Origin of the sequence: Microlunatus kandeliicorticis (genome assembly GCF_014137855.1) — a bacterium.
In the GTDB taxonomy this organism is placed as follows: Bacteria; Actinomycetota; Actinomycetes; order Propionibacteriales; family Propionibacteriaceae; genus Microlunatus; species Microlunatus kandeliicorticis.
In genome coordinates, this window is record NZ_JACGWT010000006.1 from 56,562 (window position 1) to 284,784 (window position 228,223).

The 228,223-nt window shown below is 73.6% G+C and carries 218 protein-coding genes, 1 tRNA gene and 2 pseudogenes (1 of these 221 running past the window's edge); 93 read left to right on the plus strand and 128 right to left on the minus strand.

The window, feature by feature from the left end; genetic code table 11:
• Nucleotides 1-31: 31 nt before the first annotated feature.
• From FHX74_RS17065 to dnaG, 4 genes are all read right to left on the minus strand, one after another.
• On the minus strand, nt 32-385 hold the full coding sequence (locus FHX74_RS17065; protein WP_182561417.1) for a hypothetical protein: 354 nt from the start codon (nt 383-385) through the stop codon (nt 32-34).
• Entirely contained in the window at nt 382-912 is a 531-nt protein-coding gene (locus tag FHX74_RS17070; protein ID WP_182561418.1) for a hypothetical protein, read from the minus strand. The genes FHX74_RS17065 and FHX74_RS17070 overlap by 4 nt, the downstream gene beginning before the upstream one ends.
• A 226-nt stretch (nt 913-1,138) precedes the next feature.
• Nucleotides 1,139-2,005, minus strand: coding sequence for a sigma-70 family RNA polymerase sigma factor (locus tag FHX74_RS17075; RefSeq protein WP_182561744.1), 867 nt, complete (start codon nt 2,003-2,005; stop codon nt 1,139-1,141).
• Nucleotides 2,006-2,093: 88 nt separating this feature from the next.
• Nucleotides 2,094-3,992 carry a DNA primase gene (gene dnaG / locus FHX74_RS17080; protein ID WP_182561419.1) on the minus strand — a complete coding sequence of 633 codons (1,899 nt, stop codon included), beginning with the start codon at nt 3,990-3,992 and terminating at the stop codon, nt 2,094-2,096.
• 92 nt (nt 3,993-4,084) lie between these two features.
• Between dnaG and FHX74_RS17085 the strand changes: the two genes are divergently transcribed.
• The 6 genes from FHX74_RS17085 (at nt 4,085) to FHX74_RS17110 (ending at nt 10,473) form a co-directional block, all read left to right on the plus strand.
• Nucleotides 4,085-6,373 (plus strand): sensor histidine kinase, encoded by a 2,289-nt coding sequence (locus FHX74_RS17085; protein WP_182561420.1) that lies wholly within the window; start codon nt 4,085-4,087, stop codon nt 6,371-6,373.
• 109 nt (nt 6,374-6,482) lie between these two features.
• Complete coding sequence (locus FHX74_RS17090; protein WP_182561421.1) at nt 6,483-7,136, plus strand: response regulator transcription factor; 654 nt, start codon at nt 6,483-6,485, stop codon at nt 7,134-7,136.
• Between the two features lie 40 nt (nt 7,137-7,176).
• Nucleotides 7,177-7,593: a thiol-disulfide oxidoreductase DCC family protein gene (locus FHX74_RS17095; RefSeq protein ID WP_182561422.1), complete on the plus strand. Its 417-nt coding sequence runs from the start codon at nt 7,177-7,179 to the stop codon at nt 7,591-7,593.
• Between the two features lie 80 nt (nt 7,594-7,673).
• Nucleotides 7,674-8,396, plus strand: coding sequence for an ABC transporter permease (locus FHX74_RS17100; RefSeq protein ID WP_220484175.1), 723 nt, complete (start codon nt 7,674-7,676; stop codon nt 8,394-8,396).
• A 65-nt stretch (nt 8,397-8,461) separates the two neighbouring features.
• Entirely contained in the window at nt 8,462-9,928 is a 1,467-nt protein-coding gene (locus FHX74_RS17105) for a purine-cytosine permease family protein (protein ID WP_182561424.1), read from the plus strand.
• Nucleotides 9,925-10,473, plus strand: coding sequence for a cysteine hydrolase family protein (locus tag FHX74_RS17110; protein ID WP_182561425.1), 549 nt, complete (start codon nt 9,925-9,927; stop codon nt 10,471-10,473). The genes FHX74_RS17105 and FHX74_RS17110 overlap by 4 nt, the downstream gene beginning before the upstream one ends.
• A gap of 82 nt (nt 10,474-10,555) precedes the next feature.
• Here FHX74_RS17110 and FHX74_RS17115 read toward each other — a convergent pair whose 3' ends face one another.
• A complete protein-coding gene (locus FHX74_RS17115) occupies nt 10,556-11,866 on the minus strand; it encodes a DUF1479 domain-containing protein (RefSeq protein WP_182561426.1) in 1,311 nt (436 codons plus the stop codon).
• Nucleotides 11,867-11,968: 102 nt separating this feature from the next.
• On the opposite strand from FHX74_RS17115, the gene FHX74_RS17120 reads away from it, so the two are divergent.
• A complete protein-coding gene (locus FHX74_RS17120) occupies nt 11,969-13,120 on the plus strand; it encodes an ROK family transcriptional regulator (protein ID WP_182561427.1) in 1,152 nt (383 codons plus the stop codon).
• A gap of 27 nt (nt 13,121-13,147) precedes the next feature.
• Here FHX74_RS17120 and FHX74_RS17125 read toward each other — a convergent pair whose 3' ends face one another.
• The 3 genes from FHX74_RS17125 to FHX74_RS17135 all read right to left on the minus strand — a co-directional run bounded on the left by FHX74_RS17125 (nt 13,148) and on the right by FHX74_RS17135 (nt 18,340).
• On the minus strand, nt 13,148-15,355 hold the full coding sequence (locus tag FHX74_RS17125; protein WP_328823891.1) for an alpha-galactosidase: 2,208 nt from the start codon (nt 15,353-15,355) through the stop codon (nt 13,148-13,150).
• 103 nt (nt 15,356-15,458) lie between these two features.
• Complete coding sequence (locus FHX74_RS17130) at nt 15,459-17,123, minus strand: CocE/NonD family hydrolase (protein WP_220484140.1); 1,665 nt, start codon at nt 17,121-17,123, stop codon at nt 15,459-15,461.
• A gap of 83 nt (nt 17,124-17,206) precedes the next feature.
• The gene (locus FHX74_RS17135; RefSeq protein ID WP_328823930.1) at nt 17,207-18,340 is read right to left on the minus strand and encodes an HD domain-containing protein; all 1,134 of its coding nucleotides are present in this window, start codon (nt 18,338-18,340) and stop codon (nt 17,207-17,209) included.
• A gap of 148 nt (nt 18,341-18,488) precedes the next feature.
• On the opposite strand from FHX74_RS17135, the gene FHX74_RS17140 reads away from it, so the two are divergent.
• The gene (locus FHX74_RS17140; RefSeq protein ID WP_328823892.1) at nt 18,489-19,040 is read left to right on the plus strand and encodes a DUF1990 family protein; all 552 of its coding nucleotides are present in this window, start codon (nt 18,489-18,491) and stop codon (nt 19,038-19,040) included.
• Between the two features lie 21 nt (nt 19,041-19,061).
• Here the strand turns inward: FHX74_RS17140 and dusB are convergent, their stop codons facing one another.
• Together dusB and FHX74_RS17150 are read right to left on the minus strand one after the other, a co-directional pair.
• Entirely contained in the window at nt 19,062-20,189 is a 1,128-nt protein-coding gene (gene dusB / locus FHX74_RS17145) for a tRNA dihydrouridine synthase DusB (protein WP_182561428.1), read from the minus strand.
• A 15-nt stretch (nt 20,190-20,204) separates the two neighbouring features.
• Nucleotides 20,205-20,522: an antibiotic biosynthesis monooxygenase family protein gene (locus tag FHX74_RS17150; RefSeq protein WP_182561429.1), complete on the minus strand. Its 318-nt coding sequence runs from the start codon at nt 20,520-20,522 to the stop codon at nt 20,205-20,207.
• Between the two features lie 69 nt (nt 20,523-20,591).
• On the opposite strand from FHX74_RS17150, the gene FHX74_RS21200 reads away from it, so the two are divergent.
• Nucleotides 20,592-21,071: a DUF6703 family protein gene (locus FHX74_RS21200; protein ID WP_328823893.1), complete on the plus strand. Its 480-nt coding sequence runs from the start codon at nt 20,592-20,594 to the stop codon at nt 21,069-21,071.
• A 22-nt stretch (nt 21,072-21,093) separates the two neighbouring features.
• Here FHX74_RS21200 and FHX74_RS17160 read toward each other — a convergent pair whose 3' ends face one another.
• From FHX74_RS17160 to FHX74_RS17170, 3 genes are all read right to left on the minus strand, one after another.
• Nucleotides 21,094-21,939 carry a metal ABC transporter permease gene (locus FHX74_RS17160; protein ID WP_182561431.1) on the minus strand — a complete coding sequence of 282 codons (846 nt, stop codon included), beginning with the start codon at nt 21,937-21,939 and terminating at the stop codon, nt 21,094-21,096.
• A gap of 39 nt (nt 21,940-21,978) precedes the next feature.
• On the minus strand, nt 21,979-22,836 hold the full coding sequence (locus FHX74_RS17165; protein ID WP_328823894.1) for a metal ABC transporter ATP-binding protein: 858 nt from the start codon (nt 22,834-22,836) through the stop codon (nt 21,979-21,981).
• 79 nt (nt 22,837-22,915) lie between these two features.
• Nucleotides 22,916-23,845, minus strand: a complete 930-nt coding sequence (locus FHX74_RS17170; RefSeq protein ID WP_328823895.1) for a metal ABC transporter solute-binding protein, Zn/Mn family — start codon at nt 23,843-23,845, stop codon at nt 22,916-22,918.
• Nucleotides 23,846-23,932: 87 nt separating this feature from the next.
• Between FHX74_RS17170 and FHX74_RS20495 the strand changes: the two genes are divergently transcribed.
• Nucleotides 23,933-24,382, plus strand: a complete 450-nt coding sequence (locus tag FHX74_RS20495) for a Fur family transcriptional regulator (protein WP_182561433.1) — start codon at nt 23,933-23,935, stop codon at nt 24,380-24,382.
• On the opposite strand, the gene FHX74_RS17180 is transcribed toward FHX74_RS20495, so the two are convergent.
• Nucleotides 24,379-25,197 (minus strand): isoprenyl transferase, encoded by an 819-nt coding sequence (locus tag FHX74_RS17180; RefSeq protein WP_182561434.1) that lies wholly within the window; start codon nt 25,195-25,197, stop codon nt 24,379-24,381. The two genes, FHX74_RS20495 and FHX74_RS17180, sit on opposite strands and share 4 nt — an antisense overlap.
• A 49-nt stretch (nt 25,198-25,246) precedes the next feature.
• Between FHX74_RS17180 and recO the strand changes: the two genes are divergently transcribed.
• Both recO and FHX74_RS17190 read left to right on the plus strand, forming a co-directional pair.
• On the plus strand, nt 25,247-25,987 hold the full coding sequence (recO, locus tag FHX74_RS17185; RefSeq protein ID WP_182561435.1) for a DNA repair protein RecO: 741 nt from the start codon (nt 25,247-25,249) through the stop codon (nt 25,985-25,987).
• A complete protein-coding gene (locus tag FHX74_RS17190) occupies nt 25,974-27,494 on the plus strand; it encodes a M1 family metallopeptidase (protein ID WP_182561436.1) in 1,521 nt (506 codons plus the stop codon). The genes recO and FHX74_RS17190 overlap by 14 nt, the downstream gene beginning before the upstream one ends.
• 21 nt (nt 27,495-27,515) lie before the next feature.
• On the opposite strand, the gene leuA is transcribed toward FHX74_RS17190, so the two are convergent.
• On the minus strand, nt 27,516-29,204 hold the full coding sequence (gene leuA, locus FHX74_RS17195; protein WP_235970924.1) for a 2-isopropylmalate synthase: 1,689 nt from the start codon (nt 29,202-29,204) through the stop codon (nt 27,516-27,518).
• A gap of 282 nt (nt 29,205-29,486) precedes the next feature.
• Here leuA and FHX74_RS17200 point away from each other — a divergent pair, with 282 nt between their 5' ends.
• The 5 genes from FHX74_RS17200 to FHX74_RS17220 all read left to right on the plus strand — a co-directional run bounded on the left by FHX74_RS17200 (nt 29,487) and on the right by FHX74_RS17220 (nt 33,252).
• Complete coding sequence (locus FHX74_RS17200) at nt 29,487-30,431, plus strand: glutamate ABC transporter substrate-binding protein (protein WP_182561438.1); 945 nt, start codon at nt 29,487-29,489, stop codon at nt 30,429-30,431.
• A 45-nt stretch (nt 30,432-30,476) separates the two neighbouring features.
• The gene (locus tag FHX74_RS17205; RefSeq protein ID WP_182561439.1) at nt 30,477-31,121 is read left to right on the plus strand and encodes an amino acid ABC transporter permease; all 645 of its coding nucleotides are present in this window, start codon (nt 30,477-30,479) and stop codon (nt 31,119-31,121) included.
• Entirely contained in the window at nt 31,118-31,963 is an 846-nt protein-coding gene (locus FHX74_RS17210) for an amino acid ABC transporter permease (RefSeq protein WP_182561440.1), read from the plus strand. The genes FHX74_RS17205 and FHX74_RS17210 overlap by 4 nt, the downstream gene beginning before the upstream one ends.
• Nucleotides 31,964-31,987: 24 nt before the next feature.
• The gene (locus FHX74_RS17215) at nt 31,988-32,368 is read left to right on the plus strand and encodes an ester cyclase (RefSeq protein WP_182561441.1); all 381 of its coding nucleotides are present in this window, start codon (nt 31,988-31,990) and stop codon (nt 32,366-32,368) included.
• A gap of 80 nt (nt 32,369-32,448) precedes the next feature.
• Complete coding sequence (locus tag FHX74_RS17220; protein ID WP_182561442.1) at nt 32,449-33,252, plus strand: trypsin-like serine peptidase; 804 nt, start codon at nt 32,449-32,451, stop codon at nt 33,250-33,252.
• Between the two features lie 201 nt (nt 33,253-33,453).
• Here the strand turns inward: FHX74_RS17220 and era are convergent, their stop codons facing one another.
• The 6 genes from era to FHX74_RS17250 all read right to left on the minus strand — a co-directional run bounded on the left by era (nt 33,454) and on the right by FHX74_RS17250 (nt 38,619).
• Nucleotides 33,454-34,413, minus strand: coding sequence for a GTPase Era (era, locus tag FHX74_RS17225; RefSeq protein ID WP_182561443.1), 960 nt, complete (start codon nt 34,411-34,413; stop codon nt 33,454-33,456).
• Nucleotides 34,406-34,786 carry a cytidine/deoxycytidylate deaminase family protein gene (locus FHX74_RS17230; protein WP_182561444.1) on the minus strand — a complete coding sequence of 127 codons (381 nt, stop codon included), beginning with the start codon at nt 34,784-34,786 and terminating at the stop codon, nt 34,406-34,408. Before FHX74_RS17230 ends, era begins: the two co-directional genes overlap by 8 nt.
• A gap of 3 nt (nt 34,787-34,789) precedes the next feature.
• Nucleotides 34,790-36,118 (minus strand): hemolysin family protein, encoded by a 1,329-nt coding sequence (locus FHX74_RS17235; protein ID WP_182561445.1) that lies wholly within the window; start codon nt 36,116-36,118, stop codon nt 34,790-34,792.
• Nucleotides 36,115-36,603: an rRNA maturation RNase YbeY gene (gene ybeY / locus FHX74_RS17240; protein ID WP_182561446.1), complete on the minus strand. Its 489-nt coding sequence runs from the start codon at nt 36,601-36,603 to the stop codon at nt 36,115-36,117. The genes FHX74_RS17235 and ybeY overlap by 4 nt, the downstream gene beginning before the upstream one ends.
• A complete protein-coding gene (locus tag FHX74_RS17245; RefSeq protein WP_182561751.1) occupies nt 36,600-37,550 on the minus strand; it encodes a PhoH family protein in 951 nt (316 codons plus the stop codon). Before FHX74_RS17245 ends, ybeY begins: the two co-directional genes overlap by 4 nt.
• Before the next feature lie 208 nt (nt 37,551-37,758).
• Nucleotides 37,759-38,619, minus strand: a complete 861-nt coding sequence (locus FHX74_RS17250; RefSeq protein ID WP_182561447.1) for an NAD(P)H-binding protein — start codon at nt 38,617-38,619, stop codon at nt 37,759-37,761.
• Nucleotides 38,620-38,698: 79 nt separating this feature from the next.
• Between FHX74_RS17250 and FHX74_RS17255 the strand changes: the two genes are divergently transcribed.
• Nucleotides 38,699-39,214, plus strand: a complete 516-nt coding sequence (locus FHX74_RS17255; RefSeq protein ID WP_182561448.1) for an Rrf2 family transcriptional regulator — start codon at nt 38,699-38,701, stop codon at nt 39,212-39,214.
• Here the strand turns inward: FHX74_RS17255 and pip are convergent.
• Nucleotides 39,154-40,128 carry a prolyl aminopeptidase gene (gene pip, locus FHX74_RS17260; protein ID WP_182561449.1) on the minus strand — a complete coding sequence of 325 codons (975 nt, stop codon included), beginning with the start codon at nt 40,126-40,128 and terminating at the stop codon, nt 39,154-39,156. The two genes, FHX74_RS17255 and pip, sit on opposite strands and share 61 nt — an antisense overlap.
• Before the next feature lie 17 nt (nt 40,129-40,145).
• Complete coding sequence (locus FHX74_RS17265; protein WP_182561450.1) at nt 40,146-40,607, minus strand: DUF5709 domain-containing protein; 462 nt, start codon at nt 40,605-40,607, stop codon at nt 40,146-40,148.
• Between the two features lie 57 nt (nt 40,608-40,664).
• Between FHX74_RS17265 and FHX74_RS17270 the strand changes: the two genes are divergently transcribed.
• The 3 genes from FHX74_RS17270 to FHX74_RS17280 are packed head-to-tail and all read left to right on the plus strand — an operon-like array spanning nt 40,665 to nt 42,908.
• A complete protein-coding gene (locus FHX74_RS17270) occupies nt 40,665-41,396 on the plus strand; it encodes a queuosine precursor transporter (protein WP_328823896.1) in 732 nt (243 codons plus the stop codon).
• Nucleotides 41,371-42,177, plus strand: a complete 807-nt coding sequence (locus FHX74_RS17275; RefSeq protein WP_182561451.1) for an aminoglycoside phosphotransferase family protein — start codon at nt 41,371-41,373, stop codon at nt 42,175-42,177. The genes FHX74_RS17270 and FHX74_RS17275 overlap by 26 nt, the downstream gene beginning before the upstream one ends.
• Nucleotides 42,174-42,908 (plus strand): DUF2461 domain-containing protein, encoded by a 735-nt coding sequence (locus FHX74_RS17280; protein WP_182561452.1) that lies wholly within the window; start codon nt 42,174-42,176, stop codon nt 42,906-42,908. Before FHX74_RS17275 ends, FHX74_RS17280 begins: the two co-directional genes overlap by 4 nt.
• Here FHX74_RS17280 and tgt read toward each other — a convergent pair.
• The 4 genes from tgt to hrcA all read right to left on the minus strand — a co-directional run bounded on the left by tgt (nt 42,871) and on the right by hrcA (nt 47,190).
• A complete protein-coding gene (tgt, locus tag FHX74_RS17285; protein ID WP_182561453.1) occupies nt 42,871-44,112 on the minus strand; it encodes a tRNA guanosine(34) transglycosylase Tgt in 1,242 nt (413 codons plus the stop codon). The two genes, FHX74_RS17280 and tgt, sit on opposite strands and share 38 nt — an antisense overlap.
• On the minus strand, nt 44,109-44,843 hold the full coding sequence (locus FHX74_RS17290) for a 16S rRNA (uracil(1498)-N(3))-methyltransferase (RefSeq protein WP_182561454.1): 735 nt from the start codon (nt 44,841-44,843) through the stop codon (nt 44,109-44,111). The genes tgt and FHX74_RS17290 overlap by 4 nt, the downstream gene beginning before the upstream one ends.
• Before the next feature lie 13 nt (nt 44,844-44,856).
• On the minus strand, nt 44,857-46,026 hold the full coding sequence (dnaJ, locus tag FHX74_RS17295) for a molecular chaperone DnaJ (protein ID WP_182561455.1): 1,170 nt from the start codon (nt 46,024-46,026) through the stop codon (nt 44,857-44,859).
• Nucleotides 46,027-46,131: 105 nt separating this feature from the next.
• Nucleotides 46,132-47,190: a heat-inducible transcriptional repressor HrcA gene (gene hrcA / locus FHX74_RS17300; RefSeq protein WP_182561456.1), complete on the minus strand. Its 1,059-nt coding sequence runs from the start codon at nt 47,188-47,190 to the stop codon at nt 46,132-46,134.
• A 75-nt stretch (nt 47,191-47,265) separates the two neighbouring features.
• Here hrcA and FHX74_RS17305 point away from each other — a divergent pair, with 75 nt between their 5' ends.
• The 4 genes from FHX74_RS17305 (at nt 47,266) to FHX74_RS17320 (ending at nt 50,875) form a co-directional block, all read left to right on the plus strand.
• On the plus strand, nt 47,266-48,171 hold the full coding sequence (locus FHX74_RS17305; RefSeq protein WP_182561457.1) for an MBL fold metallo-hydrolase: 906 nt from the start codon (nt 47,266-47,268) through the stop codon (nt 48,169-48,171).
• A gap of 109 nt (nt 48,172-48,280) precedes the next feature.
• On the plus strand, nt 48,281-48,712 hold the full coding sequence (locus FHX74_RS17310; protein ID WP_182561458.1) for a hypothetical protein: 432 nt from the start codon (nt 48,281-48,283) through the stop codon (nt 48,710-48,712).
• Between the two features lie 47 nt (nt 48,713-48,759).
• A complete protein-coding gene (locus tag FHX74_RS17315) occupies nt 48,760-49,659 on the plus strand; it encodes a uridine kinase family protein (protein ID WP_182561459.1) in 900 nt (299 codons plus the stop codon).
• A gap of 163 nt (nt 49,660-49,822) precedes the next feature.
• Complete coding sequence (locus FHX74_RS17320; protein ID WP_328823897.1) at nt 49,823-50,875, plus strand: LacI family DNA-binding transcriptional regulator; 1,053 nt, start codon at nt 49,823-49,825, stop codon at nt 50,873-50,875.
• Between the two features lie 24 nt (nt 50,876-50,899).
• Here the strand turns inward: FHX74_RS17320 and FHX74_RS17325 are convergent, their stop codons facing one another.
• Nucleotides 50,900-51,535: an LON peptidase substrate-binding domain-containing protein gene (locus FHX74_RS17325; protein ID WP_182561461.1), complete on the minus strand. Its 636-nt coding sequence runs from the start codon at nt 51,533-51,535 to the stop codon at nt 50,900-50,902.
• A gap of 112 nt (nt 51,536-51,647) precedes the next feature.
• On the opposite strand from FHX74_RS17325, the gene FHX74_RS17330 reads away from it, so the two are divergent.
• Nucleotides 51,648-52,544, plus strand: a complete 897-nt coding sequence (locus tag FHX74_RS17330) for a DUF3097 domain-containing protein (protein ID WP_328823898.1) — start codon at nt 51,648-51,650, stop codon at nt 52,542-52,544.
• A gap of 10 nt (nt 52,545-52,554) precedes the next feature.
• Here FHX74_RS17330 and hemW read toward each other — a convergent pair whose 3' ends face one another.
• Entirely contained in the window at nt 52,555-53,772 is a 1,218-nt protein-coding gene (hemW, locus tag FHX74_RS17335; RefSeq protein ID WP_182561462.1) for a radical SAM family heme chaperone HemW, read from the minus strand.
• Nucleotides 53,772-54,677, minus strand: coding sequence for an NADP-dependent oxidoreductase (locus FHX74_RS17340; RefSeq protein WP_328823899.1), 906 nt, complete (start codon nt 54,675-54,677; stop codon nt 53,772-53,774). The genes hemW and FHX74_RS17340 overlap by 1 nt, the downstream gene beginning before the upstream one ends.
• Before the next feature lie 66 nt (nt 54,678-54,743).
• On the opposite strand from FHX74_RS17340, the gene FHX74_RS17345 reads away from it, so the two are divergent.
• The 4 genes from FHX74_RS17345 to FHX74_RS21205 all read left to right on the plus strand — a co-directional run bounded on the left by FHX74_RS17345 (nt 54,744) and on the right by FHX74_RS21205 (nt 59,140).
• Nucleotides 54,744-56,036, plus strand: a complete 1,293-nt coding sequence (locus FHX74_RS17345; protein WP_182561463.1) for an ABC transporter substrate-binding protein — start codon at nt 54,744-54,746, stop codon at nt 56,034-56,036.
• Nucleotides 56,036-56,995, plus strand: a complete 960-nt coding sequence (locus tag FHX74_RS17350; protein WP_182561464.1) for a carbohydrate ABC transporter permease — start codon at nt 56,036-56,038, stop codon at nt 56,993-56,995. Before FHX74_RS17345 ends, FHX74_RS17350 begins: the two co-directional genes overlap by 1 nt.
• 13 nt (nt 56,996-57,008) lie before the next feature.
• Nucleotides 57,009-57,836 (plus strand): carbohydrate ABC transporter permease, encoded by an 828-nt coding sequence (locus tag FHX74_RS17355; RefSeq protein WP_328823900.1) that lies wholly within the window; start codon nt 57,009-57,011, stop codon nt 57,834-57,836.
• Nucleotides 57,837-57,910: 74 nt separating this feature from the next.
• Complete coding sequence (locus tag FHX74_RS21205; protein WP_182561465.1) at nt 57,911-59,140, plus strand: cytochrome P450; 1,230 nt, start codon at nt 57,911-57,913, stop codon at nt 59,138-59,140.
• 11 nt (nt 59,141-59,151) lie between these two features.
• On the opposite strand, the gene FHX74_RS17365 is transcribed toward FHX74_RS21205, so the two are convergent.
• From FHX74_RS17365 to FHX74_RS17385, 5 genes are all read right to left on the minus strand, one after another.
• The gene (locus FHX74_RS17365) at nt 59,152-59,829 is read right to left on the minus strand and encodes a hypothetical protein (RefSeq protein WP_182561466.1); all 678 of its coding nucleotides are present in this window, start codon (nt 59,827-59,829) and stop codon (nt 59,152-59,154) included.
• A 44-nt stretch (nt 59,830-59,873) separates the two neighbouring features.
• Nucleotides 59,874-61,988, minus strand: coding sequence for a translation factor GTPase family protein (locus tag FHX74_RS17370; protein WP_328823901.1), 2,115 nt, complete (start codon nt 61,986-61,988; stop codon nt 59,874-59,876).
• A 159-nt stretch (nt 61,989-62,147) separates the two neighbouring features.
• On the minus strand, nt 62,148-63,308 hold the full coding sequence (locus FHX74_RS17375) for an alpha/beta hydrolase (protein WP_182561467.1): 1,161 nt from the start codon (nt 63,306-63,308) through the stop codon (nt 62,148-62,150).
• A gap of 111 nt (nt 63,309-63,419) precedes the next feature.
• Complete coding sequence (gene lepA / locus FHX74_RS17380; protein ID WP_182561468.1) at nt 63,420-65,282, minus strand: translation elongation factor 4; 1,863 nt, start codon at nt 65,280-65,282, stop codon at nt 63,420-63,422.
• A gap of 53 nt (nt 65,283-65,335) precedes the next feature.
• Complete coding sequence (locus tag FHX74_RS17385; RefSeq protein ID WP_182561469.1) at nt 65,336-66,928, minus strand: LLM class flavin-dependent oxidoreductase; 1,593 nt, start codon at nt 66,926-66,928, stop codon at nt 65,336-65,338.
• Nucleotides 66,929-67,055: 127 nt separating this feature from the next.
• Between FHX74_RS17385 and rpsT the strand changes: the two genes are divergently transcribed.
• Nucleotides 67,056-67,319, plus strand: a complete 264-nt coding sequence (gene rpsT, locus FHX74_RS17390) for a 30S ribosomal protein S20 (protein WP_182561470.1) — start codon at nt 67,056-67,058, stop codon at nt 67,317-67,319.
• Nucleotides 67,320-67,451: 132 nt separating this feature from the next.
• On the opposite strand, the gene holA is transcribed toward rpsT, so the two are convergent.
• From holA to FHX74_RS17410, 4 genes are all read right to left on the minus strand, one after another.
• Nucleotides 67,452-68,432, minus strand: coding sequence for a DNA polymerase III subunit delta (holA, locus tag FHX74_RS17395; RefSeq protein ID WP_182561471.1), 981 nt, complete (start codon nt 68,430-68,432; stop codon nt 67,452-67,454).
• 113 nt (nt 68,433-68,545) lie between these two features.
• A complete protein-coding gene (locus tag FHX74_RS17400) occupies nt 68,546-71,008 on the minus strand; it encodes a ComEC/Rec2 family competence protein (RefSeq protein ID WP_182561472.1) in 2,463 nt (820 codons plus the stop codon).
• A gap of 184 nt (nt 71,009-71,192) precedes the next feature.
• On the minus strand, nt 71,193-72,527 hold the full coding sequence (locus tag FHX74_RS17405) for an amidase family protein (protein ID WP_182561473.1): 1,335 nt from the start codon (nt 72,525-72,527) through the stop codon (nt 71,193-71,195).
• A 181-nt stretch (nt 72,528-72,708) separates the two neighbouring features.
• Nucleotides 72,709-73,188 carry a helix-hairpin-helix domain-containing protein gene (locus FHX74_RS17410; protein WP_182561474.1) on the minus strand — a complete coding sequence of 160 codons (480 nt, stop codon included), beginning with the start codon at nt 73,186-73,188 and terminating at the stop codon, nt 72,709-72,711.
• An 852-nt stretch (nt 73,189-74,040) separates the two neighbouring features.
• On the opposite strand from FHX74_RS17410, the gene FHX74_RS17415 reads away from it, so the two are divergent.
• From FHX74_RS17415 to FHX74_RS21210, 3 genes are all read left to right on the plus strand, one after another.
• On the plus strand, nt 74,041-75,084 hold the full coding sequence (locus tag FHX74_RS17415; protein ID WP_182561475.1) for a GNAT family N-acetyltransferase: 1,044 nt from the start codon (nt 74,041-74,043) through the stop codon (nt 75,082-75,084).
• A gap of 67 nt (nt 75,085-75,151) precedes the next feature.
• Nucleotides 75,152-76,219 (plus strand): endonuclease/exonuclease/phosphatase family protein, encoded by a 1,068-nt coding sequence (locus tag FHX74_RS17420; protein WP_182561476.1) that lies wholly within the window; start codon nt 75,152-75,154, stop codon nt 76,217-76,219.
• Nucleotides 76,216-77,247, plus strand: coding sequence for an endonuclease/exonuclease/phosphatase family protein (locus tag FHX74_RS21210; RefSeq protein WP_182561477.1), 1,032 nt, complete (start codon nt 76,216-76,218; stop codon nt 77,245-77,247). The genes FHX74_RS17420 and FHX74_RS21210 overlap by 4 nt, the downstream gene beginning before the upstream one ends.
• 107 nt (nt 77,248-77,354) lie before the next feature.
• Here FHX74_RS21210 and leuS read toward each other — a convergent pair whose 3' ends face one another.
• The 3 genes from leuS to FHX74_RS17440 all read right to left on the minus strand — a co-directional run bounded on the left by leuS (nt 77,355) and on the right by FHX74_RS17440 (nt 81,650).
• Nucleotides 77,355-79,874, minus strand: a complete 2,520-nt coding sequence (gene leuS, locus FHX74_RS17430) for a leucine--tRNA ligase (RefSeq protein ID WP_407941500.1) — start codon at nt 79,872-79,874, stop codon at nt 77,355-77,357.
• Nucleotides 79,875-80,024: 150 nt separating this feature from the next.
• The gene (locus FHX74_RS17435) at nt 80,025-80,648 is read right to left on the minus strand and encodes a hypothetical protein (RefSeq protein WP_182561478.1); all 624 of its coding nucleotides are present in this window, start codon (nt 80,646-80,648) and stop codon (nt 80,025-80,027) included.
• 9 nt (nt 80,649-80,657) lie between these two features.
• Nucleotides 80,658-81,650, minus strand: coding sequence for an NAD-dependent epimerase/dehydratase family protein (locus FHX74_RS17440; protein ID WP_182561479.1), 993 nt, complete (start codon nt 81,648-81,650; stop codon nt 80,658-80,660).
• 45 nt (nt 81,651-81,695) lie between these two features.
• On the opposite strand from FHX74_RS17440, the gene FHX74_RS17445 reads away from it, so the two are divergent.
• The 8 genes from FHX74_RS17445 to FHX74_RS17480 all read left to right on the plus strand — a co-directional run bounded on the left by FHX74_RS17445 (nt 81,696) and on the right by FHX74_RS17480 (nt 90,586).
• Nucleotides 81,696-82,745, plus strand: a complete 1,050-nt coding sequence (locus FHX74_RS17445) for a LacI family DNA-binding transcriptional regulator (RefSeq protein ID WP_182561480.1) — start codon at nt 81,696-81,698, stop codon at nt 82,743-82,745.
• Nucleotides 82,742-83,641, plus strand: coding sequence for a nitrilase-related carbon-nitrogen hydrolase (locus tag FHX74_RS17450; protein WP_182561481.1), 900 nt, complete (start codon nt 82,742-82,744; stop codon nt 83,639-83,641). The genes FHX74_RS17445 and FHX74_RS17450 overlap by 4 nt, the downstream gene beginning before the upstream one ends.
• Entirely contained in the window at nt 83,638-84,849 is a 1,212-nt protein-coding gene (locus tag FHX74_RS17455) for a DNA glycosylase AlkZ-like family protein (RefSeq protein WP_182561482.1), read from the plus strand. The genes FHX74_RS17450 and FHX74_RS17455 overlap by 4 nt, the downstream gene beginning before the upstream one ends.
• 10 nt (nt 84,850-84,859) lie before the next feature.
• Nucleotides 84,860-85,873: a UDP-glucose 4-epimerase GalE gene (galE, locus tag FHX74_RS17460; protein ID WP_182561483.1), complete on the plus strand. Its 1,014-nt coding sequence runs from the start codon at nt 84,860-84,862 to the stop codon at nt 85,871-85,873.
• A gap of 66 nt (nt 85,874-85,939) precedes the next feature.
• Nucleotides 85,940-86,227 carry a YciI family protein gene (locus tag FHX74_RS17465; RefSeq protein WP_182561484.1) on the plus strand — a complete coding sequence of 96 codons (288 nt, stop codon included), beginning with the start codon at nt 85,940-85,942 and terminating at the stop codon, nt 86,225-86,227.
• Between the two features lie 224 nt (nt 86,228-86,451).
• Nucleotides 86,452-87,852, plus strand: coding sequence for an ammonium transporter (locus tag FHX74_RS17470; protein ID WP_182561485.1), 1,401 nt, complete (start codon nt 86,452-86,454; stop codon nt 87,850-87,852).
• Nucleotides 87,849-88,187, plus strand: a complete 339-nt coding sequence (locus FHX74_RS17475; RefSeq protein WP_182561486.1) for a P-II family nitrogen regulator — start codon at nt 87,849-87,851, stop codon at nt 88,185-88,187. The genes FHX74_RS17470 and FHX74_RS17475 overlap by 4 nt, the downstream gene beginning before the upstream one ends.
• A 35-nt stretch (nt 88,188-88,222) precedes the next feature.
• Nucleotides 88,223-90,586, plus strand: coding sequence for a [protein-PII] uridylyltransferase (locus tag FHX74_RS17480; RefSeq protein WP_328823931.1), 2,364 nt, complete (start codon nt 88,223-88,225; stop codon nt 90,584-90,586).
• Between the two features lie 634 nt (nt 90,587-91,220).
• Here FHX74_RS17480 and FHX74_RS17485 read toward each other — a convergent pair.
• The 3 genes from FHX74_RS17485 to FHX74_RS17495 all read right to left on the minus strand — a co-directional run bounded on the left by FHX74_RS17485 (nt 91,221) and on the right by FHX74_RS17495 (nt 94,203).
• A complete protein-coding gene (locus tag FHX74_RS17485; RefSeq protein ID WP_182561487.1) occupies nt 91,221-91,661 on the minus strand; it encodes a HEAT repeat domain-containing protein in 441 nt (146 codons plus the stop codon).
• Nucleotides 91,662-92,148: 487 nt separating this feature from the next.
• On the minus strand, nt 92,149-93,096 hold the full coding sequence (locus tag FHX74_RS17490; protein ID WP_182561488.1) for a carbohydrate kinase family protein: 948 nt from the start codon (nt 93,094-93,096) through the stop codon (nt 92,149-92,151).
• A gap of 9 nt (nt 93,097-93,105) precedes the next feature.
• On the minus strand, nt 93,106-94,203 hold the full coding sequence (locus FHX74_RS17495) for a DUF4192 domain-containing protein (RefSeq protein WP_182561489.1): 1,098 nt from the start codon (nt 94,201-94,203) through the stop codon (nt 93,106-93,108).
• A gap of 146 nt (nt 94,204-94,349) precedes the next feature.
• Here FHX74_RS17495 and FHX74_RS17500 point away from each other — a divergent pair, with 146 nt between their 5' ends.
• The gene (locus tag FHX74_RS17500) at nt 94,350-95,051 is read left to right on the plus strand and encodes a DUF4352 domain-containing protein (RefSeq protein ID WP_182561490.1); all 702 of its coding nucleotides are present in this window, start codon (nt 94,350-94,352) and stop codon (nt 95,049-95,051) included.
• 35 nt (nt 95,052-95,086) lie between these two features.
• Nucleotides 95,087-96,133, plus strand: a complete 1,047-nt coding sequence (locus tag FHX74_RS17505) for an aldose epimerase family protein (protein WP_182561491.1) — start codon at nt 95,087-95,089, stop codon at nt 96,131-96,133.
• Nucleotides 96,134-96,156: 23 nt separating this feature from the next.
• Here the strand turns inward: FHX74_RS17505 and FHX74_RS17510 are convergent, their stop codons facing one another.
• The 4 genes from FHX74_RS17510 to FHX74_RS17525 all read right to left on the minus strand — a co-directional run bounded on the left by FHX74_RS17510 (nt 96,157) and on the right by FHX74_RS17525 (nt 99,122).
• The gene (locus FHX74_RS17510) at nt 96,157-96,549 is read right to left on the minus strand and encodes a fluoride efflux transporter FluC (protein WP_220484144.1); all 393 of its coding nucleotides are present in this window, start codon (nt 96,547-96,549) and stop codon (nt 96,157-96,159) included.
• On the minus strand, nt 96,546-96,935 hold the full coding sequence (locus tag FHX74_RS17515; RefSeq protein ID WP_328823902.1) for a fluoride efflux transporter FluC: 390 nt from the start codon (nt 96,933-96,935) through the stop codon (nt 96,546-96,548). The genes FHX74_RS17510 and FHX74_RS17515 overlap by 4 nt, the downstream gene beginning before the upstream one ends.
• 85 nt (nt 96,936-97,020) lie before the next feature.
• Nucleotides 97,021-98,031, minus strand: coding sequence for a Gfo/Idh/MocA family protein (locus tag FHX74_RS17520; RefSeq protein ID WP_182561492.1), 1,011 nt, complete (start codon nt 98,029-98,031; stop codon nt 97,021-97,023).
• Complete coding sequence (locus FHX74_RS17525) at nt 98,031-99,122, minus strand: Gfo/Idh/MocA family protein (RefSeq protein WP_328823903.1); 1,092 nt, start codon at nt 99,120-99,122, stop codon at nt 98,031-98,033. Before FHX74_RS17525 ends, FHX74_RS17520 begins: the two co-directional genes overlap by 1 nt.
• A 182-nt stretch (nt 99,123-99,304) precedes the next feature.
• Between FHX74_RS17525 and folP the strand changes: the two genes are divergently transcribed.
• Nucleotides 99,305-100,237, plus strand: coding sequence for a dihydropteroate synthase (folP, locus tag FHX74_RS17530; protein WP_328823904.1), 933 nt, complete (start codon nt 99,305-99,307; stop codon nt 100,235-100,237).
• Nucleotides 100,234-100,893 carry a class III extradiol ring-cleavage dioxygenase family protein gene (locus FHX74_RS17535; protein WP_182561493.1) on the plus strand — a complete coding sequence of 220 codons (660 nt, stop codon included), beginning with the start codon at nt 100,234-100,236 and terminating at the stop codon, nt 100,891-100,893. Before folP ends, FHX74_RS17535 begins: the two co-directional genes overlap by 4 nt.
• On the opposite strand, the gene FHX74_RS17540 is transcribed toward FHX74_RS17535, so the two are convergent.
• Entirely contained in the window at nt 100,894-102,108 is a 1,215-nt protein-coding gene (locus FHX74_RS17540) for a glycosyltransferase (RefSeq protein WP_182561494.1), read from the minus strand.
• Entirely contained in the window at nt 102,105-103,205 is a 1,101-nt protein-coding gene (locus FHX74_RS17545) for a DMT family transporter (protein ID WP_182561495.1), read from the minus strand. The genes FHX74_RS17540 and FHX74_RS17545 overlap by 4 nt, the downstream gene beginning before the upstream one ends.
• A gap of 418 nt (nt 103,206-103,623) precedes the next feature.
• Between FHX74_RS17545 and FHX74_RS17550 the strand changes: the two genes are divergently transcribed.
• A complete protein-coding gene (locus FHX74_RS17550) occupies nt 103,624-104,166 on the plus strand; it encodes a rhomboid family intramembrane serine protease (RefSeq protein WP_182561763.1) in 543 nt (180 codons plus the stop codon).
• A 10-nt stretch (nt 104,167-104,176) separates the two neighbouring features.
• On the opposite strand, the gene FHX74_RS17555 is transcribed toward FHX74_RS17550, so the two are convergent.
• Both FHX74_RS17555 and FHX74_RS17560 read right to left on the minus strand, forming a co-directional pair.
• Nucleotides 104,177-104,566 (minus strand): hypothetical protein, encoded by a 390-nt coding sequence (locus FHX74_RS17555; RefSeq protein ID WP_182561496.1) that lies wholly within the window; start codon nt 104,564-104,566, stop codon nt 104,177-104,179.
• 47 nt (nt 104,567-104,613) lie between these two features.
• On the minus strand, nt 104,614-105,351 hold the full coding sequence (locus tag FHX74_RS17560) for a lysoplasmalogenase family protein (protein ID WP_182561497.1): 738 nt from the start codon (nt 105,349-105,351) through the stop codon (nt 104,614-104,616).
• Between the two features lie 75 nt (nt 105,352-105,426).
• Here FHX74_RS17560 and FHX74_RS17565 point away from each other — a divergent pair, with 75 nt between their 5' ends.
• Entirely contained in the window at nt 105,427-105,975 is a 549-nt protein-coding gene (locus FHX74_RS17565) for a gamma carbonic anhydrase family protein (RefSeq protein WP_182561498.1), read from the plus strand.
• A 19-nt stretch (nt 105,976-105,994) separates the two neighbouring features.
• Here FHX74_RS17565 and FHX74_RS17570 read toward each other — a convergent pair whose 3' ends face one another.
• Nucleotides 105,995-106,687, minus strand: coding sequence for a nucleoside/nucleotide kinase family protein (locus FHX74_RS17570; RefSeq protein ID WP_182561499.1), 693 nt, complete (start codon nt 106,685-106,687; stop codon nt 105,995-105,997).
• A 31-nt stretch (nt 106,688-106,718) separates the two neighbouring features.
• Between FHX74_RS17570 and FHX74_RS17575 the strand changes: the two genes are divergently transcribed.
• Entirely contained in the window at nt 106,719-108,020 is a 1,302-nt protein-coding gene (locus tag FHX74_RS17575) for a cysteine desulfurase-like protein (RefSeq protein ID WP_328823905.1), read from the plus strand.
• Nucleotides 108,021-108,185: 165 nt separating this feature from the next.
• Here FHX74_RS17575 and FHX74_RS17580 read toward each other — a convergent pair whose 3' ends face one another.
• Nucleotides 108,186-109,097: a LysR family transcriptional regulator gene (locus tag FHX74_RS17580; protein ID WP_182561501.1), complete on the minus strand. Its 912-nt coding sequence runs from the start codon at nt 109,095-109,097 to the stop codon at nt 108,186-108,188.
• A gap of 67 nt (nt 109,098-109,164) precedes the next feature.
• Between FHX74_RS17580 and FHX74_RS17585 the strand changes: the two genes are divergently transcribed.
• The 4 genes from FHX74_RS17585 to FHX74_RS17600 all read left to right on the plus strand — a co-directional run bounded on the left by FHX74_RS17585 (nt 109,165) and on the right by FHX74_RS17600 (nt 113,040).
• Nucleotides 109,165-110,439 carry an MFS transporter gene (locus tag FHX74_RS17585; protein ID WP_182561502.1) on the plus strand — a complete coding sequence of 425 codons (1,275 nt, stop codon included), beginning with the start codon at nt 109,165-109,167 and terminating at the stop codon, nt 110,437-110,439.
• A gap of 23 nt (nt 110,440-110,462) precedes the next feature.
• On the plus strand, nt 110,463-110,723 hold the full coding sequence (locus tag FHX74_RS17590; RefSeq protein ID WP_182561503.1) for a DUF2630 family protein: 261 nt from the start codon (nt 110,463-110,465) through the stop codon (nt 110,721-110,723).
• A 20-nt stretch (nt 110,724-110,743) separates the two neighbouring features.
• Nucleotides 110,744-112,429 (plus strand): phospholipase D family protein, encoded by a 1,686-nt coding sequence (locus FHX74_RS17595; protein ID WP_182561504.1) that lies wholly within the window; start codon nt 110,744-110,746, stop codon nt 112,427-112,429.
• A 62-nt stretch (nt 112,430-112,491) separates the two neighbouring features.
• On the plus strand, nt 112,492-113,040 hold the full coding sequence (locus tag FHX74_RS17600) for a hypothetical protein (RefSeq protein WP_182561505.1): 549 nt from the start codon (nt 112,492-112,494) through the stop codon (nt 113,038-113,040).
• A 9-nt stretch (nt 113,041-113,049) separates the two neighbouring features.
• On the opposite strand, the gene FHX74_RS17605 is transcribed toward FHX74_RS17600, so the two are convergent.
• Entirely contained in the window at nt 113,050-113,778 is a 729-nt protein-coding gene (locus FHX74_RS17605) for an SDR family NAD(P)-dependent oxidoreductase (RefSeq protein ID WP_328823906.1), read from the minus strand.
• Between the two features lie 52 nt (nt 113,779-113,830).
• Here FHX74_RS17605 and FHX74_RS17610 point away from each other — a divergent pair, with 52 nt between their 5' ends.
• On the plus strand, nt 113,831-114,820 hold the full coding sequence (locus FHX74_RS17610; RefSeq protein WP_182561506.1) for a nucleoside hydrolase: 990 nt from the start codon (nt 113,831-113,833) through the stop codon (nt 114,818-114,820).
• Between the two features lie 21 nt (nt 114,821-114,841).
• Here FHX74_RS17610 and FHX74_RS17615 read toward each other — a convergent pair whose 3' ends face one another.
• Nucleotides 114,842-115,930 (minus strand): Gfo/Idh/MocA family protein, encoded by a 1,089-nt coding sequence (locus tag FHX74_RS17615; RefSeq protein ID WP_182561507.1) that lies wholly within the window; start codon nt 115,928-115,930, stop codon nt 114,842-114,844.
• A 153-nt stretch (nt 115,931-116,083) separates the two neighbouring features.
• On the opposite strand from FHX74_RS17615, the gene manD reads away from it, so the two are divergent.
• The 3 genes from manD (at nt 116,084) to FHX74_RS17630 (ending at nt 119,035) form a co-directional block, all read left to right on the plus strand.
• On the plus strand, nt 116,084-117,337 hold the full coding sequence (gene manD / locus FHX74_RS17620; protein ID WP_182561508.1) for a D-mannonate dehydratase ManD: 1,254 nt from the start codon (nt 116,084-116,086) through the stop codon (nt 117,335-117,337).
• Nucleotides 117,338-117,419: 82 nt separating this feature from the next.
• Nucleotides 117,420-118,214, plus strand: a complete 795-nt coding sequence (locus FHX74_RS17625; protein WP_220484146.1) for an aldo/keto reductase — start codon at nt 117,420-117,422, stop codon at nt 118,212-118,214.
• Nucleotides 118,211-119,035, plus strand: coding sequence for an NAD-dependent epimerase/dehydratase family protein (locus tag FHX74_RS17630; RefSeq protein WP_182561509.1), 825 nt, complete (start codon nt 118,211-118,213; stop codon nt 119,033-119,035). The genes FHX74_RS17625 and FHX74_RS17630 overlap by 4 nt, the downstream gene beginning before the upstream one ends.
• On the opposite strand, the gene FHX74_RS17635 is transcribed toward FHX74_RS17630, so the two are convergent.
• Nucleotides 119,010-120,332 (minus strand): MFS transporter, encoded by a 1,323-nt coding sequence (locus tag FHX74_RS17635; RefSeq protein ID WP_182561510.1) that lies wholly within the window; start codon nt 120,330-120,332, stop codon nt 119,010-119,012. The two genes, FHX74_RS17630 and FHX74_RS17635, sit on opposite strands and share 26 nt — an antisense overlap.
• Before the next feature lie 116 nt (nt 120,333-120,448).
• Here FHX74_RS17635 and FHX74_RS17640 point away from each other — a divergent pair, with 116 nt between their 5' ends.
• Nucleotides 120,449-120,955: a DinB family protein gene (locus FHX74_RS17640; RefSeq protein WP_182561511.1), complete on the plus strand. Its 507-nt coding sequence runs from the start codon at nt 120,449-120,451 to the stop codon at nt 120,953-120,955.
• A 75-nt stretch (nt 120,956-121,030) separates the two neighbouring features.
• On the opposite strand, the gene FHX74_RS21215 is transcribed toward FHX74_RS17640, so the two are convergent.
• Together FHX74_RS21215 and FHX74_RS21220 are read right to left on the minus strand one after the other, a co-directional pair.
• On the minus strand, nt 121,031-122,845 hold the full coding sequence (locus FHX74_RS21215) for an ABC transporter ATP-binding protein (protein WP_182561512.1): 1,815 nt from the start codon (nt 122,843-122,845) through the stop codon (nt 121,031-121,033).
• Complete coding sequence (locus tag FHX74_RS21220) at nt 122,842-124,701, minus strand: ATP-binding cassette domain-containing protein (RefSeq protein WP_182561513.1); 1,860 nt, start codon at nt 124,699-124,701, stop codon at nt 122,842-122,844. Before FHX74_RS21220 ends, FHX74_RS21215 begins: the two co-directional genes overlap by 4 nt.
• Nucleotides 124,702-124,871: 170 nt before the next feature.
• On the opposite strand from FHX74_RS21220, the gene FHX74_RS17655 reads away from it, so the two are divergent.
• Complete coding sequence (locus FHX74_RS17655) at nt 124,872-125,408, plus strand: mycothiol transferase (protein WP_182561514.1); 537 nt, start codon at nt 124,872-124,874, stop codon at nt 125,406-125,408.
• Between the two features lie 129 nt (nt 125,409-125,537).
• Here FHX74_RS17655 and FHX74_RS17660 read toward each other — a convergent pair whose 3' ends face one another.
• From FHX74_RS17660 to FHX74_RS17675, 4 genes are all read right to left on the minus strand, one after another.
• Nucleotides 125,538-127,085: a right-handed parallel beta-helix repeat-containing protein gene (locus FHX74_RS17660; protein ID WP_182561515.1), complete on the minus strand. Its 1,548-nt coding sequence runs from the start codon at nt 127,083-127,085 to the stop codon at nt 125,538-125,540.
• A gap of 111 nt (nt 127,086-127,196) precedes the next feature.
• Entirely contained in the window at nt 127,197-127,991 is a 795-nt protein-coding gene (locus FHX74_RS17665; RefSeq protein ID WP_220484147.1) for an FAD:protein FMN transferase, read from the minus strand.
• Complete coding sequence (locus tag FHX74_RS17670; RefSeq protein ID WP_182561516.1) at nt 127,988-128,497, minus strand: FMN-binding protein; 510 nt, start codon at nt 128,495-128,497, stop codon at nt 127,988-127,990. Before FHX74_RS17670 ends, FHX74_RS17665 begins: the two co-directional genes overlap by 4 nt.
• Nucleotides 128,498-128,558: 61 nt before the next feature.
• Nucleotides 128,559-129,992 carry a ferredoxin reductase family protein gene (locus FHX74_RS17675; RefSeq protein WP_328823907.1) on the minus strand — a complete coding sequence of 478 codons (1,434 nt, stop codon included), beginning with the start codon at nt 129,990-129,992 and terminating at the stop codon, nt 128,559-128,561.
• 174 nt (nt 129,993-130,166) lie between these two features.
• Here FHX74_RS17675 and FHX74_RS17680 point away from each other — a divergent pair, with 174 nt between their 5' ends.
• On the plus strand, nt 130,167-131,018 hold the full coding sequence (locus tag FHX74_RS17680; protein WP_182561517.1) for a sugar phosphate isomerase/epimerase family protein: 852 nt from the start codon (nt 130,167-130,169) through the stop codon (nt 131,016-131,018).
• Between the two features lie 134 nt (nt 131,019-131,152).
• On the opposite strand, the gene FHX74_RS17685 is transcribed toward FHX74_RS17680, so the two are convergent.
• The 19 genes from FHX74_RS17685 to FHX74_RS17775 form a co-directional block, all read right to left on the minus strand.
• Complete coding sequence (locus tag FHX74_RS17685; RefSeq protein WP_182561518.1) at nt 131,153-131,473, minus strand: hypothetical protein; 321 nt, start codon at nt 131,471-131,473, stop codon at nt 131,153-131,155.
• 172 nt (nt 131,474-131,645) lie between these two features.
• Complete coding sequence (locus FHX74_RS17690) at nt 131,646-132,311, minus strand: Asp23/Gls24 family envelope stress response protein (protein WP_182561519.1); 666 nt, start codon at nt 132,309-132,311, stop codon at nt 131,646-131,648.
• Nucleotides 132,302-132,949: an RNA polymerase sigma factor gene (locus FHX74_RS17695; RefSeq protein WP_182561520.1), complete on the minus strand. Its 648-nt coding sequence runs from the start codon at nt 132,947-132,949 to the stop codon at nt 132,302-132,304. The genes FHX74_RS17690 and FHX74_RS17695 overlap by 10 nt, the downstream gene beginning before the upstream one ends.
• A gap of 70 nt (nt 132,950-133,019) precedes the next feature.
• The gene (locus FHX74_RS17700; RefSeq protein WP_182561521.1) at nt 133,020-133,433 is read right to left on the minus strand and encodes a hypothetical protein; all 414 of its coding nucleotides are present in this window, start codon (nt 133,431-133,433) and stop codon (nt 133,020-133,022) included.
• 48 nt (nt 133,434-133,481) lie between these two features.
• Nucleotides 133,482-134,420, minus strand: coding sequence for an Asp23/Gls24 family envelope stress response protein (locus FHX74_RS17705; RefSeq protein ID WP_182561522.1), 939 nt, complete (start codon nt 134,418-134,420; stop codon nt 133,482-133,484).
• Between the two features lie 103 nt (nt 134,421-134,523).
• Nucleotides 134,524-135,135 carry a hypothetical protein gene (locus FHX74_RS17710; protein ID WP_182561523.1) on the minus strand — a complete coding sequence of 204 codons (612 nt, stop codon included), beginning with the start codon at nt 135,133-135,135 and terminating at the stop codon, nt 134,524-134,526.
• The gene (locus FHX74_RS17715; protein WP_182561524.1) at nt 135,135-135,710 is read right to left on the minus strand and encodes a DUF6286 domain-containing protein; all 576 of its coding nucleotides are present in this window, start codon (nt 135,708-135,710) and stop codon (nt 135,135-135,137) included. Before FHX74_RS17715 ends, FHX74_RS17710 begins: the two co-directional genes overlap by 1 nt.
• On the minus strand, nt 135,707-136,144 hold the full coding sequence (locus FHX74_RS17720) for an Asp23/Gls24 family envelope stress response protein (RefSeq protein ID WP_182561525.1): 438 nt from the start codon (nt 136,142-136,144) through the stop codon (nt 135,707-135,709). The genes FHX74_RS17715 and FHX74_RS17720 overlap by 4 nt, the downstream gene beginning before the upstream one ends.
• Nucleotides 136,141-136,323, minus strand: coding sequence for a hypothetical protein (locus FHX74_RS17725; RefSeq protein ID WP_182561526.1), 183 nt, complete (start codon nt 136,321-136,323; stop codon nt 136,141-136,143). Before FHX74_RS17725 ends, FHX74_RS17720 begins: the two co-directional genes overlap by 4 nt.
• A gap of 240 nt (nt 136,324-136,563) precedes the next feature.
• Nucleotides 136,564-137,082 carry an Asp23/Gls24 family envelope stress response protein gene (locus FHX74_RS17730; RefSeq protein WP_182561527.1) on the minus strand — a complete coding sequence of 173 codons (519 nt, stop codon included), beginning with the start codon at nt 137,080-137,082 and terminating at the stop codon, nt 136,564-136,566.
• Between the two features lie 128 nt (nt 137,083-137,210).
• On the minus strand, nt 137,211-137,996 hold the full coding sequence (gene aqpZ, locus FHX74_RS17735) for an aquaporin Z (RefSeq protein ID WP_182561528.1): 786 nt from the start codon (nt 137,994-137,996) through the stop codon (nt 137,211-137,213).
• Nucleotides 137,997-138,159: 163 nt separating this feature from the next.
• A complete protein-coding gene (locus tag FHX74_RS17740; RefSeq protein ID WP_182561529.1) occupies nt 138,160-138,579 on the minus strand; it encodes a hypothetical protein in 420 nt (139 codons plus the stop codon).
• A 267-nt stretch (nt 138,580-138,846) separates the two neighbouring features.
• Entirely contained in the window at nt 138,847-139,077 is a 231-nt protein-coding gene (locus tag FHX74_RS17745; RefSeq protein WP_182561530.1) for a hypothetical protein, read from the minus strand.
• A gap of 75 nt (nt 139,078-139,152) precedes the next feature.
• Entirely contained in the window at nt 139,153-140,460 is a 1,308-nt protein-coding gene (locus FHX74_RS17750; protein ID WP_182561531.1) for a sensor histidine kinase, read from the minus strand.
• Complete coding sequence (locus FHX74_RS17755) at nt 140,457-141,116, minus strand: response regulator transcription factor (RefSeq protein ID WP_328823908.1); 660 nt, start codon at nt 141,114-141,116, stop codon at nt 140,457-140,459. Before FHX74_RS17755 ends, FHX74_RS17750 begins: the two co-directional genes overlap by 4 nt.
• Nucleotides 141,117-141,167: 51 nt before the next feature.
• A complete protein-coding gene (locus tag FHX74_RS17760; RefSeq protein WP_182561532.1) occupies nt 141,168-141,635 on the minus strand; it encodes a DUF2231 domain-containing protein in 468 nt (155 codons plus the stop codon).
• Nucleotides 141,636-141,828: 193 nt separating this feature from the next.
• The gene (locus FHX74_RS17765; protein ID WP_182561533.1) at nt 141,829-142,347 is read right to left on the minus strand and encodes a GNAT family N-acetyltransferase; all 519 of its coding nucleotides are present in this window, start codon (nt 142,345-142,347) and stop codon (nt 141,829-141,831) included.
• Nucleotides 142,348-142,394: 47 nt separating this feature from the next.
• Nucleotides 142,395-143,282 carry a phosphotransferase enzyme family protein gene (locus tag FHX74_RS17770; protein WP_182561534.1) on the minus strand — a complete coding sequence of 296 codons (888 nt, stop codon included), beginning with the start codon at nt 143,280-143,282 and terminating at the stop codon, nt 142,395-142,397.
• A 53-nt stretch (nt 143,283-143,335) separates the two neighbouring features.
• Nucleotides 143,336-145,120, minus strand: coding sequence for a chloride channel protein (locus FHX74_RS17775; protein WP_182561769.1), 1,785 nt, complete (start codon nt 145,118-145,120; stop codon nt 143,336-143,338).
• An 86-nt stretch (nt 145,121-145,206) separates the two neighbouring features.
• On the opposite strand from FHX74_RS17775, the gene FHX74_RS17780 reads away from it, so the two are divergent.
• A complete protein-coding gene (locus tag FHX74_RS17780; RefSeq protein ID WP_220484149.1) occupies nt 145,207-145,710 on the plus strand; it encodes a MarR family winged helix-turn-helix transcriptional regulator in 504 nt (167 codons plus the stop codon).
• Between the two features lie 12 nt (nt 145,711-145,722).
• Here the strand turns inward: FHX74_RS17780 and FHX74_RS17785 are convergent, their stop codons facing one another.
• Nucleotides 145,723-146,655 carry a LysR substrate-binding domain-containing protein gene (locus FHX74_RS17785; protein ID WP_182561535.1) on the minus strand — a complete coding sequence of 311 codons (933 nt, stop codon included), beginning with the start codon at nt 146,653-146,655 and terminating at the stop codon, nt 145,723-145,725.
• A gap of 93 nt (nt 146,656-146,748) precedes the next feature.
• Between FHX74_RS17785 and FHX74_RS17790 the strand changes: the two genes are divergently transcribed.
• Complete coding sequence (locus tag FHX74_RS17790; RefSeq protein ID WP_182561536.1) at nt 146,749-147,933, plus strand: TDT family transporter; 1,185 nt, start codon at nt 146,749-146,751, stop codon at nt 147,931-147,933.
• 47 nt (nt 147,934-147,980) lie between these two features.
• Here the strand turns inward: FHX74_RS17790 and FHX74_RS17795 are convergent, their stop codons facing one another.
• The 5 genes from FHX74_RS17795 to FHX74_RS17815 form a co-directional block, all read right to left on the minus strand.
• Nucleotides 147,981-148,706 (minus strand): HAD family hydrolase, encoded by a 726-nt coding sequence (locus FHX74_RS17795; RefSeq protein WP_182561537.1) that lies wholly within the window; start codon nt 148,704-148,706, stop codon nt 147,981-147,983.
• Between the two features lie 29 nt (nt 148,707-148,735).
• Nucleotides 148,736-149,395 carry an HAD family hydrolase gene (locus FHX74_RS17800; RefSeq protein ID WP_182561538.1) on the minus strand — a complete coding sequence of 220 codons (660 nt, stop codon included), beginning with the start codon at nt 149,393-149,395 and terminating at the stop codon, nt 148,736-148,738.
• Nucleotides 149,396-149,473: 78 nt separating this feature from the next.
• Nucleotides 149,474-151,648 (minus strand): S9 family peptidase, encoded by a 2,175-nt coding sequence (locus tag FHX74_RS21225; protein WP_182561539.1) that lies wholly within the window; start codon nt 151,646-151,648, stop codon nt 149,474-149,476.
• 44 nt (nt 151,649-151,692) lie between these two features.
• Complete coding sequence (locus tag FHX74_RS20820) at nt 151,693-152,322, minus strand: GNAT family N-acetyltransferase (RefSeq protein WP_182561540.1); 630 nt, start codon at nt 152,320-152,322, stop codon at nt 151,693-151,695.
• Nucleotides 152,319-152,879 (minus strand): GNAT family N-acetyltransferase, encoded by a 561-nt coding sequence (locus tag FHX74_RS17815; RefSeq protein WP_182561541.1) that lies wholly within the window; start codon nt 152,877-152,879, stop codon nt 152,319-152,321. Before FHX74_RS17815 ends, FHX74_RS20820 begins: the two co-directional genes overlap by 4 nt.
• Before the next feature lie 70 nt (nt 152,880-152,949).
• Here FHX74_RS17815 and FHX74_RS17820 point away from each other — a divergent pair, with 70 nt between their 5' ends.
• Together FHX74_RS17820 and FHX74_RS17825 are read left to right on the plus strand one after the other, a co-directional pair.
• A complete protein-coding gene (locus FHX74_RS17820; RefSeq protein ID WP_182561542.1) occupies nt 152,950-153,930 on the plus strand; it encodes an HD domain-containing protein in 981 nt (326 codons plus the stop codon).
• 198 nt (nt 153,931-154,128) lie between these two features.
• A complete protein-coding gene (locus FHX74_RS17825; RefSeq protein WP_182561543.1) occupies nt 154,129-154,848 on the plus strand; it encodes an aspartate/glutamate racemase family protein in 720 nt (239 codons plus the stop codon).
• 10 nt (nt 154,849-154,858) lie between these two features.
• Here FHX74_RS17825 and FHX74_RS17830 read toward each other — a convergent pair whose 3' ends face one another.
• On the minus strand, nt 154,859-155,791 hold the full coding sequence (locus tag FHX74_RS17830) for an NAD-dependent epimerase/dehydratase family protein (RefSeq protein ID WP_182561544.1): 933 nt from the start codon (nt 155,789-155,791) through the stop codon (nt 154,859-154,861).
• A complete protein-coding gene (locus FHX74_RS17835; RefSeq protein WP_182561545.1) occupies nt 155,788-156,228 on the minus strand; it encodes a MerR family transcriptional regulator in 441 nt (146 codons plus the stop codon). The genes FHX74_RS17830 and FHX74_RS17835 overlap by 4 nt, the downstream gene beginning before the upstream one ends.
• Nucleotides 156,229-157,011: 783 nt before the next feature.
• Between FHX74_RS17835 and FHX74_RS17840 the strand changes: the two genes are divergently transcribed.
• From FHX74_RS17840 to FHX74_RS17865, 6 genes are all read left to right on the plus strand, one after another.
• Nucleotides 157,012-157,362 (plus strand): ArsR/SmtB family transcription factor, encoded by a 351-nt coding sequence (locus tag FHX74_RS17840; RefSeq protein ID WP_182561546.1) that lies wholly within the window; start codon nt 157,012-157,014, stop codon nt 157,360-157,362.
• Nucleotides 157,363-157,436: 74 nt separating this feature from the next.
• The gene (locus FHX74_RS17845) at nt 157,437-157,991 is read left to right on the plus strand and encodes an SRPBCC domain-containing protein (RefSeq protein WP_182561547.1); all 555 of its coding nucleotides are present in this window, start codon (nt 157,437-157,439) and stop codon (nt 157,989-157,991) included.
• Nucleotides 157,992-158,776: 785 nt separating this feature from the next.
• Nucleotides 158,777-159,121 carry a histone-like nucleoid-structuring protein Lsr2 gene (locus FHX74_RS17850; RefSeq protein WP_182561548.1) on the plus strand — a complete coding sequence of 115 codons (345 nt, stop codon included), beginning with the start codon at nt 158,777-158,779 and terminating at the stop codon, nt 159,119-159,121.
• A gap of 715 nt (nt 159,122-159,836) precedes the next feature.
• Complete coding sequence (locus FHX74_RS17855; protein WP_328823909.1) at nt 159,837-161,396, plus strand: replication initiator; 1,560 nt, start codon at nt 159,837-159,839, stop codon at nt 161,394-161,396.
• Nucleotides 161,397-161,596: 200 nt separating this feature from the next.
• On the plus strand, nt 161,597-161,794 hold the full coding sequence (locus tag FHX74_RS17860; protein WP_182561549.1) for a helix-turn-helix domain-containing protein: 198 nt from the start codon (nt 161,597-161,599) through the stop codon (nt 161,792-161,794).
• 155 nt (nt 161,795-161,949) lie between these two features.
• Nucleotides 161,950-162,945 (plus strand): tyrosine-type recombinase/integrase, encoded by a 996-nt coding sequence (locus tag FHX74_RS17865; RefSeq protein ID WP_220484150.1) that lies wholly within the window; start codon nt 161,950-161,952, stop codon nt 162,943-162,945.
• A 68-nt stretch (nt 162,946-163,013) separates the two neighbouring features.
• Here the strand turns inward: FHX74_RS17865 and FHX74_RS17870 are convergent.
• The 6 genes from FHX74_RS17870 to FHX74_RS17895 all read right to left on the minus strand — a co-directional run bounded on the left by FHX74_RS17870 (nt 163,014) and on the right by FHX74_RS17895 (nt 166,380).
• Nucleotides 163,014-163,086: transfer RNA gene (locus tag FHX74_RS17870), tRNA-Ala, on the minus strand.
• 73 nt (nt 163,087-163,159) lie between these two features.
• Nucleotides 163,160-163,801, minus strand: coding sequence for a histidine phosphatase family protein (locus FHX74_RS17875; RefSeq protein WP_182561551.1), 642 nt, complete (start codon nt 163,799-163,801; stop codon nt 163,160-163,162).
• A complete protein-coding gene (rsfS, locus tag FHX74_RS17880; RefSeq protein ID WP_182561772.1) occupies nt 163,798-164,205 on the minus strand; it encodes a ribosome silencing factor in 408 nt (135 codons plus the stop codon). The genes FHX74_RS17875 and rsfS overlap by 4 nt, the downstream gene beginning before the upstream one ends.
• Nucleotides 164,202-164,921 carry a nicotinate-nucleotide adenylyltransferase gene (nadD, locus tag FHX74_RS17885; RefSeq protein ID WP_328823932.1) on the minus strand — a complete coding sequence of 240 codons (720 nt, stop codon included), beginning with the start codon at nt 164,919-164,921 and terminating at the stop codon, nt 164,202-164,204. The genes rsfS and nadD overlap by 4 nt, the downstream gene beginning before the upstream one ends.
• 28 nt (nt 164,922-164,949) lie before the next feature.
• Nucleotides 164,950-165,096 carry a hypothetical protein gene (locus FHX74_RS17890; protein WP_182561552.1) on the minus strand — a complete coding sequence of 49 codons (147 nt, stop codon included), beginning with the start codon at nt 165,094-165,096 and terminating at the stop codon, nt 164,950-164,952.
• Nucleotides 165,097-165,120: 24 nt separating this feature from the next.
• Nucleotides 165,121-166,380 (minus strand): glutamate-5-semialdehyde dehydrogenase, encoded by a 1,260-nt coding sequence (locus FHX74_RS17895; protein WP_182561553.1) that lies wholly within the window; start codon nt 166,378-166,380, stop codon nt 165,121-165,123.
• Nucleotides 166,381-166,649: 269 nt separating this feature from the next.
• On the opposite strand from FHX74_RS17895, the gene FHX74_RS17900 reads away from it, so the two are divergent.
• Both FHX74_RS17900 and FHX74_RS17905 read left to right on the plus strand, forming a co-directional pair.
• Complete coding sequence (locus tag FHX74_RS17900; RefSeq protein ID WP_182561554.1) at nt 166,650-167,552, plus strand: phosphotransferase enzyme family protein; 903 nt, start codon at nt 166,650-166,652, stop codon at nt 167,550-167,552.
• Nucleotides 167,549-168,082, plus strand: a complete 534-nt coding sequence (locus tag FHX74_RS17905) for an AAA family ATPase (protein WP_182561555.1) — start codon at nt 167,549-167,551, stop codon at nt 168,080-168,082. The genes FHX74_RS17900 and FHX74_RS17905 overlap by 4 nt, the downstream gene beginning before the upstream one ends.
• A 97-nt stretch (nt 168,083-168,179) precedes the next feature.
• Here the strand turns inward: FHX74_RS17905 and FHX74_RS17910 are convergent, their stop codons facing one another.
• Nucleotides 168,180-168,983, minus strand: a complete 804-nt coding sequence (locus tag FHX74_RS17910) for a siderophore-interacting protein (protein ID WP_182561556.1) — start codon at nt 168,981-168,983, stop codon at nt 168,180-168,182.
• A 56-nt stretch (nt 168,984-169,039) separates the two neighbouring features.
• Between FHX74_RS17910 and FHX74_RS17915 the strand changes: the two genes are divergently transcribed.
• Entirely contained in the window at nt 169,040-169,786 is a 747-nt protein-coding gene (locus FHX74_RS17915) for a TMEM175 family protein (RefSeq protein WP_182561557.1), read from the plus strand.
• 57 nt (nt 169,787-169,843) lie between these two features.
• Here the strand turns inward: FHX74_RS17915 and FHX74_RS17920 are convergent, their stop codons facing one another.
• Genes FHX74_RS17920 through FHX74_RS17945 form a run of 6 tightly spaced genes read right to left on the minus strand, consistent with a single transcriptional unit; the run spans nt 169,844 to nt 176,495 of the window.
• Nucleotides 169,844-170,368 carry a DivIVA domain-containing protein gene (locus FHX74_RS17920; protein ID WP_182561558.1) on the minus strand — a complete coding sequence of 175 codons (525 nt, stop codon included), beginning with the start codon at nt 170,366-170,368 and terminating at the stop codon, nt 169,844-169,846.
• 38 nt (nt 170,369-170,406) lie between these two features.
• Nucleotides 170,407-170,895 carry a methylated-DNA--[protein]-cysteine S-methyltransferase gene (locus tag FHX74_RS17925; protein ID WP_328823910.1) on the minus strand — a complete coding sequence of 163 codons (489 nt, stop codon included), beginning with the start codon at nt 170,893-170,895 and terminating at the stop codon, nt 170,407-170,409.
• A 46-nt stretch (nt 170,896-170,941) separates the two neighbouring features.
• Nucleotides 170,942-172,702, minus strand: a complete 1,761-nt coding sequence (locus FHX74_RS17930; RefSeq protein ID WP_220484151.1) for a dipeptide ABC transporter ATP-binding protein — start codon at nt 172,700-172,702, stop codon at nt 170,942-170,944.
• Nucleotides 172,699-173,697 carry an ABC transporter permease gene (locus FHX74_RS17935; RefSeq protein ID WP_182561559.1) on the minus strand — a complete coding sequence of 333 codons (999 nt, stop codon included), beginning with the start codon at nt 173,695-173,697 and terminating at the stop codon, nt 172,699-172,701. The genes FHX74_RS17930 and FHX74_RS17935 overlap by 4 nt, the downstream gene beginning before the upstream one ends.
• A complete protein-coding gene (locus FHX74_RS17940) occupies nt 173,697-174,782 on the minus strand; it encodes an ABC transporter permease (protein ID WP_182561560.1) in 1,086 nt (361 codons plus the stop codon). Before FHX74_RS17940 ends, FHX74_RS17935 begins: the two co-directional genes overlap by 1 nt.
• A 48-nt stretch (nt 174,783-174,830) precedes the next feature.
• Entirely contained in the window at nt 174,831-176,495 is a 1,665-nt protein-coding gene (locus FHX74_RS17945) for an ABC transporter substrate-binding protein (protein ID WP_182561561.1), read from the minus strand.
• A gap of 301 nt (nt 176,496-176,796) precedes the next feature.
• Between FHX74_RS17945 and FHX74_RS17950 the strand changes: the two genes are divergently transcribed.
• The 3 genes from FHX74_RS17950 to FHX74_RS17960 all read left to right on the plus strand — a co-directional run bounded on the left by FHX74_RS17950 (nt 176,797) and on the right by FHX74_RS17960 (nt 180,172).
• On the plus strand, nt 176,797-178,335 hold the full coding sequence (locus FHX74_RS17950; RefSeq protein WP_328823911.1) for a mannitol dehydrogenase family protein: 1,539 nt from the start codon (nt 176,797-176,799) through the stop codon (nt 178,333-178,335).
• A 101-nt stretch (nt 178,336-178,436) separates the two neighbouring features.
• Nucleotides 178,437-179,519: a M4 family metallopeptidase gene (locus tag FHX74_RS17955; protein WP_182561563.1), complete on the plus strand. Its 1,083-nt coding sequence runs from the start codon at nt 178,437-178,439 to the stop codon at nt 179,517-179,519.
• Nucleotides 179,516-180,172, plus strand: a complete 657-nt coding sequence (locus FHX74_RS17960; protein WP_220484152.1) for a maleylpyruvate isomerase family mycothiol-dependent enzyme — start codon at nt 179,516-179,518, stop codon at nt 180,170-180,172. Before FHX74_RS17955 ends, FHX74_RS17960 begins: the two co-directional genes overlap by 4 nt.
• On the opposite strand, the gene FHX74_RS17965 is transcribed toward FHX74_RS17960, so the two are convergent.
• Nucleotides 180,153-180,710, minus strand: a complete 558-nt coding sequence (locus FHX74_RS17965) for an iron chaperone (protein WP_182561564.1) — start codon at nt 180,708-180,710, stop codon at nt 180,153-180,155. The two genes, FHX74_RS17960 and FHX74_RS17965, sit on opposite strands and share 20 nt — an antisense overlap.
• Nucleotides 180,711-180,958: 248 nt before the next feature.
• Between FHX74_RS17965 and FHX74_RS17970 the strand changes: the two genes are divergently transcribed.
• Complete coding sequence (locus tag FHX74_RS17970) at nt 180,959-181,831, plus strand: class I SAM-dependent methyltransferase (RefSeq protein ID WP_182561565.1); 873 nt, start codon at nt 180,959-180,961, stop codon at nt 181,829-181,831.
• 95 nt (nt 181,832-181,926) lie between these two features.
• On the opposite strand, the gene FHX74_RS17975 is transcribed toward FHX74_RS17970, so the two are convergent.
• The 5 genes and pseudogenes from FHX74_RS17975 to rplU all read right to left on the minus strand — a co-directional run bounded on the left by FHX74_RS17975 (nt 181,927) and on the right by rplU (nt 188,180).
• Complete coding sequence (locus tag FHX74_RS17975) at nt 181,927-184,761, minus strand: ATP-binding protein (RefSeq protein ID WP_182561566.1); 2,835 nt, start codon at nt 184,759-184,761, stop codon at nt 181,927-181,929.
• Between the two features lie 115 nt (nt 184,762-184,876).
• The gene (gene proB / locus FHX74_RS17980) at nt 184,877-186,019 is read right to left on the minus strand and encodes a glutamate 5-kinase (RefSeq protein ID WP_182561567.1); all 1,143 of its coding nucleotides are present in this window, start codon (nt 186,017-186,019) and stop codon (nt 184,877-184,879) included.
• 40 nt (nt 186,020-186,059) lie between these two features.
• Nucleotides 186,060-187,472: pseudogene (gene obgE / locus FHX74_RS17985) on the minus strand (GTPase ObgE); the annotation flags it as partial.
• Between the two features lie 108 nt (nt 187,473-187,580).
• Nucleotides 187,581-187,859, minus strand: coding sequence for a 50S ribosomal protein L27 (gene rpmA, locus FHX74_RS17990; protein ID WP_182561569.1), 279 nt, complete (start codon nt 187,857-187,859; stop codon nt 187,581-187,583).
• 12 nt (nt 187,860-187,871) lie between these two features.
• The gene (rplU, locus tag FHX74_RS17995) at nt 187,872-188,180 is read right to left on the minus strand and encodes a 50S ribosomal protein L21 (RefSeq protein WP_182561570.1); all 309 of its coding nucleotides are present in this window, start codon (nt 188,178-188,180) and stop codon (nt 187,872-187,874) included.
• A 206-nt stretch (nt 188,181-188,386) separates the two neighbouring features.
• On the opposite strand from rplU, the gene FHX74_RS18000 reads away from it, so the two are divergent.
• Entirely contained in the window at nt 188,387-189,157 is a 771-nt protein-coding gene (locus tag FHX74_RS18000) for a HipA family kinase (RefSeq protein WP_182561571.1), read from the plus strand.
• On the plus strand, nt 189,154-189,549 hold the full coding sequence (locus FHX74_RS18005; RefSeq protein WP_328823912.1) for a DUF3037 domain-containing protein: 396 nt from the start codon (nt 189,154-189,156) through the stop codon (nt 189,547-189,549). Before FHX74_RS18000 ends, FHX74_RS18005 begins: the two co-directional genes overlap by 4 nt.
• A 43-nt stretch (nt 189,550-189,592) precedes the next feature.
• Here the strand turns inward: FHX74_RS18005 and FHX74_RS18010 are convergent, their stop codons facing one another.
• Nucleotides 189,593-190,867 carry a sodium:proton exchanger gene (locus tag FHX74_RS18010; RefSeq protein ID WP_235970898.1) on the minus strand — a complete coding sequence of 425 codons (1,275 nt, stop codon included), beginning with the start codon at nt 190,865-190,867 and terminating at the stop codon, nt 189,593-189,595.
• A gap of 106 nt (nt 190,868-190,973) precedes the next feature.
• Between FHX74_RS18010 and FHX74_RS18015 the strand changes: the two genes are divergently transcribed.
• From FHX74_RS18015 to FHX74_RS18040, 6 genes are all read left to right on the plus strand, one after another.
• Complete coding sequence (locus FHX74_RS18015; RefSeq protein ID WP_182561573.1) at nt 190,974-191,312, plus strand: ArsR/SmtB family transcription factor; 339 nt, start codon at nt 190,974-190,976, stop codon at nt 191,310-191,312.
• 187 nt (nt 191,313-191,499) lie between these two features.
• Nucleotides 191,500-192,105, plus strand: coding sequence for a helix-turn-helix domain-containing protein (locus FHX74_RS18020; protein WP_182561574.1), 606 nt, complete (start codon nt 191,500-191,502; stop codon nt 192,103-192,105).
• A complete protein-coding gene (locus FHX74_RS18025; RefSeq protein ID WP_182561575.1) occupies nt 192,098-193,339 on the plus strand; it encodes an MFS transporter in 1,242 nt (413 codons plus the stop codon). The genes FHX74_RS18020 and FHX74_RS18025 overlap by 8 nt, the downstream gene beginning before the upstream one ends.
• A complete protein-coding gene (locus FHX74_RS18030; protein ID WP_182561576.1) occupies nt 193,336-194,547 on the plus strand; it encodes a multidrug effflux MFS transporter in 1,212 nt (403 codons plus the stop codon). The genes FHX74_RS18025 and FHX74_RS18030 overlap by 4 nt, the downstream gene beginning before the upstream one ends.
• A gap of 151 nt (nt 194,548-194,698) precedes the next feature.
• Nucleotides 194,699-195,283 carry a universal stress protein gene (locus FHX74_RS18035; RefSeq protein WP_182561577.1) on the plus strand — a complete coding sequence of 195 codons (585 nt, stop codon included), beginning with the start codon at nt 194,699-194,701 and terminating at the stop codon, nt 195,281-195,283.
• An 89-nt stretch (nt 195,284-195,372) separates the two neighbouring features.
• Nucleotides 195,373-196,044 (plus strand): hypothetical protein, encoded by a 672-nt coding sequence (locus FHX74_RS18040; RefSeq protein WP_182561578.1) that lies wholly within the window; start codon nt 195,373-195,375, stop codon nt 196,042-196,044.
• A gap of 23 nt (nt 196,045-196,067) precedes the next feature.
• On the opposite strand, the gene FHX74_RS18045 is transcribed toward FHX74_RS18040, so the two are convergent.
• The 4 genes and pseudogenes from FHX74_RS18045 to FHX74_RS18060 all read right to left on the minus strand — a co-directional run bounded on the left by FHX74_RS18045 (nt 196,068) and on the right by FHX74_RS18060 (nt 202,740).
• Nucleotides 196,068-197,543: an FAD-dependent oxidoreductase gene (locus FHX74_RS18045; RefSeq protein WP_182561579.1), complete on the minus strand. Its 1,476-nt coding sequence runs from the start codon at nt 197,541-197,543 to the stop codon at nt 196,068-196,070.
• Between the two features lie 722 nt (nt 197,544-198,265).
• Nucleotides 198,266-201,019: pseudogene (locus FHX74_RS18050) on the minus strand (Rne/Rng family ribonuclease); the annotation flags it as partial.
• Nucleotides 201,020-201,312: 293 nt separating this feature from the next.
• Nucleotides 201,313-202,065 (minus strand): TIGR03936 family radical SAM-associated protein, encoded by a 753-nt coding sequence (locus FHX74_RS18055; RefSeq protein ID WP_182561580.1) that lies wholly within the window; start codon nt 202,063-202,065, stop codon nt 201,313-201,315.
• Nucleotides 202,066-202,071: 6 nt separating this feature from the next.
• Nucleotides 202,072-202,740 carry a pyridoxamine 5'-phosphate oxidase family protein gene (locus FHX74_RS18060; protein WP_182561581.1) on the minus strand — a complete coding sequence of 223 codons (669 nt, stop codon included), beginning with the start codon at nt 202,738-202,740 and terminating at the stop codon, nt 202,072-202,074.
• A 176-nt stretch (nt 202,741-202,916) separates the two neighbouring features.
• On the opposite strand from FHX74_RS18060, the gene FHX74_RS18065 reads away from it, so the two are divergent.
• Both FHX74_RS18065 and FHX74_RS21230 read left to right on the plus strand, forming a co-directional pair.
• Nucleotides 202,917-204,509, plus strand: coding sequence for a protein O-mannosyl-transferase family (locus tag FHX74_RS18065; RefSeq protein WP_182561582.1), 1,593 nt, complete (start codon nt 202,917-202,919; stop codon nt 204,507-204,509).
• A 150-nt stretch (nt 204,510-204,659) separates the two neighbouring features.
• The gene (locus tag FHX74_RS21230; protein ID WP_182561583.1) at nt 204,660-205,520 is read left to right on the plus strand and encodes a DUF559 domain-containing protein; all 861 of its coding nucleotides are present in this window, start codon (nt 204,660-204,662) and stop codon (nt 205,518-205,520) included.
• Between the two features lie 75 nt (nt 205,521-205,595).
• On the opposite strand, the gene FHX74_RS18075 is transcribed toward FHX74_RS21230, so the two are convergent.
• The 11 genes from FHX74_RS18075 to ndk form a co-directional block, all read right to left on the minus strand.
• Nucleotides 205,596-207,560: a TIGR03960 family B12-binding radical SAM protein gene (locus FHX74_RS18075; protein ID WP_182561584.1), complete on the minus strand. Its 1,965-nt coding sequence runs from the start codon at nt 207,558-207,560 to the stop codon at nt 205,596-205,598.
• Between the two features lie 12 nt (nt 207,561-207,572).
• Nucleotides 207,573-208,004: a monovalent cation/H(+) antiporter subunit G gene (gene mnhG / locus FHX74_RS18080; protein WP_328823913.1), complete on the minus strand. Its 432-nt coding sequence runs from the start codon at nt 208,002-208,004 to the stop codon at nt 207,573-207,575.
• Nucleotides 208,001-208,387 carry a monovalent cation/H+ antiporter complex subunit F gene (locus FHX74_RS18085; RefSeq protein WP_182561586.1) on the minus strand — a complete coding sequence of 129 codons (387 nt, stop codon included), beginning with the start codon at nt 208,385-208,387 and terminating at the stop codon, nt 208,001-208,003. Before FHX74_RS18085 ends, mnhG begins: the two co-directional genes overlap by 4 nt.
• On the minus strand, nt 208,384-209,016 hold the full coding sequence (locus tag FHX74_RS18090; RefSeq protein WP_182561587.1) for a Na+/H+ antiporter subunit E: 633 nt from the start codon (nt 209,014-209,016) through the stop codon (nt 208,384-208,386). Before FHX74_RS18090 ends, FHX74_RS18085 begins: the two co-directional genes overlap by 4 nt.
• Nucleotides 209,013-210,635 carry a Na+/H+ antiporter subunit D gene (locus FHX74_RS18095; protein ID WP_182561588.1) on the minus strand — a complete coding sequence of 541 codons (1,623 nt, stop codon included), beginning with the start codon at nt 210,633-210,635 and terminating at the stop codon, nt 209,013-209,015. The genes FHX74_RS18090 and FHX74_RS18095 overlap by 4 nt, the downstream gene beginning before the upstream one ends.
• A complete protein-coding gene (locus FHX74_RS18100; protein ID WP_182561589.1) occupies nt 210,632-211,252 on the minus strand; it encodes a Na(+)/H(+) antiporter subunit C in 621 nt (206 codons plus the stop codon). The genes FHX74_RS18095 and FHX74_RS18100 overlap by 4 nt, the downstream gene beginning before the upstream one ends.
• Nucleotides 211,249-214,260 carry a Na+/H+ antiporter subunit A gene (locus tag FHX74_RS18105; protein WP_182561590.1) on the minus strand — a complete coding sequence of 1,004 codons (3,012 nt, stop codon included), beginning with the start codon at nt 214,258-214,260 and terminating at the stop codon, nt 211,249-211,251. Before FHX74_RS18105 ends, FHX74_RS18100 begins: the two co-directional genes overlap by 4 nt.
• Before the next feature lie 259 nt (nt 214,261-214,519).
• Nucleotides 214,520-215,809, minus strand: coding sequence for an NAD(P)/FAD-dependent oxidoreductase (locus FHX74_RS18110; RefSeq protein WP_182561591.1), 1,290 nt, complete (start codon nt 215,807-215,809; stop codon nt 214,520-214,522).
• 277 nt (nt 215,810-216,086) lie between these two features.
• The gene (locus FHX74_RS18115; protein ID WP_182561592.1) at nt 216,087-216,803 is read right to left on the minus strand and encodes a response regulator; all 717 of its coding nucleotides are present in this window, start codon (nt 216,801-216,803) and stop codon (nt 216,087-216,089) included.
• Entirely contained in the window at nt 216,803-218,134 is a 1,332-nt protein-coding gene (locus FHX74_RS21235; protein WP_182561593.1) for a sensor histidine kinase, read from the minus strand. The genes FHX74_RS18115 and FHX74_RS21235 overlap by 1 nt, the downstream gene beginning before the upstream one ends.
• Before the next feature lie 62 nt (nt 218,135-218,196).
• Nucleotides 218,197-218,634, minus strand: a complete 438-nt coding sequence (gene ndk / locus FHX74_RS18125; RefSeq protein ID WP_182561594.1) for a nucleoside-diphosphate kinase — start codon at nt 218,632-218,634, stop codon at nt 218,197-218,199.
• 158 nt (nt 218,635-218,792) lie between these two features.
• Here ndk and FHX74_RS18130 point away from each other — a divergent pair, with 158 nt between their 5' ends.
• The 4 genes from FHX74_RS18130 (at nt 218,793) to FHX74_RS18145 (ending at nt 222,750) form a co-directional block, all read left to right on the plus strand.
• Nucleotides 218,793-219,593, plus strand: a complete 801-nt coding sequence (locus tag FHX74_RS18130) for a glycerophosphodiester phosphodiesterase (protein WP_182561595.1) — start codon at nt 218,793-218,795, stop codon at nt 219,591-219,593.
• Complete coding sequence (locus tag FHX74_RS18135) at nt 219,590-220,417, plus strand: inositol monophosphatase family protein (RefSeq protein WP_182561596.1); 828 nt, start codon at nt 219,590-219,592, stop codon at nt 220,415-220,417. The genes FHX74_RS18130 and FHX74_RS18135 overlap by 4 nt, the downstream gene beginning before the upstream one ends.
• An 81-nt stretch (nt 220,418-220,498) precedes the next feature.
• A complete protein-coding gene (locus FHX74_RS18140; RefSeq protein WP_182561597.1) occupies nt 220,499-221,833 on the plus strand; it encodes a GNAT family N-acetyltransferase in 1,335 nt (444 codons plus the stop codon).
• Nucleotides 221,834-221,952: 119 nt separating this feature from the next.
• Nucleotides 221,953-222,750, plus strand: a complete 798-nt coding sequence (locus FHX74_RS18145; protein ID WP_182561598.1) for a sugar phosphate isomerase/epimerase family protein — start codon at nt 221,953-221,955, stop codon at nt 222,748-222,750.
• A gap of 134 nt (nt 222,751-222,884) precedes the next feature.
• Here FHX74_RS18145 and FHX74_RS18150 read toward each other — a convergent pair whose 3' ends face one another.
• Both FHX74_RS18150 and FHX74_RS18155 read right to left on the minus strand, forming a co-directional pair.
• Nucleotides 222,885-223,862, minus strand: coding sequence for an aldo/keto reductase (locus FHX74_RS18150; RefSeq protein ID WP_182561599.1), 978 nt, complete (start codon nt 223,860-223,862; stop codon nt 222,885-222,887).
• A 50-nt stretch (nt 223,863-223,912) separates the two neighbouring features.
• On the minus strand, nt 223,913-224,902 hold the full coding sequence (locus FHX74_RS18155) for a LacI family DNA-binding transcriptional regulator (protein ID WP_220484155.1): 990 nt from the start codon (nt 224,900-224,902) through the stop codon (nt 223,913-223,915).
• 166 nt (nt 224,903-225,068) lie between these two features.
• Between FHX74_RS18155 and FHX74_RS18160 the strand changes: the two genes are divergently transcribed.
• Both FHX74_RS18160 and FHX74_RS18165 read left to right on the plus strand, forming a co-directional pair.
• Nucleotides 225,069-226,433 carry an MFS transporter gene (locus tag FHX74_RS18160; protein ID WP_182561601.1) on the plus strand — a complete coding sequence of 455 codons (1,365 nt, stop codon included), beginning with the start codon at nt 225,069-225,071 and terminating at the stop codon, nt 226,431-226,433.
• Between the two features lie 2 nt (nt 226,434-226,435).
• A protein-coding gene (locus FHX74_RS18165) for a beta-glucosidase family protein (protein WP_182561602.1) crosses the window boundary here: on the plus strand, nt 226,436-228,223 show its 5' portion. Its footprint extends 678 nt past the window's final position; only the first 1,788 of its 2,466 coding nucleotides appear in the window; it begins with the start codon at nt 226,436-226,438; the stop codon falls past the right edge of the window.

Consider the following 228,223-nt stretch of genomic DNA (forward strand, 5'->3'; position numbering starts at 1 on the left):
CCCGCGTCGGACCTGGTGGGGCGGCTTTTGCTCACCTTGTCGCGATCGACCGGGTTCCTGACGGAATCGCACCGTCAGCGGGCGCCGGGTCCGCGGTCCGGCGCTGCCCGAGACGTCGTCCGCACGCCAGCACCAGCCCGACCAGCAGCAGGTAGAGCCCGGCCGCCAGCACGACGAGCCCGGCGGCCTCGAGGGTCAGCCAGACCCGGTAGGCACGCTCGACGTCGGCGGTGTCGATCGGCGGGTAGGTCCGGCGTGCCTGCTCCCAGGCCGCCCAGGCCGCGGCCTGATGCCGGCCCCCGACGAGCAGGACGGCGGCACCACCGGCGACCACCAGCGCGCCCAGCACCGCCACGGCCCGGACCACCCGGGACCGCACCCTCACCGGCCGTACTCCGCGCGCAGCCGCTCGAGGGTGGCGTCGGCCTGCTCGGCCACGCCGGCGTGGGCCCAGCTGACCCCCCGGCCGAGCGTGGTGTGCCAGAGCAGCGGTCGGGTCGGGTACGACAGGTCGCGGCGTCCGCTGACCGTGATGGTCTGGCCGGCCCCGACCCGCACCGTCTCCTCGACGGCCACCGCGGCGGCGATCCGCTCGCGGAACAGGTCGGGCACCCGTCCGGGCTCGACCAAATCGACCTGGCCGCGGGTGTGGTCGTCGAGCCTCCAGCTGAGCCGCCGCAGCTCGGCGTTCCAGCTGCCCTGGTCGATCCGGTGCCAGCCGACCGCCGTCCAACCGCCACCGTCGGGGACCCAGAGCCGGCCGCGGGTACCGATCACCGCGGTCTCTCCCCCGCCGGACACGGTCGCCCAGGCCAGCACCGGCTCGTCCGGTTCGCCGGCGGCGACCACCGCGGCCCGCCAGGCGGCGTGCGTCGGCGCGGGCAGCCCGCGACGGCCCAGACGTCGGATCACCCCGCCATTCTCCGTCACCCCGGGTCTGTGGACGTTCCTCCTTCTCACGCGGTCCGGGACCGGCCCACCGGCTCCGCGCCGATGGGGACCGCACTCTGCGGCCGTTACGCAGACCTTGCGTCTGCTGCAGCGGACGCAAGGTCCGAGTTCCGGCCGCAAGGTCGGGCCCGGACCACGGCGGGCCCGGATCCCGTCGGACCGCCCGACGTCCGACGCGGCCCCGGACTCAGCCGGCCAGGTGCAGGCGGGCCTGTGCTGGGCACAGCCCGCGGAGCAGCTCGAGACCCTCGCGCTCGAGCCGCCGGACCTGGGCCTTGTCGAGCCCCAGCAGCTCGGCGGTCCGGCCCGCGGGGTGGGCCGCGCCGTCGACCCCGAACCCGTACCGCAGCCGCAGCACCGCCCGGACCAGCGGCGGCAGCGCCTCGAGCAGCTCGGCTCCGGGCATCGTGCCGGTCAACGCCGCCTCGAGGTCACGCTCGGCGCGCCGGTCTGCGAGCTGGACGGCACCCAGGTCGACCGGTGCCGGCTCGCGGTGCTCGACCACCCGGCGGGTCCACTCGACGCTCCGGCCCAGGCGGTCGGCGAGCTCGGCGACGCTCGGACTGCGGCCCAGCTCCTGCTCCAGCCGGGCGCCGAGACCGCGGACCCGGCGCAGGGCGGCCGCCTGCTGCCCGGACAACCCGGGGCCGGCCTGCGCGCGGCCGGCGGCCTCGCGGACGGCCGCGCGCACCCAGTGCAGCGCGTAGGTGGCGAACCGGCAGCCGCGCCGGTGGTCGAAGCGCCGGACCGCCTCGATCAGCCCCAGGCACCCCTCCTGGAACAGGTCGGGCTCACCGGCCCGCCGGCCCTGCTCGCGGAGCACCAGACCGACGAGGGCGAGGTTCGCCTCGACGTAGCGGGCCGCGGCGGCGCGACCCAGCCGGTCGAGCTCGGCGAGCTCGGCCGGGTCGCAGACGACGGCGGGCGTCCAGGTCCCGTCGAGCACGGCGCGGGCGGCCAGCCCGGTCTCGATCCGGCGGGACAGTTCGATCTCCTCCTCGGCGTCGAGGAGGTCGGGATGGGTGCGGTCGCGGGTCGCCTGGTCACTGGTCACCTGGTCAGCCTCGGACGCGGGACGGCGTCCCGGTGTTGTCCGTTGCCGTGGGCTGTGGACAACCCGCGACGGACGACGTGAGCCTGGGTCAGGCGTCGGCGCCGAGGCTGAGGTTCTGCAGGTCGGTCCGGCGGGCCTCAAGCACGACCAGCTCGGAGAACATCTGGTTGTAGGTGCCCTGGGCCTCGACCGGGTTGGTCCGCTGCAGCTTCGACTTCACGTCGGCGATCCGGCGCATCACCGTGAGCAGCCGGAGCCGTGCGGTGTGCGCGGTGACGTAGCGGCGGACCGGCTCGACGCTGAGCAGCGGCTCGACGGCCAGCGCCACCACCAGCGACTCGACCCACGGGTTGTCCTCGGCGGCGGCGACCCGGCGCGGCCAGTCCGAAGACGCCGACACCCCGCCGTCGGCGGCCGCGCGGCGGGCGTGCCGGAGCACCGCGGCGTAGGCGGGGTGGGTGAAGTCCTCGGCGGTGAGCCCGTCGAAGTCGTCGTCGAACAGCTGCGGCGCCTGCACCAACAGCTTCGCCGTCTCGCGCTCGGTGCTCAGCCGCCGGTCGTGCGGGTCGGGCAGCACGTCCGCGGTCCGGGTGGCCGGACCGGTCGGCTCCCCCGCCGGGTCGGCGCGCGTGGGCTCGGGCTCCTCGTCGGCGGTCCGCTTCGAGGCCCGCGCCGCGGCCCGGTTGACCTCGGCCCGGACCTCCTCGGCGTCCATCCCGAGCATCCCGGCGAGCTCGCGGGCGTACCCGCCGACCATGCCCGCGTCGCGGACGCTGGCCACCAGCGGGGCGGCCTCGCGCAGCGCGCCGAGCCGCCCGTCGGCCCGGTCGAGGTCGTAGCGGCTGAGCACGTTCGACATCACGAACCGGTAGAGCGGGATCCGCCGGCCGACCAGCTCGCGGACCGCCGCCTCGCCGTGCTGCAGCCGCAGGTCGCACGGGTCGAGCCCGTGCGGGTCGACCGCGACGTAGGTCTGGGCGATGAAGCTCTCGTCGTTCCGGAACACCTTGAGCGCGGCGGCCTGGCCGGCGTCGTCGCCGTCGAAGGTGAAGATCACCTCGCCGTGGAAGGCGTCGTGGTTGCCCATCAGCCGGCGGAGCAGCCGGGCGTGCTCGTCACCGAACGCCGTCCCGCAGCTGGCCACCGCGGTGTCGACGCCGGACAGGTGCGCGGCCATCACGTCGGTGTAGCCCTCGACGATCACCGCCTGGCTCTTCTTGCCGATCGGCAGCCGGGCCAGGTCGAGCCCGTAGAGCACCTGCGACTTCTTGTAGAGCGGGGTCTCGGGGGTGTTGATGTACTTCGCCGGCAGCCGGTCGTCGTCGAAGATCCGGCGGGCGCCGAACCCGACCGTCGACTTCCCGCTGTCGCGGATCGGCCAGAGCACCCGGCCGGTGAAGAAGTCCCAGCCGCCCTTGCGGGTCAGCCCGCCGGTGATCAAGTCGGCCTCGCTGTAGCCCCGGGCCTTGAGATGCTGGGTCAGGGCGCGGCCCTCGCGGGGGGCGAACCCGACCCCGAACCGCTCGGCCGCGGCCCGGTCGAAACCGCGCTGGGCCAGGAACTGCCGGGCCGCCAGCGCGTCGGGGCGGGACAGCTGGTCGGCGTAGAACTCGGCGGCCTCGCGGTGCGCCTCGAGCAACCGCATCCGCAGCCCCGGCTCGACCCGTGGCCCGCTGTCCTCGGTGAACCGCAGCTGGATGCCGACCCGGTCGGCCAGCCGCTGCACCGCCTCGGAGAACGACAGGTTCTCGATCTTCTGCATGAACCCGATCGCGTCGCCGCCCTCGCCGCAGGCGCCGAAGCAGTACCAGAAGCCGCGGGAGGGGGTGACGTGGAAGCTCGGGCTCTTCTCGTCGTGGAAGGGACACAGGCCCTTGAGCGAGCCGCCACCGGCGCTCCTCAGGGCGACGTAGGACCCGACGACGTCCTCGATCCGGGCCCGGTCACGGACGGCGGCGAGATCCTCGTCGTTGATCCGGCCGGCCACCCGCGGGAGTCTAGTCGGCGCTCCGGGCCCGGGTCCGGGTCCGTCCGGCCGAATCCGCCGGTGACCTGGCCCGTTGGTGCCACCATGTGGCCGTGACCAGGGGGCCCGGACCACGGCGGACGGCCGCCGCGGTGCTGCGCGGGCTGTCGGCGATCGGGGCCACCGGTTCCGGTGGGCCGCCGGCCAGCTGGGAGGAGAGCGTCGACCGCGGCCTGCGGCGGCTGTTCCTGCTGTCCTTCGCGGCCAACCTGGTCAGTTCGGTCGCCTCGCTGGGTCCCGAGCGCAGCGACGGGGCGGCCGGGCTCGCGGCCGACGTCGCCCTGGTGCTGCTGACCGCGGCCGCCGCGGTGACCATCGGGGCCGGACGCGAGGGACCCCGGGCCGCACGCTGGTTCACCGCGCTGACCGTGCTGGTGCTGCTCGTCCAGGTCCCGGTCGGGTTGCGCGACAACTGGTCGGTCAACCTGGTCACCCACCTGCTGGCCTTCGCCCTGGTCTCGCTGCCCGCCCGCCGGCGGTGGTGGCCGGTGCTGCTGATCGGGGCGGCCTACGTGGTCCCCCGGCTGGTCCGCAGCGACCACGTCGGCGGACCGGCCGGGCTGTCGGTGCCGGTGGTGGTGACCGGTGCGGTGCTGGCCACCATCGTGCTGATCCTCGACGGGCTGCGCGGGTTCGCCCGCCAGGCCGACGCCCTCAACGCCGCCGCCCGCGCCGCGGAGCGCGCCGAGCTCGAGGCCGACGTCCGCAGCCGGCAGGAACGCGAGAGCGAGCGGATCATCCACGACCACGTCGTGCACGGGCTGCGGGCCGTCGCCGCCGGGCCGGGCGTGGTCCCGGCCGAGGCGGCCCGCCGGGCCTGCGCGGAGGCGGTGGCCGCGATCGGCCCGGCACCCGGGGCGACACCGGAGCCGGAGACGTCGTTGGGGACGCGGCTGCGGGCGGTGGCCAGCACCGCGCTGGCCGACGTCCGGCTCGACGGTGATCTCGACCTGCCGGCCCTGCCGCCCGACGTCGTCGCGGCTCTCGCGGCCGCGGCGACCGAGGCGTTGCGCAACGTCGACCGGCACGCCGACACCGGGACCGCCGCCCTCACGGTCACCGCGCTCGAGCACGGCGTCCGGGTGGACGTCACCGACGACGGCGCCGGATTCGACCCCGACGCCGCGGCGCACCCGCGCAGCCTCGGGGTCGACGGCTCGATCCGCCGGCGGATGGAGGAGGTGGGCGGCTGGTCCTCGATCGAGAGCGCGCCCGGCCGGGGCACCCGGGTCACGGTCGGCTGGCAGGACACCGGCGCGACCCGGCGCACCCGCGAGGCGGTGGACGCGACGGTGGTCGGCGCCCGGTCGACCTTCTGCCTGGCCTTCAGCCCCAACCTGCTGGCCGGGGTGTGGATGGCCGTCTACACCGCTCCCGAGCTGGCCTGGCCGCCCGGCGGGCCGATCGCCGCCTTCGCCGCGCTCGTCTTCACCGCGCTCGCGGTCGTCCCGCTGCGGCGGTACGGGATGAACCGGCTGCTCGCCGTGAGCGCGCTCGCCGTCGGCGTCGGCGCGGTGCTGGTCAACGGGCTGAGCATCGCCCCGGGCACCACCAACGGCTACACCTTCGCGCTGGCCGGTCCGGCCTCGGCGGTGGTGGTGCTGATCGTCTTCCTCCGGCCCTACCGCGAGGGTCTGGTCGCCTCGCTGCTGCTGATCGCCTCGGTGGTGGCGATGACGGTCCGGATGGCCGACGGCAGCGCCGCGGCGACCCTGACGCTGGCGCCGACCTGGCTCGCCCCGGTGGTGCCGCTGCTCGGCGGGCTCGTGCTGCGGATCACCATCGACCGGCTGGGGGCGCGGATGGTCTCGACCGCCGAGCAGCTGCGCCGGCTCGAGCAGCACCGGGTCGCGCTCGGCGTCCGTACCCGGGTGCTGGCCGAGCGGATCGGCCGGCTGCACGGTCCGGTCACCGGGCTGCTCGACGGGGTGGCCACCGGCGTCCTCGACCCGGCGGACCCGGCGGTCCGGGACCGGGCCGCGGTGCTCGAGGCCTCAGTCCGCGACGACCTGGTGCTCCCCGGCGACCGCTACGAGACCCTGCGCCGCGACATCCGGACCTGTCGCGAGCAGGGGTGGCGGATCCGGCTGCTGGCCGAGCCCGACCAGCTCGCCGACTCGCGCGACGTGCTGACCGCGGTGCTCGAACGACTCGCCGCCCTCGGCACCGCGGGCGCGGTCACCATCTCCGCACTGCACGACGACGCCCGGGTCGAGCTGACCGCGTTCGTCTCCGAGCTGCCGGCGGCCGTGGTGGCCGCGACCGCCGACGCGCTGGCCCGGCTCGGCGGCCGGGTGGACGCCGCGGAGGGCCACGTCCGGGCCCGTTGGCGGATCGCCTGACCAGGGCCTTCACCGGGGCCCCGACCTGCCTCACCGACTGCTCCCGCCGTGAGCACTGTCCCTCTGCGGAAGGACTGCGCACCGCGGTCGGGGCTGCCACGATGACCGGATGAGCAGGTCCGCGGGGGACAGGGTCCGGCTGGGGGTCGTCGACGACCACGACGTCGTCCTGGTGGGGGTCGGCGCGATCGCCCGGGCCAACCCGGGAGTCATCGCCGAGTTCATCCCGGCCGGCTCGGTCGACGAGCTGCTGGCCGACCCGGCGGTGCCCGACGTCGTGCTGCTCGACGTCAACCTGGCCGACGGGACGGACGTGGCCGACTCGGTCCGGCGCCTCGTCGAGCGCGACCTGGTCGTCGTCCTCTACACCTCCGACGTCCGGCCGGTGCCGATCCGCCGCGGGATCCGGGCCGGGGCCCGCGGGGTGGCGCTGAAATCCGACCCGGCCGACACCCTGATCGACACCGTGCTCGACGCCCGGGCCGGCGACTTCGCCGTCTCCAGCGAGCTGGCCCACGTGCTGGCCACCGACGAGACGTTGTGCGCGCGACTGGCTCCGCGGGAGCTGGAGGCCCTGCGGCTGCTGGCCACCGGGATCCCGAAGAAGCAGCTCGGCCGCTGGATGCAGCCGCCGGTCGAGGTGACCACGGTGAACACCTACTTCAACCGGATCGCGCAGCGCTACGCCGAGCTCGGGCGCAATGTCGGCAACGTCTACCAGGCGCTGCGCGAGGCCGAGGCCGACGGCCACCTGGACCGGTGACCCCGGTCGGGCCGGGACGACCCCGCACTAGGGTGGATCCGTGGACCAGCCCGCACCCCAGATTCCCCGCCTGATCTTCGACGGCGACTGCGCGTTCTGCACCTCCGTGACCACCTGGATGGAGGAGCGGCTGCACCGGCCCGACGGCCTGAACGCCGAGACGGTGCCCTGGCAGTACACCGACCTGGCGGCGATCGGGACCGACGAGCGGCGCGCCCGCCGCGAGGTGCTGTTCGTCGACCACCGCGGCCAGCTGCACGGCGGCGCGCAGGCGTTCGCGCAGTGGCTGATCTTCCGCGGTCTGCCCTACTCGCTGCTCGGTGAGTTCATCACCCTGCCGGTGGTGCGGACGATCGCGGCCGGGGTCTACCGGCTGGTCGCGGCGAACCGGTCCCACCTGCCCGGCGGGACGCCGGCCTGCGCGCTGCCGCCGCCGGGCGCCACCCCGCGGTCCTGACCGCGCTCCCGCCGCCCCCGTCCGCTTCCTGAAGCAGGAGTCCGGTGCCCACCCAACCGGGGCTGCCGCTGGCGCTCGCGCTGGTGGTGCTGCTGGTGCTCGCCGTGGCGGCCTCGTTCGTCGGTCGGCTGCACCAGCAGACCAAGATCGCGACCGCCGCCGGTCGGGCCCTGCTCCAGCTCGCGCTGGTGTCGCTGGTCATCACCGCGGTGCTCAGCCACGTCGCCTGGTCGGCGCTGTTCGCGCTGGTGATGTTCGGCGTCGCCGTGTTCACCACCACCCGGCGGATCGGGGCGCCGAGGGCCTGGCCGTGGGCGGCGCTGGCGATGGCCTGCGGACTGGTGCCGACCCTCACGGTGATCTTCGTCTCCGGTGCGGTGCCGTGGACCGGGGCCTCGCTGGTGCCGATCGCCGGGATCGTGATCGGCAACACGATGACCGCGCACAGCCTGACCGGCCGGCGGACGTTCGCCGCGCTCCGCGACGAGCACGGCAGCTACGAGGCCGCGCTGAGTCTGGGACTGACCCGCGCCGAGGCGATCGGCGAGGTGATCGAGCGGCACCTGCCCGAGGCGCTGGTGCCCGGCATGGACCAGACCCGGACCGTCGGACTGGTCACGCTGCCGGGCGCGTTCGTCGGCGTGCTGCTCGGTGGCGGCAGCCCGTTGCAGGCCGGGGCGGCCCAGCTGCTGGTGCTGGTCGGGCTGCTCGCCGCCCAGACCATCACCGTGGTGGTGGCCGACCGGCTGATCCGCTCGGGCCGGCTGCTGCCCGCCGACCTGCAGGCGTCCCTGCGGGTCTGAACCCGAGCACGCGCGGCCGCTGACAGGATGGTGTCGTCCGGCCGGCCCGCGCGGGAAGGAAGACCATGAGCGCACCCACCGTCGACCCCACGGCGAACCCCACGGCTCCGGCCGGGGTCGAGCTCAACGGGATCAACACCATCGCCGAGTCCGAGCGGCACGGCCGCCCGTCCGGGCTGTTCTGGCCCTGGTTCGGCGCCAACGTGTCGGTGCTGGGCATCGGCTACGGCGCCTTTGTGCTCTATCTCGGCGTCTCGGCCGTCCAGGCGATCGTGGTCGGGATCATCGGCATCGCGATCTCGTTCCTGCTCTGCGGCTTCGTCTCGCTGGCCGGCAAGCGGGGCTCGGCACCGACCATGGTGCTCAGCCGGGCGGCGTTCGGGGTGAACGGCAACCGGGTGCCCTCGGTGATCTCCTGGCTGCTCACGGTGGGCTGGGAGACGGCGCTGACCGCGCTGGCGGTGCTGGCCACCTCGACGGTGTTCACCGAGCTCGGCGCCGGCGGCGGGACGGTGACCAAGATCGTCGCGCTGGTCGTGGTGGCCGCCCTGATCGTGGTCAGCGGGGTGTTCGGCTTCCGGTTGATCATGCGGTTGCAGGTGCTGATCACCGTGGTGACCGCGGTGCTGACCGTGGTCTACGCCGTGCTCGCGCTCGGCAAGGTCGACCTCGGCGCGGTGGCCGCGATCCCCTCCGGCTCGGTGCCCGCGGTGATCGGCGCCCTGGTGTTCATGATGACCGGGTTCGGGCTCGGCTGGGTCAACGCGGCCGCCGACTACAGCCGCTACCTGCCGCGGAGTGCGGGCAGCGCCGGCGTGGTCGGCTGGACGACCTTCGGCGCGGCCCTGGCCCCGGTGCTGCTGCTCGCCTTCGGCGTGCTGCTGGCCGGCTCGTCGGAGCCGCTGCGGGACGCGATTGCGGCCGACCCGATCGGTGCGCTGACCACGATCATGCCGACCTGGTTCCTGGTGCCGTTCGCGGTCGTCGCGGTGCTCGGGCTGGTCGGCGGCGCGGTGCTCGACATCTACTCCTCCGGCCTGGCCCTGCTCACCGCCGGGCTGCGGATCCCCCGGTTCGTGGCCGCCGGGGTCGACGGCGTGATCATGATCGTCGGCTCGGTGTGGATCGTCTTCTTCGCCTCGGACTTCATCGGGCCGTTCCAGGGCTTCCTGATCACGCTGGGGGTGCCGATCGCCGCCTGGTGCGGGGTAATGCTGGCCGACCTCGCGCTGCGCCGGACCGACTACGCCGACACCGAGCTCTACGACGCCCGCGGCCGCTACGGCGGCGTCCGGTGGCTGTCGGTGCTGCTGATGATCATCGGCTCGGTGGTCGGCTGGGGTCTGGTGACCAACACCTACGCCGCCTGGCTGGGCTGGCAGGGCTATCTGCTCGGCCCGCTGGGCGGGCGGAAGGGTGCCTGGGCCGGGGCGAACCTCGGGGTGCTGGCGGCGCTGGTGATCGGCTTCGTCGGGGTGCTGCTGTTCGGGCGGCGCGCGGTCCGCACCCAGGAATCGGTGCCGGCCCGGTGAGCCGCTGGCTGGTGGCGATCGACCTGCAGCACGTCTTCGCCGACCCGGACAGCTACTGGGCGACCCCACGGTTCGCCGAGGTGCTGCCGGTGACGCTGGCGCTGGCCGAGCGGTTCGAGGGCCGGGTGCTGGCCACCCGCTTCGTCGCGCCCGCCGAGCCCACCGGGGCCTGGGTCGACTACTACCGCGACTGGCCGGACGCGCTCACCCCGGCCGACCACCCGCAGTACGACCTGGTGCCCGAGGTCGCCGCCCTCGGGCCGCGGGTGCTCACCGCCCCGACCTTCGGCAAGTGGGGTGCCGAGCTGGCCGCGCTGGTCGGGCCCGATCCCGAGCTGGTGGTCACCGGGGTGTCGACCGACTGCTGCGTGCTGTCGACGGCGCTGGCCGCGGCCGACGCCGGCGCCCGGGTGACGGTGGTGGCCGACGGCTGCGCGGGGGCCACCGACGAGGACCACGCCCGCGCGCTGACCGCGATGGCCCTCTACGGTCCGCTGATCACGGTCGTCGACCACGCGGCGCTCGACGCCGACGGCAGGATCTGACCGCTCGACCGCGCGCGGCGGCCGGCGCCCGCGGGCGCCGGGCCCCGCCACCGCGGCGAGCGGTCAGATACTGCCGAAGGGCTCAGGCGATCCCGAGTCCGCGGCGGCCGATGTCGTTGAGGTCGGCCTCGGTGAACCGGCCGGTCCAGTCGGCTTCGTAGTCCTCCTCGGGGAAGTCGGCCGGGCTGCGACCGGCCCGGAACGCCTCCCGGACGGTGGCGACGTAGGCCTCGTTCTTGGCGCACCAGGGCGCCGCCGGGATGTACATCACGTTGCCCCAGCCCTGCTGGTCCTTGACCGGCGCGACCGAGTGGATCATGTCGCAGTGCCACCAGACCGAGTCGCCGGGCACCACGTCGGGGATCGAGGAGACCGCCGGCAGCAGCAGCTCGTGGAACCGGCTGTTGACCGGGAAGGTCCGGTTGATGGCCACCCCGCACATGTCGGTGTCCTCGACGTCGTCGAGCAGCGGCCGGAGCATCAGGTAGGCCATCGCCTTGGGGATCGGCACGGTGTGCAGCACGCCCTGGTCGTTGCGCATCTCACTCAGCGCGGTCCAGCCCTGGAAGGTCCGGAACGCCGAGCACATCGTGCTGCCCGGGTACTGCGCGGCCTCGGTGCGGTAGGCGGCGTCCCACGGGTCGTAGGCGGCGACGTCACCGTCCCACAGATGCCGGAAGTGCTGCTGGTAGCCCTCGGTCATCCAGAGGTCCAGCGTGCCCGGGTCGAGGTGGGTGCCGAGACCGCCGGAGTCGGTGCCCGGCGGACGGCGCCGCAGCCGGTCCGGGTAGAGGGTGTCGCGGTCCGGGTCGAACCAGGTCCGGCCCTCCGACTCGTGGGTCCAGCGGGCGTTGAGGAACGACTGCACGGTGGCCATCCGCGGGTGCTGCCGGGCCTCCATCTGCGAGGGCGACCAGTAGATCGGGTAGATCTCGGGCTTGCTCATCTCCGAGCCGAGGCTGGCGAAGAAGTCGTCGGCCGGCCCGCGGTAGGTCTCGAAGAACCGGTTGGAGTCGACGTAGTCGACGGCGGCCCGGTCCCAGGCCTCGGCCTGCTCGCGCGGGAAGTGCCCGCGGATCACCGCGCAGCCGCGGCGGGCCAGCGCCGCCAGCTGCTGCTCGCTGACCGTCCCCGCCTCGATGTCGGCGTACTCGATGACCGGCCAGACGTCCTCACCCCGCGTCCGGGTGGCCTCGATGTCGGCGATCTCGCCGCGGAGGAAGTCCTCGATCTCGGCGGCGACCTCGGCCACCGACCGGCCGGAGGCCTCGATCCGCGCCCGGATGGCCCGCTTGACCTCGGCGATCGCCCCGGGCAGGTCCTCGGGGATGGTCTCCCAGTGCGGCAGACCGCTCAGGTCGCTGATCACCGGCTGGTCGGACGTCGTCGTCATCGGGCTGTCTCCTCGAGCTTTTGGTTAGGACTCCTTACAGAAGAACGTTAGAGCGGCGGTGCGGTCCGCGTCAAGAGCCCGGCGCGGTGCGATCATGGCGCGGTGACCACCCCGGCCGAGCGTCGTCGTCCCTCGCTCGGCCTGCTCCGCAACCTGACCGACGCGCACGTGCTCGACCAGCTGCTCGAGGCCGGCGCGCTCACCCGCGCCGACATCGCGGCCCGGACCGGGATCTCCAAGCCGACGATCTCCGAGGCGGTCCGCCGGCTCGGCGAGTCGGGCGTGATCACCGAGGTCGGCGAGGCCGACGGGCGCGGCCGCCGTGGTCCGGCCGGCACCCTCTACCGGCTGGCCGACGGCGTCGGCGTGGCCTTCGTCCAGTACGCCGGCCCCGAGGGGGTCCGGACCGAGCTGCTCGACCTGCGCGGCACCGTGCTCGCGGCCCGCGACCACCCGGTCCCCTCCCCGACCACCGCCGACCGGCTCGGGCCGGTGCTGGTGAGCGAGGCCGACGCCGTGCTGACCGGCGCGCCGGGGCCGGTGCTGGCCGCCACGGTGAGCGTGGCCAACCCGGTGGACCGGCGGACCGGTCGCCTGGTGCGGCTGCCCGACTCGCCGTTCCTGCTCGACGAGCTGGTGCCCGCCGAGCTGCTCGACGACCGGCTCGGGGTGCCGGTCCAGGTCGACAACGACGTCAACTGGGCCGCGCTCGCCGAGCACCGGGCGGGTGCGGCCACCGACCTCGAGGACGTCGTCTACTGCTTCCTCGGTCCCGGGCTCGGGCTCGGGCTGGTGCTCGGCGGCGGACTGGTCCGCGGGCACCGCGGGCTGGCCGGCGAGCTGGCCTACGTGATCACCACCGGGCCGGACGGGCGCGGCCGACGGCTGCTCGAGTCGCTGGGCGACCACGGCCTGCTCCGCGAGGGGTCGTGGGCGATCGACGTCGAGGCGATGGCCGCGCTGCTCGGCCGGCGCGACGCCGCGGCCGACCGGGTGCTGGCCGCGGTGGCCGGGGCGATCGCCACCATCGCGGCGCTGGTCGACCCCGAGGCGGTGGTGATCGCCGACCACTGGAGCGCCGACGCCGACCTGGCCGACCGGCTGGCCGGACCGGTCGCCGCCGCGGCGCCGGTCCCGGTCGCCCTGCGCGCCGCGATGATCACCGAGCACGCACCGCTGGTCGGCGCGCGGACCGAGGCCCTGGCCGCCGCGCACCGGCGGCTGACCGCGCGCCCGGCGGCCGCGTCCGGCTGACCGAGCCGCGGGCGACCCCAGGGAGGGTCAGACCGCCTCGAGCTTGATCAGCACCGCCTGCTCCGGGGCGAGCCCCGGCGGACGGAGACCCTGTGCGGCCAGCGTCGCTCCGGTGACCACCAGCTCGCCGCTCTGCCACCAGCCGGTCGGACGCAGCCCGACGACCCGCTCGCCGATCCGGACCGGGAGCGCCCGGTAGGCCCGCTCCGGGTCGAGACCCGGCAGCCGCACCGTGCCGATGCTGCTGACCTCCGAGCGTCCGACCGCAGCGAAGGTGAAGACCGCCCGGCTCCGGTCGCGGGCGACCACCCCCGAGGTCCACAGCGTCTCGTCGGGGTGGTCGACCCGGACCAGGTCGCCGCCGAGCAGCAGGTCGCGGTTCTCCTTGTAGAAGGCGATCCAGGCGGCCAGCTCGGTCCGCTCCTCGTCGGTGGCCTCGGTCAGGTCCCACTCGATGCCGAGGTGGCCGAACACGGCGGTGGCCGCCCGGAAGGCCAGGTCGTGCCGACGACCGGTCGTGTGCGACCGACCGGAGGCGATGTGGCTGCCCATCAGCTCCGGCGGGATCAGCTGGGTGGTCCAGCGGTTCATCTGCTGCCGGTCGAGCGGGTCGATGCAGTCCGAGGTCCAGACCCGGTCGGTGTGCTCGAGGACACCGAGGTCGACCCGGGCGCCGCCCGAGCTGCAGGACTCGATCTCCAGGCCGGGGTGGCGTTCCTTGAGCTCGGCCATCAGTCGGTAGGCCGCCAGCGTCTGGGCGTGCACCCCGGGCTCCCCGCCGGGCTGGGTGCCGGCGTCGATCAGGTCGCGGTTGTGGTCCCACTTGATGTAGCTGATCGGGTACTCGGTGAGCAATGTGTCCATCGCGTCCCGGACGTAGGCGTAGCACTCGGGGATGCCGAGGTTGATCACCTGCTGGTGGCGGGCCTCGACCGGCCAGCGACCGCCGGTGGCCATCACCCACTCGGGGTGCGCGCGGGCGACGTCGGAGTCGGGGTTGATCATCTCGGGCTCGAACCACAAGCCGAACTGCATCCCCAGCTCGGTGACCTTGTCGGTCAGCGGGCTCAGCCCGTCGGGCCAGACGTCGGCCGAGACCTGCCAGTCGCCCAGCCCGGAGTGGTCGTCGCGGCGCGAGCCGAACCAGCCGTCGTCGAGCACGTACCGCTCGACGCCGAGGGCCGCGGCCTGCTCGGCCAGCGCGACCAGCCGGTCCAGCCGGTGGTCGAAGTAGACCGCCTCCCAGACGTTGAGGGTGACCGGGCGACGGGTGTCGACGTGCTGGGGCCGGTCCCGCAGCCAGCGGTGGAACCGCCGCGCCACCGCGTCCAGCCCGACGCCGTAGCTGCCGTAGACCCAGGGGCTGCGGTAGCTCTCGCCCTCGGCGAGCCGGACCTCGCCCGGCAGCAGCAGCTCACCGCCGCCGATCAGCTGCTCGCCGGTGGCCACCCGCTCGGCGTAGTGGGTGTGGTTGCCGCTCCACCCGGTGTGGACGCCCCAGACCTCGCCGTGCTCGAACCCGAAGCCGGGGACGCCGACGTGCAGCACGGTGGCCGCGTCCGCGCCGGTCCGGCCCCGCCGGCCCTCGCGCAGGTGCGTGCCGACCACCAGCTCGCGGCGCTGCGGCGTGCGCTCCTTGGCCCAGCGGCCGGCGAAGTCGAGGATCTCCCGGGCCCAGGACGGCACCGGGAAGGCCAGCACCAGGTCGTCGAGCTGGTAGACGTCCGCGCCGGTGTTGGTGACCTCGGCCCGCGCCCGGAGGACTCCGCCGGCACCGACCTCGAGCTCGACCCGGAGGGCCAGCTCGGCCTCGGGATCGGCGGCCTCGACCGCCAGCCGGCTGCCGGTGGCGAAGCTCCCCGGTTCGAGGCGGGCGTCGTCGAGGGTGGCCGCAGTGGTGACGAAGGCGGGCGACCAGCCGCGGCCGGCCCGCGACCCGCTCAGGCCCGGACGCCCGGTCCAGCCGGTGCGGTGCTCGGGCAACACGGCCAGCCACCCGGCGTCGTCGACTCCGCTGGGCACGCCGGTGGCGGCTCCGGCGGCGACCAGCGCGGCGAACCCGTCGGCGTCGGTCACGCCCGGGTCGGCGCCCCAGTGGACGATCACCGGCAGATGCCCGCCGGACAGGTCGACGAGGACGGCGACGTCGCCGCCCGACCCGGGGTCGCGCAGCACCACCCGGGCATCGGCGGTGGCCTGCGGGTGCGGTGCTGCCTGGTTCGGGGTCTCGGACACGGGCGGGATCCTCTCCTGGACGGTCGGAGTGCGCGGGCGCTGCCCGCGGGCTGGGCGGTCGGTGAGCTGGGCGGTCGGTGAGCTGGGCGGTCGGTGAGCTGGGTCAGCGGGCGCCGAAGACCGGCAGCAGCAGCCGGGTCGGCCGGTCGCCGCCGTGCAGCACCTGGGTGCGTCCGGCCACGGTGCGGACGGCGGTGGCGATCGGTTCGCCGGTCTGGTGGTTGCGGACGTAGTTGGGCAGCGCGCCGCCACTGACCTGGACGCGGATCCGGTGGCCGGCGCGGAACCGGTAGGCGGTCGGCCAGAGCGGGAAGCTGACCGGCCGGGTGCCGAGGTCGTCGACCGGTGCGGGATCGGCCAGCCGCAGCCGGCGCAGCCGGTCGGTGACGTTGGTGGAGCAGCCGCGCGGGTCGACGTCGCAGACCCGGACGAAGACGTCCGCGTCGGGGTGCTCGGTGCGGACGGCCAGCTCGGCGGTGATCTCGCCGATCACGTCGAGGTCGCGGTCGAGCACGTCGCTGGTCCAGGTGAGGACGTCGTCGCGGCCCTCGACCGCCCGGTTGTCGCGGGAGCCGGCCTGCTTGCCGAGGATCGGACCGCCGACGGTCGGCGTCGGGTCGGCCGGGTCGTAGCGGAAGGCGCGGGCCCCGGCGACCGGCTCCCCCGGCCCCACCCGCCCGTCGGCACCCAGCGACCAGGTCTGCTCGGTGGTCGGCAGCGGCCACCGCTCGGCGGTCAGCCACTGCCGGGCGCCCTGCAGGTAGAGCCGGACCCGCGGGCGCTGCAGCGCGGCGGCGTCGTCGAGCAGGTGACCGGCCAGGAACTCGACCTGGTCGCGGAACAGCGACGGCACCGAGGAGAGCTGCCCGTGGTACCACGGCCCGACGGTCAGCCGGACGTCCGCGCCCGCGTCCTGGAGCCGGGTGAAGTCGCGCAGCTGCAGGTCGGCGAACAGGTCGTGCCAGCCGGTGATCATGCTCACCGGGGTGTCCAGGCCGGGCAGGTCGCCGTCGTGGGCGTCGGCCCGCCAGAACGGGTCGCCCGGCTCGGCGTGCGAGGCCACCTCGCCGAGGAACGTCACCCGGCGGCCGACCGCGGCCAGGTCGGCGTCGATCACCGGGACGGTCGCCATCGCCGCCCGGATCCGGCCCTCGAGCCGGTGCCGCGCGATCGGGTCGAGCTCGTCCTCCTGGGTGGCGATCAGCGCGCTCCAGCTGAGCATGCTCCACAGCGACATCGAGCCACCGGGATAGAAGCTGGGACCGAAGTCGCTGGTGGTGATGGCCAGCGCCATCGCCGACAGCCGCGGCTCGGCGTACGGCCCGATCGCCCACTGGGTGTGCCCCACGTAGCTGGCGCCCGCAGTGGCCACCCGGCCGTCGCACCAGGGCTGGTCGCGGATCCAGGTGAGGGTGGCCAGCCCGTCGGCGCTCTCGTGGTGGAACGGCTCGAAGACGCCCTCGGACCCGAAGGTGCCGCGGACGTCCTGGACGACGACCCGCAGGCCGCGGCGGGCGAGCAGGATCCCGTAGGCGGCCGAGAACGGCCCGGTCCGGTCGTACGGGGTCCGGACCAGCACCACCGGGCCCCGCGGCTCCGCACGGTCGGGCGCGTAGACGTCGGTGGCCAGCCGGATGCCGTCGGGCATCGCCACCCGGACGCCGGTGTCGCGGCGGACCGCCGCGTGCCGTCCCGGGGGCAGCCCGAACAACCGCTCGAGCACCGGCCCGAGGAGCGACTCCTTCGTCGACAACCGCGTAGCGACCACGGCAGATGCCTACCACGCGGCGCCGAACGCGCCCCAGCCCCGGTCGGGACCGCCCGCCGCCCCGGCCGGGGCGGCCGGTGCCGTCACTCGATCGCGCGCGGGAGCCGGCGCGGGTCCCAGCCCAGCTCGCGGACGGCGACGTCGAACGCGTACCGGTCGGTCATCCCGGCCACGTAGCTGACCGCCCGGTGCAGGATCTGGGCGTCGGGGTCGGTCGGCTCGGCCGTCCCGCCCGGGAAGGCGTCCGGGACGATGTCGGGGTGCTCGGCGTAGTGGTCGACCAGCGCGCGGAGCACCGCGACCACCGCCCGGGACTGCGCCAGCGACTCCTCGCGGACGTAGATCCGCTCGTAGTTGAAGGCGCGCAGCTCGGCCAGCGCCCCGGCCGGCTCGGCGGCCATCCCGACCTCGCCGTACGTGTCGACGGTGGCGACCACGGCCCGGACGAACGTCCGCAGCTGGTCGCGCCGGGTCGCCCCGCAGACCGCGGTGATCTCGGCGGGCAGGTCGGCCAGGTCGACGATGCCGGCGTGTGCGGCGTCCTCGAGGTCGTGCGCGCAGTAGGCGATCCGGTCGGCCCAGCTGACGATCTCGCCCTCGACGGTGGCCGGCGGCGGCGAGGACCAGGAGTGCCGGCGGATGCCGTCGAGGGTCTCGGCGCAGAGGTTGAGCCCGGTGAGCACCACGTCGGCGCCCCACGGGCCGTGGTCGTAGCCACCGGGGACGTAGGGGTCGAAGGCGTCCTCGCTGGCGTGCCCGCCGGGGCCGTGCCCGCAGTCGTGGCCGAGGGCGATCGCCTCGGTGAGCGCGACGTTGACCCCGACCGCGCGGGCGATCGAGGTCGCCACCTGCGAGACCTCGAGCGCGTGCGTCAGCCGGGTGCGCTGGTGGTCGGTGGGGTGGACCACCACCTGGGTCTTCCCGGCCAGCCGACGGAAGGCGGTCGAGTGGACGATGCGGTCGCGGTCGCGCTCGAAGCAGGTGCGCTCGGGATCGGGCTCCTCGGGACGGGCGCGATGGCCCGCGCCGCGGGCCAGGGTGGCGCCCGGCCGGAGCAGCTCGGCCTCGCGCTCCTCGCGCCGGGCCCGGTCGATCACCGGACCCTCACCGAGCGTCGCGTGCGACCCGCGGTGGGCGCGGACGAGGTCCCCGCCGGGGTGGCCGGCCATGGTGGTCGCCCAGGCGCGGGCGCGCGGCGAGACCCCGACGTCGGACACCGCGTCCCCGGGTGCCCCGTCGTCGGCCGCGGCGGCGGGGGTCGGCTCGGTCACGACCGGTCAGCCTAGAGGGCGCCGTCGGCCCCGACGGTGACGCGAGCGGTTCGGGACGGATCGAGGAGTCGCCGGCACCGGGGAGAATGGCCCGGTGCCGAGCGCTGCTGCCCCGACCGTCGAACCCCTCGCCGAGGAGCGCCGCCGCCGGCTGGCCGGCGAGTCGCTGACCTACGCCGAGGTTGGGGCTTCGACCGACGACCTGCCGCTCGGCTACGGCCACGTCGACCGGGCCCGGCTGATCGGGCACGGCGCCGAGCGGTTCGCCGCGGCCGCCGAGCGGGTGCTCGGGTGGGGCGTCCAGACCGGGGCCGGACTGCGGGTCCGGGCCGAGCGGCCGCGGGTCGGGCGGGGTGACCTGGTGGAGGTCGGCTTCGGCGTGGGCGGGCTGCGGATGTGGTCGCCGTGCCGGGTGGTCAGCGTGGTCGACGAGCCGGGGCGCCGCGGGTTCGCTTACGGCACGCTGCCCGGGCACCCGGAGTCCGGCGAGGAGGCGTTCTTCGTCAACCGGGACGCCCACGACCAGGTCTGGCTGCGCGTCCGGGCGTTCTCCCGGCCGGGGACGCTGTGGTCGCGGCTCGGCTCGCCCGCGGTCCGCCTGGTCCAGGCCCGGGTCACCGACCGCTACCTCTGCGCACTCGACTGAGCCCGCTCGGCACGCCGGGGCTCAGCCGCCCGAGACGCCGATCTCGTCGAGCTCGAGGCTGAGGCCGGAGGTGTCGTCGAGCCAGCCCTCGGGAAGGGCGACCCGCGCGCGCGGCGAGCCCTGCCGGCCGCGCGGCAGCCCGAGCTCCTCGGTCGGGAACGGGACGGCCGGGTCGAGCCGGCCGAGCAGGACGGCGAGCTCGGCCAGACTGCTGACCGTGCCGAGACCGCGGCGCAGCTCGCCGCCGACCGGGAAGCCCTTGAAGTACCAGGCCATGTGCTTGCGCAGGTCGGCGCACCCGCGGGGCTCGCCCATCAGGTCGCAGAGCAGCTCGGCGTGCCGGCGGACGGTGGCCGCCACCCCGCCCAGCGTCGGAAGGGTGCGCCGGTCGCGCCCGGCGAAGGCGTCGGCCAGGTCGCGGAACAGCCACGGCCGGCCCAGACAGCCGCGACCGACGACCACCCCGGCCGCGCCGGTCCACTCGACCATCCGCAGCGCGTCGGAGGCCTCCCAGATGTCGCCGTTGCCCAGCACGGGGATGTCGACGCTCTCCACCAGCCGGGCGATCGCGTCCCAGTCGGCGGTGCCCGAGTACGCCTGCGCCGCGGTCCGGCCGTGCAGCGCGATCGCCGCGCACCCGGCCCGTTCGGCGATCCGGCCGGCGTCGAGATAGGTCTGGTGGTCCGCGTCGATCCCGATCCGGGTCTTGCAGGTCACCGGGACGCCGTGCCGGGCCCCGGCGGCCACCACCGCGGTGAGGATCGCGGCCAGCCGGTCGCGCTTCCACGGCAGCGCCGCGCCGCCGCCCTTGCGGGTCACCTTGGGCACCGGACAGCCGAAGTTGAGGTCGATGTGGCCGACGCCGTACTCGACGCAGAGGATCTCCGCGGCCCGGGCCATCACGTCCGGGTCGACGCCGTAGAGCTGGACCGATCGGACCGTCTCGCCGGGGTCGAAGACCAGCATCTGGAGCGTCTTGCGGTCGCGCTCGACGATCCCGCGCGAGGTGATCATCTCGCAGACGTAGAGCCCGGCCCCCTGCTCGCGGCAGAGCTGCCGGTAGGCGGCGTTGGTGATGCCGGCCATCGGGGCCAGCACCACGGGCGTCCCGACGGTCAGCGGTCCGAGCTGCAGGGGTGTTCCAGTCATAATCGGTCCCCGAGTCTACGGCCGGGTCGGCCAGCCGAACGGGTCGTCGCGGTCGTCGTCGCCGGTGACGAACGCGCTCGGCTCGTCGACGGCCAGGCTGAGCAGCGGGACCACGGTGACCTTCGCCTCGTAGCCGCCGAGCGCCCGCCGCCAGGCGCCGACGTTGGTCCAGCGGGTGGCCAGCACCCACAGCGCGGGGTCGTCGACGTTGGGGCCGAGGTCGGCGGAGAGGAACCCGTCGCGGCCGGACAGCACGGCTACCGCGGCCTCGGCGCGGGCGCGGAAGTCGGGCGCCTGCTCCTCGGGCACCCGGAACCGGCAGACCGCGATCACCCTCCGACCCTACGAGGTCGGCCGGTCCGGCGGTCGCCCGGCGGCGGGTGGCGCTGGCAGACTGGGGCGGTGCCGAGCCAGCCCCGTTCCCGGACCCCGCAGAACCGGCGGAGACCGCCGAACACCCGCTCGACGCCGGGACAGGCCCCGGGACAGCGCTCGGCGCCACGACCGTCGTCCCGGCCGGCCCCGACCGCCGGGACCAGTACTCGGGGCAGTTCTCGGACCAGTGCCCGGGCGAGCCAGCGGGCTGCCGCTCTCCCGCCGGCCTCCCCGCTGCGCGAGCGGGTGGCCGCCCTCAGCAAGCCGGTGCTGGTGCGGCTGAGCGCACTGCCGCGGGTGGTGGTCCCGCTGCTGATGGTCGCGTTGGCCGCGGTCGGGCTGTTCGCCCCGGTCCCGGTCGCGGTGGTGGCCCTGGTGGCGCTGATCCTCTTCGTGGGCTGGTTGGCCTATCTCTCCTGGCCGTTGCTCAGCACCGGGTCGCGGGCCCTGCGGGTGATGATGCTGGTGCTGCTGATCGGCTACGGGGTGCTGCGGGTCACCCGCTGACCGCACCCGGCACCCGGCGACCTCAGCGCCGGGCGGGCAGCAGCCGCCGTCCGAGCAGCCGGCAGACCACCCAGATCAGGAACGAGATGGTGGTCACGAACGGGCTGATCGGCACCGACCCGCCGAGCGCCAGCATGATCCCGCCGACCATCGCCACCACCGCGAACACCGTGGACAGCACCGGCACCAGCACCGGCGACGCCGAGACCTGACGGGCGGCCGCGGCCGGGGTGACCAGGATCGAGAGCACCAGCAGCGCGCCGACGATCTGCACCGACACCGCGGTGGCCAGGCCGAGCAGGATCATGAACACCACCGCGAGCACCCCGTTGGGGACGCCGCGGGCGGTGGCCACCTCGGGGTCGACGCTGTTGAAGGTCAGCGGTCGCCAGATGATCAACAGGCCGATCACCACCACCGCGGCGATGATCAGCAGCGAGTGCAGCCGGGGGTCGTCGACCGCGACGATCTGACCGGTGAGCAGTCCGAACTTGTTGGCCGAACGCCCGCTGTACAACGAGAGACAGAGGATCCCGAGGCCGAGCCCGAACGGCATCAGCACGGCGATCACCGAGTTGCGGGTCCGCGCCCGGGTGCCGAGCACGCCGATGATCAACGCCGCCAGCAGCGACCCGGCGATCGACCCCTCCACCACCCCCACCCCGGCCAGCAGCGCCGCCGAGGCCCCGGCGAAGGACAGCTCGCTGATCCCGTGCACCGCGAACGCCATGTCGCGGGAGATCACGAACACCCCGATCAACCCGCCCACCAGCCCGAGTACCGCGCCGGCGATGATCGAGTTCTGCACCAGCAGCAGCAGCTGGCCGTAGTCGTCGAAGTTGAAGATCTGGTGCCAGAGGTCGTTCACCGCAGCCCCCCGTGCTCGCCGACGGACCGCGCGGCCGGCTCAGTCATGGTGACCACTGCCGTGGACGTCGTGCGCGATCGGGTCGTGCGGGTCGCCGGTGTCGTGCTCGAGCTCGCTGTGCGCGGCGGCGCCGACCACGATGATCCGGCCGTGGGTCCGGATCACCTCGACCGGTGTCCGGTAGAGCTCGCTGAGCACCGCGGAGGTGAAGACCTCCTCGACCGGGCCGACCCGGGCCTGACCGCCGGCCAGGTAGACCACCCGGTCGACCATCCCGAGCACCGGGTTCACGTCGTGGGTGATGAACAGCACCCCGCACCTGGTCCGCCGGCGGCTGTCGTCGATCAGCTCGCTGACGATCCGCTGCTGGCTGAGGTCGAGCGAGACCAGCGGTTCGTCGGCCAGCAGCAGGGTCGGCTCCCCGACCAGCGCCTGGGCCACCCGGACCCGCTGCTGCTCACCACCGGACAGCACGCCGATCGGCTGCCGGGCGAACCGCTCGGCGCCGACCGCGGCCAGGGCGGCGTCCACCGCGGCCCGACGCGACCGGTTGGGCAGCCCCGTCCCGAGCCGGTGACCGGCCAGCCCGAGCGCGACCAGGTCGCGGGCCCGGACCGGGGTGCCGTCGTTGCCCAGCCGCTGCTGCGGCAGATAGCCGATCCGCCGGTCGCCGCGCCGGACCCGGTCGCCGTGCAGCCGGATCTCCCCCGCGGTCAGCGGCTGCAACCCGAGCACCGCGCGCAGCAGGCTGGTCTTGCCCGAGCCGTTGGCGCCGAGCACCGCGACGAACTCCCCCGGCCGGATCTGCAGGTCGAGACCGGCCCACAGCGTCCGCTCGCCGAACCGGAGGGTCGCACCGCGCACCTCGAGCACCGGGTCGGTCGCAGGCTGGTCCACCGGGACAGCTTCGGGCATGGCGACGGTCCTCACGCACCCACCCCGTTCCCTCGTGTCGCTCCGCTCGGATCGTCGGCCGTCAGCCCAGCGCCCGCTCGACCGCGTCGAGGTTCGCGCCCATCCAGCCCAGGTAGTCCTGGCCCTCGGGCAGCGTCTCGGTGACCGGCACCACGGCGACCCCGCCCGCCTTGGCCGCCGCGAGCACCTGCTCGGTCTGTGGCCCGGTGGTCTGGGCGTTGTAGGCGAGCAGCTTGACCTGCCGGCCGCTGAACAGCGCCAGGGTCTGGCGGAGCACCGCGGGGGCGACGTCGCGCTCCTCCTCGATCGCCTCGCTGAACGCCTCCGGCGTCTTGTTGTCGAGCCCGCAGGCCTCCAGCAGGTAGAGCGGGACCGGCTCGGTGATCGCCACGCCGGCCCCGTCGTGCGCCTTCTTGATCGTCGCCTCGCGGGCCTCGAGCCGCTCGAGCTTCGCGGTGAACGCCCGGGCGTTCTGCTCGAACGTGGCCCGGTCCGCCGGCGCCTTCGCCGCCAGCTCGGTGCTGATCCGCGACGTCAGCTTGACCATGGTCGGGAAGTCGTACCAGAGGTGCTCGTTGAACTCGCCGTCGGAGGGCTTCTGGTCGTAGCCGGACACGTCGGCGACGTCGATCACCGTGCGACCGGGCACCTCGCGCGCCTTGAGCAGCGTCTCCATGAAGTCGTCGTAGCCAGCGCCGTTCTCCACCACCAGAGCCGCCCGGCTCAGCGCCAGCTGGTTCTGGGCGTCCGCCTCGTAGGAGTGCGGGTCCCGATCGGGGTCGGTGATGATCGAGGTGACCTGGACGTCGCTGCCGCCGATCGCGCTGACGATGCTGCCGTAGACGTCGGTGGAGGCGACCACCCGCACCGGACCGTCTCCCCCGGTGGTCGTCGCGCCGGTGCTCGTGGACCCCGAGCCGCAGGCGGACAGCAGGGTGAGCGAGAGCAGGGCGGTGGTGGTGGCGGCTGCGGCCAGAGCTCGACGGATCACGGCACGAGCCTATATGAAAATGAATGTCATGTACGAACAGGGTCGGGTCTCCGTCTCAGCTCCGTCTCGGCGTCTAGAGTCGACGGCGTGACCCCGACCGACGTGCCGCAGCGCCGGACCCGGCAGCGGACCGCGATCGCCGACGTGCTGGCCGGCCAGCGTGACTTCCGCACCGCGCAGCAGATCCACGACGAGCTGAGGGCGCACGGGATCAGCACCGGGCTCACCACCGTCTACCGGACGGTGCAGATGATGGCCGACAGCGGCGAGCTCGACGTGATCCGCACCGACGGCGGAGAGAGCGCCTACCGCCGCTGCTCGCGCGAGCACCACCACCACCTCGTCTGCCGGCAGTGCGGCCGCACCCTCGAGGTCTGGGGTCCGACCGTCGAGGACTGGGCCCGCCAGGTCGCCGCCGAGCACGGCTTCACCGACGTCCAGCACGACCTGGAGATCTTCGGGGTCTGCGCCGACTGCACCGCCCGCGCGGCCACCGGCGGACGGGGTGCCGGCGCACCGCCCGGGACGACCGGCTAGCGCACCTCGTTGGGCACGGCGCCGCCGTAGCGCCGGTCGCGGTCGGCGTAGAGCTCGATCGCCCGCCACAGGTCCCGGCGGTCGAAGTCGGGCCAGAGCCGGTCGAGGAACACCATCTCGGCGTAGGCCATCTGCCAGACCAGGAAGTTCGAGGTCCGCTGCTCCCCCGAGGACCGGACGAACAGGTCCACATCGGGCACGTCGGGCTGGTAGAGGAACTGCCGGAACCGCTCCGGGGTCAGCCGGTCCGGGTCGAGCCGGCCGGCCGCCGCCTGCCGGGCGATCTCGCGGACGCCGTCGACGATCTCGGCCTGGCCGCCGTAGTTGACGCAGAACTGCAGGGTGAGGACGTCGTTGTCGACCGTTCGGGCCTGGGCGTCCTCGAGCTCGGAGATCACGCTGCGCCACAGCCGCGGCCGGCGGCCGGCCCAGAGCACCCGGACCCCGAGCGCGTCGAGCTGCTCGCGCCGGCGCCGGATGACGTCGCGGTTGAAGCCCATCAACCAGCGCACCTCGTCCGGCGAGCGCCGCCAGTTCTCGGTGGAGAACGCGTACGCCGACAGGTACTTCACCCCGACCTCGATGGCGCCCTCGATCACGTCGAACAGCGACGCCTCGCCGGCCGCGTGCCCCTCGGTGCGAGGCAGGTTGCGGGCCTTGGCCCAGCGCCCGTTCCCGTCCATCACGATGGCCACGTGGCGCGGCACCCGGTCGGCCGGCAGCTGCGGGGCACGAACCCCGGACGGGTGCGGGGTCGGCGCGACCCGCGCCGGACGCGGGCCGAACCGGTCAGGGTCGCGACGTCGGCTCGGCACGCCCCGAAGGCTAACCGGTCGCCCTGGTGCGAGCGGGGAGAATGGCCGGGTGCCGACCTACCGTGACGAGGCCGTCGTGCTCCGCACCCACAAGCTGGGCGAGGCCGACCGGATCATCACGCTGCTCAGCCGCGAGCACGGCAAGCTCCGTGCGGTGGCCAAGGGGGTCCGGCGCACCTCGTCGAAGTTCGGGGCCCGGCTCGAGCCACTGAGCCACGTGGACGTCCAGCTGGCCACCGGCCGCAGCCTCGACATCGTCACCCAGGTGGTCTCGCGGAACGCCTTCGGCGAGCACCTGATCGGTGACTACCCGCGCTGGACGACCGGCCAGGCCATCGTCGAGACCGTCGACCGGCTGGTCGCCGAGGAGCGCGAGCCCGCGCTCCAGCAGTACCTGCTGCTGGTCGGGGCGCTCCGCGCGCTCGACCAGGGCACCGCCGAGGGCCCGGTCCCGGCCGGGCTGATCCTCGACTCCTACCTGCTCCGGTCGATGGCGGTGGCCGGCTGGGCGCCGTCGTTCCACGACTGCGCCCGGTGCGGGGTGGTCGGGCCGCACGGTTCGTTCTCCCCCGCCGCCGGCGGGGCGGTCTGCGAGACCTGCCGGCCCGCGGGTTCGGCGCGGCCGTCCCGGGCCACCTTCGCGCTGCTCGCGGCGCTGCTCGAGGGACGCTGGGACGCCACCCAGGGCCTCGACGCCCAGACCGTCCGCGAGGCCAGCGGGATCGCGGCCGCCTACACCACCTGGCACCTCGACCGGAACCTCAAGTCGCTGGCGCATGTCGAGCGCTGACGTCCGGCCTCGCGGCGCCTTCCGCGCCGGCCTGGTGCTCGGCGTCCTGGTGCTGGTGCTCCAGCTGGCGGTGCTGGTCGCACTGCCCTTCGCCGTCCGCCCGCTGGCCGGCGCCCTGCCGGCACCGGTCCCGGGCGGTTCGGGCGCCCCGGTCGGCCAGGGCACCGACGGGGTCGGCGACCCCTACTTCCCCGACTACGGGGCCGGCGGCTACGACGCCCAGCGGTACGCGGTCGACGTCAGCTGGAACCCGGCCGACGCCCGGCTCACCGGCCGGACCGTGGTCACCGCGCGGGCCACCCAGCCGCTGACCGGCTTCTCCCTCGACCTGGCGCTGACCGTCACCGCGGTCCGGGTCGACGGCCGCCCCGCCACCTTCCGCACCGACGGGTTCCAGGACCTCCGGATCACCCCGGCCTCGACGATCCCGACCGGCGCGACCTTCCGCGTCGAGGTGGAGTACGGCGGCCGGCCGGCCACGATCAGCCGGGACGGGATCCGGCCGTTCAGCATCACCGGGGACGAGGTGCTGGTGGCCGGTGAGCCGGAGAGCTCGGCCTGGTGGTTCCCGGCCAACGACCACCCGTCCGACCCGGCGCTGATGGACGTCACCGCGCGGGTGCCCACCGGCTGGCAGGCGGTCAGCACCGGAGCGCTGGCCGGCCACACCGCCGACCCGGTCCGCGGGCAGGACGTCTGGCACTGGGTCTCCGACCGGCCCTCGGCCACCTACCTGAGCTTCCTGGCGCTCGGCCGGTTCGAGGTTCGCCAGGGCACCGCGGACGGCCGGCCCTACGTCTACGCCGTCTCGCGGCGGCTGTCGGCGGGCGAGCGGCGCCGCGCCTTCGCCCAGCTCGAGCGGACGCCGCAGGTCATCCGGGTGCTCGAGGGGCTGTTCGGGCCCTATCCGTTCGGCCAGATCGGCGGGCTGGTCCCGGCGGCGCGACTGTGGTTCGACGGGCTCGAGACCCAGACCCGCCCGGTCTACGCCGCCGGGGCGATGACCCGCGGGGACGCCGGCGAGCTGCTCAGCCACGAGCTGAGCCACATGTGGTTCGGCGACAACGTCACCCTCGCCCAGTGGAACGACATCTTCGACAACGAGGCGTGGGCCTCCTGGGGCGCCTGGGCCTACCGGGAGCGGACCGGGGGCCCGACCGCGGAGCAGCAGTTCCTGGAGCTCTACGGCCGGGCCGAGGACAGCACCCGCTTCTGGCGGGTGGGACTGCTCGACCCCGGTCGGGACCACCTGTTCGACGTCGTCTACCTGCGCGGGCCGATGACCCTGCAGGCGCTGCGCAACCGGATGGGCGACGCGGCGTTCCTGGCCATGGCGCGGGACTGGGCGCAGACCCCCGGCACCCGCAGCCTGGAGAACTGGATGGTGACCACCCAGCACGCCGCCGACCGGTCGGGCTCCGGCGTGGACCTCACGTCGTTCTTCCAGGCCTGGCTGGTGACGCCGGCCGCGCCGGCGCGGACGGTGGCCAACGGGTTCCCCCGCTGACCCGCCGACCCCTGACCCGGCTCAGACCCGGTAGCGGTTGACCGCCGAGGTGACCGCGCGGAGCGAGGCGGAGACGATGTTGGTGTCCAGCCCCACACCCCAGAGCACCTGGCTGTCGTCGCCCTCACCGACCTCGACCTCGACGTAGGCGGCGGCCTGGGCGTCGCCGCCCGCGCTGAGCGCGTGCTCGTGGTAGTCGAGCACCCGGACCCGGTAGCCGAGCGCGCTGATCGCGTCGCAGAACGCCGACACCGGACCGTTGCCCTCGCCGCTGATCCGGCGCTGCCGGCCGTGGTCGGTCACCACGGCCTCGACCGAGTCGTGGCCGTTGCTCGCGGTGCTCACCTTGTCGAGCACCAGGGCGCCCTCGGCCAGGTAGGTCCGGGTGAAGATCTCCCAGATCTGGTCGGCGGTCACCTCACCGCCCTGGGCGTCGGTGGTGGTCTGCACCACGCGGGAGAACTCGATCTGCATCCGGCGCGGCGGCTCGAGCCGGTGCTCGCTCTTCAGCAGGTAGGCGACCCCGCCCTTGCCGGACTGGCTGTTGACCCGGATCACCGCCTCGTAGCTGCGGCCGACGTCGTGCGGGTCGATCGGCAGGTAGGGCGCCTCCCAGTCGATCTCCGAGACCGGGACGCCCTGCTCGGCGGCGCGCCGTTCGAGATCCTCCAGCCCCTTCTTGATCGCGTCCTGGTGGGACCCGGAGAAGGCGGTGTAGACCAGGTCGCCCGCGTAGGGGTGGCGCGGGTGGACCGGCAGGTTGGTGCAGTACTCGACGGTGCGACGGATCTCATCGATGCCGCCGTCGACGGCGAAGTCGATCTTGGGGTCGATGCCCTGGCTGAACAGGTTCATGCCCAGGGTGACCAGGTCGACGTTGCCGGTGCGCTCGCCGTGGCCGAACAGACAGCCCTCGACCCGGTCAGCACCGGCCATCAGCGCCAGCTCGGTCGCGGCCACCGCCGTGCCGCGGTCGTTGTGCGGGTGCAGCGAGATCGCCACGTGGTCACGGTTGCGGACGTGCCGGCCGAAGTACTCGATCTGGTCGGCGTAGGTGTTCGGCGTCGACATCTCCACCGTGGCGGGCAGGTTGAGGATGATCTCCCGGCCCGCCTCCGGCTGCCAGACGTCCATCACGGCGTTGCAGACCTCGACGGCGTAGTCGGTCTCGGTCTGGGTGAAGATCTCCGGGCTGTACTGGTAGCCGAACGCCACGTCGCCCAAATGCTGCTCGGCGTACTTCATCACCAGCTCGGTGCCCCGGGTGGCCAGCGCCATGCACTCGGCCTTGTCGACCTTGAAGACCACCCGGCGGAACAGCTCGGCGGTCGCGTTGTAGAGGTGGATCGTCGCCTGGTGGGCCCCCACCAGCGACTCGGCGGTCCGGGCGATGAGGTCTTCACGCGCCTGGGTCAGCACCGAGATCGTGACGTCCTCGGGCACCTTGCTCTCGGTGATCAGCTGCCGGACGAAGTCGAAGTCGGCCTGGCTCGCCGAGGGGAAGCCGACCTCGATCTCCTTGTAGCCCATCCGCACCAGCAGGTCGAACATCCGCTGCTTGCGGGCCGGGGTCATCGGGTCGATCAGCGCCTGGTTGCCGTCGCGCAGGTCGGTGGACAGCCAGCGGGGCGCGTGCTCGATCCGCCGGGTCGGCCAGGTGCGGTCGGGCAGGTCGACCGGGACGAACGGGTGGTAGCGCCCGAACGGCATCGGGCTCGGCTGCTGCACCGGGACGCTCTGCGGCTGGGTGCCGTGGCTGTTGACCGGGGTCCGGGTGACCGGGGTCCGGTCGGGAGTGGTGCTCATCGGGTGTCAGGTCCTCGCTGATCGGGTGGGTGCCGGGCACGACCGAACTCCGCAGCGAGGATGCCGGCCCTTAGCGGGACTCGCTGCGGCAGCGAAGGAGGAGGCTGAGAGACGCCACGGATGCGACGCTACGCGCACCGGGCGGTCACCGCAACCCGCGGGCCGGAGCACGCTAGGTTGACCCTCATGAGCGATGCGATCCTTCCGTCCTTCGGTCGCCGCAAGGCGCTCGGCTACGGTCTCGGCGCGCTCGGCGTCGCCGTCGGGCTGTCGGCCTGCTCCGGCGGCAAGACCTCGGAGAAGCTCAGCGGCGGCTCCTCGAGCAGCAACAACGCCTTCGACGACCTGATCGCCAACGGCGAGACCGGCGACGCCTCGGTGATCTCGGCCAGCGCCTGGGCGAGCAAGATCAAGTCCGCCGGCACGCTGCGCTGGGGCGGCACCGACGCCGGACCGCTGTTCAGCCTGCTCGACCCGACCACCGGCAAGATCCGCGGGTTCGACGCCGGCATCGTCCAGCTGCTGGCGAAGTACATCATCGGTGAGCCGAAGTTCGCGCTGACCCAGACCACCGTCGACACCCGCGAGACGCTGATCCAGAACGGCTCGGTGGACGTGGTGGTGGCCACCTACTCGATCACCCCGGAGCGGGCCAAGAAGGTGAACTTCGCCGGGCCGTACTACGCCTCCGGCACCGCGATCATGGTCATGGCCGACAACAACGACATCACCAAGGTCGAGGACCTGGTCGGCAAGAAGGTGATCACCGAGTCGAACTCGACCGCCATCCTCGCGCTCCAGCAGAAGGTCCCCTCGGTCAAGCCGATCCTCTTCACCGAGAACGCGCAGTGCGTGGCGGCGCTCAAGCAGGGCCGCGGTGACGCCTTCGTGCTCGACCAGTCGATCCTGCTGTCCACCGCGGTCAAGGACAACACCGTCAAGGTGGTCGGCGAGCCGTTCTCCACCGACGACTACGGCATCGGCTGCACCCGCGAGAGCGACGACGCGAAGAACTTCATCAACGCCTGGCTGAAGAAGATGGAGGCGGCCGGCACCTGGAAGAAGCTGCACGACCTCACCGTGGGCACCGTGCTGAAGAGCAACAGCCAGCCGCCGGCGATCGCCTCCTGACCACCGGCCCAACCGACAGCGACCGCGCACCCGGAACCGGCACCCATGCAGCTGTTCTTCGACCACATCGGCGAGTTCGGGCCGGCTGTCCTGATGACGCTGGCGCTGACCGTGGTCGGCTTCGCCGGGTCGATGGTGATCGGGTCGGTGACCGCGATCTTCCGGGTCAGCCCGATCGCCCCGATGCGCGCGGCCGGAGCTCTCTACGTCGAGGTGTTCCGGAACATGCCGCTGCTCAGCCTGCTGATCATCATGGTGTTCGGGTTGCCCGACATCGGCGTCCGGTTGTCGCTGTTCTGGTCGATGGCCGTCTCGATGATGCTGGTCGGCGGCGCCTTCGCTGGTGAGGCGATCCGCTCCGGGATCAACGCGGTCCCGGTGGGCAACGCGGAAGCGGCGCGCTCGATCGGGCTGACGTTCACCCAGTCGCTGGCCTTCGTGATCATGCCGCAGGCGCTGGCCTCGATGGTCCAGCCGCTGACCAACGTGCTGATCGGGCAGCTGCTCGGCTCGTCGCTGGCCGCGGCGGTCAACGTCGACGAGATCACCTACCGGGCGCAGTTCCTCAACCTGCAGTACGCGGGCGGGCTGGCGCTGTTCGTCCCGGCCGCGGTGATCTACATCGTGCTCGCGCTGCTGACCGGCCAGGGCGGCGGCTGGCTCGAGCGCCGGCTGATGGTGCACCGGTGAGCGCCGACGGCAGCGCCACCCGGGTGCTCTTCGACGCCCCCGGTCCGCGCGCCCGGGCCCGGATCCGGCTGGCCACCGTGGCCTCGGTGCTGGTCGCGGCCGGGCTGCTGGCGCTGGTGCTGGTCCAGTTCGGTCGCCGCGGTCAGCTGCAGGCCGAGAAGTGGGCGCAGTTCGGCGAGCTGCCGATCCTGACCTTCCTGGCCAAGGGTCTGGGCAACACGCTGCTGGCCGCGGCGGTGTCGGCGGTGATCTCGATCCCGCTGGGGGCGCTGTTCTCGGTGCTGCGGCTGAGCCTGACCCGCTGGGTGCGCTGGCCGGTCACCGCCTACATCGAGGTGTTCCGGTCGATCCCGACCATCCTGCTGCTCTACTTCTTCATCGCCGGGCCGTTCTCGGGGTTGCCGATCTTCTGGAAGCTCGTCATCCCCATCGTGCTCGGCAACATCGCCATCCTGGCCGAGATCTTCCGGGCCGGGGTGCAGGCGCTGCCCCGCGGCCAGTTCGAGGCCGGGCAGGCGATCGGACTCGGCTACTGGGCCAACATGACGACGATCGTGTTCCCGCAGGCGCTGCGCCTGGTGGTGCCGGCGCTGGTCACCCAGCTGGTCGCGCTGATCAAGGACACCACGCTCGGCTACGTGGTCAGCTACGCCGAGCTGATGAAGTCGGCCACCAACCTGACCGCCTACACCGGCTACCTCATCCAGACCTACCTGGTGGTCGGGCTGATCTACGTGCTGATCAACTTCGCGCTGTCCAAGCTGGCCGAGAAGCTCGAGCGGACGATCAACGGCGGCCGCCGCGGTGTGCGGCTGGCGCGGGTGCTCCCGCCCACCGAGTGAGACCCCCGGCGTGAGCCGAGCCGCGTGAGCCCGGTCGTCCCGCAGGACCTGCAGACCTGGTTCGAGGGCTACCTGCGGGTGTGCAACCGGCACACCTTCGAGGAGCTGCGGCACTTCGTGGCCGAGGAGCTCGTGGTCGACGGCCGCGCGGTCGGCCGGTCCGCCTGGATCGACGAGCTGCGCGCGTTGGCCCGCGGGTTCCCCGACTACCGCTGGACGCTGCAGCACCTGTTGATCAATCCCGACGGGTGGCTGGCCGCCCGGCTGATCACCTCGGGGACGCACCTCGGCACCTTCCGGGGTCGCCGGGGCACCGGGACCCGGGTCCGGGCGGAACAGGTCAGCCTCTACCGGCTCGACGGGTACGTGATCACCGAGCTCTGGACCGGCACCGACCGGTCCTGAGACGCTCACCGTCAAGTCGAGCTTCAGACGGCAACTCTCAGAGATGGTTCAGTTCTCAACCACGATGGCATTCTGCGCGGATGACGCGACCCCCCCACTTCCTCGTCAGCCTGTTCGCCGCGCTCGGTCTGGCCGCTGCGGTGGCCACCCTCGCTCCGGCCTCCCCCGCCTCTGCCGGCGCACCGTCGGGCACGCCCACCGCGTTCACCTCGCAGGGCTACCGCGGCACCGGCCCGCTGTTCCCGCACGGCACGTCGTCGCGGCACAGCTGCACGGCCAGCGTGGTGATGTCCGCCAGTCACGACCTGATCATGACCGCGGCGCACTGCCTGTCCGGCTCGGTGAACGGCTGGAAGTTCGTTCCCAAGTACATGGCCGGCGCCGCGCCCTACGGCGTCTGGACGGTGACCGAGTCCTACCTGCCCGGGCCGTGGCTCAGCAACCGCGACTCGCACTACGACTACGCCGTCCTCCGGGTCGCCCGGCAGACGGTCAACGGCCGCTCGGTCGGCATCCAGGACGTGGTCGGCGGCTACACCGTGGCCGCCCCGCGGGCCGGTGAGGCGATGCGCGTGCCCGGCTACAACGGCGGGCTCAATGACCGCCCGATCAGCTGCGCCGTGACCGGCAACAGCTCCGGCGGGTACCCGTACTTCAACTGCCACGGCTACCTCGGCGGGACCAGCGGGTCCCCCTGGCTCGTCGAGGTCGGTGCCCCGCAGCGCGAGATCCACGGCCTGATCGGCGGGTTCCACCAGGGCGGCTGCTACGAGTACACGTCCTACAGCTCGCCGTTCAACGCCCAGACCCAGGCCCTGGTCGCCCGCGCGGCCGCGCACCAGCACCCCGACATCGCCCCCGGTCCGGGCGGGGACGGCTGCTGATCGTCCGCTGAGCCTGTCGAGGGTCGGAGAACGCGCGCTGAGCCTGTCGAAGCGCCCTTCGCCGGGCTCAGGGCACGTGGTCCCGCCCGCTGAGCCTGTCGAAGCGCACTCCTCACGCCCTTCGACAGGCTCAGGGCACGTGGTCCCGCACGCTGAGCTTGTCGAAGCGCCTACGACGGGCTCAGGGCACCGGGGTCGGGCTCAGAAGCCGAGGCGGTTGAGGTGCTTGGTGTCGCGCTGCCAGTCCTTGAGCACCTTGACCCGCAGGTCGAGGTAGACCGGGGTGCCGAGGATGGCCTGGATCTGCGCGCGGGCGCGGGTGCCGACGTCCTTCAGCCGGCTGCCGCCCTTGCCGATCACGATGCCCTTCTGCGACTCGCGCTCGACGATCATCGAGGCAAAGACGTCGAGCAGCGGGCGCTCGGGCGGCCGCCCCTCGCGGAGCCCCATCTCGCTGATCTCCACCGCGATCGAGTGCGGCAGCTCGTCGCGGACACCCTCGAGCGCGGCCTCGCGGATCAGCTCGGCGACCAGCGTCTCCTCCGGCTCGTCGGTGATGTCACCGTCGGGATAGAGCGGCGGCCCCTCCGGCAGCAACCCGACCAGGGTGTCGGCGAGCACGTCGACCTGGTCGTCGGCGGTGGCCGAGACCGGGACGATCGAGGCCCACTCGATCCCCACCGACTGCTCGAGCGCCTGGACGGCGACCAGGTGCTCGGCGATCCGGGCCGGGCCGGCCAGGTCGGTCTTGGTGGCGATGGCCACCAGCTGCGGGCGTCGGGTCAGCTGGGCCAGCTCGGTCACCAGGTGGGTGTCGCCGGGACCGATCCGCTGGTTGACCGGCAGGCAGACGCCCACCACGTCGACCTCGGTCCAGGTGGTGCGGACGACGTCGTTGAGCCGCTCGCCCAGCAGCGTCCGCGGCCGGTGCAGCCCCGGCGTGTCGATCAGCACCAGCTGCGCGTCGGGCCGGTGCACGATCCCGCGGACGGCGTGCCGGGTGGTCTGCGGCTTGTCCGAGGCGATGGCGATCTTCTGCCCGACCAGCGCGTTGGTCAGGGTCGACTTGCCGGCGTTGGGGCGCCCGACGAAGCAGGCGAAGCCGGACCGGTAGTCGTCGGGACGCTGGACGCCGTCCGCCGGCCCCACCGGCTCAGACACCGGGAGCCTCGAGCACCGCACCGCGCGGGTCGACCACCCAGACCGGCACCGGCGCGCCGGCCAGCTCGGTGAGCGCCGCGGTGTCGGTCCCGTCGGGGCCGGCGCCGGTGACCGCGACCGCCTCGACCCCGGCGGCGCCCGAGGAGACCGCCATCGCGACGGCGACGCTGATCGCGGAGAGCCGCAGCGAGGCCAGGGCGACGTCGGTCGCCGCGTAGGTCCGGCCGTCGGTGTCGCGCAGGCAGGCGCCCTGGGTGGCGCCGGTCCGGGCCCGGGCCGCGGTGGCCAGGGTGATGATCTTGCGGTCCTCCGGGTCGGACGGCGTGACCGGCTCGGCCTGGCGGTCGGCCGGGTCGGCTGCGGGGTCGGTCATCGGTCAAGCCCTCCCGGCGCTGTCGGCGTGCACCTGTTCGGAGCCCTCGGACTCCCCCGACCCCTGCGGGTCGATCCGGCTGACCACCACGGTGCCGATCCGGTTCCGGCGCCCGGTGGAGCGCTCGGCCACCAGCTCGAGCCCGTGGTACTTCACCACCGAGCCGGCGATCGGCACCTTGTTGAGCTGCTTCGCCATCAGCCCGCCGACCGTCTCCACGTCCTCGTCGTCGAGCTCGAGCCCGAACAGCTCGCCCAGCTCGTCGACGCCGAGCCGCGAGCTGATCCGGAACCGGTGCTCGCCCAGCTCAGTGATGTCGGTGTTCTCCTCGTCGTACTCGTCGGTGATCTCGCCCACGATCTCCTCGAGGATGTCCTCGATGGTCGCCATCCCGGCGGTGCCGCCGAACTCGTCGACCACGATCACCAGGTGGATCCGCTTGAGCTGCATCTCCCGGAGCAGCTGGTCGACCGGCTTGGAGTCCGGGCACCACTCGGGTGCGCGCATCATCGAGCTGACCCGCTCGGTGCTCTCGGCCCGCGGGTTGTCGTAGACCCGCTTGATGGCGTCCTTGAGATAGAGGATGCCGACCACGTCGTCCAGCCCGTCGCGGACCACCGGGATCCGGCTGAACCCGGAGCGCAGCGCCAGCGAGACCGCCTGCCGGAGCGTCTTGTGCTCCTCGATGAAGACCATGTCGGTCCGCGGCACCATCACCTCCTTGACGATGGTGTCGCCGAGCTCGAAGACCGAGTGGATCAGCCGGGCCTCGCCGGACTCGATCAGCTCGCTGGCCTCGGCCAGGTCGACCAGCTCGCGGAGCTCGGCCTCGGAGGCGAAGGGCCCCTCGCTGAACCCCTTGCCCGGGGTGAGCGCGTTGCCGATCAGGATCAGCAGCTTGGGGAACGGGCCGAGCACCCGGGTGGTCGCGACCAGCGAGCCGGCGGCCGCGCAGGCCACCCGGTCGGCGTGCTGGCGACCCAGCGTCCGGGGCGCGACCCCCCAGAACACGTAGGAGATGATGATCATGGAGCCGGCGGTGAGCAGCACCCGGAGCCAGGTCTCGGGGAACAGCCCGAACACCACCAGCGCGACCAGCACGATCGCGGTGATCTCGAAGACGGTGCGCAGGAACAGCGCGGTGTTGAGGTAGCGCGGCGGGTCCTCGGCGATCTGCAGCACCCGTCGGGCGCCGGAACGGCCGGCCTCCACCAGGTTGCGGGCGCGGGTCCGCGAGAAGGAGTAGAGCGCCGCCTCGGCGGCGGCGCCTCCACCGGCCAGGACCACGAGCACCAGGGCGACCCCGAGCTGCAGCCAGTCGGTCGTGTTCACCGGGTCTGCCCAGCCCCCGTACGGTCACGGCCGCGCTGCTGGTCCCAGGCGGCCAGCAGCCGGTCCTTGAGCCCGAACATCGCGGCCTTCTCCTCGGGCTCGGCGTGGTCGAAGCCGAGCAGGTGCAGGATGCCGTGCACCAGCAGGTACTCGGCCTCGGCGTCCGGGCTGCGGCCGTGCTCGGCCGCCTGCGCCGCGGTCACCGCCGGGCAGAGCACCACGTCACCGAGCAGACCGAGCGGCGGCTCGGCGTCGTCGTCCGCCGGCGGGCGGAGCTCGTCCATCGGGAAGGAGAGCACGTCGGTCGGGCCGTCCTCGCCCATGTACTTCTCGTGGTAGGCGGTCATCGTCGGCTCGTCGACCAGCAGGATCGACAGCTCGGCCTGCGGATGGATCCGCAGCTCGGAGAGCACGAACTCGGCCAGTCGGGCGAGACCCGGACTGTCGGCCTCCAGACCGGACTCGTTGTTGATCTCGACGGTCACCGCTGGCTCCGGCCCCGGCCGCGGGCGTTGCCCTGCTGGCCCTCCTCGAACTTGTCGTAGGCGGCGACGATCCTGCCCACCAGCTTGTTGCGGACCACGTCGAAGTTGGTCAGCCGGCAGAAGGTGATGTCGTCGACCCCCTCGAGGATGTCCTGCACACCGCGCAGCCCGCTGCGGGCACCGGTGGGCAGGTCGACCTGGGTGACGTCACCGGTCACCACCATCTTCGAGTCGAACCCGAGCCGGGTCAGGAACATCTTCATCTGCTCCATCGAGGTGTTCTGCGCCTCGTCGAGGATGATGAACGCGTCGTTGAGGGTGCGGCCCCGCATGAAGGCCAGCGGGGCGACCTCGATGGTCCCCGAGGTCAGCAGCCGCGGGATCGAGTCCGGGTCGACCATGTCGTGCAGCGCGTCGTAGAGCGGCCGCAGGTACGGGTCGATCTTGTCGTTGAGCGTGCCGGGCAGGAAGCCCAGGTGCTCGCCGGCCTCGACCGCGGGCCGGGTCAGGATGATCCGGTTGACCGTCTTGTTCTGCAGCGCCTGGACCGCCTTGGCCATCGCCAGGTAGGTCTTGCCGGTGCCCGCCGGGCCGATCCCGAAGACCACCGTGTGCTTGTCGATCGCGTCGACGTAGCGCTTCTGGTTGAGCGTCTTGGGCCGGATGGTGCGGCCGCGGCTGGACAGGATGTTCTGGGTGAGGACGTCCGAGGCGCTGGTGCTCGAGGCGCTGTTGACCATCGAGCAGACCCGCTCGACGACGTCGGCGGTCAGACCCTGACCCGTGCGCAGGATGGTCAGGATCTCCTGGACCACCTCGGCCCCGCGGCCGACCGCGGCGGCGTCACCGCGCAGCGTGATCTCGTCGCCGCGGACGAAGACGTCGGCGTCGAGGTCGCGCTCGAGGATGCGGAGGAACTCGTCGGCCGGACCGAGGAAGTTGACCATCTCGACCGAGGCCGGGATGGTGATCTTGCGGACCTCGTCGGGTTCGTCGACTCCACGGGCCGAGCTCTCTGGGTTGCTCAGGATTCCTCCGGTGCACTGGACGGCGGGACGCCGGGTCCGGCGACCGGACCCGACGCTCCATCGTAGTGACACGTCCGGACAGTTCCCAACGGTTACCCGGGGCGGATCGGCCCCGAGCGCCGTCGGTTCAGCGCTGCGGCAGCAGGTCGGCCAGCCGGGTCGCCGGGCGTCCGGTCAGCTGCTCGACCGCCGGGCTGACCGCGGCCAGGTAGCCGAGCCGGGTCGAGCTGCCGAACGAGGCCAGCAGCCGGGCGACCTCCTCGGGGAGCCCGGCCCCGACCAGGCCCTGGACGTAGCTCTCGTCGTCGAGCCGGACGACCTCCACCGGCTCGCCGCGCAGCGTGCTGGCCAGCGCGGCCAGGTCGTCGGCCGAGACCGCCTCCGGGCCGGTGACGTCGACGACGTGCTCCCCCGCCGACGGCACCTCGGCGGCCAGCACGGCGGCGGCCACCGCGGCGCAGTCCTCGCGGGTGACGAAGGCGGCGGCGCCGTCGCCGTAGTTGGTGACCAGCTGCCCGCTCTGGGCCGCCTGCTCGACGGTCGGCACCTGCATCTCGGTGTAGAGGTTGTTCCGCAGCGACGTCCAGGCGTGCACGCCGCTGTCGCGGAGCGCCTGCTCGGTGGCGGCGTGGTCGGGGACGACCGCGGCCGGGTTGGCCTCCACCGGCTCGCTGATCGAGGTGTAGAGCAGGTGCCGGACGCCCGCGTCGACCGCCGCGGCGATCGCGTTCCGGTGCCCGTCGAGCCGGCTGCCGACCTGGTCGCCGGAGATCAGCAACAGCTGCTCCACCCCGGCGAAGGCGGCGGGCAGGGTCTCGGGCCGGTCGAAGTCGGCGGCACGCACCGTCACCCCGCGGCCGGCGTACTCGGCGAGCGCGTCGGGGTTGCGGGTGATCAGGACGACGTCGGCGGGGTCGACGCGCTCGGGCAGGCGGTCGGCGGTGAGCCGGCCGAGCTGGCCGGAGGCGCCGGTGAGGGCCACGGTCATGACAGAACCTCAATTCGTGATTGACGTGATGACAGATAAATCGTAGCCAGCACGATGGCGATATGGCAAACTGGGGGGCGTGCCCTCACCGACCAACACCCAGTTCGCGGTGGCGGTGCACGTCCTGACCTACCTGGCCGGCGCCGCCGGTCGCCCGGTGAGCTCCGAGGAGCTGGCCGGCAGCACCAACGTCACCGGCGTGCACATCCGCCGGGTGCTCGGGCCGCTCCGCGACGCGGGACTGGTGCAGTCCCGGCCCGGGCCGGGCGGCGGCTGGGCGCTGGCGGGCAATCCGACCGCGATCACCCTGGACCGGGTCTGGACCCTGCTCCAGGGCGACGACCCGGTGCTCGGGCTGCACGGCCCCAACCCGGCCTGCCCGGTCGGCCGCGGCATCCGGTCGAGCCTCGAGGCGCTCGACGCCGAGGTCGCGCTCGCGCTCCGCCGACGGCTGTCCGCGGTGACCGTGGCCGACCTGCTCCGGGAGGCTGCGGACGAAGCCGGCGACGAGCCGGGCGCGGCTCCGGGCGGGGATCAGCCGGCGAACCGGTCGGTGGCCGCCACCAGCTCGGCGAGGATCCCCGGCTCGGTGTAGGCGTGCCCGGCCGTCTCCACGATCCGGAGGTCGGCGTCGGGCCAGCGGCGGTGCAGCTCCCAGGCGGTTGCCGCCGGGGTGGCGAGGTCGTACCGGCCCTGGACGATCACGCCCGGGATGCCGGCCAGCCGGTCCACGTCGGCCAGCAGCTGGCCGGGCCCGTCGGGACGGAACCAGCCGCCGTGGACGAAGAAGTGGTTCTCGATCCGCGCGAAGGCCAACGCGTAGGTCGGGTCGGCGAACGCGTCGATCAGCTCCTGGTCGCGCTCCAGGGTGAGCGTCGCCGCCTCCCAGGTGGTCCAGGCCACCCCGGCCGGTCCGTGCACCGCGGGATCGGGATCGGCGAGCAGCTCGTGGTAGGCGGCGATGGCGTCACCGGGGAAACCCGGGCCGCCCAGCGGGGCCAGGAACCGCTCGCGCCACTCGGGCTGGAGCATCCCCGCAGGGCCGTTGTAGTACCAGTCGAGCTCGACCCGGCGGAGCGTGAAGATCCCCCGCAGGACGAGCTCGGTGACCCGCTCCGGGTGCTGCTCGGCGTAGGCCAGGGCCAGGGCGCTCCCCCACGAGCCGCCGAACACCTGCCAGCGGTCGATGCCCCGGTGCTCCCGCAACCGTTCGAGGTCGGCGACCAGGTGCCAAGTGGTGTTGGCGCTCAGGTCGGCACCCGGTTCGCTGGCGTGCGGGCGGCTGCGCCCGCACATCCGCTGGTCGAGCAGCACGATCCGGTAGCGGTCCGGGTCGAACAGCCGGCGGTGGCCCGGTGTGCAGCCGCCGCCCGGCCCGCCGTGCAGGAAGACCACCGGCTTGCCGTCCGGGTGCCCGCACTCCTCCCAGTGGACGGTGTGCCCGTCGCCGACGTCGAGGTCACCCTCCGCGTACGGCTCGACCGGCGGGTAGCGGGGATCCGGCGGCACGGTCGCTGCGGCCGGGCTCAGGGCTCGTCGACGATCCGGACCGCGGCCTCCTCGGCGCTCGCGGCGGCACCGTCGATCCCCACCTCGTCGCCGATCAGCTCGCTGTCGACGTCGGCGCCGATGCCGCCGTTGGGGTCGACCAGCCGGCCGGCCCGCTCGCGGCCGACCTCGCCGTCGTCGAGGTCCTCGGCGGCCAGGTCCTCCGCGGTCAGGTTGACCGAGCTGAGGTCGGCGGTGTTGAGGTCGGTGCGCGGCGCCGCCTCGGGGTCGACCTGCTCCTCGGGCTCCTCCTCGGCGAGCCGCTCGTCGAGCGTCTCGTGCTCGCCCTGGCGGATCAGCGCGGACGGCTTCTCCGGCGGGCTGTAGCCCTCGTCGAGGAAGTCGTCGACCCCACGGTCCTCGAGCGAGTTGTAGGGCTGCATCTGGTCCTGGTCCAGCTGGTCGATCTCGTCCGGGATGCCCTCGGTGTATTCGCTCATGTCCCCAGCCTGCCATGCGCCGGGTGAGGCTCCGCCGCTCCGTTAGGCTCCCGGACCGTGACAGCCCTCGACCGGCCGGTGGTGACCGCTGCGCCGCGGTACGCCGACGGCCGCAGCTCGATCTTCGCGGTGATCATCGCGCTGTTCTGCACGCTGCTGGTGGTCTCCAACATCGCGGCCACCAAGCCGATCGCCTTCGGTCCTGACCTCCCCCCGGTGCTGCCGATCATCACCGACGGCGGGGCGTTCCTGTTCCCGCTCACCTACATCCTCGGCGACATCCTGGCCGAGGTGTACGGGATGAGGCGGGCCCGGTTGGCGATCATCGTCGGGTTCTGCCTGGCCGCGCTCGCCTCGGTGACGTTCCTGGCGGTCGGCGCCGCCCCGCCCGCCCCCGGCTACACCAACGACGCCGCGTTCGAGGCGGTGCTGGGCTTCGTCCCGCGGATCGTGATCGCCAGCCTCTGCGGCTTCCTGGCCGGTCAGTTCCTCAACGCCTTCGTGGTGGTGCGGATCAAGCGGCTGACCCGCGAGCGCCGGCTCTGGACCCGGCTGGTCGGCTCGACGGTGGTCGGCGAGCTGGCCGACACCGCGATCTTCTGCACCATCGCCTTCGCCGGCATCCTGTCCGCGCGCGACCTGATCAACTACACGGTGGTCGGCTACCTCTACAAGTGCGCCGTCGAGGTGATCTTCCTGCCGATCACCTACGCCGTGATCGGCGCGATCAAGCGGCACGAGCCCAGCTACGGAGCGGTGCGCGATGTGCCGGTTCCCGACCGGGCCTGAGACCGTCCTGGCCGACGACCCGCACCGGCGGGTGGTGCGGATCGGAGACACCGTCCGGCGGCCGCTCGAACCCTGGTCCGACGCGGTGCATGCCCTGCTCGACCACCTGGCCGGGGTCGGCTTCACCGAGTCCCCGCGCTTCCTCGGCGTCGACGAGCAGGGACGCGAGGTGCTGACCGCGATCGACGGCGACTCGGGTCCCGCGGGCTGGGCACCCGCGGCCGACCCCGAGGGCCTGCGGGCGATGGCCCGGCTGCTCCGGCGCTACCACGAGGCGGTGGCCGGCTTCGATCCCGGAGCGCACACCTGGGCCGGCCAGCAGGCACCGGCACGCGAGGGCGACGTGGTCTGCCACGGCGACTTCGGCCCCTGGAACCTGGTCTGGCGCGGCACCGAGCCGGTCGGGATCATCGACTTCGACTACGCCTGGCCGCAGCCGGCCCGGCACGACGTCTGCTACGCCCTCGAGTACGTCGCTCCGTTCCGCGACGACGCCGAGGCCGTCCGCTGGCTGCGGCACCCGGGACCACCGGACCGGCGCGCCCGGACGGCGGTCTTCGCCGAGGCCTACGGGCTCGAGGGCGGTGCGGCCCTGGTCGAGGAGCTGGTCACCGGGGTGATCGCGCAGCAGCGGCTGGTGGCCGACCGGACGCTCCGGCTGGCCGCGGAGGGGCACCAGCCGCAACGTGACTGGCTGGCCGCCGGCGACCTCGACCGCCTCGCCGACCGGATCGCCTGGAGCGAGGACTTCGCCTCCACGGGGAGCGAGGGCTTCCGGTGAACCGGACGGACGGCTTCGGGCCGGACGCCCGCCGGTTCCTGGCGGAGCTCGCCGAGCACAACAGCCGGGAGTTCTTCACCGCGCAGCGCGAGCGGTTCGACCGTGAGCTGGTGGAGCCGATGGCCGCGCTGATCGACAGCCTGCCGGAGCGCCACCAGCCGTTCCGGGTGGTCCGGATGAACCGCGCCGTCCGGTTCGCGCCCGACAAGCGGCCCTACAAGACCCAGTACGCGGCCATCCACTCCGCAGGCGGAGCGCACCTCTATCTCCAGGTCGACGCCGAGGGGTTCCTGGCCGGCAGCGGCAACTACCAGTTCAGCGCCGCCCAGCTCGACCGCTACCGGGCGGCGGTGGCCGACGACGGCCCCGGCGCGCAGCTCGCGGAGATCATCGGCCGGCTGCGGCGGAAGCGGTCGCTCGTTATCGGTGCGGGCGGCGAATCGCCGCTGCGCACCACGCCGCGCGGCTACCCCGGTGACCATCCGCGGATCGACCTGCTCCGGCTGCGCGGGCTCGTGGTCAGCGCCGAGGTGGACGGGGACGGTCTCGGCCGCCGGGCCGCGCTGCGCCGGTGCGCGGTGCAGGTCTTCGAGGCCGCTGCCCCGCTGGCGGACTGGCTGACCCGCCACGTCGGCGGCGCCGACGACCACGAGCGCGGCGGCGACCGGGGCTACCGGAGCCGCAGCCGGGTGGTCAGCGGGCGTAGTAGCGGCCGAGGAACTCGGTCTTGAAGTCGTCGTAGCGGCCGTCGCCGATCGCGGTCCGGATGTCGTCGACCAGCCGCACCACGAACCGCTCGTTGTGGATGGTGCCGAGCGTGGCCGACAGCATCTCCTTGGCCTTGAACAGGTGGTGCAGGTAGGCCCGGGTGTAGTGGGTGCAGGTATAGCAGTCGCAGTCGTCGTCGATCGGGACGAAGGCCCGCCGGTTGGCCGCGGTGTCGACGTTGAACCGGCCGTCGCGGGTGTAGAGCGCCGCGTTTCGGGCCACCCGCGACGGCGAGACGCAGTCGAAGGTGTCGGCGCCGTTCTCGACGCAGGCGAAGACGTCGTCGGGCTCGGAGATCCCCAGCATGTGCCGGGGCCGGTCCTCGGGCAGCTCGGAGGCCACCCAGCCGGTGATGGTGCCGAGGTTCTGCTTCTCGAGCGCGCCGCCGATCCCGAAGCCGTCGAACCCGGCGCGGACGCCGTCGGGACCCTCGACCTCGAGGGCGGCCAGACCGCGGGCGGCCCGCCGACGGAGGTCCTCGTACTGCGCGCCCTGGACCACCCCGAACAACGCCTGGTAGGGCCGGTCGGCGCGCTCGACGGTCAGCCGGCGGTGCTCGCGCAGACACCGCTCGGCCCAGGCGTGGGTGCGCTGCACCGAACGCTCCTGGTAGTCGCGGGTGTTCATCAGCGTCGTCAGCTCGTCGAAGGCGAAGGTGATGTCCGCGCCGAGCCGGTGCTGGATCTGCACGGACACCTCCGGGGTGAACCGGTGCCGGCTGCCGTCGAGGTGCGAGGTGAAGGTGACCCCGTCGTCGTCGACGGCCGCCCGCCGGGTGCGGCCCTCGGCGATCACGTCGTCGTCGGTGAGCCCGCTGACGTCCATCGCCAGCACCTTCTTGAACCCGACGCCGAGGCTCATCACCTGGAAGCCGCCGCTGTCGGTGAAGGTCGGGCCGGGCCAGTGCATGAAGGCCCCGAGCCCACCCGCCTCCTCGACGATGTCGGCGCCGGGCTGCAGGTAGAGGTGGTAGGCGTTCGCGAGCACCGCCTGCGCACCGACCGCGGCGACCGCCTCCGGCAGCACCGCCCGGACGGTGGCCCGGGTGCCGACCGCGACGAACGCCGGGGTGCGGACCACGCCGTGCGGGGTGGTGATCGTCCCGGTGCGGCCGAGCCGGCCGTCGAGCCGGTCCTCGACGGCGAAACCGAACCCCGTCCCGCTCACCGGAGCAGCAGCCCGGCCATCGCGACCACGCCGGCGGTCGAGGTGCGGAGCACGCCGTCGCCGAGGCTGACCGTCCGCGCACCCGCGGCGGTCAGCGTGTCGAGCTCCTCGGGGGCGATGCCGCCCTCGGGCCCGACGACCAGCAGCACTGACCCGTGGCGGGGGACGCCGGCCCCGGCCAGCGGCAGGGCGGCGTCCTCGTGCAGCACCAGCGCGGCGTCGAAGGCGTCCAGCCCGGCGGCCAGCGCCCGGGTGTCCCGGGCGACCTCGACCGGCGGCACCCGGAAGCGGCGGGACTGCTTGGTCGCCTCGCGGACGGTGCTCTGCCAGCGCGCGCGGGACTTCTCGGCCCGGTCTCCGCTCCAGCGGACGACGGCCCGCGCCGACTGCCAGGGCCAGATCCCGGAGACCCCCAGCTCGGTGGCCATCTCGACCGCCAGCTCGGCGCGGTCGCCCTTGGCCAGCGCCTGGGCCAGGGTGATCCGCAGCGCCGGCTCGGGTGAGGTCAGCTGCTCGGCGACCTCGACGGTGAGCTGCTGCTTGGTCGCCGCGGTCACCGGGCCGCGGACGGCCCGACCGGCGCCGTCGGCGAGCAGCACGGTCTCGCCGACCCGGATCCGCCGGACCGCGGCCGCGTGGTGGCCCTCGGGGCCGCCGAGCTCGACCGCGGCGCCGACCGCGGGCAGCGGCGCCCCGGCCAGCGTCTCGGCCAGGAAGAGCGGGTCGGTCACGCGGACGGGCGGCTTACTGGTTGGCGAACGCGTCGCGGAGTCGGCCGAACACGCCGCGGCCGTGCTTCTGGACGCTGACCTCGGGCCGGGTCTCGTCGCGGAGCTCGGCCAGCTGGCGCAGCAGCTCGCGCTGCTGGTCGTCGATCCGGCGCGGGGTCTCGACCAGGAAGGTGACCACGAGCTGCCCGCGGCCGCCGGCGCGGAGCCGCGGGACGCCGCGTCCGTCGAGGGCGATCCGCGTCCCGGACTGGGTCCCGGCCGGCACCTCGACCCGCACCGAGGTGGAGTCGGGCTCGGGGTCGGGCAGGTCGGCCTCGAGGGTCGCCACCTCGACCTCGGTGCCCAGCGCGGCGGCGGTCATCGGGATCCGGACGATCATCTCGAGGTTGTCGCCGTCGCGCTTGTAGGTCTCGTGGTTGAGCACGTTGAGCTCGACGTAGAGGTCGCCGGCCGGGCCGCCGCCGGGGCCGACCTCGCCCTGCGAGGCCAGGTGGATCCGGTTGCCGGTGGTGACACCCGGCGGGACCTTGACGCTGAGGGTGCGCGACGAGCGGACCCGTCCGTCGCCCGAGCACTCCGGGCACGGGGAGGGGATGACCGTCCCGTAGCCCTGACAGGTCGGGCAGGCCTGGGTGGTGCGGATGTCGCCGATGAAGCTGCGCTGCACGTGGGTGACCTCGCCCTGACCGTGGCAGGTGGCGCAGGTGGTCGGCTTCGAGCCGCGGCTGGCGCCCGAGCCGTTGCACCGCGGGCAGAGCACCGCGGTGTCGACCCGGAGCGGCTTGGTCACGCCGAACGCGGCCTCCGCCAGCTCGAGGTCGAGCCGGATCAGCGCGTCCTGGCCGCGCCGGACCCGCGGCCGCGGGCCGCGCGAGCTCTGCTGGCCGAACATGGCGTCGACGAGGTTGGTGAAGTCGAAGCCGCCGCCGTTGAACCCGGCGCCCCCGTTGAAGCCCCCGAACCCGCCGCCGCCCATCGGGTCGCCGCCGCGGTCGTAGATCTCCCGCTTGCGCTCGTCGCCGAGCACCTCGTAGGCCTCGGCCACCGCCTTGAACTTCTCACCCGCGTCGGGCTCGGTGGCCACGTCCGGGTGCATCTGGCGGGCCTTCTGGCGGTAGGCCTTCTTGATCTGCTCGGGCGTCGCGTCGCGGGCGACGCCGAGCGTCTCGTAGTAGTCGGTCATCGTGTCTGTGTCACGCATTCCCTGGTTCGGTGTTCGGGGCTCGGTGAGGTCGGGCGGGCCGTTGGGGCCGTGGTGTGTGGTTCGGCGGCGGAGCGGTGGGCGGACTCATCCCTCGGCCAGGAAGCGTCCCACGTAGCGGGCCACGGCCCGTACGGACGCCATCGTCGAGGGGTAGTCCATCCGGGTCGGCCCGACGATGCCGAGGGTGGCCCAGGCGTCCTCCGGGCCGGCCAGCGAGCCGCCGTACCCGGTGGAGACGATCGAGGTCGACTGCAGCTCCTTGTACGGGTTCTCCTGGCCGATCCGCACGGTGACCACGTCCGGTTCGGTCTCGCCGAGCAGCTTGAGCAGGACGACCTGTTCCTCGAGCGCCTCGAGGACCGGCCGGACCGAGGTGGCGAACTCGTCGGTGAACCGGGTGAGGTTCTGCACCCCGCCGACCACGATCCGGCTGTCCCCGTCGGCGCCGAGCATCTCGACCAGGCTGGCGGCGAGCGAACGGAGCACCGGGTCGGACGCGGCCGCCTGCTCCCCCGGGGTCGCCGCCGCGGGCTCGCTCTCGTCGGTCACCAGCCCGCTGAGCCGGGTGGCGGCCTCGAGGGTGCTCTCGCCGACGGTCAGCGCGTTGAGCCGGGCGCGCAGGTCGGCGATCTGGTTCTCGTCCAGCGCGGGCACCTCGAGCGAACGCTGCTCCACCCGGCCGGTCGAGGTGATCAGGATCAGCATCACCCGGTTGGTGGAGAGCGAGACCAGCTCGACGTGCCGGACGACCGCGCGGCTCAGCCGCGGGTACTGGACGATGGCGACCTGGTGGGTGACCTGGGCGAGCAGCCGGACGGTGCGGCGCAGCACGTCGTCGAGGTCGAGCGAGCCCGCCAGGAAGGTCTGGATCGCGCGCTTCTCGGCCGGTGACAGCGGCTTGACGCTGCCCAGCCGGTCGACGAACAGCCGATAGCCCTTGTCGGTGGGGATGCGGCCCGCACTGGTGTGGGGCTGGGTGATGTAGCCCTCCTCCTCCAGCGCGGCCATGTCGTTGCGCACGGTGGCCGGGGACACCCCGAGGTCGTGGCGCTCGACCAGGGCCTTCGATCCGACCGGTTCCTGGCTCGAGACGTAGTCGCTGACGATCGCCTTCAGGACGGCGATCTTGCGGTCGTCCAGCACCTGGTCACCTCCCGCCGTCGCGTCGCTTCCGCCTCGTCGTTGGCACTCATCACAGCCGAGTGCCAGTCTAGCCTCATGTCCGATCCGCAGCCGGAGGCCGCGACACCGCCGCACCCGCGCCGGCTCACCCTGGGCGAGCCGGCCGAGATCGCCCCGGGCGTCTTCACCGTGGTGGCCGAACCGGCCGGCGTCACCCTCGGGATCGTGGCCGGCACCGAGGCCGCGCTGGTGATCGACACCGGCTCGGCGCCCGCGCAGGGCCGCGAGCTCCGCGTGCTGGCCGAGCGGCTGACCGGCCTGCCGGTCCGGGCCGCGGTGGCCACCCACGCGCACTTCGACCACGCGTTCGGGCTGGCCGCCTTCGCCGACGTCGCCACCTACGGCCACGAGAGCCTGCTGGAGACGGTGCCGGGCTCGGAGGCGGCCGGCCCGGCGGGCGCCGAGTTCGGCTTCGACCCGGACGAGCTGGTCGGCCCGAACCACCCGCTGGTGGTGGCCGCGGTGGTCGAGCTCGGTGAACGCCGGGTGGAGATCGTCCACCTGGGTCGCGGGCACACCGCCGGCGACCTGCTGGTCGTGGTGCCGCCCCGCGCGCCGGGCGACCCGGACCTGGTCTTCGCCGGCGACCTGATCGAGTCGGCCGGGCCGCCCTGGTACGGCCCCGACAGCGTGGCCGACGAGTGGCCGGCCACGCTGGACGGGCTGATCGGGCTGATGACCGAGGACACCCGCGCCGTTCCCGGGCACGGACCCGCGGTGGACCGGGCGTTCGTCTTCACCCAGCGCGGTCAGGTGGCCGCGGTGGCCGGCGAGCTCGCCCGGATCGCCGCCGAAGGCACCGGGCGGACGGACGCGCTGGATCCCAGTCGGTGGCCGTTCCCGCCCGCGCACGTCGAGGCCGCCGTCGACCGCGCGCTGGCCGTCCCGCCGCCGGGCTCCGGCGCGGACGATCGCGCGCGACGGACCCTGCCGCTGGTCTGAGCCGCGCCCTCGGTCCGCCCGGCCGGTGACCCCGTGGATCCCTACATTCGTGGGGCCCCTGCCACCGAACCCCAGGAGTCGACCCGCCGTGTCCCGCAGGATCTCGACCATGATCGTCGGTCTGTCCGCCACCGCCGCGCTCGCCCTCGGCGGCTGCTCGGGGACCTCGACCGGCAGGGAGTCCCGGGCGACGCCGGTGGCCGCGCCGGCGAGCGCGAGCAGCCCGGCGGACGCACCGTCGAGCAGCGCGGCCAGTCCGTCCGGCGACGCGTCCACCGCGGGCTCCTCCGGCGGCGACAGCACCGGCAAGCCGTCGAAGGGCGAGATCGTCGACGGGCTGACGAAGTTCTACACGACCAAGCAGAACCTCTCGCAGACCAAGGCGAAGAAGTTCGCCACCTGCATGGTCGACAAGATGTACGACAAGGCGAGCGCCAAGAGCCTGCGGGCGATGGAGGCCGGCGACCCGAGCCAGCTCGACCCGGCCGACGCCTCGCTGCTGACCTCCTCGGCCGGAGCCTGCGCCAGCATCCTGCAGTGACCGCCGGAGGGCGGCCTCGATCCGGGCCGCTGCCCTAGGCTCGCACGATGCGGGTACCCGAGGGCTCGAGCGAGCCGGTCGTCGAGAGCTGGGCCGAGGTCGACGTCGCCGAGCTGCTCGGCCACCTCGGCCTCGAACCCGGCGGACCCGGGACCCGGGTGCTCGCGGTCGACGGGCGGAGCGGGGCGGGCAAGTCGACCACCGCGGCCCGGCTGGCCCGGCTGGTCCCCGGCTCGGCGGTGGTGGCCACCGACGACATCGCCTGGAACCTGGCGATGTTCGACTGGACGCGCGAGCTGATCACGCACGTCGTCGAGCCCGTCCGGGCCGGTCAATCGGTCGCCTACCGGCCGCCCGGGTGGGTCGCGCACGACCGGCCCGGGGCGGTCCGGGTCGAGCCGGCCCGGTCGCTGCTGATCATCGAGGGCGTCGGCAGCGCCCAGCGGGCGATGAGCGCCGTGCTCGACGCCGCGGTCTGGGTGCAGTCCGACCGGGAGGCGGCGCGGGCGGCCGGGCTGGCCCGCGACGTCGCCAGCGGGGTGAACGGCGACCCGGACGGAGCCGCGGCGTTCTGGGACCAGTGGGAGGCCGAGGAGCTGCCGTTCCTCGAACGCGAACGTCCCTGGGAGCGCGCCGGAGCGATCCTCGCCGGCGTCCCGCTCGGCTCGCCCGACCGGCTGCTCTGGCGCCCGGCCGCCCGTCCCGGCCTCGCACCCCCGCCGCCACCCGGGCTGGATCCCCGGACGTTCGTGGTCGGCGACGCGGTCTTCGTGGTCACCCGGGTGCCCGGCTCGTCCGGCGGCTACCAGGCCGACTGGACCAACCACCCCGACGGCTACGGCTTCGGCTGGTCCGGTCCCGGACCGCTGGACGACGAGGCGATCACCGCGCAGCTGCGGGACTTCCTCGACCAGGTCGACCCGGAGACGGGCTTCCTGCGCGACTGAGCAGCCGGCCGCCCGGGACGATCCGGGCCGATCGGGCCAGGGTCGGTACCGTGGGCCCTCGGACCGGTGCCGGAGCAGAGCAGGGGCAGAGCCGGTGTCAGTGCCGATGTCAAAGCCGGTGTGTCAGTGCCGGTGTCGGAGCCGGGAGGAGAGAGGAGGGTCAGTGACCGCGACTACCCGGGCCAAGGTGACGATCAAGACCCTCGCCCACGAGCTGGGCGTCTCCCCCGCGACCGTCTCGAACGCCTACAACAAGCCCGACCAGCTCTCCGAGGAGCTGCGGATCCGGATCCTGGCCAAGGCCGAGGAGCTCGGGTACGGCGGCCCCAGTGCGGCGGGCCGGTCGCTCCGCAGCGGCAAGGCCAACGCGTTCGGGGTGATGTTCGTCGGCCGGCTCTCCTACGCCTTCTCCGACCCGTTCGCCGCGGTGTTCCTCGGTGGGCTGGCCGGTGCGGTCGAGGAGACCGGGATCTCGATCGCCCTGCTGCCGGTGCTCGGCACCGCCGACGACCCGGACATCACCAGCGTCCGGCAGGCCAACATCGACGGCCTGGTGACGATGTGCGTCGAGCTCGACCACCCGGCCGTCCAGCTCACCCGCGCCCGCGGGCTGCCGGTGGTCAGCACCGACGTGACCGACGAGCCGGACGCCTGGTGGGCGGCGATCGACGACGAGCAGGCCGGCGCCGACCTCGGCGCGCACCTGGCCGGCCTCGGCCACCGCGAGATCGCCGTCGTCGTCGACACCCATCGTCCGGTCAGCACCTCGGCTCGGCTGATCGCGCCCGCGGAGGTGCTCGAGACCGACGCCCGCGCACGGCTCGCCGGGCTGCAGCGCGCGATGCCCGGCGCCCGGATCGACGTGATCGCCGCCGGCCACAACGCCGTCGAGTCCGGCCGGGTGGCCGGCGGGTTCGCCCTCGACGGCCTCCCGAGCCGGCCGACCGCCGTGGTCTGCCTCAGCGACGTGCTGGCCCTCGGCGTGCTCGACACCCTCCGCGCCCGCGGGCTGCGCGCCCCCGACGACCTGTCGGTCTGCGGTTTCGACGACGTGCCGGCCGCGGCCGAGGCCGGTCTGACCACGATCCACCAGCCGATCGAGGAGAAGGGCCGTCAGGTCGGGCTGCTGCTGCTCGACCTCGACTCGCCGCAGCGCCAGGTGCTGCTGCCGCACGAGCTGGTCGTCCGGGCCAGCAGCGGGTCCGCCCCGCGCTGAGCTCCGGCCCGCCACCGGTCCCGCTCAGCCCTCGGGCGGCTCGGGCGGCTCGGCCGCGGCGATCCGCAACAGCTCGACGCCGGCGGTGGCCTGCTCGGCGACCTCCTCGCAGAGCGCCCGCAGGTTGTCGGCGCGGAGCAGCCGGTAGGCGTCCAGCGGGCCGGCCGGGATGATCCCGGCGAGCTGCCAGCACCGCGACCGCGGGTCGTCGTCGAGCTCGATGTCGGCCGGGTAGCCGAGGTCGGTGAACTCGCTCGCCTCGGCCAGGCAGCGCCGCACCGTGCGTTCGGTGGTCTCGAGCACCGGCCGCCAGGCGTCGTCCCAGCCGAGCGGCTCGAGCCGGCGGACCCGCGCCTTCGGGTACGGGACCTCCTCCAGCCACTCCTCGACGACGATCCGGTCCTGGCCGACGGCGAGCATCTCGAGCGAGTCCGGGCCGGGTTGCAGGGTCTGGATCCGGGCGACCGTCCCGTGGTCGAAGCGGTGGTCGCCGCCGCCGACCTCGAAACCGCGCTCGATCAGCACCACGCCGAACTCGGTCTCCTGCCGGTCGAGCATCTCGAGCATCATCTGCAGGTAGCGGGGTTCGAACACCCGCAGGCCGAGCGGCATGGTCGGGTAGAGCACCGATCCGAGCGGGAACATCGGCAGCACGGTCACGGGGTCAACTCAAGCAGCCCGGCGGTCGGTCGCGCACGCCGCGGTCGGCGCGGGCGAGACGTCGGCGGTGTGTCGGGACGGGCCGACGGACTCGCGTCCGTAGGCTCGGTCGGTGAGCGATCCGCGCGGCCGACAGGGTTCGATCGACCGGTACGGCAGCGACGTGCTGGCGGCCGGCTGGCAGCGCGACGGCAGCCATGCGCTCCGCAAGCAGAGCGTCGACGAGCCGCTGGCCGTGGGGCTCGTGGTCGAGGACGCGACCAGCGGGTTCTGCGGTGCGGTGGTCCGCTGGGAGAACGGCGTGGTGCTGCTCGAGGACCGGCACGGCAAGCGGCGGGGGTTCGGCATCGGGCCCGGTTTCCTGCTCGACGGCCGCCCGGTCCGGCTGGTGCACCCCCACCGCGTCCCGGACCGGCTCAAGCCGCCCGCGCGCGACGCCTCCGGCTCGGTGGCCGCACCGACCGGCCGAGCCCGGACCGCACTGCCGAGCCGGATCTACGTCGAGGGCCGTCACGACGCCGAGCTGGTGGAGAAGATCTGGGGCAACGACCTGCGCCACGTCGGTGTGGTGGTCGAGTACCTCGGCGGCGTCGACGACCTGCCCGCGGTGGTCGAGGAGTTCGCCCCCGAGCGCGGGCGCCGGCTCGGCGTGCTGGTCGACCACCTGGTGCCGGGCAGCAAGGAGTCGCGGATCGTCGACCGGCTCGCCGGGAGCCGGTGGTCGGAGTTCGTGCTGGTCACCGGGCACCCGTTCATCGACATCTGGGAGGCGGTCCGGCCGGCCGCGGTGGGGATCCCCGCCTGGCCGCAGGTCCCCAAGGGCACCGACTGGAAGCACGGCGTCTGCGCGGCCCTCGGCTGGCCGCACGCCGACCAGGCCGACATCGCCCGCGCCTGGCAGCACGTCCTGGGCCGGGTGAACCGCTGGACCGACCTCGAACGGCCGCTGCTCACCCAGGTGGAGACGCTGATCGACTTCGTCACCCAGGACCACCCGGTCGGCGACTGAGCGCGGCGCCTCAGTCGAGCAGGTCGCGGATCACGCCGTCGGCCAGCAGCCGGCCCGGCGCGGTGAGCACCAACCGGTCCGCGGTCTCGGTCAGCAGCCCGCGGGCGACGAAGTCCGGGACGCGGGCGGACTCGCGCGCCGTCAGCACACCGCGGTCCAGGCCGTCGGCCAGCCGCAGCTCGAGCAGCACCCGCTCGACCCGCCGGTCGTCGGCGCTGAGCTGTTCGCGGGCCTGGGCGGGCGAGGTCCCTCCGCCGAGCCGGGTCGCGTAGCTGCGCGGGTGCTTGACGTTCCACCAGCGCACCCCGCCGACGTGGCTGTGCGCCCCCGGTCCGATGCCCCACCAGTCACCGCCGGTCCAGTAGAGGAGGTTGTGCCGGCAGCGCGCGGACGGGTCGGTGGCCCAGTTGCTGATCTCGTAGTTGGCGTAGCCGGCCTCCGTGAGCACCTGCTCGGCCAGCTCGTACTTGTCGGCCAGGTCGTCGTCGTCGGGCATCGGCAGCTCGCCGCGGCGGATCCGGGTGTGCAGCCGGGTGCCGGGCTCGACGATCAAGGCGTACGCGCTGACGTGGTCGGGGCCGGCGGCCACCGCCGCCTCCAGGCTGCGGCGCCAGTCGTCGAGCGACTCCCCCGGGGTGCCGAAGATCAGGTCGAGGCTGGTGTGCGCGAAGCCCGCCGCCCGGGCCTGCGCCACCACCTCGGCCGCCCGGCCGGGCGTGTGCACCCGGTCGAGGGTGGCCAGCACTTCGGGCACCGCCGACTGCATGCCGAACGAGATCCGGGTGAACCCACCCGCCCGCAGCGTCTCGAGCCCCTCGGGTCCCACCGATTCCGGGTTGGACTCCGTGGTCAGCTCGGCGTCCGACGCGAACCCGAACCGCTCGCGCACCCCGGCCACGAACCGCACCAGGTCGCCGGCCGGCAGCAGGGTCGGCGTGCCGCCACCCACGAAGAGGGTCGACACCGCGGGCGCCCGGTCGCCGAGCACCCGATCGGCGAGCGCCAGCTCGGTCAGGGCGGCGTCGACGTAGTCGTCGCGGTTCGCACCGGGCTCGGTGCCGAGCTCGGCGGCGGTGTAGGTGTTGAAGTCGCAGTACCCGCACCGGGTGCGGCAGTAGGGCACGTGCAGGTAGATCCCGAAGGGCCGGGCGCCGAGCTCGGCGAGCGCGTCGTCCGGCAGCGACCCGTCGGCCGGAGCCGGATCGCCCGGGGGCAGCGTCGACGGCATCAGGGCAGCAGCACGACCTTGCCGCGGACGTGACCCTCGGCGACCAGCGCGAACGCGTCGGAGGCCTGCACCAGCGGGTACTCCTTCTCGATCGGGATGGTCAGCCGGTCGGCCAGCGCGGCCACCGCGGCCAGCGAGGTCGCAGCGTCGGTGACCCCGTCCCCGCCACCGGTCACCCGGGCCCCGTGGGCCGGGGCGTCGAAGTTGGCGATGCTGACCACCTGCTCCGGGCGCGGGGCCAGCGACACCAGCACCTCGGCGGGGGTCTTGCCGACCACGTCGAAGACCGCGGTCACCTCGCCGAGACCCTGCTCGGCGCGCACGGCGGCCACCCGGTCGGCCAGCCCGTCGCCGTAGCGGACCGGGATCGCGCCGAGCGAGCGGAGGTAGTCGTGGTTGCGGTCGCTGCCGGTGGCGATCACGGTGGCGCCGCGGGCGACGGCGAGCTGCACCGCGAAGGTGCCCACCCCTCCGGCCCCGCCGTCGACGAGCACCACGTCACCCGCCGAGACCCCGAGCAGCGAGAGCCCGCGGTCGGCCGTCTCGCCGGCCACGCCGGCGGCCGCCGCCTCGGCCCAGCTCCACACCGCGGGCTTGCGGGCCGCGGCGGTGAGCACCGCCCGGACCGCGTGGGTCTGCTGACCGAGTCCGAACACCTCGTCGCCGGCCGCCAGGTGGTCGACCCCCTCGCCGACCGCGAGCACGACACCGGCCGCGTCGTAGCCGGTGCCCGCGGGCAGCTCGACCTCCCCGAAGCTGCCGGCCACCCGCTTGACGTCGGCCGGGTTGACGCTGGCCGCCCGCACCTCGATCAGCACCTGGCCCGCGCCGGCCTGCGGCTCGGGCCGGTCGCCGAGATGGAGGACGTCGGGATCCCCGGTCTCCTCGAACACCACAGCCTGCACGTCCGCACTCCTTTCGTCGGGGCCACCTCACGGACAGTCCGTAGGCCCTGAACTACGCTCCGAAACATGTCTATTCCCGGACCGGTCCCCCGGCGCCGTTTCCTCGCCCTCGGTGGCGGCCTGGCCGCCGCCGCCGCGCTGACCGCCTGCGGCTCCAACACCGGCCGTCCGTCGTCGGGCGGCGCGAGCGGCGGGTCGTCCGGCGGCGGCCCGACGCTGACCCAGTGGTACCACCAGTACGGCGAGGACGGCGTCGAGGACGCCGTCAAGCGGTACGCGGCGGCCTACGACAAGGCGAAGATCGAGGTCGTCTGGAACGTCGGCGACTACGAGAAGGCGGTCGGCGCCGCGCTGCTCACGCAGAAGAAGCCGGACGTCTTCGAGTACGGCAACGGGCCCACCCTCGACATGATCAGCGCCAACCAGGTGCTGGACCTGACCGAGCAGATCAGCTCGGCCAAGGACGACTTCCCGGCCTCGGTGCTCGCGCCGATGACCTGGAAGGACAAGGTCTGGGCGGTCCCGCAGACCATCGACATGCAGATGCTCTACTACCGCAAGTCGATGCTGTCCAAGGCCGGCCAGCAGCCGCCGCAGACCTTCGACGAGCTGATCAGCGTGGCCAAGGCGGTCGCCACCAAGAGCGTCGGCGGGTTCTTCGCCGGCAACGACTCCGGCTTCGGGGTGCTGGCCAACCTGATGATCTGGTCGGCGGGCGCCGAGCAGATCAACAGCAGCAACGACGGCCCGGGCTTCGTCACCTCCGCGGTCGCAGCCGGGCTCGAGCAGTACCGGGCGCTCAAGGAGTCCGGCGGACTGCTCGGCAGCGCCTCGGGCGACTGGTCGGCACCGGACCCCTTCGTCAACGGCGAGTGCGCGATGATGTGGAACGGCCTGTGGAACATGCCGATCTTCACCAGCGAGCTCAAGGACGACTTCGGCGTCATCCCGTTCCCCAAGATCGGCAGCGGCGGCCGGCAGGCGGTCCCAATCGGCGCGTTCGCCTCCTGCGTGACCGCCCAGGGCACCAACCCGGACGCGGCCAAGGAGTTCGTCCGCTGGCTCTGGGTGGACAACACCGCCGACCAGCTCGACTTCTCCACCAAGTACGGCTTCCACATCCCGGCGCGCAAGAGCCTGGTGGCCAAGGCGACCAACCTGACCCAGGGCCCGGCCAAGGACGCGGTGAGCTTCGTGGAGCCGCTCGGCCACGGCCCGAGCCAGCTCTGGACACCGGCCACCAGCGACGCCTTCCTGGCCGCGTTCAGCAACGTCGTGCTCAAGGGCGCGGACGCGCAGAAGCAGCTCGCCTCGGCCGGTGAGACCTGCACCAAGGAGATCAAGAGGCTGACCAGCTGATGAGCGCGGCCGTGGTGCCGCGTCCGGACGTGGTCGAGAACCGACCCGGGGTCCGGGCGCGGCGCCGGCACCGGGCGCTGTGGTTCTGGATCTTCACCGGGCCGTTCTTCGCCGGGCTGATGATCTTCATCTACATCCCGATCGTCTGGAGCATCTACCTCAGCTTCTTCGACGCCCGGAACACGGTCACCCCGACGAAGTTCGTCGGCCTGGCCAACTACACCTACCTGCTCACCGACCCCACGTTCCTGCGCAGCCTGGGGACGTTCGTGGTGTTCGCGGCCTTCATCATCCCGGTCACCTGGGCCAGCTCGCTCGGGCTGGCGCTGCTGCTCAACCGGGTGCGGGTGGCCAAGGCCTTCTTCCGGTCGGTCTTCTTCCTCCCCACCGCCTGCTCCTACGTGATCGCGGCGATGATCTGGCGGCTGTCGATCTTCAACGGCGCCCGGTTCGGCCTGATCAACATCGCGATCCGCGCCCTCGGCGGCGACGACGTCAACTGGCTGGGCGGGGACGGCTACTGGTACTGGGTGGCGCTGGTCAGCCTGCGGCTGTGGCTGCAGGTCGGGTTCTACATGATCTTGTTCGTGGCCGGGCTGCAGCGGATCCCGGCCGACACCTACGAGGCCGCGGCGCTCGACGGTGCCACCGGCTTCCGGGTGTTCCGGTTCATCACCCTGCCGCAGCTGCGCTCGACCTCGGCCGCGGTGCTGCTGCTGGTGCTGATCGCGGCGTTCCAGGCGTTCGACGAGTTTTACAACAGCCTGATCACCGTCGGTGGCTACCCGCCGTACGCCAAGCCGCCGCTGGTCTACCTCTACCTGATCTCGCTCGGCGGGAACAGCCAGGACCTCGGGCTGGGCAGCGCGGGGACGATCATCCTGACGATCATCATCGCCTTCGTCGGGCTGCTGCAACTGCGGTTCTTCGGGCTCGGACGCAAGGAGGACCGGGCATGAGGGGGCTGACCTCGTGAGGGAACGCACCGCGACGATGGCGCTGCGCTATCTGGTCCTGATCCTGCTGGCCATCGTCTTCCTGATCCCGTTCTACGTGCTGCTGCGCAACGCGTTCTCCACCCAGCAGAACATCGCGGCGGCCACCTGGCACTGGCTGCCCGACAACGTCGGGCTCTCCGGGCTGACCGACCTGTTCGGCAACAGCAACGTGCCGATCGCCCGGTCGCTGCTCAACTCGGTGGTGGTCAGCGTGGTGCAGACGGTGGCCACGGTGATCATCTCGGCCCTGGCCGGTTACGGCCTGGCCCGGATCGACCACAAGGCCGCACGGCTGGTGCTGGTGATGACCGTGCTCACCCTGATGGTGCCCGCCGCGGTGACGTTCATCCCGAGCTTCGTGATGGTCTCGAGCCTCGGCTGGATCTCCTCGCTGAGAGGTCTGATCGTGCCCGGGCTGTTCAGCGCGTTCGCCACCTTCCTGTTTCGGCAGTTCTTCCTCGGCTTCCCGCACGAGCTCGAGGAGTCCGCGCAGATCGACGGCGCCGGCTACTGGCGGACGTTCTGGCGGGTGGTGATGCCGAACACCTTCGGCATCTGCGCCGCGGTGGGGACCATCGTGTTCATCGGCAGCTGGAACGCGTTCCTCTGGCCGCTGCTGATCGGTCAGGACGACGCCCACCGGACCATCCAGGTGGCGCTCAGCCAGTTCCTCACCTCGCAGCGGATCCTCTATCCGCAGCTGTTCCTGGGCTCGTTGGTCTCGATGATCCCGGTGCTGCTGGTGTTCGTCTTCCTCCAGCGCTACCTGGTGCAGGGGGTCGAGCGGTCGGGCATCGACTAGGGCGCACACTGGATGCATCGGCGGGATAGGCAATCCGCCGGTCCGTCGTGCCCGACCCGAGGAGGCTCACCCCCGTGACCAGCGCCGAGATCAGCACCGAGCTGCCGCAGCTGCCGTTCGACCAGCCGAACGCGCTCGAGGTCGCCCCGGAGTGGGGGCTGCTGCGGGCGCAGGCACCGCTCGTCGACGTCCGGACGCCGGTGGGCGACCGGGTCTGGCTGGTCACCCGCTACGAGGCCGCCCGCGAGATCTGGTCGGACCCCCGCTTCGGCCGCAGCCACCCCGAGCCCGAGCGTGCGGCCCGGCTGTCCGAGGCCGCGGTGATGGGCGGCGCCGCGGACAACTACGCCACCGAGCAGGCCGACCACACCCGGATGCGGAAGCTGCTGGTGCCGGCTTTCTCGGCCAAGCGGATGCGTGCGCTCGAGGCGCGGGTGCAGGAACTGGTCGACGGCTGTGTCGACGACCTGGTCGCCGCGCGGGAACGCGCTCTGAGCGACGGGGACGGCACCGTCGACCTGCACGCCCGGCTGTCGTTCCCGCTGCCGGTGCTGGTGATCTGCGAGCTGCTCGGCGTGCCCTTCGCCGACCGGGCGCACTTCAGCGAGCTGTCGGACCGGATGAGCCGGCTCGACGGGGGCGACGACGCCCAGGCGGCCCGGGCCGAGTTCGTCGCCTACGTCGGCGGGCTGGCCGAGCAGAAGCGCCGGGACCCGCAGCCGGACGTGATCAGCGACCTGGTGGCCGCGCAGCAGGCCGACCCGCGCTTCGACGACCTCGCGGTGGCCAAGCTGGCCACCGGGCTGCTGTTCGCCGGGCACGAGACCACCGTGACCCGGATCGACTACGGGATGGTGCTGCTGCTGACCCGGCCCGAGGCGTACCGGCGGCTGGCCGAGGAGCCGGGCAGCGTCGACGGCACGGTCGAGGAGATCCTCCGGCTCGCCGCGCCGGGCGGGCTCGGCGTGCTCCGGTACGCCCACGAGGACGTCCGGCTCGGGGAGCAGCGGATCGCCCGCGGCGACGCGGTGGTGCTCAGCCCGACCGCCCCGAACCGCGACCCGGCGGTCTTCGAGCGGCCCGGGGAGTTCGACCCGACCCGCTCACCCAACCCGCACCTCGGCTTCGGCCACGGCGCACACTTCTGCATCGGCGCGAGCCTGGCCCGGACCGAGCTGCGGACCACCGTCGCCACCCTCGCCCGGCGGCTGCCCGACCTGCGGCTCGCCGTGCCGGTCGACGCGCTCGAGCTGCGCAGCAGCCAGTTGACCGGCGGGCTGGTGGCCCTCCCGGTGCGCTGGTGAGCTGATCGGGCTCAGTCGACCAGCTCGCGACCGGAGGCTGCCCGCCAGACGACGTGGTCGAGAACGCGGGCGCTCACGCCGAGGTGGTCCGCGGTCGCGGTCACCAGCGCGACGGCGTCATCCCTGGTGATCGAGCGGCCGAGCGTGTCACCGAGAAAGCGCAGCACCATCCGGTCGGGCTTCACCGACGGCAGCCCGGCGAGGATCAGCAGGTAGTTGTAAGTGACGCCCGAGCTCTGGCTGGGCAGCCGCTTCCAGCCCGTGTGGACCGGGTTATCGGTCGGGCTCGGACGGACGACGGCAACCAGGTCCTGGACGGTGTCGATCGCGAGACCGGTCATCAGCTGCGCCGCCTGCTGCACGACTTCGGCCTTGAGCGGTGCGCCCGGTCTGGTGTTCGCGGGCTTGACGTTGCCGGCCACCTCCCGTGCCCACGCCTGCGGACCACCGACGGCGTCGATCGACTCCAGCAGGCCGCGAGCGCCGTCAGCCGAACCGCGCTTCTCCCGGTACCGATCGACCACCTTGACGACCGAGGCGTAGTGCGAACCAGTCGAGTAGACCGAGTCGATGATGCACAGCGCCAGGCTGTCCGGGTAGCCCGGAGGTGCCTCCCAGACGTGCGGGTCACCGAGATGCTGCTCGCAGTAGCTGACGAGGGCTGTGACGTCGGACGGGTCGGAGGTCACGGGGGCTCCTTCTGTGAGGGGGAGCCCTCATCCTGCCGGACGGCTCACCGCGCGTCCTCGGTCCCGGTGTCGACCCGGCGGAGCACCTGGAGCAGGTAGTCCTTGCGCCGGTAGGCGTCCGGTCGTCGGCGCGGTCGCCGCGGCGCCGGTCCGCTGGTGACCGGGGCGTAGCGGGCGAAGGTGGTCTCGAGCAGCCCGGTCCCCCGGGTCAGCCCGGGCAGCCGCCGACGAACCTCCTGCACCCGCGCCGCCGGGACCTCTCCCTCGACCCGGCACCAGTGGCGGGCGTCGACCACCGGGGCCCATGGCACCGCCTCGTGCGCGACCAGCACCGGCAGCACCGCCCCGAGCACGTCGGCCGGGAACTCGGCGACGAAGCGGTGCACCGGCTCGCAGACCACCGTGCCCGCCCGGGACACCGCGGCCGCCAGCACCAGCGGGGTCAGCCCGCGGAAGTCGGCTCCGGTGCTGGACATCGACTTGTCGAACTTCTGGTGCGCGTGGCTCTGCCGCGGCAGGTACCGGCTGTGGGTCATCACCACCCGCGCGTCCGGCACCGGCCAGCCGGCCGGACCCTGCTCGAGCTCGGCCCGGACGGTCGCCTCGGTCGCCGCGAAGAACGCGGCCGGCATCGCCCCGAGCTCGACCTCGAGCGCGAACGACACCCCGCTGCCGACGGGAGCCGGCTCGACCCGGAGCCCGACGGTGGCCAGGAACGGGTTGTCCCCGCCGACGTGCTCGACCGCCTCGCCCGTCGCGGCCAGCCGCTCGACGCAGAGCGTCCGGGCCGCCCGGACGTCGACCTCGAGCCCGTAGTCGGCGGCCAGGGTGGCCTCGAGCACCTGCTGCTGGACCTCGCCGTAGAGCGAGACCAGCAGCTCGTCGTCCTGCCGGCGGAACGCGATCAACGGGTCCTGCTCGGCCAGCTCGGTGAGCGCGGCGAACAGCGCTCCGGCCCGGGCCGGATCGCGGGGTGCGACGACCGACTCGAGGGTCGGCGGCTCGAAGGCGGCCGGACCTGCGGCCGTCGCGGCGCGTCCCGGCCGCGCCCCGGCGTCGCCGGAGCCGACCACGTCGCCGATCCGGACCTCGTCGAGCCCGGACACGGTGCCGATCTGGCCGGCGGCCAGCTGCTCGACGGCCACCCGGCCGCCGTCGGCGAACCAGGACAACGCGGTGATCTTGGCCCGGCGCCCGCCGCCCACCCGCACCCGGTCGCGGACCGCCAGCCGGCCCGCGTCCACCCGGACGTAGGCGACCCGTCGTCCGGCCGGGTCCCGCTCGATCTTGAACACCCGGCCCGACGCGGTGGCCCCGCCGTCGTCGGTGGCCGACGGGGCCGGGCTGGCCGGCAGCAGGTCGGGCAGGACGCTCATCAGCTGGTCGACGCCGGCACCGGTGATCGCGGAGCCGTAGAGCAACGGGTGCACCCGACCGGCCCGGCTCTGGCGGCGCAGCGAGGCGAGCACCCGGGCGGGGTCGAGCCGGTCGGGGTCGGCCAGCCAGGCGGTGGCCAGCCGGTCGTCGGCCAGCGACAGCGGCTCGACCAGCGCGGCCCGGTCCGCCGGGTCGACCGGGTCGACCGGGATCGACCGCGCGTCGCGGGTGCCGAGCCCCACGACGCGGGCCAGCGGGACGACCACCACGTCGAGCGCGGCGGCCAGCTCGGCCGCCAGCGCGTCGGCCCGCGCACCGGTGCGGTCGATCTTGTTGACGAAGACCAGCGTCGGGATGCCGAGCCGACGCAGCGTGCGGAGCAGCAGCCGGGTGTGGGCCTGGACGCCCTCGACCGCCGAGACCACCAGCACGGCGCCGTCGAGCACGGTCAGCGCGCGCTCGACCTCGGCGACGAAGTCGTGGTGGCCGGGGGTGTCGATGACGTTGACCGCGACCTCGCCGGGCGGGCGCACGGTCGGCAGCCGGAACGAGGCCACCGCGGCGCGGATGGTGATGCCGCGCGCCCGCTCCAGCGCGAGCGTGTCGGTGGTGGTGGTGCCGTCGTCGACGCGGCCGGGTGCGTCGATGGCGCCGGCCGCGTAGAGCAGCCGTTCGGTGAGGCTGGTCTTACCGGCGTCGACGTGGGCGACGATCCCCAGGTTGAGCGTGGGACGGTCCGGGTCGGAATCGGGAGTGGAGAGGGCTGGGTCGGGCAGCTGCACAGAGGGTCCTGGGCTCGGCGAGATGGGCCTGGTGGATCACCTGTGCTGCTCGCATGCCTCTGAGACCTCTCCGGACGCCTGGTGCGGGTCGCGGAGCAGTGAACCGCTCCGGCCCGCACCGTGGCAACCGGTTTTCGTCCTCCGCCGCCCGGGCGGCGCTCACTTCGCCGGGCGGAACCCCGGGACGTTGGTGCCCAGCCAGTGCAGCGCCTCGGGGAGCATGTCGATCCACACGCTCATCCGGTGGCCGGCGTTCTGCAGCACCTTGGCGGTCACCGCGGTGGGGCTGCGGACGTCGCGGAGGAACTGTCCTGTGGTCGGCCAGCTGTCCCGGTCGGCGTGCGAGGACTCGAGCCAGATGGCCACCGGCGGCGGCGACTTGCGGGCCATGGTCAGCAGGTCGTAGCTGCGGCCCAGCGGGCTGTTCGGCTCGAACGGCCGGTAGTAGGGGCCGAACCACGGCTTGTAGTAGCCGGCCATCACGATCGCCGCCGAGTAGGTGCCGGGGTGGCGCATCGCGGCCATCGCCGCGCACCACCCGCCGGCCGACAGCCCGATCGTCGCCCAGGACTGGCGGTTGGTCCGGACGTGGAAGTGCTGGATCACCCAGTTCGGGACGTCGCTGGTCACCCAGGTCTCGACCTTCGGGTTGCCACCGCCGCCGTTGACGCACTCGGAGTCGACGCCGATCGGCACCTCGGTCTGCGGCGACACGATGATCGGCGCGACCAGCTGGTGCGCGGCGGCGTCGGAGTCGACCGCGTCGCCGAGGTGCAGCACGTTGAGCCACTGCGTCGGCTGGCCCGGGTAGCCCTGGAAGGTCTCCAGCACCGGGTACTCGGTCGCGGACGACTGGTTGTAGCCGGGCGGCAGCTGGACGACGACGGTGCTGGTGATCCCGCTCAGCCGGCCGTGCACCGTGTAGGTGATCCGCGCGCCGGAGCCGGAGCCGGCGCTGGACGGCAGCGCCGGCAGCTTGCGCGGCGCGGTCACGGTGATCGAGCGGCCCTGACCGGGACGGAGCGCGACGGTGGCGGCCTTGGCGGCGTTCCCGCCGCGGCTGATCATGGTCTGCTTGGGGGTGCCGCCGAAGCTGTTGGCCAGGTCGGTCCAGCTGGCGTAGAAGAGGAACTGCTGGTTGAGCAGCACGGCCGCGAGGAAGACCACCAGGACGTTGATCCCGAGGATCCCGAAGATCCGGCCGGCGATCAGGTGCGGGCGGTTGCGGGAGAGCCGCTTCCACCCCACCACCAGGCCGATGATCGCCAACACCGCGACCGTCCCCACCAGGGCGGGAAACGGCCACCCGATCAAGCTCATGTCCTCTGGTCCCCTTGCGTGCTCCGCGCCCCGCCGACTCTGCGCGGCGGGAACCGCGGGACCAAGATCACCCCTCAGACCTGTGCGAAGTCTGAGTGCGCGGACCCTGTCTCAGGAACTCTGCGGACGGGGCTCGGTGGTGGCCAGCGCGGCGACGAACGCCTCCTGCGGGACCTCCACTCGGCCGACCATCTTCATCCGCTTCTTGCCCTCTTTCTGCTTCTCGAGCAGCTTGCGCTTGCGGGTGATGTCACCGCCGTAGCACTTGGCCAGGACGTCCTTGCGGATCGCCCGGATCGTCTCGCGGGCGATCACCCGAGCGCCGATCGCGGCCTGGATGGGCACCTCGAACTGCTGCCGCGGGATCAGCTCCTTGAGCTTCTCGGCCATCATCACGCCGTAGCTGTAGGCCTTGTCCTTGTGGACGATCGCGCTGAAGGCGTCGACCGGGTCGCCGTGCAGCAGGATGTCCACCTTGACCAGGTCGGACGGCTCCTCGGCGGCCGGCTCGTAGTCGAGGCTGGCGAACCCCTTCGTGCGCGACTTGAGCGCGTCGAAGAAGTCGAAGACGATCTCGGCCAGCGGCAGGGTGTAGCGGATCTCCACCCGGTCGGCCGACAGGTAGTCCATCCCCTGCTGGACGCCGCGTCGGGCCTGGCAGAGCTCGAGGATGGTGCCGATGTACTCGGCCGGCGACAGGATGGTCGCCCGGACCACCGGCTCGTAGACGGCGGCGATCCGGCCGTCCGACGGGTACTCCGACGGGTTGGTGACGGTCAGCTCGCGGCCGTCCTCCATCACCACCCGGTAGACCACGTTGGGCGCGGTGGAGATCAGGTCGAGGTCGAACTCGCGCTCGAGCCGCTCGCGGACGATCTCCATGTGCAGCAGCCCGAGGAAGCCGATCCGGAACCCGAAGCCGAGGGCACCGGAGGTCTCCGGCTCGTAGACCAGCGCGGCGTCGTTGAGCTGCAGCTTGTCGAGCGCCTCGCGGAGCTCGGGGTAGTCGGCGCCGTCGATCGGGTAGAGCCCGGCGAAGACCATCGGGTTGGGGTGCCGGTAGCCGCCGAGGTCGGAGCCGGCCGGCCGGACCGCGGTGGTGATGGTGTCACCGACCCGGGACTGCCGGACCTCCTTGACCCCGGTGATCAGATAGCCGACCTCCCCGACGCCGAGGGCCGGGGCCTTGACCGGCTCGGGCGAGATGACACCGATCTCGAGCGCCTCGTGGGTGGTCTTGGTCGACATCATCAGCACCCGGTCGCGGTGCTTGAGCTCGCCGTCGACGACCCGGACGTAGGTGACCACGCCGCGGTAGGTGTCGTAGACCGAGTCGAAGATCAGCGCCCGGGCCGGGGCGTCGGCGTCCCCGACCGGCGCCGGGGTCTGGGCGACGATCTGGTCGAGCAGCTCGGCGACGCCCTCACCGGTCTTGGCCGACACCCGGAGCACGTCCGAGACGTCGCAGCCGATGATGTTGGCCAGCTCCTCGGCGAACTTCTCCGGCTGGGCGCTCGGCAGGTCGATCTTGTTGAGCACCGGGATGATGTGCAGGTCGGCGTCGAGGGCCAGGTAGAGGTTGGCCAGCGTCTGCGCCTCGATCCCCTGCGCCGCGTCGACCAGCAGCACCGCGGCCTCGCAGGCGGCGAGCGAGCGGGACACCTCGTAGGTGAAGTCGACGTGACCAGGGGTGTCGATCATGTTGAGCACGTGGGTGGCGCCGGCGAGGTCGGTCGAGACCTGCCACGGCATCCGGACCGCCTGGCTCTTGATGGTGATCCCGCGCTCGCGCTCGATGTCCATCCGATCGAGGTACTGGGCCCGCATCGCCCGGGCGTCGACGACCCCGGTGAGCTGGAGCATCCGGTCGGCCAGCGTCGACTTGCCGTGGTCGATGTGGGCGATGATGCAGAAGTTCCGGATCAGGGCAGGGTCGGTCCGTCCGACCGGAGGGGTGGCGACCGCGGAACTCACAACGTCCGATCCTGTCACGTTCCGCCAAGCCGGGCCGAATCCCGCACGGCGGGTCAGACCTGCTGCGGGTAGAAGCCGAGCCGGGCCAGCGGCTCGACCAGCTGGTCCTCCTCGTAGGAGAGGTGCGACAGCAGCGTGTCGGTCAGCCGGTCGAGGGCGTCCTGCAGCCCGGTGAAGTCGTCCGGGTGCGCGATGAAGTCGACCAGCCGGGCGTCGAGCAGCTCGAGCACGTCGTGGATGGCGTGGTGCTCGACGGTCAGCCGGTCGAGCACCGGCGCGAGGTCGTCCTCGGCGCGACGGAGGTGCGGGAAGATCGAGGCGTCCTCGAGGCTGTGGTGGCCGGTGACCACCCGGCAGTACTGCGCGCAGTAGGCGCCGAGCGTCCAGTCGTTCTGCCGCATGGTGAGGTCGTTGAGCACCGACCGGGCGGCTCCGGCCTGCATCGTGCCACGGCGGACCTGGTCGAGCACCGAACGGACCTCGGTCAGCTCGCTGCGCAGGTGGTCGTGGACGTCGATCAGGTGCTGACCGACGGCGCGGCCGCGGTCGGTGTAACGGCCGGCGGCGGTGGGGCGCCGGCGCGGGCGGGCGGTCTCGTCCCACGGCAGGTCGTCGGTGAGGAACGCCTCGGGCGGCGGGGTGGGGCGCAGCCCGAGTCGGTCCCACTGCTCGCGCTCGGCCTCCTCGGGCGCCTCGGTGGACGTGTGGTTCGACGTGTCGCTCGCGGTCTCGCTCGCGGTGTGGGTCGAGGTGTCGGACCGGTTGTCGGCGTTCCCGCGGGAACGCTCGGCCTCGACCACCGCGCGGACGGCCGGGGCGATCTCCTCGGCCCACAGTCCGACCGTGGCCGCGTCGTCGGCCGGGACGATGAAGGTGTCGACACCGTCGAGCGCCAGGGCGGCGAGCTGCTCGATCCAGGCCTCGGCCTCCCGCGCGGGGTCGTCGGGCCGGTTGACGTTGAGCAGCCGCCGGACGTCGCGCGGGGACCGGCCGGCGGCGGTGGCGGCCTCGTCGATCGCGGCGTGACCGCGCTCGAGATCGCCGTCGGCCAGGTAGCCCTGCGACGGCAGCCAGCCGTCGGCGACCCGACCGGTCAGGGCGAGCATCCGCGGCTTGTAGGCGCCCAGCCAGATCCCCACCGGGTGCGCCGGCGCCGGGCCGCGCTTGGCGCCGTGGACGCGGTAGTGCTCGCCGTCGACCCGGACGCCGCCGCGCTGGTCGACCGCCCAGGTCTGCCGGATCACCTCGATCGCCTCGGCGAGCGCGGCCACCGACTCGCCCCCTCGGCGGCGGGGGACGCCCATCGCCTCGATCGCCTCCCAGAAGGCGCCCGCGCCGAGCCCGAGCTCGACCCGGCCGCCGGAGAGCAGGTCGAGGCTGGCCACGCTGCGGGCGAGCACCGCGGGTGGGCGCAGCGGCAGGTTGAGCACGTTGCCGGCCAGCCCGATCCGTTCGGTCCGGGCCGCGGCGTAGGCCAGCAGCGTCCAGGTGTCGAGGAACGCGGGCTGGTAGGGATGGTCTTGGAAGGTCAGCAGGTCGAGCCCCGACCGGTCGGCCAGCTCGGCCAGCGCGACCACGGTCTCGGGCTGCGCGGCGGCCGGGGTGACGAAGACACCGAAGCTCAGAGGTCGTCCGTAGTCGGGCACCGGACCATCCTCGCCGGGCCGCGGAGGATTTGGGCCGTCGTGCCACCCACTGGTAACGTGAGCGGTCGCGTCCGGACACGGATGCGACCCGAACACCAGACGACCGAGAAGCTCAGAGGCCTGCTCCGTGGCGAACATCAAGTCCCAGATCAAGCGGATCAAGACGAACGAGGCGTCCCGTCAGCGCAACAAGGCGGTCAAGTCGGCGCTGCGGACCCACGTCCGCCGGTTCCGCGAGGCTGCCGAGGCCGGCGACGCCGAGCTCGCGCAGACCGCGGCTCGCAACGCCAGCCGTGCGCTCGACAAGGCGGTCTCGAAGGGCGTCATCCACAAGAACCAGGCGGCCAACCGCAAGTCGGCCATCGCCGCCCGCGCCGCGAAGATCGGCTGACCCAGCCGGTCCGCTCCGCACACCGTCCCGGTTCCCGCGAGGGGGCCGGGACTTTCGTGTGTCTGGGGACAACGCCCCCGTCAGCGACCCTTGTCGGTGCCCCTCGTCGGCGCACCTCGTCAGCGCATCTCGTCAGCGACGGCTGCGGGCCACCCCGAGCACCGCGCGCTCGAGCGCGAACCCGGCATCGTCGCTGGCGCCCTTGACGTCGGCGTCGGCGGCGGCGACCAGCTGCAGGGCGCTGGCCACCGAACGGGCGTCCCACCCGCGGGCCTGCGCCTTCATGGTCCGCAGCTTCCAGGGCGGTACGCCGACCGCCCCGGCCAGGTCGTTGTCGCGGAGCCCGGAGGGTGCGGAGACCAGCTTGCCCATCCCCCGCAGCCCGCTGGCCAGCGCGCTGGTGACCAGCACCGGCGCCACGCCGGTGGACAGCGCCCAGCGGAGCTGCTCCATCGCCTTCCCGGTCTCGCCCGCCAGCACGGCGTCGGCCACCGCGAAACTGGTCACCTCGGCGCGGCCGCCGAAGTAGCGCCGGACCAGCTTGTCGGTGATCTCGTTCTCCTCCGCGTCGGCGACCAGCTGGGCCACCGCAGAGGCCACCCCGCGCAGGTCGTGACCGACCGCGTCGACGAGCTGCTGCGCGGTCTCCTTGGCGATCCGGCTGCCCTGCCGGCGGGCCTCGGCCACCACGAACTGCGGCAGCTCCCAGGGCTTGAGGCTCGGACAGTCCACGACCTCGACCTTGGCCTTCTTGAGCTTGTCGAGCACGGCCTTGCCCTTCACCCCACCCCCATGGACGAGCACCAGCCCGAGCTCGGCGTCCGGCGCGACGGCGGTGGCCAGCAGCGGCTCGGCCACCTCGGCGGGCAGCTGGGCGAGGTCCCGGACCACCGCCACCCGGGCCGTGGAGAACAGCGACGGGCTGGTGATCTCGGCGAGCCGACCCGGGTCGAGCTCGGCCGCGGTCACCTCGGAGATCTCGACGTCGGGCGCGGACGCCCGGGCCACGGCCAGCCGCTCGGCCACCGCGCGGTCGGCGAGCAGGCCCTCCGGACCGCTGACCAGCACGGTGTGGCCGAACACCGTCGGGGCGGCGGGGCTGCGGCTCGGCATGCCGGTCATCCTGCCACCGGCGACCGACAGCCCCGACCACCTCGCCGGCCCGCTGCTCCGGTGCGGCGTGGCGCGGTGCGCGGTCGTCCGGACGAGGCGGTCCCCGGGTGGCGTCATCCCGGTGGCGCCTGCTTCTGCGCGAGCGCGACCAACCGCCCGCGGTCACGACCGACGGCCACCGAGCCCTGCCGGTCGGTGCGGAGCAGCGTCATGCCGTCGCCCTCGACCAGCCGGACAGTCCGCGGCGCCGGGTGGCCGTAGTCGTTGTGCAGGCCGGCGCTGGCGATGGCCACCGCCGCCCGGCTGGCCGCGATGAACGCCGGATCCTGGTTCGCCGAGCCGTGGTGCGGGATCTTGAGCACGTCGACCGCGAGGGTGCCGCCGGCCGCCTCGGTCGCCGCCAGCACCGCCGCCTGCTGCAGCGGTTCGACGTCGCCGGTCTCGAGCAGGGTCAGCTCGGGGGTGGTCACCCGGACCACCAGGCTCTCCTCGTTCTGCTGCGAGGAGGAGTCCTCGGCGGCGATGGGGCCGAGCAGCGGAAACCGGATCACCGGGCCCACCACGTCGAGCCGGACCGGTCCGACCGCGATCTGCTCGCCGACGGCCGGGACCCGGACCGCGATCCCCCGGCTCGCCGCGGCGGCCGCGACCGCGGCGGCGCCCTCGGGTGGCGACGGATACGGGCAGGTCCAGATCTGGCCGACGCGGCGGCCGGCGAAGACGCCGGTCAGCCCGCCGACGTGGTCGGCGTGGAAGTGGGTGAACACCAACAGCGGGACGGCGCGGACGGCGAGCTGGTCGAGACAGGTCCGCATCGGCGCGGGGTCGGGACCGGCGTCGAAGACGACGGCCTGACCGGCGCCGACCCGCACCACCACCCCGTCCCCCTGGCCGACGTCGCAGGCCACCACCGCCCAGTCCGCGCCCGGCCAGCCCGGGACGACGGCCGGCCGCAGCACCACCACCAGCATCAGCACCGCCACCGCGCCGGTCAGCCAGCGGCTCCGGAGCACCACCGGCATCGCGGTCGCGACGAGCAGGGCGGCGACCGCGAGCAGGGTGATCGCGACCGGCGTGGTCGGCCACGGGGTCGAGGCCCCGGGCAGCCGCGCACCGGCGTGGGCCACCCAGAGGATGAGCTGGGCCGACCAGGCGGCCCCGAACCCCGCGAGCGCGGCGAGCGGCGCGGCCGCCAGCGAGAGCCCGGCCGCGGCGAAACCGAGCACCGTGGCGGGCGCGACCGCGGGCGCGGCGCAGAGGTTGGCGAGGACACCGACCAGGCTGACCCGGCCCGAGAGCACCGCGACCACCGGCAGGGTCGCCAGGTGCGCCGCGACCGGCACGGTGACCGACTCGGCGAGCAGCCGCGGGCACCAGCCGGCGAGCACCTCGGTCCACCGCCGGGCCCAGCAGACGATCCCGCCGCTGGCCAGCACCGACAGCACGAAGCCGTAGGAGGTGGCCAGCCAGGGGTCGACGAGGAGCAGCACCACCGCGGCCAGCGCGAGGTGGCGCAAGGCGCTCTCCCCCGCGCTCAGCCCGAGCGCCACCAGCACCACCAGGCCCATCGCCGCCGCCCGCAGCACGGACGGTTCGCTGCGGCACAGGCCGACGAACACCGCCACGGTCAGCACCGCCAGCGCGCGGAGCCACCACCCGCGTACCCCGAGCCACCGGGCGGCGACGAGGACGAAGGCGAGCAGCAGCGTCAGGTTGGCGCCGGAGACCGCCATCAGGTGGGTGAGCGCGGTGATCCGGAAGTCCTCGCGGAGCGCGTCGGTGACCGCGGAGGTGTCGCCGAGGACCAGCGCCGGGACCAGCGCCCGTTGCTCGGCGGACCGGTGCGCGACCGCGGCCCGGAGCCCGGAACGGACCCGCTCGACCGCGGAGGCGGCCGGTCCTGGTGACCGGACGACCGCGGTCGGGCCACGGATCCGGGCAGTGGCAGCCACCGCGGCCCCGGGGTCGGCGGGCTCGAAGCGCACCGTCGTGGTCAGCTCGGTGCCGAGCGGGGCGCGCTCCCACACGGACAGTGCGTCGCCGGAGACGGTGAGGTCGACGGCAGTACGGGTGCCCCAGCGCTGGCCACGACCGTCGACCTCGCGGACCAGTCCGCGGCGGATCAGGAACGGTGGGCGCACACCGCCGGACCGGACGGTGGGATCGCCGGTCAGCTCGACCCGGACCGTGGCCACCGCGCGCGTCGCGGCGAGCGCGGCCACCGGTGAGGCGTCGAGGGCCTGCCGGTGCAGCAACCCGTCCCCGAACGCCACCGCGAGCGCCACCGCGCTGGCGACCAGCAACCAGCCCAGCCGGCGTGCGCGGCCGGTGACGATCAGCAGCACCGCTGCCAGCACACCGGCGGCCAGCAGCGCCGACAGGGCGAGGGCGAGCGCTCCCCCGAGCGAGGCGCCGGCCCCGCTGACCGCTGCCGCCGCACCGGCCCAGCAGGCGAGGGCGACCGGCACCAGCCGGGCGTCCGGTCGCGCCTTTCGGGCCTTGCGGGCTCTCGGTGGTCGTCGCGAGCGGCGGGCGGGCCGGTCCGCGGTCGACGGGTCGTCCGGGCGGGGTTCCACGACCTCACCCTGGGGTGGTCCACCCGGTTCCGGACGTCATCGGCCCGGGGCTGTGGACGCGGCTCCCGGCGCCCGCCCCGCTGTGGATCAGGGCGAGTGCCGGATCCTCCGGAGGGAGCCGCGTGAGCTGCAGTCGCACGGCGTCGGGCGAGGACTCAGCCCGGTTCTTCCGTGACCCGCTCCGTCACTTCAGGGCTTGGTCGATCCGCCGGCCGAGCGCGATGAGCGCCAGGTCGCTCCCGCGCGGCCCGACCAGACACAGCCCGACCGGGGCGGAGGCGTGCAGGGTGGTGATCACCAGGCTCGGCACCGACAGCGCCGGGTAGCCGCCCAGGCCGGCGATCGAGGTGAGCCGCAGGATGCCGCGGCGGACGTCGTTGAGCTCGGCCGCGTTGCTGGTCAGTGGCGGCGCCGGCGACGGCGCGGTGGGCAGCAGCAGCACCCGGCCGTCCAGCCGCTCGTCGAGGCAGCCGCGCAGCTCGGCCGCCCGGGCCCGCGCCCGCTGTTCGGTCCCGGGGTCGACGTCGGCGGCCACGGCGAACCGTTCGGAGACGTCGGGTCCGAGCGCGCCGGGATGGGTCGCCACCCAGCGGCCGTGCGCCCGCCAGGCCTCGGCCGCCTGGACCACCCGGAAGCACTCGGCACGGGTCCCCGGGTCGCCGAGACGCACCGGCTCGACCGGGCCGAGCCCGGCGTCGGCGGCGATCCGCTGGAGCGCGGCGCGGAACAACGCCCGCACCGGGTCGCTGACCGCGGCCAGGGCGTCGGTGTCGACGACGAGCGGGAAGGTGCCCGGCTCGGGATCGTCCTCCGCCGCGTCGCCGCGTCGCGCGTCGGTCGCGGTCCCCAGCAGCGCGTGGGTCGCGGCCGCGAGGACGTCGGCGGTCCGGGTGAGCAGCCCGACGGTGTCGAAGCTCGGGGCGAGCGGGAGCACGCCGACGGTGGGCACCCGACCGTGGCTGGTCCGCAGCCCCCAGAGTCCCTGATAGGAGGCCGGGATGCGCACCGAGCCGGCGGTGTCGGTGCCCAGCCCGACGTCGGCGAGGCCGAGCCCGACCGCGGCGGCGGTCCCGCTGCTGGAGCCCCCCGGCACCGCGCCGGGGACGGCGGCGTTGGGCGGGGTGCCGTAGTGGGCGTTCCGCCCGACCATGCCGTAGCCGAACTCGTCGGCGTGGGTGATGCCGCGGACCGTCGCACCGGCCGCGAGGAGCCGCTCGAGCGCGTCGGCGTGCGTGGTCTCCGGCGCCGCCTCGGCCAGCCAGCCGGGGACGCCGGCGCCCCGACGGTGACCGGCGACCGCGAACAGGTCCTTGACCGCGACCTCCGCCCCGGTGAGCGGGCCGATGGCCTCGGCCCGGACCAGCGGGCGGCCGTGCTCGCGCCAGATCGCCGGGTCGACCGTCGTCCGGGACGCCGTGTCGGCGGGCCCGCTCCCGACCGTGTGGTCGCGGCCGGTGCCGCGGGCCGACCAGCTCTGCACCCGGGACGGGCCTGACCCGGGCGCCACCCACTCAGCCACGGCGACCCGTGCTCAGGACTTCCTCGCAGGTGTGCATGCCTGCCTCCTCCCGGTGACCGGGACGCTAACCGCGCCCGACGCGGACCGGGAGACCCGCGAGACCCTGCGGCACCACTCTTAGCGAGGTCGGAACCTGTGGTTACACCGCCGACACACCCGGCCGGCACGGGCGGCAGCGCGGTCATCCGACGGTCACGTGCGGAGCCAGCTCGGCGAAGGTCTTCGGCCCGATCCCGTCGACCTCCTGGAGCTCGGCGACCGCACTGAACCGGCCGTGGGCGGTGCGCCAAGCGATGATCTTGCCCGCGGTCACCGGTCCGACCCCGGGGAGCGCGTCGAGGTCGGCCTCGGTCGCGGTGTTGAGGTCCACCGGCGCACCGGCGGGCGATCCGGATGCCGAAGGCGAGCCGACGGCCGAGCCTGCCCGGCCCCCCGCGCCGGTCGGCGCGGTGGAGACCGGGTCGCGGACCTCGCTCGACCCCGGGTCGCCGCGCCGGGCCACGAACACCTGTTGCCCGTCGCCCAGCGGCTGGGCCAGGTTGAGCCGACCCAGCTTCGCGCCGCCGACGATCCCGCCCGCGCGGGCGATGGCGTCGGCCACCCGGGACCCGATCGGCAGCCGCACCACCCCGGAGCGGCGGACCGCGCCCAGCACGTGCACCTCGATCTCCGCACCCGCGCTCGGCCCGGTCGTCGTTGCCCCCGTGGCTGCCCCCGTCGTTGACCCCGTCGTTGATCCCGTCGACGCTGCTGGGCCCGTGGCTCCCGTCGACGCTCCAGGGGCCGCCGAGCCAGCGGTCGGCCCGGTTCCCGGCGCCCCCGGAGCTGCCGTTGCTCCCACCACGGCCCGCGGTTGGGCCAGCGCGACCGGCCGGGCGCGGAGCAGCGCCCACCCGGCACCGATCAACCCGATCGCGAGCAGCGCCACCACGACCAGCAGCTGCCGCCGGCCGAACCCCGCCGCCGGTCCCCGTCCGGAGCGGTCAGCCGACCTGTGCCCGCCGCCGGTACCTGGCCCGTCGCCGAGATCGTCAGCGAGGTCGTCGTCGAGATCCTCTGCGAAACCGTCGGGCCAGTCGTCCTGATCGTCCTCGCCCGGGTCGCGCAGCCGCCACTCCCCCGACGGACGTCCGGGACCGGGCGCACCGGTGCGCGCCGCGGTCAGCGCCCGGATCCGACGCGCCGCCACCTCGGCCCACCCCTGGTCCGCACCCGCTCCCATGTCCGTCACGGTGGGACGGTCCGTCCGTGCCGGTCGCCGCTCCGTCGGCGGCTGTGGACGACGCTCGGAGCCCGCCTCCGGGTGTGGACGATCGGGCCGGGGCCGCCGCCGACCACGACGCCGGGCCGAGCGCCGGGCCGAGCGCCGGGCCGAGCGCCGGGCCGAGCGCCGGTCGTTCACCCGGTCCGACGGCGTCCGCACGGCATAATCAGCGCAGCGTCGCCCCGGCCGACGGACTCCCCGCTCCGTCACCCCCGCTCCGGACCGGCGCCCGACAGAACGGAAGCTCCGATGGCCGATCCGCGCCGCCAGACCTGGCGCGCGTCCCGGGCCGGTCTCGCCCTGATCGGCCTGTTCGTGCTGATCTGCCTCCTCGGCCTCCCGGGGCTGGCCTGGTACAGCTGGAGCCTGCGCGAGCACCTCGCGGTCCCGCTGCTGCTGCTCGTCCTCACGGTGGCCGGGCTGCTCTACGCCTGGCGGTTCGGCCTGCACCCGCGGATCACCGCCGACGACGAGCAGCTGGTGGTCCGCAACCCGTTCCGCACCCACCGGCTGCCGTGGGACCAGATCAGCCTGGTCATCCCCGGCGGCAACGGGCTGGTGGTCGCCGGACCCGAGACCACGGTCGAGGCCTGGTGCGTGCAGAAGTCCACCCGGGCGCAGGCCACCGGCCGCCGGACCCGGGCCGACGCGGTGGCCGACGCGATCTGGCGACGCTGGGAGGAGCACAACCCACCGGTGCGGACCAGCGCGGGCGACGTCGACCTCACCCTGCGACGAGCGCGTCCGGGTGCGGAGGCGCTGCTCGCGGACCTCGAGCGACAGGCCGGCATCGAGGCCTTCCCGCACGTCTTCCCCGCCGAGACCTACCCCTTCCCGCTCGAGCAGGTCACCGACCGGTGGCGCGACGTGCTCCGCGATCCCGCCCTGCAGACCCTGATCGCCGTGGCGGCCCCGGCCACCGGTCCGGACCCGTCCGCCGAAGGCACGGCGGGCGAGGGCACGGCGGGCGCCGCTCCCGAGCCGGTGGGGTTCGTCGCGCTCTCCGCGAGCTCGGTGCTCCACCTCGGCGTCCGCCCGGACCGGCAGGGCCGCGGCGTCGGCGGGTGCCTGCTGACCTGCGCCGAGGACGAGCTGTTCGCCGACCCGTTCCTCGCTGAGGCCAGCCTGTGGGTGCTCGTCGACAACGACCGGGCGCGTCGGTTCTACCGCGATCATGGATGGCACGAGAGCGACAACCGGCGACGGTCGCCCTACCCGCCCGGTCCGCCCGAGCTGCGGATGACCAAGCCCAACCCGCGGGCTGCGCGGCGTCGACGGGTGCCGGAGCTCTGAGGCCGGCCGATCGCCGGCACGACGGGATCGCCTGCACGAGCGGATCGAAGGGGCGGGAGGGGACGCGATGAGCCGGCCGACCGCCCCGGGAACGGCCGTTCCTGCGCCCGGCCCGACCGGTTCGGCCCGCGGTCCGGTGCGGATCGACCGCTCACCGATGCCACGCCGGTTCCAGGCCTTCTGGGTCGGGCTGGCCATGCTGGCGTTCTTCCCCGGTCTGTACGCGGTGATCATGCGGGTGCTGGCGCCGAACGAGGACCTGCTGGCGCTGACCGCCTCGTTCATCCCCTACGGCATCCTCTTCAGCCTGGTCAGCGTGCTCGGCTTCCTGGTCGCGCTGATCCGGGCCCGGCGACGGCGGGCGCTCGCCGTCACCACCACCATCGCGGCGCTGATGCTCGCCCTCCAGCTCGGCTGGCAGGCGCCGTTCTTCGTCGCCGACCACCGCCCACTTTCCACCCGGACGATCACCGTGCTCAGCCTCAACCTGCGATCCGGTGGCGCCGACCTCGACGCGCTCAGCCGTGAGGCGTCCGGTGCCGACGTGCTGGTGCTGGTCGAGGTGACCCCGTGGGCGATGCAGGGTCTGCGCAGCGGCGCCCTGGCCGCACGCTTTCCCTACGCCGTCCCGGACGGGCAGCAGGCCAGCACCCGCAACGGCTCGGCGATCCTGTCCCGCTTCCCGCTCAGCCAGGCGCGTGCGCTGCCGCCGACCTCGTGGCAGATGTGGAGCGCGGTGGCCGACGTCCCCGGGATGGGCGACCTGACCGTCGTGGGTGCGCACCCGTGCAACCCGTTCTGCGGCACCAACCGCTGGTCCGACGAGCACCGGGTGCTCGACGACTACCTGGACACGCTGGGCACGGACCGGCGGGTGCTGGTCGCCGGGGACTTCAACGCCGTCGACGACCACGCGCCGATGCTGGCGCTCAAGCACGCGGGCTACCGCTCGGCCACCGACCTCGCCGGTGCGGGCTGGCTGCCGACGTATCCGGCGAACTCGGTGGTGCCGCCGCTGATCCCGATCGACCACATCCTGCTCGACGACCGCCTCACCGCCACCCGGGTGACGGCGTTCACCGTCCCCGGCACCGACCACCGCGGACTGCGCGCGGTGATCGGCGGGACCCGGTGAGCGGCGATCGCGGCAGGCGCACCGCGCGGGTGGCCACCGCGGTGGCGGTGCCGTTCGGACTGGTCGGTGCGGCGACCACGGTGGCTCGCTCGCTGCCCGAGGACGCCAGCGGTCTGCCGTCGGACACCTGGGTGATGATCACCTCGTTCAGCGACTACGGCCTGCTGTCCTACGCGGTCGCCGGGGTGGCCGCGGTGGTCGGCATCGCCGCTCGGCGCCGCCCGGCCACCCTCGCCGTCGGCGGCCTGGTGCTCGCGCTCGCCGCCGTGCACGCGTCCTGGCTGCTGCCGCGCTTCGCCGGACGCGGGCTCGACGCCTCCGGCGCCCTGGCCGGTCGACCGGCGGCCGCCGGGGACCCCGGTTTCCGGCTGCTGAGCCTGAACATGGAGCTCGGGCACGCCGACCCCGCTGCGGTCACCGACGCCGCGGCCGCCGCCGACGTGGTGGTGCTGACCGAGGCGACGAAACCGACGGTCTCCACGCTGGCCGCGGGTGCCTTCGGCGCACGCTTCCCGCACCGGACGCCGAACACGCTGCCCTGGTCGGGCGCCGCCGGCACCGCGGTGTTCAGCCGCTATCCGCTGACCGACGTCCGCGCCCTGCCGGGGCTGGTGCACCAGACCTGGGCGGTCACGGTGCGGCTGCCCGACGCAGACCCGGTGACCGTGGTCGGCGTCCACCCCGCGCGTCCCTATCTCGGCGGCCACGACTGGCTCGGCGAGCAGCAGCGGCTGCGGGAGCTGGTCCCGCCCGGCGAGCGGGTGGTGGTGGCCGGCGACTTCAACGCGGTCGACAGCCACCGCCCGATCCGCGCGCTCCGGGCCGCGGGCTACCGGAGCAGCACCGAACTGGCCGCCGCGGGCTGGCAGCCGACCTACCCTGCCGACCGCGCCTTCCCCCCGCTGCTCGAGATCGACCACGTGCTGCTCGCTCCGGGGCTGACCGCGACCGCCTCCCGCGCGGTGCCGGTCCGGGGCACCGACCACCGGGGCGTGCTGGCCACCCTCACCACCGCCGCGCGCGCCTGAGGCCGGGACACGGGCGACCCTCGCGCACCCATTCTGCAGGGGATTTCTCGAACCCCCTTCGACAGGCTCAGGGCACGTCGATGGGCTCAGGGCACGTCGACGGGGCGTCAGGCCGGGACGATGCTGACCAGCTTGGGGGCCCGGACGATCACCGTCCGCACCTCGCGGCCGTCGAGGGCCCGGACCACCGCGAGGTCGGCCAGGGCCAGCTCGCGCAGGGTCGCCTCGTCGACGTCCGGCGGCACCTGCAGCCGGCCGCGCACCTTGCCCTGCACCTGCAGCACGCAGGTGACCGACTCGGTGACCAGCAGCGCCGAGTCGACCGTCGGCCAGCCGGCGTCGGCGACCGAGGGCTGGTGGCCCAGTTGCTCCCACATCTCCTCGGCCACGTACGGCGCCACCAGGCTCAGCGTCACGGTGATCATCTCGGCCGCCTCGCGGACCGCCGGGTCGGTGGCCCCGACACCGGTGTCGATGGCCTTGCGGGTGGCGTTGACCATCTCCATGATCCGGGCCACCGCGACGTTGAACCGCTGGCCCTCGACCAGGGTGCCGATCTCGTCGACGTAGCGGTGCACGGTCCGGCGCAGCGTCCGGTCCCCGGTCGCCGGATTCGTCCCGACGGGGGTGCCGGCCCCGGCCTCGACCGCCACCCGGTAGGCCCGCTGCAGGAACTTCAGCGACCCGGCCGGCGAGACGTCGGCCCAGTCGATGTCGTCCTCGGGCGGCCCGGCGAACACCACGGTCAGCCGGATCGCGTCGACGCCGAACTCGTCGATCTGCGCACCCAGGTCGACGCCGTTGCCCAGCGACTTGCTCATCGACTTGCCCTGGTTGATCACCTGGCCCTGGTTCAGCAGCCGGCGCATCGGCTCGGTGAAGTCGACCAGCCCCATGTCGAACAGCACCTTGGTGAAGAACCGCATGTACAGCAGGTGCAGGATCGCGTGCTCGACCCCGCCGACGTACTGGGCCACCGGCATCCAGGCACGCACCTGGTCCGGGTCGAACGGGGCCTCGGTGTCCTGCGGGCTGCAGTACCGGAAGAAGTACCAGGAGCTGTCGACGAAGGTGTCCATGGTGTCGGTGTCCCGGCTGGCGGGACCACCGCAGGACGGGCAGTCGACGTTCACCCACTCGGTCGCCGCCGCCAGCGGCGAGGTGCCCTTCGGGGCCAGGTCGGCGCCCTTCAGGTAGGGCAGCTCGACCGGCAGCTGGTCGTCGGGCACCGGCACCTCGCCGCACCGCTCGCAGTGGATGATCGGGATCGGGCAGCCCCAGTAGCGCTGCCGGCTCAGCAGCCAGTCGCGCAGCCGGAAGATCGTGGCCCGCCGACCGACGCCGTCCGCCTCCAGCTGGTCGGTGATCGCCGAGACGCCGGCGGTCTTGTCGGTCAGCCCGTCCAGCACCCCGGAGTTGACGTACTGCCCGTTGCCGGGCGCCGCGACGCCGCTGGTCGCCGGGTCCTCGGCGCCGGTGTCGACGACCACCCGGACCGGCAGGTCCAGGGCGCGGGCGAAGTCCAGGTCGCGCTGGTCGTGCGCCGGGACGGCCATCACCGCGCCGGTGCCGTACTCGGCCAGCACGTAGTCGGCCGCGTAGACCGGGATCCGCTCGTCGTTGACCGGGTTGACCGCGTGCACGCCCAGGAACACCCCGGTCTTGGGACGCTCGGTCGACTGCCGCTCGATCTCGGTGGCCCGCTTGGTCTGCTCCAGGTAGGCCTCGAAGGCCGGCCGCTGCTCGTCGGTGACGATCTCGGCGGCCAGTGCCGCCTCGGGGGCGACCACCACGAAGGTGGCGCCGTACAGGGTGTCGGGCCGGGTGGTGAACACGGTCATCGGCTCGGGCCGGGCGGTCCCGTCGGGACCCTCGACGGCGAAGTCGACCCAGGCGCCCTCGGACCGACCGATCCAGTTGCGCTGCATGGTCAGCACCCGTTCGGGCCAGCCGCCCTCCAGCTCGGCCATGTCGTCCAGCAGCCGCTGCGCGTACTCGGTGACCTTGAAGAACCACTGGGTCAGCTGGCGCTTGGTCACCACGCTGCCGCAGCGCTCGCACAGCCCGCCGACCACCTGCTCGTTGGCCAGCACGGTCTGGTCCTTCGGGCACCAGTTGACGAAGCTCGCCTTGCGGTAGGCCAGCCCGCGCTCGCGGAACCGCAGGAACAGCCACTGGGTCCAGCGGTAGTACTCGGGGTCGGAGGTGTGCAGCCGCCGGGTCCAGTCCAGGCTCAGCCCGTAGCGCTTGAACGAGCGCGCCTGGGTCTCGATGTTGGCGTAGGTCCACTCGGCCGGGTGCGCGTTGCGTTGGATGGCTGCGTTCTCGGCGGGCAGCCCGAAGGAGTCCCAGCCGATCGGGTGCATCACCTCGAAGCCCTGCGCCCGGAACCAGCGCGCGACCACGTCGCCCATCACGAACGCCTCGGCGTGACCCATGTGCAGGTCACCCGACGGGTAGGGGAACATGTCGAGCACGTAGCGCCGCTCCCGGCCGGTCTCGCCGTCGTCGGCGACGAAGGTGCCGTGCTCCTCCCAGTACGCCTGCCACCGCTCCTGCGCGGCGACCGCGTCGTAGCGCTGCTCGGCCGCGGGGGCCTGCTCGGCTCGCTCCACCTGCTCGGTCACGTCTCTGCTCCTCGTCGTCTGCGTCCTGCTGTCCGTCGGGTCACCGCCGGGGACCGCGCATGAAAAAACCCCTCGGCCGGTGGCAGGAGGGGTTGGCCGCGCGGTCCGCGCGGCTAGGCAAGGAGAGCAGTGCACTGCACGGGTCCCACCCTAGACCATCGGCGCGAGCGACTTGTGCCCCCGGACCCGGGCACGGACGGCCAACCAGCCGAGCGCGGCGAGGAGCGACCCGAGGGTGCCCATCACCAGGTCGCCGAGGGTGTCGGCGTACACGGCGGCGGGCAGCGAGCTGTACCGGTTGAAGGACGCCCACTCCATCAGCTCCCAGACCAGCGCGGCCGGGCAGCCGAAACCGAGGGCGACGACGACCACCACGCCCGCGGTGGCCCGCCGGGCGGTCCGCCACAGGGCGAGCACCCCGGCGGTGAGCAGCAGCCAGTTGAGCGCGTGCATCAGCTCGTCCCACCAGGAGACCCGCTCGAACAGCCCGAACCGGTTGCCGATCGTGTCCAGCAGCCAGGGCAGCGAGGTGAGCAGGTCGGCCGGCCACGGGAACGCCGGCCCGGGGCGGTGGCGGGCCCGCCGGACCGCGGTGAGCAGCAGCCAGCCCAGCGGCAGCACCAGCACGCCGACCGGGTAGGCGACCAGCCGGGCGGTGCCGGCCCGCGCCTTGTTGCCGACCAGGTCGGGTGCGGCGACCGCGAGCACCAGCAGCACGCCGAGCGCGATCTTGACCGCGACCGCGGCGACCGGCAGCGCGCGCACCGAGGTCACCGGCCGGGCTCAGAAGGCGCGGACGCCGGCCACCAGCCGGTCGAACAGGGCGTCGAGCTCACCGTCGAGCTCGGCCGCCTCCGGGTGCGCGTCAAACCAGGCGACCTGGTCGGCGGCCACCCGGTCGTAGCGGATCGTCGGGGCGAACTCCGGCACCAGGGCCCGCAGCTTGCTGCAGTCGAAGATCATCGAGTGCGCCTTGTCGCCGAGCAGCGGCGGACCGAGCTCGGGCTCGACGGCGGCGATGGTCTCCGAGGCGACGTGCACCAGCTCCGGCTCGACGCCGGCGGCCCGGCCGAGCCAGGTGTAGATCTCGTTCCAGGTCGGCGCGTGGTCGCCGGTGATCGTGAACGCCTCCCCCAGCGCCTGCGGGTGGGCGAGCAGACCGCAGAAGCCGACCGCGAAGTCGTCGGAGTGGGTGAGCGTCCACCGGGTGGTGCCGTCGCCGTGCACCACCACCGGCTTGCCCGCCCGCATCCGGGCGACGTCGGTCCAGCCGCCGGTGGTGGGGATCAGGGTGTGGTCATAGGTGTGCGACGGCCGGACGATGGTGGCCGGGAAGCCGGTGTCGCGGTAGGCGGTGTCGAGCAGCTGCTCGCAGGCGATCTTGGCCCGCGAGTAGTCCCAGAACGGGTTGGCCAGCGGCGTCGACTCGGTGACCGGGCTGCGGGCCGGCGGCTTCTGGTAGGCCGAGGCCGAGCTGACGAAGACGTACTGGCCGGTCCGGCCGGTGAACTGCTCCACGTCGGCCCGCACGTGGCCGGGGTCGAAGGCGCGGAACTGGGCGACCACGTCGAACTCGCGGTCCCCGAGCGCCTCCCGGACCGCCGCCGCGTCGGTCGCGTCGGCCACCAGGCTCTCCACCTCCTCGGGCAGGCTCCGGGTCGACGAGCGGCCGCGGTTGAGCACCGCGACCTCGTCGCCGAGCTCGACGCACCGCCGTACGCACGAGGTGCTGATGATGCCGCTGCCACCGATGAACAGAACCCGTCGCGCCGCCATCCGATCATCCTCGCAGGTGGGTCCGGCCGGGATACGATCGCGTCGATGAGAAGGCCCACGGTGGCCGACGTGGCCGCCCGCGCCGGTCTGTCCGCGCAGACGGTGTCGAACGTGATCAACGCCCCCGAGCGGGTGCGCCCGCAGACCCGGGCCCGGGTGATGGACGCGATCGCCGCGGTCGGCTACCGGCCGAACACCGCGGCCCGCCAGCTCCGCACCCGGCGTTCCATGATCATCGGGCTGCGGCTGCGCCGGCGGCGCGACGGGATCAACGGCAACGTCCTCGACCGCTTCCTGCACGCGCTCACCGAGCTGTCCGAGAGCGCCGGCTACCGGGTGATGCTCTACACCGCCCGCGACGACGCCGCCGAGATCGAGGCCTACGAGGAGCTGATCGACAGCGTCGGACTCGATGCGTTCGTGCTCACCGACACCGGGCGCGACGACCGCCGGCTGGCCTGGCTCAACGAGCACGGGGTGGCCTGCGCGGCGTTCGGGCGTCCCTGGCTGGCCGGCTCCCGGCCACCCGGCGGGCGGGAGCGGGTCGACGGCGACGCCGACCAGGTCGACCGGGCACCGCACGCCTGGGTCGACGTCGACGGCCGCCGCGGCACGGCGGCGGCGGTGCGGCACCTGCACAGCCTCGGTCACACCCGGATCGGCTTCCTCGGCTGGCCCGCGGGCTCGGGCCTGGGTGACGAGCGCCGGGCCGGCTGGCGCCAGCAGCTGATCAGGTTCGGGCTCGAGGACGCCCTCGCGCTCGACCGCGGCAGCCAGGACGGGGTGCCGCAGGGGGCGCACGGGGCCCGCGAGCTGATCGCCGCCGGCGCCACCGCGCTGGTCTGCGCCAGCGACTCGCTGGCCCTCGGCGCCCGCAGCCACACCCGGGCGGTGATCGGCTTCGACGACACGCCGGTCGCGGCGGCGGTCGGGATGAGCAGCATCGCGCAGCCGGTCGAGGCGGCGGCCGCGCACGTGGTCGCGCTGCTGGCCCGGACCCTCGGCGACCCGCTGCCGGCAGGGCTGCAGAATCTCGCCGACGGCCCGCGTCACGTGCTGCTCGAACCCGAGCTGATCATCAGGGAGGACCGATGACCACCGTGGAGACCCCCGTGGAGACCCCCGGGACGCCGGCGGGCGGCGTGAGCCCGCGCCGGGGACCGCAGACCGTCCGGCTGGGCATCGGCCAGCTCCGCATCGACGTCGACGACCCGGCCGGCACCTGGCATGCCGTCGAGCAGACCGCCGCCCGGGCGGCGGCCGAGGGCGTCGAGCTGCTGGTGCTGCCCGAGCTGGCCGCCTGCGGCTACGTCTTCGCCGACCACGCCGAGGCGCTGGCCCGCAGCGAGGACCTCGACGGCCCGACGGTGGCCGCCTACCGCGAGCTGTCCCGCCGGCACGGTCTGGTGCTGGCCGCCGGGTTCGCCGAACGCGGCGAGGCGGGGCGGGTGCACAACAGCGCGCTGCTGGTGGAGGACGGCGAGCTCCGGGCCGTCTACCGCAAGGCGCACCTGTGGGACGCCGAGAAGCTTTACTTCACTCCAGGTTCCGCACCGGCGCCGGTGGTCGACACCCGGGTCGGCCGGCTCGGGCTGATGATCTGCTACGACCTCGAGTTCCCCGAGTTCGTCCGCGACGTCGCGCTCCGCGGCGCGGAGGTCCTGCTCGCGCCGTCCAACTGGCCGACCGAGCACTCCCCCGGCCCCGGGCTGGTGGCCGAGACGATCAAGTCCCAGGCCAACGCCGCCTGCAACCGGATCTGGATGGTCGTCGCCGACCGGACCGGCGTCGAGCGCGGCCAGCACTGGGTCGGCGGCAGCATGGTCTGCGACCCGCTCGGCGCGATCGTCACCGAACCGGTGCTCGGCCGGGAGGGCTGGCTGGTCGCCGACCTCGACCTCGCCCGCGCCCGGGACAAGACGGTCACCAGCCGCAACCACGCGTTCGGTGACCGCCGGCCCGAGCTGTACGGCGGCATCCTCTCCCCGTGAGCGCTGCCGACCGGCCACTCGACGCCGACCGGCCGCTCGACGCCGACCGGCTGCGGGCGCGGACGCTGGCCCGGCAGTTCCCCGCCGGCGAGCCGCCGGCCGGCGGCTGGACCGAGACCGAGCTGCTCGACGTGGTCGCCCGGGTCGGGCCGGTGCAGAGCCAGGTGCCGCGCACCCCGTTCCTGGTCGCCGCGAGCCGGCTGCCCGGGATCGACCGCGCGGTCGTGGAGACGGCGTTCTCCCGGCACCGACTGGTCAAGACCTCGAGCCTGCGCGGCACCGTCCACACCACCGTCGCGGCCCAGCACCCGTGGGTCGACGCCGTCGCGCGGTCCACCCGGGCCGCCCAGCTGCGCCAGCTGCTCGGACTGTCCGCGGACGAGGTCGACGCGCTGGTGGCCGCGCTGGAGACCTTCGCCACCGACGCCTGGCGCGAACGCACCGACCTGGTCGCGCACGCCCGCGACTGGCTTGGGCGTCGGCGTCCCGAGCTGGTCGCCGCCCTCGACCGCGAGGTCGCGGTCAGCGCCGTCTGGGGCCACAGCGGGCTGCTCCGCGCCCCGCGCGACGGCCGGTGGGACCGCCGGACCGACACCCGGCACCGCACCGCGGTCGCCCTCGACCCTGCGCTCGCCCCGGCCGACCCGGCGGCAGCGGTCCGCGCGCTGGTCCTGGTGCACCTGGGGGCGTTCGGCCCGGCCACCGAGACCGACGTCGCCTGGTGGCTCGGGCTCCGGCTCACCCCGGTCCGGCGCGCCGTGGCCGAGCTCGGCGAACGGATCGTCCGGCTCACCGGCCCGGACGGGCGACCGCTGCTCGACCGGGCCGAGCTGGCCGCGCGCGACGACGCCGCCGAGCGGGGCGGCAGCGAGACCGACCCGGGGCTCCGGCTGCTGCCCGAGTTCGACGGCCTGACGCTCGGCTACCACGCCGAGGGCCGGGACCGGTTCGTCGACGCCGACGACCTCGCCCGGGTGTGGTCGAAGACCAACGGCGTCTGGCAGCCGGTGGTGCTGCACCGGCGCCGGCTGGTCGCCGGCTGGAAGGTGGTCGCCGCCGGGGGCGGCCGGTCCCGGATCGAGCTGACGTCCTTCCGCGCCGGCCTCCGGCTCCCCGCCGACGAGCTCGGGGTGCGGGTCGACCAGACCGCCACCGTGCTGGGGCTGACCGTCTCCGACGTCGCGGTCCTGCCGCCGCCGGATCGCTAGAGTGCCGGGCATGAAGGTGCTGCTGACCGGCGGAGCGGGCTACATCGGATCGCACACCGCGGTGGTGCTGCTCGAGGCCGGGCACGACGTGGTGGTGCTGGACAACCTGGCCAACTCCAGCCCGGAGAGCCTGGTCCGGGTGGCCGAACTGACCGGTCGGGAGGCGCCGCTGGTGGTCGGCGACATCGCCGACCGGAAGCTGGTCGAGCGCACCCTGCGCGATCACGGGATCGACGCGGTGATCCACTTCGCCGGGCTCAAGGCGGTCGGCGAGTCGGTGGCCAAGCCGCTCGACTACTACACCAACAACACCGGCGGCACCCTCGAGCTGCTGCACGCGATGGACGCCGCCCAGGTGCGGACCATCGTCTTCTCCTCCTCGGCGACCGTCTACGGCGCGCCCGAGCAGGTGCCGTTGATCGAGAAGATGGAGCTCGACGCGACCAACCCCTACGGCCGCACCAAGGAGCAGATCGAGGACATCCTCACCGACGTGGCCGCGGCCGACGACCGCTGGCGGGTGGCGCTGCTGCGCTACTTCAACCCGGTCGGCGCACACCCGTCGGGACGAATCGGCGAGGACCCGACCGGCATCCCGAACAACCTGATGCCGTTCATCGCGCAGGTGGCGGTCGGCCGCCGGGAGAAGCTGGTGGTCTTCGGCGACGACTACCCGACGCCCGACGGCACCTGCATCCGCGACTACATCCACGTCCTCGACCTGGCCGCCGGCCACCTGGCCGCGCTGGAGTTCCTGGCCGACCACCAGGGCCGGCACAGCTGGAACCTCGGCACCGGGCACGGGTCGAGCGTCTACGAGGTGCTGCACGCGTTCGAGCGGGCGGTCGGCCGGCCGATCCCCTACGAGGTCGGTCCGCGGCGGCCGGGTGACGCCCCGGTCAGCTACGCCGACCCGTCCGCCGCGCTGGCCGACCTCAGCTGGTCGGCGAGCCGCGGGCTGGACGAGATGTGCGCCGACCACTGGCGCTGGCAGCAGCAGAACCCGCACGGCTACACCGGTTAGACCCGGCTGAGCAGCCCCGGGCAGACCCCGCCGAGACCCCGGATCGGGTCTCGTTACGATGCCAAGATGTTCGTGGTGACGCTGACGTACACGGCCGAGCTGGCCGAGATCGACGCCGCACTGCACGACCACGCCGAGTGGCTCGACCAGCAGTTCAACGACGGGATCTTCCTGGCCTCCGGTCGACAGATCCCGCGCAAGGGTGGCGTCATCCTGGCCTCCGGCACCACCCGCAGCGACCTCGAGCACCGCATCGCCGAGGACCCGTTCAGCGAGCGCGGTCTGGCCAGCTACGAGATCGCCGAGTTCAACGCCACCCGGGTCGTCCCGGGGCTCGAGCTGCTCCAGGCCTGAGCTCCCGCCCGGGCCACCGGCGGATGACCCGAAACACGGCTGTCACGTCCTGAGGGGTATCTGAAACGCACGCGTAACCCGTGCGGCGCTGTCCGCAACACGTCGGCAGCAGAGTATGCGCCAGCAGCGGCGCGGCCCCCTTCCCTTTCACCGAGGCGTTCCCCGGGGTTCCTGCGCGGCTGCGTCCCTCCAGTCATCTCGTCCACCTCACCGAAAGATGTGACATGACTCCACTCGAGATCGACACCGGGACCACGGCGTGGCTCCTGGCGTCCGCGGCGCTCGTGCTGCTGATGACCCCGGGCCTGGCCTTCTTCTACGGCGGCATGGTCCGGGTCAAGAGCGTGCTCAACATGATGATGATGAGCTTCGGGGCGCTGGGCTCCATCTCCGTCATCTGGGCCCTGTGGGGCTACTCGATGGCCTTCGGCGACGACATCGGCGGCGGGTTGCTCGGCAACCCGGGCCAGTACCTCGGCCTCAAGGGCCTGATGAGCGCGACCAGCGAGGTGACCGCGGGCATCAGCGGTGACCAGGCCGGGACCTACCCGGCGATGGCCTTCGTCGCCTTCCAGGCCGTGTTCGCGATCATCACCGTGGCGCTGATCTCCGGCGCCATCGCCGACCGCGCCAAGTTCGGCACCTGGATGATCTTCACGGTGATCTGGGCGACCGTCGTCTACTTCCCGGTCGCGCACTGGGTCTTCGACTTCTCCGCGGGCGAGCACGTCGGCGGCTGGATCGCCAACAACCTCAAGGCGATCGACTTCGCCGGTGGCACCGCGGTCCACATCAACGCCGGTTCGGCCGGTCTGGCGCTGGCCCTGGTGCTGGGCAAGCGGATCGGCTTCAAGCGCGACCCGATGCGGCCGCACAACCTCACCCTGGTGATGCTGGGCGCCGGTCTGCTGTGGTTCGGCTGGTTCGGGTTCAACGCCGGTTCGGCGCTGGGGTCCGGCATGGCCGCGGCCACCGTCTGGGTCAACACCATGGTCGCCACCGGTGCGGCCTGCCTGGCCTGGTTGATCACCGAGCGGATCCGCGACGGCCACGCCACCTCGCTGGGTGCCGCCTCGGGCATCGTGGCCGGTCTGGTCGCGATCACCCCGTCCTGCTCGTCGGTCAGCCCGATCGGCGCGATCATCCTCGGCGCGGTCGCCGGCGTGGTCTGCGCCCTGGCCATCGGCCTCAAGTACAAGCTCGGCTACGACGACTCGCTCGACGTGGTCGGCGTCCACCTGGTCGGCGGCCTCTGGGGCACCCTGTCGGTCGGCCTGCTGGCCACCGACGCGGCGCCGGCCGGGGTCAACGGCCTGTTCTACGGCGGCGGGCTGGACCAGCTCTGGCGGCAGGCCGTCGGCGCGGTCGCGGTGCTGGCCTTCAGCTTCGTCCTCACCTTCATCATCGGGACGATCCTGCAGAAGACCATCGGCTTCCGGGTCAGTGAGGACGACGAGCGGCAGGGCGTCGACGAGATCGAGCACGCGGAGACCGCCTACGATCTCGGCAGCTTCGGCGGCGTGCTCCGCTCGACCCTGAGCGGCAGCGCCGGCGCTCCGCGTCCGGACGCACCGAAGGACGACAGCACCCCGACCCACGGCAAGCACGAGGAGGTGTCGGCATGAAGCTCGTCACCGCGATCATCAAGCCGCACATGTTGGACGACGTGAAGACCGCGCTCGAGGCCTTCGGGATCGAGGGCATGACGGTCAGCGAGGCCAGCGGCTTCGGCCGGCAGCGCGGACACACCGAGGTCTACCGGGGGGCGGAGTACACCGTCGACCTGGTGCCGAAGGTGAGGCTTGAGGTGCTCGTCGACGACGGTGATGCTGCAGACATCGTCGACGTGTTGGTCAAGAGCGCACGGACCGGCCGCATCGGTGACGGCAAGGTCTGGACCGTTCCCGTGGATGACGTCGTCCGCGTGCGAACGGGCGAGCGCGGGCTGGACGCGCTCTGAAGCGTGACCTGACCAGCGAGTGCCTCAACGTCGCGATCCGGTCCTCCTGGGAAACCAGTGGGGGGCCGGATCGTCGGCGTTCCGTCACCCGGGTGATGGAGGAGGCGCTCGAGGAGCTCTGGGCTGAGGCGGGCGGGCCCACCCACGGGGTCGGGCTCGCCTGCGTCGGCAGCCTCGCGCGCCGCGAGCTCGGTCCCCGTTCCGACCTCGACCTGGTGCTGGTGCACGACGGCCGGACCGCCGGGGTCGAGGCGCTGGCCGAACGGCTCTGGTACCCGCTGTGGGACTCGCGGGTGCGGCTCGACCACGCGGTCCGCACCCCGGCGGAGTGCGCATCGATCGCGGGCAGCGAGCTCAGTGCCGGGGTCGGGCTGCTCGACCTGCGTCCGCTGGCCGGGGACCGCGACCTGGTCGGGTCGGCCCGGACGGCCCTGCTCGCCTCCTGGCGCAACGGCGCCCGCAAGCGGCTGCCCGAGCTGCTCGACTCGATCGACGAGCGACGGCGGACGTTCGGCGACGCCGCCTATCTGCTCGAGCCCGACCTCAAGGAGGCCCGCGGCGGGTTCCGCGACATGAGCACGCTCCGCGCGCTGGCCGCCACCTGGCTGACCGACCTGCCGCACGGGTTGGTGACCGAGCCGTACCACCGGCTGCTCGACGTCCGCGACGCGCTGCACGTCACGGCGGGACGGACGCTGGACCGGCTGCTGGCCACCGAGGTCGACGAAGTGGCCGCGCGGCTCGGCTACCCCGACGGCGACGAGCTGCACCGCTACGTCTCGCTGGCCGCCCGGCGGATCGGCTACGCCGTCGACCTGACCGCCCGCGCGGCCCGGCAGGTGCTCCCGGTGCGGCGGGTGATCAGCTTCGCCCGGCGCGAGCGGAAGCCGGTGCTGTCCGAGGGGCCGCACGGACTGATCGTCCACGCCGGCGAGGTCGGGCTCGGCCAGCGCGTGTCGGTCGCCGACCCGCTGCTCGGACTGCGCGCCGCCGCCTACGCCGCCCGCGAGGGGCTGGTGCTCTCCCCGGTCACCGCGGAGAACCTGGGCCGCGCGCTGGCCGACGGGACCACCCCGCCGCTTCCCGACCCGTGGCCGGCCGAGGCGCTGGAGGCCCTGCTCGAGCTGTTGTCCGCGGGCCGCGGGCTGCTCGGACCGTGGGAGGCGCTCGAGCTCAACCGTTGCATCGGGGTCTGGCTGCCGGACTGGACGTCGATCCGGGCCAAGCCGCAGCACAACCCGATCCACCGGCACACCGTCGACCGGCACTCGGTGCAGACCGTGGTGGAGTGCGCGCCGTTCCTGACCGCGGTCGAACGTCCCGACCTGTTGCTGCTGGCGGCGCTGTTCCACGACATCGGCAAGGCGACGGCGGGTCGCGACCATCCGGCGGTGGGAGCCCCGGTGGCCCGGGCCGCGGTGCTGCGGCTGGGGCTGAGTGCCGAGGACGCCGACGTGGTCGCGCTGCTGGTCCGCGAGCACCTGGCGCTGGCCGACCTGGCGACCCACCGCGACCACACCGACCCGGCCACCGCCGAGACGCTCGCCACCGCGGTCGGCGGGCGGGCCGAGAACCTGCGGCTGCTCCGGGCCCTGACCGAGGCGGACGCCCGGGCGGCCGGTCCGGCGGCCTGGTCGCCGTGGCGGGCGCAGCTGATCGACGCCCTGGCCGACCGGGTGCTCGGCCGGCTGACCGGCGCCGAGCGCCCGGCGCCCGCCCAGACCGCGCGCGGCGTCCGGCTGGCCGCCGCCGTGGCCGGTGACGGGCGGCCGCGGGTCGAGGTCGAGCCGGTGCCCGGCGGGGTCGAGCTGGTGGCCGCCGAGCGTGACCGGGTCGGTCTGTTCGGCGACATGGCCGGGCTGCTCGCCGCGCACCAGGTGACCGTGCGCTCGGGATCGCTGACCACCGAGCACGGCATCGCGGTGAACACCTGGCGGCTGGAGGTCGACGACCCGGCCGACCTGCCCCCGGCGTCGGTGCTGCAGACCGAGCTGCAACGGCTGGCCGAGGGTGACCACCGGGTGCTGCAGGGGGTGCGGCGGCGCGACCTGCGGAACCGGGCCGGCGCGCCGACCCCGTTCGTCGCCGCGCTCCCCGGGGCCAGCGAGACCGCCGCGGTGCTCGAGGTCCGCGCCGGCGACCGGAGCGGGCTGCTCTGGGCCCTCGGCGAGGCGGTGGCCGGGATCGGGCTCAACCTCCGGTCGGCCCACGTCAGCACGCTGGCCGGCCAGGCCATCGACACGCTCTATCTGACCGAGCCCGACGGTCGCCGTCCGGACGACGACCGGGTCGCCGAGGCCATCACCGTGGTCCGCGCCGCCGCCGGACTGCCCGAGCCGGACAGGCAGGCGACCACGGCGACCGCCGACAGGCACGGAGACCCGATCACGGCGCCCTGAGCCTGCCGAAGGGCGAGGAGCCAGCGCTTCGACAAGCTCACCGCACGTATACGCGCCCACGCTCCCTGAGCCTGTCGAAGGGCAAGGAGCCAGCGCCTCGACAAGCTCAGCGCACGTATACGCGCCCACGCTCCCCGCGCCTGTTGAAGGGCAAGGAGCCAGCGCTCCGACAAGCGCGCGTCCTCGCGCCCACGCTCCCCGCGCCTGTCGAAGGGCGAGGAGCCAGCGCTTCGACAAGCTCAGCGCACGTCCTCGCGCTCACGCTCCCTGAACCTGTCGAAGGGCAAGGAGCCAGCGCTTCGACAAGCTCAGCGTGCGTGCTCGCGCTCACGCTCCCTGAGCCTGTCGAAGGGTGGGCAGCGAGCGCTCCGACAAAGTCAGCGCACGTGCTCGCGCTCATGCTCCCTGAGGCTGTCGAAGGGCGAGCAGCCAGCGCTTCGACAAGCTCAGCGCACGTCCTCGCGCCCACGCTCCCTGAGCCTGCCGAAGGGCGATGGCCACGCGCCGGCTCGCGCTTCGACAAGCTCAGCGCACGCGCTCTCGCTCACGCTCCCTGAGCCCGTCGAAGGGTGAGGAGCCAGCGCTTCGACACGCTCAGCGAGCGTTCGAGCGGACACCCTCCGACGGCCCAGGGTCAGGGGTCGGCGGCGACGATCCGGTCGACGGCGCGGGCGGCGGCCGCGCGGACGCGGGCGTTGGGGTCGACACGGAGGGCGTCGAGGGGTTCGAGCAGGTCGTCGAGGCGGTGGCGGGCGGCGACCTTGGCCGCCATCTCGCGGACCCGCCAGTGGTCGTCGGTCAACGCCGTGCGCAGCTCGGGGAGAGCGTCGTCGTGCCAGGACCAGAGCAGGCCGCGGGCCGCCCAGGTCCGGAACCAGTAGCTCTCGGGATCGCGGGCCAGCTCGTGGTCGGCGAGCGGAGCGCCGAGCATCCGGACGAGATCGACCAGCCCGGCCCGGTCGGGTGACTCGCCAAGCAGCAACCGGCGACAGCCGTCGACGACCGCCGGGCGACCCCAGCGGGCGCAGGCGCGGTCGACCAGCGTCCGCGGCAGCGGCCGGTCCGAGGAGCCCACGGCTCGACCGTAGACCCCGGGGACGCCAAAGGACCGGCGCTCGCGACTCAGGGGGAAGTGAGACGTCAGTGCCGGTCCGTGGCTGGTGCTCGTCATCGAGCGATGCGGTTGTGGGGTGCTGCGGGGCGGCGCCGGTGGACGTCTCGCGGTGTCGGGGGCCACTGCGGTCGGTCGGGGGCGACGTCATGGTCGAGCGTCGGGTCGTGCGTGCGGAGGTTCGGTCCTGATCGGTGTCGGGGGCCACCGGCCGGGGACCTCGGTCCGCGGTGTCCGTCGGTGCGGGTTCGGGTGACCTTCTCCTTCGGCGTCGGGGGCCACCGTCGGTGTCGGTCGTCCGGAGCGTTTCCGTTCCGTGCTGACACCCAGAACACTACGGGCGCCAGCGGCGGCCGTCTCGGCTGCTCGTGCACACCCGATCGGCATTCCGTGCAGAGCTTCGGACCGCGTCAGCGGGCGAGCTCAACGGTCCCGAGTCAGTGGTCCCGAGTCAGTGGTCCCGGGTGGCCACCAGCGCATCGACCTCCTCGGTGCTGGGCGGCTGGGCGCCCTTGCGTCCGCAGACGATCGAGGCAGCCGCCGCCCCGCGGGTGAGGGCGTCGGACAGCCCGGCGCCGCGCGCGACGAAGCCGTCGAGGAACCCGGCCATGAAGGTGTCCCCGGCGCCCACCGTGTCGAGCACCTCGGTCGGGAAGCCGGCCACGTCGACCCAGTCGCCCTCGTGCGGCAGCGCCGACGCGCCGCCCTCACCACGGGTGACCAGCACGTGCCCGACCCCGTGCTCGGTCCGGTAGCCCTCGGCGAGCTGCTTCCAGTCGGCGCCGCCCCCGGCCCGGGCGAGGAAGGCGAGGTCGTCGTCGCTGGCCTTGACGATGCCGCCGCGCTCCCCCACCAGCGCGACCCACGGCTGCACCCGGCGCCAGTACTCGGCCGGGTCGGAGATCACCGTCGGGCGGACGTTGATGTCGATGCTGATCGGTGCGGACGTGCCGCGCACCCAGTCGAGCAGCACCTCCGCGCCCGGTTCGACGACCAGGGCCAGCGAGGCGATGTGCAGCCAGTCGTCGGCCGAGAGCGCGGGGAGCTCGTCGGGCTGCCAGCGGAAGTTCGCGGTCTGGTCGAAGTGGAAGGCGTAGGACGCCTTGCCCTGCTCGTCGAGGCTGACCACGGCCAGCGAGGTGAACTCGTCGGTGGTGACCGCCAGGTCGAGCTGCACGCCGGCCCGCTCGATGTGGCCGCGGAGCTGACGCCCGAAGTCGTCGGTGGAGATCCGGCCGAGGAAGTGCGTCGGGTTCCCGAGCAGCCCGAGCGCGACGGCGGTGTTCATCGGACCGCCCGCCGACAGCGCGAGCCAGCTGCTGGAGAACGTGTCGCTCGGCGCGTCCTCGTCCTTGACCAGGTCGATCAGGGTCTCGCCGCAGACTACGAAGCGCGTCATGGCGTCAACCTATCGAGGTGGGCCTGCCGAGTCCGGCACCGAAGACGAGCCGGTCAGCCGGCCCCAGGTCTCGGGCGGGAGCTGCTGGTCGAGCACGGCGTCGATCAGACCGGCCAACCGGTGCACCGGGTCGGACTCCAGCACCCGGTCGACGCAGCACCGGGCCAGCGTGCCGTCACCGCACTGCCAGGCCGCCACGGCCAGCACGCAGAGCGGACCGGCCGCCAGCTCCGGCGGGCTGACGGCGACGACCCGTTGCCACAGCTCGGCCTGCTGCCGTGCTCCGGGACGGTCGACCAGCACGAGTGCGGCGTCGCGTCCGGCCACCCCGGCGACCAGCAGCGCCAGGCCCAGCAGGTCGTCCTCGCCGGGCCCGCCGGGGACGTCCCGGTCGCCGGAGGAGGCGTCCCGTCTCCCGGCCATCGCGTCGAGCGCACGAGCGACGGCACTACCCACCGGGACCGCCGGGTCGTGCTCCACCGCCCGCGTCGTGTCGCGGAGCGACCCCTGCAGGGCGCGAAGCCGGCGCCGGAGCCGGGGCAGCTCGCGCGCCGGCGGTCCGGCCGCCGACCGGGCCACCGCCGCCCGGTCGCCCCGCACCGCGCACCCCGCCAGCACCGCCTCGGCGACCAGCGGGCTGTCGCCGACGTCGTAGCCGACGCCCTCGGGCGGGCACGGGTCTCCCAGCCGCGACCACCACCGCGTCCCGTCCGCATGGATCGCCACCCGCACCGCGACCCCGGTGCCGTGCAGGGCGAACGCGGCCCGGTCGAGCACCCGGGCGCACCGGCGTCCGTCGGAGCCGTAGGCGATCAGCACCACCTCGGCGGCCCGCTGCTTCCGGGCCACCGCGACCACGGTGTCCACCACGGCCAGCTCGGCCTCGGGGTGCCCGGCCGGCGGCAGGTCGAGCCGGGCCGACAGCCCGAGCCTGCTCGCCCCGCCGTCCGGGTTCGCCACAAGCACGGACAGCACCAGCGACTCGTACGGGTGGTAGCCGAGCAGGTACGGGATCAGCAGCACCAGGTCGGTGTGGTCGGTGGCGCGCAACCGGACCGGTGCCTCCGGTGGTCCACCGGACCCGGGCAGGTCGTCGAGGATCCTCATGCCCGCACCCTGGGACGGTCGTCCGGCGCGGTCCGCTCCGCCGGATCCGCTGTGGACGACGCTCCCCGACCGCCGCGGGCTGTGGACAGGCTGCGGCGCGGCGAACGCTGAGCGGTTGCGCGCCCCGCCGACGGTAGGTTGGCCCGGTGAGCGACCGCGGCCCCGACTTCCAGCCGCCCGCCACTCCCCCCGGTCCACCCGCTCCGTTCGACCCGCGGCAGCCGATCGTCCCGACCGGCCCGGACCGCAGGGTGCCCGCCGGCACCGCCCCGGGCGCCCCGCGTCCGCCGCGGCCGGCCCGGCCGCCGCGGCGCTGGGGACCGACCGTCATCACCGGCGCGGTGCTCGCCGTCGCTGCCCTGCTGATCGTCACCGGGGTGCTCGTCGGGCGCTACCGCGACCAGCACGCCACGGCCGCGGCCACCCCGACGCCGGGCGCGCCGGCACCGGTGACGCCACCGCCCACCGACGCCAACGGCGACGCCACCGCGACCGCGTTCGAGGCCGAGACCGGCTCGGGGACGCTGTCGATCGTCGGCCACGCCTGGACCACCGGCGGCAGCCCGCCGCCGCAGTTCGGCGCCTACCTGCTGATCGAGATCCAGGTGAAGGTCGACACCGGTGACCTGGAGCTCGGTCCGCCCTTCTTCTCGGCCTTCGACGCCGACAGCCAGTCCTACGCGGCGACCACCACCGAGCTGCGCCGACCGGCGCTCGAGGACGCCGTGGTGCACGCCGGCCAGACGGCCCGCGGTTGGATCGCCTTCGACATCGACCGCGGCCGCACGCTCGTGATGCTCGCCGGTCAGGACGCCCGCCCGATCGCCGCCCTCAAGGTCGAGGGCTAGCAGGTCGAGGCACGAGGACGCAGGAGAGAACACCCATGACCGACCGTCTCGACCGCTCCGTGCTGCGCGGGTGGGAGGTGCTGACCCTCCGCAGCGAGGCGCTGAGCGTCGGCGTCGTGCCGGGGCTCGGCGGCACGCTGGTGGGCCTGACCCGGGCCGGCGACGACACCCCCGTCAGCTACGCGACCCCGTGGGGGCTGCCGGGGGCGGGCACCGGGCTGCTCGGCGGGTCGGCCGAGGAGCTGCGGGCGGACGCCGACCCCGGCGGCTGGCAGACGCTGTTCCCCAACGCCGGTGACAACGCGGTGGTCGACGGCATCGAGTGGGGTGTCGACGGCGAGGCCCGGGTCACCCCGCTCGAGGTCACCGGCACCCGGGCCGAGAACGGTGCGGGCGAGAACCGCACGAACGAGGACGGCACGGGCGAGGACACGGACCCGGTCTCGGTGACCATGACCGGGCGGCTGCGCCGCTCGCCGTTCCGGCTGACCAAGACGATCGCCCTGGCCGGCGACACCGTCACAGTGACCGAGGAGGTCGAGAACCAGGGCCGCCAACGCTCGGACGTGCTCTGGGGCTCACGGATCTGCCTGGGCGCCCCGCTGGTCGCCGAGGGCACCGAGCTCGACTGCGGCGCCAGCCTGGTCCACCCCGACGCCGCCGAGGTCTACGACGCCGACTACGCCGACGTGTTCCCCTGGCCCCGGGTGCTGGGGCGGACGGGGATGGTCAACCTGCGCTATCTGCCCGAGCCCGGACTCGGCGGCGACCGGACCGCCTATCTGACCGCGTTCTCCGACGGCTGGGCCGAGGTGCGCAACGAGACGCTCCGGCTCGCCGTCCGGGTCGAGTGGGACGCCGAGACCTGGCCGCACCTCTGGTACCGGCTCGAGGACGGCGCCGAGCGCGGCCACCCGTGGTTCGGGCGCGAGCACTTCCTCACCCTCAGCCCGTGCAGCGGCTGGCCGGCGCGCGGGTTGCACGACGCCCGCCGGATCTCGGGCAGCAGCCTGGCCCTCGACCCCGGCGAGTCGCTGACCACCACCCACCGGGTCCGGGTACGGACGCTCGACGCACACTGAGCCGCACCGCCCGGCCGGAGGGATCAGCGGCCGAGCGCCAGCCCGGCGGTCAGCCCGAGCAGGGCGAGCAGCCCCGCCCCGACGAGCGTCCCCAGCCCCTGGGTCGCTGCCGCTCCCCAGCGGCGCTGGCCGAGCAGTCGCACCACCTCCACGCAGGCTGTGCTGAAGGTGGTGTACCCACCGCAGAAGCCAGTACCGGCCACGCTCTGCAAAGTCGCGGGCGCGCCGGACAGCACCAGTCCGGCGAGCAGCCCGAGCAGCAGCGAGCCGCTCAGGTTGATGATCATGGTCCCGGGCGGGTGCGCGTCCGGGCGCCGGGACCAGCGGGCGCGGAGCCAGCCGTCGAGCGCGAACCGGGCCACCGCACCGACGCCGCCGGCCAGCGCGACGACCACGATCATCATCGGCGCGCTCACCGCGCTCCGCCGCGTCGTCGGGGCAGCCGGCTGCCGATCAGCACGCCGGCCGCGGTCACCAGCAATCCGAGCACCAGACTGAGCGCGGCGTAACCGATCCCCTGCCAGGGCAGCGATCCGCGCAGGTCGAGGGCGACGTCGAGGGCGAGCGTGCTGTAGGTGGTGAACCCGCCACAGAACCCGGTGCCCAGCCCGAGCCGGAGCAGCCGTCGACGTCCGACGTCCGGGCCACGGCGGGCCAGCGCCTCGAGCAGCACCCCGAGCACCAGGCAGCCCACCAGGTTGATGATCAAGGTCGCACCGGGGCTGCCGAGCCCCGCACGGACGCCGAGCAGGTCGGTCAGCGAGACACGGGCCGCCGTGCCGACGGTCCCGCCGACGAACACCAGGGCGAGCAGCGCCGGCCGCCGGTGCGGGGCGGCCGGGCTCGGCGACGAGGCGCCGGGGATCGGGATGGGAGGACCCGGTGACTCAGTCGAGCGCGACCGGCTGCCCGCTGCGCACCGACGCGTAGCCAGCCTGCACCACCCGCAGGCTGCGCAGCCCCGCCTCGCCGTCGGGCTGCGGCCGACGACCGGTGGACACCGCGTCGAGGAACTCGTTGATCATCAGCTCGTCGGCGTTGGTGCCGTAGGCCAGCCAGAGCCCGTTGCGCCGGGTCTCGGAGTGCCCGTCGACCCGGCTGGCGAAGGCGTCCAGGTCGGCGATCCCCCCGCTGGCCACCAGCTGGAGGGTCAGCCCACCCCAGGTCGGGTAGGAGTCGGGCTTGGACCAGCTGCAGTCCACGGTGGCGATCACATCGTTGGCGTACTCGACCGAGACCATCCCGCCGGTCTCCACCGACACCCGGTCCCCGTGCAGGATCTTGTTGGTGCTGGCGTAGACGCTGCGGGCCGGGACGCCGTCGAAGAGGCAGTCGATCAGGTCGGCGACGTGGACGGTGTGGTCGGTCAGCGACCCGCCACCGGCCAGCTCCGGGTCGACGAACCAGGCGCGCGCGTCCATCGGGATCTGACCGTTGTTGGTGCCGGTGATCGCCAGCACCTGGCCGAGAGCGCCGGCGTCGACGGTCTGCTTGAGCTGGACGAAGTCGGGGCTGAACCGCACCGGGTAGGCGACCATCAGCGAGACCCCGGCCTCGGCGCAGGCCGTGATCATCGCCTCGGCGTCCTCGACGCTGGTGGCGATCGGCTTCTCGCACAGCACGTGCGCGCCGCCCGCCGCGGCCAGCTCGGTCAGCCGGCGGTGGTCGGAGTTCTCCGAGCAGATCACCACCGCCTCGGCGCCCCAGTCGAGCGTCGCGGCGTAGTCGGGCAGGTAGGTGACCCCGAGCTGCGCGGCCAGGGCCTCGCCACCCGGCTCGTTCCCGCGGCGTCCGTGGTCGGGGTCGGTGACCACCAGCTCGACGTCGGCGCGCTGCGACAGCACGTGCCAGTAGGACAGGGCGTGGGTGTGCGCGAACGACCAGAGCGCGATCTTCATCAGGCGGTCCTCCCGGCGGTGATGCCCTCCATGACCTCGGCGACCGCGACCGCGCGGCCCTCGGCGATCGATCGGACGCCGGCCTCGGCGACCGCGACCGCGCGCAAGCCGTCCGCCGCGCTCACCCGGGGCGGTGGGCCCCCCGCGAAGGCGGCCGCGATCTCGCGGATCTCGGTGAGGAACGGGCTCTCCCCCGGCATGGCCGGCAGCAGCCCGGTCCCCTCGCCGTCCCCGGCGGACGCGTCCGCGGCTCCGGTGTCGACGGTGATCGCGGGGTGCGCGGTCGAGTCGTGCCGCAGCAGGCCGTCCGGCCCGGCGATCTCGAAGGTGGTCCGGAACACCGTGCCCGGACGGGCCCAGGTGCCGGTGACGTAGCTGACCGTGCCGTCGACGTGGGTGAGCACCAGCTGGGCGGTGTCGACGCCGGTCTCGCGGCTGCCGGTCCGAGTGGCGCGACCGAAGACGGTGGCCACGTCACCCGCGTTCCAACAGGCGAAGTCGATGTCGTGGATGATCTGGTCGAGCACGATCCCGCCGGAGATCGCCGGGTCGTGGAACCAGGCCCGGACCGGCCGCGAGCCGGTGCGGCTGAACCGCTGGACGGCGACCCGCCCGACCGCCCCGTCGGCCACCGCGGCGTGCATCGTGGCGTAGGCCGGGAAGAACCGCACCACGTGCCCGGGGTACAGCTGGACGCCGGCGCGCTCACAGGCGTCCAGCACCGCGGCGGTGTCGGCAGCCGTCCGGCAGATCGGCTTCTCGCACAGCACGTCCAGCCCGGCGGCGGCCGCGGCCTCGACGATCTCCCGGTGCGCGTCGGTCGAGGTGACCACGTCGACGGCGTCGCGGTCGGCGAACGCCTCCTCCAGGCTGCTGCACGCGGTGCCACCGCCGCAGTCGGCGATCAGCTGCTCGGTGCCCTCGAGCGAGTAGACGTTCACCTGCGCGCCGAGCGCGAGCCAGGCCGGCAGGTGAGCGCGGGCGATGCCGCCGGCGCCGATCATCGCGATCCGCAGCGGCCGGTCGCGGCCGGGCCGTCCCGTACTGTCCTCGGTGCTGTGCTCGGTGCTGTCCTCGGTCTGCGCCGCCACGCTCTCCCTCGCTTCACCCGGAGTCGTCCGGACCCGGTCGGGTCTGGACTAGACCATGCGGCTCAGAGGCTAACAGCGCAGCCCCGCGTCGTGTCCGGATCCCACGCCGACGGCGCGAGCGCCGGCGAACCGGGGCCCGGCGGGCGCGTCCGATCCGCCCGTCCGGCTGGAAGAATGCCCACGTGGCGGCGCCCGACGTGGATCTCCAGACGTCCCTCCGACCTTCCGCACCCGAGCTCCCCGACCCGCCGGACCGGCTGCGGCTCGGTCACCGCACCTTCCCACGCACCCAGCCGCTGGTGATGGCGATCGTCAACCGCACCCGCGACTCCTTCTACGACGCGGGCGCGACCTTCGACCTCGGCCCGGCGCTGGAGCGGGTCGCCGCGGTGGCCGCCGACGGGGCCGACATCGTCGACATCGGCGGGGTCAAGGCCGGGCCGGGCGACGTGGTCGACGAGGCCGAGGAGATCCGCCGGGTGACCGGGATGGTGGCCGCGGTCCGTGCGTCGCACCCCGAGCTGGTGGTCAGCGTCGACACCTGGCGCTCGTCGGTGGCCCGCGAGGCCTGCCGGGCCGGCGCCGACCTGCTCAACGACGTCTGGGCCGGGCACGACCCCGAGCTGGCCGGGGTCGCCGCCGAGTTCGACGTCGCCCTCGTCTGCGCCCACACCGGTGGGCTCGCGCCGCGGACCGGGCCGTTCCGGACCGGCTACGACGACCTGCTCGGCGACGTGGTGGGCGGGGTGGTCGGGCTGGCCCGGACCGCGCTGGCCGCCGGTGTCGCCTCCGACTCGATCGTGCTCGACCCGGCGCACGACTTCGGCAAGAACACCTGGCAGAGCCTCGAGGTGACCCGGCGGCTCGACGAGCTGACCGGGCTCGGCTGGCCGGTGCTGGTCTCGGTCTCCAACAAGGACTTCGTCGGCGAGACCCTCGACCTGCCGCTCGACCAACGACGCGAGGGGACGCTCGCCGCGACCGCGGTCTGCGCCTGGCACGGCGCCCAGATCCACCGGGTGCACGACGTCGCGGGGACCCGCCGGGTGGTCGACTTCGTCGCCGCGGTCCGCGGCGACCAGCCGCCGGCCCGGACCGTGCGGGGGCTGGCGTGAGCGCCCGCGGCGCCGTCCTCGTCCCCGGTGCGCCGGTGCTGCTCGAGGGTCTCGGCGGACGGACCGATCCCGGGGCCGCCGTGCGGGCGGTCGCGGTGACGCGGCTGACCGCCGCCCTGGAGGCGATCCGGCCCGACGTGGTGCTGGTGCTGGCCGCCGACCCGGTCGTGCGCGACTGGACCGGGACGCCGTTCTCGGTCGGTCGGTTCCTCGGCACCGCGCAGGCCTCGGACCCGCACCTGCCCACGGCGTTGGGCGTCGGTCAGGCTCTGCTGGCCGCGGCCGGCTGGACCGGTGAGGTCCGCAGTGTCACCACCGACGGCACCGGCCCCGACGACGCCGGGCTCGGCGCCGCCGACCTGGTGGTGGTGGTCGGCGACGGCAGTCCGCTGCGTCGGTCGGGCGGGCCCGACCGGCCCGACCCGCGGGCCCCCGAGGTCGACGACCGCGTCCGCGCGGCCGTGGCCGCCGGCGACACGGCAGCACTGCGTGACCTCGACCCCGGGCTGGCCCGGGAGCTGATGATCACGGGCGCGCCGGCCTGGCGCCGGCTCGCCGCGTGGGTCGGGGACGCCGCGGTGCGGGCGGAGCTCGACTACGCCGACGACCCCTTCGGGGTGTTCATGATCATCGCTGGCTGGCGCTGGACGACCTGATCAGGCGGCGGTGGTGACCGGCGTCCGAGCCCGGTCGCGCACCCGGTCGTAAACCGCCTCGAAGGCGTCGAGGGTGTCGGCCAGCGCGTGCGGGGCGACCATCCGCCGGCTCTCCTCCCCCATCCGGGCACGGAGCCCGGCGTCGCCCAGCAGCGACGCGAGCCGGTCGCGCAGCCCGGCCACGTCCCCGGGCGTGAACAACCAGCCGTTGCGGCCCGGGTGCACCAGGTGCGGCAGGGCCATCGCGTCGGCGGCGACCACCGGCTTGCCCGCCGACATCGCCTCGAGCGTGACCAGGCTCTGCAGCTCGGCCACCCCCGGCATGCAGAACACGTCGGCCCGGCCGTAGGCGCGGAGCAGCTGCTCGTCGTCGACGAACCCGAGGAAGCGAACCCGGTCGGGTCCGAGGCCGAGGTGGGCCGCCAGTCGGTGCAGGTCGGCGCGGCGGTCGCCGTCCCCGATGATCTCGAGCCGCGCCGGCAGCTCGGCCGGGAGCCCGGCGAAGGCGCGGAGCAGCTCGTTGACCCGCTTCTCCTGGTCGAGCCGACCGACGAACAGTACGGTGGGCACCGCGCGCTCGGCCGCGGTGCCCGCGGCCCGGGCCGTCAGCGTCGCGTTCCAGTAGAGGTTGACGTCGATGCCGCAGGAGATCGCCTGGGCGTCGTCGCCGATGTCGGTCGCGGTCCGCAGCAGCTCGACGGCCCGCGGGGTCGGCGCGGTGATCGCCGCCGCGCGGCCGTAGACCCGGGCGAAGTCGCGCCACGCGAGCCGGCCGACCAGCCGGTCGAGCGCGCGCGGGATGTTGAAGTAGCCGGTCAGGTTCTCCGGCATGAAGTGGTTGGTGGCCACCAGCGGCAGCCCGAGCTGGTCGGCGGCGTAGGCGATCCCGCGGCCGACGATGAAGTGCGACTGGACGTGGACGAGATCGGGGTCGATGGCCGCGACCAGTGCCCGGGTCTCGGCCTTGGCCTGCCAGGGCCAGCTGACCCGGAAGGTCTCGTGGATCGGCGTCTTGTGCGAGCGGACGCGGTGCACGGTCAGCGTCCCGCCGCCCAGGTGCCGGACCGGCTCGGGTCCGGCCGGACCGGTCGGGGACGGGCAGATCACGTGGACCTCGTGCCCGCGCTCGGCCATCCCGTGGGCGAGGCGTTCGACGAAGCGCGCGGCGCCGTTGATGTCCGGGGCGTAGGTGTCGCCACCGATCAGCAGTCTCACTGCGGTTCCTTTCCGGTTCCCGAGGGGATCGGGGTCGCGTGGGGCTGGGCCGCGCCGACGGCGACGGGTTCGCCGTCGGCGTGCTGAGGGAGGTCTGAACCGGTCGGTACGGCGACACCGTAGCCAGCCGGGACGGCCGCGACCGGGCTCGGCACGCCACCGTCACCGAGGTGTCGCTTGCGGGCCTCCGGGTGGTCACGGGCCAGCACCACGACCGACACCGCGGCCAGCAGCCCGCAGACGGCCATCGCGGTCCGCACCCCGGTACCGAGCGCGGCGCCCTCGCCGAGCACGGTGAAGCCGATCAGCACAGCGACCATCGGGTCGACCACGGTCAGGCAGGCGATCACCACCTCGGGCGGGCCGGAGGCGTAGGCCCGCTGGACCAGCCAGCCACCGATCGGCGCGGACAGCGCGAGCCCGGCGATCGTCGCGATGCCGACCGGGGTGAGCAGGGTGGCGGGCCCGTGGGAGAGCTGGTCGGTGATCGCCTTGATCAGCGCCGAGGTGAGCCCGAGCCCGACCGCCCCGGCCAGCGCGCTGCTGAGGCACCGCGCCCAGCCGTGCAGCCGGCGCGAGACCAGCACGAAGACGATCATCAGCGCGGTGATCACCGCCTCCACCACCAGCAGGCCGCCGAGGGTGCTGGGGACGCCGCCGTCCTGCCCGGAGGCCAGCCAGACGAAGCCGGCGATGCTGGCGACGCAGCCGGCGATCGGGACCGCGATCATCGCCGACGGGCGGTGCCGGGCCAGCACGGCGGCGGCCAGTACGGCGATCGGAACGCCGAGCACCCCGACCGGTTGGATCAGCGAGACCGGGGCCAGCGCGAGAGCGACGATGTGGAGCGCACCGCCGAGCAGCACGAGCCCGCTGCCGGCCAGCCAGGAGCGGCGGCGGAACAGCCCGAGGCTGCGCCGCAGCCCGAGACCGTGGTGGTGCCGCCGTTGCACCGCGGTGGGCCGCAGGTCGAGCGCGGGACGGCCGACGGCACGCCGGACCGCGCGGTGCTGGAACACCGCGGCCAGTCCGAAGCAGGCCGCATCGAGCACCGCCAGACCGAGCGCCACCGCGGTGGCCGCGTCCGGCGGGATCATCGTGGCTCCTTCCTGGGCCGTCCGACCCGGCCACGGTAAGTCGCACGGGACGGACCGCGCCGGAGCCGGGCCGCCGGGCTCAGGGAGCCCTCAGCGGTCGCGTCCGCAGCGGGACGCGTCCGCTCGGGACCGGGCCGGATCGCCATGGCAGAACCCTCGCACCGGCGGCGCGTCCGCGTCAGTCCGTCAGGTCCCTGATTCGCGGGCTGCGGCTACGACCACGGGACTACTGGGACGGCCCCGACGCCACCCCGGTCGGGCTCGACCGGGTGAGGCGGGAGCGCGAAGCTGTGGACGGACGTGGGCGCTCCCTACCCTGGACAGGGTGAGCACGAACCCGTGGGGACCGCCGACTCCGTACGCACCGCGGCCGGTCGCGCGGCGGACCGGGGTGTCGCCGCTCGGCGCCGCCGGGCTGATCCTCGGTCTGCTCGCCCTGATGTGGCTGCTGGAGATCCTCGACGCCGGCACCGGCGGAGCGCTCGACCAGTTCGGGATCCGCGCGCAGGACCTCGACGGGCTGCCCGAGATCTTCACCGCGCCGTTCCTGCACGCCGGGTTCGCGCACCTGATGAGCAACTCGGTGCCGTTCGCGGTGCTCGGCTTCCTGGTGCTGCTCGGCGGGCTGGCCCGTTGGCTGGTCAGTTCCCTGGTCGTGGTGGTCAGCTCGGGGCTGACCGCCTGGCTGCTCACCCCGGCGAACACGATCGTGCTGGGCGCCAGCGGGGTGATCTTCGGCTGGCTGACCTATCTGCTGGTCCGCGGCGTCCTCACCCGTCGGCCGAGCCAGATCCTGATCGGGGTCGCGGTCCTGCTGGTCTACGGCGGGATGATCTGGGGCGTGCTGCCGGGCACCTACGGCGTGTCCTGGCAGGCCCACCTGGGCGGCGCGGTCGGCGGCGTGGTCGCCGCAGTGCTGCTGCACCGCCGGTCGCGACCGGCACCCGCGCCGGGCCTCTGACCCGAACGGCTCAGCGCTCGCCCGGGAGCACCTCCTGCAGCTCGCGCGCGGCGGCCATCACCTCGTCCTGGAGCGGGCCGATCGCCTCGTAACCGGCCGGGATCGGGCCGGTGAACACCGGACGCACCTCGAAGGCGAGGTCGATCAGACCCTCCCGGGTGGGCGTGCCCTGACGCAGCTGCATCGCGGTGCCGGCGACCCGGTTGTACTCGTTCATCCGCTCCTTCCAACCCGGCAGGTCGAACCGCGACTCGTCGGAGCGCATCTCGGCGGTCAGCGCGTCGCAGGCCTGCTCGAACCGGCGGAGCTGGGTGCGGCGTGCCTCGACGTCGAGGCTGATCGGGACCGCGGTCCCCTCGTCGTCGTCGTTGCGGCGGAACAGCTTGTCCAGGAGCCCCATGGCCCGAGTCCTCCTCAGCGGCGGGCGCCTCCCGCCGGGCGGCCAACCTACCCAGCCGCGCCGACCCGGCCGCCCCAGCCCGACCGGCGCAGCACACCGAGCACCAGCAACAGCTGCGCGACCACGTAGGTGGGCATCACCAGCAGGTCGAGCGCCGAGGCGAGCGGCCCGCCCGCCTCCGCGAACACCGTCAGCCCGAGCGACAGGTCGCTGACCAGGAACACCAGCCCGCCGAGGCCCGCGACCCGGTTGAGCCCGCCGGCCAGCACCGCCATCGTGCCGAGCGCGACGCCGTACAGGACGACGGCGGGCAGCAGCGGCCCCGCCGCCCGCCCGACCCACAGCACCAGCACCCCGACGCCGACGGTGACGGCCGCGAGCTGCAGCGGCCGGGCCACCGGGCTGTGCCGCCAGTAGGGCCGGAACGCCGCGACGTAGGCGAGCTGGGCGAGCAGGAACAGCCCGATCTTGGCCAGCAACGCGACGCCGCCGACGGTGTCGCCGAGCCAGGAGAACAGCAGCGCCAGGAGCACCCACCCGGTCAGCCGGTCCCGGCCCGGCCGGGCCGCCAGCAGGAACCCCGCCAGCAGCGGCATCAACGCGACCAGGCAGCCGGCGTCGACCCACCGCCAGGCCGCGCCGGACAGGTCGGAGACCACCAGCTCGAGCACCGCGACCGCCAGGTAGGCCCCGAGCAGCGCCCGGGCGACCAACGGCCGGCGGGCCGACACCAGCGCCGGCACCCCGGGCGCCGGCTCCCCGGACGGAGGGCGGCGGGCGGTCATGCGGTCAGGCTACGACCGGGACCCGACACCGCCCCGGACCCGCGAGGACGGCCCGGATCGGGCAGCATGACCGTCATGCCCGAGCCTGCGTTCCCGGTCCCCAGCCCGCTGGTGCTGCCCTACGACGGCGTCGACCCGGTGATCGATCCCGACGCCTGGCTGGCTCCGACCGCCACGGTGATCGGCCGGGCCGTGGTCGAGGCGCGCGCCTCGGTGTTCTACGGCGCGGTGATCCGGGCCGACATGGACCGGGTGCGGCTCGGCGCCGGGAGCAACCTGCAGGACAACGTGGTGGTGCACACCGACACCGGCTTCCCGACCCTGATCGGCACCGGGGTCAGCGTCGGCCACGGGGCGGTCGTGCACGGCTGCACCGTCGAGGACGACTGCCTGATCGGGATGGGGGCCACCGTGCTCAACGGCGCGGTGATCGGCACCGGGTCGCTGGTGGCCGCCGGGACGGTGGTGCTGGAGGGCACGGTCGTCCCGCCGCGTTCGCTGGTCGCCGGGGTGCCCGGCAAGGTCCGGCGGAGCCTGGACGACGACGAGGTGGCCAAGGTCGTCCGCAACGCCGAGCACTACCTCGAGCTGTCCGCCGGGCACCGGGCCACCCTCGGCGGCTGATCCCTCGGCGCGGTCCGGATCAGCCCTCGAGCCCGGGCCCGTGCGGCATCGGCAGCCGGGTGGTCTCGAGCACCAGGTCGGCCCGGTCACGGGTGGCGCGGATCAGCCGGGCGTTCGGCTCGTCGTTGGCCAGCACCCAGGCCCGCGCCGCCTCGGGGCTCTTGCCGTACTCGACGTGCCGGGCGATCAGCCGGTCGAGCCGGACCCCGTCGTCCATCGCCACGAACCAGACCTGGTCGAAGCGCGCGCGGACCGCGGGCCAGGGGTCGGCGTCGAGCAGGAGGTAGTTGCCCTCGCTGACCACCACGGTTTGCGCGGGCGTGACCGGGACGGCGTTGGCCAGCGGCTGCTCGAGATCGCGCTCGAACTGCGGTGCGTAGACGTCGTGGTCGGTCTCCGTGCGCAGCCGGTCGAGCAGAGCCAGGTAGCCCCAGCCGTCGAAGGTGTCCGGCGCGCCCTTGCGGTCGCGGCTGCCGTGCAGCTCGAGCACCCGGTCGGCCAGGTGATAGCCGTCCATCGGCACCTGGACCGCCGTGGCGCCGAGCGCGGCGACCAGCGCGGCGGCCACCGTGCTCTTGCCCGCGCCGGGTTCGCCGACCACCCCGATCAGGATGCGGGTGCCGGCCTCGCGCGGACGGACCGCACGGGCCAGGTCGGGGACGAGCGGGTCGAAGGCGGTGACCTCGACCACCGGCGGCGGACTGGCGGTCATGGGCGACGAGGCTAGTGGGCAGACTGGCCCCGTGTCCGCACCCAGCACCGCCCGTCCGAGTGAGCCCGCTGTCGCCTCCGGGGGCTCGGCCGCCCCGGCCTTCGACGTGGCCGCGTTCCGCGCCGGCTTCCCCTCGCTGACCTCGGGCATCGCGCACTTCGACGGGCCGGGCGGCACCCAGACGCCGTCAGCGGTGGGCCGCGCGATCGCCGAGACCCTGACCGGACCGCTCTCCAACCGCGGCACCCGGGTGGCCTCGGAGCGCAACGCGTCGGCGGCGGTGGAGGCGTTCCGCTCCGCGTACGCCGACCTGCTCGGCGCCGCCCCGGAGACCGTGGTCTTCGGACGCAGCGCCACCCAGCTGACCTACGACTTCTCCCGCCACCTCAGCGGCGACGCGATCAGCCGCTGGCAGCCCGGCGACGAGGTGGTGGTCAGCCGGCTCGACCACGACGCCAACGTCCGGCCGTGGGTGCAGGCGGCCTCCCGCCGCGGCGCCACCGTCCGCTGGATCGACCTCGACCCGGCCACCGGCGAGCTCGACCTCGACAGCCTCGCGGCGGCGCTCTCCCCGCGGACGCGGCTGGTCGCGGTGACCGCCGCCTCGAACCTGATCGGCACCCGCCCGCCGATCGCGGCGATCGCCGAGCAGGTGCACGCGGTCGGCGCCCTGCTCCACGTCGACGCCGTGCACTTCGCCGCGCACGGACTCGTCGACCGCGAGGCGCTCGGCGCCGACCTGCTGGTCTGCTCGCCCTACAAGTTCTTCGGGCCGCACTGCGCGGTGCTGGTCGGCGATCCGGGCCTGCTCGACCGGATCCGCCCGGACAAGCTGGTGCCGTCGACCGACCGGATCCCCGAGCGGTTCGAGTTCGGCACGATGCCCTACGAAATCCTGGCCGGCGCGACCGCCGCGGTCGACCTGATCGCCGGGCTGGCCGGCGACCCGGCGCCCACGGACCGGCGCGCGGCGCTGGTCGCCGCGCACGCCGCGATCGGAGCGCACGAGACCCGGCTCCGCACCCGGATCGAGGACGGGCTGGCCGCGCTCGCCGACGAGACCGGGGCCGGCATCACCCTGCACGCCCGGGCGGCCGACCGCACCCCGACCCAGCTGGTCACCGTCGCCGGCCGGTCGATGGCCGAGGCCGCCGACTTCCTCGCGACGCGGGACGTGCTGGCCCCGGCCGGCACCTTCTACGCCGTGGAGCCGGCCCGGGTGCTCGACCTGCCGGACCCAGCGCCGATGCGGATCGGCGTGGCCGCCTACACCGACGACGCCGACGTGGACCGGCTGCTCGACGGGCTGCGCGACTGGCTCACCGGCTCCTGAGATCGGACGCGCTTCGACAGGCTCAGCGCGCGTTCCCGCCCGTTCCCCCCCGCTCCCCGAGCCTGTCGAAGGGCGCCCCCTCACGCTTCGACAAGCTCAGCGCGCGTTCCCACGCCGTTCCCTGACCGCGTTCCCCCACCCGTTCCCTGAGCCTGTCGAAGGGCGTCAGCCGAAGGCGGCCGCGCCGTGGTCGAGGACGTGGCGGCGGAGCACGGCCGCCGGGGCGGCCAGTGACCGGTCGGCGGCCCAGACCGCGCTGATCGTCCGGACCGCGGTCGGGTCGGCGATGGCCACCTCCCGCGTCAGCCCCGGGTCGCCGGACCCGGTGGGCACCACCGCGATCCCCAGCCCGGCGGCCACCAGCCCGGCGACGGTGGCGAGGTCCTCGGACTCGAAGGTGTAGCGCGGGGTCAGACCCAGCCGGGCGAACAGCGCGTCGCCCAGCGTCCGGAGCCCGAACCCGGGGCGCATGGTGATCATCGGCTCGGCGCCCAGCTCGGCGGCCAGCCGGTCGGGCGCCAGCCGGGTCCGGCCGGCCCAGCGGTGCTCGGACGGCACCAGCACCACCAGGTCCTGGCGGGCCAGGTCGCGGCGACCCAGCCGGCGGTCGTCCGGCGCCGGGGAGATCAGCCCGACGTCGACGGCGCCGGCCAGCACCCGCTCGACGATCACCCCGGCCGCGTCCTGGACCAACCCGACCCGCAGGTCGGGGTGGTCGGCCCGCAGCCCGCGGACCAGCCGCGGAACGGCGACCGGGCCCATGCTGTGCAGGAACCCGAGCACCACCCGGCCACTGTCCGGGTCGGTCTCCGCCGCCACCGCGGCCAGCCCGGCGCGCAGCTCGCCGGCGGCCCGGCCGGCGTGCTCCGCGAGCAGCCGCCCGGCCCGGGTCAGCCGGACCCCGCGGCCGTCCGGAGCCAGCACGGGGGTGCCGAGCCGCTGCGCCAGCCGGGCCATCGACCGGCTCAGCGTGGGCTGCGGTATCCCCAATTGCTCGGCCGCGCGGGTCAGGTGTTCGGTGGCCGCGACCGCCTCGAGCTGCGCGACCACCGGGGCCAGCTCGTCCAACTCATGCACGAATGCATGATAAGTGCAGGTCTCTTCCAGTAGGTGTATCGGACTTCTCGGTCGTAGCGTCGGCGTCGTGACCAGCCCGACCCTCGCCTCCGACCCGACCTCCCCGGCGCCACCGGAGCGGGTCGCGGACGATCCGGGTCGCCGCGAGCTGCGGCGGCTGGAGGTCGCGATGCTGGCCGCCGCCGTGGCCAGCTTCGGGGTCATGTACTGCACCCAGGCGCTGCTGCCCGAGATCGGGGCCGACTTCGGCGTCGGGCCGGCGGCGGCCGCCCTGACCGTGGCGCTGACCACCGGGGGGCTGGCGCTCGGGGTGCTGCCGATGTCGTCGCTGGCCGAGAGCTTCGGCCGCGGCCGGGTGATGCGGATCGCGCTGGTCGTCGCCGCCGCGCTGGTGCTGGTCGGGGCGTTCGCCGGCACCTTCGGGCAGCTGCTGGTGGTGCGTGCCCTGGTCGGGCTGGCGCTGGCCGGGGTGGTCGCAGTGGCCATGGGCCACCTCGGCGACGAGGTCCCGCCGCGGGTCGTCGGGTCGGTGATGGGCCTCTACGTCTCGGGCAACAGCCTGGGCGGCGTGCTCGGCCGGCTGATCCCCTCCGGCGTCGGCGAATTCGGCAGCTGGCGGCTGTCGGTCGGGGTGATGGCCGCGCTCGCGCTGCTGGCCACCGCGGTCTTCGCGGTGCTGCTGCCCGCCCCGCGCCGGTTCGTGGCCAAGCCGTTCGCACTCCGGGTGCACGCCGCGGCCGTCGCCGACCACCTGCGCAACCCGGACCTGCGCCGGCTCTGCCTGGTCGCGCTGCTGCTGATGGGCGGCTTCGTCGCCGCGTACAACTACCTCACCTACCGGCTCGAGGCGGCGCCGTTCCGGCTCACGCCGTCGGTGACCGGGCTGGTGTTCCTGGCCTACCTGGCCGGCACGGTGACCTCGACGGTGGCCGGCCGGCTGGCCGACCGGTACGGCCGCCGCCCGGTGCTGCTGGCCGCGGTCGGCGTCGCCCTGGCCGGGCTGGCGCTGACCCTGCCGGACGTCCTCGGCTGCGTGGTCGCCGGGCTGGTGGTCTTCACCGGCGGCTTCTTCGGCGCCCACGCGGTGGCCAGCGGCTGGGTGTCGCGCCGGGCGACGCACAGCCGCGCGCAGGCCTCCGCGCTCTACCTGATGTGCTACTACCTCGGCTCGAGCCTGGGCGGGACGCTGATCGGCTTCGCCTGGACGGCGGGCGGCTGGCCGCTCACCGTGGCCACCGTCGGGACGCTCTTCGTGCTCGCCGGCGTGGTGGCGCTCAGGGTCGGCAGGCGGCCGGTGCCCGCGCGACCGGGGCCCGCGTGCCAGACTGACGCGCCAGCTTGAACCGCAGGAGAGGGAGGGCCACGGTGGCCGAGCAGTCCAGCACCGCGAACGGGGACCGCGACGTCCTCGCCCACATCCACGAGCTGATCGAGACCGAGCACCGGCTCCGCTCCGGCGCCGAGCAGGGCACCGGCTCGACCACCCACGACCTGGCCGCGATCGAGCGTCAGCTCGACCAGTGCTGGGACCTGCTGCGGCAGCGCCGGGCCCGGCAGGAGTTCGCCCAGGATCCCGACGAGGCGCACCTGCGCCCGGAGAACGAGGTCGAGGGCTACCAGCAGTAGCCGGCCCGGACCGCACCCGGATGACCCGGCTCGAGGACTGGCTGCTCACCAAACGCGAGCGCGCCAACGCCCGCTCCGTGCTCGACGCCCGGCACCCCGGCCAGGACGCCTGGTCGCACGGCAACCACGTCCGGCCGCTGATCCACGGCGCCACCTACTTCGCCGAGCTCAAGGCGGCGATCGAGGCCACCCGCGACGGTGACCTGATCTACTTCACCGACTGGCGCGGCGACCCGGACCAGCGGCTGACCGACGACCCGGACTCGGTCGCCCGCGACCTGCTCGCCGCCGCCGACCAGCGGGGCGTGGACGTCCGCGGGCTGATCTGGCGCTCGCACCTGGACAAGCTCAGCTTCTCGGCCGAGCAGAACCGCCAGCTCGGGCTCGAGCTCCAGGCCCGCGGCGCCGAGGCGCTGCTCGACATGCGGGTCCGGACTTTGGGCAGCCACCACCAGAAGATGGTGGTGATCCGCTACGCCGACCACCCGGCCGACGACGTCGCCTTCGTCGGCGGGATCGACCTCTGCCACTCCCGCCGCGACGACGCCGAGCACCGCGGCGACCCGCAGCCGCAGGCGATGGCGCCGGTCTACGGCCCGACCCCGGCCTGGCACGACGTCCAGGTGGCCATCCACGGCCCGGCCGTGCACGACGTCGAGAGAGTCTTCCGCGAGCGCTGGCTCGACCCGACGCCGCTGAGCCGCAACCCGGTGTTCTGGCTGCACGACCTGCTGACCGGCACCGACCTCGAGCCCGATCCGCTGCCCCCGCAGGCCGACCCGCCGCCGCCGGTGCCGCAGGGCACCCACGTCGTCCAGCTGCTCCGCACCTACCCGAACCTCCGGCACGGACGGGACTACCCGTTCGCCCGCGGCGGCGAGCGCAGCGTGGCCCGCGGCTACAGCAAGGCGCTGGCCCGGTCGCGCCAGCTGGTCTACATCGAGGACCAGTACCTGTGGTCGGTCGACGTCGCGCGGGCGTTCGTCGGCGCGCTGCGGTCGAACCCCGAGCTGCGGGTGATCGCCGTGCTGCCGCGGGTGCCGGACCAGAGCGCGCCGCTCTCGCGGGTGCCGCAGCAGTGGGGCCGGGCCGAGGCGCTCGCCCTGCTCCGCGAGGCAGGCGGCGACCGGGTGGCGGTCTACTCGATCGAGAACCACGTCGGCCGGCCGGTCTACGTGCACGCCAAGGTCTGCGTGATGGACGACGTCTGGGCCACCGTCGGGTCGGACAACTTCAACCGTCGCTCCTGGACGCACGACTCCGAGCTGTCGGCGGTGGTGATCGACGAGGCCGAACCGGTGCCCGACGGGCTCGACCTCAACTACGCCCGACGGCTCCGACTGACCCTGGCCGCCGAGCACCTCGACCGGGAGGTCGGGCCGGCCCGGTTCCCCGGCGACACCGCGCACCTGCTGCCGCCGCGTCCCGGGACGCCGACCGAGGCGGCCCTGGACGCCGCCCTGCTCGACCAGCTGGCCGACTGCGTCGACCCGGCCGACGCGTTCGAGACGTTCGCCGCCTCGGCCCGGCGGCTGGAGGCCTGGCACGCGGGTGGGATGCGCGGACCGCGTCCGGCCGGCCGACTGCGTCCGATCCCCGAGGTGCACTTCTCGGCCTGGACGCGACGCTGGGCCGACGTGATGTACCGGCGGGTCCACGACCCCGACGGCCGACCGCGGGTGCTCCGGCAGCGACGTCAGTTCTGAGCCCGGGTCACGGACGCGGCGCGGACGGCCGGATGTCCGGACCCAGCGCTACCGTCCGGTACGTGAGCACTCCCGTCCGCGTCGCCACGCCCTGGCCGGTGTTCGACTTCGGTGCCTTCGTGGCGGCCTACGACCGCGAGCGCCGGGTCCGCGGGCTGACCTGGTACGCCTTCGCCGACGAGCTGTGGGACCAGTCGGAGGTGCTCAACGCCGAGCTCGGCGACCACCCGTTGTGCGGTGGCGCGGTGTCCCGGCTCGGTGCCCGGGGTGAGACCTCCTGCCAGTACGCGCTCTTCCTGCTGCGGTGGCTCGGCCGGCCGCCCGAGGACTTCCTCCGCGGACCGGTGGTGGACGTCGGTGACACCACCCTGCCGACCGCGGGGCCGGACCAGCGGCTGCGCTGGGACCTGCACCAGCTGCACGGAGAGCTCGACGCGCAGCGCCGCGACCGCGGGCTCACCTGGGCCGCGCTCGGCGCCCGGCTCGGCTGCACCCCCAGCCGGCTCACCAACCTGCGGACCGCGCGGATCGCCGACCTGGCCCTGGTGATGCGTCTGACCCAGTGGCTCGGCCGGCCCGCCGCCGCCTTCGTCCACCCCTCCCGCGGGTGAACGCCCGGCTCAGATCGTGTGGCCCCCGTTGACCGAGAGCACCTGACCGGTGACGAACCCGGCCGCCGCGGAGGCCAGGAAGGTGACCACCGCGGCCAGGTCGGCCGGCTCCCCCATCCGCCCGAGCGGCACCTCGGCGCGGTAGCCGTCGACGTCCGCGCCGGCGTGCCGCTCGACCGGGATCCAGCCGGGCTGGACCAGGTTGACGGTGATCCGGTCGGCGCCGAGCTCCTTGGCCCACACCTTGACCAGCCCGACCTGCGCCTTCTTGGCGGCGACGTAGGCCGACCAGCCGGGATCGGCGCGGTCGGCCAGGTCCGAGCCGATCAGCAGCACCCGCCCGCCGCCGAGGCCCCGCATCGAGCCGAGCGCGGCCTGCACCAGCAGCGTCGGGCTGAGGACGAACGGTTCGAGCTGGTCGAGGTACTGCCGCCAGGTCACCTCGGCCACCGTGGCGGTCGGCTGCGGCCCGGTGGCGTTGGCCACCAGCACGCCCACCGGGCCGAGCCGCTCCTCGGCGGTGGCCACCAGCCGGCGGACGTCCGCCTCGACGGTGACGTCGGCCTGGACCGCGATCGCGGAGCCGCCGGCGCCGGTGACGTCGTCGACCACCCGGGCGGCCCCGTCCGGATCGGTGCGGTAGTTGACGCAGACCGGGTGACCGGCGGCGCCGAGGTGCCGGGCGAGGTGGGCGCCGAGGCCGCGCGAGGCTCCGGTGACGACAGCGGTGGGCAGCACGCACCGACCCTAGAGGGTGGCTCCACCACCGCTGCGGACTAGCGTGACCGCCATGCCCGACAGCAGCACGTCCACCCCTAGCGACCGGGTGCCGGTCTACCTCGACTGCGACACCGGGATCGACGACGCCCTGGCTCTCGCCTACCTGCTCGGCCGGCCCGACATCGACCTGGTGGGGATCGGCTCGGTGAGCGGCAACATCGACGCCGAGCGCGGGGCCCGCAACACCCTCGACCTGCTCGCCCTGGCCGGCCGCGACGCCGTCCCGGTCGCGGTCGGTGCGCACGACCCGCTGACCGGGAGCTTCGCCGGCGGCGCCCCGCACGTCCACGGCAGCAACGGCATCGGCGACATCGACCTGCCGGCGGCCGGACGCGGCCCGGTCGACGGCTCGGCCGCCGACCTGCTGATCCGGCTGGCCCACGAGCACGCGGGCCGGCTGCAGGTGATCGCGGTCGGGCCGCTGACCAACCTGGCGCTGGCGCTGCGCACCGAGCCGCGGCTGGTCGACCTGGTGCCGCGGGTGACGATCATGGGCGGGGCCGCATTGGTGCCCGGCAACGTCACCCCGGTCGCCGAGGCCAACATCGCCAACGACCCCGAGGCGGCCGCCGCGGTGGTCGAGGCGAGCTGGCCGGTCACCCTGGTGCCGCTCGACGTGACGCTCGAGCACGTGCTCGACGAGGACGACCGGTCGGCGTTGCTGGCCTCCGGTCACCCGCTGCCCCGCGCGCTCGGCGAGATGCTCGACCTCTACTACGGCTTCTACGTCGAGCTGTACGGCGAGCGCTGCTCGGCGCTGCACGACCCGCTGGCCGCCGCCCTGGCCCTCGACGGCGTCGCGGCCACCGTGGCCCCGGCGGTGCCGGTGACGGTCGACGCCACCGACGGCCCGGGCCGCGGCCAGACGATCTGCGACCTGCGCAACCAGCGTCAGCGCTGGGTCGACCGCGACGGTGCGCACGTCCGGGTCGTGCTGGAGGCCGAGCCGCCGCTCGGCCCGCACCTGATGCAGACGATCCTCGGCGCGTTCGGCTCCTGAGGCCCGGCTACGGCCGGCGGCTCAGCGCGCGTGCCCGCGCCGGTCGGCGTGCGCCTGGGCCTCGAGGGCGAGCCGCATGACCTCGAAGGTGTGCGCCTGCGGGCAGGCGGTCTCGGTCCGGTTCCGGACGTCGGCGACCACGTCGTCGTAGTAGGTGAGCGGCGCGTCGGAGCAGTCGACGTGCTCGGTCCCGTTCGCGTCCACCACGAACAGGTGGTCGCCGCCGTCGCGGCCGGCGATGTCGACGTACTTGCGCATCTCCAGGTAGCCCTCGGTGCCGAGCACGAACAGCCGCCCGTCGCCCCAGGTCGGCAGCCCGGCCGGGGTGAACCAGTCGACGCGCACGTAGCCGGTCGCCGTCTCGCTGCGCAGCAGCAGGTCGCCGAAGTCCTGGAAACCCGGGCTCTCGGGGTGGGTGTAGTTGGCCACCGTGCTGGCCCCGATCTCGGCCCGCTCCGAGCCGGTGAACCAGAGGAACTGGTCGATCTGGTGGCTGGCGATGTCGACGAGGATCCCGCCGAACCGGTTCTCGTCGTAGAACCAGTCCGGACGGCCGGCACCGCCGGCGAGGTGCCCGCGGTCGCCCTCGCGGTGCGGGCCGAGGCCGAGGGTCTGCACGACCCGGCCGATCCGCCCGGACCGGGCGATCTCGCCGGCCCGGGTCACGCACCGGACCCCGAACCGCTCGGAGAAGGTGACCGACCAGAACCGCCCGGTCTCGGCCACCGTGGCCCGGAGCTCGTCGAGCTGGGCGAAGGTCGTGCACCCCGGCTTGTCGGTGACCACGTCCTTGCCGTGCCGCATCGCGGTGATCGCGATCGGGGCCCGGCGGTCCGGCACCCCGGCGGTGGTGACCAGGTCGACGTCGTCGGCCTCGAGCAGCTGCTGCGGGTCCTCGACCCACGGCGCGTCCGGCCAGCGCTCCCGGACCTGCCGGGCCACCGCCGCGTCCGGGTCGTCGGAGGCCAGCCCGACCAGCTCGCAGCCGGCACCGAGCAGGCCGGCGATCTGGCCGAAGATGTGCGCGTGGTCGAGTCCGACCGCGGCGAACCGCAGCGGTCGCCCGGCCGTCGCGTCCGCTGTGCTGGTCTCGCTGGTCTCGCTGGTCATCGCGGGTGGCCTCCTGTGCGCCGTCGCCGGTGGGGTGGGACGGTGGTGGGGTGTGATGGTCTCGTCCGGCCGTCCGACGCTAGCCAGCGAGCGGCCGGAGCGACAATCGCTTGCCAGATCTTGCCAACGGACCGACCCCTCCTGGAGGACTCCATGCCCGACCGGATCGTCAGCGCCGACGTGATCGTCTGCAGTCCCGGACGCAACTTCGTCACCCTCAAGATCACCACCGCCGACGGCGTGGTCGGCTGGGGCGACGCGACCGTCAACGGCCGCGAGCTCTCGGTCGCCTCCTACCTGCGCGACCACGTCGCCCCGCTGCTGCTCGGCCGGGACCCGCAGCGGATCGAGGACACCTGGCAGTACCTCTACCGGGGTGCGTACTGGCGCCGCGGGCCGATCACCATGGCCGCGATCGGTGCCGTCGACCTGGCCCTGTGGGACATCGCCGGCAAGATCGCCGGCCAGCCGGTCTTCAACCTGCTCGGCGGTGCGGTCCGCGACCGGATCCTCTGCTACACCCACGCCAACGGCACCGAGCTGCCCGAGGTGCTCGACGCCGTGGACGCCAAGCGGGCGGCGGGTTTCGTCGCGGTCCGGGCCCAGTTCGGCGTCCCGGGACTCGACCAGGTCTACGGCGTGCACGCCCCCGAGGGCATCGACGATGATCATGGAGCAGGAGCCGGGCACGGCGGCTACGAGCCGGCCGGGCGCGGCGCCCGGCCGGTCGAGGAGGTCTGGGACACCGGCGCCTACCTGCGGCACGCGCCGGCCACGCTGGCCGCGGTGCGTGATCACGTCGGCCCCGAGCTGAAGCTGCTGCACGACGCCCACCACCGGCTGCGTCCGGTGGAGGCGGCCCGGCTGGCCCGCGAGCTCGAGCCGGCCGACCTGTTCTGGCTGGAGGACGTCACCCCGGCCGAGAACCAGCAGGTGCTCCGGCTGGTCCGCGAGCACTCGACGACCCCGCTGGCGATCGGCGAGGTCTTCAACACGATCTGGGACTGCCAGCAGCTGATCATCGAGCAGCAGATCGACTACATCCGGGCCTGCGTGATGCACGCCGGCGGGATCAGCCACGCCCGGCGGATCTGGGATTTGGCCGCGCTCTACCAGGTGCTGGCCGGGCCGCACGGGCCCTCGGACGTCTCCCCGATCACCATGGCGGCCTCGCTGCACCTGGCGCTGGCCACCCCGAACTTCGGCATCCAGGAGTACATGGGCTACGAGCCGGTGACCGAGGAGGTGTTCGGCCACGGCTGGTCGTTCACCGACGGCTACCTGCACCCCGGCGACGCCCCCGGGCTCGGCGTCACGGTCGACGAGGAGGCGGCGGCGGCCCACCCCTACCAGCCGGCCTACCTGCCGGTGGCCCGCACCCGGGACGGGGCGATCACCAACTGGTGAGGCACTCGCCCGGGCCACCCCTCCGGCCGGGCCGACCGGACCCGCCGTTTGGGCCGGCCGCCCGGCGGGAAAGATGGGGCGCATGGATTCGACGCAGAACCTCGACTACGCCCAGCCCGCGGTCCCCGTCACCGGCGGGTCGATGCCGCTGCTGGGCTTCGGCACCTGGCAGATCCCCGACGAGGACGCCACCCGCACCACCGCCTTCGCGCTCGAGAGCGGCTACCGGCACATCGACACCGCGACCGGCTACGGCAACGAGGCGGGCATCGGCAAGGCGATCGCCGCAGCCGGCCTGCCCCGTGAGGAGCTGTTCGTCACCACCAAGATGCCGCCCGACCACGTCGGTCGCGAGCGACAGACCCTGGAGGAGAGCCTGACCAAGCTCGGGCTCGACCGGGTCGACCTGTGGCTGGTGCACTGGCCGCCGAACAAGCAGGCCACCCCCGAGGCGTGGGAGCACTTCGTCGCCGCCCAGTCCGAGGGGCTGGCCACCGCGATCGGCGTCAGCAACTACAGCCTCGAGCAGATCGACGAGCTCACCGAGGCCACCGGGGTGACCCCGGCGGTCAACCAGATCCGCTGGGCGCCGGCCATCTACGACCCGACCGTGGTCAAGGGACTGTCCGACCGGCACGTGGTGCTCGAGGGCTACAGCCCCTTCCGGGCCAGCGATCTGGACGACCCGACGCTGACTCGGATCGCCGAGGAGACCGGGGCGACCCCGGCCCAGGTGATCGTGGCCTGGCACGTGGCGCACCAGTTCGTGGTGATCCCCAAGAGCAGCCAGGAGGACCGGATCCGCAGCAACGCCGAGGGCGCGCGGATCACCCTCACCCCGGAGCAGGTCAGCGCGATCGACGGCCTGGCCGGGTGACCGACCGCCGCACCGTCGTCCTCACCGGCGCGGCCGGCTACGTCGCCGGGCAGCTGCTCGACGCGTTCCGGTCCCGCTACGACCTGCGGCTGGTCGACGTGAGCGACACCGACCGCGACGGCGGGCGGGTCGAGGGCATCGAGCTGCTCGACCCGCTCGCCGACCCGGCGGCCTTCACCCAGCGGTGCCGGGGCGCGGACGTGGTGGTGCACTGCGGCTACGTCCGGCCGCAGGGCCCGCCTTCCTACGCGGCGGAACGGCTCAACCTCGACCTCACCGCGCAGGTGTACGCCTCGGCGGTCGAGGCCGGGGTGCCCCGGGTGGTGTGTGCCAGCACCAACCAGGCGAGCAAGTGGTACGAGCAGCCCTGGTACGCCGGGCGGATCGACCGCGTCGGTCCGGAGGACTACCCGAAGCCCGACACCTTCTACGGCTGGGCCAAGGCGGCCTACGAGTCGCTCGGCTTCCTGCACGCCTGCGGCGGTCTGGGCACCCGGCTCGAGGTGGCGCAGATCCGGGTGGTGGCGCCGCGACCGATCCGCGCCGAGGCCTTCGCCGACCGGCCGCTCGCGCACTACCTCCGCGACATCGCCGGCTGGGTCAGTCCGCGCGACCTGGCCCAGCTGTTCGTCCGCGCGGTGGAGGCGCCGAGCCTCGAGGACGCCGACGGTGTCCCCTTCCAGATCTTCTACGGCGTCTCGAACAATGCCCGGACCTTCTGGTCGATCACCAACGCCCGGCAGCTGATCGGCTATGCGCCGGTCGACGACTCCGAGGTGGAGTTCGCCGACGAGATCAGGGCGATGGTGGCGCGGGGCTGACCGTCCCGGTCCGGCCGGCCCCGTCCGCGCGTCCGACCGGACGCCCGAGCCGGGCGAACAGCGCGACGGTCGGGGCCTGCACCACCGCGGCCACCAGCAGCGCCAGCGGGATCGAGGTTCGGGTGGCGAGCGCGCCGAGCGGCGGACCGCCTGCCACCTGACCGAGGGCGTCGGCCTGGGTGACCACCGAGCCGACGGTGGCCCGGGTCGCCGGGTCGAGGTCACGGTGCAGCCAGGCGTTCTGCACCGGTTCGGCGACCGCCCGGGTGGCGTCACGGACCCATAGTGCGAGCAGCGCCGGCAGCAGCAGACCCGAGACGGCGAAGCCGACGACAGCGGCCACCTGCAGCCCGGTGAGCACCGCGAGCAGCCGGTGCGGGCGGTCGCCGCCGGCCACCGCGGGGCTGATCCGGTTCGCCAGCACCGAGGTGCCGAGCGCCAGCGCCTGCCCGACCAGCGCGAAGCCGGTGAACCAGACGGCCGACGCGTGGGGCAGCCCGTCGAACCAGGGCGGCAGCCCGAGCTGGTTGACGACCCGGGCCGTCCAGAGCCGGTCGACGACCTCGCTGGACAGGCCGGTGAGCAACCCGATCAGGCAGAAGGCCCGGACCAGCCGGCTGGCCCGGCTGGCCCGGACCGCCTCGACGAAGGTGTGGCCGGCCGCGCGGAAGGCGGACCGCAACCCGGGACCCGACGCCGCCGCCGGACGCCAGGTCTCCGGCATCCGGAACAGCAGCCAGCCGGCCAGCAGCACCATCCCGGCCCCGGAGACGACCAGCGGCAGCCCGAGCCCGAGCAGGCCGAGCGCCCCGGCCGCCACCGTCCCGACGAGCCCGGCGGCCAGCGCGAGCTGGGTGCCGCGGACGAGCACCGGCTGCACCCGGTCGCCGCCCACCTCGTCGACCACCCAGGCGACGTCGGCGCTGGAGACGAAGGTGTAGCCGATCCCCCACACCACCTGCGCGGCCAGGATCGCCCCGAAGCTCGGCACCGCCTGGAGGGCGAACCCGACCCCGGCGACGACCAGCCCGATGATCACCGAGGCGCGGCGGGAGAACCGGTCGGCCACGACCGAGGTGGGGATCTCACCGAGGAAGCAGCTGGCCTCGAGCACGGTGCCGACCACGACCAGCTGCACCGGGTCGAGCCGGGCGACCTGCACCTGGAAGAGCAGGCTGAGGGTGGTCATCAGCGCCCAGCAGAAGGCGAACCCGGCCCGGTAGACCCAGAACGCTCTCGGCGCCGACACCGGGCGGGACCACGGGCGGGTCATCCACCCGGTCGAGGGCCGCGGCACAGCAGAACGCTATCGAGCGCGTCCAGCGGATTGCGCGGGTCCGGTTCGGGGCCGTTTCGCGGCCGCGCGCTCGATGCGGAAGGTTCTCGGCCGCATCGGTCCGTAGCGTTCCGGGCATGACGACGAACACCCGCGAACGCGCCGACCTGCTCGAGAGCCTGGCCCGGCACCGCTACTTCCTGACCCACACGGTCCGGGGGCTGACCGACGAGCAGGCGCGGCGACGCAGCAGCCCGCCGAGCGAGCTGACGCCCGGTGGCCTGATTAAGCACGTCAGCGCGACCGAGGCGCAGTGGGCCGACTTCGTGGTCCGCGGCCCCGAGGCGATGGCGATGACCCCGGAGAGCTACCAGGCCCACCTGGACGCCTTCGTCCTCGGCGAGGGCGAGACCCTCGCCGACGTGCTCGACGGCTATGCAGCGGTGGCCGCCCGGACCGACGAGCTGGTCCGCACCGTCGACCTCGACGCCGAGCAGCCGCTGCCCGAGGCGCCGTGGTTCGAGCCCGGCGCGGCCTGGTCGGCCCGCCGGGTCTTCCTGCACGTGATCGCCGAGACCGCGCAGCACGCCGGGCACGCCGACTTCCTGCGCGAGGCCATCGACGGCCAGAAGACGATGGGCTGAGCCGGGCGCTCGGCGGCGCCCGCACCGCGTCCCGGGGCCGGGACCCCGGGGCGGCGGCGCGGGCGTACGGGCGGGTCAGCGGTAGGCGCGGGCCTGCAGCTCGAACAGCTCCGCGTACCGGCCGCCCGCGGCGAGCAGCTCGGCGTGGCTGCCGCACTCGCTGATCCGGCCGTCGGCCACCACCACGATGAGATCGGCCATCCGGACCGTGGAGAACCGGTGCGACACCAGCACGGTGACCGCCCCGGTGGTCCGGGCCAGCGCCCGGGCGGTCTCGCCGTACTGGGTGTAGACGGCCTGCTCGGCCTCGGGGTCGAGCGCGGCGGTCGGCTCGTCCAGCAGCATCAGCAGCGGGTTGGTCCGCATGAAGGCCCGGGCCAGCGCCAGCCGTTGCCACTGGCCCCCGGACAACCCGACGCCGCCGTCGAACTGGGTGCCGAGCTGGGTGTCGAGCCCCGAGGGCAGCCGGTCGACCACCGCGGTGGCCTGGCCCGAGACGACGGCCGAGGCGACCCGGTCGCGGTCGGCGCGGGCGGTCAGGTCGCCGACACCGACCGACTCGGCGGTGAGGAACTCGAGGCTGGCGAAGTCCTGGAACCCGGCCGAGATCCGCTCCCGCCAGGCCAGCGGGTCGATCTCGGCCAGGGGGACGCCGTCGATCCGCACCGCCCCGCGGGTCGGGTCGTAGAGCCGGGCCAGCAGCTTGACCAGCGTGGACTTGCCGGCCCCGTTCTCACCGACGAAGGCCACCGTCGACCCGGCGGGCAGCAGCAGGTCGACGTCGTGCAGCGACAGCTCGGCCGGTTCGGTCGTGTCACCGAGGCGGGCGGTGACCTCGGCCGACGGATAGGCGAAGTCGACGTGGTCGAACCGGATACCTTCGGTGAGGCGGTCCGGGAGCGCCGGGGAGGCCTCGTCGGGCACCCAGGTGTGACGGACCGAGTAGTCGCGCAGCCACCGGTAGCGCCCGAACGTCTGCAGGGCGTTGAGCACCATCCCGAGGTTGCCGGCCACCGCCTGCGCGGTGGCACTGATCTGCCCACCGATCAGCAGCAGCAGCGACACGTTGCCGACGGTCGCCCGTCCGTCGCGGGCCTGGCCGAACAGCCAGACCACCGCCCCCGCGTAACCGGCGGCGAACAGCAGCCAGCCCGCCGCCGACAGCCAGGCGTACTTGCGGGTGCTGGCGATCCAGGGCCGGCTGCGGGCGTCGAAGGCCCGGGCCGCGACCAGCAGCAGCGCCTGGGCCATGCCCAGGCAGCGGATCTCGACGCCCTGCCGGGGCTCGACCAGCACGTCGCTGATCTTGGTCCCGAGCCGGCGGAACCGCTCGTTCTGCTTCCAGAGCAGCCCGCGCCGGTGGATGCCGAGCGCCGAGATCACCGCCGGCACCAGGGCGAGCACGAGCAGACCGGCCAGCGCCGGGCGGATCGAGACCAGCAGTCCGACCACGGTGACGATCCCGGTGGCCGCGCCGATGATCGACAACAGCCGGTAGATCCCGCCCAGCTGGTGCGCGTCGCGCTCGATCAGCGACAACCGGTCGGCGAGCTCGGGGTGCTCGTGGTGCGCGATCGACCAGACGTCGCCGGTGAGCCGCATCAGGTCGGTGTGGACGTAGCGCCAGATCCGGTCGTCGACGGTGTCGCCGATCGGGCCGGCGAGCGAGTTGGCGATGCCGGTGACCAGCAGCGAGGCGGCCAGCAGCCCGATCCCCGGCAGCAGCGAGGTGCCGCGGGTCACCGCCTCGACGGCCAGGCTGATCCCGAGCGCGGTGATCGGGCTGAGCGCGGTGGTCAGCACCGTGGTCAGGCACATCACCGCGGTGAGCAGCGGCGCCGCCCGGAAAGCGGTGCTGATCCACAGCCACAGCGTCCGGACGCCGGTCACCGGGACACCTCCGCGACGTCCTGCGCGGCCTCGACGTAGCGGCTGGCCTGCAGGGTGAACATCGTCCGGTAGCGGCCCGGACCGTCGGACTGCATCAGCTCCTCGTGCGAGCCCTGCTCGACGATCCGGCCGTGCTCGAGCACGCAGATCCGCGGCACCGGGCGGACCACCGAGAACCGGTGCGAGATGACCAGCGAGGTGACGTGGCGGGCCAGCTCGAGGTAGCCGTCGACCAACCGCGACTCCGACTCGACGTCGAGAGCGGCGGCCGGCTCGTCCAGCACCAGCAGATCGGCCCCTTGGTCGACCGCGCGGAGCGCCCGGGCCAGCCCGATCCGCTGCCACTCCCCGCCCGACAGGTCGGTGCCGCCGGGCAGCGTCTTGTCCAACGGAGTGGCCCATCCGGCCGACAGCCGCCCGACCAGGTCGCTGATCCCGGCCCGGGCGGCCAGCCGGTCGAGGTCGGTGGTGTCCGGCCACGGATCGAGGTCGATGCCACCGGCCCAGGGCAGCCCGGTGCCGAGCTCGACGTTGTCGCCGGCCGGCAGCGGCAGCCGGATGAAGTCCTGGGTCACCGGCGCCATCCGGCGCTGCCAGGCGATCCGCTCGTCGCGGTCGAGGGTGGCCAGGTCGACCCCGTCGACCGTGATCCGGCCCCGGGTCGGCAGGTAGCCGGCGGCCAGCAGCTTGACCAGAGTCGACTTGCCCGCGCCGTTGACCCCGACCAGCGCGGTCGCGGTCCCGGCCCCGAGCTCGAGGTCGAGACCGCTGAGGATCTCGCGGTCGGCGTGCGGATAGCGGAAGCCGACGTCGTCGAACACGATCGTCGGCGGGCGGCGCCGCTCCGTCCCGGCGACGACCGCGGCCGGCGACGGCTCGGGCTCGCGGACCACGAGCCGGGCGCGGTCCGGCGGCGAGAGCTCCTCGAGCCAGGTCAGCGCCAGGTGCCCGCGCTGCATCTGGGCGATCGACCACACGTCGGTGTCGCCGACGGTGAGGATCAGCGGCAGCGCGGTGGCCAGCGCAGTCAGCCCGAGCCGCCCCTGGCTGGCCTCCCACCCGGCGTAGCCGGCCGCGGCCGCGGTGACCGCGACCCGGCCGCCGAAGACCCCGAGGTTGGTCACCGACTGACGCGAGCGCACCTTCCAGTAGGGCGCGAAGGCCTCGGTGGTCCGGTCCCAGTAGCGCTGGCGCAGGAAGCGCGAGAGCCCGAAGATCCGGACCTCCTTGGCCGAGGCACCCATCGCCTGCTTGAAGGCGTAGTCGGCGTGCTTCTGCGGCTCGGTGCCACCGACCCAGACGTCGAACTGCGCGACGATCGTCCGGCGGATCCGTTCCGCGCTGCCGATCGCAGTGGCCAGCATCAGCAGCGCCACCCACCAGTGGAAGTTGATCGCCAGCGCGACCACCGAGCCGAGCAGGCTGAGGATCGACTGCGGCGCGAAGCTGACCATCATCCGCGAGCCCATCTGGATCTCCCAGCTGCGGGTGCGGAGCTTCTCGACCCGGGCGGCCACGTCCGGGTCGTCGATGGTCTGCAGATCGGGATCGGTGGACAGGGCGGCGCCGATCCGGACCGCCGCGTCCTTCTCCATCGTGCTGCCGACGGCCTCCCAGATCGCCTGCCCGACCTGGCTGAGCGCGTTCGAGAGCAGCATGGCGACGAGCAGGGCCACCACCACGCCGACGAACCTGGTGCCCGGACCGTCCGCGACCGCCCGCGGCAGACCGCCGATCGCCTGGCCGAGCAGCAGCGGGATGGCCACGGTGAGCGCGGCGGTCACCACCGCACTCAGCAGGCTGAGCACGGTGCCGACCGGGGCCAACCGGAAGCTGTAGCGGGCGAGCCGGAACACACCCCTCCTCGTCGTCGAGGCCGACGCGACACACAAAACTTCGCCAGCCTAACTGTCCGTTCCAGCGCGCGCACGGGGTTTTGTCGCACCCCGGTGCACGCCTGGTCGAGCTCATCCTGGAGGCGGGGTCGGACAGTTTCCCGGCCAGGCTCGGCGTGGTAGGCAGGACCATGGACTGGACCGGGCTGCCGTACGAAGAGTGCCTGCAGGGCGACGAGGTCGCGATGCTGCAGTTCGCGCTCGACCGGGTCCGCCGGCAGTTCGCCTGGAAGACCGGGAACCTGACCGCGGACCAGCTGCGTCGGCCGCACCCGACGAGCAGCATGACGCTGGCCGGGCTGGTCAAGCACCTGGCCCTGGTGGAGGCCGGGGCCGCAGCCCGCGCGGCGGGCCGGCCGATCGGGGCACCCTGGGACGAGCGCAGCGAGGAGCAGAACGAGGCCTGGACCTGGGCCTCGGCCCTCGAGGACGAGCCGGACGAGCTCTACGCGCTCTGGTACCGCGAGGCCGAGCGGGGCCGCAGACTGTGGGCCGAGCTCAGCCGCGACGGGGGCCTCGACGCCACGATCGACGAGGGCGACCCGGACTGGGTGACCAGCCGGCGCCGGCTGCTGGTGGACCTGCTCGAGGAATACCTGCGGCACACCGGGCACGCCGACCTGCTCCGTGAGGCCGTCGACGGGCTGCGGGGCAACGACCCCGACTGATGGCCCCGACGTCGTCGAGAGGCTCAGGAACCGAACCGCGCAGCCCTCTCGACAGGGCCGGACCGCGCGCTGAGCCTGTCGAAGCGCAGGTTCCGGCCCTTCGACAGGCTCAGGGCGCTGAGGGTCTGGTCACGGGTGTGCGAAACGGCTGTGCCGGTCGAGCCCGGTGACCGCCCGGTAGCGGTCGAACCCGGTCACGGTGCGGCCGAGCGAGCCGAACGTCGCGGTCGCGCGGGTGCCGGGACCGGCCCAGAACGTGTTGTGGTCCGAACGGAGTCGGGTGCTCAGCCCGTCCCGACCCGCGCCGGGAACCGTCCCGATCACCGCGTGGGCGGCGTCGGTGGCCCAGACCGTGTTGTGGTCGAAGCTGTTCCGGTAGGCGTAGTACTGCACCAGTACCTCGGGTGACCCGTCGTCGAACCGGTTGTTGCCGCGCAGGGTGTTGTGGGTGAAGCGGTTGTCGTGCGACCGGCCGGTCTTCACGCCCCCGCAGGCCTCGCTGCCGTTGCAGTAGCCACCGGTGGCCAGCCCGACGTAGCCGCTGCCGGTGATCGTGTTCCGCTCGACCAGCACGTGGTCGGCGCTGCCGCGGGGGTTCTCGGCGGCGACCTCGATCCCGATGTCGTTGTCGCGCACCGTGTTGTGCCGGATGGTGATCTTCGTCCCGCCGTCGACGTAGATGCCGTCGGCGCAGTTGCACCACGACCCGTCCTCCCAGTAGGAGGGGTTGCCCTTCGAGACGATGTCGCGGACGGTGTTGTCCGCGATCAGTCCGTTCCGGGCGCGGTTGCGGTCGGTGTAGCGGTACTTCGCGGGCAGGGTCGGCTCGTAGCCGATCGCGTCGATGCCGATGTTGTTGTTGTCGTGGATGTGGTTGCCGGTGATCGACCACCCGTCGACGTTGCCGTTGACCACGACCGACTCGCTCGCGCCGAGCTTCAGGTGATCGACCTCGTTGCCGGTGATCATCAGATCCCGGATCGGGTGCGCCACCGAGTCGCCGTAGACCGCGATCCCGTGCGCGTTGAGGTCGAAGCTGCCGAGGGTCCGGTTGTCGTTGCCGAGGTGGTGGACGTGGTTGCCGGCCAGCCGGACCGAGGTCGCGGCCCCGTGGACGTAGATCCCGATCGGCATGGCGTCGATCGCGGTCGTCCGGTAGCCGGTGACGTCGAGGCCACGGATGGTGACCCGAGTGCTCCCGTCCACCGTGATCATGGCCGAACGCCCGGTCGGCGGGGTGAGGCTCGACCCGTCGAGCACGGGGTGCTCGTGACGGTAGGGCCGCACGGTGAGGTCGTGGACCCGGTGGCCGAGGGTGAACCGCTGCGCGTACCGCCCGCCGCGGAGCAGCACGGTGCCGCCGTCGGGGAGCCGCCGGACGGCGGCAGCCACGGTGGCCAACGGGTGCGCGACGGTCCCCGACGCAGCGTCGTCCCCGCCGGGAGCGACGACCAGGGTCCGCGTCGCGGGACCGGCCGCAGCCGGACGCGGGACCGCTGCACCCGTCGGCGCAGCCTGGGCGCGCCCGAGCGGCAGCAGGGTGAGAGCGGCGACGAGCGCGGTGGCCAGCAGCACCACCAGCGCCACCAGCACCGCCGTCAGCCCGGACGAGGGCAGCGGGTCGGTGGCCGGAGCGCTCTCGGACACCGCGAGGCGGCGTGGACGGTCGTGGTACATCGGCGGTCCTCTCGGGCGTGCACCGTCCCCGTCGACGGCACCGACGAGCGCAGTCTGCCCCACCGGCGGCCCCGGTGGGACCGATCCGCGCCGACCGGTGGGAGAGGAGGCTCAGGCCGCGGGCTCGGCGCCGATCAGCGTGCGGGTGCCGTCCTGCCAGACGACCAGTCCGGTGCGACCGGGACGTCCGCGGAGCCAGGAGGCCGCCTGCCAACCCTGGGCCCAGGCGGCGGTCGCGTCGACGTCGGCGGCGGTCAGCGAGTCGGCGACCACGGTGACCGACGCCACCCCGACGGGCGGGCGTCCGGTGCGGGCGTCGAGGACGTGCGCCCCGCGGTGCGCCGCCCCCGAGGTGGCGACGGCACCGCGGCGGACCGGGACGGTCGCCACCAGGACCGACGGCCGGCGCGGGTCCTCGATGCCGATCCGCCAGACCGGCCGCCCGGGCGCCGCCGAGCAGACCAGGTCGCCCCCGCCGGACAGGCAGTGGTCGACGTCCTCGAGCGCGGCCAGGTGCCGGGCGGCGCGCTCGATCGCCCAGCCCTTGACCACCCCGCTCGGGTCGAGCCGGTCGTCGCCGACGGCACGGCGGTAGCGCACGTCGAAGGCGCCGGCGGTGTCGCGGCGGGCAGCCTCGGCGAGCTCGAGCACCTCACGCAGCTCGGGCGGTGCCTGCGCGGTGGTCAGCTCGCCCCGGTTGATCCGGCTGACCGCCGAGTCGTCGCGGTAGGTGCTGAAGGTCGCGTCGACCCACCGCAGCTCGGCGAGCACCGCCTGCCAGGCCGTCTCGACGGCCGGGTCGTCGGCGCCAGGGCCGCGCACGGCCAGACTGACCGGCATTCCCATCAGCTGTTCGACCCGCCGCCGCACCGGGTGCTCGACGACCCGCCCGACGGTCGTGATCATGACAGCCCCGCCTGGTCGAGGGCGGACTGCAGCGACTGCAGGTAGCCGCCGCTGGTGACGGTGGCCCCGCTGACCATGTCGATCTCGGCGTTCTGCGCGGTCAGCGTCTCCTGCACCAGGGTCGGCAGCGCGTAGGCGTTGATCTGGGCGTCGCGAGGGTTCTCGTTCGGGTACTCAGGGACGTCGACGGCGGTGATCTTGCCGGCCGTGACGGTGATCCGCACCTGGACGATGCCCCACTGGGTCTGGGCTTCCGCGCCGGTGTAGCTCTTGCTGGCAGCCGATCCGGAGCTCGTCGCGCTCGGCGTCGGGGAGGCACCCGAGGGCGAGCTCGCCCCACCGGACGGAGCACCGGACGGGGCACCCGACGTCGCACCGCCCGGGGTGACTGGGGCGGTCGCCGACGGGACGCCGACCGACGCGGTGCGGTTGGTCGAGGTGTGGTAGCCGAAGATCAGCACCAGGATCGTGACCGTCGAGGCCAGCCAGATCACGATGCGCCTCATCGTCCGCTCCCCTGCTCTTCGGTGATCATCGTCAAGCCCTCCTGCTGCGTTCCGGCCATGATCACCATCCGAAGCTCTCGGTGTGGATCTGGTCGGCCGGGACGCCGAGCGAGCGGAGCAGCCGGACGAACCCCGCCGTCCACGAGTCCGGGCCGCAGAGGAACACGTCGTGCTCGGCCAGATCGGGCAGCACCCGGCGCAGCGCGGTCTCCTCGGTGATCCCGCTGCGCAGCGGTCCGAGCACCGAGTCCGGCCGCGGCCGTCGTCCGGGCAGGTGGAACACCCGCAGCCCGCGGTGCTGCTCGAGGAAGCGGAACTCGTCGTCGAACAACGGCTGCTCGGTGAACCGGTAGAGCAGGGTCGCCTCGCCCGGGGCGTAGTCGAGCCCTTCGGCCAGCGCGCGGAGGGGGGTGATCCCGACGCCGGCCCCGGCCAGCAGCACCTTGCGACGGCTCCGGGCCCGGCTGCTCAGCCGCCCGTAGGGGCCCTCGAACAGCACCCGGGTGCCGGGCCGCACCGCCGCCAACCGGCTGCTCCCGTCGCCGAGCGCCTTGGCGGTGACCCGGAGCCGGCGCCCGTCGGGGGCGGCCGAGAGCGAGAACGGGTTGCCGCGGCTCCAGCCCGGGCCGTCGAGGAAGCGCACGGTGAGGAACTGCCCGGCGCGGACCGGCAACCGGTCGAGCCGCCGCCCGCTCAGGTGCACCGAGACGACGCCGGGTGCCTCGGTGACCACCGCGGTGACGCGGAGCCGGTGCCGCAGACCCCGGGCCAGCGGGAGCCCGACCCGCCAGACCAGCACGGAGGCGGCCGCGGCACCCCACAGCGACCACCAGAAGACGGTGGCGGCCGGACGATCGAGGAACTCCTGCCCGGTCCACAGCTGGTGCGGCAGCGCGAGCCCGACGCCCAGGTAGGCGTAGAGGTGCAACAGGTGCCAGGACTCGTACCGCAGCCGCCGCCGTGCGGCCCGCAGGCTGGTGGCGACGACGATGATCAGACAGATCAGCGCCGCGACCGCCAGCAGCATCCCGCCGTAGGCGGTGACCAGCTCCCAGACCGTCGCGGGCACCAGCGACCAGCGCGCCGAGGCGTAGCCCCCGACGATGGTGACGACGTGCGCGAGCATCAGGTCGAACGACGTGAAGCCCACCACCCGGTGGATCCGGGCCAGCCGGTCCCGCCCCCAGGCGTGCTCGAGGAACGGCAGCCGGGACATCAGCAGCACCTGGACGAGCAGCAGCTCGGCCGACCACAGACCGGTGATCCGGCCGACCGAGGTGAGGCCGGTGACCCAGTGGGCCAGGTCGCGCACCCCGCCGTCGACCAGCCACCAGTAGGTGACCAGCAGCAGCCCGGCCCAGAGCGCCAGCCCGGTGAGCAGCCGGACGGTGCGGTCGGTGCGCGCGTCGGCGTCGAGCGGGCGTCCGGCGCCGACGGGCGGCGTCACGGGCTCGGCTCGGGTCACCGGCCTCGCGCCGGCCCACGTCTGGGTCACGATATATCTCTACCTCCACGATCTAGGAGGATTCTGGGAGCACCGGCTGGGCCGGGCCTCGCAGGGTCCTGTGGGTCTGCTGTGACCGCCGCCCAGGGGTCCGCCGTCCGCTGGCGCCGCGACCTCGACCGCCCCGGGCAAGCCGGTGTCCGACCCGCTGGCTAGCGTCGGACCATGGTCGACGCCACCGAGGTCACTCACGCTCTGCACGCCTGGTCGCTGCACCGCACCCTGGGCGGCTTCATCGCCCCCCACGCCAATCCTGACGGCAGCGAGCAGCTGACGCCCACCCCGGCCGCCGCGGGGGCGCTCGAGCTGCTCGACCTGCCCGCCGAGCTGGTGGCGCGGGGCTACGACACCGTCCAGATCTGCCACTTCCACCTGCCCAGCCGCGACCCGGGCTATCTGGCCGAGCTGCGGTCGGCGCTGGCCACGGCGGGCGTCCGGCTCGACGCTCTGCTCGTCGACGCCGGCGACCTGGTCCACCCGACCGATGCCGACGCCCACGAGGCCTGGATCGCCGGCTGGCTCGAGGACGCGGAGACCCTGGGAGCCACTAGGGCCCGGGTGATCGCCGGGCAGGCCGACCCGACGCCCGAACGGCTCGACGCCAGCGCCCGGCGGCTGGCCCGGCTCGCGGCGAGCACCTCGGTCCGGCTGGTCACCGAGAACTGGATGGCGCTGCTGCCGTCGGCCGCCGAGGTGGTCCGGTTGCTCGAGACCGCGGGGGACGGCGTGGGACTGCTGGTCGACCTGGCCAACTGGACGGTGCCCGACCGCGACGCGCAGCTGGCCCGGATCGGCGGCCTGGCCGAGACCTCGCACGCCAAGTGCCGGACGACGCCCGACGGCGCTCTGGACACCGAGAACTACCGCGGCGCTCTGCGCGCCGTCCTCGACGCCGGTTTCACCGGCCCGCTCTGCCTGGTCTACGACGGTCCCGACCCCGACGAGTGGGGCCAGCTCGCCGGCTGCCAGCGCGTGGTCGAGCAGGAGCTCGCGGTCGCCGTCCGACCCGGAGCCTGAGCCCGCGCACTGAGCCATTCGAAGCGCCCCACGTGCGCTGAGCCCTTACGTGCGCTGAGCCCTTACGTGCGCTGAGCCCGTCGAAGCGCCGCCACGCGCGCCGGTGATCCGGGTCCGTGCGTCGAGGGCCGGGCTCAGGCGTCGGGTGTGCGATCGATGCTGAGGACGTTGACCACGACCGAGCCGGCGACGAGGCCCTGCTCCTCGAGGGCGTGCAGCAGCCGGAGCCGGAGGGTGCGGGCGATCACCCGGGCCTGGTGGCCGGCCCGGACCGAGACGTCCACCTCGACGTCGACGACGCCGTAGTGGTCGACCACCCGGGCGGAGCGGAACGGGACCCCGTCCGCGAAGGGGTGTGCGCCCGCGCGCAGCGACGGCTCGATCCGTGCCACGCCCGGCGTACCGGTGACCAGCTCGCTCAGGTGGGCAGCCAGGGCGGCCGGGGTCGGACGCACGACGCTCGTCCCCGCACCAGCAGGGCTTGGACCGGGCCGACGGACTGACGGCGCGATCCCCGTCGGGTCGAGGTGCCGGAGCGCGGGTCCCGGCTCACTGGTCGCGAGCGGCGCGCCCGACGGGCTGCTCGGGTCGTTGCGGGGGAAACGGTCGGAGGGGCGGAGTGACCGCTCACTCATCGTGCAGGTCCTGCACGCTGATGTCGATCTTCACCGGATCCATCCCCACCTCGTTCTCGACGGCCTCGCGGACGACCTGCCGCAGCTCGCTCGTGACCGCGGGGATCGACGCCGAGGCGGCGACACTGATCTGCAGCAACAGTGCCACACGCGCCGGACGCGGCTCCGGATCGGGTCCTGGGGTGGACGTCGTCAAGCCGGTTCCGTCGGGCGCGACCGAGTCGTCGGCGACCGCATCGGACGCAACCCAGGGTCGCCGGCGGGGCAGCTCGATCCGCACCCGGCGCACCTCGACCCCGCGCACCGTGTCGCCCGCGCTCCGGACCACCGAGGCCAGGGCCTGCTCACTGACCGTCAGGTCGGCGGTCGGGCGGTGCGGCTCGGGCTCGTCGAGCGGCAGCCGCCGCCCGTGCCGCACCTCCGCGCGGGCGATGTCCATGATCCGCTCGAGCACCTGCGGGCTCGGCTGCAGCTCGGGGTCCTCGACGTCACGACGCCGTTGCTCGGCGGTGACCTCGGCGAGCTGCGACAGGCTCGCGCGGGCGGCTCGGCAGTCCGGGCAGGTGCGTTCGTGGGCGTCCGGCGGCCGGTCGACACCGGCCCACACGTCGTCGATGTCGCGGCCGCAACCCAGGCGGGTCGACGTGCTCACCGCCATGAGTCCATTCCCTTCGTGAGGTTCTGCCGGGCGCGTGCGATGCGACCGCGGACGGTCGAGAGCGGGAGGTTCATGGCGTAGGCGATCTCGGGATAGGTCAGTTCGTGCAGCTCGTGCAGCACCCAGCAGATCCGTTGGTCCTCCGGGAGGCCGGCGAGCAGGTCGGAGAGCCCCCGCAGCTGGGCGGACAGCTCCGCCGCCGAGGCCGGGTCGTCGTCGCGCGAGCCGAAGAGCGCCGCCCGGTCCCCGAGCACCTCGGCGAGCTCGTCGCCCTCGGCGGGATCGGTGCGGCGGCGGCCCCGGGTGCGGAGCACCGACAGGCACCGCCGCGTGACGATCTGGTAGATCCAGCTGTGGAAGGCCTCGGGATCGGTGAGGATCGGCAGCCGGCGCCAGGCCTGGACCAGGGCGTCCTGCAGGACGTCCTCGGCCTCTCCCCGATCGCCGAGCAGGCGGTACGCGAGTCGGAAGAGCGGCCCCTGGTAGCTGCGGGCGAGCTGCTCGAAGGCGTCGACGTCACCGTCCTGGGCGCGGCCGACGACGGTCGCCTCCCTGAGCTGCGCGGCACCATCGTCTCCCGTCCGCTCCTGCGTTCCCCTGGACTCGTCGGCCCCGTGACCGGATGGGCTGACGGTCATCCGACCCTACTGTTCGCCCGTCCCGCCACGACGGCGGCAGACCCCCGCCCGCACTCCGTCGTGGTGGTCCTCATGCCCCGAGCTTCCGGAGCTTCTTCCGCGCCTCCTTACGAGCCTCCTTGGCCTGCCCGAGCCGCTCGTCGAGCTTGTCGAGCAGCTCCTCCGAGGCGCGGAGCGACTTCTTGACGTTGCGGGCCCGCTGGGCGTCGGCGGAGAGCTTCTGAGTCACCCGGGTCTCGAGCTTCTGGACGGTGGCCAGCTTCCGGTCGGCCTGCTCGAGCTGCTCGCGGGCCCGGGCCACCGCCTTCGGGTTGGCCACGGGCTGCGCCGACGTCTTCGCGGCCGGGCGCTTCGAGGCGGTCGTCGTTCCCGTGCTCGTGCCCGTGCTCTTGGTCGAGCTCTTCTTCGACGACGGCTTCGCGGCGGACGTCTTCTTCGCGGTGCTCTTCGTGCTCCTGCTGGCGGGCTTGGTCGCGGCGGCCATGATCATCTCCTGTCGGTCGGTGTCGGTCTGCACGCGGTCGGTGTCGCGTCAGTGGTCGCGGCGCTCACCCTCGTGGTGGTCGCCCTCGTGGTGATCGTGCTCGAGGTGCCCGACCTCGTGGTGCTCGTGCTCGGCGTGCTCGCCCCCGGCGTGCTCGGTCTCCGCCGGGGCGACGGTCACGGTGCGGGTCTCGGTGACGGTCACCGTCTCCTGCGGCGTGTCCTGCAGCCGTTCGACGATCTCTGCGGCGAGATCGGCCGCCGGCTCGCTCGCCTCGGCGCGGCGCTCGTCGAGACGGTCGACGCCCGCGTCGATCGCCGCGGCCGCGGAGTCGGCGGCGTCGGCCGCCGCGTCCTTGGCCTCGGCGGCCTTCTCGGCGGCCACGTCCCGGGCCTCGGCGGTTTTCTCGGCCGCGGCGTCACGCGCCTGGCTCGCGGTCTCCCCTGCTCGCTCGGCGGCGTCGGACGCCGCCTGCTTGGCCTTGCGGGCCGAGTCGCCGGCAATCTGCCGCACCCGGTCCGCCTGCTCGGCGGCCAGCCGGCGCAGGTCCTCGTCCCAGCGGTCCTGCTGCTCCTGCGGAAGTTTGAGGTCGTCGACGGACACGTCGACCCGGACCACGTCGAGACCGGTGCGGGTGTGCACCGCGTCGCTCACCGCCTGGCGGACCCGGTCGCTGACCTCGGGGGCGGAGGTGCCGTAGTCGATCACCAGACCGAGGTCGAGCGCGATCGCGCCCCGACCGACCTCGGCGCTCATCCCGGTGGCCGACACCAGCCGGGAGCCCTGCACCCGGCGCACCGACCCGCTGAGCCGGCGTCGGAGGGTGGACCCGAGATCGTGCACCCCCGGCACCGCCACGGCGGCGGCGCGGGCCGCCTCGAGAGCCTTGGTCTCGGGCTTGGGTGCCTCCTGGCCCACCGGGGCGAGTGCCGGTCGGGTCTCCTGCCGAACGTCCTGCGTCGTCTCCTGCCGGGTGGGGTCAGCCATCCGTCGGTCCTCCTTCCGGACCCGTGAGGGTCCTGGTGTCGGCCGGAGCCGATCCGGCCGTTCGTCCTGCGTGTTGGGTGCTTGCTGGTCGTCGCGCGGAGCGTCAGACGGTGACCGCGCGCTCGCTGCGGCGGCCGCGGTCGACCTCGACCAGCACGCCGAACCGCTGCACCGGGGCTTCGAGCGCCTGACCGAGGCCGGCCGCGACCGTGCTCTCCAACTGGCCCATCAGCCCGCTGAGATCGGCCCGGTCCGCGCAGGTCACCTTGAGGGTGAGCTCCGGCCGGTCGGCCGTGCCACGCAGCACCGCGGACGCGTCGGTGACGCCAGGGAACGCCTTGGTCTGGGTCTCGACCGCGTCGGTCAGCACCTTGGGTTCGCACCGGGTCAGCCCGTGCTCGGTCGAGTCGTGCAACCGGAACGGCCGGGCCTGGTTGGTGCGGGGCACCTGGGCGATCAGCCACGCCAGGCCGAGCAGCGCCAGCACCACGCCGACGAGGATGACCACCACGATCACCCAGCTCTGGTTCCAGACGCTGCCGCCGGGCAGCAGCTTGGTGCCGTCGGCCGGAGCCCGGAGGCTCAGCCCGGTGGCCCGGCCGATGCTGGGCAGCAGCCCGGCCCGGGCGATCCCGGCCACAGCGGCGGCGATGATCAGCACCAGGCCGATCACGGCGAGCCAGCCGCGGTTGAGTGCGGAAGCCGTCTGTCGCATCAGATCCCCCTCGTGTGGACGCTCACGCTGACCCGCGCGGCGGGCTGCACCCCCGCGGCGGAGAGCCGCTGGCTGACCGCCTGCTGCACCCGGTCGCGGAGCTGCCGCGCCTCGGCGTCGGTGGCGGTCGTGACGGCGACCCGGACGCGGTGTCCGCCGGCCGAGGCCGAGACCCGCTCCACGCCGTCGATCTCCTCGGCGGTGGCCGCGGCCAGCCGGGCCAGCCCGCGCTGCGAGATCACGAACTCGGTCTGGGCGGCGACCCCGGCGCCGCCGGCGGCCAGCCGGGCCGACGTGTAGCCGCCCGGGATGATCGCGGCCAGCAGCAGCACCAGACCGATCACGCCGACACCGATCACGATGCCCAGGAAGGCGCCGGAGCCCCAGGTCAGGCCGGCCAGGCCCTTCGCCCCGGAGCGCACCGGAGCGGCCCAGCTGCCGTCGATCAGGCGGAAGACGCCGGCCAGCACGGCCAGCACCCCCGCGGCCAGCAGCACCAGCGCGACGATCGAGGCCGGTACGGTCCGGCTCGGGCGCCGACGCAGTCGGCGCGAGCGCGCGTCCGAGCGACTCATCGCAGTTCCCTCCTGCCGTCCCGGCCCTCAGCGGCGCGCTCGGCGCCGGGGACGGCCAGGAACTCCACGTCGATGTCGACCCGCCGGACCTGGACGCCGGTGAGCCGGGCCACCCGCTCGGCGACGACGGACCGGATCTGGTCCGTGGCCCGTCGCAGCGAGGCCGGGTAGGCGATGCCGACGCTGATGGCCAGGTCGGCGGTGTTGGTCGCCGTCGACAGGTCGACGTCGACCTTGGGTCGTGCACTGCGGTCGGCCTTGGCCCCGATCCCGAGGAAGCCCCCGGAGGTGCCGTAGGAGACCCCGACCTCGGCGACGACCTGCGCGGCGATCTTCTCGACCACGCCGTCCGCCAGGACCAGTCGTCCGCGACGGGCGGCGTCCGAGGTCCCCCGGCCGGGGTGTCCGGCCAGGGCGGGCGCCGCGGTGCTCATCGCTTCTCGGTGCTGCGCCCGAGGACGCCCTGCACGTCGAGCCGGCCGTCGAGGACCAGACCGACCACCAGGCCGATCGCCCCGAAGACGGCGACGATCACGAAGGACCCGAAGGTCCCGAAGGCGGCCGTCACCCCCAGCACCAGGCCGACGAACAAGGCCACTGTGACTCGCGACATCTCGTTTCCTCCTCGCTCGACGACGTGCGTCGATCAGACTGCTCGTGGTCCGGTCACCAGGTGTTCGCCCGATCGCCATCCGGTGGTCACGGTCGGGTGATCATGACCGCAGGGTGGAGATCGGGTGATCATCGCGAGACTCGCGCGGTGACCGGGGTTTCGCGGGAGCGGCCCTTCGGGCCCTCCCTGCGCGGCCCGGACCGGTATCGAGCCGGTCCGGGCCCAGGGATCAGCGCTGAGTCAGCGCAGCCCCTCCGACGAGGACGAGCCGGTGTCGGCGTCGTCGTCGTCCTCGGGCAGGTGGACGTCGGTCACGTTGACGTTCACGCCGACGACCTCGAGGCCGGTGCCGTACTCGACGGCGTTGATCACGTTCTCGCGGATCTGGTCGGCCACGTTCACGATGGAGACGCCGTAGTCGACGACGATCGCGATCTCGATGGCGGTCTGCCGCTCACCCTTCTCGACCGAGACCCCGCCGCTGACGTTGGTCTGGCCGCCGGGGATCCGCTGCGCGAGCTGGTTGATCGCGCGGCGCGCGGCGTTGCCCATGGCGAACACGCCCGGCACCTCGCGAGCGGCGATGCCGGCGATCTTGGCGACGACGGTGTCGGCGATGCTGGTGTCACCGTGCTCGGTGTGCAGCGCGTCGAGCTCCTTCGGCTGCTGCTGCTCCTGGGCCTTCGCCTGCTCCTTGGCCGCCTTGGCCTCAGCCTGGCGACGCTCTTCACCCGTGGCCGGGACAACGGACTGCGACATGTTCCGAACTCCTTCGCTGTGTGAGGACCTTGCACCCATGAAGACGCTCCCGGCGGGAGCTTCGTCACGGGCCGGCACGAACTTTTTCCGATCAGGTGTTGATCTTGGTGCCGGAGCTGAGACGAGGCTCAGCTCCGGGCGTGGGTGGCCAGCCGGTAGCCGAACGCGGCGATCGCCCCACCGACGAGCGGCGCGACGATGAACAGCCAGACCTGCGAGAGCGCGGCGGGACCGGCGAACCAGGCCACCCCGAGCGAACGCGCCGGGTTGACCGAGGTGTTGGTGACCGGGATCGAGATCAGGTGGATCAGGGTCAGGGTCAGGCCGATCGCCACCGGAGCCCAGGAGAGCGCGCGACGGGCCTCGGTGACCAGCAGGATGACCAGCACGAACACCGCGGTCAGCACGATCTCGGTGACCGCGCCCGAGGCGAGCGAGAACCCGCCGGGTGAGCGGTCGCCGTAACCGTTGCTGGCGAAGCCGGACCCGACCGGGTCGAAGCCCGGACGACCCGAGGCGATCAGGTAGAGCACACCGCCGGCGACGCTGGCCCCCAGCACCTGGGCGATCCAGTAGAGCGGCACCAGCTTCGGCTCGAGCCGTCCCGCGATCGCGGCACCGGTGGTCACCGCCGGGTTGAAGTGCCCGCCGGAGATCGGACCGACGGCGGCGGCCATCACCAGCACGGTGAGGCCGAAGGCGAGAGCCACGCCGACGTAGCCGACGCCCACCTCGATCTTGGTCGGGGTCTGCGCGGTGGCCGCGAAGATCGCGGTCCCGCAGCCGCCGAAGACGAGGACGAAGGTGCCGATCAGCTCGGCCCCGAGCTTGGCGGCCACCGACGGAGTGGGCTCGGCGGCAGCGGTCGGGGCGTTCCCGGCCGCAGCCGCACCGGCGTCAGTGCGGTTCTTCATGAGTGTTCCTCCTGTTCTGCGGGTTCCGCTGGAACCCGCCGGGTGGGTGACTCCGTGGGTCGGGTCAGGACACCCGGGTGCGGCTCACCCGGGTGCGTGGACAGCCGTGACCGGAGCCCGGGACGCGAGGCGCTCCGGCTCCGGATCAGGCGCGCGCGACCGGTCAGCCGGCGACGCGGTGGATGAGGTCGGCGATGAAGGGCAGCACCTGGTGCGCCTGCGACACCGCCGCCGTGGCGGTGGCGACCAGCGGGTAGACCGAGACGATCAGCGAGACGACGCACGCGATCACCGCCGAGACCCAGGCGCGCACGAGCGACCGCGACGTCGCGGTGAGGACGAGCAGGGCCAGTGTGATCAGGTAGCCGAGGACCACCACCAGGGTGATCTTGCCGACCGGGACGCGCAGCATCCCACCGGTGACGCCCTCGCCGCTGCCGATCAGCCCGATCACCGAGATCAGCACGACGACCGACACGACCACGCCGAGGACTCCGACCCCGAAGGCCACCCAGACCCCGCGGGGACGTCCACCCAGACGCCGGTGACCGGTTCGCCCGGTGAACTGCCGACGTCGCACCATGATCCGACTCCTCCCGTCCGTCCCACCGGCCGCAGGGCGCGCGTCAGCGCCCGTCGGATCCGCGGCTTCCGGCCGACGGCCGGGCCCGCGGAGGGCGGTGGGTGTTCGCTGTGACATCAGTGAGGACGCCACGAGCCGGGTGGTCGTCACGCGGACCCGCGGACGGATTTCACGCGGGTTCCGGTGCAGGGGCCGAAAGCGCGCCGACCTGCCACCCGGTGCTCCTCGGGTGACAGGTCGGGGCGTTGCGAAAGGTGTGCGCGGGGCTCAGTCCTGCTGGTGCTCGGCCTCCACCTCGTCGTTGTGGACGTAGCCGGGTGCCCCGGGGCCACTGGGCGAGGGGCTGCCGTCTCCCCCGCCCGGCAGCTTGTCGCGGGCCGCCGCGGCCGCCTCGCCGATCTTCTGCTTGACGCGGTCGGCGGCGCCGCCGGTGTCCTGCTGCTCGTCGGAGGCCGTCCCGTCGGGGGTCTGCTCGGTGGACTCGTCGGGCTGCGTCATGGTCGACCTCCGTCGTCGGATCGCGGATTGGGTGCCTGGATCAGCTACCCCGCCGGTCAGTACCTCACACCCCGGTCAGGCCCGGGCACCCGGCCCGGACCGTGGCGGGCGAGCCGCGGGCGGGAGGGTGACCGTGAAGACCGCACCGCCGCCGGGACGGTTGTCGGCGCGGACCGAGCCCCCGTACCGGGCGACGATCTCGCTGACCAGCGAGAGCCCGAGCCCGTAGTGACGGCGCGGACCGGTCTCGCCCCGCCGTTCGCCGCCGAACCGGTCGAAGATCTGGTCGAGCTGGTCGGCCCGGATCCCGGGCCCGTCGTCGGACACCACCACCCGGGGCCCCGGACCGCGGCGACCGGCCCGGCCGGCGCGCACCTCGACCTCGACCGCGCTCTCGGCGTGGTCGACGGCGTTGTCGATCAGCGCGGTCAGGGCGCGCAGCAGCGCCGCCCGCGAGGCCCGGACCACCAACGGCGACGCCGGCTCGCTCACCACCCGGAGTCGTACCCCGGCCTGCTGCGCCTGCCCGGTCGCGGCCGCCACCGCGGTGGCGGCGGTCGCGGCCAGGTCGACGTCCTCCGCGGGCGCGGCGCGGACGTCGGCGGAGAGCAGCAGCTCCTCGAGGATGGCGGTGAGGTTGGCTGCGTCCTGGACGAGGCCGTCGAGGTCGGCCAGCTCGGCGGGACGCGCCACGCCCGCGCGACCGTCACCCGCGCGGATCCGCCGGGCCAGCAGCTGCGCCCGGGTGCTGAGCAGGGTCAACGGGGTGCGCAGCTCGTGGGCGGCGTCGGAGACGAAACGGCGCTGCATCCCGAGCGCCTCGACCAGCGGCGCCACCACCCGGCCGCCGAGCCAGGCCGAGGCGGCGGCGACCACCACGATCCCCGCCAGCCCGGCCACGATCATCGCCTGCACCAGCCGCCCCAGCTCCGAGCGGTCCTCGGAGAGGTCGAGCACGGCCTGGACGGTGTCGTCACCGGTGCGGACGGTACGGACGGCGTAGTGCCGCCCGTCGAGCTCCACCGTTCGCTGGTCGGTGACGCCGGTCCGGGCCACCGTGTCCATCACCGCCCGGTCGGGCAGGCCGGCCGGCATCGCCCCGTCGACGGCGAAGTGGTGGTCGTCGGAGACCGCGACCGAGACCGAGCGGATCCGGGCGTCGTCGCCGTCGGGCCGGTCAGGTCGGCCACCGTGGGCCGCGGCCACCGCCTCGTCGAGCACGTCGACGGTCTGGGCGTTCTGCCCGCGGACGACCTGCACCACGACGATCGCCGCGAAGAGCGCCAGGATGGCCAGCAGCAGCGCAGCGGCCTGGGCCCCCAGGGTCCGGGACGCCCGGCGGAGCTCGGCGTCCGGGCGGGGCCGGACTCGTCGGCGCGTCATCGCTGACCGAGCTGGTAGCCGATCCCACGGACGGTGCGGACCGCCCCGCGGCCGAGCTTGCGGCGCAGGTAGTGGACGTAGGTGTCCACGACGCCGGGTTCGTCGGCCTGGGCGAAGACGGTCGAGAGCAGGGTGGCCCGGCTGAGCACCTGGCGCGGCTGACGCGCCAGGGTCGCCAGCAGGTCGCGTTCCCGCTCGGAGAGGTCCACGCGGGCGCCGTCGTCGAGCTGGACGACCCGGGTCTCGAGGTCGAGCCAGCCACCGGGCACCGCCAGCCCCTGCGCCTCCTCGCGGTGCCGCCGGGTGAGGGCGCGCAGCCGGGCCAGCAGCTCGTCGACGTCGAAGGGCTTGCCGAGGTAGTCCTCCGCTCCGGCGTCGAGGCCCTCGATCCGGTCGGTGACGAGGCCGAGCGCGGAGAGCACCAGCACCGGGGTGACCACCCCGCGCTGCCGGAGCCGACCCAGCAGGTCGAGCCCGTCGAGGGCGGGCAGCCCGCGATCGAGCACCATCAGGTCGTAGTCGCGGGTCAGGGCGAGGTGCAGGCCCCGCTGCCCGTCGAGCGCGGGTTCAACCTCGTAGCCCTCGTCGCTCAGCAGCTGGACGAGCATCGCGTTGAGCTGGCGGTCGTCCTCGACCAGCAGGAGCCGCGGCCTCACGGTGTCACTATGCACGACCGGCGACCCGTGGCGACGGCGCTGCTTCCCACCTCAGTTGCTCTGCCAGACCGCCTCGGCCCCGCTGTGGCCGACGAGCACCACCCAGACGAGCGTGCCCACCGCGGCGACCACGCCGAGCACCGCGGTGACCCCGGCGAGCCAGCGCGGCACCACCCGACCGCCGAGCGGACGCATGCCCGAGTAGCGCCAGGCCACCACGCCGATCGCGGCCACCGCCAGCACGATCAGCCAGGGCAGCAGCCCGTCGGCCAGCTCGGAGTGCCTCTCGATCAGCGGGTTGGGCCCGAGCTTGTGCTCGAGGGTGTCGCCGGACTCGGTGGTCAGCGGGTACAGCACGATGGCCAGCAGCGAGAGCGCGGCCGGGCCCCAGGCGAACCACTGGCGGAACCGCGGCCAGAGGGTGGCCAGCAGCACGCTGACGGCGGCGGTCGGGATCAGCACCACGGTGGCGTGCACGATGAGCGGGTGGGCCGGCAGCCCGAAGATCGACGGGAACATGGCGCCGATGCTCCGTGCCGAAGATCAGAGCTTTCTGTGAGCCGGTCGCGCCCGACGGGGCTGCCGCGGACGACCGCTCCTGCTCGACGGGTGCGGGTCGGCACCCCGAGCCGATCATGATCGGCTCGGCGAGCCCTCTGCTGAACCCGCCGAGCCTGTGACCGGGACGTCTCCGCCGCCGGTCGTCGGCACCCTACGACAGCGGATCGCCCGGTTGCTGAGAGTCACGCCCGCACCACGCCGCCCACGCGGGGCGCTCGATCCGCAGCCGCCGGAAAGCGAAGCCGTCGGTCGCGTTTCGCGGCTCCGTCTCGGTCAGCCCGAGTCGCCGCAGGATGCGGAGGGACACCGGGTCGTCGCTCTCCGCCCACACCGCCCGGAAGGCGAGGACGTCGAAGGCGTACGCCAGCCCGGCCTCCGCCGCCGCCGTCCCGAGACCGGCGCCCCAGCGATCCGAGGGGCCGATCAGATAGCCGAGCTCGCGCTCGTGCGCATCCCGTCCATGCAGATCCACGTAGCCGACCAGATCCCCGGCGTGCACCACACCGAGCCGGAGCAGGTCGCGCGCCGGCGTCGCGACCTGACCGTGCCAGAACGCGCTGAGCTCGGGCCCCGGTCCGCGGCTCCAGCCGGCCCGGGACCGGAAGGTGTCGTCGGCTGCCCAGCCGACGAGGACGGGGACGTCGTCGACCTCCAGCGGCCGGAGGCACACCCGCGGCCGTTCAGCTCGGTGGCCGTCGGTCGTGACCAGGCGAGCCGTCACGGGGCGAGCCGTTCGGCGATCGCGGTGGTGCGGCGCAACCCGTCGAGCTCCCAGCGGTCGGGTTGGCGACCAGCCGCCAGGTGGACGAACGCCAGACCCAGCAGCAACGACCACCACCGCAGCAGCAGCACCGGCCACTCGTCGTCGGCGAGCGGACGGGCCGCGTGGTAGGCGAGCAGCCGGTCGTCGTAGCGGCACCGCCAGACGTTGACCAGCTCCGCGGTCCGGTGGTCGACCGTGGCCAGCTCGAAGTCGAGCAGTCCGGTCAGCCGGCGACCGGTGAACAGCAGGTTGTGGGTGACGAAGTCGCCGTGCACCAGGTGACGCGGCCCTGCACCGAGATCGCAACGGGCAGCCAGCTCACGGGCCTGACGGAGCCGCAACGTCAGCCAACGGCGGTCCTCCGCGTCACGGCAGGCGTCGATCACCGCCTCGGGATCCCGCCAGCTCAGCGCAGCGAGCTGGTCGAACGACCCGGGCTGCGGTCCGAGACCGGTCACCCCCTCGAGTCCGTGGAACTCGGCCAGCAGGCTGCCCCACCGCTCGGCCGAGAGGGTGTCCGGGACCGATCCGGGCAGGAATGCCTCGAGCGTCCACCAGCCGTCGCCGACCGAGACCGGCTCGGCGATCGGCTCGGCGGCGGGCCAGTCTCGGTCGCGCACGACCGACTGGGCTCGACGGCGCCAGTGCACCGCGGCCGCGTGGGTGTCCGGCGTCTGCCACGGCATTCGTAGTGTCTCCCGCAGGACCAGCGCCCGGCCGTCACGGCGGACCTGCCAGTTGCGGCTGGCGCGACCGCCGAGGGAACGCTCGACGGTGACCCCGAACGCCACGGCCACGGCACCGGGCACGGCGGGGGCCTGCGGGTCGGGGTCGGACGGCACCTCCCGAGTCTGACAGCGCCGATCAGTACCCCAGCGGAAGGGCCGGACGCCGGTCAGCGGTGAGCAGGGACCGCCTCGGCCGTCCCGCGCACGCCGTCCCGCGGCGCCGCCGGTCGCCACGCCTCGGCCACCGCGGCGAGGACGTCGCGCTGGGTGACCCACCCGACGAGAGTGGCGCCCTGGGCGATCGGGACCGCGCCGAGGCCGTCGTCGATCAGCCGGATCGCCGTCGAGACCGGCGCGTCCGGCTCCAGCGGGTCGACCAGCCGGCAGAGGTCGAGCGGGTCGCTGTCCTCCCCCGCCGCCAGCGCGTCGAGGACCTGCCGGGTGTCGAGGACGCCGAGCAGCCGGTCGTCCCCGTCGACCACCGGAACCGTCGGTGTCGTCCCGGTGGCCAACCGGTCGGCCAGTTCGCGCAGACCGGTCCCGGCGCGCACCGGCTCCGGCGCCGGTCCCATGATCATCTGCACCGGCCGGGTGGCCAGCTCGGGCTCCGCCGGTGCGTCGAGATCGATCCCCCGCCGGAGCAGCTTGCGGGTGTAGATGGTGTCGGCCGACACCAGCCGGCTGACCGCCGTGGCCAGCACGATGGCCAGCATCAGCGGCAGGATGATCGAGTACTCACCGGTGAGCTCGAACATGATCACCACCGCGGTGATCGGCGCCCGCGCGGCACCGGCGAACACAGCCCCCATGCCCACCAGTGCGTACGCCCCCACCGAGCCGCCCGCGCCCGGCAGCACCAGGTGGACGACGTCGCCGAACGCGGCACCGGCCATCGCGCCGCAGAACAGCCCCGGCGCGAACACCCCGCCCGAACCGCCGATCCCGATGGTCAGGCTGCAGGCGATCATCTTGCCGACCAGCAGCACCAACAGGAAGCCGATGGCGTACCCGCCGGCCACCGCCCGGCCGAGCACGGGATAGCCGACGCCGTAGAGCTGCGGCAGGGCGACCAGCACCCCGCCGAGCAGCAGACCACCGACCGCCGGCCGCAGCCACTCCGGGCCGCGCCAGACGTGGTCGCAGACGTCCTCGACCAGGTAGAGCACCCGGGAGAAGCCGACCCCGACGAGTCCGGCGACCACCCCGAGCAACGCGAACAGCGGGTACTGCACCAGGTGCCCGACCGTGAAGGCCGGCAACCGGAGGAACGGCTCGTCCCCGAGCGCCGCCCGCCCGATGACGCTGGCGGTCACCGAGGAGACCACCACGAGCCCGAACGCCTCGACCGTCCAGGCCCGGAGGATCAGCTCCATCGCGAAGAACACCCCGGCCAGCGGCGCGTTGAAGGTGGCCGCGATCCCACCCGCGGCACCGCAGGCCACCAGCAGGCGGATCCGGGCCTCGTCGAGCCGGAACAGCTGGGCGAGCGACGACCCGAGCGCCGAGCCGATCTGGACGATCGGCCCCTCACGACCGACAGATCCGCCGCCCCCGATGCACAGCGCACTGGCCACCGCCTTGACCACCGCGACCTGGGGGCGGATCCGGCCCCCGGACCGCGCCACCGCCAGCATCACCTCGGGGACGCCGTGACCGCGGGCCTCGCGGGCGAACCGTTGGACGAGCGGCCCGTAGACCAGCCCGGCCAGCACCGGGGTGAGCAGCACGAACCAGCGCCCGAGGCCCGGCAGACCGGGGTGGGCGGCCCCGGGGTGGGCGGCGTAGTCGTCGAAGCCGGTCAGCAACCGGGTCAGGCCGAGGATCAGGTAGCGGAAGCCGACGGCGCCGAGACCGGCGCCGGCCCCGACCAGCAACGCGAGCCCGCCCAGCTCGACCCGCCGTCGGTACCGGCCGCCCCACGTCCACAGCGGCATCACCCGCGCCGTCGCCATCGCCACGCCCACCTCTCCTCGCACACGCCAACTTTTGCATTGTGCAATGTTTGGTGTCAGCACGCCAGTCGGCCTAACCTCGTTCTGTGCCGAGCAGGAGGACGAACGCGCGCACGGTCGCGCCGCCGGTGACCGACGAGCTGGTCGACAGCGTGCTGGCCGCCTCGCGCGCGCTGGTCGCCCTGTCGGCGCGCTCGATCGCCACCGCCCCCGAGGTGACGCTGCCCCAGTTCCGGATGCTGGTGGTGCTCGACAGCGGGGCGCGCAACCTGAGTGCGCTGGCCGAGGCCCTCGACGTGGCCCCGTCGACCGCGATGCGGATGGTCGACCGGCTGGTCGACGCCGGACTGGTGGAGCGGCGGGTGCAGCCCGAGGACCGCCGTCAGACCCTGTTGCGGCTCACCACCCGCGGACACCGCACCGTGCAGAAGGTCACCGGCTACCGACGTCGCGAGCTGGCCACCGTGCTGGCCCAGGTCGACCCGGCGCAGCGGGAGGCCGTCGGCCAGGCGCTCACCGCCTTCGCCCACGCCGCCGAGACCGTCTGGGGCAGCGTCGCGACCGACGAGACCGTCGCCACCCTGCCCTGAGCGTCCTGCCGGTCAGCCGGTGGCGGCCGACCGGATCGCCACAGCGACCAGCTGGCGCACCGGACCGGCCGGCGGGCGGGTGTCCCCGACCCAGACCGCCCGGAACGTCCGACGGGTGTCCAGGCCGGTGGTCGCCACCCGCACCAGGGACCCCGCGGCGAGATCCCGGTCGACGGTCGCCCGGCTGAGGAACGCGGGGGCCCCGCCGGCCAGCACCGACTCTCGCGCCGCGGTCGCCGTACTCACTTCGACCGCCGGCGCCACGCTCCGCAAGCCGTGCGCGGCCAGCGCCTGGTCGACCACCTCGCGGGTCCCCGACCCCGGCTCGCGTGAGGTCAGGGCGAGCGCGGCCACCTCGGCGGGACCGAGCGGGCGCCGCCGCCGGGCCAGCCGGTCCCCGGGGGCGACGACCAGCACGAGCTCGTCGTCCGCGATCTCGCAGGACCGCAGCTGACGGGGCCGCTCGGCTCCCTCGACGAAGCCGAGGTCGGCGCCGCCCGAGGCGACCAGCGCGACCACCTCGGCGCTGTTGGCGGCGCGCAGGCTGACCGAGGCGTCCGCGTCGTCCGTGCTGCGTTGCTGCCGGAAGACCGCGAGCCAGCGCGGCAGCAGGTGCTCGGCCACGGTCATGCTCGCCGCGATCCGCAGCGTCCGGTCCCGTTCGTCGCGGAGCGCTCCGATCGCTGCGTCCACCTCACCGGCCACCGCCAGCAAGCGGGCGCTCCACTCGACCAGCACCCGGCCCGCGGCGGTCAGTCCGGTCCCCCGGGCGCCGCGGTGCAACAGCGGGACGCCGACCTGGCGCTCCATCCCGGCCAGTCGCTCGGACGCCGACTGCTGGGTCAGCCCGACCGCGCGGGCGGCACCCCCGATGCTGCCGGTGCGGGCGACCTCGGTCAGCAACGCGAGCGACTCGAGCGGCGGCAGATGCGGTCCCGGACCCACAGGGTGACCCTACCCCTACCCACAGGCCGTGCCTGTGGACGCACAGGGCGGCACCGGCTACCGGCTGGTAGGGACGAGCAGCACGCTGGATCCATGAGCACCGTCCGGACCCACGTGACCCCGCTGCCGGCCGTCCTCGAGCGGGTGAGCGACAGCACCGCCGGTACGACGGGCGAGGCGCCGGCGTCCCGGCTCACCGGCCTGTTCGCCCGGCTCGAGGGTCAGTCGCCGCTCGGGGCGATCACCCCCAACTGGTTCGCCTCGGTGATGGGCACCGGGATCGTGGCCAACGCGGCGGCGACCCTGCCCGTCCGGCTGCCCGGACTGCTCGACGTCGCCCGGGTGGTCTGGGCGCTCGACCTGGCCCTGCTCGTGATCATCTCCGCGGCCACTCTCGCGCACCGGCTCCGACACCCCGGCCGGCGCTACCTCGCCGACCCGGTGATGGCGCACTTCTACGGGGCACCGGCGATGGCGCTGATGACCGTCGGGGCCGGCGCGGTGCTCGTCGGCGGCCCATGGCTCGGACACGAGCCGGCGCTGGTGCTCGACGCGGTGCTCTGGTCGGCCGGCACGCTGCTCGGGCTCGGCACCGCGGTGACGGTCCCCTACCGCGCGTTCACCGAACACCGCATCGGACCCGAGTCGGCGTTCGGCGGCTGGCTGATGCCGGTGGTGCCGCCGATGGTCAGCGCGGCCACCGGGCCGCTGCTGCTCCCCCTGGTCACCGACCCGCAGACCCGCGCCACCCTGGTGCTGGCCTGTTACGCGATGTTCGGCCTCACCCTGGTGGCCAGCCTGGTGATGATCACCCTGATCTGGCACCGCCTGGTCCACCACAAGCTCGGCGCGGCCGCAGCCGTCCCGACGCTGTGGATCGTGCTGGGACCGCTCGGCCAGTCGATCACCGCCGCCCACGTCCTCGGCGTCCAGGCACCGGCCGTCCTCCCGGCGCCGTACGGGCGGGCCTTCGAGGCGTTCGGGCTGGTGTACGGGGTGCCGGTCTGGGGCTTCGCGCTGCTCTGGGCGGCGCTGGCGCTCGCGGTGACCGTGCGGACCGTGCGGGCCGGGCTGCCGTTCAGCCTGACCTGGTGGTCGTTCACCTTCCCGGTGGGGACGGTGGTCACCGGCACCTCGGGACTCGCCGCCGCGACCGGGCTGCCGCTCTTCGCCGGAGCCGCGGTCGCGATCTACGTCGCGCTGGTGGCGGCGTGGCTGGTCGTCGCGGTGCGCACGGTGCGCGGCGTCTTCGACGGCCGTCTGCTGCGGGCGGTCTAAACCGCGGACGTTGGAACGGGGGTGATCCGCACCGACGTCGGTGCGGATCACCCCCGCTGTTCGCCGGGGGCGGCGAGGATCCGGTCGACGGCGTCGGCGAGCCCGAGGACCCGTCCGTCGGCGTCCGGCGTGCGGACCAGGAGAGCCGGGATGCCGGCGGCGCGCGCACCGGCGACGTCGGCCACCGGGTTGTCCCCGACCATCCACATCACCCGCGGGTCGCCGGCCACGTGCCGGGCCAGGACGTACATCGCGGGGTGCGGCTTCTCGTAGCCGGTGACGGCGGAGGTCAGCACCTGGTTGACCACCCCGGCCAGCCCGAGCTGTTCGACCAGCACGGACAGCTCGGGGACGTGGTTGCTGAGCACCACGTTCTGCCAGCCGTGGGCCTGCAGCCGACGCAGCGCGGGCAAGACGTCCTCGTAGACCGTCCAGGCCGCCGGGTCCAGGTAGGCCGACCGCACCGCGGAGGCCGCCCGCCGCGCCGCGGGTTCGTCGATGCCGGCGTCGAGGTAGGTCTGCAGGAACAGCGACGCGTGGTGGCCCCACCACCGGTCAGGAGTGTCCAGGTGCGGGTGCGGCTGCTCGGGCGTGTGCCAGAGGAAGCCGTCGCGGAGTCCTTGGCGGAGCTGGTCGAGGCTGACCTGGTGCGTGGGGTCGACGGCGTCGAGGGCGGCCAGCAGCGCCCCGCGCCAACGGTCGGCCCGGAACGCCAGGGTGCCGTCGAAGTCCCACAGCACCGTCGGCGCGGCGGTCACCTGGGGCTCCGGCACGGCCGCGAGACTAGCCGCGGCCGCTGCGGTCAGCTCGGACGGGCCAGCGGGGTCTCGTCGAGGTGGTCGCGGAGCTCGGTCAGCGAGTCGAACACCCGGACCGCCCCCGCCTCCTCGAGCTCCTCGACCGAGAAGCCGCCCGAGCGGACCGCGATGGTCGGGATGTCGAGCTTCTTGGCCGCGAGCACGTCGTAGGTGGAGTCTCCGACCATCACGCCCGATCCGCCGCCGACCTTGTCCAGCGCGGCGGCGACCAGATCGGGCGCCGGCTTGCTGGTCTCGGCGTCCTCCGACGTCGTCCAGGCGTCGGCGAGCCCCTTGCCGTCGATCAGGTCGAGGAACCGTTCGACGTGGTGGCGCTGACCCGAGCTGGCCAGCACCAGACGGAACCCGCGCTCCTTGACCTCGCAAAGCAGCTCGTGGGCACCCTCCAGCGCGGAGACCTCGTCGATCATCGGGTCGAACTCCTCCACCCAGGCGTCCCGCAGCGCGTCGCCGTGGACGCGTTCGACCTCCTGCTCCGCCAGGGTGGGGACGAAGGTGTCGCCGCCCATCCCGATCCCGCGGTGCAGCCGCCACAGCGGCCGGACGATGTCGAAGCGCCGGAACGCCCGGTACCAGGCCAGCGCGTGCTGGTAGTTGGTGTCGACGAGGGTGCCGTCGACGTCGAAGATCGCGGTGTCGGCCATACCCTGCGGGTACCCGCGGCCGGCCCGGCGGAACCACTCCGACCGGTCGGGATCGGCTGACCCGACGTGTCGCGCGGTTCAGGCGAGCGGCGCTGCGCCGGTGACCCAGTCCACCAATCGGGTGGCGAAGTCCGCGTAGGCGGCAGGACCCCAGCTGGCGGTGGGCGCATGGCCCTCCCCGGGGTAGCGCCGCAGCTCCGCGGACCGGCCGAGGCGGCGCAGGCCGGTGAACAGCTGTTCGGCCTGGGCCTCCTCACCCGGCAGCCCCGGCCCGCCCACGCCGATCAGCACCGGCGCGTCGACGCGGTCGAGGAACAGGTAGGGGCTGTTGACCACCCAGGTCTCGGGATCGGCCCACGGCGGTACCCCGAGCCGGCCCTGGCCGCTCTCCCACAGACCGTCGAGCGTCCGGCCCTCGGGGTACATCGCGCCGTACGAGGCGATCGGGTTGATCAGAGGCGCCGAGACGGCCGCCGCACAGAAGGTCTCCGGCATCGTGACGAGCAGGCTCAGCGTGGTGTAGCTGCCGTAGCTGTTGCCGACCACCGCCACCCGGCGACGGTCGACGGGCAGCACGTCGGGCAACCGATCGAGGACCTCGCGGACCATCGGTGCGAACTGCCGCATCGGGTCGCGGTCGGTCATCGGCAGGTCCGGGAAGGCGACGGCCCAGCCCCGCGAGGTCAGCAGGCCCGGCTCGACGATGCCGTTGTCCGGCTCGTACCGCTCGACCAGCTCCGAGGCGCGCGCATTGCCGCCGTAGACACTGATCACCAGCGGCCAGCCGTCGGCCGGGGGTGAGCCGAGCGGCACCAGGAGGCCGACGCCGGGCCGACTCCGGACGTCACCCCGGACTCGCTGCACGGTGTGGTGCCGGGGTAGCCCGGGGTTGAGCGCCGCCAGCCTGCGCAGTCCCCCGCCGCTCGCGAGCCACAGCTCACCGGGTTGTTCGGCGGAGGTCATCAGGAACACCCCCGCCGACGGCCCACCGCCGACGTGCAGAGCCGAGGCGGAGATCGAACCGGGGTGGACGGCCACGGTGTCGCGACGGCCGCGGACGAGATCGATCCGGTCGAGCGCGACCTGTCCGTCGGTGTTCCGGACACTGAGGAGCGCACCGTGATCATCGGTCACGATGCCGGAGCCGTCCGGCTCGACCAACCACTGCTCGACCTCGCCGACCGGGGTCGGGACCTCGACCGGGTCACCGCCGGAGACCGGGACGGCGACGAAGCCGTGACCCTCCTGGTGCCGGACGACCGTGGCGGCGTCGAGCCACCGGGGAGCCTGGTAGTCGGAGACGCCGGAATCGGTGCCGTGCGGGCCTTGTGCGCTCGTGCCTCCGGTGAGCCGCCGGGCGCCGGTGCCGTCGGCGGCGGCGACCCACAGCTCGTCGGCCCGCCGACGACCGGTGACCAAGTAGGCGAGCGCCGATCCGTCCGGTGACCACGACCAGCCCAGCCCGTACTGCTGGGCGATCTCCTCGGCCAGCGTCGTCCGTGCTCCGGAGACGAGGTCGATCACCACCAGAGCGAACCGCAGCTCGTGCCCTGCGGTGTCCACCCGGGTCACGCGCAGCCCGCCGACGCGACGGCCGTCGGGTGAGACCTGCCAGCTGCGGACGGTCCAGTCCTCGGCCAGCACCCGGACGTCACCATCGGTCCCGACCAGTGTGAGGTCGGAGGCGTCGAGCAGCGTCCGCGCGCGGGCGTCGTCCGGATCGTCCTGTGACCGCAGCACGCTCGGGGTGCGTGGGGTGTCCGTCGGATCGGTCCGGGGGCGCCGGGTCTCGACGAGCAGCGCCGTCCCACCGAGCGCCCACTGGGGCCGCTCGAACGGGTACTGGCTGCCCACCCTCACGGCGAAGTCGCGCACCGCGCCGTCCGTGGCGTCCCAGACCGCCAGGGTGGCGGGGTGACCGTCGCGGTGCACGCAGGCGGCGAGCCGGCGGCCGTCCGGTGACCAGTGGCCGCCCCAGCTCGTGCTCCACGCCGCGAACGGTTCGAACCGACTGCCGTCGTCGGTCCGCCACACCCGCACCCGCTGCCCAGCCGTCATCTGCTCGGGCAGGTCGTCGCCGTGGGCGCCAGGCCGACCGGCCGGTGAACGCGAGCCGCTGCGGATGCGCACCGTCATGGCCAGCAGGGCTCCGTCCATGCCGAGCGTCGGCAGCGCGGCACGGTCGGGCCGGACGACATCGAGCAGGTTTTCGACCCGCATCGGCGTCGACGGACGGGCAACGGGTTCCGGCACCCGCTCAACCTAGGCCGATGCCCTGCGCTCGGCTGAGGGCTGCCTCAGCCTGTACCGAGGGCGAAGGTCTTCTGCATCACGGCCTGGACGACCACGCCACTGACCGACTCCACGCGCCTCCGGAGCGCAGGATCACCGGGCTCGTCGAGCCACAGCTGGGGGTGTCCCTCCCAGCACGACAGTCGCACGGTGTGCCCGGCGAGCACCCCGTCGACGAGCATCTCGATCACGGCGCTCGGGTCAGCGATCCTCGGGTCGACCTGGATGAGCCACCGGCCGGTGTACCCGCACCGACGGTAAAAGGCGAGGGCCTCGTCAACGCTGCCCAGCGTGACACGGTCCGCTCCTCGAGCCGCGAGGAGACCCTCGGTCTCCTGCAGAAGCCGGCGCCCGACCCCTCGCCCGCGCCACGAGTCGCGGACGGCGACCACAGTGATGACGTCGACCCCGTCGCTCGCCACGCAGCCGACGACCTCCTCGCCGGCGCACGCCATCGCCAGCAGACCGGGATCCGCGCGAAACGATGCCTCGAGCTGGGACCGTCTCCTCCGCCACGGGGTGCCCGCTCCCCACGCGGCGTCGAACACAGCCAGTGCGGCGTCGACGTCCCGTCCCGTACACCCCCTGCGGAACTCGAGATCCTGAGGATCGTCGGGGCCGCCGCCGCAGGTCACGGTCCGACCCGTCCGTGGAGGTGCATGTCGTGCCACCCGTCGGCATGCAGCCCGGCGGCGCGCCGGGTGCCCTCTGCCGCGAAGCCGACGCTGAGAGCGACCCGGCAGGACGGCTCGTTCCTGGTCGAGTGCTGGAGCTCGACGCGGTGAAAGCCGGTGCGGAAGGCCCAGGCGACGGCGGCTTCCAGGGCTCGCGGAGCAACGCCGCGACCGCGCGCGGTCGGAACCGTCCAGTAGGCGGCCTCGGCCGTCCCGCCCGCAAGGTTGAGCCTGAGCGTCATCCGCCCGGCGAAGAGGGTTTCTTGCTCGACCGCCCAACTGGCCCGCCGCGCCTCCTGCCAGGCTGCCTGTTCGGAGGCGACCCAGGCCCGAGCCTCGTCCGCGTCCATCGTGCGTGTATGCCAGTGCCGGATCGCTGGGTCGGCGTAGGCCGTCACCAGCGAACCCACGTCGGACACTCGCCACGGTCGCAACGCGAGGCTGCCGTCGACAAGGATCGGTTGTGGGGTGCCGACGACAGCACGCGGGTCGACCACTGGCTCGATCTCGGCTGGCACCACCGCATCGTCGCACCCTCGCTCGGCCCACCGACGTGCGCAGACGGCCGGCGGTCACGAGAATGTGCTGGTGATCATCACCGCGGACACGTCGGGTTCGAACGGGGTGTACGTCGACCCGGTCTGGCGGGTCGAGGTGGCGCTCACACCGGTGGAACAGGCCCTGCTCCGGACGTGGTGGGTGCGGCGGCTCGGCTTCGTGAGCCACGCCGGGGCGGCGGTGATCACCACGGCGCAGACGTACACCCGGCTCGAGCACTCGCTCGGGTTGCTCGCGCTGGTCGCCCACTTCCGTCCCGATGATCACGTGGCACGCGTGGCCGCACTGGTGCACGACGTCGGGCACCTGCCGTTCAGCCACACCCTCGAGCACCTCGGCGGACTGGACCACCACGAGCTCGGCGCCGCGCGGATCCGCGACCTCGCGCCGGTCCTGCAGGCCCACGGGTACGACGCGGAGACGGTGATCGCCGTGGTCGACGGGGTCCGCCCGTCCGGTCTGCGTGGATCAGGCCCCGGCCTGCGACTCGACCACCTGGAATCGTTCGTCCGCAGCGGTCACGCTCACGGGCGCACCGGGGAGCCGCCGCGCGAGACCCTGGAACGGCTCCGGCTGATCGACGGCGTGATCGACACCGACGCCGCCACGGCCGGCTACCTGCGCGCGTTGATCATCGCCGAAGCGCACGCGCAGACCGCCGACGCCAACCTCGTCCCGGTCGCGGTGCTCCGCGAGCTGGCCGGCCGCGTGCTGGACCCGGCCGACCCGTCGCGGCGCGATCAGATCGCTGCGCTGACCGACGACGGTCTCTGGTCGCTGCTGCTCGGCGGTCCGGCCACCCGGGACGACGCCGAGCGGCTCCGTCGAGCCCCGTGGTCGTGGCGCACCGACCCGACAGCGGACGGCGGGCTGGAGGTGCGCAAGACGCGCTACTACCTCGAGCTGCCCACGGTCGACGGCGTCTCGATGCCGCCGCTCGTCCCTGCCGAGGTCGGCCTTCCCGAGCTGCCGTACTCCGTCCGCGTGGTGGCCGAGCCAGTGTCCTCCTGATCATGGTCCACCGGTGATCATGGAGCGCACGATGCCGGACCGCCGATGATCGACCGCGCCGCCCGAACCGGGACGGCCGCCGGGAGGGCGACACCTCCGGCAGACTTCCGTCCGTCCGGCTGACCCGTCCCGAGGAGCTGACCGTGAACCGTCCGAGTGTCCCCGCCGCGGCGGGCCGACCGCACCGCTGAGGTCGCCGTGCGCATCCTCGTCGTCAACGTCAACACCACCGCGTCCATGACCGCGGGCATCGGCGCGCAGGCCGCCCGCGTCGCCGCGCCGGGCACCGAGATCGTGCCGCTCACGCCGCGGTTCGGCGCCGAGTCGGTCGAAGGGAACCTCGAGAGCTACCTCGCCGCGGTCGGGGTGATGGACCGGGTGCTCTCCTACGACCAGCCCTACGACGCGGTCATCCAGGCCGGCTACGGCGAGCACGGGCGGGAGGGGTTGCAGGAGCTGCTCGACGTCCCGGTCGTCGACATCACCGAGGCCGCGGCCTCGACCGCGATGTACCTCGGTCACCGCTACAGCGTCGTCACCACGCTGGACCGGACGGTGCCCTTAATCGAGGACCGGCTGCTGCTGGCCGGTCTGGACCGCCGGTGCGCCTCCGTCCGGTCGACCGGTCTGGGTGTGCTTGAGCTCGAGTCCGATCCCGAGCGCGCGGTCGAGGCGATCGTGGCCCAGGCCGAGGCGGCGGTGCACGAGGACCGTGCCGAGGTCATCTGCCTGGGGTGCGGCGGGATGGCCGAGCTGGAGACCGCGGTGCGCGAACGGACCGGAGTTCCGGTGGTCGACGGGGTCGCCGCGGCGGTGACCGTCGCCGAGTCGCTCGTCCGGCTCGGGCTGTCGACGTCGAAGGTACGCACCTACGCGCCACCCCGGCCCAAGCGCATCGACGGCTGGCCGCTCGCCTGAGTCCACTGCCTCAGGCGAGCCCGAGCTCCCGCAGGCTCGCGACGGTCTCCGTGATGGTCTCGATCGCGGACCGGGGACGGAAGCCGAGCTCGGCCTTGGCGCGGTCGTTGCGAATGATCAACGGCGGCGGGTCCTCCCCCTCGGCCTCGGTCACCTCCACGCCGATCACCTGCGCGACCTCACGGAAGGTCATCGTCGGGCCGTCGGCGAGCAGCAGGTAGCGCCGGCCCGCTGCCGACGCCGTCCGCATCGCCGCCAGATGGGCGCTCGCGAGATCGCGGACGTCCACGATCCCGAACCGCTGGCGCGGGACGACCGACAGCGACCCGTCGAGCATGCCGGTGAAGAACGCCAGCGACGACCGGGCGGCCGCGGTCAGGGTCGGGCCGGCCACCCAGGTCGGGTTGAGGACGACCAGCTCGAGCCCGCCACCCTCGTCGCGGACGAAGTCCCACGCCGCGCGCTCGGCGACCGCCTTGGACAGCGGGTAGGCCGGCAGGCCCGGCGTCTCCGGGTCGGTCCAGTCGCTCTCGTCGTAGTCCCGGACCGCCTTCGGGGTGTACCCGACCGCGGCGAAGGACGAGGTCAGCACGACCCGCCGGGTCCCGGCGTCACGGGCGGCGCGCAGCACCCGCAGCGCCCCGTCCCGGGCCGGCACCACGACGGCGTCGCGGTCGGCCGTCTGGACCATGGGTGAGGCCACGTGGTGCACCTCCGCGACCCCGTCGAGCGCCGCGGCCCAGCCGGCGTCCTCGGTCAGCGACGCCTCGACGAAGGAGAGCCCGTCGGCGCCGACGCCCGCCCGCCGGACGGCGTCGCGAACCTCGTCGGCCCGGTCGAGCGAGCGCACGGTCGTGCGCACCGGCATACCGGAGGCGAGCAGGTCGGCGATCAACCGGGTGGCGACGTAGCCGGTCCCGCCGGTGACCAGGGTGTCGGTCATCGGATGCTCTCCTCGAGCCGGGGCAGGATCGCTTCGAGCGCGGCGCGCGCCGCCTGCTCGTCGGCCCGGTCCGCGCGGTCGCGCGCGTCCCAGAGCTCCGCCTTGGTCCGCAGGTAGTCCAGGTGCACCGTGAGGGTGGCGATCTGCTGCTCGACCCGCGCGGCGTGGCGCACCATCAGGTCGCGCTGCTCGCCCGCGGCGGCCCGGCCCCGGGCCCGGTTGGCCTGGTAGGTCCGCATGTCGTCGATCCCGACTCCCATCGCCCGCAGGCAGGCGAGCACCTGCGCGTCGTCGAGGTCGCGGTCGGCGTAGCGCCGGTGCCCGCTGCGGTCGTCCCGTGCGATGGGGCCGAGCAGCCCGACGTCCTCGTAGTAGCGCAGCGTCGGTTCCGGCAGACCGCTCTGCCGCGACACGTCCTGGATGGTCCATGTGGTCACGCCGCTAGCTGACCAGACCTCAAGCGCTTGAAGTCAAGGGCGGATCCGGACCGGACCAGCGCCACTCGTGCGGTGGGGATGGTGGAGCTTAGGGGATTCGAACCCCTGACCTTTTCCATGCCATGGACTCCGGAGAAGCGTCGGCGATGCCGCTTCACACTCAAATTTGTGCACTGACAGGTGTCTGGATGTAGTCAGATGCGGGGTCGTAGTCACCCAGTTGGTCACCCAGTGGCCATTCGGCGGCGCTTATTCGAACAGTCCCAGCCAGATCTGGCGCGCCGCCATTTTCGTCGCTTGGCGCGGCCGATCCTCCGCCATGGTGAAGGATCGCCCTTAGGCTCTCCTCGCGGCTACGACTGCCAATCGAGTGGCGACGAGGCAGCCGAGGCCGGATCGTCGAACCGAGCCGGATCCCCCACCAGCTCGATTCCCTGTGCGAAACGTACACCTGGGGTGGCCCGGCAGTGCTGTCAGCCAGAATCTAAGGCAGCCAGCTGGTGGTCGAACCTGCATCCGTTGGTCAGTGATGGGCACGGGTGCTATAGCTCGGAGTTTGGTGCCTCTCGACCGGCGCGGGCCGCAGCGGAGCGAGGACCCGCGCGGCGCGGCGAGCGCAGCGAGCCGCCTTGATCCATGAGAGGCAAATTCAGCAGAGGCGCGTGGAGCCCGTCGACCTCGAGCGGCGCACCACCACAAGTCGACTGCACGGTCTTGCACTCGCGCGACGCTAGCTCTACATTAAAGTAGTTACTTGAACGTCGGGATGAAGGGCGGGCCTGGATGAGTGTCGGCGCAGTACCGGCGGCGGCGATGACCTTTGCTGCGTTGGGTGATCCAGTGCGCTTGGCCATCGTGGACAAGCTGAGCGAGGGCGAGGCGACGGTCGGTCAGCTCGCCGCACTTTTCCCGATCACCTTCCAGGCTGTCTCTCAGCAGATACGCAAGCTGGAACAGGCCGGCATCGTCACTCGGAACCGCGACGGTCGCCACCAGCGCGTCCGCCTGGAGGTAGCACCCCTCGGCGAAGCAGCCCATTGGATGGAGGCGCGTCGTCAGCGGCTTGAGCAGCGTTACCAACGACTCGACGCCGTCCTCGAGGAGCTACTCGAACAAGAGCGGACCACCGATTGACCGGGGCATCCCGCGGACCACATACATCTTGCGTTGAGCACGAGCCTCAGCGCCTAAGTAAGGAGGAACACCTCATGGCCAAAGAACAGCTTGCGACGGCCGACCTGGACGCGGATCGGCCCGATGGGACGACCGGCCACGACATCCGCGAGCCCGGGCTGACCGAGCACGTCAGAGTTGGTGAGCAGAGCATCCGCCACCGCCGGGAGTTCCGAGCGCCGGCCCGGCTGGTACAGCGAACTCACACCGACCCGGACCTCTTCACGCGGTGGATGGGACCACGGGGCACGACCGTTCGGCTGGACCGCTTCGATGTCGTGACTGGTGGCGCATTCCGTTACGTCGTCGAGGCTGCGAACGGGTCGAGCTGGGCGTTCCGAGGTTCGTATCACGTGGTGCAAGAGGGGCTCCTGGTCCATACGTGGGAGTTCGAGGACGAGCCTGGAGTGACCCTGGAAACGGTCCGTTTCATTGAGCTGGACGGCGGGAGAAGTGCCTTGGAGATTGTCTCGACGTATAGGAGCCGCGACGCTTGCGACGCCATGCTCGAATCCGGGATGGACGCCGGCATGGATGAGGACTTCGAACGACTTGACGCTGTTCTCGCTGATCAGGCTCTCGCCGACTGAGCTTCGCGAACCTTGGGGCCGTGCCGCGTTTGCTAGCTGAGCATCTCAGTTGAGTACTGGCGGCCTCTGACCTTTGCTCGAAGCTCCCCGTGACGTGCCGCCTAATGATGTCTCGCGCTAGCTCGTTATGTAGACCGACCCTCTATGCGATATGGACGCGGCCCGGCCACTTGAAGTCGGCCGGGCCAATATCTCGTCGCCGCCCGTGTTGACGCCGCTCCCCCGATGCTGACTGACAAACAGATCAGGGCGGGGCTGCTTCGTGAGCAAAGGCTTTCGACCTCGAGAGTGTTCGAACTGTACGCCCGGCGCGCCCAAGTACCTAGAGCCAGGCCGGTTTGTTCCGAATAGAGGCTCCGGGGCTGGTGCAGCGAACCGGCGGCCGCCGAGGATGGTGACGACCCTTCTGATCAAATGAGCCGGTGGCGGATGCGCATCTGCTTCCTCCTGAGGCTCGATGCGGGTAGGACTCCTGCACGCTGGGCTCAGACCGGGGTTGCAGCGGCGTCGGATCGGTGTCTTGAGCTGGTGTGCGCTGAGCCGGCGCCGCTGCCTCACAGCCCGAACCGGTTTGCGGCCGAGTTCGGGGGGTAACGCTTAGCCGAGCGCTCGTTCTGGACACAGGTTCGGGCGGCTCAGACGAGGGCTTGGTACAGCAGCGCGCCCGGCCCTCGTTTCAGTTTCCGACCTACTAGTGCGGGGCTTTCTGAGGCGCAGCCTGCGACTTTATCGAATGGAAGCGCTAGAAGTTGTGCGGCTGATTGCCACAGGGCTTTCATAGGGGCATGGCACAGAAGATCGTGACGCTTCTCTCCGACGATATTGACGGAACCGAGAGCGACGACATCAAGACCGTCACCTTGAGCTTCGAGGGCCGGTCGGTTGAAGTTGACCTGACACCGAAGAACTACGACAAGCTGGCCAAGGCCGTTCGCCCCTACCTCGAGGCCGGACGGCGCGTCGCCGCCGGGGGTGGGCGTTCCGGTGGCCGCCGTTCCTCGACGCGCAGTACTTCGGGCGGTAGCGATACCCAGAAGATCCGCGAGTGGGCTGAGGCAAACGGCGTCGAGGTCTCGTCTCGCGGCCGGATCAGTGCGGCCGTGCGCGAACAGTACGAGGCGGCCCACTGACCTAGCGCGATCAGAGCCCAGCTTTACGGTCTTGCATCGACCGCGAGGCTGGGCTTCGCGCTGCCGCGTCGGCGGCATGTCGGGGTGTCGTTTGTTTTGCACTGGTCTCTGTCGGCTTTGGATCGGGTGAGTCATCTGGGGCATCAGACCCGACGGAGATTGCCTACCTCGGCCCTAAATCTCTTGCGCAGGAGTGTGATCTCCATCACATTAAGTTTGGTCGGGCGGGTCAGCAAGCCGGTTTGCGGTTGTTTCTCGTTGTTGTGTGTTGGCGTTCGTTGACGTGCGTTCCTGTCCATGGACGTTCGTGGAAGTTCGGTCAGTTTGACGCTGGAACGTGGATGCTGGTGGCTGTCCGCCTGGGTGGCCGTTTTGCGGGTCCTGTTTTGTCGGTGGGCGATGTGCATACTGGTGATCAGCAAGGCCGCCCCACACCCCAGCAAGATCAACAATCTTTGGCCACGGCCCACCCTCAGACCTCCTTCTTCGTGTGTGGCGTCAGATATATGAGTGATTTCGGCGTTGATCGACTCCGGACGCCGATCATGATCAGACCAGCTCGGCTGGTCTCCCCGAACGGGATGTGCCGCACGGCATGGAGTCGAAGCTAGGACCGTGCGGCACATCCTTCGGAGTGTGCGTGATGTCGACCCAGCCGCTCGACCAAGATCAACACCGCCAACCAGCTGACGCTGCTCCAGCGTCGAAGTGGCCGGTGATCACCGTCGACATGGCTTATGAGGTCGCAGTCGCGCACAAGGTGTGCGTGCGGCCGCTGATCCGCCGGGTCATCGACCAGGAAACCGGGACCGAGTCGAAGGTCGCGCTGCCGTGCGGATCGACCCGCGAAGACGTCTGCCCCTCGTGTGCGGACAAGGCGAGGAGGCTTCGGATGCAGCAGTGCGCCGAGGGCTGGCACCGCACCGACGAACCAGAACGCCAGCCAAACCGTGACCCGAGCTTTGCCGACACAGGAGAGGGCGAGGCTGGGTCTGAGTATTCGGCTGCAGCTGGTGATCGTCGGGTGCGGTCGACCCGTCGCCGCCAGGACGCTGCGGACCTGCCCCGGGTGCCGGTGGAGGACCGCACGGTCGGGCGGACGTTCGAGTCGCCAGACGGGAAGGTCTACCGGCCCTCGATGTTCCTCACCCTGACCCTGCCCTCCTACGGCCGGGTCAAGCCGAACGGGGCGCCGCTGGATCCGGCCCGCTATGACTACCGTCGGGCCGCACTCGACGCCCTGCACTTTCCGCGGCTGGTTGACCGGTTCTGGCAGAACCTGCGCCGGTGCGCCGGCTACCGGGTCCAGTACTTCGCCGCGGTCGAACCGCAGAAACGGCTAGCGCCGCATCTGCACGCGGCGGTGCGGGGTGCGATCCCGCGGGCCGTCATCCGCCAGGTCGTCTCGGCCACCTATCTGCAGTTGTGGTGGCCCCGCTTCGACCGCCCGATGTACGTCCACCGCACCCCGGTGTGGAGCGGCGATGGCTACTGCGATCCCGACACCGGGCTGATGTTGCCCACCTGGCACGAAGCCCTCGACCAGCTCGACCAGGCCGACGACCCCGACGATGGCCGCTCGGGGTTGGGTGCTTCACATGTGATGCGGTTCGGCCGGCAACTCGACCTGGCCGGGATCATCGCACCGTCCGAGGACGCCGACCGGGCGGTCCGGTACCTGACGAAGTACCTCGCCAAGTCCGTGGCGGGCACCTTCGCCCATCCCGGCAACGCCGACAAGCTCGACGATGGTGACCGATTCGACGCCGACTACGTGGCGCACATCGATCGGCTGCACGCCGAGCTGCGCTATCTGCCGTGCTCCGAGCACTGCGCGAACTGGCTCCGGTTCGGCGTCCAGCCCAAGCATCCGGGTCCGGGTCTGCGGCCGGGTGAGTGTGGGAGCAAAGCCCATGATCGTGAGCACCTCGGCCTCGGTGGCCGCCGCGTCCTCGTCTCGCGGCAGTGGTCGGGCAAGACGTTGCGTGAGCACCGCGGTGACCGAGCTGCCGTGGTGCGGGAGGCTCTGCTGGAGTCCGGGATCGTGGCCCCGGAGATTGAACGCCTCGCTGCTTCGGTCACGATGCCCGATGGCACACCCCGGTATGTCTGGACCGACACGCTCGCGGATCCCACCACCTACGCGATGGTCATCAAGGGCTCGGTCGTGGAACGCTCGATTTGGCGAGCCCAGTACGAACCCGCGAAGCAGGCCCGGGCTGCTGGGCAGTCTCGTTCGGCAACCGGATCAGACCCCGACGTTCCTGACGGCTGACCAGTGATCCGAGGGGCTGCGTGTCTGCTTCGGCCTCCCCGACCACTGCGAAGTCTGGTCTCCGACCGGCTGGTCAAGGGTGAGCGAAGCGAATCCAACGGACACGAAGTGCCCTTGACGAGCCGGTCGGAGACCGCACCATCACCCACTCGGGGAGGCCGAAGCCCGGCGTCCCCCGGTCGAGAGGCGAGTTTGACGTCATGGTTAGACAGACGCGGTTGATAGCTCCGATCCTCTACGAGGTCGATGAGGCGGCGGAGGCATTGCGCCTGAGCCGGTCGCGGATCTATGAGCTCATTCGTTCCGGACAGCTGGAGTCGGTGAAAGCCGGGCGTCGGCGGTTGGTGCCGGTGGCCGCCCTGCAGGCATACGTTGCCTCATTGGGAGCAGCAGTATGACGCGACGGGCTCGCGGCGATGGCGGGCTGCGATGGGACGAGCGCCGCCAGCGTTGGATCGCGACCGTGACTACGGGTTACGACAGCCGCGGGAAGCGTGTGGTGCGGAAGGCGAGCGGTCGGTCACGGACCGAGGCGTCCTCGAAGCTGCGAGCCATGGTGCGCGACCAGGAGAACGGGGTCCTCCTAGCCAGGGACTTCTACACTGTCGGTGAGGCTGTCGAGGACTTTTTGAACTTCGGTCTCCCTCGCCAGGATGCTGCCACGGTCCGGACGCACCGGAGTTTGGCGCACCGCCACCTTCTTCCTCACCTCGGCCGTCGCCGGCTACGGGCGCTGACTGCAGGCGAGATCGAGGCCTGGCTCTCGACCCTCGCGCCGTCGTTGAGTACCGACACGCTTCGCCGGCTGCATGGCTGTTTGAACCGTTCGGTACGTCGGGCGATGGCTCGGGATCTGGTGAGCCGGAACGTGGTCGAGCTGGTGAGTGTGCCGAACGGGCGTACGGGTCGGCCGTCGAAGTCGCTGACGCCGCAGCAGGTCGACGCGGCGCTGACGGTGACGGCGTCGGATCGACTGCACGGCTACATCGTGTTGTCGTTGTTGACGGGGGCGCGGACGGAGGAGATGCGGGCGTTGCGGTGGGAGCACGTGCATCTCGACGAGGTGGATGGCGTGCCGCCCCACATGGAGGTGTGGCGTTCGGTCCGTTCGGGCGGCGATACGAAGACGCGGCGGAGCCGGCGGACGTTGGCACTGCCGGGTCGAGCGGTGGAGGTGCTGCGCCGGGAGCGGGTGCGTCAGCTCGAGGACCGGCTTGCGGCCGGTGATCGGTGGCAGGAGTCCGGTCTGGTGTTCACGACGTCGGTGGGGACCGCGATGGATTCAGCCAACGTGCGTCGTGGTCTGCGTCGGGCGTTGTCGCTGGTGGATGGGATCGATCCGGACGACTGGACTCCCCGGGAGCTGAGGCACTCGTTCGTCTCGGTGCTTTCCGATGCGGGCGTGCCGTTGGAGGAGATCTCGCGGTTGGTGGGTCACAGCGGGACCACGGTGACTGAGTTGGTGTATCGCCATCAGCTTCGGCCGGTGATCCAGACTGGAGCGACGGTGATGGATCAGTTGTTTGGCGTGGACGCTGCGGGGACTTAGTCACCCAGTTAGTCACCCAGCGCTGGTTGCACTCAGATGGCGCTGAGTGTTTCCCCTTGTCAGATGGGTGGAGCTTAGGGGATTCGAACCCCTGACCTTTTCCATGCCATGGAAACGCGCTACCAACTGCGCCAAAGCCCCAGCTGTGCACCGTCCGGTCTCCCGAACGGCCCGAATGAGTCTAACGGGTGAGGCCGGGGAGAGTGAAATCCGGTCAGGCCACCCGGTCCTCGGGGGCCGGCATCCCGGTCTCGGGCGCGGTGGCGTTGTACTCGCGGACCAGCCAGTGGCCGAGCCGGTGCCGCTCGAGGTTGATCCAGCCGCAGTTGCGCATGCCGCCGAACCGGTTGGGTTCGAGGTCGAGGAACCGCGCCATCCCGACCCGGCCCGCCAACCCGTGCATCACCGCGACGACCACCGCGTCGTCGTCGGCCGCCCCGACGATCTCGGTCAGGGCAGCCGCCACCCGGTCGGCGACCTCGCCGGCGGTCTCCCCCGTCGCCGACCGGCGGAAGTCGGCGCCGAGGTGGTGGTCGTGGACGTGGCCCGGGTCCTGCTGCTCCACCGTGGCGACGGTCAGTCCCTCCCAGGACCCGACGTCGATCTCCCGCAGCCGGCGGTCGTAGGTCACGGTCAGCCCGGTGACGCGGGCCAGCGCGTCCGCGGTCTCGGCCGCGCGCGAGAGGTCGCTGGCCACGATCGCGGTCGGCCCGAGCGCGGCGATCCGCGGTGCGGCGGCCGCGGCCTGACCTCGTCCGACCTCGTCGAGCGGGATGTCGGCCTGGCCCTGGAACCGCCCGGTGGCGTTCCACGCGGTCCGGCCGTGCCGCCAGATGATCAGCCGGGCGGCGGTCACCAGGTCGGTCCGGCCGCGTCCTGCGCGGACGGCCGGGCGAGGTGCTGGTCGAGCTGCAGGTCGATCTCCGGGCAGTCGTGCCAGAGCCGTTCGAGGGCGTAGAACGCGCGCTCCTCGCTGTGCTGCACGTGCACGACCAGCTCGTAGTAGTCGAGCAGCACCCAGCGCTGCTGGCGGTCGCCCTCGCGGCGCAACGGCTTGGCGTCGAGTCCGCGGAGCGCCTCCTCGACGCCGTCGACGACCGCGCCGACCTGGCGTTCGTTGGTCGCGGTGATCACCAGGAAGACGTCGGTGATCGCGAGCTGCTCGGAGACGTCGTAGGCGACGATGTCGCTCCCCAGCTTGTCGGAGGCGGCCTGCGCGGCCGCCCTCGTCAGCTCGACGGCGTGGTCGGTGGCGGTCAGGATCGGCTCCCCTCGAGATGGTCGTGCGGCTGGGTCTGCTGGTCGTAGAGCGGCGTGCTGATCATCGGCGGCTCGGCGTACAGGCCGCGCTTGGCGATGTACTGGACGATCCCGTCGGGCACGAGGTACCAGATCGGGTCGCCCTGTCCTACCCGCGCGCGGCAGGCCGTGGACGAGATCGACAGCGCCGGGATCTCCAGCAGGGTGATGCGGTCGGCCGGCATCGCGTCGATCGCCGGCCGGGTCAGCTCCACCCCCGGCCGGGTGCAGCCGACGAAGTGCGCGAGCCGGAACAGCTCGTCGACCCGGCGCCAGCTGAACATCTGGGCGAGCGCGTCCGCGCCGGTGATGAAGAACATCTCGACGTCGTCGCCGCGCTCGGCGCGCAGGTCGGTCAGGGTGTCGTAGGTGTAGGTGACGCCCGGCCGGTCGATGTCGACGCGGCTGACGCTGAACCGCGGGTTCGACGCGGTGGCGATCACCGTCATCAGATAGCGGTCCTCGGCGCCGGACACCTCGCGGTCGGTCTTCTGCCACGGCTGCCCGGTGGGGACGAAGACCACCTCGTCGAGCGCGAACCGGCTGGCGACCTCGCTGGCCGCCACCAGGTGCCCGTGGTGGATGGGGTCGAAGGTGCCACCCATCACCCCGAGCCGATAGCGCCGCCCGGCGCTGGCCCGGGGATCGCGGACGAGCCCGGTCGGCCGCGGTGGGATCACCGGCACGATGCGGTTCCTCCGCTCCTCAGCTGTGCGGCCGGCCCTTGCCCGCGGCGAGGGTGATCAGCAGCAGCGACACGAGGATGCCGAAGGCGATCAGCCCGAACGCCCACGGCGGCAGCGGCAGCTCCGTCTCGAGGGCCGTCTGCAGAACGGTCAGGCCAACAGTCATGGCCGCAGCCTACCGCCGGAGCTCTCACGCCCGGGTCTGGCCAGTGCCGGTGATCACGTACTTCGTCGACGTCATCTCGGGCAGCGCCATCGGACCGCGGGCGTGCAGCTTCTGGGTGGAGATGCCGATCTCGGCGCCGAAGCCGAACTCGCCGCCGTCGACGAACCGGCTGGACGCGTTGACCAGCACGGCGGCGGCGTCGATCTCCGCGGTGAACCGGCCGGCCGCGGCGGTCGAGTCGGTGACGATGGTCTCGGAGTGGCCGGTGCTCCAGCGGCGAATGTGGTCGATCGCCGCGTCGAGGTCGTCGACGACGCCGACGGCGATCTCGAGGGCGTGGTACTCGGTGGCCCAGTCCTGCTCGGTGACCGCGACGGTGGCCAGGTCGCCCGCGTGCGGCCGGGTGCGCTCGTCGACGTGCAGCACGACGCCGGCCTCGGCGAGCCGGGCCAGCGCGGTGGGCAGGAAATCGGCGGCGGCGTCGGCGTGGACGAGCAGGGTCTCGACGGCGTTGCAGACGCTCGGACGCTGCACCTTGGCGTTGAGCAGGATCGCGGTGGCCGTCTCGAGGTCGGCGCCGGCGTCGACGTAGAGGTGACAGTTGCCCACCCCGGTCTCGATCACCGGGACCACGCTGTTGCGGACCACGGTCTCGATGAGGTCGGCGCCGCCGCGCGGGATCAGCACGTCGACCAGCCCGCGGGCGGCCATCAGCTCGGCGGTCACCTCGCGCGGCCCGGGGACGAGCTGGACGACGTCGGCGGGCAGCCCGGCGTCGACCACGCCGGCCCGGAGCGCCTCGACCACGGCCGCGTTCGACGCCGCGGCCGAGGACGAGCCCCGGAGCAGCACCGCGTTGCCCGACTTGAGCGCGATCCCGGCCGCGTCGGCGGTCACGTTCGGCCGGGCCTCGTAGATGATCCCGACCACGCTGAACGGCACCCGCACCTGCTGGATCCGGACGCCCTGGGCGGTGGTCCAGCCGCGGACGACGTCCCCGACGGGGTCGGCCAGCCCGGCCAGCGCCCGCAGCCCGTCGACCATCTGCTCGACCCGCGTCGGGGTCAGCCGCAACCGGTCGACCAGCCCGGCGTGGGTGCCGGCGGTCTCGGCCCGGGCCACGTCGTCGGCGTTGGCCTCGAGCACCGCGGTCTCGGCCTTGGCCAGCGCGTCGGCCATCGCGTGCAGCGCGGCGTCCTTCACCCCGCGGGTCGCGGTGGCCAGCGCCCGCGACGCCTCGCGGGCGGCCAGCGCCCGCTCGCGGACGGAGAGCTCGGTGGTCATGCGGAAACCCTACGCAGCCGACCCGGTAGATCGTGCGGCTCGAAGCCCCGGTGGACGGCTCGGGGGCCATCGGGAGCCATCGAGCCGCAGGATCAACCGGGTTGCTCGCGGGACACCGTCACTGACGGCAGGAACCGACCGCTCGGTCGGAACAGGCGCGGTCCGTCAGGCGTGGCGGCGAGCGCATTGCCGATCGAGCGGTCAGATCCTGCCCGTTCGGCGGGCAAACCCGGTCGCGTCGGGCGGCGCCGACGCCTACGGTGACGCCGGTGGACCCCGACCGGCTGATGGCGCTGCTCCCGGCGCTGCTGGCCCGGGCGTGGGACACCGCTCCCCTCGCGCTCGGCCCGCTGCCGGCCGGGATGAACTCGGTGGTGGCCCGGGTGGACCTGCCCGACGGCAGCTGGGTGGCCAAGTGGGCCCCCGACGCGACCGCCGACGCGCTCGACCACGGCTCGGCGATCGCCGAACGACTGGCCCGGCACGGGCTGCTGACCGGGGCTCCGCGGCGGACCACCGCGGGCGAGCTGTCCGCCGCGGCGGCGGACGGCCGAGTGGCCCTGCTCGCCTTCGTCGACGGCGTCGAGCTCACCGGGGAGACCGCCGAGGAGCAGCGGGCGATGGCCGAGGCACTCGCCCGGGTGCACGCGGCCGAGCACCGGGTCCGCGACGACGCCCGCGCCCGGCCGTTCCTGCGCGGCTGGTGGTCGGAACCGGCCGCCGAGCCGGCCTGGCTGGCGCCGCTGCTCGCCGACCTGCTCGACCGTTACGACGCGCTGCCGCCGCTCGGGTGGGGTGTGGTCCACGCCGACCCGGCTCCGGAGGCGTTCCTGCGCACCCGGTCGGGTGAGGTCGGGATCATCGACTGGAGCGCCGGGCAGGACGGTCCGCTCGTCTACGACGTCGCGTCGGCGCTGATGTACCTCGGCGGGCGCGAGCGCGGCGCGGCGTTCCTCGACCGCTACCGGGAGATCGGTCCGCTGCCGCCGGGTGAGCTCGACGCCCACCTCGACCTCTTCGGCTTGCTCCGGGCGGGGGTCCAGGCCGAGTACTTCGCCGGGCGGCTCGCCGCGGACGACCGGACCGGGATCGACGGCCCAGAGGGCAACCTCGAAGGTTTCGCCGACGCCCGGGCGATGCTCGCCTCGTTCGGGCTGGAGACCCGCGGATGACCACGCTGTGGCTGGTCGTCGGGCTGCCGGGCGCCGGCAAGACCACCACCGCGCGACGGCTGGCCGCGGAGCGCCGGGCGCTCCGGTTCACCCCGGACGAGTGGATGCTGCCGCTCTTCGGACGGGAGTTCGCCGACGAGGCCTGGGCCGCGAAGCGCGACCTGGTCGAGGCCCGACTGATCACCGTGGCGCGCCAGGCCCTGCGTCTCGGAACCGACGTGGTGCTCGACTTCGGCTTCTGGGGACGCGAGGAACGCGAGGCGCTCGGCTGGCTGGCCGCCCGGCACGACGCCGTCGCGGAGGTGGTCTATCTGCCGGTCGACCCGGCGACCCAGCTCGAGCGGGTCCGGCGGCGGTCGGCGGAGCACCCGGACACCAACTTCACGATGACCGCGGCCGACCTCGAGACGTGGCGTGAGCAGTTCGAGGAGCCGGACGCGGCCGAGCTGGCCAGGGTGCCGTTCCGGGCCGAGGTCGACTGGGCGGGCTGGATCCGCGATCGCTGGCCGGGAGCGCTCGACCCGATCTAAGGGGTGCCGGCGCTTCGACAGGCTCAGCGCGCGGAACCAGCGCTTCGACAAGCTCAGCGCGCGGAACCAGCGCTTCGACAAGCTCAGCGGGCGGAGCTCAGAGGCGGTGGCGGTCCAACAGGTCGTCGAGGTCGTCGGCGACGGCCTCGGGGTCACGGACGCCGGTCTCCACCTCGGCGTAGAGCGCGGCCACCCGGTCGGCGACCGCGCGGTAGCGGTCGGCATGACCGGGGTCGCGGCGCTGCCAGTAGCCCGACACCGCGTAGCGGTGGGGCGGCCAGCCGGCGGCGCGGAGCCGGCGTCGGACCGCCCGTGCGGCCGGGACCTCCGCCCCCAGCCACAGGTAGCCGGGACCGTCGGGCAGCTCCAGTCCGTCGACCGTGGCGGCCAGTGCGCTGGGCTCGGCGAGATCCGGGCGGAAGACCCGGACCACGGTGGCTCCGGCCGGCTCGGGCGCCGGCACGTCGGCGTCGTCGGTCTCGAGCACCAGCAGCAGCCGGCGACCCGGCGGCGACCCGGCCACGATCCGCCGGGCGGCGGGCAGTCCGGTGTGGTCGGCGACCACGACCTCCCAGCGCGCGTCGCGTGGAGGACGGTGCCGTCCCGCGGGCTGCGAGACCAGCACCCGGTGCCCCGCCGCGGCCCGACCGGCCCAGCGGCCCGCGGGTCCGGGGCTGTGGTGGGCCAGCTCGAGGGTAAGCGGATCGACGTCGACCACGCTGTAGAGGCGGCGCGGGCCGTCCCCGCCGGACCGGCCACCCGGTCCCGGCACCCACAGGTGCACCCACTCGTCGGCCAGCCCGGTGCTCCGCCAGCCCGGTGCGTCGAGCACGACCGTGGTCGCGTCCGACCGCCGACGCACGGCGACCACGCGAGCCGGATGCGGACGGGGGACGAACACGCAGGCATCCTCCCGAACCGGTGCTGTGGACGACGGCCGACGATACGCTCGCGGCCGTGACGAGTGAGGCCACGCCCGGGCGGGCCACCGACTCGGTGGCCGAGGACGAGCGCGAGCGGATCGAGGCGGACGTCGAGTTCGCCGCCGCCGAGCGGCTGACCTTCTTCTCCGACGCCGTGGTGGCGATCGCGCTGACCCTGCTGGCGCTCGAGCTGCCGGTGCCCGAGGGTGACTCGATCAGGGAGGTCCTCCGTGGCCTCCAGGACGGGATCGGCGAGTACATCGCGTTCGCGATCAGTTTCGCGGTGATCTCCGGGCACTGGAGGAACCACCACCGGGTGTTCCGCTACGTCGCCCGCGTCGACCGCCGGTTCATCCAGCTCAACCTGCTCTGGCTGTTCCTGGTGGTGATCACCCCGTGGAGCACCCGGTTGCTCAGCGACGGCGAGATCAACATCCTCCGGTTCGGGCAGTACGCCGCCATCCAGACCGTCGAGTTCTCGTTGCTGGCGATCATGATCAACGTGCTCATCCGCAGCGACATGCTCCGGCCCGGCACCGACCCCGCCCGGCTCGAGGAGTCACTGCACCGGGTGGTCCCGGTCGCCGTCGGCTTCGGGCTCTCCATCGCCTGCTATCCGCTGCTCGTCCTGCTCGGCCTCAGCCCTTATCTGTCGTACGCGCTCTGGGGGGTGCTGCCGACGGTGGTGGGTTTCGCCGGCCGGGCGCTCCGCCGGCAGCCGACGGCGCAGCTGCCCGACGGCCCCACCCGGCCGCCGAAGCGGTACCGCGGCAACCGCTGAGGTCGGCAGACCGAGCGCGCCCGGGCTCCGGGCCCGCTGGGGTCAGCCGAGCCGGGGTCAGGCGAAGTAGTAGACGGCCAGCACGATCAGCACCACCAGCGCGGCGACCAGTCCGAGCGCCACCGGTCGCGGCAGCCCGTTGTTCTGCTGGACCACGCCGGGCTGAGGCTCGGGAACGTCGACCGCGGAGGAGGGATAGCCCGGGGCCGCGGACACCGGCGGGCCGGAAGGGACCGTCGGCATCGCCGCGGCCGGGGTCGCTCCCAGCGGAGGCGGCGGGAAGTCCGGTGCCGCGGGCGACCCGGTGGGCGGCGGGTACCCCGCCGGCCCCGCCGGGTCGGTGTTCCCCGAGCCGGCGGACGACAGCGCTCGGATGACCAGGTCGAGCCACTGGTCGACCTCGGCCTCGTGGTACCCGCGGAGACGGGCCCGCGAGAATTGCACCCGTTCGACCTGCTCGGGACCGATGGTCGGCGGGTCCGCGGCGGTGGCTCGGTCGAGGGTGTCGATGAAGGCGTCGACCTCGGCGGGCTCGTACCCGCCGAAGGGCATCACGCTGAACCGCGGCTCGGGGATCTGCACGACCGGCACGCTACGCGCCGGCCGGGCCGTCGCGGTGGTCACCAGAGCGTCGGTGGCAGCGCCTCCTCGTGTTCGAGCAGCCAGAGCTTGGTCTCGCGCTCCCGGCCGCGGTCGCCACCGGAGAAGCCGCCGAGCCCGTCGGCCGCCAGCACCCGGTGGCACGGGATCACCAGCGGCACCGGGTTCGACCCCATCACCGCGCCGACCGCGCGCGGCGGCAGCCCGGTCCCGCTCCGCCGGGCCAGCTCGCCGTAGGTCACCGTCTCTCCCCAGGCGACGGTCTCGGCCAGCGCGGTCAGCACCGCCCGGGTCGCGGGTTCCAGCCGGCTCAGGTCGTAGCCGAGGGCGAACCGACGGTGCTCGCCGGTGAAGTAACGCCGCAGCTCCTCGACCGCCGCCTGGGCGTGGTCACCGCCCACCACGGCGTCGGCCGGGCGCCGCATCCCCCAACCGACCCGGTGCAACCCGGCCGCGTCGGCGAGCACGCCGATCGTCCCGACCGGGCTGGGCAGGCTGGCGAACTCCACCCGGGCAGTGTGCCGCAGCCCGCCGACAGCCGCTCGCGTCCGGGACTCAGTCGGACAGGGCGCGGAACTCGGCGCGGCGCTGGGCCTGCAGCTGCGGGTCGGGCACCGGCAGCGAGGCCAGCAGCCGCCGGGTGTACGGGTGTTCGGGGGCGCCGAGGATCTGTTCGCCGGTCCCCTCCTCGACCAGCCGGCCGCGGTGCAGCACCGCGATCCGGTCGGACAGCAGGTCGACCACCGCGAGGTCGTGGCTGATGAACAGGGCGGCGAACCCGAGCTCGCGCTGCAGCTCGGTGAACAGTTCGAGCACCCGGGCCTGGACCGACACGTCGAGCGCGGAGGTCGGCTCGTCGGCGATCAGCAGCCGCGGCCGCAGCACCAGCGCCCGGGCCAGGCTGGCCCGCTGCCGCTGTCCTCCGCTGAGCTCGTGCGGGAACCGGTCGCCGTAGCTCGCCGGCAGCTGCACCGCCTCGAGCATCTCGTCGACCCGCGCGCGGGCCGCCGCCAGATGGCGCCCGCCACCGTGGATGATCAACGGCTCGGCCACCGCCTCGGCGATCGTGAGCTGCGGGTTGAAGCTCGAGGCCGGGTCCTGGAAGACGAAGCCGAGGTCGCGACGGTGCGGGCGCAGGGCGCGTTCGCGGGCGCCGTTCAGTTCGGTGCCGAGCACCCGCAGCGACCCGCCGGTGACCGCGGTCAGCCCGGCCACCGCGCGGGCGATGGTGGTCTTGCCCGAGCCGCTCTCACCGACCAGGCCGAGCACCTCGCCGGGACCGACCGTGAACGAGACCCCGTCGACGGCGAGGAAGCCGGGCCGCCCCAGCCGCCCCGGGTACTGGATCCGCAGGTCGGTCGCGCTGATCACCGGACCGCTGGGGGTCGTCTCCCCCGCCGCGGCAGCGCGCTCGGCGCGCTCGGCCCGCTCGCCGGCCCGCACCCGGGCGCGTTCGCCGCCCTGCCCGACCGACGGGACCGCGGCCAGCAGCCGCTGGGTGTACTCCTCCTGCGGGTGGGCGAACAGGGTGACCGCGTCGGCCTGCTCCACCACCCGCCCCTGGTACATCACCGCGACCCGGTCGGCGAGGTCGGCGACCACCCCGAGGTTGTGGGTGATCAACAGGATCGAGGCGCCGAACTCGTCGCGGCACCGGCGCAGCAGGTCGAGGATCTCGGCCTGCACGGTGACGTCGAGGGCGGTGGTCGGCTCGTCGGCGATGATCAGCCCCGGGTCGAGCACCAGCGCCATGGCGATGACGATCCGCTGCTTCTGCCCGCCGGAGAACTGGTGCGGGTAGTGGTCGACCCGCCGGTGCGGGTCGGGGATCCCCACCCGGCCGAGGATGTCGACGGCCCGCGCCCTGGCCTCGGACCGGCTCAGCCGCCCCGACGCGTGCGCCCGCAGCCCCTCGGCGATCTGCCAGCCGACGGTGAAGACCGGGTTGAGCGCGGTGGACGGCTCCTGGAAGACCATCGCCGCGTCGGTGCCCCGGAGCTGGCGGAGCCGGTTCCGCGAGACCCGGACGACGTCGTCGGCCCGGCCGCCGTCGCGCCCGGACAGCATGATCACGCCGGACGAGGTCGCGGTCTGCGGGAGCAGCCCGAGCACCGACTTGGCCGTGACCGTCTTGCCGCTGCCCGACTCGCCGACCACGGCCAGCACCTCGCCGCGGCCGACGCTGAGGCTCACCCCGTCGACCGCGCGAACCGGGCCGGCGTCGCTGGCGAAGGTGATCGCGAGGTCGCGGACCTCGAGCACCGGGTCGGACACCGGGTGGTCCGAGTCGTCCGAGCGGTCGTGCACCGTGCTCATCGCGTCGCTCCGTCCCGGACCCGCGCCCGCCGCCGCAACCGCGGGTCGGCCAGGTCGTTGAGGCTCTCGCCGATCAGGGTGATGCCGAGCACGATCAGCACGATGGCCAGCCCGGGCCAGATCGCGGTCCACCAGATGCCGCTGGTGACGTCGGCGATCGACTTGTTGAGGTCGTAGCCCCACTCCGAGGCCGCGGTCGGCTCGATGCCGAAGCCGAGGAAACCGAGCCCGGCCAGGGTGAGGATGGCCTCGGAGGAGTTGAGCGTGAAGATCAGCGGCAGCGTCCGGGTCGCGTTGCGGAACACGTGGACGCCGATGATCCGCGAGGTCGGCGCGCCGATCACCTTGGCCGCCTCGACGAACGCCTCGCTCTTGATCCGCGTCGTCTCGGCGCGGATCACCCGGAAGTACTGCGGGATGTAGACCACGGTGATCGAGATCGCGGCCGCGAAGATCCCGCCCCACTTGCTCGACTGCCCACCCGAGATGACGATCGACATGACGATGGCCAGCAGCAGCGTCGGGAACGCGTAGACCGCGTCGCAGACCACCACGAGCACCCGGTCGAGCCAGCCGCCGAGGTAGCCTGAGACCAGCCCCAGGGCGATTCCGACGAAGATCGACAACAGCACCGCGACGACGATCACCTCGAGCGCGGTCTGGGTGCCCCAGATCACCCGGGAGAAGACGTCGTAGCCCCCCACGGTGGTGCCGAGCAGGTGGTCGCCACCCGGCGCCTGCTGGGTCGGGAAGGCGCCGCGGGCGTCGGACAGCTGGGCGTAGCCGTAGGGCGCAATCACCGGCGCGAACACCGCGACCAGCACGAACACCGCGGTGATCACCACCCCGATCACCAGCATCACCCGCTGGACGCCGACGCTCTCGCGGAGCTGGCGGACCACCGGCAGCCGGCGCCAGCTGAACCGCGGCCGCCGCCGCAGCGCGTTGGTCCCGTCGCCCGGGGCGACGCCCGGGGTCGCCGTCTCCGCGCTCATCAGTACCGGATCCTCGGGTCGATCAGGGCGGCGATCACGTCGACCACGAAGTTGGTCACCGCGACGATCACCGCGAGCAGCACGACGATGCCCTGGACGGCGACGAAGTCGCGCGCCTGCAGGTACTCGACCAGCTGGAAGCCGAGCCCGCGCCACTCGAAGGTGGTCTCGGTCAGCACCGCACCGCCGAGCATCAGCGCGATCTGCAGCCCCATCACGGTGATGATCGGGATCAGCGCCGGACGGTAGGCGTGCTTGCGGACCAGCCGCAGCTCGCCGACCCCCCGCGAGCGGGCGGCGTCGACGTAGTCCATCCCGAGGGTGCCGATGATGTTGGTCCGGACCAGCCGGAGGAAGATCCCGGCGGTCAGCAGCCCGAGCGCGACCGCGGGCAGCACCGCGTGCCGGAGCACGTCCGGCACCGCGTCCGCATCACCCGAGCTGATCGCGTCGATCAGGTAGATCCCGGTCCGGTTCGGCAGCAGCTGCAGGGTGAGCTCGGTGGAGGTGCTGGCCCGGCCGGACACCGGCAGGATCCCCAGCCAGGTGGAGAAGACGAGCTTGAGCAGCAGGCCGGCGAAGAACACCGGCGTGGCGTAGCAGAGGATCGCGAAGACCCGCAGCACCGCATCGGGCCAGCGGTCGCGGAGGTAGCCGGCCACCATCCCGAGCGGGATCCCGATCACCAGCGCCACGACCAGCGCGTAGACGGTGAGCTCGAGGGTGGCGCTGCCGTAGGTGGTGAGCACCTGGGTGACCGGCCGGTTGTCGCTGATGGTGGTGCCGAAGTCGCCGCGGAGCAGGTGCGACAGGTAGTCGCCGTACTGCACGAGCAGCGGCCGGTCGTAGCCGGCCGCCCTGACCCGCGCGGCGAGCTCGGCCGGCGGCAGCCGACCCCCGAGCGCGGCGGTGATCGGGTCACCGGTGGTGCGCCCGAGCAGGAACACCAGGGTCACCAGGATGAACACGGTCGGGATGATCAACAGGAACCTGACCACCAGGTAGCGGCCGAGCCCGCCGCCCGCCGACCGGCTGGTCGGCGTGACGGCGGGCACGGTCTCCTCGGTCAGCGCGGTGGTCGACACCGGCGGCGACTCCTCGTCGGTCGTGGGACGGGCGGCTCGGCGGCGGGCTCAGCTCGCCTTGGACAGCGCCCCGTAGCGGAACTTGAACGACGCATCGAGGGTCTTGTCGGCTCCGCTCACGCTCGAGGCGACCACGGCCACCTGCGCGCCCTGGAGCATCGGCAGCGTGGACAGGTCCTTGGCCTCGTCGGTCTGGATCTGCTCGATCAGCGCGGTCCGCTTCGCCTTGTCCTTGGTGCTGACCTGCTCGGTGATCAACTTCTGGATCGCCGGGTTGTCGTAGTGGTTGGCGAGGAAGTTGTCCTTGCTGAAGAACGGCGTCAGGTAGTTGTCGGCGTCGGAGTAGTCCGGGAACCAGCCGAGCTGGTAGACGGGGTAGACGTCCTTGACCCGGTCCTTGGAGTACTGCACGTACTCGGTGGACTGCAGGTCGACCTTGAACAGGCCGCTCGACTCGAGCTGGTTCTTGATCTGGCCGTACTCGTCACCCGAGCTCGGGCCGTAGTGGTCGGTGTTGTACTGCAGCTTGAGCTCGACCGGGGTGGTGACCCCGGCGTCGGTCAGCGTCTGCTTGGCCTTGTCGGCGTCCGGCCCGCCCTGGCCGTTGCCGTAGAGCGACTTGAGCGCCTCGTTCGCGCCGGTCAGCCCCTTCGGGACGAAGGAGTAGAGCGGGGTGTAGGTGCCCTTGTAGACGCCCTGCGCGATCGCGTCGCGGTCGATCAGGTCGGCCATCGCCTGCCGGACGGCCAGCGCCTTGCCGGCGTCGGCGTCGTCGGTCTTGGCCCCGTAGGGCATGGTGTCGAAGTTGAAGACCAGGTAGCGGATCTCCCCGCCCGGTCCGTCGACGACCTTGACCTTGCTGTCGCTGCGGAGGCTGGCGATGTCGGTGGCCGAGAGGCTGCGGAAGGCCACGTCGATCGCGTTGCTGGCCACGTCGAGCTTGAGGTTCGAGGCGTCCGAGTAGTACTTGACGTTGACCGTGCCGGTGGCGGCCGGCCCGAGCAGCCCCTGGTAGCCGGAGTAGGCCTTGTACTGCACCAGGTTGTTGAAGTTGTAGCTGGTGATCGTGTACTGCCCGGCGAAGGCGTTGGCCTTGACGATGTCGGCGTCCGGGGTGAGCTTGTCGGCGCTGAACGACTGCTCGTCCACGATCGGGCCGGCCGGGCTGGACAGCACCTGCGGGAACGTCTGGTCGTTGGGCGCCTTGAGGGTGAACACCACCGTGGTCGGGTCCGGGGCGGCCACGCTCTTGAGGTTGCCGAGCAGCGACGACGGGCCGTTGGGGTCGGCGATCTTGAGCTGGCGGTCGAAGGTGAACTTCACGTCCGAGGACGTCAGGTCGTTGCCGTTGGCCCACTTCAGGTTCGGCTTCAGCTTCACCGTGTAGGTGGTGGGGGTGGTGAACGAGGCCGAGGTGGCGATGTCCGGCTTGACGTCCGGGCTGCCGTAGGGCGTGTTCATCAGGAACGGGAAGACCTGGTTCATCACCGCGAACGAGCCGTTGTCGTAGGAGCCGGCCGGGTCGAGGACGGTCACCTTGTCGGTGGTGCCGATGGTCAGCGTGCCCCCGCTGCCGCCGCTCGAGCCGCTGCCCCCGCTGCTGCTCGACCCGCCCCCGCAGGCCGCGAGGACCAGCGAGGCGGCGACCGCGGCCGCGGCCAGACCGAGAGCCGCGACGGGACGGCGGCGCGACGGGGTGATCGGTGGTGTCATGAACGCTCCTGGGGCATCTCTGGCGTGGTGTCGGCTCGGCCGCAGGATGTCGCGGACCGGGTCCCGTCGCCGCGGGGATCTCCGCCGGGCGTCGGGTGCGCCGCGAGGAATCCTCGCACGGATCCTGAGAAATCGCTCAGCGACCGGCGGTCCGCCGAGAGTTGTGGCGGAGTTGTGACCGAGCGGCAACCTGACCGGAACCCGCGCCGTCCGACCCGGTTGCAGCCCGTTCCGGCGGTGCGGTGTGATGGACGCTCCCCCGGCCCGATGCCGGGACCGCCCCCGTCTCGAGGAGGAGACCGTGTCCGCGTCCGCGACCGACCACCCGGTGCTCGATCTCAAGGAGGCCGGCCGCGACGGCGCCGTCGCGCCCGACGGGGTGCTGCTGCCCGACTACGACCGCGACGGCCTGCACGCCGGGATCGTGCACTTCGGCGTCGGCGGCTTCCACCGCGCCCACCAGGCGATGTACCTGGACCGGCTGCTGCGTGATCCCGACACCTACGCCGAGGCCAGCCGGTGGGCGATCTGCGGCGTCGGGGTGATGCCGCCGGACCTGCGGATGCGCGACGCGCTGCGCGACCAGCACGGTCTCTACACGCTCGTGGAGAAGAGCCCGGACGGCGAGCAGAGGGTGATCGTCGTCGGCTCGATCGTCGACTTCCGCTACGCCCCCGACGACCCCGAGGCGGTGATCGAGAAGATCGCCGACGCCGGCACCCGGATCGTCTCGCTGACCGTCACCGAGGGCGGCTACAACATCCACAACGTCACCGGTGAGTTCGACCCGAAGAACCCGAAGATCACCGCCGAGGTGGAGGCGATCGGCCGCGGCGAGGCACCGACGAGCGTGTTCGGGCTGGTGTGCGAGGCGCTCCGGCGGCGGCGCGACCGCGGCACCGGGCCGCTGACGATCATGTCCTGCGACAACATCCAGGGCAACGGCGAGACCGCGAAGGGGAGCTTCGGCGGGTTCGCCCGGCTGCTCGACGCGGCCACCGGCGACGACCTGGCCGCCTGGATCGACGCCGAGATCCCCTTCCCCAACTCGATGGTCGACCGGATCACCCCGGCCACCACCCCGGACGACATCGAGGCGCTGGAGCGCGAGCACCACGTCCGCGACGCCTGGCCGGTGGTCTGCGAGGACTTCGACCAGTGGGTGCTCGAGGACCACTTCGTCGACGGCCGCCCGCCCTACGAGAAGGTCGGGGTGCAGGTCGTGGACGACGTGATGCCCTACGAGCTGATGAAGCTCCGGCTGCTCAACGCCGGCCACCAGGCGCTCGGCTACTTCGGCTACCTGTCCGGGCACCGCTACGTCAACGACGCGGCCACCGACCAGCCGCTGGCCACCTTCGTCCGGGCCTACATGGACGAGGAGGCGACGCCCACGCTGCGTCCGGTGGACGAGGACCTCGACGCCTACAAGGACACCCTGCTGGCCCGGTTCGCCAACTCCCACGTCCGCGACACCGTCCAGCGGCTCTGCCTGGAGGGCTCGGACCGGATCCCCAAGTTCCTGCTGCCGGTGGTCCGCGAGCAGCTCGCCGAGGGCGGCCACGGCGAGGTCCGGCGCTCGGCCGCGGTGGTGGCCAGCTGGGCCCGCTACTGCGAGGGCGTCGACGAGCAGGGCGAGCCGATCGAGATCAACGACCGGATCGCCGACACCCTGCGCGAGTACGCGGGCCGGCAGGACGAGGACGAGCTGGCCTTCCTGCGCAACAGCGACCTGTTCGGCGACCTGGTCGACGACGAGCGCTTCACCGCGCCCTACCTCGAGACGTTGCGTTCGCTCAAGAGCGTGGGGGCGAAGGAGACGGTCCGCTCGCTGGTCTGAGCCCGCGAGCGGGCGCCGGGAACTGTCGGAAGGAACGTCTAGGGTCGCCAGCAATCGAACACGAGAACGAATCCGCCAGCCGCACCCGAAGGAGCACCCCGATGACCCGCACCCCCGCCACCCGCCGACCGCTGGCCTGCATCCTCGGTCCGGACGTCCTGCTCCGGTTGGCCGAGAACGCCTCCCCCGAGGACCGGCTCCGGCTGATGCGTTCGCTCGCCCTCGACCACAGCTTCCGGTCCGCGCGGGTCGAGCGCGGACTGCGGGCCCGGCTGGCCGGTGCAGCGGGGCCGGCCGCCGGGTCGACCCCGGGGCGACCGAACCGGGCGATCTACGACCAGCACAACTCCGACGCGACGACACCGGGCACCCTGGTCCGCGCCGAGGGCCAGCCCGCCGTCGAGGACGGCTCGGTCAACCAGGCCTACGACAACTTCGGCTTCACCTACGCGCTCTACTGGGACGTCTTCCAGCGCGACTCGATCGACGGCCGCGGCCAGCGGATCGAGGGGCTGGTGCACTACGGCCAGGCCTACGACAACGCCTTCTGGGACGGCGAGGGACACATGTTCTTCGGCGACGGCGACGGCCGGCTGCTGACCGACACCACCAAGGGGCTCGACGTGATCGGCCACGAGCTGACCCACGGCGTCACCCAGAACACCGCCAACCTGACCTACCAGGACCAGGCCGGCGCGCTCAACGAGTCGGTCTCGGACGTCTTTGGGTCGCTGGTCAAGCAATACCACCTGCAGCAGAGCGCCGAGGCCGCCGACTGGCTGATCGGCGCCGACATCGTCGGGCCCGAGCTCGCACCGGCGCTGCGCTCGATGAAGGCCCCGGGGACCGCCAACAGCCAGGACACCCAGCCCGCCACCATGGACGGCTACGTCCGGACCAGCGACGACAACGGCGGCGTCCACACCAACAGCGGCATCCCCAACCACGCCTTCTACGTGATCGCCACCACCATCGGCGGCAACGCCTGGGAGGCCCCCGGGAGGATCTGGTACGCCACCCTCAACGACCCCGACCTGCAGCCGTCGGCGACCTTCGCCGACTTCGCGGCGGTGACGCTCAAGCAGGCCAAGGCGATCTTCGGCGACACCAGCGCCGAGGCGCAGGGGGTCCAGTCGGGGTGGGAGGCGGTCAAGGTCGCCCCGGCCCCGGGCTCGACCGCGTGAGCGCGCAGGACGAGGACCTTTGGCCGCGGATCGCCGCCAACCGACGCCGGGCGGCCGACCTGCTCGCCGACCTCGACGACGCCGGCTGGCGCACGCAGAGTCTCTGCGGAGCCTGGACCGTGCAGGACCTGGCCGGCCACCTGCTGATGCCGATCGAGGCGTCCTTCCCCAGGGCGATCATCCGCACCGTGCTGGCCCGGGGCGACTTCGACCGCGTGACCGACGCGATCAGCCGCGAGCTGGCGACCGCTCCCCGGGACGAACTGGTGCGCCGGCTCCGCGACGGGGCCGACGTGCGCCGGAGCCCTCCGTTCGTCGGGGCGCTGGGGCCGATGGTCGACAGCTGCATCCACCTGCGGGACGCCGCGCGGCCGCTCGGGTCGTGCACCGACGCCCCGATCGACGACTGGCGGATCGTCCTCGACTTCCTGGTCGGCCCGAAGGCCCGGACCGGCTTCGTGCCCCGCGGCCGCCTGGACGGTCTGGCGCTCCGCGCGACTGACCAGGAGTGGGTGCACGGCAGCGGGCGCGAGGTTGCCGGTCCGAGCGAGGCCTTGGCGATGGCGGCCGCCGGCCGACCGGCCGCGCTGGCCGAGCTGACGGGACCCGGGATGGCCGTCCTGCGCGACCGGCTCAGCCAACCGCGCGGGTGATGAGCTCGGCGATCCGGTCGAAGTCCTTCTCCGTCGGCTCGGTCAGGGCGTAGGCGGTCGGCCACATCGCGCCGTCGTCGAGTCGGGCCGCGTCGTTGAACCCCAGGGTGGCGTAGCGGGCGCCGAACTTCGAGGCCGGCTGGAGGAAGAAGACCACCTTGCCGTCGCGGGCGTAGGCCGGCATCCCGTACCAGGTGCGCGGGTCCAGGTCGGGGGCGACCTCGGTGACGATCGCGTGCAGCCGCTCGGCCAGCGCTCGTTCGTCCGGGGCGAGCTCGGCGATCTTGTCGAACAGCGCCTGCCGCTCGGCCGCCTTCTTGTCGCCGCCACCGCTGGCCCGCTTGCGCTCGGCGGCGTACTCCTTCATCGCCGCCCGCTCCTCGGCGGTCAACCCGACCGAGCTGCTCTTCCGTCCCGCGGTCTTCGCCGGGGTCTTCGCCGTGGTCTTGGTCGTGGCCTTCGCAGCGCCGGACTTCTTCGCGGCGGACTTCTTCGCGGCGGACGTGCTGGTCGCGGCGGACTTCTTGGCCGGTGCCATCGGTCGGGTTCCCTTCTCGCGGTGGGCAGCAGCCTAGGGGCGGTCCGCACGGGTTGTCTGCGCTCCGCAGGGTCGCGCTGCGGCGGGGACGGCGGCCTCGGCGTGATCCTGCGAGAGCGATCGCTACCGAGTCCCATGGGGATCCGTGCCGGGATCCGTGGCGGGCACGGATGTGCCACCCCCACCGCTCGCGGAACCGTCGGGACAGCCGGTCACCGGGACTGGCGACGACAGGTCGGGAGGCCGTCATGAGCACCACGCAGATCACCACCGAGACCATCCCCGCGACCACCGCGGACCCCGCTCCCCAGCCGAGCGGGCCGGACCTGGGAGCGGTCAAGGCCAAGCAGCGCACGGCCTGGCAGTCCGGCGACTACCCGCGGGTCGGCAACACCCTGCAGCCCATCGCCGAGCGGCTGGTCGGCGCCGCCGCGGTCCACGCCGGCGAGCGGGTGCTCGACCTGGCCTGCGGCCAGGGCAACGCCGCGCTCGCCGCGGCCCGCCGGTTCGCACTGGCCACCGGCGTCGACTACGCCCCGAACCTGCTCGAGCAGGGCCGGGCGCGGGCCGCCGCCGAGCAGCTGCCGGTCCGCTTCACCGAGGGCGACGCCGAGGCACTGCCCTGCGACGACGGTGACTGGGACGTCGTGCTCAGCACGGTCGGGGTGATGTTCGCGCCCGACCAGCAGCGGGCCGCCGACGAGGTCGTCCGGGTCACCCGGCCCGGCGGCCGGATCGGGCTGGCCAGCTGGACGCCGGACAGCCTGGTCGGAGCGATGTTCGCGGTGAACGGGCGGTACGCGCCGCCGCCGGCCGGGCTGGTCTCACCGATGCGCTGGGGTACGCCCGAACGGCTGGCCGAGCTGTTCGGCGACCGGGTGGTGTGGACGTCGCTGCGGATCCGCACGTTCGACTTCTGCTTCCGCGACGCCGAGCACTTCGCCGCGACCTTCCTCGACCACTACGGCCCGATCACCACCCTGGCCGCCGGGCTCGACGAGCCGACCCGGGACCGCTTCGCCGCCGACCTCGCGGAGGTGGCCACCCGGTTCGACGTCAGCACCGACGCGACGCTGGTCGCGTCGAGCCGCTACCTGGAGGCGGTCGGCGTCCGACGCTGATCGGTGTCCGGGGCTGACCGGCGTCCAGGCCACCCACCGGAGCCGGGCCGGCTGTGCTCGGGCGGCTCGGGCGGCCCGTGCCCGGCCCGGGCGGCTCAGGCCAGCCGCTCGGCGAGCCGGCGGCTCCGGGCCGCCTGGTAGGGGCACCCGGCCGCGGAGAGCACCGGCGCCTCCCGGGCGACCGCGCTCGGGTCGCCGGCGGCGAACGCGGTGGCCCGCCGGACCAGCGCCTCGGCGATCCGGTTGCCGACCGCCACCGCCCCGGCCCGGGTCAGCCGGTCGGCGGCGTCGGCGACGCCGGCCAGCACCGACGCCTCCGCCCAGAGGGCGGCGTGCCAGGGCCGCCAGAGCCCGTCGTGCCACCCGACCAGCTGTTCCGGGGTCAGGGTCGACGCCGCCAGCGCCTCCTCGGGCCGGCCCTGGTCGAGCAGCCGGAGCGCGTCGAAGGTCTCCTCGCAGCGCCGGTCGCGGTCGGCCAGCGCCGGGGTGAGCAGCGCGTCGTGGACGGCCCGCCAGGTCTCCTCGGCGTCGGTGTCGCCCCGGAGCGCCGCCACCGTCATCGCGGCGTAGACGCCGCGGTTCTGGTCACCGTCGGTGGGACGCCCGGCCAGTTCCCAGCCCTCGCGGAACGCCGCCGCGTTCGCCGAGGTGGCCTGCCAGTCGCCGGCGAGCGCGGTCACCACCATCAGCCGGCCGGCGGCGATGTGGCTGTTCTCGCTGTAGAAGGGCAGCCCGGCCACCCGCTCCGCGTACCGGCGGGCGGCGGCCAGGTCGCCGACGCCGATGGCCGAGTCGGTGGCCATGTTGAACCCGTCGGAGAACTCGAGGCCGTTCTCGGGCCGGACCTCGAGTCCGTCGAGCAGCTCGGCGCGGCGCTCGGTGGTGGCCGCGGCGGCCACCACCCGACCGCGGCGCAGCTCGGTCGCCATCAGCAGGTCGAGCGCCACGCAGGCGGTCACCGGGTCCCCGGCGGCCTCGGCACCCGCGCGGGCGCGGTCGGCGTCCTGCCCGGTCGCCGGGTCGTCCTGCGGCTGTTGGTAGGCGCGGGCGACGAGCAGCGCGGCCGCGAGCGCCGGGTCGTCCGGGGTCCACCGTTCCGCCTCGGTCAGCGCCGCCAGCACCTCCTCCGGCGCCGGCGGGCGGGTGATCAGCCCGGGACCGCGACCGACCAGCTGACCCCAGCGGGCCACCGCCTCGGCCGCCTCGCGGTCGGCGCCCGTGTCGTGCAGCGCGGCGGCCGCGGCGCGGAAGAGTCGCAGGGCCTCGTCGCCGAAGTGGCGGGTCTCGGCGGCGCCGGCGGCGGCCCGGAGCGCCCGTCCGGCGGCCAGGGTGCCCGGCTCGGACGCCGCCGCCTGCTCGAAGCGCCGCTGCGCCGCCTCGGGCCGCCCCCGGAGGAACAGCAGCTCGCCGAGCAGCCGCAGCACCGGCCCGGTGCGCCCCCGCGCGCCGAGCGCGACCAGCCCGGCGCCGGGGGCGGCCGCGGCCCGCAGTTCGTCGACGACGCGGTCGGTGCCGGCCCGCCACCCCAACCCGGTCGGACGTCCGCCCGGCGGCACCTGCTCCCGGAGGCGTCGACCGCTGGACAGCGCCCACTCCGCGTGCCGGAGACGGAGTTCGGGCAGCGCACCGGCCGACGCGGCCTGCTCGTCGGCGTACTGCCGGATCGTCTCGAGCATCCGGTAGCGCGGCCCGCTCCCCTCCGTCGCGACGGTGGTCAGCAGACTCCGGTCGCAGAGCCGGGCCAGCCGGACCGCAGTCGGGACCCCGTCCCGTCCCGCAGCCTCGCCCTCGCCCGCGTCGGCCTCGACGTCGAGCGCGGCGGCGTCGACGGCGGTGAACGGCGCCGCGAACCGGGCGGCCGCACAGAGCGTCCGCCGCTCCGCCGGGTCGAGCAGCTCCCAGCTCCAGGCCAGGGTGGCCCGCAGCGAGCGGTGCCGGCCGTCGGCCCGGGCCCCGCCGCTGAGCAGGTCGAGCCGGCGCCCGATCGCCGCCTCCAACCCGTCGAGGCCCAGTCCGGGGAGCCGGGCGGCGGCCAGCTCGATGGCCAGCGCCATCCCGTCGAGGCGGTCGCACAACCGGCCGATCCGCTCGCCCGCCTCGGTGCCGGCGAGCTCGGCCTCGTCGACGCCGGCGCTGACCGCGCGCTGCCGGAACAGCTCGACCGCGTCGCCGGTGGCCACCGAGAGGCCGGGCACCGGGCAGACGCGCTCGGCGGGCAGCAGCAGCCGTTCCCGGCTGGTCGCCAGCACCACCAGCCGCGGGCAGCGGTCGAGCAGGGTCTCGAGCAGCGTGGTGACCCCGCCGAGCAGGTGCTCGCAGTTGTCGAGCAGCAGCAGCGCCCGGCGGTCGCGCAGCCGGTCGACCAGCGTCTCGCGCGGCGTCCGCCCGGGTTGCTCACCGAGCCCCAGCGCGTCAGCGACGGCCCGGTCGACCACCCGTTCGTCGGTGACCGGGACCAGGTCGACGTACCAGGCCCCGTCGGGGTGCCGGCCCGCGGCCAGCCGGTCGGCGACGACCCGCAGCGCCAGTCGGGTCTTGCCCACCCCGCCGGGCCCGACCGCGGTGACCAGCCGGTGCGTCCCGAGGGCCGCGTCGAGCGAGGCCCGCTCGCCGTTCCGGCCGACGAACGAGCTCGCCGGCTGCGGCCAGTCGATCACCGGGGGCACTCCGCCGGCTGACCCGGGCGGGTCCGAGGACGCAGACGCAGAGTGGGTCGGGGACGCTCCGCGGTCCACCAGCTCCGGCCGCTCGGACGCCAACCGGGCCAGCGCCCGCCGGTCGGTGACCCCGAGCTTGCGGAGCATCGAGGTGACGTGGCTCTCGACCGTCCGCACCGAGATCACCAGCCGGTCCGCGATCTCGGCGTTGCTCAGGTGTCCGAGGACGGCCGCCAGCACCTCGCGCTCGCGCGCGGACAGGCCCTCGCCCACGCGGGGCTCGTGCGCTGGTCGGTCCATCGGCCCGCCCTCGACTCGCGACCGCGGGCGGTCCGGGTCGCACCGGGCGAACCGCCCCAGGAAGCGCTCAGGCTAGCGCCGGGCGGCCTCAGCGGGCCAGCACCACCAGGGCGTCGCGGTGCACCACGGTGCGGTCGTAGCCCTCGCCGAGCTCGGCGACCAGGTCGGCGGTGTGCCGGCCCAGCAGCACCGGGAGCTCCTGCGCGTCGTAGTTGACCAGACCGCGGGCGACCACCGCCCCGTCCGGACCGCAGAGGTTGACCGGGTCACCGGCGCTGAAGCTGCCGCGGACCTCGACCACCCCGGCCGGGAGCAGCGACGCCTTGCGCCGGACCAGCGCGTTCACCGCACCGGCGTCGAGGATCAGCGCACCCCGCGCGTCGGTGGCGTGGGCCAGCCAGAGCAGCCGGGTGGGCCGACGCTTCCCGGTCGGGTGGAACAGGGTGCCGACGTCGTCGCCGGCCAGCGCCGCGGCGGCCTGGTCGGCCCGGGCCAGCACCACCGGGATGCCCGCGGAGGTGGCGATCCCGGCCGCGCTGATCTTGGTGGTCATCCCGCCGGTCCCGACGCCGGCGGACCCGGCCACGCTGGTGTCGATCGCGGCCAGCTCGTCGGGGCCATGCACCTCGTCGATCCGCCGGGCGCCGGGCAGCCGCGGGTTCGCGGTGTAGAGCGCGTCGACGTCGCTGAGCAGCACCAGCGCGTCGGCGTGCACCAGGTGGGCGACCAACGCGGCCAGCCGGTCGTTGTCGCCGAACCGGATCTCCTGGGTGGCCACGGTGTCGTTCTCGTTGACCACCGGCACCACGCCGAGCTCGAGCAGCCGGCCGAACGTCCGGTAGGCGTTGCGGTAATTGGACTTGCGGGTGACGTCGTCGACGGTCAGCAGCACCTGCCCGACCTCGAGACCGCGTGCGCCGAACAGGCTGGTGTAGCGACCGACCAGCAGCCCCTGGCCGACGGAGGCGGCCGCCTGCTGGGTGGCCAGGTCACGCGGCCGGGCGGAAAGTCCGAGCGGGCTCAGTCCGGCGGCGATCGCCCCGGAGCTGACCAGCACCACCTCGCGTCCGGCCAGCCGGAGTCCGGCCAGGGTGTCGACGAGCGCACCGATCCGGTCGGGGTCGATGCCGCCGGCCGCGGTGGTCAGCGAGCTCGAGCCGACCTTGACCACCACCCGGTGTGCCGTGGCCACGGCCCGGCGACCGCTCCCCTCAGTCGTCGGGGTCGTCATCCCCGTAGTCCCAGTTGGCCCCGACATCGGGTTCGGCCTGGTAGGCGGCGTCGCGCTCGCGACGCCGCTGCACCGACGGACGGTCGGTGATCAGGCGCTGGTCCTCGCCGCGACGGCTGAGGATCTCGGCGCCGATCTCGACCTGCGGCTTGAAGTCGAACACCACCGGGTCGGCGCCACCGATGGCCACGCCGTCGCCGGCGCGGGCGCCGAGCTCGAGCAACCGGTCCTCGACGCCGAGCCGGTTGAGCCGGTCGGCCAGGTACCCGACCGCCTCCTCGTTGCCGAAGTCGGTCTGGCGGACCCAGCGTTCGGGCTTCTCGCCGTGCACCCGCCACAGCTCGTTCTCCCGGGTGACGGTGAACGCGGCCGTTCCACCGCGGCGCGACCCGACCGGCTCGGGCCGGAGCACGGTCCGCGGCGCGGCGGGCGCCGGGCGCTCGGCCCGCCGCCGGGCCACCAGCTCGGCGAGCGCGTAGGTCAGCTGTCGGAGGCCCGCCCCGCTCTTGGTCGACACCGCGAAGACGGGCAGCCCGCGGGCTTCCACCTCGGCCCGGACGATCTCGGCCAGCTCGGCGGCGTCGGGGATGTCGACCTTGTTGAGCACCACGACCCGGGGCCGGTCCTCGAGCCCGCCGTGGGCGGTCAGCTCGGCCTCGATCACGTCGAGGTCGGTCAGCGGGTCACGCCCGGGCAGGTAGGTGGCGGTGTCGATCACGTGCACCAGTGCGGCGCACCGCTCGATGTGCCGGAGGAAGTCGTGGCCGAGCCCGCGGCCCTCGCTGGCCCCCTCGATCAGCCCGGGGACGTCGGCGACGGTGTAGGTGACGTCGCCGGCCACCACGACGCCGAGGTTGGGCACCAGGGTGGTGAAGGGGTAGTCGGCGATCTTGGGCCGGGCGCGGGAGATGGCCGCCACCAGCGAGGACTTGCCGGCGCTGGGGAAGCCGACCAGGCCCACGTCGGCGACCACCTTGAGCTCGAGCGTGACCGTCCGGGTCTCGCCCTCCTCGCCGAGCAGGGCGAAGCCGGGTGCCTTGCGGGCGGCGGTGGCCAGCGCGGCGTTGCCGAGCCCACCCCGGCCGCCGTGGGCGACGACGAACTCGGTCTGCTCACCGGTCAGGTCGACCAGCTGCTCGCCGGTCTCCGCGTCGGTCACCACGGTCCCCTCGGGGACGGCGAGGACGATGTCCTCGCCGTTGGCGCCGTGCTGGTCGTCACCCTTGCCGGGTACGCCGTGCCCGGCGCGCCGTCGCGACTGGCGGTGGTAGTCGACCAGCGTGGTCAGCCCGGGGTCGACCCGCAGGATGACCGACCCGCCGTGGCCGCCGTTGCCGCCGTCCGGGCCACCGAGCGGCTTGAACTTCTCCCGGCGCACCGAGGCGCAGCCGTGTCCGCCGTTGCCGCCGGCCACGTGCAGGGTGACGGAGTCGACGAAGGTCGGGATGGCCATCGTCGTCCTCCTGTCGTCCCGGCCCGGTCGAGGGAGCGGGCTGGGAAATGCCGCGAGGGCGGACCGGATCGTGTCCGGTCCGCCCTCGCTGAGTTTGTCGGGTGCTGCTTACTCGGCGCCGACGGTGGCCGGAGCCTCCGCCGGGACGATGTTGACCACGCGCCGACCGCGCTTGGTGCCGAACTCCACCGCGCCCGGGATCAGCGCGAAGAGGGTGTCGTCACCGCCGCGGCCGATGCCCACACCCGGGTGGAAGTGGGTGCCGCGCTGGCGGACGATGATCTCGCCGGCGTTGACCTGCTGGCCGCCGAAGCGCTTGACGCCGAGCCGCTGGGAGTTGGAGTCACGACCGTTGCGGGTCGAGGACGCGCCCTTCTTGTGTGCCATCTCGCTTCTCCCTCAGCTCTCGATCCCGGTGACCCGGACCTGGGTGTACTTCTGCCGGTGGCCCTGGCGCTTCTTGTAGCCGGTCTTGTTCTTGAACTTCTGGATCCGGATCTTCGGACCCTTGGTCTCGGCCAGCACCTCGGCGGTGACGGACACCTTGCCGAGGTCGGTCGCCGCGGAGGTGACGGTCTCGCCGTCGACCAGCAGCAGCGGCTGGAGCGACACGCTGTCGCCCGCCCCCTGCGTGATGCGGTCGATCTCGATGACGTCGCCGACGGCGACCTTGTGCTGGCGGCCGCCACTGCGCACGATCGCGTACACGACTGACCCTCTTCCTGGTGACTACCCTGACGTCCTGCTGTTTCGGTGGTCCTGCACGCCGTGCCCGGCTCGACGACTGCTCGCAAGCGGAGGGCGCAGAACAGGGCACGCCGGAGCGCGCACCGAGGGTCTAGGTTACGCGGCGGGCCGGGCGGGAGCAAACCCGCCGCCCGGCCGGGTGCGGCGGGGGCGGCTACGGTGTCCGCGTGCTCGCCCGGATCGCCGCCACCGCCTACCTCACGCCGCTGCGCGAGGGCGGGTCGCTGCCCGGGGTGATGGAGGCCGACGACCTCGGAACCTATGTGGTCAAGTTCAGCGCGGCGGGCCAGGGCACCAAGGCGCTGGTGGCCGAGATCGTGGTCGGGGAGCTGGCCCGGCGGCTGGACCTCGCCGTCCCGCGGCTGGCCCTGATCGACGTCGACGCCGAGATCGGCCGCCGGGAGCCCGACGAGGAGGTCCAGGAGCTGGTAGCGGCGAGCGCCGGGCTCAACCTGGCCGTCGACTTCCTGCCGGGGGCGATCGGGTTCGACCGCTCGTTCGAGGTCGAGCGCGACCTCGCGTCCCGGATCGTCTGGCTGGACGCGCTGGTGGCCAACGTCGACCGCAGCGCCCGCAACACCAACCTGCTGGTCTGGCACCGGGTGCTGCACGTCATCGACCACGGTGCCTGTCTGCGGTTCCACCACAGCTGGGGCCGGCCGGAGCAGTTCTCCCGGGCCGCCTACCGCTACGACGACCACGTACTGGTGCCGCGGGGTCGGCCGCGCGACGTCCACGATGAGCTCGCCGCCCGGGTGACGCCGGCGCTGCTCGACGAGGTGACCGCGCTGGTCCCGGACGTCTGGCTCGAGCCGGACCCACTGCGCCCCGATCCGAACGCCCCGGCCACCCCGGAGCTGGCCCGGGCCGCCTACCGCGACTACCTGCTGGCCCGGCTCGCGGCGGCCGACGCCTGGCTGCCGGAGGACTCGGCGTGAGCGGCGGGTCGACGGAGGCCCGGGTGGCCTTCCAGTACGCGGTGATCCGGGCGGTGCCGCGGGTCGAGCGCGGCGAGTTCGTCAACATCGGGGTGCTCCTCTACTGCCAGACCCACGACTTCCTGCGCGCCGCGGTGGCCGTCGACGAGACCCGGGTGCGCTGTCTGGACCCGGGGGCCGACCTGGTGGGGATCCACACCGCCGCGGACTCGCTGGTCGCCGCCTGCTCCGAGCCGGTGGGCATCGCCCGGGAGAACGCCGGTCTGGCCACCCGGTTCGGGATGCTCACCGCCCCCCGGAGCACGGTGGTGCAGCCGTCCCCGGTGCACGCGGGTGTCACCGCCGATCCGGCGGCCACCCTCGACCTGCTGCTGCACCGGCTGGTCCGCTGATCGGCTGACCGGCGCCGGAGGTCGCGACCGCCGGCCGAGCGGCTCAGCGGTGGCCGACGGGCTCCGGCTCGCGGACCGCCTCCGAGGAGGCCGCGGTGTCCGGGCTCCCCGTCTCGGCACGCAGCGCGGCCGAGCGCCGGAACGGCGCGGCCAGGGTGGCCAGGATGGTCCGCCGGTGCACCACCAGCACGACCAGCGCGATCGCCGCGTAGACCGCCGAGACGATCAGCCGGCCGTGGGTGCCGGGGATGGCGAACTGGACGGCGAACAGGGCCAGCAGGGTGATCGCGGCCCAGCGCGGGAAGCGCAGCGCCAGCAGGATGGCCACCCCGAGCACGGTCTGGGTCGCGGTGAGCAGGAACTCCTCGACCTGCCGCGGGTCGAGCGCGAGCGAGGTCGACCCGCCGCCGAGCAGGTAGGCGATCGGCAGGCTGCCGATCAGCAGCGTCCACTGGTTGACCTTGGCCGAGATCAGCATGCCGAGCGCGGCGCCCGGCTTGCCGCGGACCGCGAACAGGATCGCCACGATGAACTCGGGGGCTTCGGAGGCGAGCGGGGCCAGCCACTGCACCAGCAGGAACTGGTCGATGCCGAGCGCGGTGCCGCTGCCGATCAGCGCCTCGGCGAACGGCTCGGCACTGAGCAGGATCACGCCGGCCGCGACCACGAACATCGCGACCGTCACCGGCCGGCGGCGGTTCGACGGCAGCGCGGCGAGCCGGGCGGCCGGGCCGACCAGCTCGTGCTCCTCGACGTCGTCGGCGGTGCTCACCCGCACCAGGTAGAAGACGAAGAAGGCCAGCAGCACCACCCCGAGCACCACGTGGATCTGCCCGGTCAACGGGATGAGGAAGGCCATCAGCGAGGCGATGGCCAGGAAGCCCAGCTCCATCCGGTAGCGCGGGTCCAGCACCACCGCGCGGACCGGCCGGCCGGCCCTGCGCGAGGCGATGACCAGCGAGACCAGCACCACGCTGGTCCAGCCGAGACCCAGCAGCAGCCGGTTCGACCCGGTCATGTTGGCCGCGGCGAACTGGACGTAGTCGGGGTTGCCGCCGGCGGTGTAGGCGAAGTAGAGGTCGACGGCGTACTCGGGGAGCACGGCGATCACCGCGAGGACGGCGATGGCCAGCCCGCCGGAGATGTCCACCTCGGCGGTCTCGGCCGCCCAGGCCAGCACGAACGAAGCCGCCACCACGGCGGCACCGAAGACCAGCAGCGCGACGGGCGCCGGCAGGTGCAGTCCGCCGGCCCGGACCACCACGGCCGGGAGGGCGACCAGCAGACAGAGCAGAACGGGGCGGAGAGCTCTGGTCATGCCGACCATCCTGCCGACACTTTGATGATTGCGCAAATGAGCAGGTGTCGAAACGTCGTGAGGCGGATCACACCGGGCGGAGGGCGGCGGCGAGAATGGGACGGTGATGCCTGAACCGAGCCGACCCCAGCTGGACGTGGCGGCCCGGACCTTCGCCCTGCTGGCCGCCCCGGTCCGACTGCACCTGGTCGCCCTGGCCGCCGCGGGCGAGTACGACGTCGGCACGCTCAGCGAGCACGTCGGGGTCTCGATCGCCACCACCAGCCAGCACCTGACCAAGCTGCGGCTGGCCGGCGTGATCAGCGCCCGCCGGGACGGACGCCGGCAGATCTACACCGTCGACGACCCGCACGTGCTGACCATGGTCGAGCAGATCTTCGAGCACATCGCCCCCGACGGCACCCTCGCCCCCGACCCGCCGCTCGAGGACCGCCACCGGCGCTGACCGGCCCTTCGACAGGCTGAGGGCACGTTCTCGGCGCGCTTCGACAGGCTCAGCGCGCGTTCTCGGCGCGCTTCGACAGCGCTCCGCGCGCCTCCTGGACGTGCGCTGAGCCTGTCGAAGCGCGTTTGCTCGTGAAGTCGCAGGACCAAACTTGAAAATAGATCTTTCGAAAGATACCTTTCGATTTATGACCCCACGCCGGCCCGAGATCGTCGAGGACCACGGCCTGCCGTTGCGCCGACTGCGCAGCCCCGAGCAGCTCCGCGCGCTGGCCCACCCGCGACGGATGCAGCTGATCGACCTGCTGGTCGCCGAGGGCCCGCTGACCGCGAGCGAGTGCGCGGCCCGGCTCGAGGACTCGGCGGCCTCCTGCTCGTACCACCTGCGGCAGCTGGCCCGCTTCGGCTTCGTCGAGGAGGCCGACGGCGGGCAGGGGCGCAACCGGCCCTGGCGCTTCGTGCCGGTGGGCAACCGGATCGAGACCTCCGAGGACGCCACCCCGGCCGAGCGCTCGGCGCGCGAGTCGGTCGAGAACGTCCTCGACGGCCGCGCGGACGACCGCATCCGGCGGTGGCGGGCGCACCGGGCCGCCGACCCGTGGCGGGACGCCGCCGAGGCCTCCGACTACACGCTGCGGCTGACCGAGGACGAGCTGCGCACCCTGGGCGAGCAGATCGCCGCGCTGCTGATGCCGCTGCAGCGCCGCACCTTCGACGGCGAGGCCCCGGCCGACGCCCGGCTGGTCGACGTCTTCACCTACCTGCTCCCCCGTCCGGAGGACCGTCGTGCGTGAACTGCTCCGGCACCGCGACTTCCGGCTGCTGCTGGCCGGCCAGACCTGCTCGATGTTCGGCGACTGGACGCTGCTGCTGGTCTTCGGGATCTGGGCCAAGACCCTGACCGGGAGCAACGCCGTCGCCGGCCTGATGATCTTCGCGATGGCCGCGCCCGGGCTGCTCGGGCCGGTCGGCGGCGTGCTCGTCGACCGGCTCCCCCGCCGGTCGGTGATGATCATCCTCAACCTGCTCAGCGCGGCCGCGGTGCTGAGCCTGTGGTTCGTCCACGACCGCCGGCAGCTGTGGCTGCTGGTGCTGGTCGCGGTCTGCTACGGGCTGAGCTCGGTGGTCTTCAACGCGGCGATGGCCGGGCTGGTCCAGGCGATGCTGCCGACGGGCCTGGTCGGCCCCGCGAACGGCGCGCTGGCCACCGTCCGGCAGGGGTTGAGGCTGATCGGCCCGCTGATCGGGGCCGGGCTGTTCGCGGCGGTCGGGGGCCGCTGGGTGGCCACCGTCGACGCAGCCACCTTCGTGCTGTCCACCTTGGCGCTGCTGGCGCTCCGGCACCGCGAGGTCCGCGCCGCCCGCGCCGCGGTCGCGTTCCGGGCCGAGCTGCTGGCGGGGCTCGACCACCTCTGGCGGACTCCGGTGCTGCGCCGGCTGGCCACCAGCACCGTGGTCTGGGCGGTCGCCTTCGGGCTGACCGAGGCGGCGGTCTACGCCCTCGTCTCCGACGGGCTGCACCGTCCGCCGGAGTTCGTCGGCGTGCTGGTGAGCGCCCAGGGCGTCGGCGCGGTGATCGGCGGGATCGCCGTCACCGCGGCGATCCGGCGGACGCCCGAGCCGGTGCTCCTGATCATCGGACTGGCGCTGATGACCGTCGGCGCCGGGCTCTGCACCGTCCCGGCGCTGCCCGCGGCGGTGGCCGGCTTCGCGGTCTTCGGGCTCGGGATGCCGCTGCTCACCGTCGCCGCCGGCACGCTGCTGCAGCGACGGACCCCGAACGCGATCATGGGCCGGGTGGCCAGCGGGTACGAGGTGGTCTCCTCGGTGCCCTACACCGCCTTCATCGCGGTCGGCGCGCTGCTGGTCGGGGTCTGGCCCTACCAGGTGATCATCGGGTTGGTGGCGGTCGGCTGCGCCGCCGCGGCCCTGTCGCTGCTCGCCGGCCGTCGGGACTGGACGAACCCGTCCGCCGACGCCCCGACGACACCGGAGCCGGCGGCGGACGTCACTACAGTGAGCCGGTGAGCACCGGACCGGCCCCGCACCGCGTCCGGACGGTGGTGGTGCTCGGTCTGCTGTCCACCTTCGGCCCGCTGTCGCTCGACCTCTACCTGCCGTCACTGCCGCACCTGGCCACCGACCTGGCGACGTCGACGTCGGCGGCCCAGCTGTCGATCACCGCCTGTCTGGTCGGGCTGGCCACCGGTCAGCTGATCGGCGGGCCGCTGTCGGACCGGTTCGGCCGCAAGCGCCCGCTGGTGGTCGGTCTGCTCGGCTACCTGCTGGCCACCGTGGGCTGCGCGTTCGCGCCGAGCATCACCGCCCTGGTGCTGGTCCGGCTGGTGCAGGGGCTGGCCGGAGCCACCGGGCTGGTGGTCAGCCGGGCCATCGCCCGGGACCTGTTCGGCGGCCGCGAGCTGATCACGGTCTTCGCCCGGCTGACCCTGGTCTCCGGGCTGGCGCCGGTGGTCGCGCCGGTGCTCGGCGGCCAGCTGGCCCGGGTGATGAGCTGGCGCGGCGTGTTCGGGGTGCTGGCCGGGTTCGGGGTGCTGCTGCTGGTGGCCGGGACGTTCGGACTGGCCGAGAGCCTGCCCACCGAGCGTCGCAGCACCGGAGGTCTGGCCGCCGTCGGCCGCAGCTTCCGGGGGCTGCTGGCCGACCGGCTGTTCGTCGGGCTGGTGCTCGCGGCCGGACTGGCCATCGCCTCGATGTTCGCCTACATCTCCGGCGCGACCTTCGTGCTGCAGGAGATCTACGGCCTGTCCCCGCAGGGCTTCTCGTTCGTCTTCGGTGCGAACTCGATCGGGTTGATGATCATGAGCCAGCTCGGCGGCCGGCTGGGCCGGCGGCTCGCCCCGGGCCGGGTGCTGGCCGCTGGGCTCACGGTCAACCTGGCCGGCGCGCTGGGTCTGGCGGTCGCCGTGCTCACCGGCGCGCCGCTGCCGGTGCTGGTCGTCTCGCTGTTCGTCATGGTCAGCGCCGTCGGGCTGGTGCTGCCCACCGCGATGGGGTTGGCGCTCGCCGACTACCCGCACGTCGCGGGCGCCGCGTCAGCGTTGATCGGGCTCGGACAGTACGTGATCGGCGGGCTGGTGGCCCCGCTGGTGGGGATCGCCGGCGAGGACACCGCGATCCCGCTCGGTCTGGTGGCCCTCGGCTGCAGCCTCGGCGGCAGCCTGGTCTTCTGGGCGGTCACCCGACCGGCCCTGCGCCGCCGGCACGCCGCGGGCTGAGGCGCCGACCAGCGGGGATCGTCAGCACGGCGTGTTCGGTCCGATCCGCCGACATCCCGCCCGCCGGGCGCGGGCACTGCCCTCCGCGGACGGGCTGCAGTACCGTCGGATCCCGGCGCACCGCCGTGGGACCCGACCAGGGAGGGTGATCATGGACGAGACGGCAGCGACCCCCGAGCCCGACGGCGGCGAGACCGCGATCCCGCAGCCGAACGTGCTGGTCGGCGTGACCCCGGGGCAGTCCGAGGTGGTGCTCCGTGAGGCGACGCTGCTCGCCGACCGGCTGGGCGCCGCCCTGGTCTGCGCGCACGTCGACGCCAGCCGCTACATCACCGACGTGCTGCCCGACGGCAGCGTGCTGTCGGTGCCGCTCGACCCCGACCTCGGCGACGCCGAGAGCCCGCAGTTCGACCCCGAGCTGGCCGAGCACGTCCGGGACGTTGTCGGGCGCGAACCGGCGCCGGCGGGCCGTGAGCGACAGCTGATCTTCCGCGCACTGGTCGGCGACCCGGCGCTCGCGCTGGCCCAGCTCGGGGAGACCGCCCAGAGCACCTACTTCGTGGTCGGCACCCGGCGCTCCGGGCTGCGGGCCGGGATGAAGGAGTTCTTCGGTGGGTCGGTCGCCGTCCACCTGGCCCACCGCCAGATCCGCCCGGTGCTGGTGGTGCCGACCGCCCCGGTCCGGCAGAGCGACCATCCGCTGCCCTGGGAGCCCGGGCCGGACGCGCCGGCCTGATCGCCGAACGCTCGGAGGGGCTCACCGGGCTCGTTATCCTCGGCTGTCCGTCCGCGCCGCCGGCGCGGACCGGCGAGAGGAGACGGTGGGTGAGCCGAGCAGTACCGGTCCGCAGGACGCCGCGGGCAGCCGTCCGCGCCGCCGTCGCGGTGGCGGTCGTCGCGGTCGCGGCGACCGGGTGCAGCGGGTCCGGCACGACCGCGGGCGGCACGCCCGCAGCGACGTCGTCGGCGACCTCGGCCGGCACGTCGACCTCACCCTCCGCTGCCCTGCCGACCGCGCCCGCCTCGTCGGGCGCCGCCGCGCCGTCGGCCCAGCCGTCGGGGTCCGCCTCCGTCCCGCCCGGACTGTGCGCGGTCGTCAGCGTGGCGGAGATGAGCCGACTGACCGGGTTCCGGCTCGGCGCGGCCAACCCGTCGGGCGACACCGCGGGCAACCTCTCGTGCACCTACACGCCGAGCGAGGCCGGCAAGAAGACCGATGTCGCCCTGATCGTCGGGGAGGGCACGCTGACCAACACCCTCGACGCGGCCGCGAACGGCGCGAAGTCGACCTTCGACCTGTCCACCGTCGGCCACACCACGGTGACCGGGGCGGACGGGGCCCGGGTGGCCACCGGCCGCACCAGCGGGGTCACCACCGTGTTCGTGGTGGCCGCCAAGGGCGACCGCTACTACACCGCGCTGACCGGCGGCAGCCGGAGCGCGGCCGACTACACCGCCGCCCTGCAGAAGGTGCTGGCCCGGCTGGTCCGCGGCTGAGGACCGGCCGGGTCGGGCCGCGGTCAGCGCCGGTCGGCCATCCGTCCGGCCACCTCGGGGTGCTCGGCGCCCTCCTCGGCGGCGGCCAGCAGCTCGGACCGGTGCACCAGCGTCGAGCGGGGACGACCGTGGCTGACCCCGCGCTCGATCTCCGCGGCGTCGATCCGGTGCCACGCCGGCATCCCCAGCGGGTGCACGCCGCGGCCCTCGAGCAGCTCGGTGAGCTCGCGCAGGTCGTGCTGCGGCGCCTGCGTCCCGGCGGCGAGGTCGGCCAGCAGCGCGGTCACCGTCTCGACGGCGTCGTGCTTGTTGGTCCCGATCACGCCGGTCGGTCCGCGCTTGATCCAGCCGGTGACGTACTCGCCGGGCGCGAAGGCGCCGTCCCGGATCACCCGGCCCTCGGCGTGCGGCACCCGGCCGGTCGAGGCGTCGTAGGGCACGCCGGGGAGCTCGACCCCGCGGTAGCCGACCGAGCGGACCACCAGCTCGGCCGGGATGCGGGAGAACGCACCGGTGCCCCGGACCCGGCCGTCGGCGTCGAGGCCGGTGGACTCGAGCTCCACCGAACTGACCCGGTCGCCGTCGGCGGCGTGCAGCGCCACCGGTCGGCGCCAGAAGTGCAGGTGGATCCGACGACGCGCCCCGGTGCGCGGACGGTCGAGCCACCCGCGCATCACCGTGACGTTGCGCGCGGCGACCTTCTCGACCGCGAGCACGGCCTCGCTCGAGGCGTCGAGCACGAAGTCGGACGGGTCGAGCACGAGGTCGACGTCGAGCTCGCCGAGCTCGCGGAGCTCCTTGGTGGTGAAGGCGGTGTAGGCCGGCCCGCGGCGTCCGACCAGGTGGACGTCGGTGACGGTCGAGCGGTCGAGCCCGTCCAGCACCTCGTCGGCCATGTCGGTGTCGGCGAGGTCGTCGGCGGACTTGATCAGCACCCGGGCCACGTCGAGCGCGACGTTGCCGACCCCGATCACCACCGCCGAGCGGGTGGTGGTGATCAGCTGCTCGATCTCCGCGGTGGTGAGCCCGCTGCGCGCCGTACCGGGCACGTCGGCACCCGCGACGGCCGGGTCGTCGGGGTGGACGTCCGGGTGCCCGCAGTACCAGGCGACCAGCTCGGGCGCCGCGACGCTGCCGTCGAGGTCCTCCCCCGGCACGCCGAGCCGCTGGTCGGTGCCGGAACCGTAGGCGTAGACCACGGCGTCGGTACGGGCCCGGAGCTCCTCGACGGTCAGGTCGCGACCGACCACGACGTCGCCCAGGAAGCGCACCCCGGACCTCTCCAGGGTGCGCTCGAGCGTGTTCCGGATCGACCGGATGCTCGGGTGGTCGGGCGCGACGCCGTAGCGCACCAACCCGAACGGGGTCGGCAGCCGGTCGATCACCACCACCTCGACCGGCACGTCGGTCTGCTGCACCAGCGCCTCGGCGGCGTAGATGCCGGACGGCCCGGCCCCGACGACGGCGATCAGGTACGGCCGGCCCGCGGTGCTGGTCATGCCGCCATTCTGTCCGGTCGCACCAGAGCGCCGGCCGTCAGGCGGACCGGTCGCCCTCGACCGGCCTACGCGTCCGCGGAGCCCGGCTGCGCGGCCGGTTCCGGCTGCGGCGCGGGCGTGCTGCCCGGGGAACCGGCCGGGCGGGTGGCCCGGCCCCGGCTGCGACGCCGAGCGGTGCGCCCGGTGGGCTGGTCACCGCTGGGCTGGTCACCGCTGGGCTGGTCACCGTTCGCTCCCGGCGTGGTGTCCGGCTGGGCCCGCTCGGCCGGCTGGGCCTGCTCGACCGGAGCCTGCTCGACCGGGTGGGCCTGCTCGACCGGCTGGGCCCGCTCAGCCGGAGCCGACTCGGCCGGAGCCGACTCGACCGGAGCCGACTCGACCGGAGCCGACTCGACCGGAGCCGACTCGACCGGAGCCGACTCGACCGGAGCCGACTCGACCGGAGCCGACTCGACCGGAGCCGACTCGACCGGAGCCGACTCGACCGGAGCCGACTCGACCGGAGCCGACTCGACCGGAGCCGACTCGACCGGAGCCGACGGCTCGGTCTGGTCGCGAGGCTCGTCGTGCTGCTGACCGTTCTGGTCGTGCTGCTGATCGTCCTTGCGGCCCCGGCCCCGACGCGAACCGCGACCGCCGCCCTCGGTCCTGCCGTCCTGGCGGCCGCCGCCCTCGTTCTTGTCGGTGCGGTCGTTCCTGTCGGTCTTGTCGTTCTTGTGGTCGTGGCGGTGGTCGTTCCGGCCACCCCCGCGACGGCCGTGGTCGTCCCGGGCGCCGCCGTCGGCCTGCTTCTGGGTGTCCACCGGCACGTCGTGCAGCTCGACGCCGCGGCCGTGACAGGTCGGGCACTCGGTGCTGAACGCCTCGAGCAACCCGGTGCCGATCCGCTTCCGGGTCATCTGCACCAGCCCGAGGCTGGTGACCTCGGCCACCTGGTGCCGGGTCCGGTCCCGGCCGAGGCACTCGACCAGCCGACGCAGCAGCAACTCGCGGTTGGCGGGCAGCACCATGTCGATGAAGTCGATCACGATGATGCCGCCGAGGTCGCGGAGCCGGAGCTGCCGGACGATCTCCTCGGCCGCCTCCAGGTTGTTGCTCGTGATCGTCGCCTCGAGGTTGCCCCCCGACCCGGTGAACTTGCCGGTGTTGACGTCGATCACGGTCATCGCCTCGGTGCGGTCGATGATCAACGAGCCGCCGCTGGGCAGGAACACCTTGCGCTCCAGGCCCTTGGCGATCTGCTCGTCCAGCCGGTAGGCGCCGAACAGGTCGCCGTCGGCCTCGGCGTCCCACTTGCGGATCCGGTCCTTGAGGTGCGGCGCGACGTGCGCGGCGTAGGCCTCGACCGCGTCGTAGGCGTCGGCCATCGAGCCGTTGCCCTGGATGATCAGCTCGGAGAAGTCCTCGGTGAACAGGTCACGGACGATCCGGATGGTCAGGTCGGGCTCGGCGTACAGCAGCTGCGGCGCACTGCCCGACTTGATCTTGGTCTCGATGTCGGCCCACTGCGCCTTGAGCCGGTTGACGTCGCGGACCAGCTCCTCCTCGCTGGCGCCCTCGGCCGCCGTGCGGACGATCACGCTGGCGGTGTCGCCCACCGGCCCGGCCAGGATGTCCTTGAGCCGCTTCCGCTCGTTCTCGGGCAGCTTGCGCGAGATCCCGGACAGGTGCCCGTTGGGGGCGTAGACCAGGTAGCGGCCGGGGATCGACACGTGGTTGGTCAGCCGGGCGCCCTTGGCCCCGACCGGGTCCTTGCTCACCTGGACCAGGATCGTCTGGCCCGACTTGAGGACGCGCTCGACCTTGCGCTCACCGCCCTGGGCGCCGAAGGACTCCCAGTCGACCTCACCGGCGTAGAGCACCGCGTTGCGGCCACGTCCGATGTCGATGAAGGCGGCCTCCATCGACGGCAGCACGTTCTGCACCCGGCCGAGGTAGACGTTGCCGATCAACGACGTCGCCGACTCGCGGTCGACGTAGTGCTCGACCAGCACGCCGTCCTCGAGCACGGCGATCTGGGCCAGGTCGTCGCGCTGGCGGATGATCATCTTGCGCTCGACCGCCTCGCGGCGGGCCAGGAACTCGGCCTCGCTGAGGATCGGCGCGCGGCGCCGACCGGCCTCGCGGCCCTCGCGTCGCCGCTGCCGCTTGGCCTCCATCCGGGTCGAGCCCTCGATGCCGGTCGGGGTGTCGTTCGCGCTCGAACGCCCGCCGCGGCTGCGGCTACGCGACTCCCGCGGCTCGCGGACCCGCTCGACCACCTCGGTGGCCGGGTCGTCGGGTGCGTGGTCGCCGTTGTCGCTCTCCCCGCGACGCCGACGCCGCCGGCGGCGGCGACGCGAGCCGCCCTCGCCCTCGGAGCCGGACTCGTCGTCGTGGTCCGCGTCGTCCTTGGTGTCGTCCTGCGCCGAACCCGGGGCAGCCTGCGTGTCATCCTTCGCGGTGGTCTCGCCCCGGTCGGAGCCGGCGTCGCCGGACCCTGCCTCGGAGCTGCCGCCCGACCCGTCGGACGAGCCCTCGCTGTCGTCGTCCGACCCGTTGCGGCGCCGCCGGCGGCCGCCCCGGCGACGGCGGCGACGGCGTCCGTCGCCCTGCCCCTCGACGCGGTCGTCGCTGTTGTCGTCGTCCTTGTCGTCGTCGTTCTCGTTGGCGATCTCGTCGGCAGTGTCGTCGGCGGTGTCGTCGGCGGTGTCGTCGTCCTGGTCGGATCCGTCCTCGTCCTCGGAGTCCGCGGTGACGTCGGAGGTCGCGGCCGGGCGCGCGGTCAGCGCGCTCACGTCGATGTCGGGGACGGCGAACGGGTCGGTCACCCGGACCGGACGCGGCGCGGCGGGCTGCTCGGCGACGGCGTCGGGCGTCTGCTCCCCGGCGGTCTGCGCCAACTGCGGTTCGACCTCACCGGGGGTGACCTGCTCGGGCGTGATCTCGGCCGGGCCGCCGCGCTGCGGGCTCGCCGGCTCGGCTGCACTGGTGTCCGGCGTGGGCGTGTCGGGCGCGGGCGTGTCGGGCGTGGTCGTGTCCGGAGTGGTCGGCTCGGGCGCGACCTCGGCCGCGGGGGCGGCTGCCTTGCGGGTGGCCCGCTTGCGTGCCGGCTTCTTGACCGGCGGCTCGACCGGCTGCTCCGCGTCGGCCGTCAGCGCGACCGGGGCGTCCGGCGCGGTCTCCGGCGCGGTCTCCGGCGCGACCTCGGCGGCCTTGGCGGCCGCCTTCTTGGTGGTCCGCTTCGCCGCGGTCTTGCGGGCAGTCTTCTTGGCCGGCACCGCGGCCGGCTCGACCGGCGCAGCGTCCGCAGCCGACGGCTCCGCCGGGGCGTCGGCCGGCGGTGCTGGCGTCTCCTCGGCGCCCACGGCCGGTCCGGCCGGGCGGCTCGCGGCCCGGCGGCGGGTCCGCTTGGCCGGCGGGGCGGCGCTCTCGGTCGGCGCGCTGTCGTTCGGGGTGGTGTCGGCAGGGGGGTTGCCGGGCTCGGGATCGAGCATCAAGGCTCCTCTGGGTGCGCGTGGCACCGCGGTCTCGGTTCGCCGTGATCGGCAGCGCACGGGCTGGCCGACCGGCGGAAGCTTCTGGTCTGCGGCGCGTTCGCAGCCGGGCAGCTGCCGCGGTCGCTGCCCGCGTCCTCGCAGGCAGTCGTCGCGGTGCAGATGCCACCGGCCCCCGGTCGCGAGCTGTCACCTCGCTCGGGTTGACGCACCGGTCCGGCAGGTCGTCGGACCCGCTGGACGGTGTCAGTATCCCACAGGCCCGCAACGAACCGCGGCGAGCGCGCCGCGGCTCACCCGGCGAACGGGTCGGCGATCTCCGCCGTGTCGGGGTCGAGCACCCCCTGGCTCAGCCGGTGCAGCACCGGCGGGTCGACCGGGGCGAAGTCCGGCGTCAACGCGGTCAACGCGCTCAGCACGTCGTCGGGACGGACCAGCGGGACCAGGTGCGCGAGCACCAGGTGCAGCGCGGTGCTGCCCTCGGCCACGTCTCCCCCGCCGCCCGGTTCGAGCGGGGCCAGCCGCCGGACGGCGGCGCGGGCGTCGAACCGGCGCATCCCGGTCTTGGTCAGCCGCTCCACCTCGACCGTCTCGGCCGCGAGCAGGGCGGCGCAGGCCCGCGCAGCCACCTCGGCGGGCGCGACCGCGGACAGGGTCAGGTCGATCCGCCAGGACGACCCGGAGAGCAAATCGGCCAGCGGTGTCGGACCGGCGGGCACCGCCGCGGTCACGTCGAGCCCGGGCGGCAGCGCGGCGTCGAGCGCGGCCCGCACCTGCTCGGGGTCGCAGACCCGGACCAGCCCGATCTCGAGGTACTCGGCCTCGCTGGCCGCGCCGGTGGGCGCCGCGTTGGCGTAGGAGATCCGCGGGTGCGGGCTGTAGCCCGAGCTGTAGGCCATCGGCACCCCGGCCCGACGCAGCGCGCGCTCGAAGGCACGGCTGAAGTCGCGGTGGCTGGTGAACCGGGCCCGGCCGCGCTTGGCGTAGCGCAGCCGGAGCCGCTGGACGGGCGGGGCCTGCTGTTCGCGGGGTTCGGCGTGCGGCACGGTCGCTCAGTAGAGCCCGCGGGAGTAGCTGGCCTCGTCGTAGTAGGCGCGCAGTTCGTCGAGCGAGGCGTCGCGCCGGTCGAGCTGGTGAGCGATCTCGGCGCGCGACGCGAGCGCGTCGGGGTCCCAGGTCTCGGGCTTCCAGAGCTGCGAGCGCAGGAACGCCTTGGCGCAGTGGTGGAAGACCTCCTCCACCTCGACCACCAGGGCGAGCAGCGGACGCCTGCCGCGCACCTCGAGGTCGGCGAAGAACGGCGCGTCGCGGACCAGCCGGGCCCGGCCGTTCACCCGCAGCGTGTCCCCGCGGCCCGGGATCAGGAAGAGCAGCCCGACGTGCGGATTGACCAGCACGTTGCGGTAGCCGTCGACCCGCTTGTTGCCCGGACGCTCGGCGATCACCAGGGTGTGATCGTCGATCACGTGCACCAGCCGTCCGGCCGGGTCGCCCTTGGGCGAGGCGTCGAGCCGGCCGTCGGCGTCGGCGGTGGCCAGCACGCAGAACGGGCTGGCCGCCAGCCAGCGACGGTCGAGGTCGTGCAGCGCGGGACGGACCTTGTCGCGGACGGCCTGCGTCGGCTCCCCGACCAGCGCGGTCAGCTCGTCGAGGTCGGTGATCTCGTCCCAGTCGTCGACGCGGGCCGAAGGCCCGCCGCTCGTGGTCTCGGCTGCGCTCACGCCCCGACCCTACGGAGCCGGGACCCCGACGGCCAGCGCATTCGACCCGGCGGTCGCGGCTTCCGCCACCGAGCGACGCCCAGCGGACGGGGAACGGGGCTGTGGGCCCGCGTTGCTACGGTCGAAGCGAGACCGGGCCCGACCGAGCGCCCGAGGCCGCCGCCCCGAGGACGTCCGTGACCGATCAGCTGACCGCCGTCAGACCGGCGACCGAGCCTGCGCGGGTCCCGAGGTCGCTTCCGGGCCGTCGCCGCGCCGAGCTCTGGCCCTACCTGGCCACGACGATGGTGCTGAGCGTGCTCTACGCCCGCACCCTGCAGCCGAGCACCGGGAACGCGGTCTCGATGGACACCACCAAGTTCGACTTCCTCGGCCTGGTGCTCGGCACCGGCCACCCGCCGGGGTATCCGGTGTACACGCTGCTCAACGCGCTGGCCGTCCGGGTGCTGCCGTTCGGGTCGGTGGCCGGGCGGGCGAACGCGCTGTCGGCGGTCTTCGCGGTGGCCTGCGCCTGCCTGCTGGTCGCGGTGTTCCGGAGTCTCGGACTGCGTCGCTCGACGTCGGCGGCGGGGGCGACGGCGATCGCGCTGCTGCCCGCGGTCTGGCAGTTCTCGGTGGTGGCCGAGATCTACACGATGGCGCTGCTGTTCGTGGTCGGCGTGTTGTTCTGCCTGGTCCGCTACGAGGTGACCGGCCGCCGCGGCTGGCTGCGCGCCGGCGTGCTGGTGCTGGCGTTCTCGTTCGCGCACGCGATCTCCAACGTGCTGCTGGTCCCGGGGCTGCTGCTCTATCTCGCCGTCCGCCGCGTCCGATGGCTCTTCCGCGCCCGCGAGCTGGCCTGGCTGCTGCCGACCAGCGCGGTGCTGGCGGTGGTCCCGTACTTCTACCTCTGGTGGCGGACCGTCGCGCCTGCGCTCTACGTCGACGTCCGGGTGGACTCCGTCCCCAGCCTGGTCGACGCGATCACCGGCGCGCGGTACGGGCCACGGATGTTCGCGGTGCCGTCGGCCGACCTGCCCGGCCGCGTCGACACGCTGCTCGCGATCGGCTGGGAACAGTTCGGCGTGACCCTGCTGCTGGTCGTGCTCGGGCTGGTGACCGCGCTGGCGGTGCGGCGGCGCGCCCTGCTCACCGGCGTCCTGGCGCTCTGGGTCGTCTGCACCGTGGTGTTCCTGCTCGACTACGACGTCGACGACTGGACCACGATGCTGCTCCCGGTCTGGACGGTGCTCGGGGTCTGGGGTGTCCTCGGTCTCGACCACCTGCTGACCGCGGTGACCGCCAGGATCGGCGACGGCACACCCCGGCGTCGTCGGGTCACGGCGCTGCTCGCCCCGGTGGTCGGGGTGGCGCTGGTGCTGTCGGCCGCCGTGCACGGCTTCGGCACCGCCGACCGGAGCTGGTACGACCCGCAGCCGCCGGTCGACGCGGCGATCAGCCGGGCCGGGCACGACGCGATCATCTTCACCGCCGACTACTCGACCCGGTTCCAGTTCCACTACCGGCTGCTGCCCGACCGCTGGGGCGAGCGACGCCGGCTGTGGTCGGCCAAGGGCGCGGTCTACGACCCCGGACCGCACCACTGGACCGCGGTGATCCGCGCCTACTGCGCGGCGAACGCCGACGGCGCGGACCCGGCGATCGGCGACGTCCCTCAGCACCTGCGGACCTACGTCTTCGGGTCCGACTACGCCGAGCGGGTCGCGGGAGAGAAGCTGCGGACCACGCGGGTGAGCGGAGAACTGTACCGGGTCTCCTGCCCCGGCTGACCCGGCAGGATCCGACCGCTCGATCGTGCGCCGGACGGTGTCCACGCCGGGCAGCACCGGTCGTCCACACGTGAGCGGTCGTTTCCTGCCCCGTCCACAGCCCGAGGACGGGCAGCGCCGCCCGTGCGGCAACCGTCCCAGGTTGCTGGCGTGCACCCCGAGATCGCCGACGTCCTGCGCGCGGCCGGAGGACTGGTCTGCCGCCGCGAGCACCCGCACCTGGCGGTCCGGCTCGACCACCTCGCCCGGCGCGGTGAGCTGCGGGTGGTGCTGCCGGGGGTGTTCGCGCTGCCGGGGCTGCCCGAGCCGGAGGTCAGCCTCCGTGCCGGCCTGCTCTGGGCCGGCCCGGACGCGGTGCTTTGTCACCGGGCCGCGGCGCGCAGCGGCTTCTGGCCCGGCTGCCCGGTCCCGGTGATCGAGCTCGCCCGCCCGGGCCGCGCGAAGCGGCCTCGTGCGGGATGGCGGGTGCACGACCGGCGGATCCCGCCGGACCTGGTCTGCGAGGCCGGCGGGCTCCGGTTCACCCATCCGGCCCTGACCGCGGTCGACCTGGCCGCCGGCCCTCTCGGCGGCGAGGCGATCGACCGGGTGCTGCGGACCCGCTCCGCCGGGCTCGACCAGCTGTGGGAGGCGCTGGCCCGCACCCCGGGGCGGCGGGGCAACCGGAGGCGGGCGCAGCTGCTGCACGACTCGCGCGACCTGCCGTGGTCGGAGGCGGAACGGCTGCTGCACCGGCTGATGCGGGCGGACGGCCTCACCGGCTGGCGGACGAACGTGCCGGTCGCCGGGACGCCGTACCTGGCCGACGTCTGCTTCGACCGCGAGCGGGTGGTCGTCGAGGTCGACGGCTGGGAGACCCACGGCGGTCGCGAGGCGTTCGAGGCCGACCGCGTCCGGCGCAACCGGCTCGAGCTCGCCGGCTATCTGGTGCTCAACGTCACCTGGCGGCAGCTGACCGAACAGCCCGGGCTGGTCCTCGGCTGGATCCGCGCCGCGCTCGGCAGGATCTGACCGCTCGCAGCCACCGGCCGGGCTCCTGCACGCTCGGCGATCCGGAGCACCGGCGACGAGCGGTCGGATCCTGCCTCAGAGCTTCTCGACCGGGGTGATCGGCAGCAGCGAGCGCCCGGTCGGCCCGATCTGGATCTGGGTGCCGAGGTCGGGGCAGACGCCGCAGTCGAAACACGGCGTCCAGCGGCAGTCGTCGAGCTCGACCTCGTCGAGGGCGTCCTGCCAGTCCTCCCAGAGCCAGTCCCGGTCGAGCCCGGCGTCGAGGTGGTCCCAGGGCAGCACCTCGGCGTACTCCCGCTCGCGGGTGGTGTACCAGGCGAGGTCGACCCCGGTGCCGGCCAGCGCCTCGGTCGCGCAGCGCTCCCAGCGCTCGTAGGAGAAGTGCTCGCTCCAGCCGTCGAACCGGCCGCCGTCGGCCCAGACCGCCTCGATCACCCGGCCGACCCGGCGGTCGCCGCGACTGAGCAGTCCCTCGACCGTGCTCGGCTTGCCGTCGTGGTAGCGGAACCCGATCGCCTTGCCGTAGCGGCGGTCGGACCGGATCGCGTCGCGCAGCTTGGCCAGCCGGGCGTCGACCACCTCGTGATGGTCCTGGGCGGCCCACTGGAACGGGGTGTGCGGCTTGGGGACGAACCCGCCGATGCTCACCGTGCAGCGGATGTCGCGGCGCCCGCTGACCTCGCGCCCGGTGGCGATCACCCGCTTGGCGAGGTCGGCGATGGCCAGCACGTCCTCATCGGTCTCGGTCGGCAGCCCGCACATGAAGTAGAGCTTCACCTGCCGCCAGCCGTGGCTGTAGGCCGTGGCCACGGTGCTGATCAGGTCGTCCTCGCTGACCATCTTGTTGATCACCCGGCGGAGCCGTTCGCTGCCGCCCTCGGGGGCGAAGGTCAGCCCGGAGCGCCGGCCGTTGCGGGACAGCTCGTTGGCCAGGTCGATGTTGAAGGCGTCCACCCGGGTGCTGGGCAGCGACAGCCCGACGTTGCTGCCGTCGTAGCGGTCGGCCAGCTGCCGGGTCACCTCGCCGATCTCGGAGTGGTCGGCGCTGGACAGGCTGAGCAGCCCGACCTCCTCGAGCCCCGTCGCGGCGAGGCCCTGCTCGACCATCGCGCCGATCGTCTCGATGTTCCGCTCGCGGACCGGCCGGGTGATCATCCCGGCCTGGCAGAACCGGCAGCCGCGGGTGCAGCCGCGGAAGATCTCCACCGAGTAGCGCTCGTGCACCGTCTCGGCCAGCGGCACCAGCGGCTGCTTGGGATAGGGCCACTGGTCGAGATCCATCACCGTGTGCTTCGTGACCCGGAACGGCACCCCGGGACGGTTCGGCGCCACCCGGCGGATCCGGCCGTCGGGCAGGTAGTCGACGTCGTAGAACCGCGGCACGTAGACGCCGCCGCTCGCGGCCAGCCGGAGCAGCAACCCGTCGCGCCCGCCGGGTCGACCCTCGGCCTTCCACTCGGCGATCACGTCGCTGATCGCGAGGGCGACCTCCTCGCCGTCGCCGAGCACGGCCGCGTCGAGGAAGTCGGCGATCGGCTCCGGGTTGAACGCCGCGTGCCCGCCGGCCAGCACCACCGGGTCGTCCTCGGTGCGGTCGGCGCTGTGCAGCGGGATGCCCGCCAGGTCGAGGGCGTTGAGCAGGTTGGTGTAGCCGAGCTCGGTGGCGAAGCTGACCCCGAGCACGTCGAAGGCGCGCACCGGGCGGTGGCTGTCCAGGCTGAACTGCGGCACGCCGTGCTCGCGCATCAGCGCCTCGAGGTCGTGCCAGACCGCGTAGGTGCGCTCGGCCAGCACGTCGGACCGGTCGTTGAGCACCTCGTAGAGGATCTGCACGCCCTGGTTGGGCAGTCCCACCTCGTAGGCGTCGGGATACATCAAGCACCAGCGGACCGCGGTCGCCGCCCAGTCCTTGACTACCGAGTTGAGCTCGCCACCGACGTACTGGATCGGCTTGCCGACCCGGGCCAGCAGCGGCTCGAGCCGCTCGAAGACCGACTCCGGGACGGGCTCGCGGACGGGTGCGGGGCTCAGGGCAGTCATGGCCCGACCAGCTTAAGACCTGTCCTGTCCGGCGCCGTCGTCCTCGCGCGGCTCCTGCTCCGGCTCCCCGTTCGGTTCCTCGGCGTCGCTGCTCAGCCGGAAGCCGGCGGTCCGCAGGTCGTCGGCGAGCTCGTCGCGGTCGAGCAGGTCGGTCCGCAGCTGCGCGGTCCGGTAGGCCGTCCGGCCCACCAGGTGCGCGGCGACCGGAGCGGTGAACAGTTGCAGGACGGCGATCAGCACCAGCAGCCCGGTGGCCCGCAGGTCCCGCAGGGTGAGCCCGATCCCCAGCAGCACCAGCAGCAGCCCGAGGGTCTGCGGCTTGGTGGCGGCGTGCATCCGGGTCAGCACGTCGGGCAGCCGGACCAGCCCGATCGCCGCGGCCAGGCAGAGCAGCGCGCCCGCGATCACGCAGACGCCGCCGAGCACGTCGAGGACGCCGGTCACCGGTCCCTCCCCGCGTCGCTGGGCTGCTCGGCTCCCGGCTCGCGGTCGGACGCGCCCGGGTCGACCGGTTCCCATCGCGGCTTGGGGCGTCCGGCCGGGTCCCAACGGTGCGCGCGGTCGCGGTCGGCGACGAACCGGGCCACGCTGAGCGATCCGGCGAACCCGACCAGCGAGAGCACCAGGATCACCGGCAGCGTGGTGGCGTGCCGGTTCACCACCGCCTCCAGCCCGAGCGCGGCGATCACCACCGCGACCAGGACGTCCGCGGCCACCACCCGGTCGAGCGTGCTCGGGCCCCTGGCCAGCCGGACGACGGTGAGCAGCGCCGAAACGCCGAGCACCGCGATCCCGACCGCGGCGACCACCACGGTGAACGCGTTCACCGCGCCTCCCCCGCGGGTTCGTCGCCGCGTACGGCTGCGGGGACGGCTGCGGGGACGTCTGCGGGGACGTCTGGGGGCAGCGGCAACGGCCGGCCCTCGCGGAGGGCGGCGACCTCCGCCGCGCTGCCGAAGGCGCGGATCACCCGTTCCTCGGCGGCCAGCACGTCGGCGCGGGTCCGCTCGAGGTCTGCGTCGGAGCGGACGTCCATCACGTGCAGGTACAGCGTGCTCGAGCTGCGCCGCGCCTCGATCACCAGGCTGCCGGGGACCAGCGTCACCAGCTCGGCGGTCTGGGCCAGGTAGAGGTCGGAGCGGCTGCGCAGCTGGACCCGGACCACGGCGTTGCGCGGGGTGCGGCCGAAGCGCAGCACGGTGACCAGCACCGCACCGCTGGACCGGACCAGGTCGACCAGCAGCCGTCCGGCCGCCGCGGCCACCCCGAGCGGCCGGAGCCGTCCCGGGGTGTCGATCACCGGCATCGGGAAGACCAGCCCGATCACCACGCCCAGCAGCGCGCCGACGATCAGGTTGGCCACCGAGAGGCTGCCCCACAGCAGCACCCAGGTGAGGGCGCAGACGATCACCAGCGACGGCTGCGGCCGCCGGGCGCGGAGCCGCGCGGCGCTCACCGGATCCCCAGCGGCAGCACGGCGTCGATGTACACGCGTGGGTCGAGCAGGTCGCCCGCGGCGCGGACGGTGTAGCCGTAGAGGGGGCCGGCGACCACGGTCAGCCCGATCCCCAGCAGCACCAGCACCGCGGTGGTGAGCACCATCTGCCGCGGCAGCCGCCGGGCCGGGGTCACCGTCCGGGCCCGGGTGGCCAGCGCGGTGCCCGCCGCCGACGGCGCCGGCTCGTCCGGCTCGGCGGCCGGAGCCTCGTCCGTCGCGGTCTCGCCCGTCGTCGGCAGCTCGGGCTCGGCGACCTCGGCGGGCACGCTCCGCCAGAACGCGCGGTTCCACACCTTGGCCATCGTGTAGAGGGTGAGCAGGCTGGTGAGCACGGCGAAGACCACCACCGTCCAGGCCAGCACGCCACCGTGGGCGATGCCGGCCTCGAGCAGCCCGACCTTGCCGATGAAGCCCGACAGCGGCGGGATGCCGGCCAGGTTCATCGCGGGGACGAAGAACAGCACCCCGAGCAGCGGCGACAGCGCGGCCAGCCCGCCGAGCTTGTTGAGTGAGGTCGAGCCGCCGCGTCTCTCGACCAGCCCGGTGACCAGGAACAGCGTGGTCTGGATGGTGATGTGGTGCACGGTGTAGAAGATCGCGCCGGCGTACCCGGCCCGGCTGGCCAGCGCGATCCCGAAGATCATGTAGCCGATGTGGCTGACCAGGGTGAAGGACAGCATCCGCTTGATCTCCGACTGGGCCACCGCGCCGAGGATCCCGATGATCATGGTCAGCAGCGCCGCCACCAGCAGCAGGGTGGACAGGTGGCGGTCGGGGAACAGCACCGTCTGGGTGCGGATGATCGCGTAGACGCCGACCTTGGTCAGCAGCCCGGCGAACACCGCCGTCACCGGCGCCGGCGCGGTCGGGTAGGAGTCGGGCAGCCAGGCGGACAGCGGGAACACCGCCGCCTTGATCGAGAACACCAGCAGCAGCAGGAACTGGAGCAGCTGCTGGACGTCGGGCGGCAACGCGGCCAGCCGCACCCCGAGCTGGGCCAGGTTGACCGTGCCGGTGGCCGCGTAGCAGCAGGCGATGGCGATCAGGAACAGGCTCGAGGAGAGCAGGCTGACCACCATGTAGGTGGTGCCGGCCCGGACCCGCTGGCCGGTGCCCCCGAGGGTGAGCAGCACGTACGAGGCGAACAGCAGGATCTCGAACCCGACGAAGAGGTTGAACAGGTCGCCGGCCAGGAAGGCGTTCGAGACGCCGGCGCTGAGCACCAGGAACGTCGGGTGGTAGATCGAGACCGGGGTCTCGCGCTTGCGCTCACTGAGCTCCTGGCCCATCGAGAAGATCAGCACCGTCACGGTGACCACCGAGCTGACCAGCAGCATCAGCGACGACAGCCGGTCGGCGACCAGCGCGATGCCCAGCGGCTGCGGCCAGGCGCCGACCCACAGGACGATCGTCGAGTAGCGGTCGGTCAGCACGACCAGGCTGGCCGCCACCGCGACCACCCCGAGCAGCGCGACCAGCGCCACCGCCCGCTGGACCCGGGGACGGCGGCCGGTCACCAGCGCGATCGCGGCCCCGATCAGCGGCAGCAGCACCGGCAGCGGGAGCAGGTTGTTCACCGGTCCTCCTCCCCTCCTCCGGTCGGCTGGTCGTCGGGCTGGTCGTCGGGCTGGTCGTCGGGCTGGTCGTCGGGCTGGTCGTCGGTCTGGTCGTCGGGCTGGTCGTCGGGCTGGTCGTCGGGCTGGTCGTCAGGGTCCGGGCGGTCGGCGGGCAGCGGGTCGGCCAGGTCGGCCGGCCGCTCGTCCTCCGGGCGTTCGAGCCGGCGACCCTCCTCGTCGGGCAGCGAGGTGTCGCTGCTGTCGAAGCTCTGCGACTCGAGGTCGGCGAGCGCGAGCTGCCGGATCCGGGCGTCCTCGACGTCGTCGGCGACCTCGTCGTGCCCGTTGAGCTGGAAGCTGCGGTAGGCCAGGGTGAGCAGGAAGGCCGAGACGCCGAGGGTGATCACAATCGCGGTCAGCACCATGGCCTGGGGCAGCGGGTCGCTGGTCCGGCCGCCGGCGCCGACGAAGGGCGCCGCCCCGGCCGCGCCGGAGGCGACCAGGAACAGCACGTTGACGCCGTTCGAGCAGAGCAGCACCCCGACCAGGATCCGGGTCATCGACCGCTCGAGCAGCAGGTAGACGCCGGCGGCGACCAGCACGCCGGCGACCACGATCAGCGCCAGGTTGGGGCTCATGCCTGCTCCCCGCGGCTGACGACCTCGCGGCCGGAGCGCCCGAGGGTGACGCCGGCGCGGGCCCGCAGCGACGGCTTCGGGCTCGGGGTGGCGTTCTCGTCCTCGTGCCGGTCGATCCCGGCACCGAGGCTGCGGGTCAGGTCGAGCATCACGCCGACGACCACCAGGTAGACCCCGATGTCGAAGAACAGCGACGTGACCAGGTGGAACTCGCCGAGCAGCGGGACCGTCCCCCACGGGGTGTGCAGCTCCGACAGCGGACCGAAGGTCACGTAGGCCTCGTAGCTCTGCAGGATCCGGCCGCCGAACGGGATCGGGGCCAGCGCGCTCAGCCCGGCGATCAGCAGCCCGAGCCCGAGCACCAGACCGGCGTCGACCGGCGCGGCCTCGTCGAGCTCGCGGGCGCCGGCGGCCAGATAGCGGACCATCAGCGCCAGCCCGGCCACCAAACCGCCCGCGAACCCGCCGCCGGGGGCGTTGTGCCCGGCGAACAGCAGGTAGAGCGAGACCAGGATCATGATCGGGAACAGCAGCCGGGTGACCACCTCGAAGATGATCGACCGGGCCAGCGGCGACAGGCTCTCCCCCGCCCGCAGCCAGGTGATCCGGCCCGGCGCCGTCGGCTCGGGCGCCGGTGCGGACGACGGCCGGCGCAGCTGGGTGTAGCGGGTCCGGAGGAAGATCAGGCTGGCCACGCCGGTGGCCGCCACGACCAGCACCGAGATCTCGCCCATGGTGTCCCAGGCGCGGATGTCGACCAGGGTGACGTTGACGATGTTCTTGCCGTAGCCGAACTCGTAGGCCGCCTCGCCGTAGGCCGCCGAGACCGGCGTGGCCACCCGGGCCCCGCTGGCCACGTAGGCGGCCAGCGAGACGACCGCGCCGACCCCGACGGCGACCGCCATCCGCCACCAGCGCGAGCTGTGCAGCGGGCGGTCGGTGAAGTACTTGGGCAGCTTGCGCAGCACCAGCGCGAAGATCACCACGGTGACGGTCTCGACCAGCGTCTGGGTGAGGGCGAGGTCGGGGGCGCCGTGCAGCGCGAACAGCAGGGCGACGCCGTAGCCGGTGACCCCGACCAGGATCACCGCCTTCAACCGGCCGCGCGAGGTGGCGGCCAGGAACGCGGCCATGATCATGACCAGGGCGACCACCGCCTGCGCCGGGGTGTCCCAGGCGCGCGGACGGCCGGGCCAGGCGCCGAGCCCGACCAGCGCCGCCCCCGGCAGAACGATCAGGACGATCAGGATCGCGCCGAGATAGAGCGGCAGCGAACCGCGCTGGCTGACCGCGGTGACCTCGACGGCGAGCCGGTCCACCCCGCGCATCACCGCCTGGTAGACGGTCTCGGACTCCCGCACCCGCGGGAAGGTGGCCTGCACCCGGGCCACCCAGGTGCGGCGGCCGAACAGCACCAGCCCACCGGCCACGGCGATCGCCGAGACCAGCAGCGGCACGGTGAACCCGTGCCACAGCGCGAGCCCGTGCGATGGCTCACCGATGGTGAACGCGGACGCGTACGGCTCGAGCGCCGCGGTCAGCGGGTGGCCGAGGAACCCGCCGACCAGGCAGGCCAGGGCGAGCAGGGCGGGGGCGAGCTCGAAGCCGCGCGCCGGGCGGTGCACCGGCGTCGGGGTCGGGTCCCACTCGGCGTCGGGGGCCGGCGAGGCGCTGGCCGTCGCCTGGGTCTTGGTGGCGAAGGCGCCCCAGACGAACCGCAGCGTGTAGGCCACCGTGAGCACCGAGCCGAGGGTGAGCGCCACCAGCAGCAGCACCGAGGCGAGCGGCCCGATCCCGGTACCGTCGCCGTCGGCGTTGCCCACCAGGTAGCCGACGGCCTCGAAGGCGCCCTCCTTGGCCACGAAGCCGGTCAGCGGCGGCACGGCGGCCATCGAGGCCCCGGCCAGCACCGCGGCGACGAAGGTCACCGGCAGCTGGCGTCCGACCCCGCTGAGCTTGCGCAGGTCACGGCCACCGGCCTGGTGGTCGACCACCCCGACGACCAGGAACAGCGCGGCCTTGAACAACGCGTGCGCGACGACCATGGCCAGCCCGGCCAGCGCGCCGGCGCGGGTGCCGAGCCCGACCAGCACCATCAGGAAGCCGAGCTGGCTCACCGTGCCGTAGGCCAGCAGCACCTTGATGTCGTACTGCCGGAGCGCTCGCCAGCCGCCGACGATCATGGTGGCCGCGCCGAGCAGCAGCAGCACCGGTCGCCAGCCGGGGGTCCCGGCGAACGCCGGGGCGAGCACCGCGACCAGGTAGACCCCGGCCTTGACCATCGCCGCGGCGTGCAGGTAGGCGCTGACCGGGGTGGGCGCGGCCATCGCGCCCGGCAGCCAGAAGTGGAACGGCACCTGGGCCGACTTGGTCAGCGCGCCGAGCAGCACCAGCAGCACCGAGGCGGTGACCAGCGGACCGCGGGGCGGGTCGGCGAGCAGGCCGGAGAGGCTGAACGTCCCGGCGGCGTGCCCGAGTCCGATCAGCCCGATCAGCATGGCCAGGCCGCCGAAGGTGGTGACGATGAGCGCGGTCATCGCGGCCCGGCGGTTGGCCTGCGCCGTCGGGTTGTGCCCGACCAGCAGGTAGGAGAAGACCGTGGTCAGCTCCCAGAACACGTAGAGCGCGATCAGGTCGTCGGCGGTGACCAGGCCGAGCATCGCGCCGGCGAAGGCGACCAGGATGCCGCCGGTGCGGGCGGGGGCGGACTCGCCGAAGTACCACCGGCAGTAGAGCAGGACGAGCGCCCCGATCCCGGCGACCAGCAGCGCCAGCACCCACTGCAGGGTGCCGACGGCGTAGGAGAGGTCGATGCCGAGCGCGGGGATCCAGGCCACCCGCTCGACCACCGTCCGGCCGGCCAGGATCTGCGGCCCGAGCGTGCACAGCCAGACGAACGCCGCCGCCGGGGCCAGCGCGAGCACGAAGAACGCCCGCCCCCGCAGCCACCGCACCAGCAGCGGCGTCAGGCAGCCGATGCCGAAGTGGACGGCGATGAGCAAACTCACGCAGGGCCTCTCGTCGTGGTGGGCGAGGTCGGGCGGTCGGGTCAGGCAGGTCGGGCGGGCTCGGCGGCACCCCGGCGGGAGGCCACCTCGGGCTCAGTCCATCACGGCGGGCACCGGGGACACCGCTGGTCGGGCCCGTCCGCGCCGGTGGGTGCGGGCCGTCGCCGCAGCCGGGTGCCACGGGTGGACGGCAGAGTCTAGCCAGCCGCGCCGGAGGGACCGGGGTGTCGCGCCCGGCGTCCGAGGGCCCGCGGCGGCGTCAGCGGTGGGCGGCCAGCACCGCGTGCGCCGCCCGGCGGCCCGAGACCAGCGCGCCCTGGATCGAGGCGGTGTCGCGGTGATCGCCGGCGACGTACAGCCCGTGGTCGAGCCGGACCGGCTTGCGGACCCGCAGCGGCGCCTCCTGGGCCGGCAGCGCCTCGGTGATCCGGTGGGTGTGCACCAGTTCCCAGCCCGCGACGTCGGCTCCGCGGTAGAGCAGCCCGAGCTGGCGCCGGACCACCGGCTCCGCGCTGTCCGCACCGGTGCCGTCGCCGACCACGGTGCTGGCCACCAGGTGGCGTCCCGCGGGGGCGTAGGACGGGGCGACCGCGGTCATCACGGCCGAGTTGACCAACGGCCCGCGGTGGTCGGCGTCGAGGTGGAGCAGCCGCGCCTCGGCGGCCGGGGCCGGGGGCTCGTCCGTACTGTGCCAGTAGGTGGTGAGGGCACGCATCGGCGGGGCGTCGACGTCGGTCAGCCGCTCGGCGGTGACCGGGTCGGTGGCCACCACCACGGCGTCGACCCGGTGCTCGCCGTCCGCGGTCCGCACTCGTCCGGGCGCGACCTCGTGCACCTCGACCCCGAGCCGGAGCGCACCGTCGGGCAGCCCGGCGGCGAGCTGCTCGGGCACCCGACGCATCCCCAGGGAGGGCACCGACGGCTCTCCCAGCAGGAACGAGCGGACCAGCAGCAGCGCGAACGTCGCCGAGGTGCGCTGGTCGTGCTCGCCGAGCACCCCGGCCAGGAACTGGTCGACGACGCCGGTGCGGAGCAGCCCGCGGACGCCGGCCTGGTCGAGCGCCTCGGCGAGCGTCCGGTCGTCGCCGGCCAGCAGCTTGGGCACCGGGAGCAGCGCGCGCATCGCCCAGCAGGCGAACGCCATCTTCTCGGTCAGCGTGCCGACCGGGGCGAGCACGGTGTCGCCGACCGCGCTCGGCAGCCGGCGCGGGTCGGCCAACCGGTAGCCCTGCGACCCGTGGGCGACGAAGACCCCGGCGGCGAAGGCGCGCAGGTCGAGCGCGGGCACGTCGAGCTCGCGGGGCACGGCCGGATAGGCGGGGTTGATCAACTGGAAACCGCGGTCGCAGCGGTAGCCGTCGACGACATCGGTGGTGACCCGACCGCCGACCCGGTCGGCGCGCTCGAAGACCGTGACCTCGGCCCCGGCCCTGGTCAGGTGACGGGCGCAGACGAGCCCGGCCAACCCGGCTCCGACCACGGCCACCCGGAGCCCCGCCGCCTGCCCCGTGCTCTCCGCCCGGTCAGCGTCGTCGCGGCTCGGCCCCATTCCCGGAAGCTTAGTGACGGGCTCCCAAACCCACCCCGCGCTTCGACAGGCTCAGCGCGCGTCCTCGCGAACCACCACCGTGCCCTGAGCCCGTCGAAGGGCAGGGCCGCGCATCGACAAGCTCAGCGCGCGTCCTCGCGAACCACCACCGTGCCCTGAGCCCGTCGAAGGGCAGGGCCGCGCTTCGACAGGCTCAGCGCGCGTCCTCGCGCGGCGTGCGCGAGCCGGCCCCGCCGGCGAGCGTCGCAGCCACCAGCGAGCCGGCCTAAACCAATAGTCAGTGGGGCTTGACCAGACCGGTCCGATAGGCCAGCACGACCAGGGCGACGCGGTCGCGGAGCCCGGTCTTGCCGAGGATGCGGCCGACGTGGGTCTTGACCGTGGCCTCGCTGAGGAAGAACTTCGCGGCGATCTCGGAGTTGGACAGACCCTGGGCGATCTCGAGCAGCACCTCGCGTTCGCGCTCGGTGAGGTCGGCGATCCCGGCCGGGTCGGGCGCCTCGTGGTCGGGCACCTCCTCGACGTAGCGCTCGATCAGCCGCCGGGTCGTGCTCGGCGCCACCACCGCGTCGCCCCCGTGCACGTCGCGGATCGCGGCCAGCAGGTGCGCCGGCGGGGTGTCCTTGAGCAGGAACCCGGCCGCACCGGCCCGGAGGGCGGAGAACGCGTGCTCGTCGAGGTCGAAGGTGGTCAGCACGATCACCCGCGGCCCGCCGCCGGACGCCTTGGCCCGCTGGGTGAGCATCCGGGTGGCGGTGACCCCGTCCATCCGGGGCATCTGGACGTCCATGATCACCACGTCGGCCGCGGTCACCCGCAGCCGGTCGAGCGCCTCGGCGCCGTTGCCGGCCTCGCCGACCACGGTCATGTCCGGCTGCGACCCGATCACCATGGCGAAGCCGGTCCGCACCAGCTCCTGGTCGTCGACCAGGAACACCCGGATCGGGGCGGCCGCCTGGTCCGCGCGGCCCCCGCTCGTGTCGCCTGTCTGCATCACACCCCTCCCGCCCGGTGCCGATCATGCTCCGGATACGGCAGCCGCGCGAGCACCCGGAACCCGCCGTCGGCGGTGGGTCCGGCGGTGACGCTGCCGCCGAGCGCGGCCACCCGCTCGGACATGCCGGTCAGCCCGTGCCCGGGCTGCTGGGTCTGGGTCCGCCGGCCGGGGTCGGCCGGCCCGTTCCGCGCGCTGACCTCGAGGTGGTCGCGGGCGAATCGCAGCCCCAGCGTGACGTCGTCGCCGCCGTGCTTGCGGGCGTTGGTCAGCGCCTCCTGCACCACCCGGTAGACGGTGAGCTGGGTCATCGCCGGCAGCGGCGGCGGCGTCCCGTGCCGGCGGACGTCGACCCGCAGCCCGGTCTCGGCGGCCTCGGTCAGCAGGTCATCGAGCTGGTCGAGTCCCGGTTGCGGCCCGCTGGCCGGGCCGGCGTCGGCGTCCACCCCCGCCTCCCCGGAGCGCAGCAGCCCGAGCAAGCCGCGCATCTGGGTGAGCGCCCCGCGGCCGGTCTGCGAGATCCGGTCGAGGGCCTGCTTGGCGCTGTCCGGGGCGTCGTCGATCACGTACCGCGCCCCGTCGGCCTGCGCGATCATCACCGACAGACCGTGGGCGATCACGTCGTGCATCTCACGGGCGATCCGGGCCCGCTCGGCCGCGGCGGCCAGTCGCGCCTGCTGCGCCCGCTCGCGCTCGAGGGTGGCGGCCCGGTCGGCCAGCGCGGCCAGACCGATCCGCGACGACCGCAACCGCTCCCCCGAGGCCCAGGATGCGGTGGCGAGCAAGATCATCCCGACGGTGGTCAGCGCGTGCACCAGCGGGTTGCCCGGACGGCCGAGCAGCCGGTCGTCGATGAACCCCCACCAGTCCGTCGCCGACCCGGTCAGCGCGGCCAGCACCGTTCCCGCCAGCCCGGCCAGCCCGATCCGGCGGTTGGTGTAGCCGGCCAGCGAGTACAGCGAGAACAGCAGCCCGGCGTCGTGGATGCCGATCGGGCTCAGCGTGATCATCTGCGCGAGCGCGGCCAGCACCACCAGCGCGAAGCTGACCCGCGGCAGCCGGCGGCGGAGCAGCAGCGGGGCGTCGACCAGGGCGACGAACAGGAAGTCCCGGCCGGTGGCCGCCGGGTAGAAGACCGGCAGGAACGCCGACCCGACGCCGACGAAGCCGACCGCCACCACCACGTCGAAGAGCCAGCCTCGCAGCGGCAGGTCGCGGCCGACTCCGGTCTCCTCGCTGGCGTCGAGCAGGTGCGACCAGGCCCGCCGGCCGGCCGGGCGCGGCATGCCGACGCCGCCCGGTTGACTGCGGCGCGGGAGGTTGATCGCCACGGCGGCAACCTATCGCGCCGGACGACTCCGGGGCCGGTGCGACGGGGAGCCCGACGGGACGGTCAGCCGAGGTCGGGGAACCAGAGCGCGATCTCGCGCGCGGCCGACTCCGGGGAGTCCGAGCCGTGCACGAGGTTCTCGCGGTTGGAGAGCGAGTAGTCGCCGCGGATGGTGCCGGGGGCGGCCTTGCGTCCGTCGGTCGCGCCGTTGAGCGCGCGGACCACCTCGATGGCCTGGTCGCCCTCGACGATCAGCGCCACCGACGGGCCCGAGGTGACGAACTTCCGCAGCGGCGGGTAGAAGTCGCGGTCGACGTGCTCGGCGTAGTGCTGGTCGGCCAGCTCGCCGGTGACGTGCCGCAGCTCGAGCGCGACGATCCGCAGACCCTTGGCCTCGAACCGGGCGAGCACCGCGCCGACCAGGCCGCGACGGACCGCGTCCGGCTTGAGCAGGACGAAGGAGCGCTCGACGGGGGGCTGCGGTGCGGCGGCATCGGTCATGGCGGACACCCTAACGACCCGACGCCGGCCCGGACGCCGCTCGGTAGCGTCGGGTCCGCCCGATCCCGATCCGCGCCTGATCCGGACCCCGACCCCGCCCGAGGAGCCCGACCGATGCCGACCCGTCCCCGCCCGTGCCCCTACGACGGAGGCCGCCCGTGACCGGGCGACGCCCCGCCGCGAAGGGTCCGATCGGCACGCGTCGGATCGGCACGAGTGCGGTGGTCGCGGTCGCGCATCGCGGCGACCCGTGGCGGCACCGCGAGAACACCCTGCCGGCGGTGGCCGAGGCCGTCCGCGCCCGCGCCGACGTGGTGGAGATCGACGTCAAAACCAGCGCGGAGGGCGACGTGGTCGTCCTCCACGACGACACCCTGGACCGGTTGTGGGGCGACCCGCGGGCCGTCACCGCCTGCAGCTACGTCGAGCTCGCCGCACTCGGCGGCGGTGGGCCCGGCATCCCGACCCTCGACACGGTGCTCGCCCTGCTCGGCGGCACCGGCACCGCCCTGATGATCGACATGGACGCCCCACGGTGGGCGGAGCCGGCCTGGACGACGGTGCAGCGGGCGATCGAGACCCGGGTGATCACCCGCGACGAGGTGCTGTGGTGCGGCCGGACCGACGCCCTGGCCACCGTGCGCGGGCTCGACCCGGACGCGCGGATCGTGCTGTCCTGGGACGAGTCCGACGGGGCCGACCACGACGGACCCGGCACGCTGCCGCCCGACGCACACCTCGAGACGCTGCGGCCCGAGGCGGTCAACCCGCACTGGCCGATGATCACCGGCGAAGCACTCGCCTGGGCACGTGATCACCGGATCCCGCTGTGCTGCTGGACGGTCGACGACGAGGACACCATGCGCGCGCTGATCGCCGCCGGCGTCCGGGCCATGATCAGCAACGACATCCGCACCCTGCGCCGGGTGATCGACGAGACCACCGAGGAGACCGCATGACCACCCCCGCCCCGCCGCCGGAGACCGAGGTCGATCTCGACCGGGCGCTCGAGGTCGCCCTCCGCGCGGCCGACCGAGCGATCGCGATCACCCGCGACACCCCGCTCGGGGAGATCCGCACCAAGCAGCACGAGGCCGACGTGGTCACCGAGGTCGACACCGCCGTCGAGCGGGCGGTCCGTGAGCTGATCGCCGCCGAGCTGCCCGGGCACGGCGTGGTCGGCGAGGAGTACGGCACCGACCTCGCCGGGCGCGACGGCGGGCCGGACGGCACCGCCCCGACCTGGTACTGCGACCCCGTCGACGGGACCACCAACCTCACCGCGGGGCTCCCGTGGACCTCGTTCTCGCTCGCGCTGGCCGTCGGCCGCACCCCGCTGGTCGGGGTGGTCGCCGACCCGTGGCGGGGTGAGGTGCTGCACGCCGTGGCCGGCCGCGGCACCCGGGTCGACGGCACGGCGCCGGTGCTCGGCGCCGGACGCGACCGGCTGACCGGCGGCGTCGTGCTCACCGAGTGGGCGGCCGACCAGCCCTGGCCGGGGATGCTGCCGCTGCTCGCCGGGCTGGCCGAGCGCCGCTGCACCACCCGGGTGATGGGCTCCTCGACGCTGACGCTGGCCCAGGTGGCGGCCGGCCGGGCCACCGGTGCGGTGGTCGGCGCGTTCCACCCCGAGGACCACCTGGCTGCCACCCTGCTCGCCCGGGAGACCGGGCTGGCCGTGTGGGACGAGACCGGCAGCCCGAACCCGTTCCCGGCCCGCGGCGGGATCATGGTCGCGCGGCCCGCGGTGGCGGCCGAGCTGTTCGCCCTCTGGCGCCCCTGACCGGGCCGCTTACCCGCGAGGCGGGCTCGCGCCGCGGCAAACGGTTGGCGCCGGTCGGGTCGCTTCCGGTTGAGTGACCCCGTGAGCACCGACGACGTCCGCCCGACCACCGACCAGCCCACCCCTCCCCAGACGGCCGCGCCGGAGCCCGCCCCGTCGGCCCCCACGATCACCACCCCGCCGCACCGCGGGACGCCCGCGATCGTCACGGTCGAGGGTCACGACGAGACCTTCGCCCGCGCCTTTGCCCGCGGCTTCCACGAGACGTTCCGCCCCGAGGAGTTCGCGCTCGAGAGCAAGCTGGTCGAGGGCGGCCGGATGTTCGGCCACCAGGTCGACGGCCGCTGGGTCTCCACCTGCGGGGACTTCGCCCGCACCATGACCACGCCGGGCGGCCAGGTCGACGTCGCCGCGGTCACCGTGGTCACCGTCGCGCCGGGCTATCGCCGTCGTGGTCTGCTCCGCGAGCTGATGCACCACCAGCTGACCCAGGTCCGTGCGACCGGCACCCAGCCGCTCGCCCTGCTCTGGGCGTCGGAGTCGTTGATCTACGGCCGGTTCGGCTACGGCCGCACCACGGCGAAGCTCCGGCTGAGCGGTCCCACCCGCGCGACCGCCTTCCTGCCCGAGGTGGCCCCGAGCGGCGGTTCGGTCGACGAGGTCGGCCGCGAGCAGTTCGCGGCCGCCGCCTACCCGCTCCGCGAGGCCTGGCTGCCCGACCGCCCCGGTCACCTGAACCGGACCGAGGCCTGGTGGGACTTCTACCTGTTCGACGCCGAGCACCGGCGCAACGGCGCCGAGGAGCTGCGCTACGCGCTGCACTTCGCCGAGGACGGGACCGTCGACGGCTGGGCGACCTTCCGCACCAAGTACGGCGACACCGTCGTCCCCGACGGCGGCGACGTGATCGTCACCGGGATCGACGCCGCCGACCCGCGGGTCTACGCCGCGCTGTGGCGCTGGCTGCTGGACCTCGACCTGATGCGCGGGTTCCGGTTCGGGCACGCCGCGACCGACGAGCCGCTGCGGCAGCTGGTCGCCGACCAGCGCGCGATCAAGACCGAGCTCCAGGACGCGACCTACGCCCGGATCGTCGACGTGCCGGCCGCCCTCGGCGCCCGCCGCTACACCAGCGCGGTCGGGATGACGGTCGAGCTGACCGACACCTTCCTGCCCGACCTGGCCGGCCGCTACCGGCTCGAGCTCGGACCGGACGGCGCCGAGGTGACCCGGACCGACGCGGCCGCCGACCTGACCCTCGACGTCCGGCACCTCGGCGCGATCTACCTGGGCGGCACCGCGCTGACCGACCTGCACCGGGCCGGACTGGTCGGCGAGCACAGCCCCGGTGCCGTGCTCGCGCTGTCCGCGGCGTTCGCCAGCCCGCGGGCGCCGTTCTGTCCTGACTTCTTCTGACCGGACTTCCTCTGGCCGGACTTCCTCTGGCCGGACTTCCTCCGGCCGGGCCGCTCCAGGTCGGAGGGGCCCGCTAGCCTGAGTCGTCCAGCACACGACCCACCGCAGGAAGGTTGCCCATGCCCGCACCGGAGATCTCGGTCCAGCTCTACTCGGTCCACGAGGCGCTCGACGCCGACCTCGACGGCACCCTCGGCAAGCTCGCCGACATCGGCCTGACCAAGGTCGAGGCGTTCGACTTCGTCCGTCGGGTGCCCGAGCTCAAGGCCTCGTTCGAGAAGTACGGGCTGAGCTCGCCCACCGGGCACGCGATCCTGGTCGAGGACGCCGGTGTCGAGACCCCGGACGGGCTGCTCTCGGTGCCGCCGGCCGAGGAGACCTTCAAGGCCGCGGCCGAGCTCGGCGTCGGCGTGGTGATCGACCCGTTCGTCCCGCCCGCCAAGTGGCAGACCCGCGAGCAGGTCGAGGCCACCGCGAGCAAGCTCAACAGCCGGGCCAAGGAGGCCGCCGAGCACGGCCTCAAGGTCGGCTACCACAACCATGATCACGAGTTCCGCTCGGTGATCGACGGGCGTCCGGCCTACGACCTGTTCGTCGAGCTGCTCGACCCCGAGGTCGCTCTCGAGGTCGACCTCTACTGGGCGACCGCCGGCGGGGTGGACCCGGCCGAGCTGCTCGGCCGGCTCGGCGACCGGGTGGTCGCGGTCCACATGAAGGACGGCCCGATGCGCGAGGGCATCACCGCCGCCCAGCTGCCCGACGACCAGTGCCCGGCCGGTCAGGGCGACGTGCCGCTGCTGCCCGCCGTCAGCGCCGGCAGCGGGGTCGAGTACGCCGTCATCGAGTACGACCACTACGCCGGCGACATCTTCGACGGCATCGCCCAGAGCTACCGGTACCTCTCCGAGCAGCTCTGACCCCTCGACGGCGTTCCCCGGGTCGCCCGGAGCGAGCCCGCCGCGATCAGCACACCGCCCCCGGACCGCAGGATCCGGGGGCGGTGTCGTTCTCGTCGGGTCGCGGGCAGCGCGGCCCGCGGCGGCGCGGGGGCTCAGCGGCGCAGGCTCTCCACCCGCTCGACCACCGTGTCGCGGGCGGTCCGGAGCCCCGACAGCGGCCGGAAGGCGCGGGCCGCCGCGGTCAGCTCGGCCACCTCGGCGGCGTCGAGCCGCAGGTCGGCGGCGGCGACGTTGAACTCGAGCTGCTCGACGCTCGAGGCGCCCGGGATGACCACCACCCGCGGCTGCGCGAGCAGCCAGGCCAGCGCGACCTGGGCCGGTGCGGCGTCGTGATCACGGGCGATCCGGCGCAGCAGGTCGAGCAGCGGGCCGATCCGGCGCAGGTTCTCGGTGCCGAACAGCGGGTTCGACGCGCGCACCCCGCCGGGCTTGTGGTCGGGTCCGTACCGGCCACCGAGCAGACCCTGGGCCAGCGGGCTCCAGGCCATGATCATCCGCTGCTCGGCCGCGGCGAACGGCACCAGCGTGTCGAGGGGCTCGGGCCGGGCCAGCGAGAACTGCACCTGGTTGCTGACCACCGCGCGGCCGAGGGCGGCGTCGGCGGCCTTCCAGCGGTCGAGCGGGTAGTTGGAGACGCCGACCGCGCCGATCCGGTGCCGGTCGAGCAGCCGCCGCATCCCGGGCATGATCACCGTGTCCGGGACCAGCGGGTTGGGCCAGTGCACCTGGTACAGGTCGATCCGGTCGACACCGAGCCGGCGCCCGCTGCCCGCCGCGCGCCGCTGGACCACCGGCGGGAACGGTGCCACCGGGAACAGCTTGCTGGCGATCACCGCCCGTCCGCGGTCGGCCCCGAGCGCCTCGCCGAGGATCCTCTCGCTGCGGCCGACCCCGTACACCTCGGCGGTGTCGAACAGCGTCACCCCGAGCTCGAGCGCCCGCCGGACGATGTCGCGGGCCGCGCCGTCGGCGTACGCGTCGCCGTAGCCCCACTCCCGCGACCCGAACTGCCAGCACCCCAACCCGACCCGGCTGACCGGGGCGAGACCGTCCACCTCGAGGAAGTCCATGCCGGCAGTCTTCCCGCCCGGCCCAAGCCGCAGCCGCGGAGAATCCAAGATCAGGCCGAGGCGCGGACGACGACGTCGACCAGGTCGGCGTCCTCGTCGGCCGGGGGCTCGGTGCCCTCCAGGTCGGCCATCAGCCCGGCCACCACCCGCTGGGCGATCCAGCTCGTGTCGTTGACCACCGTGGTCAGCGGCGGGTCGGTGAGCGCGGCCAGCGGGATGTCGTCGACGCCGATCACCGCGACGTCGTCGGGGACGGCCAGCCCGGCTCGCCGCAGCGCCGCCAGCAGCACGATCGCCTGCTCGTCGTTGTAGGCGCAGACGCCGTCGACGCCGGCCTCGCGCCAGGCCGTGACCGCGCCGGCGGCTTGGTCGGCGTCGAGCCCGACCGTGCAGACCAGGGGCTGGGCCAGCCCGAGGTCGGCGCAGCCCTGCCGGGCGCCGAGCAGCCGCGGACGGGAGAACACGTCCACCCGCGGGTCGGCGGGCAGCGCGTAGCCGATCCGCCGACGTCCGGTGGTGGCCAGGTGCTCGACCTGGACCCAGCCGCAGCGGACGTCCGAGCCGCCCTCGCGCCGCGAGGTCCCGACCGCCCGGAGCGGGTGGCTGACCAGCAGCCCGGCGGCGCGGAGCTCCTCGGCGTCGCCCGCGTCGAGCTCGTCGAGCACCAGCACCGCCGCCGGCGTGATGGCCTTCCACAGCTCGCGGAGCGGACGGCCGTGGGCCGGACGCTGGTGGGTGACGAAGGTCAGCCCGCGGGCCTCGAGCCCGCTCGACAGCTCGGTCAGCAGCCCCGACACCGCCGGGCCCATCGGCCAGTCCGGCAGCAGACCGAGCACGAGGTCGGAGCGTCCGGTGCGCAGCGAGCGGGCCGCGGCCGACGGGCGGTAGCCGAGCCGTTCGGCGGCCTCGATCACCCGCCGCCGGGTCTGTTCGGGGATGGTCTGGTGCGGGACGTCGTTGAGCACGTACCCGACGGTGGCGCGCGACAGGCCGGCCTCTCGGGCGACGTCTGCGCTCGTGGGTCGCCGGCTGCGGTTCACGCCGCTCACCCTAGGGGCGGACCGTAGGGATGCCGCGGTGTGATCCTCACGACACTCACGGCTCGCTGATTGCTGGACCCGGGTCACCTGCCCTACCTTACTTGCACGAGCCACTTGCACGTGTAAGTGCTTGCGAATCAGCACCAGCACCTCGACGAGGAGAAGCATGACCACCACCCCGACCGCGCCGGAGATCCCGACGGATCCCGCCACCGGCCCCTCCGCGGGCCTCGCCGCCCTCGAGCTCGACGCCGACCGCGCCGCGCGCGAGCACGGCGGCGTCGACCCGGTCACCGGGATCGCGCTGCCCACCGAGAAGGCCGGTTGGAAGCTGGTCGTCCCGTTCGCGATCGCCCAGTTCACCCTCTTCATCGCGCTGCTGGGGCCGGTCATGGTCAGCATGGCGATCAAGGTGCAGTCGCTGGTGGGAGCCGAGAACGCCACCACCGCCCAGGGTGTGGTGCTCGGCGTCGGGGCGATCGCGGCACTGGTCGCCAACCCGATCGCCGGCCGGCTCTCGGACCGGACCCGCGGCCGCTTCGGTCGTCGCCGCCCCTGGATGATCGGCGGCGCGGTCGGCCTGGCCCTCTGCCTGCTGGCCATCGCGCTCGCCCCGAGCGTCCCGGTGCTGATCGTCGCCTGGTTCTGCGCGCAGCTGTCGGCCAACGCCGCCTTCGCCGCCTACCTGGCCACGGTGGCCGACCAGATCCCGCCGAAGCAGACCGCGACCATCACCGCACTCGGTGGCGTGATGCAGAACGTCGGCGTCCTCGGTGCGCTCTTCCTGGCCCAGCTGCTGACCACCAACATGATCGCCCTGTTCATGGTGCCCGGCGTGATCGGCGTGATCGGCATGGTCTTCTACGCGCTGGTGCTTCCCGACGCCGAGCTCAAGCGGCGGCCGCCGAGCGAGGGCTGGCGTGCGTTCCTCTCCACCTTCTGGATCAACCCGCTGAAGCACCGCGACTTCGGGCTGGCCTGGATCTCCCGCTTCCTGCTGATCCTCGGCACCTTCATGTTCACCACCTTCCGGTTCAACTGGATGGTCACCGAGATCAAGATGGACAGCGCGACCGCCGTCTCGACGATCCTCGTCGGCACCCTGATCTACACTGGCGTGCTGGTGGTCTGCGGGCAGATCGCCGGCGTGGTCTCCGACAAGCTCGGCCGTCGCAAGTTCGGCGTCTTCCTCTCCGTCGCGCTCACCGCGGTCGGCCTGCTCGCCCTGACCCAGGTGACCACGGTCGGCCACTTCTACCTGGTCGAGGCCGTCCTCGGCGCGGCGTACGGCATATACATGGGTGTCGACCTGGCCCTGGTGCTCGCCGTGCTGCCCAACCAGAAGGACGCCGCCAAGGACCTCGGCGTGTTCAACATCGCCAACGCCGCCCCGCAGTCGCTCGCCCCGTTCCTTGGTGCCGCACTGCTCGCCCTCGGCGCCGGCAACAACTTCGACGCCCTCTACGTGGTCGCAGCGATCGTGACCTTCGTCGGCGCCCTGGCCATCATCCCCGTCAAGAAGGTGAAGTGAGCATGACCACGACCGTCTCCCGCAGCACCGAGAGCGCCACCAGCAGGTACGACGCCCTGCTCGACCGGCTCGATCTGGAGGCCAAGGTCGCCCTGCTCACCGGCGCCGCCGTCTTCACCATGGCCGGCAACGTGGACATCGGGCTGGCACCGATGAACCTGTCCGACGGCCCCACCGGGGTCCGCGGGCTCAAGTTCTCCGGCGGCCGCGAGGTCACCCTGTTCCCCAACGCCACCCTGCTGTCGGCGTCCTGGAGCACCGAGACCGCCCGCGAGGTGGGCCGGCTGCTCGCCGAGGAGGCGATGGTCCAGGACGTCTCGGTGGTGCTCGGCCCGACGATCAACCTGCACCGGTCGGTGCTCGGTGGCCGGCTGTTCGAGGCCTACTCCGAGGACCCGCTGCTCACCGGGCGGCTGGCCGCCGCTTACGTCGAGGGGCTGCAGGCCTCCGGCGTCGGCGCCTGCCTCAAGCACCTGGTGGCCAACGAGTCGGAGACCGACCGCAACAGCGTCGACTCGGTGGTCGACGAGGCCACCCTGCGCGAGCTCTACCTGCTGCCGTTCGAGATCGCGATCGCCGAGAGCGACCCGTGGTCGCTGATGGCCGCCTACAACGACGTCAACGGCCAGGCCGCCACCGAGCAGGTCCACGTCAACAACGAGATCGTCAAGGGTGAGTGGGGCTACGACGGGCTGATCATGTCCGACTGGTTCGCCACCAAGACCACCGCGGCCTCGGCCAACGGCGGTCTCGACCTGGTGATGCCCGGCCCGCACGGCCCGTGGGGCGAGGCGCTGGTCGCCGCCGTCCGCGCCGGTGAGGTCGCGGAGTCGGTGATCGACGACCACGTGGTCCGGGTCCTCCGGCTGGCCGATCGGGTCGGCAAGCTCGGCGAGCCGCGCGCGCTGCCCACCGACCTGCCCACCCCGGACTCCCCCGTCCGCCGGGAGCAGCTGACCCGGCTCGCCGCGGCCGGGATGACCGTGCTGACCAACGACGGCACGCTCCCGTTCGCCGCCGGCCCCGAGGCGCCGAGCGTCGCGCTGATCGGCCGGCTCGGCCTGCAGACCACCCTGATGGGTGGCGGCTCGGCGCAGGTCAACCCGCCCTACCAGGTCTCGATCGCCGAGGGGCTCGGTGCCGTCCTCGGCGACCGGCTGACCGTGACCGACGGCGTCGAGGTGCGGTCGCGCCCGACGCCGGCCGGCGCCGACGTGCTCCGGCACCCCGAGACCGGCGAGCCGGGCGTCCAGGTCGAGGTGCTGGCCGCCGACGGCCGGGTGCTCGACGTCCGCGCCGCGAGCAGCGCGAGCGGGATGGTCGGGTTCGACGACGACTACGACGTGCCGGCGACGGGCGTCCGGTTCATCGCCCGCAGCGCGCTCGGCGGTGAGGTCGAGCTCGGCGGCACGGGCGCCGGCGTCTGGACGCTCGCCGCCGGCGACCAGCAGCACGCCTTCACCCTGACCAGTGCGGGCGGCATCGGTGCGGTGATGCTCGCCCCGCCGGCCGAGCTGCGCCGGACGATGCTGCACGAGGGTGACCTGATCGAGGCCACCGTGCGGCTCGAGACCGCCGACGGGGACAACCCGTTGGCCGGGGTCGGGCTGTTCAGCCTGGTGCTGCGACCGGTGCCCACGCCGCTCGAGCAGGTGCTCGGCCGGGCCGCCGCGGCCGCCCGCGCCGCCGACGTGGCGGTCGTCGTGGTCGGGCTGACCGAAGAGCAGGAGACCGAGGCCGTCGACAAGGCGACCATCGCGCTGCCCGGCGACCAGGACGCGCTGGTGCAC

Excerpts from the sequence above, each read along its gene's own strand:
- FHX74_RS17090 (WP_182561421.1), top strand. The coding sequence starts at position 6,483 with ATGAGCAGGTCCGCGGGGGACAGGGTCCGGCTGGGGGTCGTCGACGAC.
- FHX74_RS17105 (WP_182561424.1), top strand. The coding sequence starts at position 8,462 with ATGAGCGCACCCACCGTCGACCCCACGGCGAACCCCACGGCTCCGGCC.
- FHX74_RS17115 (WP_182561426.1), bottom strand. The coding sequence starts at position 11,866 with ATGACGACGACGTCCGACCAGCCGGTGATCAGCGACCTGAGCGGTCTG.
- dusB (WP_182561428.1), bottom strand. The coding sequence starts at position 20,189 with ATGACTGGAACACCCCTGCAGCTCGGACCGCTGACCGTCGGGACGCCC.
- FHX74_RS17190 (WP_182561436.1), top strand. The coding sequence starts at position 25,974 with ATGTCGAGCGCTGACGTCCGGCCTCGCGGCGCCTTCCGCGCCGGCCTG.
- leuA (WP_235970924.1), bottom strand. The coding sequence starts at position 29,204 with ATGCCGTTCGGGCGCTACCACCCGTTCGTCCCGGTCGACCTGCCCGAC.
- FHX74_RS17200 (WP_182561438.1), top strand. The coding sequence starts at position 29,487 with ATGAGCGATGCGATCCTTCCGTCCTTCGGTCGCCGCAAGGCGCTCGGC.
- FHX74_RS17205 (WP_182561439.1), top strand. The coding sequence starts at position 30,477 with ATGCAGCTGTTCTTCGACCACATCGGCGAGTTCGGGCCGGCTGTCCTG.
- FHX74_RS17220 (WP_182561442.1), top strand. The coding sequence starts at position 32,449 with ATGACGCGACCCCCCCACTTCCTCGTCAGCCTGTTCGCCGCGCTCGGT.
- FHX74_RS17230 (WP_182561444.1), bottom strand. The coding sequence starts at position 34,786 with ATGACCGACCCCGCAGCCGACCCGGCCGACCGCCAGGCCGAGCCGGTC.
- FHX74_RS17245 (WP_182561751.1), bottom strand. The coding sequence starts at position 37,550 with ATGGTCAACTTCCTCGGTCCGGCCGACGAGTTCCTCCGCATCCTCGAG.
- FHX74_RS17250 (WP_182561447.1), bottom strand. The coding sequence starts at position 38,619 with ATGACCGTGGCCCTCACCGGCGCCTCCGGCCAGCTCGGCCGGCTCACC.
- FHX74_RS17265 (WP_182561450.1), bottom strand. The coding sequence starts at position 40,607 with ATGAGCGAATACACCGAGGGCATCCCGGACGAGATCGACCAGCTGGAC.
- FHX74_RS17275 (WP_182561451.1), top strand. The coding sequence starts at position 41,371 with ATGTGCCGGTTCCCGACCGGGCCTGAGACCGTCCTGGCCGACGACCCG.
- dnaJ (WP_182561455.1), bottom strand. The coding sequence starts at position 46,026 with ATGACCGACTACTACGAGACGCTCGGCGTCGCCCGCGACGCGACGCCC.
- FHX74_RS17305 (WP_182561457.1), top strand. The coding sequence starts at position 47,266 with ATGTCCGATCCGCAGCCGGAGGCCGCGACACCGCCGCACCCGCGCCGG.
- FHX74_RS17310 (WP_182561458.1), top strand. The coding sequence starts at position 48,281 with ATGATCGTCGGTCTGTCCGCCACCGCCGCGCTCGCCCTCGGCGGCTGC.
- FHX74_RS17315 (WP_182561459.1), top strand. The coding sequence starts at position 48,760 with ATGCGGGTACCCGAGGGCTCGAGCGAGCCGGTCGTCGAGAGCTGGGCC.
- hemW (WP_182561462.1), bottom strand. The coding sequence starts at position 53,772 with ATGCCGTCGACGCTGCCCCCGGGCGATCCGGCTCCGGCCGACGGGTCG.
- FHX74_RS17345 (WP_182561463.1), top strand. The coding sequence starts at position 54,744 with ATGTCTATTCCCGGACCGGTCCCCCGGCGCCGTTTCCTCGCCCTCGGT.
- FHX74_RS17350 (WP_182561464.1), top strand. The coding sequence starts at position 56,036 with ATGAGCGCGGCCGTGGTGCCGCGTCCGGACGTGGTCGAGAACCGACCC.
- FHX74_RS17375 (WP_182561467.1), bottom strand. The coding sequence starts at position 63,308 with ATGAGCTTGATCGGGTGGCCGTTTCCCGCCCTGGTGGGGACGGTCGCG.
- holA (WP_182561471.1), bottom strand. The coding sequence starts at position 68,432 with ATGCCGAGCCGCAGCCCCGCCGCCCCGACGGTGTTCGGCCACACCGTG.
- FHX74_RS17415 (WP_182561475.1), top strand. The coding sequence starts at position 74,041 with ATGGCCGATCCGCGCCGCCAGACCTGGCGCGCGTCCCGGGCCGGTCTC.
- FHX74_RS17420 (WP_182561476.1), top strand. The coding sequence starts at position 75,152 with ATGAGCCGGCCGACCGCCCCGGGAACGGCCGTTCCTGCGCCCGGCCCG.
- FHX74_RS17440 (WP_182561479.1), bottom strand. The coding sequence starts at position 81,650 with ATGGCGGCGCGACGGGTTCTGTTCATCGGTGGCAGCGGCATCATCAGC.
- FHX74_RS17445 (WP_182561480.1), top strand. The coding sequence starts at position 81,696 with ATGAGAAGGCCCACGGTGGCCGACGTGGCCGCCCGCGCCGGTCTGTCC.
- FHX74_RS17450 (WP_182561481.1), top strand. The coding sequence starts at position 82,742 with ATGACCACCGTGGAGACCCCCGTGGAGACCCCCGGGACGCCGGCGGGC.
- galE (WP_182561483.1), top strand. The coding sequence starts at position 84,860 with ATGAAGGTGCTGCTGACCGGCGGAGCGGGCTACATCGGATCGCACACC.
- FHX74_RS17465 (WP_182561484.1), top strand. The coding sequence starts at position 85,940 with ATGTTCGTGGTGACGCTGACGTACACGGCCGAGCTGGCCGAGATCGAC.
- FHX74_RS17470 (WP_182561485.1), top strand. The coding sequence starts at position 86,452 with ATGACTCCACTCGAGATCGACACCGGGACCACGGCGTGGCTCCTGGCG.
- FHX74_RS17475 (WP_182561486.1), top strand. The coding sequence starts at position 87,849 with ATGAAGCTCGTCACCGCGATCATCAAGCCGCACATGTTGGACGACGTG.
- FHX74_RS17490 (WP_182561488.1), bottom strand. The coding sequence starts at position 93,096 with ATGACGCGCTTCGTAGTCTGCGGCGAGACCCTGATCGACCTGGTCAAG.
- FHX74_RS17495 (WP_182561489.1), bottom strand. The coding sequence starts at position 94,203 with ATGAGGATCCTCGACGACCTGCCCGGGTCCGGTGGACCACCGGAGGCA.
- FHX74_RS17505 (WP_182561491.1), top strand. The coding sequence starts at position 95,087 with ATGACCGACCGTCTCGACCGCTCCGTGCTGCGCGGGTGGGAGGTGCTG.
- FHX74_RS17520 (WP_182561492.1), bottom strand. The coding sequence starts at position 98,031 with ATGAAGATCGCGCTCTGGTCGTTCGCGCACACCCACGCCCTGTCCTAC.
- FHX74_RS17545 (WP_182561495.1), bottom strand. The coding sequence starts at position 103,205 with ATGATCCCGCCGGACGCGGCCACCGCGGTGGCGCTCGGTCTGGCGGTG.
- FHX74_RS17555 (WP_182561496.1), bottom strand. The coding sequence starts at position 104,566 with ATGGGGCTCCTGGACAAGCTGTTCCGCCGCAACGACGACGACGAGGGG.
- FHX74_RS17560 (WP_182561497.1), bottom strand. The coding sequence starts at position 105,351 with ATGACCGCCCGCCGCCCTCCGTCCGGGGAGCCGGCGCCCGGGGTGCCG.
- FHX74_RS17565 (WP_182561498.1), top strand. The coding sequence starts at position 105,427 with ATGCCCGAGCCTGCGTTCCCGGTCCCCAGCCCGCTGGTGCTGCCCTAC.
- FHX74_RS17570 (WP_182561499.1), bottom strand. The coding sequence starts at position 106,687 with ATGACCGCCAGTCCGCCGCCGGTGGTCGAGGTCACCGCCTTCGACCCG.
- FHX74_RS17595 (WP_182561504.1), top strand. The coding sequence starts at position 110,744 with ATGACCCGGCTCGAGGACTGGCTGCTCACCAAACGCGAGCGCGCCAAC.
- FHX74_RS17610 (WP_182561506.1), top strand. The coding sequence starts at position 113,831 with ATGCCCGACAGCAGCACGTCCACCCCTAGCGACCGGGTGCCGGTCTAC.
- FHX74_RS17615 (WP_182561507.1), bottom strand. The coding sequence starts at position 115,930 with ATGACCAGCGAGACCAGCGAGACCAGCACAGCGGACGCGACGGCCGGG.
- manD (WP_182561508.1), top strand. The coding sequence starts at position 116,084 with ATGCCCGACCGGATCGTCAGCGCCGACGTGATCGTCTGCAGTCCCGGA.
- FHX74_RS17625 (WP_220484146.1), top strand. The coding sequence starts at position 117,420 with ATGGATTCGACGCAGAACCTCGACTACGCCCAGCCCGCGGTCCCCGTC.
- FHX74_RS17640 (WP_182561511.1), top strand. The coding sequence starts at position 120,449 with ATGACGACGAACACCCGCGAACGCGCCGACCTGCTCGAGAGCCTGGCC.
- FHX74_RS17655 (WP_182561514.1), top strand. The coding sequence starts at position 124,872 with ATGGACTGGACCGGGCTGCCGTACGAAGAGTGCCTGCAGGGCGACGAG.
- FHX74_RS17660 (WP_182561515.1), bottom strand. The coding sequence starts at position 127,085 with ATGTACCACGACCGTCCACGCCGCCTCGCGGTGTCCGAGAGCGCTCCG.
- FHX74_RS17665 (WP_220484147.1), bottom strand. The coding sequence starts at position 127,991 with ATGATCACGACCGTCGGGCGGGTCGTCGAGCACCCGGTGCGGCGGCGG.
- FHX74_RS17670 (WP_182561516.1), bottom strand. The coding sequence starts at position 128,497 with ATGAGGCGCATCGTGATCTGGCTGGCCTCGACGGTCACGATCCTGGTG.
- FHX74_RS17680 (WP_182561517.1), top strand. The coding sequence starts at position 130,167 with ATGGTCGACGCCACCGAGGTCACTCACGCTCTGCACGCCTGGTCGCTG.
- FHX74_RS17690 (WP_182561519.1), bottom strand. The coding sequence starts at position 132,311 with ATGGCGGTGAGCACGTCGACCCGCCTGGGTTGCGGCCGCGACATCGAC.
- FHX74_RS17695 (WP_182561520.1), bottom strand. The coding sequence starts at position 132,949 with ATGACCGTCAGCCCATCCGGTCACGGGGCCGACGAGTCCAGGGGAACG.
- FHX74_RS17700 (WP_182561521.1), bottom strand. The coding sequence starts at position 133,433 with ATGGCCGCCGCGACCAAGCCCGCCAGCAGGAGCACGAAGAGCACCGCG.
- FHX74_RS17705 (WP_182561522.1), bottom strand. The coding sequence starts at position 134,420 with ATGGCTGACCCCACCCGGCAGGAGACGACGCAGGACGTTCGGCAGGAG.
- FHX74_RS17710 (WP_182561523.1), bottom strand. The coding sequence starts at position 135,135 with ATGCGACAGACGGCTTCCGCACTCAACCGCGGCTGGCTCGCCGTGATC.
- FHX74_RS17715 (WP_182561524.1), bottom strand. The coding sequence starts at position 135,710 with ATGAGTCGCTCGGACGCGCGCTCGCGCCGACTGCGTCGGCGCCCGAGC.
- FHX74_RS17720 (WP_182561525.1), bottom strand. The coding sequence starts at position 136,144 with ATGAGCACCGCGGCGCCCGCCCTGGCCGGACACCCCGGCCGGGGGACC.
- FHX74_RS17725 (WP_182561526.1), bottom strand. The coding sequence starts at position 136,323 with ATGTCGCGAGTCACAGTGGCCTTGTTCGTCGGCCTGGTGCTGGGGGTG.
- FHX74_RS17730 (WP_182561527.1), bottom strand. The coding sequence starts at position 137,082 with ATGTCGCAGTCCGTTGTCCCGGCCACGGGTGAAGAGCGTCGCCAGGCT.
- aqpZ (WP_182561528.1), bottom strand. The coding sequence starts at position 137,996 with ATGAAGAACCGCACTGACGCCGGTGCGGCTGCGGCCGGGAACGCCCCG.
- FHX74_RS17740 (WP_182561529.1), bottom strand. The coding sequence starts at position 138,579 with ATGGTGCGACGTCGGCAGTTCACCGGGCGAACCGGTCACCGGCGTCTG.
- FHX74_RS17745 (WP_182561530.1), bottom strand. The coding sequence starts at position 139,077 with ATGACGCAGCCCGACGAGTCCACCGAGCAGACCCCCGACGGGACGGCC.
- FHX74_RS17750 (WP_182561531.1), bottom strand. The coding sequence starts at position 140,460 with ATGACGCGCCGACGAGTCCGGCCCCGCCCGGACGCCGAGCTCCGCCGG.
- FHX74_RS17760 (WP_182561532.1), bottom strand. The coding sequence starts at position 141,635 with ATGTTCCCGTCGATCTTCGGGCTGCCGGCCCACCCGCTCATCGTGCAC.
- FHX74_RS17775 (WP_182561769.1), bottom strand. The coding sequence starts at position 145,120 with ATGGCGACGGCGCGGGTGATGCCGCTGTGGACGTGGGGCGGCCGGTAC.
- FHX74_RS17790 (WP_182561536.1), top strand. The coding sequence starts at position 146,749 with ATGAGCACCGTCCGGACCCACGTGACCCCGCTGCCGGCCGTCCTCGAG.
- FHX74_RS17800 (WP_182561538.1), bottom strand. The coding sequence starts at position 149,395 with ATGGCCGACACCGCGATCTTCGACGTCGACGGCACCCTCGTCGACACC.
- FHX74_RS17830 (WP_182561544.1), bottom strand. The coding sequence starts at position 155,791 with ATGACCGACACCCTGGTCACCGGCGGGACCGGCTACGTCGCCACCCGG.
- FHX74_RS17840 (WP_182561546.1), top strand. The coding sequence starts at position 157,012 with ATGAGTGTCGGCGCAGTACCGGCGGCGGCGATGACCTTTGCTGCGTTG.
- FHX74_RS17845 (WP_182561547.1), top strand. The coding sequence starts at position 157,437 with ATGGCCAAAGAACAGCTTGCGACGGCCGACCTGGACGCGGATCGGCCC.
- FHX74_RS17850 (WP_182561548.1), top strand. The coding sequence starts at position 158,777 with ATGGCACAGAAGATCGTGACGCTTCTCTCCGACGATATTGACGGAACC.
- FHX74_RS17860 (WP_182561549.1), top strand. The coding sequence starts at position 161,597 with ATGGTTAGACAGACGCGGTTGATAGCTCCGATCCTCTACGAGGTCGAT.
- FHX74_RS17865 (WP_220484150.1), top strand. The coding sequence starts at position 161,950 with ATGGTGCGCGACCAGGAGAACGGGGTCCTCCTAGCCAGGGACTTCTAC.
- FHX74_RS17890 (WP_182561552.1), bottom strand. The coding sequence starts at position 165,096 with ATGACTGTTGGCCTGACCGTTCTGCAGACGGCCCTCGAGACGGAGCTG.
- FHX74_RS17895 (WP_182561553.1), bottom strand. The coding sequence starts at position 166,380 with ATGACCACCGAGCTCTCCGTCCGCGAGCGGGCGCTGGCCGCCCGCGAG.
- FHX74_RS17905 (WP_182561555.1), top strand. The coding sequence starts at position 167,549 with ATGACCACGCTGTGGCTGGTCGTCGGGCTGCCGGGCGCCGGCAAGACC.
- FHX74_RS17930 (WP_220484151.1), bottom strand. The coding sequence starts at position 172,702 with ATGAGCACGGTGCACGACCGCTCGGACGACTCGGACCACCCGGTGTCC.
- FHX74_RS17935 (WP_182561559.1), bottom strand. The coding sequence starts at position 173,697 with ATGAGCGCGGAGACGGCGACCCCGGGCGTCGCCCCGGGCGACGGGACC.
- FHX74_RS17945 (WP_182561561.1), bottom strand. The coding sequence starts at position 176,495 with ATGACACCACCGATCACCCCGTCGCGCCGCCGTCCCGTCGCGGCTCTC.
- FHX74_RS17955 (WP_182561563.1), top strand. The coding sequence starts at position 178,437 with ATGACCCGCACCCCCGCCACCCGCCGACCGCTGGCCTGCATCCTCGGT.
- FHX74_RS17965 (WP_182561564.1), bottom strand. The coding sequence starts at position 180,710 with ATGGCACCGGCCAAGAAGTCCGCCGCGACCAGCACGTCCGCCGCGAAG.
- FHX74_RS17970 (WP_182561565.1), top strand. The coding sequence starts at position 180,959 with ATGAGCACCACGCAGATCACCACCGAGACCATCCCCGCGACCACCGCG.
- proB (WP_182561567.1), bottom strand. The coding sequence starts at position 186,019 with ATGACGACCCCGACGACTGAGGGGAGCGGTCGCCGGGCCGTGGCCACG.
- rpmA (WP_182561569.1), bottom strand. The coding sequence starts at position 187,859 with ATGGCACACAAGAAGGGCGCGTCCTCGACCCGCAACGGTCGTGACTCC.
- FHX74_RS18010 (WP_235970898.1), bottom strand. The coding sequence starts at position 190,867 with ATGACCAGAGCTCTCCGCCCCGTTCTGCTCTGTCTGCTGGTCGCCCTC.
- FHX74_RS18015 (WP_182561573.1), top strand. The coding sequence starts at position 190,974 with ATGCCTGAACCGAGCCGACCCCAGCTGGACGTGGCGGCCCGGACCTTC.
- FHX74_RS18020 (WP_182561574.1), top strand. The coding sequence starts at position 191,500 with ATGACCCCACGCCGGCCCGAGATCGTCGAGGACCACGGCCTGCCGTTG.
- FHX74_RS18035 (WP_182561577.1), top strand. The coding sequence starts at position 194,699 with ATGGACGAGACGGCAGCGACCCCCGAGCCCGACGGCGGCGAGACCGCG.
- FHX74_RS18045 (WP_182561579.1), bottom strand. The coding sequence starts at position 197,543 with ATGACCAGCACCGCGGGCCGGCCGTACCTGATCGCCGTCGTCGGGGCC.
- FHX74_RS18075 (WP_182561584.1), bottom strand. The coding sequence starts at position 207,560 with ATGACTGCCCTGAGCCCCGCACCCGTCCGCGAGCCCGTCCCGGAGTCG.
- FHX74_RS18100 (WP_182561589.1), bottom strand. The coding sequence starts at position 211,252 with ATGAGCCCCAACCTGGCGCTGATCGTGGTCGCCGGCGTGCTGGTCGCC.
- FHX74_RS18110 (WP_182561591.1), bottom strand. The coding sequence starts at position 215,809 with ATGGGGCCGAGCCGCGACGACGCTGACCGGGCGGAGAGCACGGGGCAG.
- FHX74_RS18115 (WP_182561592.1), bottom strand. The coding sequence starts at position 216,803 with ATGCAGACAGGCGACACGAGCGGGGGCCGCGCGGACCAGGCGGCCGCC.
- ndk (WP_182561594.1), bottom strand. The coding sequence starts at position 218,634 with ATGACCGATGCCGCCGCACCGCAGCCCCCCGTCGAGCGCTCCTTCGTC.
- FHX74_RS18135 (WP_182561596.1), top strand. The coding sequence starts at position 219,590 with ATGACCACCCCCGCCCCGCCGCCGGAGACCGAGGTCGATCTCGACCGG.
- FHX74_RS18145 (WP_182561598.1), top strand. The coding sequence starts at position 221,953 with ATGCCCGCACCGGAGATCTCGGTCCAGCTCTACTCGGTCCACGAGGCG.
- FHX74_RS18150 (WP_182561599.1), bottom strand. The coding sequence starts at position 223,862 with ATGGACTTCCTCGAGGTGGACGGTCTCGCCCCGGTCAGCCGGGTCGGG.
- FHX74_RS18160 (WP_182561601.1), top strand. The coding sequence starts at position 225,069 with ATGACCACCACCCCGACCGCGCCGGAGATCCCGACGGATCCCGCCACC.